The organism is Klebsiella sp. CN_Kp073, assembly GCF_040065495.2.
GTDB lineage: Bacteria > Pseudomonadota > Gammaproteobacteria > Enterobacterales > Enterobacteriaceae > Klebsiella > Klebsiella aerogenes.
The window spans coordinates 4,978,637-5,209,322 of the sequence record NZ_CM198051.1 but is presented as its reverse complement, the minus strand read 5'-3'; the positions used below and the strand labels follow the sequence as shown (position 1 = coordinate 5,209,322).

At 55.2% G+C, this 230,686-nt stretch carries 191 protein-coding genes, 11 tRNA genes, 9 rRNA genes, 2 pseudogenes and 2 riboswitches (2 of these 215 cut by a window edge); of the genes and pseudogenes, 134 read left to right on the top strand and 79 right to left on the bottom strand.

What is annotated here, in order from left to right; all coding sequences use genetic code 11:
- The 14 genes from wecC to ABLV66_RS24945 all read left to right on the top strand — a co-directional run.
- A protein-coding gene (wecC, locus tag ABLV66_RS25010; RefSeq protein WP_047066626.1) for a UDP-N-acetyl-D-mannosamine dehydrogenase crosses the window boundary here: on the top strand, window positions 1-409 show its end. It extends 854 nt beyond the left edge of the window; only the last 409 of its 1,263 coding nucleotides appear in the window; its start codon lies beyond the left edge, outside the window; it ends in the stop codon at window positions 407-409.
- On the top strand, window positions 406-1,473 hold the full coding sequence (gene rffG / locus ABLV66_RS25005; RefSeq protein ID WP_047045685.1) for a dTDP-glucose 4,6-dehydratase: 1,068 nt from the start codon (window positions 406-408) through the stop codon (window positions 1,471-1,473). Before wecC ends, rffG begins: the two co-directional genes overlap by 4 nt.
- An 18-nt stretch (window positions 1,474-1,491) precedes the next feature.
- Window positions 1,492-2,373, top strand: a complete 882-nt coding sequence (gene rfbA / locus ABLV66_RS25000) for a glucose-1-phosphate thymidylyltransferase RfbA (protein WP_015368880.1) — start codon at window positions 1,492-1,494, stop codon at window positions 2,371-2,373.
- A complete protein-coding gene (rffC, locus tag ABLV66_RS24995; protein ID WP_047045688.1) occupies window positions 2,351-3,025 on the top strand; it encodes a dTDP-4-amino-4,6-dideoxy-D-galactose acyltransferase in 675 nt (224 codons plus the stop codon). The genes rfbA and rffC overlap by 23 nt, the downstream gene beginning before the upstream one ends.
- Before the next feature lie 4 nt (window positions 3,026-3,029).
- Window positions 3,030-4,160 carry a dTDP-4-amino-4,6-dideoxygalactose transaminase gene (gene rffA, locus ABLV66_RS24990; RefSeq protein WP_045395563.1) on the top strand — a complete coding sequence of 377 codons (1,131 nt, stop codon included), beginning with the start codon at window positions 3,030-3,032 and terminating at the stop codon, window positions 4,158-4,160.
- 1 nt (window position 4,161) lies between these two features.
- Window positions 4,162-5,412, top strand: a complete 1,251-nt coding sequence (gene wzxE, locus ABLV66_RS24985; protein WP_045378694.1) for a lipid III flippase WzxE — start codon at window positions 4,162-4,164, stop codon at window positions 5,410-5,412.
- Window positions 5,409-6,485, top strand: a complete 1,077-nt coding sequence (locus ABLV66_RS24980; protein ID WP_348877219.1) for a TDP-N-acetylfucosamine:lipid II N-acetylfucosaminyltransferase — start codon at window positions 5,409-5,411, stop codon at window positions 6,483-6,485. The genes wzxE and ABLV66_RS24980 overlap by 4 nt, the downstream gene beginning before the upstream one ends.
- On the top strand, window positions 6,482-7,828 hold the full coding sequence (gene wzyE / locus ABLV66_RS24975; protein WP_348877220.1) for an ECA oligosaccharide polymerase: 1,347 nt from the start codon (window positions 6,482-6,484) through the stop codon (window positions 7,826-7,828). Before ABLV66_RS24980 ends, wzyE begins: the two co-directional genes overlap by 4 nt.
- 11 nt (window positions 7,829-7,839) lie before the next feature.
- The gene (gene wecG / locus ABLV66_RS24970) at window positions 7,840-8,580 is read left to right on the top strand and encodes a lipopolysaccharide N-acetylmannosaminouronosyltransferase (protein WP_045395568.1); all 741 of its coding nucleotides are present in this window, start codon (window positions 7,840-7,842) and stop codon (window positions 8,578-8,580) included.
- Window positions 8,581-8,785: 205 nt separating this feature from the next.
- Window positions 8,786-10,171, top strand: a complete 1,386-nt coding sequence (thrP, locus tag ABLV66_RS24965) for a bifunctional threonine/serine APC transporter ThrP (RefSeq protein WP_045395570.1) — start codon at window positions 8,786-8,788, stop codon at window positions 10,169-10,171.
- Between the two features lie 102 nt (window positions 10,172-10,273).
- Window positions 10,274-10,350, top strand: a tRNA-Arg gene (locus ABLV66_RS24960).
- Window positions 10,351-10,405: 55 nt separating this feature from the next.
- A tRNA-His gene (locus ABLV66_RS24955) sits at window positions 10,406-10,481 on the top strand.
- Between the two features lie 22 nt (window positions 10,482-10,503).
- Window positions 10,504-10,590: transfer RNA gene (locus tag ABLV66_RS24950), tRNA-Leu, on the top strand.
- 42 nt (window positions 10,591-10,632) lie between these two features.
- Window positions 10,633-10,709 (top strand) — tRNA-Pro (locus tag ABLV66_RS24945).
- A 466-nt stretch (window positions 10,710-11,175) separates the two neighbouring features.
- Here ABLV66_RS24945 and hemY read toward each other — a convergent pair.
- From hemY to hemC, 4 genes are read right to left on the bottom strand one after another with little or no spacing between them, the layout of a single operon-like run.
- Window positions 11,176-12,372: a protoheme IX biogenesis protein HemY gene (gene hemY / locus ABLV66_RS24940; protein ID WP_042894676.1), complete on the bottom strand. Its 1,197-nt coding sequence runs from the start codon at window positions 12,370-12,372 to the stop codon at window positions 11,176-11,178.
- Between the two features lie 3 nt (window positions 12,373-12,375).
- Window positions 12,376-13,548 carry a uroporphyrinogen-III C-methyltransferase gene (gene hemX / locus ABLV66_RS24935; RefSeq protein WP_045395572.1) on the bottom strand — a complete coding sequence of 391 codons (1,173 nt, stop codon included), beginning with the start codon at window positions 13,546-13,548 and terminating at the stop codon, window positions 12,376-12,378.
- Between the two features lie 21 nt (window positions 13,549-13,569).
- Window positions 13,570-14,310 carry a uroporphyrinogen-III synthase gene (gene hemD / locus ABLV66_RS24930; protein WP_045395574.1) on the bottom strand — a complete coding sequence of 247 codons (741 nt, stop codon included), beginning with the start codon at window positions 14,308-14,310 and terminating at the stop codon, window positions 13,570-13,572.
- Entirely contained in the window at window positions 14,307-15,248 is a 942-nt protein-coding gene (hemC, locus tag ABLV66_RS24925; protein WP_045395576.1) for a hydroxymethylbilane synthase, read from the bottom strand. Before hemC ends, hemD begins: the two co-directional genes overlap by 4 nt.
- 350 nt (window positions 15,249-15,598) lie before the next feature.
- Between hemC and cyaA the strand changes: the two genes are divergently transcribed.
- Window positions 15,599-18,151 (top strand): class I adenylate cyclase, encoded by a 2,553-nt coding sequence (cyaA, locus tag ABLV66_RS24920; RefSeq protein WP_348877221.1) that lies wholly within the window; start codon window positions 15,599-15,601, stop codon window positions 18,149-18,151.
- 133 nt (window positions 18,152-18,284) lie between these two features.
- Here cyaA and cyaY read toward each other — a convergent pair whose 3' ends face one another.
- Window positions 18,285-18,605, bottom strand: coding sequence for an iron donor protein CyaY (gene cyaY / locus ABLV66_RS24915; protein ID WP_015368867.1), 321 nt, complete (start codon window positions 18,603-18,605; stop codon window positions 18,285-18,287).
- Between the two features lie 139 nt (window positions 18,606-18,744).
- Here cyaY and lptM point away from each other — a divergent pair, with 139 nt between their 5' ends.
- From lptM to corA, 8 genes are all read left to right on the top strand, one after another.
- Window positions 18,745-18,948, top strand: coding sequence for an LPS translocon maturation chaperone LptM (gene lptM / locus ABLV66_RS24910; RefSeq protein ID WP_020077593.1), 204 nt, complete (start codon window positions 18,745-18,747; stop codon window positions 18,946-18,948).
- A gap of 35 nt (window positions 18,949-18,983) precedes the next feature.
- Window positions 18,984-19,808 (top strand): diaminopimelate epimerase, encoded by an 825-nt coding sequence (gene dapF / locus ABLV66_RS24905; protein WP_032713809.1) that lies wholly within the window; start codon window positions 18,984-18,986, stop codon window positions 19,806-19,808.
- A complete protein-coding gene (locus ABLV66_RS24900) occupies window positions 19,805-20,512 on the top strand; it encodes a DUF484 domain-containing protein (protein ID WP_015368864.1) in 708 nt (235 codons plus the stop codon). Before dapF ends, ABLV66_RS24900 begins: the two co-directional genes overlap by 4 nt.
- Complete coding sequence (gene xerC, locus ABLV66_RS24895; RefSeq protein WP_045395583.1) at window positions 20,509-21,411, top strand: tyrosine recombinase XerC; 903 nt, start codon at window positions 20,509-20,511, stop codon at window positions 21,409-21,411. Before ABLV66_RS24900 ends, xerC begins: the two co-directional genes overlap by 4 nt.
- The gene (yigB, locus tag ABLV66_RS24890; protein WP_315712027.1) at window positions 21,411-22,127 is read left to right on the top strand and encodes a 5-amino-6-(5-phospho-D-ribitylamino)uracil phosphatase YigB; all 717 of its coding nucleotides are present in this window, start codon (window positions 21,411-21,413) and stop codon (window positions 22,125-22,127) included. Before xerC ends, yigB begins: the two co-directional genes overlap by 1 nt.
- A 63-nt stretch (window positions 22,128-22,190) precedes the next feature.
- Window positions 22,191-24,353, top strand: a complete 2,163-nt coding sequence (gene uvrD / locus ABLV66_RS24885) for a DNA helicase II (RefSeq protein WP_032709535.1) — start codon at window positions 22,191-22,193, stop codon at window positions 24,351-24,353.
- Between the two features lie 148 nt (window positions 24,354-24,501).
- Window positions 24,502-24,558: a YsgD/CorL family protein gene (ysgD, locus tag ABLV66_RS24880; RefSeq protein WP_349815745.1), complete on the top strand. Its 57-nt coding sequence runs from the start codon at window positions 24,502-24,504 to the stop codon at window positions 24,556-24,558.
- 150 nt (window positions 24,559-24,708) lie between these two features.
- A complete protein-coding gene (gene corA, locus ABLV66_RS24875) occupies window positions 24,709-25,659 on the top strand; it encodes a magnesium/cobalt transporter CorA (protein ID WP_045389308.1) in 951 nt (316 codons plus the stop codon).
- An 88-nt stretch (window positions 25,660-25,747) separates the two neighbouring features.
- Here corA and rarD read toward each other — a convergent pair whose 3' ends face one another.
- Both rarD and yigI read right to left on the bottom strand, forming a co-directional pair.
- Entirely contained in the window at window positions 25,748-26,641 is an 894-nt protein-coding gene (rarD, locus tag ABLV66_RS24870) for an EamA family transporter RarD (RefSeq protein ID WP_045389280.1), read from the bottom strand.
- A 48-nt stretch (window positions 26,642-26,689) separates the two neighbouring features.
- Window positions 26,690-27,154, bottom strand: coding sequence for an acyl-CoA thioesterase YigI (gene yigI / locus ABLV66_RS24865; RefSeq protein ID WP_004097567.1), 465 nt, complete (start codon window positions 27,152-27,154; stop codon window positions 26,690-26,692).
- 153 nt (window positions 27,155-27,307) lie between these two features.
- Between yigI and pldA the strand changes: the two genes are divergently transcribed.
- The 3 genes from pldA (at window position 27,308) to rhtC (ending at window position 30,756) form a co-directional block, all read left to right on the top strand.
- On the top strand, window positions 27,308-28,180 hold the full coding sequence (gene pldA / locus ABLV66_RS24860; protein ID WP_045389277.1) for a phospholipase A: 873 nt from the start codon (window positions 27,308-27,310) through the stop codon (window positions 28,178-28,180).
- A gap of 67 nt (window positions 28,181-28,247) precedes the next feature.
- On the top strand, window positions 28,248-30,074 hold the full coding sequence (gene recQ, locus ABLV66_RS24855; protein ID WP_015368858.1) for an ATP-dependent DNA helicase RecQ: 1,827 nt from the start codon (window positions 28,248-28,250) through the stop codon (window positions 30,072-30,074).
- Between the two features lie 61 nt (window positions 30,075-30,135).
- Window positions 30,136-30,756 carry a threonine export protein RhtC gene (gene rhtC, locus ABLV66_RS24850; RefSeq protein WP_045395590.1) on the top strand — a complete coding sequence of 207 codons (621 nt, stop codon included), beginning with the start codon at window positions 30,136-30,138 and terminating at the stop codon, window positions 30,754-30,756.
- Window positions 30,757-30,803: 47 nt separating this feature from the next.
- On the opposite strand, the pseudogene ABLV66_RS24845 reads toward rhtC, so the two are convergent.
- Window positions 30,804-31,031: pseudogene (locus ABLV66_RS24845) on the bottom strand (Rpn/YhgA-type helix-turn-helix domain-containing protein); the annotation flags it as partial.
- 1 nt (window position 31,032) lies between these two features.
- Window positions 31,033-31,653, bottom strand: coding sequence for a homoserine/homoserine lactone efflux protein (rhtB, locus tag ABLV66_RS24840; protein WP_015368855.1), 621 nt, complete (start codon window positions 31,651-31,653; stop codon window positions 31,033-31,035).
- Between the two features lie 109 nt (window positions 31,654-31,762).
- Between rhtB and pldB the strand changes: the two genes are divergently transcribed.
- The 3 genes from pldB (at window position 31,763) to ABLV66_RS24825 (ending at window position 34,588) form a co-directional block, all read left to right on the top strand.
- Complete coding sequence (gene pldB, locus ABLV66_RS24835; RefSeq protein WP_045395594.1) at window positions 31,763-32,755, top strand: lysophospholipase L2; 993 nt, start codon at window positions 31,763-31,765, stop codon at window positions 32,753-32,755.
- A gap of 44 nt (window positions 32,756-32,799) precedes the next feature.
- Entirely contained in the window at window positions 32,800-33,600 is an 801-nt protein-coding gene (gene yigL, locus ABLV66_RS24830; protein ID WP_015368853.1) for a sugar/pyridoxal phosphate phosphatase YigL, read from the top strand.
- A gap of 88 nt (window positions 33,601-33,688) precedes the next feature.
- Window positions 33,689-34,588, top strand: coding sequence for a carboxylate/amino acid/amine transporter (locus tag ABLV66_RS24825; protein ID WP_047045702.1), 900 nt, complete (start codon window positions 33,689-33,691; stop codon window positions 34,586-34,588).
- Here the strand turns inward: ABLV66_RS24825 and metR are convergent.
- On the bottom strand, window positions 34,476-35,429 hold the full coding sequence (metR, locus tag ABLV66_RS24820; RefSeq protein WP_015703991.1) for an HTH-type transcriptional regulator MetR: 954 nt from the start codon (window positions 35,427-35,429) through the stop codon (window positions 34,476-34,478). The genes ABLV66_RS24825 and metR overlap by 113 nt on opposite strands.
- 220 nt (window positions 35,430-35,649) lie before the next feature.
- On the opposite strand from metR, the gene metE reads away from it, so the two are divergent.
- Window positions 35,650-37,914 carry a 5-methyltetrahydropteroyltriglutamate--homocysteine S-methyltransferase gene (gene metE, locus ABLV66_RS24815; RefSeq protein WP_348877222.1) on the top strand — a complete coding sequence of 755 codons (2,265 nt, stop codon included), beginning with the start codon at window positions 35,650-35,652 and terminating at the stop codon, window positions 37,912-37,914.
- 59 nt (window positions 37,915-37,973) lie between these two features.
- Here the strand turns inward: metE and ABLV66_RS24810 are convergent, their stop codons facing one another.
- Window positions 37,974-38,786, bottom strand: a complete 813-nt coding sequence (locus ABLV66_RS24810) for a dienelactone hydrolase family protein (protein WP_045395602.1) — start codon at window positions 38,784-38,786, stop codon at window positions 37,974-37,976.
- Window positions 38,787-39,052: 266 nt separating this feature from the next.
- Between ABLV66_RS24810 and udp the strand changes: the two genes are divergently transcribed.
- The 9 genes from udp (at window position 39,053) to tatD (ending at window position 47,009) form a co-directional block, all read left to right on the top strand.
- Entirely contained in the window at window positions 39,053-39,814 is a 762-nt protein-coding gene (udp, locus tag ABLV66_RS24805) for a uridine phosphorylase (RefSeq protein ID WP_004181652.1), read from the top strand.
- 137 nt (window positions 39,815-39,951) lie between these two features.
- Complete coding sequence (rmuC, locus tag ABLV66_RS24800) at window positions 39,952-41,400, top strand: DNA recombination protein RmuC (RefSeq protein WP_047078527.1); 1,449 nt, start codon at window positions 39,952-39,954, stop codon at window positions 41,398-41,400.
- Between the two features lie 70 nt (window positions 41,401-41,470).
- Complete coding sequence (gene ubiE, locus ABLV66_RS24795) at window positions 41,471-42,226, top strand: bifunctional demethylmenaquinone methyltransferase/2-methoxy-6-polyprenyl-1,4-benzoquinol methylase UbiE (protein WP_045395605.1); 756 nt, start codon at window positions 41,471-41,473, stop codon at window positions 42,224-42,226.
- A 13-nt stretch (window positions 42,227-42,239) separates the two neighbouring features.
- Entirely contained in the window at window positions 42,240-42,845 is a 606-nt protein-coding gene (gene ubiJ / locus ABLV66_RS24790) for a ubiquinone biosynthesis protein UbiJ (RefSeq protein WP_045395607.1), read from the top strand.
- Window positions 42,842-44,482, top strand: a complete 1,641-nt coding sequence (ubiB, locus tag ABLV66_RS24785; RefSeq protein ID WP_015368845.1) for a ubiquinone biosynthesis regulatory protein kinase UbiB — start codon at window positions 42,842-42,844, stop codon at window positions 44,480-44,482. The genes ubiJ and ubiB overlap by 4 nt, the downstream gene beginning before the upstream one ends.
- Window positions 44,483-44,613: 131 nt before the next feature.
- A complete protein-coding gene (tatA, locus tag ABLV66_RS24780; RefSeq protein ID WP_015368844.1) occupies window positions 44,614-44,865 on the top strand; it encodes a Sec-independent protein translocase subunit TatA in 252 nt (83 codons plus the stop codon).
- A gap of 3 nt (window positions 44,866-44,868) precedes the next feature.
- Window positions 44,869-45,405: a Sec-independent protein translocase protein TatB gene (gene tatB, locus ABLV66_RS24775; protein WP_320483021.1), complete on the top strand. Its 537-nt coding sequence runs from the start codon at window positions 44,869-44,871 to the stop codon at window positions 45,403-45,405.
- Between the two features lie 3 nt (window positions 45,406-45,408).
- The gene (tatC, locus tag ABLV66_RS24770) at window positions 45,409-46,182 is read left to right on the top strand and encodes a Sec-independent protein translocase subunit TatC (RefSeq protein WP_015368842.1); all 774 of its coding nucleotides are present in this window, start codon (window positions 45,409-45,411) and stop codon (window positions 46,180-46,182) included.
- Window positions 46,183-46,214: 32 nt separating this feature from the next.
- Entirely contained in the window at window positions 46,215-47,009 is a 795-nt protein-coding gene (gene tatD, locus ABLV66_RS24765; RefSeq protein WP_348877223.1) for a 3'-5' ssDNA/RNA exonuclease TatD, read from the top strand.
- A gap of 8 nt (window positions 47,010-47,017) precedes the next feature.
- Here the strand turns inward: tatD and rfaH are convergent, their stop codons facing one another.
- Window positions 47,018-47,506 carry a transcription/translation regulatory transformer protein RfaH gene (rfaH, locus tag ABLV66_RS24760; RefSeq protein ID WP_047045723.1) on the bottom strand — a complete coding sequence of 163 codons (489 nt, stop codon included), beginning with the start codon at window positions 47,504-47,506 and terminating at the stop codon, window positions 47,018-47,020.
- Window positions 47,507-47,683: 177 nt separating this feature from the next.
- Here rfaH and ubiD point away from each other — a divergent pair, with 177 nt between their 5' ends.
- Both ubiD and fre read left to right on the top strand, forming a co-directional pair.
- Window positions 47,684-49,153 carry a 4-hydroxy-3-polyprenylbenzoate decarboxylase gene (ubiD, locus tag ABLV66_RS24755; protein WP_348877224.1) on the top strand — a complete coding sequence of 490 codons (1,470 nt, stop codon included), beginning with the start codon at window positions 47,684-47,686 and terminating at the stop codon, window positions 49,151-49,153.
- A gap of 55 nt (window positions 49,154-49,208) precedes the next feature.
- On the top strand, window positions 49,209-49,910 hold the full coding sequence (gene fre, locus ABLV66_RS24750; RefSeq protein WP_008807928.1) for an NAD(P)H-flavin reductase: 702 nt from the start codon (window positions 49,209-49,211) through the stop codon (window positions 49,908-49,910).
- Window positions 49,911-50,015: 105 nt separating this feature from the next.
- On the opposite strand, the gene fadA is transcribed toward fre, so the two are convergent.
- The gene (gene fadA, locus ABLV66_RS24745; protein WP_015703998.1) at window positions 50,016-51,179 is read right to left on the bottom strand and encodes an acetyl-CoA C-acyltransferase FadA; all 1,164 of its coding nucleotides are present in this window, start codon (window positions 51,177-51,179) and stop codon (window positions 50,016-50,018) included.
- A 9-nt stretch (window positions 51,180-51,188) separates the two neighbouring features.
- Complete coding sequence (gene fadB, locus ABLV66_RS24740) at window positions 51,189-53,378, bottom strand: fatty acid oxidation complex subunit alpha FadB (RefSeq protein WP_348877225.1); 2,190 nt, start codon at window positions 53,376-53,378, stop codon at window positions 51,189-51,191.
- Between the two features lie 191 nt (window positions 53,379-53,569).
- On the opposite strand from fadB, the gene pepQ reads away from it, so the two are divergent.
- The 8 genes from pepQ to rrf (ABLV66_RS24700) all read left to right on the top strand — a co-directional run bounded on the left by pepQ (window position 53,570) and on the right by rrf (ABLV66_RS24700) (window position 62,940).
- Window positions 53,570-54,901 (top strand): Xaa-Pro dipeptidase, encoded by a 1,332-nt coding sequence (gene pepQ, locus ABLV66_RS24735; protein ID WP_047045732.1) that lies wholly within the window; start codon window positions 53,570-53,572, stop codon window positions 54,899-54,901.
- Window positions 54,901-55,515 (top strand): IMPACT family protein, encoded by a 615-nt coding sequence (locus tag ABLV66_RS24730; RefSeq protein WP_348877226.1) that lies wholly within the window; start codon window positions 54,901-54,903, stop codon window positions 55,513-55,515. The genes pepQ and ABLV66_RS24730 overlap by 1 nt, the downstream gene beginning before the upstream one ends.
- A 41-nt stretch (window positions 55,516-55,556) precedes the next feature.
- Entirely contained in the window at window positions 55,557-57,008 is a 1,452-nt protein-coding gene (trkH, locus tag ABLV66_RS24725) for a Trk system potassium transporter TrkH (protein ID WP_015368834.1), read from the top strand.
- An 11-nt stretch (window positions 57,009-57,019) separates the two neighbouring features.
- Window positions 57,020-57,553, top strand: a complete 534-nt coding sequence (hemG, locus tag ABLV66_RS24720; protein WP_047066646.1) for a menaquinone-dependent protoporphyrinogen IX dehydrogenase — start codon at window positions 57,020-57,022, stop codon at window positions 57,551-57,553.
- Between the two features lie 388 nt (window positions 57,554-57,941).
- Window positions 57,942-59,481: ribosomal RNA gene (locus ABLV66_RS24715) — 16S ribosomal RNA — on the top strand.
- Window positions 59,482-59,566: 85 nt separating this feature from the next.
- A tRNA-Glu gene (locus tag ABLV66_RS24710) sits at window positions 59,567-59,642 on the top strand.
- Window positions 59,643-59,824: 182 nt separating this feature from the next.
- Window positions 59,825-62,729, top strand: a 23S ribosomal RNA gene (locus ABLV66_RS24705).
- A gap of 95 nt (window positions 62,730-62,824) precedes the next feature.
- A 5S ribosomal RNA gene (rrf, locus tag ABLV66_RS24700) occupies window positions 62,825-62,940 on the top strand.
- Together the 16S, 23S and 5S rRNA genes with 1 tRNA gene alongside form the textbook arrangement of a ribosomal RNA operon.
- 301 nt (window positions 62,941-63,241) lie before the next feature.
- Here rrf (ABLV66_RS24700) and mobB read toward each other — a convergent pair.
- On the bottom strand, window positions 63,242-63,751 hold the full coding sequence (gene mobB, locus ABLV66_RS24695) for a molybdopterin-guanine dinucleotide biosynthesis protein MobB (RefSeq protein WP_348876290.1): 510 nt from the start codon (window positions 63,749-63,751) through the stop codon (window positions 63,242-63,244).
- Window positions 63,748-64,329, bottom strand: a complete 582-nt coding sequence (mobA, locus tag ABLV66_RS24690) for a molybdenum cofactor guanylyltransferase MobA (RefSeq protein ID WP_348876289.1) — start codon at window positions 64,327-64,329, stop codon at window positions 63,748-63,750. The genes mobB and mobA overlap by 4 nt, the downstream gene beginning before the upstream one ends.
- Window positions 64,330-64,400: 71 nt before the next feature.
- On the opposite strand from mobA, the gene ABLV66_RS24685 reads away from it, so the two are divergent.
- The 3 genes from ABLV66_RS24685 to dsbA all read left to right on the top strand — a co-directional run bounded on the left by ABLV66_RS24685 (window position 64,401) and on the right by dsbA (window position 66,382).
- On the top strand, window positions 64,401-64,670 hold the full coding sequence (locus ABLV66_RS24685) for a YihD family protein (RefSeq protein ID WP_015368982.1): 270 nt from the start codon (window positions 64,401-64,403) through the stop codon (window positions 64,668-64,670).
- A gap of 75 nt (window positions 64,671-64,745) precedes the next feature.
- On the top strand, window positions 64,746-65,732 hold the full coding sequence (locus ABLV66_RS24680) for a serine/threonine protein kinase (RefSeq protein WP_045395243.1): 987 nt from the start codon (window positions 64,746-64,748) through the stop codon (window positions 65,730-65,732).
- 26 nt (window positions 65,733-65,758) lie between these two features.
- The gene (dsbA, locus tag ABLV66_RS24675; protein WP_045395245.1) at window positions 65,759-66,382 is read left to right on the top strand and encodes a thiol:disulfide interchange protein DsbA; all 624 of its coding nucleotides are present in this window, start codon (window positions 65,759-65,761) and stop codon (window positions 66,380-66,382) included.
- 44 nt (window positions 66,383-66,426) lie between these two features.
- Here dsbA and yihG read toward each other — a convergent pair whose 3' ends face one another.
- The gene (gene yihG / locus ABLV66_RS24670; RefSeq protein ID WP_348876287.1) at window positions 66,427-67,329 is read right to left on the bottom strand and encodes a 1-acylglycerol-3-phosphate O-acyltransferase, YihG family; all 903 of its coding nucleotides are present in this window, start codon (window positions 67,327-67,329) and stop codon (window positions 66,427-66,429) included.
- Between the two features lie 396 nt (window positions 67,330-67,725).
- Between yihG and polA the strand changes: the two genes are divergently transcribed.
- Both polA and spfP read left to right on the top strand, forming a co-directional pair.
- On the top strand, window positions 67,726-70,506 hold the full coding sequence (gene polA, locus ABLV66_RS24665) for a DNA polymerase I (RefSeq protein WP_045395250.1): 2,781 nt from the start codon (window positions 67,726-67,728) through the stop codon (window positions 70,504-70,506).
- 165 nt (window positions 70,507-70,671) lie between these two features.
- Window positions 70,672-70,719 carry a small protein SpfP gene (spfP, locus tag ABLV66_RS24660; protein ID WP_071892919.1) on the top strand — a complete coding sequence of 16 codons (48 nt, stop codon included), beginning with the start codon at window positions 70,672-70,674 and terminating at the stop codon, window positions 70,717-70,719.
- A 134-nt stretch (window positions 70,720-70,853) separates the two neighbouring features.
- On the opposite strand, the gene yihA is transcribed toward spfP, so the two are convergent.
- Window positions 70,854-71,486: a ribosome biogenesis GTP-binding protein YihA/YsxC gene (yihA, locus tag ABLV66_RS24655; protein WP_315712063.1), complete on the bottom strand. Its 633-nt coding sequence runs from the start codon at window positions 71,484-71,486 to the stop codon at window positions 70,854-70,856.
- A gap of 581 nt (window positions 71,487-72,067) precedes the next feature.
- On the opposite strand from yihA, the gene yihI reads away from it, so the two are divergent.
- Together yihI and hemN are read left to right on the top strand one after the other, a co-directional pair.
- The gene (gene yihI, locus ABLV66_RS24650; RefSeq protein ID WP_045395254.1) at window positions 72,068-72,574 is read left to right on the top strand and encodes a Der GTPase-activating protein YihI; all 507 of its coding nucleotides are present in this window, start codon (window positions 72,068-72,070) and stop codon (window positions 72,572-72,574) included.
- 188 nt (window positions 72,575-72,762) lie between these two features.
- On the top strand, window positions 72,763-74,136 hold the full coding sequence (gene hemN, locus ABLV66_RS24645; protein ID WP_049061662.1) for an oxygen-independent coproporphyrinogen III oxidase: 1,374 nt from the start codon (window positions 72,763-72,765) through the stop codon (window positions 74,134-74,136).
- A gap of 54 nt (window positions 74,137-74,190) precedes the next feature.
- Here the strand turns inward: hemN and glnG are convergent, their stop codons facing one another.
- The 3 genes from glnG to glnA form a co-directional block, all read right to left on the bottom strand.
- On the bottom strand, window positions 74,191-75,600 hold the full coding sequence (gene glnG, locus ABLV66_RS24640; RefSeq protein WP_015368973.1) for a nitrogen regulation protein NR(I): 1,410 nt from the start codon (window positions 75,598-75,600) through the stop codon (window positions 74,191-74,193).
- Window positions 75,601-75,608: 8 nt separating this feature from the next.
- A complete protein-coding gene (gene glnL / locus ABLV66_RS24635) occupies window positions 75,609-76,658 on the bottom strand; it encodes a nitrogen regulation protein NR(II) (RefSeq protein ID WP_015368972.1) in 1,050 nt (349 codons plus the stop codon).
- A 188-nt stretch (window positions 76,659-76,846) separates the two neighbouring features.
- Window positions 76,847-78,256, bottom strand: a complete 1,410-nt coding sequence (gene glnA, locus ABLV66_RS24630) for a glutamate--ammonia ligase (protein ID WP_015368971.1) — start codon at window positions 78,254-78,256, stop codon at window positions 76,847-76,849.
- 376 nt (window positions 78,257-78,632) lie between these two features.
- Between glnA and typA the strand changes: the two genes are divergently transcribed.
- From typA to fabY, 8 genes are all read left to right on the top strand, one after another.
- Window positions 78,633-80,456, top strand: coding sequence for a ribosome-dependent GTPase TypA (gene typA, locus ABLV66_RS24625; RefSeq protein WP_045378776.1), 1,824 nt, complete (start codon window positions 78,633-78,635; stop codon window positions 80,454-80,456).
- A 205-nt stretch (window positions 80,457-80,661) separates the two neighbouring features.
- Window positions 80,662-81,372: a GntR family transcriptional regulator gene (locus ABLV66_RS24620; RefSeq protein WP_063414124.1), complete on the top strand. Its 711-nt coding sequence runs from the start codon at window positions 80,662-80,664 to the stop codon at window positions 81,370-81,372.
- Between the two features lie 7 nt (window positions 81,373-81,379).
- Window positions 81,380-82,360, top strand: coding sequence for a sugar phosphate isomerase/epimerase family protein (locus tag ABLV66_RS24615; protein ID WP_348876286.1), 981 nt, complete (start codon window positions 81,380-81,382; stop codon window positions 82,358-82,360).
- 97 nt (window positions 82,361-82,457) lie between these two features.
- A complete protein-coding gene (locus ABLV66_RS24610; protein WP_045395264.1) occupies window positions 82,458-83,717 on the top strand; it encodes an MFS transporter in 1,260 nt (419 codons plus the stop codon).
- 152 nt (window positions 83,718-83,869) lie between these two features.
- Window positions 83,870-84,469, top strand: a complete 600-nt coding sequence (gene yihX / locus ABLV66_RS24605) for a glucose-1-phosphatase (RefSeq protein WP_032715399.1) — start codon at window positions 83,870-83,872, stop codon at window positions 84,467-84,469.
- Window positions 84,463-85,323, top strand: coding sequence for a virulence factor BrkB family protein (locus ABLV66_RS24600; RefSeq protein WP_015368968.1), 861 nt, complete (start codon window positions 84,463-84,465; stop codon window positions 85,321-85,323). The genes yihX and ABLV66_RS24600 overlap by 7 nt, the downstream gene beginning before the upstream one ends.
- On the top strand, window positions 85,320-85,757 hold the full coding sequence (dtd, locus tag ABLV66_RS24595) for a D-aminoacyl-tRNA deacylase (protein WP_015368967.1): 438 nt from the start codon (window positions 85,320-85,322) through the stop codon (window positions 85,755-85,757). Before ABLV66_RS24600 ends, dtd begins: the two co-directional genes overlap by 4 nt.
- Window positions 85,758-85,801: 44 nt before the next feature.
- Window positions 85,802-86,743, top strand: a complete 942-nt coding sequence (gene fabY, locus ABLV66_RS24590; RefSeq protein ID WP_015368966.1) for a fatty acid biosynthesis protein FabY — start codon at window positions 85,802-85,804, stop codon at window positions 86,741-86,743.
- Between the two features lie 16 nt (window positions 86,744-86,759).
- Here the strand turns inward: fabY and ABLV66_RS24585 are convergent, their stop codons facing one another.
- From ABLV66_RS24585 to fdnG, 5 genes are all read right to left on the bottom strand, one after another.
- On the bottom strand, window positions 86,760-87,677 hold the full coding sequence (locus ABLV66_RS24585) for an alpha/beta hydrolase (protein WP_348876285.1): 918 nt from the start codon (window positions 87,675-87,677) through the stop codon (window positions 86,760-86,762).
- Between the two features lie 249 nt (window positions 87,678-87,926).
- Window positions 87,927-88,856: a formate dehydrogenase accessory protein FdhE gene (gene fdhE / locus ABLV66_RS24580; RefSeq protein WP_015368963.1), complete on the bottom strand. Its 930-nt coding sequence runs from the start codon at window positions 88,854-88,856 to the stop codon at window positions 87,927-87,929.
- Window positions 88,857-88,861: 5 nt separating this feature from the next.
- Window positions 88,862-89,488, bottom strand: a complete 627-nt coding sequence (gene fdoI / locus ABLV66_RS24575) for a formate dehydrogenase cytochrome b556 subunit (protein WP_063414118.1) — start codon at window positions 89,486-89,488, stop codon at window positions 88,862-88,864.
- Complete coding sequence (fdxH, locus tag ABLV66_RS24570; protein ID WP_015368961.1) at window positions 89,485-90,387, bottom strand: formate dehydrogenase subunit beta; 903 nt, start codon at window positions 90,385-90,387, stop codon at window positions 89,485-89,487. Before fdxH ends, fdoI begins: the two co-directional genes overlap by 4 nt.
- A gap of 12 nt (window positions 90,388-90,399) precedes the next feature.
- Window positions 90,400-93,450 (bottom strand): formate dehydrogenase-N subunit alpha, encoded by a 3,051-nt coding sequence (gene fdnG / locus ABLV66_RS24565; protein WP_113771572.1) that lies wholly within the window; start codon window positions 93,448-93,450, stop codon window positions 90,400-90,402.
- A 157-nt stretch (window positions 93,451-93,607) separates the two neighbouring features.
- On the opposite strand from fdnG, the gene fdhD reads away from it, so the two are divergent.
- Window positions 93,608-94,444 (top strand): formate dehydrogenase accessory sulfurtransferase FdhD, encoded by an 837-nt coding sequence (gene fdhD, locus ABLV66_RS24560; protein ID WP_045395330.1) that lies wholly within the window; start codon window positions 93,608-93,610, stop codon window positions 94,442-94,444.
- A gap of 128 nt (window positions 94,445-94,572) precedes the next feature.
- On the top strand, window positions 94,573-94,785 hold the full coding sequence (locus tag ABLV66_RS24555; protein WP_015368957.1) for a YdgH/BhsA/McbA-like domain containing protein: 213 nt from the start codon (window positions 94,573-94,575) through the stop codon (window positions 94,783-94,785).
- Between the two features lie 44 nt (window positions 94,786-94,829).
- Here the strand turns inward: ABLV66_RS24555 and ABLV66_RS24550 are convergent, their stop codons facing one another.
- Complete coding sequence (locus ABLV66_RS24550; RefSeq protein WP_348876284.1) at window positions 94,830-95,153, bottom strand: branched-chain amino acid transport AzlD family protein; 324 nt, start codon at window positions 95,151-95,153, stop codon at window positions 94,830-94,832.
- Entirely contained in the window at window positions 95,153-95,812 is a 660-nt protein-coding gene (locus tag ABLV66_RS24545) for an AzlC family ABC transporter permease (protein WP_045395274.1), read from the bottom strand. Before ABLV66_RS24545 ends, ABLV66_RS24550 begins: the two co-directional genes overlap by 1 nt.
- A gap of 100 nt (window positions 95,813-95,912) precedes the next feature.
- On the opposite strand from ABLV66_RS24545, the gene ABLV66_RS24540 reads away from it, so the two are divergent.
- From ABLV66_RS24540 to ABLV66_RS24520, 5 genes are all read left to right on the top strand, one after another.
- On the top strand, window positions 95,913-96,461 hold the full coding sequence (locus ABLV66_RS24540; protein ID WP_015368954.1) for a helix-turn-helix domain-containing protein: 549 nt from the start codon (window positions 95,913-95,915) through the stop codon (window positions 96,459-96,461).
- Between the two features lie 200 nt (window positions 96,462-96,661).
- The gene (gene rikA / locus ABLV66_RS24535) at window positions 96,662-97,873 is read left to right on the top strand and encodes a putative transcription factor/ribokinase fusion protein RikA (protein ID WP_032712973.1); all 1,212 of its coding nucleotides are present in this window, start codon (window positions 96,662-96,664) and stop codon (window positions 97,871-97,873) included.
- A gap of 15 nt (window positions 97,874-97,888) precedes the next feature.
- Entirely contained in the window at window positions 97,889-98,812 is a 924-nt protein-coding gene (locus ABLV66_RS24530; protein ID WP_032712972.1) for a Dap2 family DHDPS-related protein, read from the top strand.
- Between the two features lie 13 nt (window positions 98,813-98,825).
- Window positions 98,826-99,317 carry a NanQ anomerase/TabA/YiaL family protein gene (locus ABLV66_RS24525; RefSeq protein ID WP_047041910.1) on the top strand — a complete coding sequence of 164 codons (492 nt, stop codon included), beginning with the start codon at window positions 98,826-98,828 and terminating at the stop codon, window positions 99,315-99,317.
- Complete coding sequence (locus ABLV66_RS24520; protein ID WP_045395280.1) at window positions 99,314-100,585, top strand: MFS transporter; 1,272 nt, start codon at window positions 99,314-99,316, stop codon at window positions 100,583-100,585. Before ABLV66_RS24525 ends, ABLV66_RS24520 begins: the two co-directional genes overlap by 4 nt.
- Before the next feature lie 45 nt (window positions 100,586-100,630).
- On the opposite strand, the gene rhaM is transcribed toward ABLV66_RS24520, so the two are convergent.
- From rhaM to rhaB, 5 genes are all read right to left on the bottom strand, one after another.
- Entirely contained in the window at window positions 100,631-100,945 is a 315-nt protein-coding gene (gene rhaM / locus ABLV66_RS24515; RefSeq protein ID WP_047045465.1) for an L-rhamnose mutarotase, read from the bottom strand.
- Complete coding sequence (gene fucO / locus ABLV66_RS24510) at window positions 100,942-102,090, bottom strand: lactaldehyde reductase (protein ID WP_049059932.1); 1,149 nt, start codon at window positions 102,088-102,090, stop codon at window positions 100,942-100,944. The genes rhaM and fucO overlap by 4 nt, the downstream gene beginning before the upstream one ends.
- Before the next feature lie 31 nt (window positions 102,091-102,121).
- Complete coding sequence (gene rhaD, locus ABLV66_RS24505; RefSeq protein WP_015703941.1) at window positions 102,122-102,946, bottom strand: rhamnulose-1-phosphate aldolase; 825 nt, start codon at window positions 102,944-102,946, stop codon at window positions 102,122-102,124.
- An 82-nt stretch (window positions 102,947-103,028) separates the two neighbouring features.
- Window positions 103,029-104,288 carry an L-rhamnose isomerase gene (gene rhaA, locus ABLV66_RS24500; RefSeq protein WP_045395283.1) on the bottom strand — a complete coding sequence of 420 codons (1,260 nt, stop codon included), beginning with the start codon at window positions 104,286-104,288 and terminating at the stop codon, window positions 103,029-103,031.
- Window positions 104,285-105,751 carry a rhamnulokinase gene (gene rhaB, locus ABLV66_RS24495; RefSeq protein ID WP_348876283.1) on the bottom strand — a complete coding sequence of 489 codons (1,467 nt, stop codon included), beginning with the start codon at window positions 105,749-105,751 and terminating at the stop codon, window positions 104,285-104,287. The genes rhaA and rhaB overlap by 4 nt, the downstream gene beginning before the upstream one ends.
- A gap of 311 nt (window positions 105,752-106,062) precedes the next feature.
- Between rhaB and rhaS the strand changes: the two genes are divergently transcribed.
- Complete coding sequence (rhaS, locus tag ABLV66_RS24490; RefSeq protein WP_047045450.1) at window positions 106,063-106,899, top strand: HTH-type transcriptional activator RhaS; 837 nt, start codon at window positions 106,063-106,065, stop codon at window positions 106,897-106,899.
- A gap of 72 nt (window positions 106,900-106,971) precedes the next feature.
- Window positions 106,972-107,820: an HTH-type transcriptional activator RhaR gene (gene rhaR, locus ABLV66_RS24485; RefSeq protein WP_047045449.1), complete on the top strand. Its 849-nt coding sequence runs from the start codon at window positions 106,972-106,974 to the stop codon at window positions 107,818-107,820.
- Between the two features lie 8 nt (window positions 107,821-107,828).
- Here the strand turns inward: rhaR and rhaT are convergent, their stop codons facing one another.
- Window positions 107,829-108,863, bottom strand: coding sequence for an L-rhamnose/proton symporter RhaT (gene rhaT, locus ABLV66_RS24480; RefSeq protein ID WP_348876282.1), 1,035 nt, complete (start codon window positions 108,861-108,863; stop codon window positions 107,829-107,831).
- A gap of 291 nt (window positions 108,864-109,154) precedes the next feature.
- Between rhaT and sodA the strand changes: the two genes are divergently transcribed.
- On the top strand, window positions 109,155-109,775 hold the full coding sequence (gene sodA, locus ABLV66_RS24475; protein ID WP_015368940.1) for a superoxide dismutase [Mn]: 621 nt from the start codon (window positions 109,155-109,157) through the stop codon (window positions 109,773-109,775).
- 72 nt (window positions 109,776-109,847) lie between these two features.
- Window positions 109,848-110,522: a 6-hydroxyaminopurine reductase gene (gene yiiM, locus ABLV66_RS24470; RefSeq protein ID WP_348876281.1), complete on the top strand. Its 675-nt coding sequence runs from the start codon at window positions 109,848-109,850 to the stop codon at window positions 110,520-110,522.
- 62 nt (window positions 110,523-110,584) lie between these two features.
- Here yiiM and cpxA read toward each other — a convergent pair whose 3' ends face one another.
- Entirely contained in the window at window positions 110,585-111,958 is a 1,374-nt protein-coding gene (gene cpxA / locus ABLV66_RS24465) for an envelope stress sensor histidine kinase CpxA (RefSeq protein WP_015368938.1), read from the bottom strand.
- Window positions 111,955-112,653 carry an envelope stress response regulator transcription factor CpxR gene (gene cpxR, locus ABLV66_RS24460; protein ID WP_015368937.1) on the bottom strand — a complete coding sequence of 233 codons (699 nt, stop codon included), beginning with the start codon at window positions 112,651-112,653 and terminating at the stop codon, window positions 111,955-111,957. Before cpxR ends, cpxA begins: the two co-directional genes overlap by 4 nt.
- Window positions 112,654-112,802: 149 nt before the next feature.
- Between cpxR and cpxP the strand changes: the two genes are divergently transcribed.
- From cpxP to pfkA, 3 genes are all read left to right on the top strand, one after another.
- Window positions 112,803-113,306 carry a cell-envelope stress modulator CpxP gene (cpxP, locus tag ABLV66_RS24455; RefSeq protein ID WP_015368936.1) on the top strand — a complete coding sequence of 168 codons (504 nt, stop codon included), beginning with the start codon at window positions 112,803-112,805 and terminating at the stop codon, window positions 113,304-113,306.
- A 158-nt stretch (window positions 113,307-113,464) separates the two neighbouring features.
- Complete coding sequence (fieF, locus tag ABLV66_RS24450; protein WP_045395293.1) at window positions 113,465-114,361, top strand: CDF family cation-efflux transporter FieF; 897 nt, start codon at window positions 113,465-113,467, stop codon at window positions 114,359-114,361.
- 203 nt (window positions 114,362-114,564) lie between these two features.
- Window positions 114,565-115,527: a 6-phosphofructokinase gene (gene pfkA, locus ABLV66_RS24445; RefSeq protein ID WP_015368934.1), complete on the top strand. Its 963-nt coding sequence runs from the start codon at window positions 114,565-114,567 to the stop codon at window positions 115,525-115,527.
- Between the two features lie 114 nt (window positions 115,528-115,641).
- Here the strand turns inward: pfkA and ABLV66_RS24440 are convergent, their stop codons facing one another.
- From ABLV66_RS24440 to priA, 8 genes are all read right to left on the bottom strand, one after another.
- Entirely contained in the window at window positions 115,642-116,238 is a 597-nt protein-coding gene (locus ABLV66_RS24440; protein ID WP_348876280.1) for a hypothetical protein, read from the bottom strand.
- 87 nt (window positions 116,239-116,325) lie between these two features.
- Window positions 116,326-116,811 (bottom strand): ribonuclease E activity regulator RraA, encoded by a 486-nt coding sequence (gene rraA, locus ABLV66_RS24435; RefSeq protein WP_015703948.1) that lies wholly within the window; start codon window positions 116,809-116,811, stop codon window positions 116,326-116,328.
- Between the two features lie 92 nt (window positions 116,812-116,903).
- Entirely contained in the window at window positions 116,904-117,830 is a 927-nt protein-coding gene (menA, locus tag ABLV66_RS24430) for a 1,4-dihydroxy-2-naphthoate polyprenyltransferase (RefSeq protein WP_348876291.1), read from the bottom strand.
- Window positions 117,831-117,897: 67 nt separating this feature from the next.
- Window positions 117,898-119,232, bottom strand: coding sequence for an ATP-dependent protease ATPase subunit HslU (gene hslU, locus ABLV66_RS24425; protein ID WP_045395296.1), 1,335 nt, complete (start codon window positions 119,230-119,232; stop codon window positions 117,898-117,900).
- A gap of 9 nt (window positions 119,233-119,241) precedes the next feature.
- Window positions 119,242-119,772, bottom strand: coding sequence for an ATP-dependent protease subunit HslV (hslV, locus tag ABLV66_RS24420; RefSeq protein WP_015368930.1), 531 nt, complete (start codon window positions 119,770-119,772; stop codon window positions 119,242-119,244).
- 91 nt (window positions 119,773-119,863) lie between these two features.
- The gene (gene ftsN, locus ABLV66_RS24415; RefSeq protein ID WP_072048011.1) at window positions 119,864-120,832 is read right to left on the bottom strand and encodes a cell division protein FtsN; all 969 of its coding nucleotides are present in this window, start codon (window positions 120,830-120,832) and stop codon (window positions 119,864-119,866) included.
- A 93-nt stretch (window positions 120,833-120,925) separates the two neighbouring features.
- Window positions 120,926-121,954: a DNA-binding transcriptional regulator CytR gene (gene cytR, locus ABLV66_RS24410; RefSeq protein ID WP_015368928.1), complete on the bottom strand. Its 1,029-nt coding sequence runs from the start codon at window positions 121,952-121,954 to the stop codon at window positions 120,926-120,928.
- A 149-nt stretch (window positions 121,955-122,103) separates the two neighbouring features.
- A complete protein-coding gene (gene priA, locus ABLV66_RS24405; protein ID WP_063414048.1) occupies window positions 122,104-124,299 on the bottom strand; it encodes a primosomal protein N' in 2,196 nt (731 codons plus the stop codon).
- A gap of 259 nt (window positions 124,300-124,558) precedes the next feature.
- Here priA and rpmE point away from each other — a divergent pair, with 259 nt between their 5' ends.
- Window positions 124,559-124,771: a 50S ribosomal protein L31 gene (gene rpmE / locus ABLV66_RS24400; RefSeq protein ID WP_015368925.1), complete on the top strand. Its 213-nt coding sequence runs from the start codon at window positions 124,559-124,561 to the stop codon at window positions 124,769-124,771.
- A gap of 99 nt (window positions 124,772-124,870) precedes the next feature.
- Here the strand turns inward: rpmE and metJ are convergent, their stop codons facing one another.
- Entirely contained in the window at window positions 124,871-125,188 is a 318-nt protein-coding gene (gene metJ / locus ABLV66_RS24395) for a met regulon transcriptional regulator MetJ (protein WP_004107547.1), read from the bottom strand.
- Between the two features lie 265 nt (window positions 125,189-125,453).
- Here metJ and metB point away from each other — a divergent pair, with 265 nt between their 5' ends.
- A complete protein-coding gene (metB, locus tag ABLV66_RS24390) occupies window positions 125,454-126,614 on the top strand; it encodes a cystathionine gamma-synthase (RefSeq protein WP_015368924.1) in 1,161 nt (386 codons plus the stop codon).
- Between the two features lie 2 nt (window positions 126,615-126,616).
- Window positions 126,617-129,049 (top strand): bifunctional aspartate kinase/homoserine dehydrogenase II, encoded by a 2,433-nt coding sequence (locus tag ABLV66_RS24385; RefSeq protein WP_045395300.1) that lies wholly within the window; start codon window positions 126,617-126,619, stop codon window positions 129,047-129,049.
- Window positions 129,050-129,081: 32 nt separating this feature from the next.
- Here the strand turns inward: ABLV66_RS24385 and malI are convergent, their stop codons facing one another.
- Window positions 129,082-130,098, bottom strand: coding sequence for a Mal regulon transcriptional regulator MalI (gene malI, locus ABLV66_RS24380; RefSeq protein ID WP_213317843.1), 1,017 nt, complete (start codon window positions 130,096-130,098; stop codon window positions 129,082-129,084).
- A gap of 91 nt (window positions 130,099-130,189) precedes the next feature.
- Window positions 130,190-131,689 (bottom strand): PTS transporter subunit EIIC, encoded by a 1,500-nt coding sequence (locus ABLV66_RS24375; protein ID WP_047066295.1) that lies wholly within the window; start codon window positions 131,687-131,689, stop codon window positions 130,190-130,192.
- A gap of 366 nt (window positions 131,690-132,055) precedes the next feature.
- Here ABLV66_RS24375 and metF point away from each other — a divergent pair, with 366 nt between their 5' ends.
- Together metF and ABLV66_RS24365 are read left to right on the top strand one after the other, a co-directional pair.
- On the top strand, window positions 132,056-132,943 hold the full coding sequence (gene metF / locus ABLV66_RS24370) for a methylenetetrahydrofolate reductase (protein ID WP_015368922.1): 888 nt from the start codon (window positions 132,056-132,058) through the stop codon (window positions 132,941-132,943).
- 151 nt (window positions 132,944-133,094) lie between these two features.
- Complete coding sequence (locus ABLV66_RS24365; RefSeq protein WP_047047225.1) at window positions 133,095-134,021, top strand: DMT family transporter; 927 nt, start codon at window positions 133,095-133,097, stop codon at window positions 134,019-134,021.
- 44 nt (window positions 134,022-134,065) lie between these two features.
- On the opposite strand, the gene nagE is transcribed toward ABLV66_RS24365, so the two are convergent.
- The 9 genes from nagE to ABLV66_RS24320 all read right to left on the bottom strand — a co-directional run bounded on the left by nagE (window position 134,066) and on the right by ABLV66_RS24320 (window position 145,640).
- Window positions 134,066-136,078, bottom strand: a complete 2,013-nt coding sequence (gene nagE, locus ABLV66_RS24360; protein ID WP_348876279.1) for an N-acetylglucosamine-specific PTS transporter subunit IIBC — start codon at window positions 136,076-136,078, stop codon at window positions 134,066-134,068.
- Window positions 136,079-136,338: 260 nt separating this feature from the next.
- Window positions 136,339-137,481: an N-acetylglucosamine-6-phosphate deacetylase gene (gene nagA, locus ABLV66_RS24355; protein ID WP_047078378.1), complete on the bottom strand. Its 1,143-nt coding sequence runs from the start codon at window positions 137,479-137,481 to the stop codon at window positions 136,339-136,341.
- A gap of 9 nt (window positions 137,482-137,490) precedes the next feature.
- Window positions 137,491-138,228: a glucosamine-6-phosphate deaminase gene (gene nagB / locus ABLV66_RS24350; protein ID WP_047066289.1), complete on the bottom strand. Its 738-nt coding sequence runs from the start codon at window positions 138,226-138,228 to the stop codon at window positions 137,491-137,493.
- Between the two features lie 8 nt (window positions 138,229-138,236).
- Window positions 138,237-139,151 (bottom strand): glycyl-radical enzyme activating protein, encoded by a 915-nt coding sequence (locus tag ABLV66_RS24345; RefSeq protein WP_047047236.1) that lies wholly within the window; start codon window positions 139,149-139,151, stop codon window positions 138,237-138,239.
- Between the two features lie 12 nt (window positions 139,152-139,163).
- Window positions 139,164-141,587 carry a glycyl radical protein gene (locus tag ABLV66_RS24340; RefSeq protein WP_348876278.1) on the bottom strand — a complete coding sequence of 808 codons (2,424 nt, stop codon included), beginning with the start codon at window positions 141,585-141,587 and terminating at the stop codon, window positions 139,164-139,166.
- Window positions 141,588-141,745: 158 nt separating this feature from the next.
- On the bottom strand, window positions 141,746-142,495 hold the full coding sequence (locus tag ABLV66_RS24335; protein WP_045395317.1) for a DeoR/GlpR family DNA-binding transcription regulator: 750 nt from the start codon (window positions 142,493-142,495) through the stop codon (window positions 141,746-141,748).
- A 138-nt stretch (window positions 142,496-142,633) separates the two neighbouring features.
- The gene (gldA, locus tag ABLV66_RS24330; protein WP_047047243.1) at window positions 142,634-143,737 is read right to left on the bottom strand and encodes a bifunctional L-1,2-propanediol dehydrogenase/glycerol dehydrogenase; all 1,104 of its coding nucleotides are present in this window, start codon (window positions 143,735-143,737) and stop codon (window positions 142,634-142,636) included.
- A gap of 54 nt (window positions 143,738-143,791) precedes the next feature.
- On the bottom strand, window positions 143,792-144,454 hold the full coding sequence (fsa, locus tag ABLV66_RS24325; RefSeq protein ID WP_004203684.1) for a fructose-6-phosphate aldolase: 663 nt from the start codon (window positions 144,452-144,454) through the stop codon (window positions 143,792-143,794).
- 205 nt (window positions 144,455-144,659) lie between these two features.
- Entirely contained in the window at window positions 144,660-145,640 is a 981-nt protein-coding gene (locus ABLV66_RS24320) for a helix-turn-helix transcriptional regulator (RefSeq protein ID WP_348874889.1), read from the bottom strand.
- A 24-nt stretch (window positions 145,641-145,664) separates the two neighbouring features.
- Between ABLV66_RS24320 and zinT the strand changes: the two genes are divergently transcribed.
- Window positions 145,665-146,315, top strand: a complete 651-nt coding sequence (zinT, locus tag ABLV66_RS24315; RefSeq protein WP_348876277.1) for a metal-binding protein ZinT — start codon at window positions 145,665-145,667, stop codon at window positions 146,313-146,315.
- 46 nt (window positions 146,316-146,361) lie between these two features.
- Here the strand turns inward: zinT and ppc are convergent, their stop codons facing one another.
- Window positions 146,362-149,013, bottom strand: a complete 2,652-nt coding sequence (gene ppc / locus ABLV66_RS24310; protein WP_348876276.1) for a phosphoenolpyruvate carboxylase — start codon at window positions 149,011-149,013, stop codon at window positions 146,362-146,364.
- A gap of 257 nt (window positions 149,014-149,270) precedes the next feature.
- Window positions 149,271-150,422: an acetylornithine deacetylase gene (gene argE, locus ABLV66_RS24305; protein ID WP_015368914.1), complete on the bottom strand. Its 1,152-nt coding sequence runs from the start codon at window positions 150,420-150,422 to the stop codon at window positions 149,271-149,273.
- Between the two features lie 113 nt (window positions 150,423-150,535).
- On the opposite strand from argE, the gene argC reads away from it, so the two are divergent.
- The 4 genes from argC (at window position 150,536) to oxyR (ending at window position 154,969) form a co-directional block, all read left to right on the top strand.
- Window positions 150,536-151,540, top strand: a complete 1,005-nt coding sequence (gene argC / locus ABLV66_RS24300) for an N-acetyl-gamma-glutamyl-phosphate reductase (protein ID WP_348876275.1) — start codon at window positions 150,536-150,538, stop codon at window positions 151,538-151,540.
- 9 nt (window positions 151,541-151,549) lie between these two features.
- Entirely contained in the window at window positions 151,550-152,326 is a 777-nt protein-coding gene (gene argB / locus ABLV66_RS24295) for an acetylglutamate kinase (RefSeq protein WP_015368912.1), read from the top strand.
- A 101-nt stretch (window positions 152,327-152,427) separates the two neighbouring features.
- On the top strand, window positions 152,428-153,801 hold the full coding sequence (gene argH / locus ABLV66_RS24290; RefSeq protein WP_015368911.1) for an argininosuccinate lyase: 1,374 nt from the start codon (window positions 152,428-152,430) through the stop codon (window positions 153,799-153,801).
- A 250-nt stretch (window positions 153,802-154,051) separates the two neighbouring features.
- Window positions 154,052-154,969, top strand: a complete 918-nt coding sequence (gene oxyR / locus ABLV66_RS24285) for a DNA-binding transcriptional regulator OxyR (RefSeq protein WP_047047259.1) — start codon at window positions 154,052-154,054, stop codon at window positions 154,967-154,969.
- On the opposite strand, the gene sthA is transcribed toward oxyR, so the two are convergent.
- A complete protein-coding gene (gene sthA, locus ABLV66_RS24280) occupies window positions 154,952-156,352 on the bottom strand; it encodes a Si-specific NAD(P)(+) transhydrogenase (protein WP_015368908.1) in 1,401 nt (466 codons plus the stop codon). The genes oxyR and sthA overlap by 18 nt on opposite strands.
- Before the next feature lie 196 nt (window positions 156,353-156,548).
- Between sthA and fabR the strand changes: the two genes are divergently transcribed.
- Window positions 156,549-157,184 carry an HTH-type transcriptional repressor FabR gene (gene fabR / locus ABLV66_RS24275; RefSeq protein ID WP_015368907.1) on the top strand — a complete coding sequence of 212 codons (636 nt, stop codon included), beginning with the start codon at window positions 156,549-156,551 and terminating at the stop codon, window positions 157,182-157,184.
- Window positions 157,185-157,199: 15 nt separating this feature from the next.
- Complete coding sequence (locus ABLV66_RS24270) at window positions 157,200-157,559, top strand: YijD family membrane protein (protein WP_045395329.1); 360 nt, start codon at window positions 157,200-157,202, stop codon at window positions 157,557-157,559.
- 52 nt (window positions 157,560-157,611) lie between these two features.
- Here the strand turns inward: ABLV66_RS24270 and trmA are convergent, their stop codons facing one another.
- Window positions 157,612-158,712 carry a tRNA (uridine(54)-C5)-methyltransferase TrmA gene (gene trmA / locus ABLV66_RS24265; RefSeq protein WP_020077583.1) on the bottom strand — a complete coding sequence of 367 codons (1,101 nt, stop codon included), beginning with the start codon at window positions 158,710-158,712 and terminating at the stop codon, window positions 157,612-157,614.
- 115 nt (window positions 158,713-158,827) lie between these two features.
- A riboswitch (cobalamin riboswitch) is annotated at window positions 158,828-159,015 on the top strand.
- 65 nt (window positions 159,016-159,080) lie between these two features.
- On the opposite strand from trmA, the gene btuB reads away from it, so the two are divergent.
- The 9 genes from btuB (at window position 159,081) to birA (ending at window position 169,513) form a co-directional block, all read left to right on the top strand.
- A complete protein-coding gene (gene btuB, locus ABLV66_RS24260; protein ID WP_015368904.1) occupies window positions 159,081-160,928 on the top strand; it encodes a TonB-dependent vitamin B12 receptor BtuB in 1,848 nt (615 codons plus the stop codon).
- Window positions 160,873-161,724 (top strand): glutamate racemase, encoded by an 852-nt coding sequence (gene murI, locus ABLV66_RS24255; protein ID WP_015703959.1) that lies wholly within the window; start codon window positions 160,873-160,875, stop codon window positions 161,722-161,724. The genes btuB and murI overlap by 56 nt, the downstream gene beginning before the upstream one ends.
- Window positions 161,725-162,101: 377 nt before the next feature.
- A 16S ribosomal RNA gene (locus ABLV66_RS24250) occupies window positions 162,102-163,641 on the top strand.
- A 71-nt stretch (window positions 163,642-163,712) separates the two neighbouring features.
- A tRNA-Ile gene (locus tag ABLV66_RS24245) sits at window positions 163,713-163,789 on the top strand.
- A 106-nt stretch (window positions 163,790-163,895) separates the two neighbouring features.
- Window positions 163,896-163,971 (top strand) — tRNA-Ala (locus ABLV66_RS24240).
- A gap of 170 nt (window positions 163,972-164,141) precedes the next feature.
- Window positions 164,142-167,046 (top strand): 23S ribosomal RNA (locus ABLV66_RS24235).
- Window positions 167,047-167,141: 95 nt separating this feature from the next.
- Window positions 167,142-167,257, top strand: a 5S ribosomal RNA gene (rrf, locus tag ABLV66_RS24230).
- A 268-nt stretch (window positions 167,258-167,525) separates the two neighbouring features.
- Window positions 167,526-168,554, top strand: coding sequence for a UDP-N-acetylmuramate dehydrogenase (gene murB / locus ABLV66_RS24225; RefSeq protein WP_045398341.1), 1,029 nt, complete (start codon window positions 167,526-167,528; stop codon window positions 168,552-168,554).
- Complete coding sequence (birA, locus tag ABLV66_RS24220; protein WP_045398335.1) at window positions 168,551-169,513, top strand: bifunctional biotin--[acetyl-CoA-carboxylase] ligase/biotin operon repressor BirA; 963 nt, start codon at window positions 168,551-168,553, stop codon at window positions 169,511-169,513. The genes murB and birA overlap by 4 nt, the downstream gene beginning before the upstream one ends.
- A gap of 26 nt (window positions 169,514-169,539) precedes the next feature.
- Here birA and coaA read toward each other — a convergent pair whose 3' ends face one another.
- Window positions 169,540-170,490, bottom strand: coding sequence for a type I pantothenate kinase (gene coaA, locus ABLV66_RS24215; RefSeq protein WP_045398338.1), 951 nt, complete (start codon window positions 170,488-170,490; stop codon window positions 169,540-169,542).
- A gap of 430 nt (window positions 170,491-170,920) precedes the next feature.
- On the opposite strand from coaA, the gene ABLV66_RS24210 reads away from it, so the two are divergent.
- From ABLV66_RS24210 to dcuB, 14 genes are all read left to right on the top strand, one after another.
- A tRNA-Thr gene (locus tag ABLV66_RS24210) sits at window positions 170,921-170,996 on the top strand.
- A 10-nt stretch (window positions 170,997-171,006) separates the two neighbouring features.
- Window positions 171,007-171,091 (top strand) — tRNA-Tyr (locus tag ABLV66_RS24205).
- A 115-nt stretch (window positions 171,092-171,206) separates the two neighbouring features.
- Window positions 171,207-171,281: transfer RNA gene (locus ABLV66_RS24200), tRNA-Gly, on the top strand.
- Between the two features lie 5 nt (window positions 171,282-171,286).
- A tRNA-Thr gene (locus ABLV66_RS24195) sits at window positions 171,287-171,362 on the top strand.
- Between the two features lie 115 nt (window positions 171,363-171,477).
- Window positions 171,478-172,662 carry an elongation factor Tu gene (tuf, locus tag ABLV66_RS24190; protein ID WP_015368828.1) on the top strand — a complete coding sequence of 395 codons (1,185 nt, stop codon included), beginning with the start codon at window positions 171,478-171,480 and terminating at the stop codon, window positions 172,660-172,662.
- 232 nt (window positions 172,663-172,894) lie between these two features.
- Entirely contained in the window at window positions 172,895-173,278 is a 384-nt protein-coding gene (gene secE / locus ABLV66_RS24185) for a preprotein translocase subunit SecE (RefSeq protein ID WP_015368827.1), read from the top strand.
- A gap of 1 nt (window position 173,279) precedes the next feature.
- The gene (nusG, locus tag ABLV66_RS24180; protein ID WP_007665882.1) at window positions 173,280-173,825 is read left to right on the top strand and encodes a transcription termination/antitermination protein NusG; all 546 of its coding nucleotides are present in this window, start codon (window positions 173,280-173,282) and stop codon (window positions 173,823-173,825) included.
- A gap of 156 nt (window positions 173,826-173,981) precedes the next feature.
- Entirely contained in the window at window positions 173,982-174,410 is a 429-nt protein-coding gene (gene rplK / locus ABLV66_RS24175) for a 50S ribosomal protein L11 (protein WP_020079906.1), read from the top strand.
- 3 nt (window positions 174,411-174,413) lie between these two features.
- A complete protein-coding gene (rplA, locus tag ABLV66_RS24170) occupies window positions 174,414-175,118 on the top strand; it encodes a 50S ribosomal protein L1 (protein WP_015368826.1) in 705 nt (234 codons plus the stop codon).
- 414 nt (window positions 175,119-175,532) lie between these two features.
- Window positions 175,533-176,030: a 50S ribosomal protein L10 gene (rplJ, locus tag ABLV66_RS24165; protein WP_004097644.1), complete on the top strand. Its 498-nt coding sequence runs from the start codon at window positions 175,533-175,535 to the stop codon at window positions 176,028-176,030.
- A gap of 66 nt (window positions 176,031-176,096) precedes the next feature.
- Window positions 176,097-176,462: a 50S ribosomal protein L7/L12 gene (rplL, locus tag ABLV66_RS24160; protein WP_003033114.1), complete on the top strand. Its 366-nt coding sequence runs from the start codon at window positions 176,097-176,099 to the stop codon at window positions 176,460-176,462.
- A 324-nt stretch (window positions 176,463-176,786) separates the two neighbouring features.
- Complete coding sequence (rpoB, locus tag ABLV66_RS24155) at window positions 176,787-180,815, top strand: DNA-directed RNA polymerase subunit beta (protein ID WP_015704004.1); 4,029 nt, start codon at window positions 176,787-176,789, stop codon at window positions 180,813-180,815.
- A gap of 76 nt (window positions 180,816-180,891) precedes the next feature.
- Window positions 180,892-185,115: a DNA-directed RNA polymerase subunit beta' gene (gene rpoC, locus ABLV66_RS24150; RefSeq protein WP_045397360.1), complete on the top strand. Its 4,224-nt coding sequence runs from the start codon at window positions 180,892-180,894 to the stop codon at window positions 185,113-185,115.
- A 397-nt stretch (window positions 185,116-185,512) separates the two neighbouring features.
- Window positions 185,513-186,853 (top strand): anaerobic C4-dicarboxylate transporter DcuB, encoded by a 1,341-nt coding sequence (dcuB, locus tag ABLV66_RS24145; protein ID WP_045397357.1) that lies wholly within the window; start codon window positions 185,513-185,515, stop codon window positions 186,851-186,853.
- 42 nt (window positions 186,854-186,895) lie between these two features.
- Here the strand turns inward: dcuB and ABLV66_RS24140 are convergent, their stop codons facing one another.
- The 10 genes from ABLV66_RS24140 to ABLV66_RS24095 all read right to left on the bottom strand — a co-directional run bounded on the left by ABLV66_RS24140 (window position 186,896) and on the right by ABLV66_RS24095 (window position 195,810).
- On the bottom strand, window positions 186,896-187,213 hold the full coding sequence (locus ABLV66_RS24140; protein WP_045397355.1) for a PTS lactose/cellobiose transporter subunit IIA: 318 nt from the start codon (window positions 187,211-187,213) through the stop codon (window positions 186,896-186,898).
- Between the two features lie 3 nt (window positions 187,214-187,216).
- Complete coding sequence (locus tag ABLV66_RS24135) at window positions 187,217-187,477, bottom strand: PTS sugar transporter subunit IIB (RefSeq protein WP_242436989.1); 261 nt, start codon at window positions 187,475-187,477, stop codon at window positions 187,217-187,219.
- Between the two features lie 220 nt (window positions 187,478-187,697).
- A complete protein-coding gene (locus ABLV66_RS24130) occupies window positions 187,698-189,230 on the bottom strand; it encodes a sensor domain-containing diguanylate cyclase (RefSeq protein ID WP_047047091.1) in 1,533 nt (510 codons plus the stop codon).
- A 451-nt stretch (window positions 189,231-189,681) separates the two neighbouring features.
- Window positions 189,682-190,815, bottom strand: coding sequence for a 2-iminoacetate synthase ThiH (thiH, locus tag ABLV66_RS24125; protein WP_348877036.1), 1,134 nt, complete (start codon window positions 190,813-190,815; stop codon window positions 189,682-189,684).
- On the bottom strand, window positions 190,812-191,582 hold the full coding sequence (thiG, locus tag ABLV66_RS24120) for a thiazole synthase (protein WP_045397342.1): 771 nt from the start codon (window positions 191,580-191,582) through the stop codon (window positions 190,812-190,814). Before thiG ends, thiH begins: the two co-directional genes overlap by 4 nt.
- A 1-nt stretch (window position 191,583) precedes the next feature.
- Window positions 191,584-191,784 carry a sulfur carrier protein ThiS gene (gene thiS / locus ABLV66_RS24115; protein ID WP_348877035.1) on the bottom strand — a complete coding sequence of 67 codons (201 nt, stop codon included), beginning with the start codon at window positions 191,782-191,784 and terminating at the stop codon, window positions 191,584-191,586.
- Window positions 191,768-192,523: a HesA/MoeB/ThiF family protein gene (locus tag ABLV66_RS24110; protein ID WP_348877034.1), complete on the bottom strand. Its 756-nt coding sequence runs from the start codon at window positions 192,521-192,523 to the stop codon at window positions 191,768-191,770. The genes thiS and ABLV66_RS24110 overlap by 17 nt, the downstream gene beginning before the upstream one ends.
- On the bottom strand, window positions 192,516-193,151 hold the full coding sequence (gene thiE / locus ABLV66_RS24105) for a thiamine phosphate synthase (RefSeq protein ID WP_289578637.1): 636 nt from the start codon (window positions 193,149-193,151) through the stop codon (window positions 192,516-192,518). The genes ABLV66_RS24110 and thiE overlap by 8 nt, the downstream gene beginning before the upstream one ends.
- The gene (thiC, locus tag ABLV66_RS24100) at window positions 193,151-195,046 is read right to left on the bottom strand and encodes a phosphomethylpyrimidine synthase ThiC (protein ID WP_045397333.1); all 1,896 of its coding nucleotides are present in this window, start codon (window positions 195,044-195,046) and stop codon (window positions 193,151-193,153) included. Before thiC ends, thiE begins: the two co-directional genes overlap by 1 nt.
- Window positions 195,047-195,135: 89 nt before the next feature.
- Window positions 195,136-195,260, bottom strand: a riboswitch (TPP riboswitch).
- A 52-nt stretch (window positions 195,261-195,312) separates the two neighbouring features.
- Window positions 195,313-195,810, bottom strand: coding sequence for an Rsd/AlgQ family anti-sigma factor (locus tag ABLV66_RS24095; protein ID WP_045397331.1), 498 nt, complete (start codon window positions 195,808-195,810; stop codon window positions 195,313-195,315).
- A gap of 90 nt (window positions 195,811-195,900) precedes the next feature.
- Between ABLV66_RS24095 and nudC the strand changes: the two genes are divergently transcribed.
- The 6 genes from nudC to ABLV66_RS24065 all read left to right on the top strand — a co-directional run bounded on the left by nudC (window position 195,901) and on the right by ABLV66_RS24065 (window position 200,260).
- Window positions 195,901-196,674 carry an NAD(+) diphosphatase gene (gene nudC, locus ABLV66_RS24090; protein WP_045397329.1) on the top strand — a complete coding sequence of 258 codons (774 nt, stop codon included), beginning with the start codon at window positions 195,901-195,903 and terminating at the stop codon, window positions 196,672-196,674.
- Window positions 196,675-196,714: 40 nt separating this feature from the next.
- Window positions 196,715-197,779, top strand: a complete 1,065-nt coding sequence (gene hemE / locus ABLV66_RS24085) for a uroporphyrinogen decarboxylase (protein WP_015704014.1) — start codon at window positions 196,715-196,717, stop codon at window positions 197,777-197,779.
- Window positions 197,780-197,791: 12 nt separating this feature from the next.
- Window positions 197,792-198,463, top strand: coding sequence for a deoxyribonuclease V (nfi, locus tag ABLV66_RS24080; protein ID WP_045397367.1), 672 nt, complete (start codon window positions 197,792-197,794; stop codon window positions 198,461-198,463).
- A 42-nt stretch (window positions 198,464-198,505) separates the two neighbouring features.
- Complete coding sequence (locus ABLV66_RS24075) at window positions 198,506-199,096, top strand: YjaG family protein (RefSeq protein WP_045397326.1); 591 nt, start codon at window positions 198,506-198,508, stop codon at window positions 199,094-199,096.
- 186 nt (window positions 199,097-199,282) lie between these two features.
- A complete protein-coding gene (gene hupA / locus ABLV66_RS24070; protein WP_002884342.1) occupies window positions 199,283-199,555 on the top strand; it encodes a nucleoid-associated protein HU-alpha in 273 nt (90 codons plus the stop codon).
- Window positions 199,556-199,567: 12 nt separating this feature from the next.
- Entirely contained in the window at window positions 199,568-200,260 is a 693-nt protein-coding gene (locus ABLV66_RS24065; protein WP_045397364.1) for a DUF1481 domain-containing protein, read from the top strand.
- Window positions 200,261-200,263: 3 nt separating this feature from the next.
- Here ABLV66_RS24065 and zraP read toward each other — a convergent pair whose 3' ends face one another.
- Window positions 200,264-200,701, bottom strand: coding sequence for a zinc resistance sensor/chaperone ZraP (gene zraP, locus ABLV66_RS24060; protein ID WP_032715417.1), 438 nt, complete (start codon window positions 200,699-200,701; stop codon window positions 200,264-200,266).
- A 260-nt stretch (window positions 200,702-200,961) separates the two neighbouring features.
- Here zraP and zraS point away from each other — a divergent pair, with 260 nt between their 5' ends.
- Together zraS and zraR are read left to right on the top strand one after the other, a co-directional pair.
- Complete coding sequence (zraS, locus tag ABLV66_RS24055) at window positions 200,962-202,347, top strand: two-component system sensor histidine kinase ZraS (RefSeq protein ID WP_348877033.1); 1,386 nt, start codon at window positions 200,962-200,964, stop codon at window positions 202,345-202,347.
- Window positions 202,334-203,665: a sigma-54-dependent response regulator transcription factor ZraR gene (gene zraR / locus ABLV66_RS24050; protein WP_047078598.1), complete on the top strand. Its 1,332-nt coding sequence runs from the start codon at window positions 202,334-202,336 to the stop codon at window positions 203,663-203,665. Before zraS ends, zraR begins: the two co-directional genes overlap by 14 nt.
- Here zraR and purD read toward each other — a convergent pair.
- Together purD and purH are read right to left on the bottom strand one after the other, a co-directional pair.
- A complete protein-coding gene (gene purD / locus ABLV66_RS24045) occupies window positions 203,655-204,950 on the bottom strand; it encodes a phosphoribosylamine--glycine ligase (RefSeq protein WP_316423616.1) in 1,296 nt (431 codons plus the stop codon). The genes zraR and purD overlap by 11 nt on opposite strands.
- Window positions 204,951-204,965: 15 nt before the next feature.
- Window positions 204,966-206,555 (bottom strand): bifunctional phosphoribosylaminoimidazolecarboxamide formyltransferase/IMP cyclohydrolase, encoded by a 1,590-nt coding sequence (gene purH, locus ABLV66_RS24040; protein ID WP_045397317.1) that lies wholly within the window; start codon window positions 206,553-206,555, stop codon window positions 204,966-204,968.
- A gap of 628 nt (window positions 206,556-207,183) precedes the next feature.
- Between purH and ABLV66_RS24035 the strand changes: the two genes are divergently transcribed.
- The 7 genes from ABLV66_RS24035 (at window position 207,184) to aceK (ending at window position 218,651) form a co-directional block, all read left to right on the top strand.
- Window positions 207,184-208,723: ribosomal RNA gene (locus ABLV66_RS24035) — 16S ribosomal RNA — on the top strand.
- 198 nt (window positions 208,724-208,921) lie between these two features.
- Window positions 208,922-211,826 (top strand): 23S ribosomal RNA (locus ABLV66_RS24030).
- 95 nt (window positions 211,827-211,921) lie between these two features.
- Window positions 211,922-212,037, top strand: a 5S ribosomal RNA gene (gene rrf, locus ABLV66_RS24025).
- A gap of 601 nt (window positions 212,038-212,638) precedes the next feature.
- Window positions 212,639-213,568 (top strand): homoserine O-acetyltransferase MetA, encoded by a 930-nt coding sequence (metA, locus tag ABLV66_RS24020; protein WP_045396850.1) that lies wholly within the window; start codon window positions 212,639-212,641, stop codon window positions 213,566-213,568.
- A gap of 260 nt (window positions 213,569-213,828) precedes the next feature.
- Window positions 213,829-215,430: a malate synthase A gene (gene aceB / locus ABLV66_RS24015; RefSeq protein WP_045396846.1), complete on the top strand. Its 1,602-nt coding sequence runs from the start codon at window positions 213,829-213,831 to the stop codon at window positions 215,428-215,430.
- Between the two features lie 31 nt (window positions 215,431-215,461).
- Window positions 215,462-216,766: an isocitrate lyase gene (gene aceA, locus ABLV66_RS24010; protein ID WP_015368800.1), complete on the top strand. Its 1,305-nt coding sequence runs from the start codon at window positions 215,462-215,464 to the stop codon at window positions 216,764-216,766.
- A 100-nt stretch (window positions 216,767-216,866) separates the two neighbouring features.
- Entirely contained in the window at window positions 216,867-218,651 is a 1,785-nt protein-coding gene (aceK, locus tag ABLV66_RS24005; RefSeq protein ID WP_047078477.1) for a bifunctional isocitrate dehydrogenase kinase/phosphatase, read from the top strand.
- A gap of 51 nt (window positions 218,652-218,702) precedes the next feature.
- Here aceK and iclR read toward each other — a convergent pair whose 3' ends face one another.
- Window positions 218,703-219,533 carry a glyoxylate bypass operon transcriptional repressor IclR gene (gene iclR, locus ABLV66_RS24000; RefSeq protein ID WP_045396840.1) on the bottom strand — a complete coding sequence of 277 codons (831 nt, stop codon included), beginning with the start codon at window positions 219,531-219,533 and terminating at the stop codon, window positions 218,703-218,705.
- Window positions 219,534-219,728: 195 nt separating this feature from the next.
- On the opposite strand from iclR, the gene metH reads away from it, so the two are divergent.
- Both metH and ABLV66_RS23990 read left to right on the top strand, forming a co-directional pair.
- Entirely contained in the window at window positions 219,729-223,412 is a 3,684-nt protein-coding gene (metH, locus tag ABLV66_RS23995; protein ID WP_047045827.1) for a methionine synthase, read from the top strand.
- Between the two features lie 130 nt (window positions 223,413-223,542).
- Window positions 223,543-225,174, top strand: coding sequence for a Na/Pi cotransporter family protein (locus tag ABLV66_RS23990; protein ID WP_015368796.1), 1,632 nt, complete (start codon window positions 223,543-223,545; stop codon window positions 225,172-225,174).
- Window positions 225,175-225,244: 70 nt separating this feature from the next.
- Here the strand turns inward: ABLV66_RS23990 and pepE are convergent, their stop codons facing one another.
- Entirely contained in the window at window positions 225,245-225,934 is a 690-nt protein-coding gene (pepE, locus tag ABLV66_RS23985) for a dipeptidase PepE (RefSeq protein ID WP_047046472.1), read from the bottom strand.
- Between the two features lie 145 nt (window positions 225,935-226,079).
- Here pepE and ABLV66_RS23980 point away from each other — a divergent pair, with 145 nt between their 5' ends.
- Together ABLV66_RS23980 and rluF are read left to right on the top strand one after the other, a co-directional pair.
- Window positions 226,080-226,325 (top strand): YmjA family protein, encoded by a 246-nt coding sequence (locus ABLV66_RS23980; protein ID WP_020079884.1) that lies wholly within the window; start codon window positions 226,080-226,082, stop codon window positions 226,323-226,325.
- A 61-nt stretch (window positions 226,326-226,386) separates the two neighbouring features.
- Window positions 226,387-227,262, top strand: a complete 876-nt coding sequence (gene rluF / locus ABLV66_RS23975) for a 23S rRNA pseudouridine(2604) synthase RluF (RefSeq protein WP_045396831.1) — start codon at window positions 226,387-226,389, stop codon at window positions 227,260-227,262.
- Here the strand turns inward: rluF and ABLV66_RS23970 are convergent.
- Window positions 227,259-227,531 (bottom strand): YjbD family protein, encoded by a 273-nt coding sequence (locus ABLV66_RS23970; protein ID WP_045396828.1) that lies wholly within the window; start codon window positions 227,529-227,531, stop codon window positions 227,259-227,261. The genes rluF and ABLV66_RS23970 overlap by 4 nt on opposite strands.
- 203 nt (window positions 227,532-227,734) lie before the next feature.
- Between ABLV66_RS23970 and ABLV66_RS23965 the strand changes: the two are divergent.
- Together ABLV66_RS23965 and ABLV66_RS23960 are read left to right on the top strand one after the other, a co-directional pair.
- A pseudogene (locus tag ABLV66_RS23965) lies at window positions 227,735-228,090 on the top strand (type II toxin-antitoxin system RelE/ParE family toxin).
- The gene (locus ABLV66_RS23960; protein ID WP_045396820.1) at window positions 228,087-228,425 is read left to right on the top strand and encodes a helix-turn-helix domain-containing protein; all 339 of its coding nucleotides are present in this window, start codon (window positions 228,087-228,089) and stop codon (window positions 228,423-228,425) included. Before ABLV66_RS23965 ends, ABLV66_RS23960 begins: the two are co-directional and overlap by 4 nt.
- 37 nt (window positions 228,426-228,462) lie before the next feature.
- Here ABLV66_RS23960 and panS read toward each other — a convergent pair whose 3' ends face one another.
- Both panS and lysC read right to left on the bottom strand, forming a co-directional pair.
- Window positions 228,463-229,392, bottom strand: coding sequence for a ketopantoate/pantoate/pantothenate transporter PanS (gene panS / locus ABLV66_RS23955; protein ID WP_015368789.1), 930 nt, complete (start codon window positions 229,390-229,392; stop codon window positions 228,463-228,465).
- A gap of 97 nt (window positions 229,393-229,489) precedes the next feature.
- Window positions 229,490-230,686: the 3' portion of a lysine-sensitive aspartokinase 3 gene (gene lysC / locus ABLV66_RS23950; protein ID WP_032709596.1), read on the bottom strand. Its footprint extends 153 nt past the window's final position; only the last 1,197 of its 1,350 coding nucleotides appear in the window; its start codon lies off the right edge, out of view — the gene reads right to left on this strand; it ends in the stop codon at window positions 229,490-229,492.

The window sequence follows — 230,686 nt, the reverse complement described above, 5'->3', positions numbered from 1 at the left end:
TCGCACCGCGCGCGAGGTAAACGACCACAAGCCGGAATGGGTTATCGAACGGGTGAAAGCACAGGTTGCCGAGTGCCTGAATGCCAGCAATAAACGCGCCAGCGAACTGACTATTGCCTGCTTCGGCCTGGCCTTTAAGCCTAACATTGATGATCTACGTGAAAGCCCGGCGATGGAAATTGCCGCGCAGATCGCCCGCTGGCACAGCGGCGCGACGCAGGTGGTTGAGCCCAACATTCACGCGCTGCCGAAGAAACTTGATGGCCTGTGTACGCTGGCGACACTTGATGACGCGCTGGCGAGCGCCGATGTGCTGGTGATGCTGGTCGATCACAAAGAGTTTAAAGCCGTTAGCGGCGATAGCGTTGCTCAGGCCTATATCATCGACACCAAAGGAGTGTGGCGGTGAGAACGATTCTGGTCACCGGCGGCGCGGGCTTTATTGGCTCCGCGGTAGTGCGTGAAATCATCCAGCACACCGCCGATCGCGTCGTGGTCGTGGATAAGCTGACCTACGCCGGCAATTTGATGTCGCTGGCGCCGGTGGCGCAGGATGCGCGTTTTGCCTTTGAACAGGTGGATATCTGTAACCGGGCCGAGCTGGATCGCGTCTTTCGCCAGCATCAACCCGATACGGTGATGCATCTGGCGGCGGAAAGCCATGTCGATCGTTCCATCGATGGCCCGGCGGCGTTCATCGAAACCAACATCGTCGGTACCTATACGCTGCTGGAAGCCGCGCGCAGCTGGTGGAATACGCTGACGGCGGAGCAAAAATCGGCGTTTCGCTTCCATCATATCTCGACGGACGAAGTGTATGGCGATCTGCACGGCAGCGATGATTTCTTTACCGAGACCACGCCTTATGCGCCAAGCAGCCCCTATTCGGCCTCGAAAGCCAGTAGCGACCATCTGGTACGCGCCTGGCAGCGTACCTATGGCCTGCCGACGCTTATCACTAATTGCTCGAATAACTATGGCCCGTATCACTTCCCGGAGAAGCTGATCCCGTTGATTATTCTCAACGCGCTGGCGGGAAAACCGCTACCGGTTTACGGTAACGGCCAACAAATTCGCGACTGGCTGTATGTCGAAGACCACGCCAGAGCGCTGTATCTGGTGGCGACCCGCGGCGAACCGGGCGAAACTTACAATATCGGCGGCCATAACGAGCGCAAAAACATCGAGGTGGTGGAAACCATTTGCGAATTGCTCGAAGAGCTGGCGCCGCAAAAGCCGCAGGGCGTGGCGCACTATCGCGATCTGATTACCTTTGTCGCTGACCGGCCGGGCCACGATCTGCGTTATGCGATTGATGCGGCGAAGATTGCACGCGAGCTGGGCTGGACGCCGGATGAGACCTTTACTTCCGGCATGCGCAAGACCGTCCAGTGGTATCTGGCAAATGAGGCATGGTGGCGGCAGGTTCAGGACGGTAGCTATCAGGGCGAGCGTCTTGGGCTGCACGGCTAACTGGCCCAGGAGGGCATGATGAAAGGTATTATTCTGGCAGGCGGTTCCGGTACGCGCCTGCATCCCATCACGCGCGGCGTGTCGAAACAGCTGCTGCCGATTTACGACAAGCCGATGATTTACTACCCGCTGTCGGTGTTAATGCTGGCCGGGATCCGTGAAATCCTTATCATCACCACGCCGGAAGATCAGCGCGATTTCCAACGCCTGCTCGGCGATGGTTCCGAGTTCGGTATCCAATTGCATTATGCCGTTCAGCCGACTCCTGATGGTTTAGCCCAGGCATTTATTATCGGGGAAGCGTTTCTCAACGGCGAACCGGCGTGCCTGGTGTTGGGCGATAATATCTTCTTTGGCCAGAGCTTTAGCCCTAAGCTGCGTAGCGTCGCAACCCGCACCGAAGGGGCGACGGTATTTGGCTATCAGGTGATGGATCCTGAGCGCTTCGGCGTAGTGGAGTTTGATGACAACTTCCGCGCCTTGTCGCTGGAGGAAAAGCCGAAACAACCCAAGTCGAACTGGGCGGTCACCGGGCTTTATTTCTACGATGGAAAAGTGGCCGAATACGCCAAACGGGTCAAACCATCCGAGCGCGGCGAGCTGGAAATTACCTCCATCAACCAGATGTATCTTGAGGATGGCGCGTTAACCGTCGAGCTGCTTGGGCGCGGCTTTGCGTGGCTGGATACCGGCACGCACGATAGCCTGATTGAAGCCAGCATGTTTGTGCAGACGGTAGAGAAGCGGCAGGGCTTTAAAATCGCCTGTCTGGAAGAAATAGCCTGGCGTAACGGCTGGCTTGATGATGACGGCGTCAAACGCGCCGCGAAGCGGCTGGAAAAAACCGGCTATGGCCAATACTTGCTGGATCTCCTCCGTGCCCGCCCGCGCCAATATTGAAGCGCTGGAGTGGGAAAACCGCTTCTTCGCCGTTAATAGCGGTATCGTTCGCTTTGACGAACGCGCGCCGCTGCTCACCGCTGAAGCCCTGGCAGGATGGTCGCGAGTGCAGGCGAAAGTCGCCGCCAGCGACACCGCCCGGCTGGATGCGCTACAGGAGATCGGTTTTCAACTGGTGGAAGGCGAGGTCGATCTGGCGTTGCCGGTAGGCGAGCCGGCTGATGCTGGCGCCGAATGGGCCGTTGAAGGCGATATTGCGCGACTGCGCGAACTGGCGGCGCAGGCCTTTGCCATGAGCCGTTTTCGCGCTCCCTGGTACGCCGCTGACGCCAGCGGCCGTTTCTACGCGCAATGGATTGAAAACGCGGTACTGGGAACCTTTGATCACCAGTGTCTGTTATTTCGCGCGTCCGATGGCGACATCCGCGCATTTGTTTCTTTGCGTCAGCTCAATGACACCGACGCGCGTATCGGCCTGTTGGCCGGGCGCGGCGCTGGCGCCGAGCTTATGCAGGCGGCGCGCCACTGGGCGGCGCAACGCGGGCTTTCTACACTGCGGGTGGCGACCCAAATGGGCAACACCGCCGCGCTTAAACGTTATATTCTCAGCGGTGCGAATGTGGAAAGCACCGCGTACTGGTTATACAGGTGACACGATGATTCCATTTAACGCACCGCCGGTGGTGGGAACCGAGCTCGATTACATGCAATCGGCGATGAACAGCGGCAAGCTTTGCGGCGACGGCGGTTTTACCCGTCGCTGCCAGCAGTGGTTTGAACAGCGCTTCGGCACCGCGAAGGCGCTGCTGACGCCATCCTGCACCGCGTCTCTGGAAATGGCGGCGCTGCTGCTGGATATTCAGCCGGGCGATGAAGTCATCATGCCCAGCTATACCTTCGTTTCCACCGCCAACGCCTTTGTGCTGCGCGGGGCGAAAATCGTCTTCGTCGATATCCGTCGCGATACGATGAATATTGATGAGTCGTTGATAGAAGCGGCGATCACCGATAAAACCCGGGCGATCGTGCCGGTGCATTATGCGGGCGTGGCCTGTGAGATGGACACCATCATGGCGCTCGCCGCCAAATATAACCTGTACGTGGTGGAAGACGCCGCGCAGGGCGTGATGTCCACCTATAAGGGCCGCGCGCTGGGCACTATCGGCCATATTGGTTGCTTTAGTTTCCATGAGACGAAAAACTACACCGCTGGTGGTGAAGGTGGCGCAACGCTTATCAACGATCCTAAATTGGTGGAACGCGCGGAGATCATTCGCGAAAAAGGCACTAACCGTAGCCAGTTCTTCCGCGGTCTGGTGGATAAGTACACCTGGCGCGATATCGGTTCCAGCTATTTGATGTCCGATCTGCAGGCCGCCTATCTCTGGGCGCAGCTGGAAGCCGCTGAGCGGATTAACCAGCAGCGCCTGATGCTGTGGCAAAATTATTATGACGCGCTGCTGCCGCTGGCGCGCGCGGGCCGTATCGATCTGCCGGCGGTGCCGGCGGATTGCGGGCAAAACGCGCATATGTTCTACATTAAGCTGCGGGATAACGATGACCGGGCGGCGCTGATTAACTGGCTGAAAGAAGCAGAAATTCTGGCGGTGTTCCATTACATTCCACTACATAGCTGCCCGGCTGGCGAACAGTTCGGCGAGTTCTGTGGCGAAGATCGTTATACCACCCAGGAGAGCGAACGCCTGCTGCGTTTACCGCTGTTCTACAACCTGTCTGCGGTAAACCAACGGACGGTGATTAACTCGCTGCTGAGCTACTTCTCCTGATATGTCGTTGGCAAAAGCGTCACTGTGGACCGCGGCGTCCACGTTAGTCAAAATAGGCGCCGGTCTGCTGGTGGTAAAGCTGCTGGCGGTCTCATTCGGCCCGGCGGGCGTAGGCCAGGCCGGTAACTTCCGGCAACTGGTCACCGTCCTTGGCGTACTGGCGGGCGCCGGGATTTTTAATGGCGTCACTAAGCTGGTTGCCCAACATCACGACGATCCGCTACGCCTGAAGCAGGTGGTCGGGACGTCGTCATCAATGGTGCTCGGTTTTTCCACCCTGCTGGCGCTGGTCTTTTTGCTGGCGGCGGCGCCGATAAGCCAGGCGCTGTTCGGCCATTCTCACTATCAGAATCTGGTACGTCTGGTGGCGCTGGTGCAGATGGGGATCGCGTGGGCCAACTATCTGCTAGCGCTTATGAAAGGGTTTCGCGATGCGGCGGGTAACGCTTTTTCGCTGATTGCCGGTAGCCTGATTGGCGTGGCGGCCTATTACGCCTGTTACTACTTCGGTGGTTATCAGGGGGCGCTATTAGGGCTGGCGTTAGTCCCCGCGCTGGTGGTGGTTCCTGCCGCCATTATGCTATGGCGACGTGGCGCGATCCCGCTGAGCGCGCTACGTCCGCGTTGGGATAACGGCCTTGCAGGGCAGCTATCGAAATTTACCCTGATGGCGCTGATTACCTCGGTGACGCTGCCGGTGGCCTATGTGATGATGCGTAATCTGCTGGCGGCGCATTACGGCTGGGAGGCGGTCGGCATCTGGCAGGGGGTGAGCAGTATCTCGGATGCCTACCTGCAGTTTATTACCGCTTCCTTTAGCGTATATCTGCTGCCGACGTTGTCGCGGCTGAGCGCCAAAACGGACATCACGCGTGAAATAGTGAAGTCGTTGAAATTCGTCCTGCCGGCGGTGGCGGCGGCGAGCCTGACGGTCTGGCTGCTGCGCGATTTTGCCATCTGGTTACTGTTTTCCGCGCGCTTCACCGCGATGCGCGACCTGTTCGCCTGGCAGTTAGTGGGCGATGTTTTAAAAGTTGGCGCTTACGTTTACGGCTATCTGGTGATCGCCAAAGCGTCATTGCGTTTTTATATTCTGACGGAAATCAGCCAGTTCACGCTGCTGACCGCATTTTCACACTGGCTTATTCCGGCGCACGGCGCACTTGGCGCGGCGCAGGCGTATATGGCCACTTATATTGTTTATTTCGCCCTTTGTAGTGGCGTGTTTTTACTCTGGCGTAAACGGGCATGACAGCACTGATACACGTACTGGGATCGGATATCCCGCACCACAACCAGACCGTATTGCGGTTCTTTAACGACGAACTGGCCGCCGACGCGCGGGCCAGGACGTTTATGGTCGTGGGTGATGCGACAGGTATGCGCGAGGCGTATCCGGCGCTGGAAATTACCTGCTACCCGGGTAAAAAATCGCTGGCGCAGGCGGCGATCGTCAAAGCGAAAGCCGATCGCCAGCAGCGCTTTTTTTTCCACGGTCAGTTTAATACCGGTCTGTGGCTGGCGCTGTTGAGCGGCGGGATCCGCCCGTCGCAGTTTAACTGGCATATCTGGGGCGCGGATCTGTATGAAAACTCAGCCAGCCTGAAATTCCGTCTGTTTTATCCTCTGCGCCGCATGGCGCAAGGGCGGGTAGGACGCGTTTTCGCCACCCGCGGCGATCTCAGCTGGTTTGCGAACCGCCATCCGCGAGTGCCGGGCGAACTGCTGTACTTCCCGACCCGCATGGATCCATCGCTAAATTCCCTTGCCGATACCGCCCCGCGCGGTGACACCCTGACCATTCTGGTCGGAAATTCCGGCGATCGTAGTAATGAGCATATTGCAGCGCTAAAGGCGATTTATCAGCAGTTTGGCGATACGGTGAATGTCATCGTACCGATGGGCTATCCGGCCAACAATGAAGCCTACATTGATGAAGTTCGTCAGGCGGGAGCGGCGCTGTTTAGTCGCGAGCATCTGCAGATCCTCAGCGAGAAGCTTGAGTTTGATGATTATCTGGCGCTGCTGCGCCGCTGCGATCTGGGTTATTTCCTGTTTGCGCGCCAGCAGGGTATCGGCACGCTGTGCCTGCTGATACAGGCGGGTATTCCCTGCGTGCTCAATCGCGAAAATCCGTTCTGGCAGGATATGACCGAACAACAGATCCCGGTGCTGTTTACCAGCGATACTCTGAATGTCGACGTGGTGCGTGAAGCACAGCGCCAGTTAGCGAGCGTTGATAAAACGCAAATCGCTTTCTTCCGCCCGAACTATCTGGCGGGCTGGCAGCGGGCGTTACAGCTGGCAGCGGAGGATCGGGTATGACGTTAATGCAATTTAGCGGGCTATTGGTGGTCTGGCTGCTGTCGACGCTGTTTATCGCCACCGCCACCTGGTTTGAGTTCCGCCGCGTGCGCTTTAACTTCAACGTCTTTTTCTCGTTGTTGTTCCTGCTCACCTTTTTCTTCGGCTTCCCGTTAAGCAGTATCCTGGTGTTCCGCTTTGACGTCAGCGTGGCGCCGCCGGAGATTTTGCTGCAGACGCTGCTGGTTGCGGTGTGCTTCTACGCCATCTACTACGTGACCTACAAAACGCGACTGCGTCCGGCATCGCGTGATGTTCCACGTCGCCCGCTGTTCACCATGAACCGGGTTGAAACCCATCTGGCCTGGGGGATTTTGATGGGGCTGGCGCTGCTGTGCGTCGGTATCTTCTTCGCCCACAACGGTTTTCTGCTATTTAAGCTCAATTCATACAGCCAGATATTCTCTGCGGAAGTGTCCGGCGTGGCGTTGAAGCGCTTCTTCTACTTCTTTATTCCGGCGATGCTGGTGATCTATTTCCTGCGTCAGGATTACAAGGCGTGGATTTTCTTCCTGGTGAGCACCGTCGCCTTTGGCCTGCTGACCTACGCGATCGTCGGCGGCACCCGCGCCAATATCATTATCGCTTTCGCTATCTTCCTGTTTATCGGCATTATTCGCGGCTGGATCAGCCTGTGGATGCTGGCGGCGGCGGGCGTGCTGGGTATTGTCGGCATGTTCTGGTTGGCGTTGAAGCGCTACGGGATGAACGTTAGCGGCGATGAAGCGTTTTATACTTTCCTCTATCTCACGCGTGATACCTTCTCGCCGTGGGAGAACCTGGCGCTGCTGCTGCAGAACTACGACAAGATTGAGTTCCAGGGGCTGGCGCCGATGATCCGCGACTTCTACGTCTTTATCCCCAGTTGGATGTGGCACGGTCGCCCGACAATGGTGCTGAATACCGCCAATTACTTCACGTGGGAAGTATTAAACAACCATTCGGGGCTGGCGATATCGCCGACGCTGATTGGTTCGCTGGTGGTGATGGGCGGCGTATGGTTCGTACCGCTGGGCGCCGTCGCGGTAGGGCTTATCATTAAATGGTTTGACTGGTTGTACGAACTTGGCAATCGGGAGAGCAATCGCTACAAAGCGGCTATCCTGCACAGTTTCTGTTTCGGCGCTATCTTCAACATGATAGTGCTGGCACGCGAAGGGTTGGATTCGTTCGGCTCCCGCGTGGTGTTTTTCCTCGTGATCTTTGGTATCTGCTTGTTAGCGGCGAAATTGCTGTACTGGCTCCTGGACAGCGCAGGATTGATTCATAAGCGGGTGAAGCCGCTTTCGCAACCGCAGGTATGATAAGGATGAACATGACTGATAACACTTCCGCGCCGCAGTATGCGCTGCGAGGGCTGCAGCTTATTGGCTGGCGCGACATGCAGCATGCGCTCAACTATCTCTTCGCCGACGGCGAACTGCGTCAGGGAACGCTGGTCGCGATCAACGCCGAAAAAATGCTGGCGGTAGAGGATATCCCGGAAGTGCGTGCGCTGATTGAGGCCGCCGAGTTTAAATATGCCGACGGCATCAGCGTCGTGCGCTCATTACGCAAAAAATATCCGCAGGCTGAGGTGTCGCGCGTTGCCGGCGCCGATCTGTGGGAGGCCTTAATGGAGCGCGCCGGGGCGCAGGGAACGCCGGTGTTTCTGATTGGCGGCAAGCCCGAGGTGCTGGCGGAGACGCAAGCGAAGCTACGTGAACGCTGGAAGGTGAATATCGTCGGCAGTCAGGACGGCTATTTTTCCGCCGATCAGCGCCAGCAGTTGTTTGAACGGGTACGCGACAGCGGGGCGAAAATTGTCACCGTCGCGATGGGATCGCCGCGCCAGGAAATTCTGATGCGCGACTGTCGACTGGTGTATCCCGCCGCGTTGTATATGGGCGTTGGCGGCACTTATGACGTCTTTACCGGCCACGTTCACCGGGCGCCAAAATTCTGGCAGAACCTGGGGCTGGAGTGGTTTTATCGCCTGCTCCTGCAGCCGAGCCGCATCAAAAGACAGTTCCGTCTACTGCGCTATTTACGTTGGCATTATTCCGGCAAGCTCTGATATTCCACTGCAACCAGACGAGATTGCATACATATTCTGTGTAATCTCTTCACTCGCCTGATACTTTATTTGCCATTTCCGTAAAATTAATTAACCATTCGCATGCTTCAAACGCGTGGGGGAGACCTGCGCGCCGGCAAGGCTATGGTTTCAATGAATAACAATAACCGGGAGTACCCGGAATACAGCAAACACAAGAGGCTTTATGACTGAGAAAAAAGCGGAACTCCAGCGTGGACTGGAGGCCCGACATATTGAGCTAATCGCGCTAGGCGGGACGATTGGCGTAGGGTTATTCATGGGCGCGGCAAGTACGCTGAAGTGGGCCGGTCCGTCCGTCCTGCTGGCGTATATTATCGCCGGTTTATTTGTCTTCTTTATCATGCGTTCGATGGGCGAGATGTTGTTCCTCGAACCAGTAACCGGCTCATTCGCCGTTTACGCACATCGCTACATGAGCCCGTTCTTCGGCTATCTCACGGCCTGGTCATACTGGTTTATGTGGATGGCGGTGGGGATATCTGAGATCACCGCCATCGGGGTATACGTGCAGTTCTGGTTCCCGGAGATGGCGCAGTGGATCCCGGCGCTAATTGCCGTGGGGCTGGTGGCGTTGGCTAACCTGGCGGCAGTGCGTCTGTACGGCGAGATCGAGTTCTGGTTTGCGATGATTAAAGTCACCACCATTATCGTGATGATTGTCATCGGTCTGGGGGTCATCTTCTTTGGTTTCGGCAACGGCGGACAGTCGATCGGTTTTGGCAACCTTACCGAGCACGGCGGCTTCTTCGCCGGCGGCTGGAAAGGCTTCCTGACGGCGCTGTGTATTGTCGTCGCCTCTTATCAGGGCGTTGAACTTATCGGTATCACCGCCGGGGAAGCGAAAAACCCACAGGTCACGTTGCGTAGCGCGGTAGGCAAGGTGCTGTGGCGTATCCTGATTTTCTACGTGGGGGCGATTTTCGTTATCGTGACTATCTTCCCGTGGAACCAGATTGGCTCGACCGGTAGCCCATTCGTTCTCACCTTCGCCAAAATCGGCATTACCGCGGCGGCGGGGATTATCAACTTCGTGGTGCTGACCGCCGCGCTGTCGGGCTGTAACAGCGGGATGTATAGCTGTGGACGCATGTTATATGCGCTGGCGCGTAATCGTCAGCTACCGGCGGCAATGGCCAAAGTGTCGCGTCAGGGCGTACCGGTAGCGGGCGTTGCGCTGTCGATCGTGATTCTGCTAATCGGTTCGTGCCTGAACTACATTATTCCTAACCCGCAGCGCGTGTTTGTCTATGTCTATAGCGCCAGCGTGTTGCCGGGGATGGTGCCGTGGTTTGTGATCCTGATAAGCCAGCTGCGTTTCCGCCGCGAGCATCAGCAGGCGATGGCCAGCCATCCGTTCCGTTCGCTGTTGTTCCCGTGGGCGAACTATTTGACGATGGCATTCCTCGTTTGTGTGCTGATCGGCATGGGAATCAACGATGAAACCCGGATGTCGCTCTTTGTCGGGATTATTTTCCTTGCCGCGGTGACCCTTATTTATAAGGTTTTCGGCCTCGGCAAGCGGGGAAATCTCGATAAAACGGCGGAATAAGCGCCAAAGCGCACAAACTGTGAGCAAATAGAAATTTTATTTAAAAAGGCACTAGACAGGGGTGGGGGAAGTCCGTATTATCCACCCCCGCAACGGCGCTAAGCGCCCGTAGCTCAGCTGGATAGAGCGCTGCCCTCCGGAGGCAGAGGTCTCAGGTTCGAATCCTGTCGGGCGCACCATTTACCCGGTGCTGGAGCTGCGGTGGTTTTAATACCGCGTAAAAGAATTGTTGTGGTGGCTATAGCTCAGTTGGTAGAGCCCTGGATTGTGATTCCAGTTGTCGTGGGTTCGAATCCCATTAGCCACCCCATTATTTGATAGAGTTGTGAATTGCGAAGGTGGCGGAATTGGTAGACGCGCTAGCTTCAGGTGTTAGTGTTCTTACGGACGTGGGGGTTCAAGTCCCCCCCCTCGCACCACGACTTTAAAGAATTGAACTAAAAATTCAAAAAGCAGTATTTCGGCGAGTAGCGCAGCTTGGTAGCGCAACTGGTTTGGGACCAGTGGGTCGGAGGTTCGAATCCTCTCTCGCCGACCAATTTTGAACCCCGCTTCGGCGGGGTTTTTTGTTTTCCGGTTTTCTCCAGTCGTCTTTTATCCCGCTGATCTTCCTCGTAAAAAATAGGTTCCACGTCTGCGAATTATTGTCCGGAATTGTCCCAAATGATTGCTGCGATAGATGCAATCTCGCTGGATTCTGTGCGATAATAACCGGGTAGATGCTCATTCCATCTCTTATGTTCGCCTTTGTGCCTCATAAACTCAGGAATGATGCAGAGCCGTACTTACGGTGCTTATCGTCCACTGATAGATGTCGCATTTCATATGTCTCATCAAACACCATGGACATAACGTTGAGTGAAGCACCCAATTTGTTGTCAAACAGACCTGTTTTAACGCCTGCCCTGATTTCAGCGCAGGCGTTTTTTTCTTTCAGGGGTAGGCTATTTTTTCGCGAGAGAAGGGCGCTATCGCCCCGAACGAGGCGATAGCGTTATCGTGAATTACTGCTGAGGGTTATTGTGTAGCGTCAACAGCAGGCCGTCACGGCGCATGGTCGCCGCTTCTTCCGGCTGGTGCAGGCGGTCGAGCGCATCGGCAAGCCACGCGTAATCAAAGGCATCCGGGCGCTGCTTAAGCGCGGCGCGGAAAGCGATACTGGCCTCCTGCCATTCACCGTGACGCATCAGCGACTGGCCCAGGGTGCTCCACAGCAGCGGACGATCGCCGACGGCTTTGATCTGCTGGCGCAGCACTTTCTCCAGTTGTTCAGGATTATTGGTCTTCAGCCGCGGAATTGGCATAACCAGGCGGTCGTCGTACTGTTTCTTCAGACCATCGATAATAATCTGCTGTGCGGTGTCGTGATCGTCGCTCTCGATCAGGCGTTCGGCCATCGCCACCTGCAGCGGTATCAGGGCGCGCGTTTTACGGCTCTGGTTGCGCCACCACTCGCGTAGCCCTTCGCTACCGCCGTCGGCCAGCGCTTTGTCCATCAGGCCAATCCACGCCAGCTGTTCCAGCGCGGCGCGGTGCTCTTCATCCCCCACGTTGGCTTTCGCCATGGATGGAATGATGTCCAGCAGCGAATTCCACGCGCCGGTACGGGTATAAGCCTGCTCGGCAAGACGCAGCACCTCCGGATGACGCGGGGTCACTTCCAGTAGCTTATCGATGCCGTGACGGGCGGCGTGGTTTTCATTACGCGCCAGCTGTAGGCGCACGCGGGTGATTTCAACCGGGATCAGGTCATCGCCAGCCAGTTCGGCGGCGCGCTCAAGATGCTGATTGGCGCGAGCTTCATCACCGCGCTGTTGGGCCGCTTCCGCCGCTAACAGATAGTTCACTACCGGTTGTTCGGCGTGATCGGCATTTTTCGCCATCAGCTTTTCAACCTGTTGGTAATCGCCTTCCGCCAGTTTCAGCAGCGCTTGCTCGGTTTGCTTACGCGCGCGGCGGCGCTTACGGCCGACGAACCAGCCGCGCGTGTGCGCGCCGGTACGGAAAATGCGGCGCAACAGCCATTCAATGGCGAACAGCACCACCATTGCGAGGATCAGGATGATCACAAGGCCCGTCACGCTGGTTTCGATATTGTAGTTATCGGTCTGGATTAGAACGTAGCCCTGGTGGCCCGCGATCATCGGGCCGACGACGATCCCGGCGATCAGCAGTGCGAAAAGCAGGAGAATTTTCAGCATCGGTTATTCTCCTTGCGGCGCAGGGGCTGGCGCGGTCGGTGCTGGCGTCGGCGTCGGAGCGGCTGCCGCAGGCTGGGCCATTAAATTACGCACCCGAGTTTGCATCAGCTTTTCCAGCAGGCTCTGGCTCTGCAACGTTTCCGGTACGCTCATGGTGATACTTTGCTGACTGAGCTTATCCACCTCTTCAAGGAAAGCCTTGGTAGTGGCGTCTTCAGTATCGTAATAAGCGCGTACCCAGGTGGAGACGTTTTCCAGCGCCTGCTTATAGGTTTCTTCCTGATGACGCGGCACCGCCTGCGCGGCAACCAGCAGACGAGAGCGGATATTTTCGCGCAGATAGACATCCTGATTCGGCGCTAACAGCGGCACCGCCGTTTCGTCACGGCGACGTATGGTAATGAAGCTATCCATAAAGTTCTGCCAGCTTTTCTGCAGGTTAACGCGCCATTCGCCGATGGAGCTGGAGAGCTCGTCGCTGTCGGCATCCATCGGAGAATCATCGTCGTTATTATCAGCCAGACGCAGATTGTCGATTTGGTTCGCCAGCTGGTTAACCTTAAGGATAATGCCGTCGTAATCGACCTGACTTACCGCCGACAGCGAAGCGATGTCATCGGTGATGGCGCGGCGCGCGCCGATAAGGCTTGGGTCGTTCATGTCGGCGAGACTGGCATCGGCGCTTTTCAGCAGCGCGGCGGCGGTCGTCACATCCTGATCGCTCCACAGCTTACGTCCCGCCAGCTTAACCAGGAAATCAGCCTGCGCCAGCAGCCAGGTTTTGGCGTCGCTGCCGGAAATCACTGCAACTTTTTGCTGTAGCTCATCAAGCTGTTTCGTCAGGGTTTCCTGTTCGCGTTTGGCCTCGCTCAACCGATCGGCCTGCTGTTTGATAATGCCTTCCAGCTCGCTCTTCTGGCTATCCTGCGCTTTTTGCAGCGCTGCGATCTGGCTTGATAATTCCGAGCTGGTTTCATTTTGGCGCGTGGATTGCTGTTTATTCAAACCATACAGGCCAATACCGGCGGCGAGGGCGATGGCGATAGCTATCGCGCTGAGCGCCAGGCTGGTTTTGTTGCCGGCCTTTTTCTTCTCGTTGTTTTCTGGCTGTGGCGTGGTTTCCACGGCCTCCCTGGTCTCTTCAACCACGGCGGATTGATTTTGTTGTTCCGTCATTATGGCTTCCAATGTTGAGAGTTATTGTAATGCGCGTAGCAGCGCATCGTTGTCGGCGTTATCGGCAACCTGAATATCCTGCCAGCCCAATTCCCGGGCCTGAAGGGCCAGACGTTCGCTGACAACGACAAGGCTACAGTGCAGCAGCCACCGTTCGCGATACCACTGGGGTATTAACGACCACAGCTGCTGCAGCATCTCGCCGCTGGTGACCACCAGCGTAGTGACTCCACGAGATTGCCAGCGCATAGCCTCTTCCGCACCATCATAGTACTTCGCACAACGTTGATAACATTCACAAAATGTTACTTCGGCGCCGCGTTCACGCAGCGTGTCGCCTAATAATTCCCGCCCGCCGTTGCCGCGCAGAATCAGGGCTTTCTTGCCCGCAATGTTTTGTAATTCAGGTAATTGTAGCAAGACTTCGCTGATTTCCCGATCTAACGGGTAACGGATATTTTTACCACTGACCGTATGCAGAGCCAGCGCGGTGGTGCGGCCTATCGAGAAATAGGCCGGATCGGAGGGCCAGCGTTGGCTCTCCTGCAGCAGACGGGCATGGGCGAATTCCACCGCATGCTGCGATAGCGCAAACAACAAATCGTCCGCGCCTAATGCCGCCAGCTGGCGCGGGAGCGCTGCCAGCTCCCGCCCCGGCGTGAATTCAATCAGCGGAAAGCTCCAGGCCACGCGTCCCAGCGCGCGCAGGCGGCTGACTAACTCTTCACCTTGCGGTAGCGGACGGGTGACCAGGATGCTCATCGTGGGGCTTCTCCATCATAGACCGCCGCGAGGATGTCGCGGGCGCCGTTATCCAGTAGCTCTTCCGCCAGCGAGACGCCGAGCGCCTCTGCCTCTTCCGGCCGGCCGCGGCGTTCACCGCGCACGACCAGCGACCCATCCGGCGCGCCCACCAGCGCCCGTAGCCACAGCTCACCATCGCGCAGTTCGGCATAGCTGCCAATCGGCACCTGACAACCGCCTTCGAGACGGGTGTTCATCGCCCGCTCGGCGCGCACGCGCACGGCGGTTTCCGTATGGTTAAGCGGCGCTAACAGCGCTTTGGTCCATTCATCGTCAAGGCGGCATTCGATACCTACCGCGCCCTGGCCGACGGCCGGCAGAGATTGCTCTGGCGAGAGCGGCTGGCGAATACGCGCTTCCAGTTTCAGCCGCTTCAACCCGGCGGCGGCGAGGATAATAGCGTCATACTCGCCGTTATCGAGTTTGCCTAATCGCGTGCCAACGTTGCCGCGTAGCGAACGGATCACCAGATCGGGGCGCTCTGCCGCCAACTGGCATTGGCGACGTAAACTTGACGTGCCAACGATGCTGCCGGCCGGCAGATCGTCAATTGAGGCATAGTGATTGGAAACAAATGCGTCGCGCGGATCTTCACGCTCGCAGATGGTGACCAACCCCAGGCCTTCCGGGAATTCGACCGGGACATCTTTCATCGAATGGACGGCGATATCGGCGCGCCCTTCAATCATGGCGAGCTCTAACTCTTTCACAAATAAGCCCTTGCCGCCCACCTTTGCCAGCGGGGTATCAAGGAGCACGTCGCCGCGGGTGACCATGGGCACCAGCTCAACGGAAAGCCCCGGATGACACGACTCCAGGCGCTCTTTCACATAATGTGCCTGCCATAGCGCAAGCGGGCTTTGCCTTGTGGCAATTCTCAAAACTTTGTCTAACATGCTTGTTACCGTCATTGTCGACCACGAGCCATCCTAACATTGTTGCTTTAGGGATGTTAGTTTCACGGTTAATGTGGGATGCTGGCACGATGTCCTTTAGCGTTTCATGCGGCTGCGGTTGCCGCAAGCGTAGTGGGGAATTTACACCCGGCAAACGGTGCTACACTTGTATGTAGCGCATCTTTCTTTACGGTCAAACAGCAAGGTGTTAAATTGATCACGTTTTAAACCATTTGTCAGCCAGCAGTTCATCACAACCACACCGATGACGAATGGTGACGGTTCTTGTTGAAATACTGAAATCCTCCGTACTATTGTACGTCGGATTTTTGAACATCAGGCGATATGTCTTGTACCTCTATATTGAGACACTGAAACAGAGACTGGATGCCATCAACCAACTGCGCGTGGATCGCGCGCTTGCTGCCATGGGACCCGCTTTCCAGCAGGTTTACAGTCTTCTGCCGACATTACTACATTATCATCACCCGCTGATGCCGGGTTACCTTGACGGTAACGTTCCCCGCGGCATTTGCCTCTACACGCCTGATGAAACCCAACGCCACTACCTTGACGAACTCGAACTGCACCGTGGCCTGCTGACGCAGGAGCCGCCGAAAGGCGAACTGCCGATTACCGGCGTTTATTCGATGGGCAGTACCTCCTCCGTTGGGCAAAGCTGCTCTTCCGATCTGGATATCTGGGTATGCCATCAGGCCTGGCTGGATAACGAAGAACGCCAGCTGCTGCAGCGTAAATGCAGCCTGCTTGAAAGCTGGGCGGCGTCGCTCGGCGTCGAGGTCAGTTTCTTCCTGATCGACGAAAACCGCTTCCGCCATAACGAAAGCGGCAGCCTCGGCGGCGAAGACTGCGGTTCGACCCAGCATATTTTGTTGCTCGATGAATTTTACCGCACCGCCGTGCGTCTCGCCGGGAAACGTATTCTGTGGAATATGGTGCCGGGCGATGAAGAAGACCATTACGATGATTACGTGATGGGGCTGTATGCCAAGGGCGTGCTGACGCCAAACGAATGGCTCGATCTCGGCGGCCTCAGTTCGCTGTCGGCGGAAGAGTACTTCGGCGCCAGCCTGTGGCAGCTGTATAAGAGTATCGACTCCCCGTATAAAGCGGTGCTGAAAACGCTGCTGCTGGAAGCCTACTCCTGGGAATACCCCAACAACCGCCTGTTGGCGAAAGATATTAAACAGCGCCTGCACGATGGCGAGATTGTCTCGTTCGGTCTCGACCCCTACTGCATGATGCTGGAGCGCGTTACCGCCTATCTGCAGGCTATCGAAGACGACACCCGTCTCGATCTGGTACGCCGCTGCTTCTACCTGAAAGTCTGTGAAAAACTCAGCCGCGAGCGCGCCTGCGTGGGCTGGCGTCGTGAAGTCGTCAGCCAGCTGGTGAAAGAGTGGGGCTGGGATGAAAAGCGTCTGATGATGCTTGATAACCGCGCTAACTGGAAAATTGATGAAGTGCGCAAAGCGCACAACGAACTGCTCGATGCGATGATGCAGAGTTATCGTAATCTGATCCGTTTCGCCCGGCGCAATAATCTCAGCGTCTCCGCCAGCCCGCAGGATATCGGCGTACTGACGCGTAAGCTGTATGCGGCCTTTGAAGCCCTGCCGGGCAAGGTCACCCTGGTGAACCCGCAAATTTCACCGGACCTGTCGGAACCGAATCTGACCTTTATCCACGTGCCGCCGGGCCGCGCTAACCGTACCGGTTGGTATCTGTATAACCGCGCGCCGGATATGGAATCGATCATCAGCCATCAGCCGCTGGAATATAACCGTTACCTTAATAAGCTGGTGGCCTGGGCCTGGTTTAACGGCCTGCTGACCTCACGCACCCGTCTGTTTATTAAGGGCAACGGTATCGTCGATTTGCCGAAGCTGCAGGAGATGGTGGCCGACGTGTCGCACCACTTCCCGCTGCGCCTGCCGGCGCCGACGCCAAAAGCGCTGTACAGCCCGTGCGAAATTCGCCACCTGGCGATTATCGTCAACCTCGAATATGACCCGACGGCGGCATTCCGTAATCAGGTGGTGCATTTCGACTTCCGTAAGCTCGACGTTTTCAGCTTCGGCGAAGAGCAAAAATGCCTGATTGGCAGCGTCGACCTGCTGTATCGCAACTCGTGGAACGAAGTGCGCACGCTGCACTTTAACGGCGAGCAGGCGATGATCGAAGCGCTGAAAACTATTCTCGGCAAAATGCATCAGGACGCCGCGCCGCCGGATAGCGTGGAGGTGTTCTGCTATAGCCAGCACCTGCGCGGCCTTATCCGCACCCGCGTGCAGCAGATGGTCTCCGAGTGCATCGAACTGCGTCTCTCCAGTACCCGTCAGGATACCGGGCGCTTCAAAGCGCTGCGCGTCTCCGGCCAGACCTGGGGCCTGTTCTTCGAGCGCCTGAACGTTTCGGTGCAGAAGCTGGAAAACGCCATTGAGTTCTACGGCGCTATCTCACACAACAAGCTCCACGGCCTGTCGGTACAGGTAGAAACCAATCACGTTAAGCTGCCGGCGGTGGTGGATGGCTTCGCCAGCGAAGGGATAATTCAATTCTTCTTTGAAGATGCGGATAACAATGACAGCGGCTTTAACATCTACATTCTTGATGAAAGCAACCGCGCCGAGGTTTATCACCACTGCGAGGGCAGCAAAGAAGAGCTGGTGCGCGACGTTAGCCGCTTCTACTCGTCATCGCACGATCGCTTCACCTACGGCTCAAGCTTCATTAACTTCAACCTGCCGCAGTTCTATCAGATTGTCGAAGTTGACGGACGCACGCAGGTGATCCCGTTCCGCAGTCAGGCGATTGCCGCCGCGGTGCCGCCGGGCCAGGAAGCGGTCGCCTCACCGGTGCTGCAGCAGCGCTACTCGTAGATTTGGCCTGGATAAGGTGCTAGCCGCTATCCGGAGATATTCCCTGCTGGCGCTGCGCTTAGCAGGGCTACGGTTCTATGTCGTCGGGTAGCCCGGATAAGGCGCAATGCGCCGCCATCCGGGAAAGACGCCATTAACGGAAGCTCACCGTCTCGCCGGCCTGATTGCTCGCCGCCTGCTCCAGCAGATCCCAGAAGCGTTCGCCGCTACGATCGCAGATCCACTCGTCGCCTTGCAGATCGAAGTGATAGCCGCCTTGCTTGGTCGCCAGCCAGACCTGATGCAGCGGTTCCTGACGGTTGATGATGATTTTACTGCCATTTTCGAAGCTGATGGTCAGCACGCCGCCGTTGATTTCGCAGTCGATATCGCTGTCGCCGTCCCAGTCGTCCAGACGTTCTTCGATGGTCATCCACAGGCTATCGGCCAGGCGATGGAATTCACTGTCGTTCATGGTTCTATCCTGCTTTTTTGAAGATGGCCGCAGTATAGCGCGAAACAAAAGCGCGCGCAGTCAGATGCTAAACGCTTGCTTTTACGTCTTCTCCTGCGATGATAGAAAGCAGTAACGAATGAATCATGGGCAACTATCAATGAAAAACGTTTTACCCACGCTTGCCGTTCTGTTTGCAATCTTCAGCCTGACCGGCTGCGGTTTGAAAGGGCCGCTGTATTTCCCGCCGGCAGACAAAACCGCGCCGCCGCCGACCAAGCCGGTTAACCCAGGCATTCAGAGCGCGACGCCGGATCGTAACGATCGCGGCGATAATGGCGGTCCGACCCAGGTTAACTATTAACGATAACGTTCTGTTCCGCGCAATTGGAGTAGATAATGCAGTTCTCTAAAATGCATGGCCTCGGCAACGACTTCATGGTTGTTGATGCGGTAACGCAGAATGTTTTCTTCTCACCGGAGCTGATTCGTCGCCTTGCGGATCGGCATCTTGGCGTCGGTTTCGACCAGCTGTTGGTTGTCGAGCCGCCGTACGATCCCGATCTGGACTTCCACTACCGTATCTTCAATGCTGACGGTAGCGAAGTCTCGCAGTGCGGCAACGGCGCGCGCTGCTTCGCCCGCTTTGTCCGTTTAAAAGGCCTGACCAATAAACGTGATATCCGCGTGAGCACCGCCAACGGGCGTATGGTATTAAGCGTAACGGAAGATGATCTGGTGCGCGTTAACATGGGCGAGCCGAATTTCGAGCCGTCTCAGGTCCCGTTCCGCGCTAACAAAGCGGAAAAGACCTATATTATGCGCGCGGCTGAACAGACAATATTGTGCGGCGTCGTCTCAATGGGCAACCCGCACTGCGTGATTCAGGTCGATAACGTGGACACCGCCGCGGTTGAAACCCTCGGTCCGGTAATGGAAAGCCACGAACGTTTTCCGGAACGCGCCAATATCGGCTTTATGCAGGTAGTGGAACGCTCCCATATTCGTCTGCGCGTCTATGAACGCGGCGCAGGCGAAACGCAGGCCTGCGGCAGCGGCGCCTGTGCGGCGGTGGCGGTCGGTATCCAACAGGGATTACTCGCCGAAGAGGTACGCGTGGAATTGCCAGGCGGGCGTCTCGACATCGCCTGGAAAGGTCCGGGTCAACCGTTGTATATGACTGGCCCGGCGGCACACGTCTACGACGGATTTATTCATCTATGAAACAGATCGGGGAAGAACAGCAGGAACTCGCCACAGCGCTCGACGACAGCGCGGTAGTAGATTATCTGCTGCAAAATCCTGAGTTCTTTATTCGTAATGCGGCGCAGGTTGAGCATATCCGCGTCCCGCATCCGGTGCGCGGCACCATCTCGCTGGTAGAGTGGCATATGCTGCGGGCGCGTAACCATATCAACGTGCTGGAAGAGAACATGACGCTGCTGATGGAACAGGCGACGGCCAATCAAAGCCTGTTTCAGCGCCTGTTCCATCTGCAGACGCGGCTGGCGTCCGCCGATAGCCTGGATGAAATGCTCAACCGCTTTCATCGTTGGGCGCGCGAGCTTGGCCTGGCGGGCGCAACGGTGCGCCTGTTTCCGGACAGCTGGCATCTCGGCGCGCCGTCTAAATTCACCCATCTGGCGCTGAGCCGGCAGGCGTTCGAACCCATTCGTATTCAGCGGCTGGGCCAGGCACGTCACTATCTTGGTCCGCTGAACGGGCCAGAGCTGCTGGTGGTGCTGCCGGATGCGAAAGCTATCGGCTCGGTGGCGATGTCGCTACTGGGCGATGATGACGCGCCGGGGGTGATGTTCTTCAGCAGCCGCGATCCACAACATTATCAGCAAGGCCAGGGAACACAGCTACTGCAGGAGATTGCGCGCATGCTGCCCGGCCTGCTGGAGCGCTGGATTGAACGCGCATGACCGACTCCCCGCTATTCGCCTGCGTCGACCGCTTCCTGCGCTATCTCGGCGTAGAGCGCCAGCTTAGCCCGATTACGCTCACTAACTACCAGCGTCAGCTGGAAGCGCTGATCGCGCTGGCGGATGATGCCGGATTAAAAAGCTGGCAGCAGTGTGACGCCGCTCAGGTACGTAGCTTTGCGGTGCGTAGCCGCCGTGCGGGCTTAGGCCCGGCGAGTCTGGCGCTGCGGCTTTCCGCCCTGCGCAGCTTTTTCGACTGGATGGTCAGCCAGGGCGAGCTGGCCGCTAACCCGGCGAAAGGGATTGCGGCGCCGAAGATCCCCCGCCATTTGCCGAAAAATATCGACGTTGATGATGTGAATCGGCTACTGGATATCGACCTCAACGACCCGCTCGCGGTGCGCGACCGGGCGATGCTGGAAGTGATGTACGGCGCGGGGCTGCGTCTTTCTGAGTTAGTTAACCTTGATATTAAGCACCTTGACCTGGAGTCAGGGGAAGTGTGGGTGATGGGGAAAGGCAGCAAAGAGCGCCGCCTGCCAATTGGACGCAACGCGGTGGCGTGGATCGAACACTGGCTGGATTTGCGCGGCCTGTTCGGCGGCGATGACGATGCGCTGTTCTTGTCGAAGCTGGGTAAGCGCATTTCAGCGCGCAACGTGCAGAAGCGGTTTGCCGAGTGGGGCATAAAGCAAGGGCTCAATAGCCACGTGCATCCGCATAAGCTGCGGCACTCTTTCGCGACGCATATGCTGGAGTCGAGCGGCGATCTACGCGGCGTGCAGGAGCTGCTGGGGCATGCCAATCTCTCCACCACCCAAATCTATACCCATCTCGATTTTCAACACCTTGCCTCGGTGTACGATGCCGCGCATCCGCGCGCTAAACGGGGGAAATAATGCGTTTTTACCGACCTCTGGGCCCGATCTCCGCGCTGACGTTCGACCTGGATGACACCCTTTACGATAACCGCCCGGTGATTGACCGGACGATGCAGGAATCGCTGACATTTGTGCGTAATTACCATCCGGCGCTGAGCCAGTTTGATGCAAGCGATCTTAACCGCCTGCGCCAAACGTTATTGACCTCAGAACCCGAGATTTATCACGATGTCACCGTCTGGCGCCACCGCGCGCTGGAGTTAGGGATGCGTAATGCCGGGCTCTCCGCCGCCGAGGCGAAAGCCGGCGCCGATGCGGCGATGGAAAATTTCGCCCACTGGCGCAGCCGCGTCGATGTGCCGCAGGAGACGCACGATACGCTGGCGAAGCTGGCGCAGAAATGGCCGCTGGTGGCTATCACCAACGGTAACGCCCAGCCGGAACAGTTCGGCCTGAATGACTATTTCCGTTTCGTGCTGCGCGCGGGTCCGGATGGTCGCTCCAAGCCGTTTGCCGATATGTACCATTTGGCGGCGGAGCGTCTGGATTTACCCCTCGGGCAGATTCTGCACGTCGGCGATGATCTGACCACCGACGTGGCTGGCGCTATTCGCTGTGGAATGCAGGCCTGCTGGATCAAGCCGCAGGACGCCTCATTGATGAAAACCGCCGATAGCCGCCTGCTGCCGCATATTGAAATTTCACGGTTGGCATCTCTGACCTCGCTGATATAATCACCAGTAACTCTGTATATATTAACAGGGGTTCGTGGAACCCCTTCTCTTCCGGCGGTGCCAATGGACGTTTCTTACCTGCTCGACAGCCTTAATGACAAACAGCGTGAAGCCGTAGCGGCCTCGCGCACCAATATGCTGGTTCTGGCAGGGGCGGGCAGTGGTAAGACGCGCGTACTGGTGCACCGTATCGCCTGGCTGCTGAGCGTGGAGAACTGCTCGCCGTATTCCATTATGGCGGTGACCTTTACCAACAAAGCGGCGGCGGAGATGCGCCACCGTATCGGCCAACTGATGGGCACCACCCAGGGCGGTATGTGGGTCGGCACCTTCCACGGCCTGGCCCATCGCCTGCTACGCGCCCATCATCTGGATGCCAACCTGCCGCAGGATTTCCAAATCCTCGATAGCGAAGATCAGCTGCGCCTGCTGAAGCGCCTGATTAAGGCGATGAACCTGGATGAGAAGCAATGGCCGCCGCGTCAGGCGATGTGGTACATCAACAGCCAAAAAGATGAAGGGCTGCGCCCGCACCATATTCAGAGCTACGGCAACCCGGTCGAACAGACCTGGCAGAAGGTGTATCAGGCCTATCAGGAAGCCTGCGATCGCGCCGGGCTGGTGGACTTTGCCGAGCTGTTGCTGCGCGCGCACGAACTGTGGCTGAACAAACCGCATATCCTGCAGCACTACCGCGAGCGCTTCACCAATATTCTCGTCGACGAATTCCAGGATACCAACAACATTCAGTATGCCTGGATCCGCCTGCTGGCGGGCGATACCGGCAAAGTTATGATTGTCGGCGATGATGACCAGTCGATTTACGGCTGGCGCGGCGCGCAGGTCGAAAACATTCAGCGCTTCCTGAATGACTTCCCGGGCGCGGAAACTATTCGTCTGGAGCAGAACTATCGTTCAACCAGCAATATTCTCAGCGCCGCCAACGCCCTGATTGAAAACAACAACGGGCGGCTGGGCAAAAAACTGTGGACCGACGGCGCCGACGGCGAGCCCATTTCGCTGTACTGCGCCTTCAACGATCTCGATGAAGCGCGTTTCGTGGTTAACCGAATTAAAACCTGGCAGGAGAACGGCGGGGCGCTGGAGCAGTGCGCCATTCTCTACCGTAGCAACGCCCAGTCGCGCGTGCTGGAAGAGGCGCTGCTGCAGGCCAGCATGCCGTACCGTATTTATGGCGGCATGCGCTTCTTCGAACGTCAGGAAATCAAAGATGCGCTCTCTTATCTGCGCCTGATTGCCAACCGCAACGACGACGCGGCGTTTGAGCGTGTGGTCAATACGCCTACCCGCGGCATCGGCGATCGGACCCTGGATGTGGTGCGCCAGACCTCGCGCGATCGTCAGCTGACGCTGTGGCAGGCCTGCCGCGAGCTGCTGAAAGAGAAAGTGCTGGCAGGCCGCGCTGCCAGCGCTCTGCAGCGCTTTATGGAGCTTATCGACGCGCTGGCGCAGGAAACCGCCGATATGCCGCTACATGTCCAGACTGACCGGGTCATTAAAGATTCCGGCCTGCGTATGATGTACGAGCAGGAAAAAGGCGAGAAGGGCCAGACCCGTATCGAAAACTTAGAGGAACTGGTGACGGCGACGCGCCAGTTCAGCTACAACGAAGAAGATGAAGATCTGATGCCGCTGCAGGCGTTCCTCTCCCACGCCGCGCTGGAAGCGGGCGAAGGGCAGGCGGATACCTGGCAGGATGCGGTACAGCTGATGACTCTGCACTCGGCGAAAGGGCTGGAGTTCCCGCAGGTGTTTATCGTCGGCGTTGAAGAGGGGATGTTCCCGAGCCAGATGGCGCTTGATGAGGGCGGTCGTCTGGAGGAAGAGCGTCGTCTGGCCTACGTCGGCGTGACGCGCGCGATGCAAAAACTGACGCTGACCTACGCCGAAACCCGCCGTTTGTACGGTAAAGAGGTTTACCATCGCCCATCGCGCTTTATCGGCGAGCTGCCGGAAGAGTGCGTGGAAGAGGTGCGGCTGCGAGCGACGGTGAGCCGCCCGGTTAACCATCAGCGTCTCGGTACCCCGGTGGCGGAGAACGATACCGGCTATAAGCTGGGCCAACGAGTGCGGCATCCGAAGTTCGGTGAAGGCACCATCGTCAACCTTGAGGGCAGCGGTGAGCATAGCCGGCTGCAGGTGGCTTTTCAGGGGCAGGGAATTAAATGGCTGGTCGCCGCCTACGCACGCCTGGAAACGGTGTAACTTTAAGAAAAATATAATTTTTTTGTAATAATCTGCTAGCCTTATATGCTAAAGGGCAGGATTTGCTCTTTAGCGTTCCCTTGCGTGTTGACGCCGTTTTGGCGCTGGCGTAACATGCGCGCACGATTACGCTAAGAGGACATTCGCCTTGGACACACCCAGTAGATGCTGGCTCAACTTCCTGTCATTCAGGAACAACTCCTAAGGCTATCCCCTTATGCCGATAGCCTTAGCGGTTGTCGGCGACCCGTCCTATTCCCGTCGCTCTGAGTCAGGCTTAATGGTCTGAAACCCAAATAGTTTCTGTGTGCCCATCGAACTGTCCGATAAATTTTTTGTATTGGGAGTCCCGGTCATGCTGAGCGCATTTCAACTGGAAAATAATCGTTTAACGCGCCTTGAGGCCGATGAGATCAAGCATCTTGCCAGCTCGGTGTGGGTCGACCTGGTCGAGCCTGACGATGATGAACGTAGCCGTGTGCAAACGGAGTTAGGCCAGAACCTGGCGACGCGCCCGGAACTGGAAGACATCGAAGCGTCAGCGCGTTTCTTTGAAGACGAAGATGGTTTACACATCCACTCCTTTTTCTTTTTCGAAGATGCTGACGATCACGCCGGTAACTCAACCGTGGCGTTCACTATCCGCGAAGGCCGCCTGTTTACCCTGCGCGAGCGTGAACTGCCCGCTTTCCGCCTGTACCGCATGCGCGTGCGTAATCAGACGCTGATTGATGGCAACGCCTACGAGCTGCTGTTAGATCTGTTCGAGACCAAAATCGAACAGTTAGCGGATGAGATAGAAAACATCTACAGCGACCTGGAAAAGCTGAGCCGCGTCATTATGGAAGGCCATCAGGGCGATGAGTATGACGAAGCGCTGTCGACGCTGGCGGAACTGGAAGATATCGGCTGGAAAGTACGTCTCTGTCTGATGGATACCCAGCGCGCGCTCAACTTCCTCGTGCGCAAGGCGCGTCTGCCGGCAGGCCAGCTGGAACAGGCGCGAGAGATCCTGCGAGATATCGAATCCCTGCTACCGCACAACGAATCGCTGTTCCAGAAGGTGAACTTCCTGATGCAGGCGGCGATGGGTTTCATCAATATCGAGCAGAACCGCATTATCAAGATCTTCTCGGTGGTTTCGGTCGTGTTCCTGCCGCCGACGCTGGTGGCGTCCAGCTACGGGATGAACTTTGAGTTTATGCCGGAACTCCACTGGAGCTTTGGTTATCCGGGAGCCATCGTGTTTATGATGTTGGCCGGCCTGGCGCCGTATCTCTACTTCAAGCGTAAAAACTGGCTGTAGTTGTTGTGCCGGATGCGCTTCGCTTATCCGGGCCTACGTGTTGTGCTTTTGTAGGCCGGATAAGGCGTAGCCGACATCGGGTAATATCTTATCCCCGACGCCCCCTTCTTTGCGTATATACCGCATCCATCACGAATATCGCCAGCGCCACCCAGATAAAGGCGAAGGTGACCATTTTATCCGTGCCCGGCACTTCACCGTAGAACGTTACCGCCAGCAGGAACATCAGCGTCGGGCCGATGTACTGGAAAAAGCCCAACGTGGACAAGCGCAGGCGGGTCGCCGCGCCGGTGAAGCACAGCAGGGGGATGGTGGTTACCACACCCGCTGCCATTAGCAGTAAATTGAGCGACCAGGGGTTGTCTCCCATATGGCTGGTTGGGCTATCGGTGATGCCGAAAAGCCAGATCGCCGCCACTGGCAGCAGCCATAGCGTTTCCACCAGCATGCCGGTCTGCGCATCGACGGCGATTTTCTTACGTACCAGTCCGTAGAAGGCAAAGCTGAAGGCTAGCCCCAGGCCGATTACCGGCAGTGAACCGAAGGTCCAAAGTTGCACCAGCACGCCGCAAAAAGCGAGGATCACCGCCAACCACTGTAGACGGCGAAAGCGTTCGCCGAGGAAAATCATTCCCAGCAGAATATTCACCAGTGGGTTAATGAAGTAGCCGAGGCTAGCTTCCAGCATATGGTGGTTATTGACTGCCCAGATAAAGAGCAACCAGTTGCCGCCGACCAGCACCGCAGAGAGCGCCAGCAGGAAGATCTTGCGCGGGGTTTTTAGCAGTTTTTTTACCTGCGGCCACTGGCGGCTGACGCTGATGAGCGCCACCATGAAAAAGAAAGACCAGATCACGCGATGCGTCAGGATTTCATCGGCGGGAACGTAGTAAATAAGTTTGAAGTACGCCGGCGCGATACCCCAGATAAAGTAGGCGGCCAGCGCCAGCATAACGCCCAGCCGCGTTTGTTTTGCGTCCATTGGTATAATCCATTGCCAAAAAGAGTGATGTTACTCGATCTGCGGCAATCAACCCACCATATAGGTAGCCGTGGCGCTGGCGATATAAACCTGCTCTTCGTTATGCAACTCGACGCGGGCCACGGCGACTTTGTTTCCGGCGCGCAGCAGGCTGCTGGTGGCGGTAAAACGCTCGCCGCGGCCAGGGCGTAAGTAATCGACGCGCAAATCGATAGTTCCCATCCGCGAGAGGCGCTGGCGCAGCTCTTCTTCATTGATAGTGTCATGGCGAGTCAGGGTGCTGCCGACGCAGACCAGTCCAGCGGCGACATCCAGCGCAGAGGCGATAACGCCGCCGTGCAGAATACTCTGCGCCCAATTGCCTACCATCATCGGCTGATTATTAAAGCTGAGCTGGGCAAACTCTTTTTCATAACGTTCCAGCTCAAGCCCCAGCGCACGGTTAAAAGGCATGTGATAAACAAAAATCTCTCCCACCAGCTTTAGCGCGGCGGCGGCGGTCAGTTCAGACATAGCAGAGGTCCATTTCGTTAATGAAATGTTGATTTTATGCTTCAAAAATATTGATTTCCACTTTCGGAGGCGATAACGCAGCGGGAGGCAGATAAACAGGTAGAATGGCAGCAGGACAAAACATTAATAAGAACCCTTTTCAGGAGAACAGTAATGCGTATCTCTTTGACCTGGCTGCTGGCGCTTAGCGCGCTGCCGGCCAGCGTTCTGGCGCAGGACGCGCCGCTTAATCAAGCCGTTCATGACAAACCCGCGGTGCGGGGCAGCATTATCGCCAACCTGCTGCAGGACCATGATAATCCGTTCCTGCTTTATCCTTATGAGAGCAACTATCTGCTCTATACGTGGACCAGCGATCTCAATAAAGAGGCCATCCGCAGTTACGACTGGGCCGATGACGCGCGTAAGGATGAGGTGAAGTTCCAGCTCAGCCTGGCATTCCCGTTATGGCGCGGCATCCTTGGCGATAATTCGCTGCTTGGCGCCTCCTATACGCAAAAATCCTGGTGGCAGCTCTCTAACAGTAAAGGCTCGGCGCCGTTTCGCGAAACCAACTACGAGCCTCAGCTCTTCCTTGGCTTCGCGACGGATTATGAGTTTGCCGGCTGGACTTTGCGCGATATCGAAGTCGGCTATAACCACGATTCCAATGGCCGTTCCGATCCAACGTCACGTAGCTGGAACCGCCTGTATACTCGCCTGATGGCGCAAAACGGTAACTGGCTGGTTGAAGTGAAGCCGTGGTATGTGGTCGGCAGTACCGATGATAACCCCGATATCACCAAATACATGGGTTACTACCGCCTGAAGATTGGCTACCAGCTGGGGGAGGCTATTTTTAGCGCTCAGGGGCAATATAACTGGAATACCGGCTACGGCGGCGCGGAAATCGGGGTCAGTTACCCTATTACCAAGCACGTGCGCGCCTATACTCAGGTGTACAGCGGTTATGGCGAGTCGCTTATCGACTATAACTTCAATCAGACGCGCGTCGGCGTCGGCGTGATGCTCAACGATCTGTTTTAATCGTTGCACTCTGGCTCGCAGGCGCTGAAAATAGCGCCTGTTTTCTTTTCAGGCGAATGGGGTCAACGTGGCACAGGCGGAAGTATTAAATCAGGAATCGCTGGCTAAGCAGGTTTTACAAGAGACCTTCGGCTACCAGCAGTTCCGCCCGGGCCAGGAATCGATTATCGCCACGGCGCTGGAAGGCCGCGATTGCCTGGTGGTGATGCCGACCGGCGGCGGTAAATCGCTGTGCTACCAGGTACCTGCATTGGTCCTCGGCGGCCTGACGGTTGTCGTGTCGCCGCTGATTTCGCTGATGAAAGACCAGGTCGATCAACTGCTGGCAAACGGTGTCGCCGCGGCCTGTCTTAACTCGACGCAAAGCCGCGAGCAGCAGCAAGAGGTGATGGCGGGCTGCCGCAGCGGGCAGATTCGTCTGCTGTATATCGCGCCGGAACGCCTGATGCTGGATAACTTCCTGGAGCATCTGAGCCACTGGAACTTAGCGATGCTGGCGGTGGATGAGGCGCACTGTATCTCGCAATGGGGCCATGATTTCCGCCCGGAATATGCCGCGTTGGGCCAGCTGCGCCAGCGGATGCCGCATATTCCGTTTATGGCGCTCACCGCCACCGCTGATGACACCACCCGTCGCGATATTGTTCGCCTGCTGGGGCTTAACGATCCGCTGATTCAGGTTAGTAGCTTCGATCGCCCCAATATCCGCTATATGCTGATGGAGAAATTTAAGCCGCTCGATCAGTTGATGCGATACGTCCAGGATCAGCGCGGTAAATCAGGGATTATCTACTGCAACAGCCGTTCTAAAGTTGAAGACACCGCAGCCAGGCTGCAAAGCCGTGGCATCAGCGCGGCGGCCTACCATGCTGGCCTGGAAAATGATATTCGTGCCGACGTGCAGGAGAAATTCCAGCGTGACGATCTGCAGATCGTGGTGGCGACGGTGGCCTTCGGTATGGGCATTAACAAGCCGAACGTCCGCTTTGTGGTGCACTTTGATATCCCGCGCAATATTGAATCCTATTATCAGGAAACCGGCCGCGCCGGGCGTGACGGCCTGCCGGCGGAAGCGATGCTGTTTTACGATCCGGCGGATATGGCGTGGCTGCGCCGCTGCCTGGAGGAGAAGCCCGCCGGGCCGCTGCAGGATATTGAACGTCATAAGCTGAATGCGATGGGCGCCTTCGCCGAAGCGCAGACCTGTCGCCGTCTGGTGCTGCTGAACTATTTTGGCGAAGGGCGCCAGGAGCCGTGCGGCAACTGTGATATCTGCCTTGACCCGCCAAAGCAGTACGATGGCTTAATGGACGCGCGCAAGGCGCTTTCAACTATTTACCGGGTGAATCAACGCTTCGGGATGGGCTACGTGGTTGAAGTACTCCGCGGCGCCAACAATCAGCGTATCCGCGACCTGAACCACGATAAACTGCCGGTTTACGGTATTGGTCGCGAGCAGAGCCACGAGCACTGGGTGAGCGTGATTCGCCAGTTAATCCACCTCGGACTGGTGACGCAAAATATTGCCCAGCACTCCGCGCTGCAGCTCACCGAGGCCGCGCGTCCTGTACTGCGTGGTGAAGTCCCGCTGCAGCTCGCCGTGCCGCGTATCGTGGCGCTAAAACCGAAAGCGATGCAGAAATCCTTCGGCGGCAATTACGACCGCAAGCTGTTCGCCAAGCTGCGTAAATTACGTAAAGCGATCGCCGACGAGGAGAATATCCCGCCATATGTCGTGTTTAACGACGCGACGCTGATTGAGATGGCCGAACAGTCGCCGCTTACCGCCGGGGAGATGCTTAGCGTCAACGGCGTGGGGACTCGTAAGCTTGAGCGCTTCGGTAAAGAATTCATGGCGCTGATACGTGCTCATGTCGATGGCGATGATGAGTAGTCAGCCGCGGGAAAAGGTGCCAGAATAGTTTCCTTCTTCACTATTTCCCTGCGAGTTAAACATGTTGATGCTTTTTCTCACCGTGGCGCTGGTGCACATCATTGCGCTAATGAGCCCGGGGCCGGATTTTTTCTTCGTTTCGCAAACCGCGGTGAGCCGTTCGCGCAAAGAGGCGATGATGGGCGTGCTGGGGATCACCGGCGGCGTGATGGTTTGGGCGGGCGTCGCGCTGCTCGGCTTACATCTGATTATCGAGAAAATGGCCTGGCTGCATACGTTGATTATGGTCGGCGGCGGTCTCTATCTGTGCTGGATGGGCTATCAAATGCTGCGCGGCGCGTTAAAGAAAACCGACGTTGTCGCGGCGGAACCGCAGGTTGAGCTGGCGCGTAGCGGGCGCAGTTTCCTGAAGGGCCTGCTGACTAACCTCGCCAACCCGAAAGCGATTATCTACTTTGGTTCGGTCTTCTCGCTGTTCGTTGGCGATAACATTGGCGCCGGCGCGCGCTGGGGGATTTTCCTGCTGATCGTTCTTGAAACGCTGGCGTGGTTCACCATCGTGGCCAGCCTGTTCGCACTACCGCAAATGCGCCGCGGCTATCAGCGGATGGCAAAGTGGATAGACGGCATCGCGGGAACCCTGTTTGCCGGTTTCGGCATCCATCTGATTATTTCGCGTTAACGTGTTATGCGATTCCCCGCTCGGTTTGTTGCCGGGTGGGGTTGATATTAGTGACGAAGACGCTGTAGCTCATCGCTGGTCAAACCGGTCATTTCCAGGATCGCATCGTCATCAATGCCGCGATTGAGCATCGCTGCGGCGACCTGTAAAAGGGCCTGTAGTTTTCCTTCTTTGATGCCTTCTTTAATGCCTTTCTCTCTGCCTTCTGCGAGCCACGTTTCTGCCAGAGTCATTAGCATTCCTCCATGCTGCGGCACACGCTGTGCCAGCTTATATTCAGGCGTGACGGGCGGAAGCGAGCAGCGCTCCCACCAGCATAAACAGCGAACCAAACACTTTATTCAGCGCCTTCATTTGCTTCGGACCTTTAATCCAGGCCGCAATGCGCTGCGCCAGCGTCGCGTAACCGATCATCACAATGATATCGACCACAATGGTGGTGACGCCAAGTACCAGGTACTGCATCACCTGCGGCTGATGCGGGACGATGAACTGGGGAAACAGCGCGGCGAGGAAGACGATACTTTTGGGGTTGGTCAGATTGACGAACACCGCGCGTTTATAGAGCTTACCGCGGCTTTGAGTGCGCGCCAGCGTATTCAGGTCGATTGAACCCGCCGCCCGCCATTGCTGGATCCCCAGCCAGATAAGATAAGCCGCGCCCGCCCATTTCAACACTTCAAATGCCAGTACCGAGCGTGAGAAGAGCGTGCCCAGACCGACGCCAACCAGCACGATATGAATGGCCAATCCGGTTTGCAGGCCGGCAATAGAGGCTGCCGCGCCGCGATAGCCGTGGTTGATGGATGTGGTCATGGTATTAATCGCGCCGGAACCCGGCGACAGGCTGAGAATGATTGATGTCAGCAGATAAGCGAACCACCACTCGAAGGTCATGAGAATCTCCCTGATTGTCTATTTTTATGCCACAATACGCTATTGCATCAGCATTGTGTGATGTGCGACAAAAAAACGATTTTCAGCGGTTAACAGGGGTGTAAACCCGATGTTTGGGCAGCAAAAGGACTGGGACACACGAGAAAACGCGTTTGCGGCCTTTACCATGGGGCCGCTGACGGATTTTTGGCATCAGCGGGAAGAAGCTGAATTTACGGGCGTCGATAAGGTTCCGGTACGCTTTGTGCGCTTTTGCGCCGCAAATAATGACCGGCTGGTGGTTATTTGCCCCGGCCGCATCGAAAGCTACGTGAAGTACGCCGAACTAGCCTACGATCTCTTCCACAGCGGCTTTGACGTAATGATTATCGATCACCGCGGTCAGGGGCGCTCCGGTAGGTTGCTGTCTGATACCCACCGCGGTCATGTTGTGCGCTTTAGCGACTATGTTGACGATCTGGCTGCGCTTTGGCAGCAGGAAGTGGTTCCCGGCCACTGGCGTAAACGTTTTATTCTCGCCCACTCGATGGGCGGCGCCATTGCCACGCTGTTCTTGCAGCGTCACCGGCAGCATTGTGACGCCATTGCTTTGTGCGCGCCAATGTTTGGCATCATCATGCGCCTGCCGGACTGGATGGTGCGCCATATTCTCGACTGGGCTGAGGGCCATCAGCGTATTCGTGAAGAGTATGCCATCGGTACGGGCCGCTGGCGGGCGCTGCCGTTTTCGCTCAATGTATTGACTCATAGCCGTCAGCGCTATCGTCGTAATCTGCGTTTTTATGCAGACGATCCGCGGCTGCGCGTCGGCGGGCCGACCTATCACTGGGTGCGCGAAGGTATTCTGGCCGGTGAAGAGATATTGGCTGGCGTCGAGAAAGATACGACTCCGACGCTATTGATTCAGGCCGAGGATGAAAGGGTGGTCGATAACCTGATGCACGACCGCTATTGCGAACTCCGTTCCGCTGCCGGACACCCTTGTGAAGGCGATAAGCCGCTCGTTATTGAAGGGGCATATCACGAGATCCTTTTTGAAAAGGACGCTATGCGCTCAGTCGCGCTAAATGCCATCGTCGATTTTTTCAATCGACATACTTAATCCGACGATAGATCTCGTCGCCCTGCTTAGAGGTTAAATTTTTTATGTACCAGGTTGTTGCGTCTGATTTAGATGGCACGCTGCTTTCCCCCGACCATTTCCTCACCCCCTATGCCAAAGAAACACTGAAACTACTCACCGCGCGCGGGATAAATTTCGTTTTCGCCACTGGTCGCCACTATATCGATGTGGGACAGATCCGCGATAATCTCGGCATTAAGTCGTACATGATCACCTCTAACGGCGCCCGCGTACACGATAGCGAAGGAAAACAAATCTTCGCCCATAACCTCGACCGCGATATCGCCAGCGATCTGTTTGAGATGGTGCGTAACGATGTGAAGATTGTGACCAACGTCTATCGTGAAGATGAATGGTTTATGAATCGCCATCGCCCGGAAGAGATGCGTTTCTTCAAAGAGGCGGTATTCAACTACAAGCTTTATGAACCGGGCGAGCTGGATGCGGATGGCATCAGCAAAGTTTTCTTCACCTGTGAAGATCATGAACATTTGCTGCCGCTTGAGCAGGCTATCAACGCGCGCTGGGGCGACCGCGTGAATGTGAGTTTCTCCACGTTGACCTGCCTTGAAGTGATGGCCGGCGGTGTATCGAAAGGGCATGCGCTGGAGGCCGTCGCGAAAATGCTTGGCTACAGCCTCAAAGAGTGTATCGCCTTTGGCGACGGCATGAACGACGCCGAGATGCTGTCGATGGCCGGTAAAGGCTGCATCATGGCGAACGCCCATCAGCGGTTGAAGGACTTGCATCCGGAGCTGGAAGTGATCGGCAGCAACGCCGATGATGCTGTACCGCATTACCTGCGCAAGCTGTACCTCGATTGATAAAGATTGACGATTGGCTAATAACTAGTCAGTCGTCAACCTCTCTCTCCGCTACAATGCCTGTTCTTTATTCAATGAGACGACCATTGTGGCGCTATTAATTATCACCACTATCCTGTGGGCCTTTTCGTTTAGCCTGATTGGCGAATACCTTGCCGGTAGCGTCGATAGCTATTTTTCCGTGCTGATGCGCGTGGGCCTGGCAGCGCTGGTGTTCCTGCCTTTCCTGCGTACGCGCGGCCAGTCTCCGCGTACCATCGTGCTCTACATGTTGGTAGGGGCGATGCAGCTTGGGATTATGTATTTGCTGGCTTTCCGCGCCTATCTCTATCTGACAGTCTCCGAATTTCTGTTGTTTACGGTCTTTACCCCGCTGTATATCACCCTGATTTACGATCTGATCAGCGGCCGTAAACTACGCTGGGGCTATCTGCTTAGCGCGGCGCTGGCGGTGTTAGGGGCGGCGATCATCCGCTATGACAAAGTCAGCGATCACTTCTGGACCGGGCTATTGCTGGTACAGCTGTCGAATATCTGTTTCGCCATCGGTATGGTGGGCTACAAGCGTCTGATGGAAGTCCGTCCAATGCCGCAACACAATGCCTTTGCCTGGTTCTATGCCGGCGCCTTTATCGTGGCGGTAGCGGCGTGGTTTATGCTGGGCAATCCGCAGAGGTTGCCGTCCACCGGTCTGCAGTGGGGGGTTCTGGTATGGCTGGGCGTGGTCGCTTCCGGGTTGGGTTACTTCATGTGGAACTACGGCGCGACGCAGGTGGATGCCGGTACGTTGGGGATCATGAATAACGTTCACGTCCCCGCCGGGCTGTTGGTTAATCTCGCTATCTGGCAGGAGCAGCCTCACTGGCCGAGCTTTATCATTGGCGCGCTGGTAATCCTGGCTTCGCTATGGGTCCATCGCCGCTGGGTCGCTCCGCACTCCGTACAAACGGCAGATGATCGCAAGCGTGATTCCGCGCTGAGCGAATAAACGCTTCTGTTACCGGCTGGCGTTGCTCGCCATCGCGCACCGCGGCGTACAGCCGGCTCCACAGTCCTTCTCCCAGGGTTTTGGTGACAATCAAACCCTGGCGTTCAAAACTTTCCACCACCCAGTGCGGCAGGGCGGCAATACCCATTCGCGCGGCGACCATCTGAATCAGCAGCAGCGTGTTATCGACGCTTTTCAACTGCGGGCTGATCCCCGCCGGTTGCAGGAAGTGGCGCCAGATATCCAGTCGCCCGCGCTGTACCGGATAAATCAGTAACGTTTCCGCAGCCAGATCTTCCGGCGAGATGCGCGTTTTCGCCGCCAGTGGATGTTCCGGAGCTAACACCAGACGAACTTCATAATCAAACATCGGTGAATAGTGCAGGCCGCTACGCGGCAAAATATCTGAGGTCATCACCAGATCGAGTTCGCCCTGCTGCAGGGCTGGCTGCGGGTCAAAAGTGACGCCGGACTGAAAATCAACTTCCACCAGCGGCCAGCGGGCGCGGAAGCTTTCCAGCGCCGGGGTGAGCCACTGAATGCAGCTATGGCACTCAATCGCCAGCCGCAGACGGGTTTGCTGTGGTTCATTGCAATCCTGTAGCGCGCGAGCGATTTGCGGCAGCACCTGATTGGCTAACTGCAGCAGAATTTCCCCTTGCGGCGTAAAGCGCAGCGGCTGGCTTTTACGCACAAATAAACGGAAGCCAAGGCGCTGTTCCAGATCGCTAAACTGGTGGGACAGGGCCGACTGGGTTTGGTGCAGGGCTGCCGCCGCGCCCGCCAGCGAACCGCTGTTCCGCAACGCCTGTAGCGTTTTCAGGTGTTTAATCTCGATCATGAATGTCCTTCACTTCGGCATGAATAATTTGCGCTTGAGGAATATACAGTACCTTTACATTATGGATGTGTAAACATCTGGATGGCTAAAATCCTTCGTCTTTTGAATTTATGGTGCGTTGGCTGCGTTCGCTCACCCCAGTCACTTGGGGATGAGCAAACTTGCCGCCTTCCCTGAATACAAAATCCTTTGGATTAATAATTAATTAGAGGAAGAACACATGACCATTATTAATCACACCCTCGGTTTTCCTCGCGTTGGCCTTCGCCGCGAGCTGAAAAAAGCGCAAGAGAGCTACTGGGCGGGCAACGCCACGCGTGAAGAGCTGCTGGCGGTAGGTCGCGAGCTGCGCGCTCGTCACTGGGAGCAGCAGAAACAGGCGGGCATTGATCTGCTGCCGGTGGGCGATTTTGCCTGGTACGACCATGTTCTGACCACCAGCCTGCTGCTGGGCAACGTGCCGGCTCGTCATCAGAACAAAGACGGCACCGTCGATATCGATACCCTGTTCCGCATTGGTCGCGGCCGCGCGCCGACCGGTGAACCCGCTGCCGCCGCGGAAATGACCAAGTGGTTCAACACCAACTATCACTACATGGTGCCGGAATTTGTCCAGGGCCAACAGTTCAAGCTGAGCTGGACCCAACTGCTGGATGAAGTGGACGAAGCGCTGGCGCTGGGCCACAAGATTAAGCCTGTACTGCTGGGGCCGGTAACCTATCTGTGGCTGGGCAAAGTAAAAGGCGAACAGTTTAATCGTCTAAGCCTGTTGAACGATATCCTTCCGGTTTACCAGCAGGTACTGGGCGAGCTGACGAAGCGCGGCATTGAGTGGGTGCAGATTGATGAGCCGGCGCTGGTTCTGGAGCTGCCGCAAGCATGGCTGGATGCCTTTAAACCAGCTTATGAAGCCCTGCAGGGGCAGGTAAAACTACTGCTGACTACCTATTTTGAAGGGATCACCGACAACCTTGATGTTATCACCGCGCTGCCGGTACAGGGGCTACACGTCGATCTTGTGCACGGTAAAGATGAGGTGGCTGAACTACATAAACGCCTGCCGGCCGACTGGCTGTTATCCGCCGGGCTGATCAATGGTCGTAACGTCTGGCGCGCCGATCTCACGGAAAAATATGCGCAAATAAAGTCGCTTGTCGGTCAACGTGAGCTATGGGTCGCCTCTTCCTGCTCCTTGCTGCATAGCCCGATCGATCTGAGCGTAGAGACCCGTCTTGATGCCGAAGTAAAAAGTTGGTTTGCTTTCGCCCTGCAGAAGTGTGGCGAACTGGCGCTGCTACGCGACGCGCTGAACAGCGGTGATACGACGGCGATCGAGGCGTGGAGCGCGCCAATTCAGGCTCGTCGCCATTCGACTCGCGTACACAACGCGGCAGTGGAAAAAAGGCTGGCGGCAATCACTGCTCAGGACAGCCAGCGCACCAGCCCTTATGCCGAGCGCGCACAGGCGCAGCGCAAACGCTTTAACCTGCCAGCATGGCCGACGACGACGATCGGTTCATTCCCGCAGACAACCGAAATTCGTACCCTACGTCTGGACTTCAAAAAGGGCAATCTTGACGCCAGCCATTATCGGACGGGTATTGCCGAACATATTAAGCAGGCGATCGTCGAACAAGAACGTCTGGGTTTAGACGTGCTGGTGCACGGAGAAGCCGAGCGAAACGACATGGTGGAGTATTTCGGTGAGCATCTGGACGGTTTCATCTTCACGCAAAACGGTTGGGTGCAAAGCTATGGCTCTCGCTGCGTGAAGCCGCCGGTGGTTATCGGCGATGTCAGCCGTCCGCAAGCGATCACCGTCGAATGGGCGAAGTACGCGCAGTCTCTTACCGACAAGCCGGTCAAAGGCATGTTGACCGGTCCGGTAACCATTCTGTGCTGGTCCTTCCCGCGCGAGGATGTCAGCCGTGAAACAATCGCGAAGCAGATTGCGCTGGCGCTGCGCGATGAAGTGGCGGATCTGGAGGCGGCCGGTATCGGTATTATCCAGATTGATGAACCGGCACTGCGCGAAGGTCTGCCGCTGAAGCGCAGCGATTGGAATGCTTATCTACAGTGGGGCGTCGAGGCTTTCCGCATCAACGCCGCGGTTGCTAAGGATGACACCCAGATTCATACCCACATGTGTTATTGCGAGTTCAATGACATCATGGATTCTATCGCCGCGCTGGATGCCGACGTCATCACCATTGAAACCTCGCGTTCTGACATGGAACTGCTGGAATCGTTTGAAGAGTTTGAATATCCAAACGAAATCGGCCCTGGCGTGTACGATATCCACTCGCCAAACGTGCCGAGCGTGGAGTGGATTGAAGGATTGCTGGAGAAAGCCGCGCAGCGTATCCCGGCGGAGCGCTTGTGGGTTAACCCGGACTGCGGCCTGAAAACCCGCGGTTGGCCGGAAACCCGCGCCGCGCTGGCGAACATGGTGCAAGCGGCGCAAAATCTGCGCGAATCAGCCTGATAGATACGCGGAAAACAACAGAGGAGGCCACGGCCTCCTCTTTTCATGTATCAGGCGAGTTACCCTTTTTTACCGCCATATTGAGCAAACCAGGCCAGCATCCGCTGCCAGCCGTCTTTGGCTGACTCTTCGTGATAGCTGGCGCGATAGTCGGCGTTAAAGGCGTGATCGGCCTCGGGATAGACCACGATCTCGGCGTTCGCATTTGCCGCCCGCAGCGCCTGGCGCATGGTCTCGACGGTATCCTGCGGAATACTGGCGTCTTTAGCGCCGTACAGGCCAAGCACCGGCGCGTTGAGATCGACCGCGATATCCACCGGGTGTTTTGGCGAATTCAGCGATTTTTCTCCCACCAGTTTGCCATACCAGGCGACGCCTGCCTTCAACTGCGGGTTATGCGCGGCATACAGCCAGGTAATGCGCCCGCCCCAGCAAAAACCGGTGATCAGCAGACGATGGGCATCGCCGCCATGGCGCGCCGCCCAACTGGCGACGTGGTCTAGATCCGCCAGCACCTGTGCGTCCGGCACCTTAGTGACCAGTTCTTTGAACAGGGTAGGGATATCGTTGTACTCATTCGGATCGCCCTGGCGAAAGTAGAGTTCTGGCGCAATCGCCAGATAGCCTTCCTGCGCCAGGCGGCGGCACAGATCGCGAATATGTTCATGTACGCCGAAAATCTCCTGCACCACGATAACGATCGGCAGCGGGCCGTCGGCGTTTTTCGGGCGGGCGTGATAGGCTGGCATATTCTCGCCCTGCGATGGGATCGAGGTTTCTCCGGCGACAATCTGCTCATCCGACGTATGGACGGCGGTCGAGGCGTGCGGCGAGGCTGCAGGTGCGAATCCAGGTTGCTTGGTGGTGGTCATGGTATTCTCCGTACCCTTATTTATTAGCGCAACACTAACTATAGACCCTTTAGTTCGGGCGGTAATAAAGCACAGTGCCTGAAAGCGGCTATCTTTTGTTCTATGACCGTGAATATAACTTGTTAATGTGATGTAAATCACTATTTGTTGAAAAACAAATGCAATCATTGTTATGCATGGTGACCATCATCACAAAAATAAGCGGGTGGCTTCTGTAAAGTACCCTTTTGCTTCTGCTGATACTTCGACCCACAGAGGAGTTTTTTATGTCCAAGTCTGATGTTTTTCATCTCGGCCTCACTAAGAACGATTTACAAGGGGCTACGCTGGCTATCGTCCCTGGCGATCCGGAGCGTGTGGAAAAGATCGCCGCGCTGATGGATAAGCCGGTTAAGCTGGCATCACATCGTGAATTTACCTCCTGGCGCGCTGAGCTGGATGGCAAACCGGTGATTGTTTGCTCCACCGGTATCGGCGGCCCGTCGACCTCTATCGCCGTGGAAGAGCTGGCGCAGCTGGGGGTTCGTACCTTCCTGCGTATCGGCACCACCGGGGCGATTCAGCCGCACATCAACGTTGGTGATGTGCTGGTGACGACCGGTTCTGTCCGTCTGGATGGCGCCAGCCTGCACTTTGCGCCGATGGAGTTTCCGGCCGTTGCTGACTTCGCCTGCACCACCGCGCTGGTGGAAGCGGCGAAATCAATTGGTGCGACCACCCATATCGGTGTAACTGCCTCCTCTGATACCTTCTATCCAGGCCAGGAGCGTTACGACACCTTCTCCGGCCGTGTCGTGAGCCGCTTCAAAGGCTCGATGGAAGAGTGGCAGGCAATGGGCGTCATGAACTATGAAATGGAATCCGCTACGCTGCTGACCATGTGCGCCAGCCAGGGCCTGCGCGCCGGGATGGTGGCAGGGGTTATCGTCAACCGTACCCAGCAAGAGATCCCTAACGCCGAAACCATGAAGCAAACCGAAAGCCACGCGGTGAAAATCGTTGTGGAAGCGGCGCGCCGCCTGCTGTAGTTCTTCACTTTTTCTCGCAAGGCCGGACCCTCCGGCCTTTCTTTTTTGCGTAGCGCCTCGCAGGAAAATCCTTTTCAACTGGACGTTTGTACAGCACAATTCTATTTTGTGTCGTAAGTGGTTGCCGGGGAGGCGTTGTGGATATCTCTATTGTGATAAGCGCCGTGGTGGCGCTGGCGGCAGGGTTAATCGTTGGCTGGCTGGCGACAAAAGCCCGCGCCGATCAAATCCGTGCCGATCTCATTGAAGAGCGCCGCGAGCTGGATATCGAACTTAGCGCCGCACGTCAGCAGCTGGTGCAGGAATCGCACTGGCGCGATGAGTGCGAACTTCTCAACAACGAGCTGCGCAGCCTGCGTGATATCAACACCTCGCTGGAGGCCGACCTGCGGGAAGTGACCACTCGTCTGGAATCCACGCAGCTGCACGCCGAAGATAAAATCCGCCAGATGGTCAACAGCGAGCAGCGCCTGAGCGAGCAGTTTGAAAACCTGGCGAACCGCATATTCGAACACAGCAACCGCCGGGTTGATGAACAAAACCGGCAGAGCCTGCATGGCCTGCTGACGCCGCTCCGGGAACAGCTCGACGGCTTTCGTCGCCAGGTTCAGGACAGCTTCGGCCAGGAGGCGCGTGAGCGCCACACGCTGGCGCACGAAATCCGCAACCTGCAACAGCTGAACGCACAGATGGCGCAAGAGGCGTTAAACCTGACGAAAGCGCTGAAGGGCGATAACAAAACCCAGGGCAACTGGGGAGAAGTGGTGCTAACCCGCGTGCTGGAGGCCTCCGGCCTGCGCGAAGGCTATGAGTATCAAACACAGGTCAGCATCGAAACCGATAACCGCTCGCGGATGCAGCCGGACGTTATCGTGCGCCTGCCGCAGGGCAAAGACGTGGTTATCGACGCCAAAATGACTCTGGTCGCCTATGAGCGTTATTTCAACGCTGAGGATGATTACACCCGCGAAGCGGCGCTACAGGAGCATATTGCCTCGGTACGTAACCATATTCGCCTGCTGGGCCGCAAAGATTATCAACAACTGCCGGGGTTACGTTCGCTCGACTATGTATTGATGTTTATCCCCGTCGAGCCGGCGTTCCTGCTGGCTATCGACCGTCAGCCTGAGCTTATCAGCGAGGCGCTGAAGAACAATATTATGCTTGTTAGCCCAACAACCCTGCTGGTGGCGCTGCGCACTATCGCTAATTTGTGGCGCTATGAGCATCAAAGCCGTAACGCGCAGAAAATCGCCGAGCGCGCCGGGCGCCTGTACGACAAGATGCGGCTGTTTGTCGACGATATGTCGGCCATCGGCCAAAGCCTTGATAAAGCGCAGGATAACTATCGCCAGGCGATGAAAAAGCTCGCCTCGGGGCGCGGCAATCTGCTGGTACAGGCCGAGTCATTCCGTGGCCTGGGGGTCGAGGTTAAGCGCGGGATTAATCCTGATTTAGTCGAGCAGGCCACGGCGCAGGATGACGAATACCGCCTTGAGGAAGATGAAAATTCACCGCAGGAAGATGTGTTTAGCGCCGATTCCACGTCTGCAGCGAGAGCAAACGAGCACGTCAGGCCAAGCTGAAACGTATGGGAAATGGCCTGAATCTGTTACACTCGCTGAACATTTTCTTGATAAGTAAGCGGGCATAGAGATGGTTGAGGATTCACAAGAAACGACGCATTTTGGCTTTCAAACGGTAGCCAAAGAGCAGAAGGCGGACATGGTGGCGCATGTATTCCATTCTGTCGCTGCAAAATATGATGTGATGAACGACTTAATGTCGTTCGGGATTCATCGCTTGTGGAAGCGCTTCACCATCGACTGCAGCGGCGTGCGTCGTGGGCAAACCGTGCTGGACTTAGCGGGCGGTACCGGCGACCTGACGGCGAAGTTTTCCCGTCTGGTGGGCGAAACCGGTCGCGTGATGCTCGCCGATATCAACGATTCGATGCTCAAAATGGGCCGCGAAAAACTGCGCAACATCGGTATTGTCGGTAACGTTGAGTACGTTCAGGCCAACGCCGAAGCGCTGCCGTTTGCGGATAACACCTTTGACTGCATCACCATCTCCTTTGGCCTGCGTAACGTTACCGATAAAGACAAAGCGCTGCGTTCAATGTACCGCGTGCTGAAACCGGGCGGACGTTTGCTGGTTCTGGAGTTCTCCAAACCGATTCTCGAACCACTGAGCAAAGCCTACGACGCTTATTCCTTCCACGTGCTGCCGAAAGTCGGCGAACTGGTGGCAAACGATGCGGAAAGCTATCGCTATCTGGCGGAATCCATCCGCATGCATCCCGATCAGGAGACCCTGAAAGGCATGATGCAGGAGGCGGGTTTTGAAAGCGTCGACTACTACAATCTGACGGCAGGTATTGTCGCGCTACACCGCGGCTATAAGTTCTGACAGGAGGGACGCTATGCCTTTCGCACCACTGGTTACCGCTGGCATCGAAACGGTTCTTAATACTTTTCTCTGGCGCGACCGCGCGCTTAAACCGGCGCGTCAACGCCTGCTGGGGAAAGTGCTGCGCGTAGAGCTCAAAGAGCTGTCGGCGCCTGTCGTGCTGGCCTATAGCGAGCAGCAAATCGACGTGCTCGGCGCATGGGAAGGCGAAGCTGACTGTACCGTAATTACCCGCCTGAGCGTGCTGCCGCAGCTGCGTAACCGCCAGCAGTTGACCGCGCTGATTCGCAGCGGCGATCTGGAAGTGCAGGGCGACCTGCAGGTTGTGCAGAACATGGTCGCGCTTTGCGATCTGGCGGAGTTCGATCCGGCAGAGCTGCTGGCGCCGTATACCGGCGATATCGTCGCTGAAGGGGTTGGCAAGGTACTTCGCGGCGGCGCCCGCTTCCTGCTGCAGGGCGCGCAAAGCCAGCAGCGCTACGTCGCTGAAGCGATTACCGAAGAGTGGCGACTGGCGCCGGGCCCGTTAGAGATGGCCTGGTTTGCTGAAGAATCCGCCGCCGTGGAACGCGCGCTGGCCGCACTGGAAAAACGGCTGGAAACGCTGGAGGGCAAATGACGCCAGGAGAATTACGGCGCCTGTATTTTATCATCCGCACCTTTTTGAGTTACGGGCTTGATGAGCTCATTCCCAAAATGCGTATCACGTTGCCGCTGCGCATCTGGCGGCGAATGTTGTTCTGGATGCCGAATCGCCACAAAGATAAACCGCTGGGTCAACGCTTACGCCTGGCGCTGCAGGAGCTGGGTCCGGTGTGGATTAAGTTCGGCCAGATGCTCTCCACCCGCCGCGACCTGTTCCCGCCGCAAATCGCCGATCAGCTGGCGCTGCTGCAAGATCGCGTCGCGCCTTTCGATGGCAAATTGGCAAAACAACAGATCGAACAAGCGATGGGCGGGCTGCCCATTGAAGCCTGGTTCGATGATTTCGCCATTGAGCCGCTCGCCTCCGCCTCTATCGCTCAGGTCCATACCGCGCGTCTGAAAGACAACGGCAAAGAGGTTGTCATCAAGGTCATCCGCCCGGATATCCTGCCGGTGATCAAAGCGGACATGAAATTAATCTACCGCCTGGCGCGCTGGGTGCCTCGTCTGCTGCCGGATGGCCGCCGTCTGCGTCCGCAGGAAGTCGTCCGCGAATATGAAAAAACGCTGATGGACGAGCTGAACCTTCTACGCGAGTCGGCTAATGCTATTCAGCTACGGCGCAATTTCGAAGACAGCCCAATGCTATACGTGCCGGAAGTCTATTCCGATTACTGTAGCGAAGGCATGATGGTAATGGAGCGGATCTACGGTATTCCGGTTTCCGATGTCGCCGCGCTGGAAGCCCAGGGCACCAACATGCAGTTGTTGGCGGAGCGTGGGGTGCAGGTCTTCTTTACCCAGGTGTTCCGCGACAGCTTTTTCCATGCGGATATGCATCCGGGTAATATTTTCGTTAGCTACGATCATCCGCATGACCCGCAATATATCGGTATCGACTGCGGTATCGTCGGCTCGTTGAACAAAGACGATAAGCGCTATCTGGCGGAAAACTTTATTGCTTTCTTCAACCGTGATTATCGTAAGGTTGCCGAGCTGCACGTCGATTCCGGCTGGGTGCCGCCGGATACCAACGTTGAAGAGTTTGAGTTTGCGATTCGCACCGTGTGCGAGCCCATCTTTGAAAAGCCGCTGGCGGAAATCTCCTTCGGCCACGTATTGCTGAATCTGTTTAATACCGCGCGGCGTTTCAACATGGAAGTCCAGCCGCAGCTGGTTTTGCTTCAGAAGACATTACTTTACGTAGAAGGGGTAGGTCGTCAGCTCTATCCTCAGTTAGACTTGTGGAAAACGGCGAAGCCTTTCCTCGAGTCGTGGATTAAGGATCAGGTCGGTATTCCCGCGCTGGTGCGTGCGTTTAAAGAAAAAGCGCCGTTCTGGATTGAACGAATGCCGGAAATTCCTGAGCTGGTGTACCAAAGCCTGCAGCAGAGCAAACAGCTGCAGACCAGCGTCGATACCATCGTGCGCGACTTCCAGGTGCGCCACGTGCGCCAGGGGCAGTCCCGTTATCTGTTTGGTATAGGCGCCGTTTTGCTTTTAAGCGGTACGCTGTTATTTATCCACCGCCCGGAGTGGGGCATGATGCCTGGCTGGCTGATGGCCGGCGGCGTCGTAACCTGGCTTATTGGTTGGCGAAAAACGCGCTAACAGGTTTCGCGTTTATTCTGGCGCATTGATTCTTGCGCGAAGTCATGTGAGCGGCCTGACAAAGAGGCGTCTCACCGGATGACGTGTATAATGCGCTCTCATCATTCATCATCTGTCATAGGGGAACGTGTATGGGTGGTATCAGTATTTGGCAGTTGTTAATTGTTGTCGTCATCGTAGTTCTGCTTTTCGGGACGAAGAAGCTGAGCTCGCTGGGTTCGGATTTAGGCGCATCGATCAAGGGCTTTAAAAAAGCGATGAGCGATGACGAAAAATCTGATAAGTCCTCAGCCGATGCAGATTTTGCAGCGAAAACTATCGCTGATAAACAAGATGATGCGAAAAAAGACGAGACAAAACGCCACGACAAAGAGCAGGTGTAATTCGTGTTCGATATCGGTTTTAGTGAACTATTGCTGGTGTTCGTGATTGGCCTCATCGTATTGGGGCCACAGCGACTACCTGTCGCCGTCAAAACGGTGGCCAGCTGGATCCGTACGTTGCGCTCGCTGGCGACCACCGTACAAAATGAGCTTGCCCAGGAGCTAAAACTGCAGGAGTTTCAGGAGAGCCTGAAGAAGGTGGAAAAGGCCAGCCTGGATAATCTGACTCCGGAGCTCAAAGCCTCGATGGATGAACTGCGCGAAGCGGCTGAATCCATGAAGCGTTCCTATACCGCCCACGATCCTGAAAAGGCCAGCGACGAAGCGAACACCATTCATAATCCGGTCGTCAAAGGTAGCGAAGCGCAGCGCCAGGATGTCACGCCGGCGACGGCGGAACACCAGGTCAGCGCTCCGGCACATGCGCCGGAACCCGTTGTCGATGAGTTATCCGCTTCGTCGGCTGAAGCCCCGGCAACTAAGGAAAAAGCCGCCGCGGCAGTGCCAGATTCTTCCCCCGCATCGAGTGATAAAGCGTAAAAAATGGGCGTAGACGAGACTCAACCGTTAATTTCTCATCTGATTGAGCTGCGTAAGCGCCTGCTCAACAGCATTATTGCCATCCTGGTGATCTTCCTGGCGTTGGTTTACTTCGCCAATGATATCTATCAACTGGTATCCGCTCCGCTTATCAGCAAAATGCCGGTAGGCGCGACGATGATCGCCACCGATGTCGCTTCTCCTTTCTTCACGCCGATCAAACTGACCTTTATGGTCTCGGTGATCCTGTCGGTACCGGTCATTCTTTATCAGGTATGGGCGTTCGTCGCGCCAGCGTTGTATAAGCATGAACGTCGGCTGGTCATGCCGCTGCTGGTTTCCAGTACGCTGCTGTTCTATATCGGTATGGCTTTCGCTTATTTCGTCGTGTTCCCGCTGGCATTTGGCTTCCTGACCCACGCCGCGCCGGAAGGGGTATTAGTTTCGACCGATATCCGTAGCTACCTCGATTTTGTCATGGCGCTGTTTATGGCTTTCGGCGTGTCGTTTGAAGTGCCGGTCGCCATCGTCCTGCTCTGCTGGATGGGCGTCACGACGCCGGAAGATTTACGTAAAAAACGGCCCTACGTGCTGGTGGGCGCCTTCGTGGTCGGTATGCTGCTGACGCCGCCGGATGTGTTCTCGCAAACGCTGTTGGCCATCCCCATGTATTGCCTGTTTGAAGTCGGGGTGTTCTTTGCCCGTTTCTACACCGGGAAACGCCTGACGCGTGACGAAGATGCCGCCGCCGAAGAGGCGGAGAGCAAAGAAGAGTAACAACGCCAACCGCCCGTCAGGGCGGTTGTCATATGGGAGTTATGATGTTTGATATTGGCGTAAATCTGACCAGCTCGCAGTTTTCCCGCGATCACGACGAGGTGGTTGCGCGCGCGCAGGCGGCGGGTGTCCAGGGGCTGTTGCTGACCGGCACCAATCTGCATGAAAGCCAGCAGGCGCAGCAGATGGCTGGCCGTTACGCCAACTGCTGGTCTACCGCGGGTGTACATCCGCACGATAGCAGCACCTGGACGGAGTCGGTGGCCGAAGAAATCCACGCGCTGGCCCGCCAGCCGCAGGTGGCGGCGATTGGCGAATGCGGTCTTGATTTCAACCGTAACTTCTCAACGCCGCAGGAGCAAGAGAAGGCGTTCAGCGCCCAACTGGCGCTGGCGGCCGAGCTCTCAATGCCGGTATTTTTACACTGCCGTGACGCCCATGAACGGTTCCTTGCGCTGCTGGATCCGTGGCTCAATAAACTGCCCGGCGCCGTGTTGCACTGCTTTACCGGTAGCCGCGCGGAAGTGCTTCAGTGTCTTGATAGAGGTTTATTTATCGGTATCACCGGTTGGGTGTGCGATGAGCGGCGGGGACTGGAGCTTCGCGAACTGTTGCCGGCGATCCCGGCGGAACGTTTGCTGCTGGAGACCGACGCGCCATATCTGTTGCCGCGCGACATGAAGCCGAAGCCCTCCTCGCGGCGCAACGAGCCCGCTTATCTGCCGCATATTCTGGCAAGGGTAGCGGGCTGGCGAGGCGAGGAAGCGCAATGGCTGGAGGAGGTTACGGATGCGAACGTCAGGAAGCTGTTTGGCGTGCGCTTTTAACCGCGCCGTCAGATTTTATAGAAGTCGGTATTTTTAACGCTTTGCAGGACCTGTTTATTCAACAGATTGAGGAGCAGCATGGAGCGTGCTTCACCGTCGGGCTCGGTGAAGATAGCCTGCAGTCCTTCAAAAGCGCCGTCGGTGATTAACACGCTGTCGCCTTCATGAGGCGTTTCCGGGTCGGTAATGCCTTCCGGTTTATAAATGGAAAGCTGGTGAATCACGTCTGAAGGCACCACTGCCGGTTGGGCGCCAAAACGGACGAAACTGTTCACTCCGCGGGTGGCGCTGATGGTGGTGGTATGGATAACCTCGGGGTCGAATTCGACGAACAGATAGTTTGGGAACAGGGGCTCGCTGACCGTAGTACGTTTACCACGGATGATTTTTTCCAGCGCGATCGTCGGCATCAGGCAATTGACTGCCTGACGTTCAAGGTGTTCCTGGGCGCGCTGAAGCTGCCCACGTTTGCAATAAAGTAAGTACCAGGCTTGCATAATGACTCTTTCCGCTTTACTACCTGCAAGCATAACAAAAGCCCGGAACAATCGCGAAAACCATTATAAGCGAAAGCGTAAATAGCCTGTTCATTTACGCTTATTTAACAAAAGTACAGCATCGTTGCGGCGAAAATCGTATAATCAGCCGCTAGTATAGAGGTCAATAATAACTCCATGAAATACCACGATCTACGCGACTTTCTGACATTACTTGAGCAGCAGGGCGAGCTAAAACGGATAGCCCTGCCGGTCGACCCGCACCTGGAAATTACCGAAATTGCCGACCGCACCCTGCGTGCCGGCGGCCCGGCGCTGCTGTTTGAAAACCCGAAAGGCTACGCAATGCCGGTGCTGTGCAACCTGTTTGGCACGCCGCGCCGCGTGGCGCTGGGGATGGGCCAGGAAGACGTCAGTTCGCTACGGGAAGTCGGGAAGCTATTGGCCTTTCTGAAAGAGCCGGAGCCGCCAAAAGGCTTCCGCGATCTGTTTGATAAGCTGCCGCAGTTCAAGCAAGTGCTGAATATGCCGACCAAACGTCTGCGCGGCGCGCCTTGTCAGCAAAAAATCATCCAGGGCGATGACGTCGATCTCAACAAAATACCGATTATGACCTGCTGGCCGGAAGATGCCGCGCCGCTGATTACCTGGGGGCTGACGGTGACCCGAGGCCCGCACAAGGAGCGGCAAAATCTGGGTATTTATCGCCAGCAGCTGATCGGCAAAAATAAACTCATCATGCGGTGGTTGTCCCACCGCGGCGGCGCCCTGGATTTCCAGGAGTGGTGCGCGGCGCATCCCGGCGAGCGTTTCCCGGTATCCGTGGCGCTTGGCGCCGATCCGGCGACCATTCTGGGCGCGGTGACGCCGGTGCCCGATACCCTGTCGGAATATGCTTTCGCAGGCCTGCTGCGCGGCACCAAGACCGAAGTGGTGAAGTGCGTTTCCAATGACCTTGAAGTGCCGGCCAGCGCGGAAATTGTGCTCGAAGGCTATATAGAGGCCGGCGAGATGGCGCCGGAAGGGCCGTACGGCGATCATACCGGCTACTACAATGAAGTGGACAGCTTCCCGGTATTTACGGTGACCCATATTACCCAGCGCGAAGACGCGATTTATCATTCGACCTATACCGGTCGCCCGCCGGATGAACCCGCGGTGCTGGGCGTGGCGCTGAACGAAGTCTTTGTGCCGATTCTGCAAAAGCAGTTCCCGGAAATCGTCGACTTCTATCTGCCGCCGGAAGGATGTTCCTATCGCCTGGCGGTGGTCACCATGAAAAAACAGTACGCCGGTCATGCCAAGCGCGTGATGATGGGCGTCTGGTCGTTCCTGCGCCAGTTCATGTATACCAAGTTCGTGATTGTTTGCGACGATGACGTGAACGCGCGCGACTGGAACGACGTGATTTGGGCGATTACTACCCGTATGGACCCGGCTCGTGATACGGTACTGGTAGAAAATACGCCAATAGATTATCTGGATTTTGCCTCGCCGGTTTCCGGCCTGGGTTCAAAAATGGGGCTGGATGCCACAAATAAATGGCCTGGCGAAACCCAGCGTGAATGGGGTCGTCCAATCAAAAAAGATCCTGAGGTGACGGCGCGCATCGACGCCATCTGGGATGAACTGGCCATCTTTAAATAACAGTAAGCGGGGCTAACGCCGCTGTTTTGCTCTATAGACCCGACAGAGGGGACGCATGACAACCTTAAGCTGTAAAGTGACCTCGGTGGAGGCGATTACCGATACCGTGTATCGCGTTCGATTAGTACCGGAAGCGGCATTCTCTTTCCGCGCCGGCCAGTATCTGATGGTGGTGATGGACGAGCGCGACAAGCGTCCGTTTTCTATGGCTTCCACGCCGTCAGAGCATGAGTTTATCGAGCTGCATATCGGTGCTTCTGAACTCAATCTGTATGCGATGGCGGTGATGGATCGCATTCTGAAAGAGCGTGAAATTGAGGTTGATATTCCGCATGGCGAAGCGTGGCTGCGCGATGACGAAGATCGTCCGCTGATTCTGATCGCCGGTGGTACCGGATTCTCTTATGTGCGTTCTATTCTGTTAACCGCGCTGGCGCGTAACCCGGATCGCGATATCGCCATTTATTGGGGCGGCCGCGAGGCTAAACATCTGTACGATCTGGCCGAGCTGGAAGCGTTAAGCATCAAGCATCCGAATCTGCGCATCGAGCCGGTGGTCGAGCAGCCGGAAGAAGGATGGCGCGGCCGTTCCGGTACTGTACTGACTGCGGTGCTGCAGGATTACGGTACGCTGGCCGAGCATGATATTTACATTGCCGGTCGCTTTGAGATGGCCAAGATTGCCCGCGACCTGTTCTGTAATGAACGCGGCGCGCGCGAAGACCGCCTGTTTGGCGATGCGTTTGCCTTTATCTGAAAATAAAAAACCCGCCCCTGACAGGCGGGAAGAACGGCAACTAAACCCCCTCTAATCCATTATTGCCTGTTGGCTGGCAGGCAATAATGGCATCGAGTTTTTTACCTACATCCGCTCAAATACGGTGGCGATCCCCTGGCCTAAACCGATGCACATGGTTGCCAGACCGAACTGCGCGTCTTTACGTTCCATCTGATTGATCAAGGTGGTGCTAATACGCGCCCCGGAACAGCCCAACGGGTGGCCGAGCGCGATCGCGCCGCCGTTAAGGTTGATCTTCTCGTCAATCTGCTCCATTAACCCCAGATCTTTAATACACGGCAGGATCTGCGCGGCAAACGCTTCATTCATTTCAAAGACGTCGATATCGCTGGTGGATAATCCCGCTTTTTTCAGCGCCAGCTTTGAAGCCGGAACCGGGCCATAACCCATAATGGACGGGTCGCAGCCGACTACCGCCATTGAGCGGACGCGAGCGCGTGGCTTCAGCCCCAGCTCACGGGCGCGGCTTTCGCTCATCAGCAGCATCGCCGCCGCGCCGTCGGAAAGTGCGGAAGAGGTGCCCGCCGTTACCGTGCCGGTCACCGGATCGAAAGCCGGTCTCAGCGCCGCCAGCGCTTCGACGGTGGTTTCCGGACGGATCACTTCGTCGTAATTGAAGGATTTCAACACACCATCGGCATCGTGACCGCCGGTCGGGATGATCTCCGCTTTAAATGCTCCGGATTGCGTCGCCGCCCAGGCGCGAGCGTGAGAGCGTGCGGCGAATTGATCCTGCATTTCGCGGCTAATGCCGTGCAGACGCGCCAGCATTTCCGCGGTCAGCCCCATCATACCGGCGGCTTTCGCCACATTACGGCTAAGGCCCGGATGGAAATCGACACCGTGGCTCATTGGTACATGGCCCATGTGCTCAACGCCGCCAATCAGGCAGACGCTGGCGTCGCCGGTCATGATCATACGGGCGGCATCATGCAGCGCCTGCATGGAGGAACCGCACAGGCGGTTAACCGTTGTCGCTGGTACCGAGTGCGGGATTTCCGCCAGCAGCGCGGCGTTACGGGCAATGTTGAAACCCTGCTCCAGCGTTTGTTGCACGCAGCCCCAGTAAATATCGTCAATCGCGCTCGCCTCAAGGGACGGGTTACGCGAAAGCAGGCTTCGCATCAGGTGTGCGGAGAGGTCTTCCGCGCGCACGTTGCGAAAGGCGCCGCCCTTTGAACGGCCCATCGGGGTGCGAATTGCATCGACAATGACAACCTGTTCCATTGTGACTCCTTAAGCCGTTTTCAGTTCGCCAACCGGACGGGCTGGTTCTACTGGAGGATAATACGCTTCGTTATGACGGGCCTTGTTACGCAGACCCTCCGGCACGGAATAAAGCGGGCCGAGGTGCTGGTATTGCTGCGCCATATCGAGATATTTTGCGCTGCCGATGGTGTCCAGCCAGCGGAATGCGCCGCCGTGGAATGGAGGGAAGCCCAGGCCGTATACCAGCGCCATATCCGCTTCCGCCGGGCTGGCGATGATGCCTTCTTCCAGGCAACGAACAACTTCGTTAACCATCGGGATCATCATGCGGGCGATAATTTCTTCATCGCTGAAATCGCGCTTCGGCTGGCTGACTTCGGCCAGCAGACTATCGACCGCGGTGTCTTCTTCTTTTTTCGGTTTGCCTTTACTGTCTTCTTTATAACGCCAGAAACCGAGGCCGTTCTTCTGGCCGAAACGGTTGGCGTCAAACAGCGCGTCGATCGCATCGCGATAATCTTTCTGCATTCGCTGTGGGAACCCCGCCGCCATGACCGCCTGGGCATGGTGCGCGGTATCGATGCCGACAACATCCAGCAGATAGGCCGGGCCCATCGGCCAGCCAAACTGTTTTTCCATCACTTTGTCGACTTTGCGGAAATCCGCGCCGTCGCGCAGCAGCTGGCTGAAGCCTGCGAAGTAGGGGAACAGAACGCGGTTGACGAAGAAGCCGGGACAATCATTCACCACGATCGGCGTTTTGCCCATTTTGCTGGCCCAGGCCACGACTTTGGCAATGGTCTTATCCGAAGTTTTCTCGCCGCGGATCACTTCAACCAGCGGCATGCGATGTACCGGGTTAAAGAAGTGCATACCGCAGAAATTCTCCGGGCGCTGCAGAACGCTGGCCAGCTCGCTGATAGGAATCGTTGAGGTGTTGGAAGCCAGCACGGTGTCCGGACGCACTTTCTCTTCGGTTTCCGCCAGTACCGCTTTCTTCACTTTCGGGTTTTCCACCACCGCTTCAACGACGACGTCCACGCGGTCAAAACCGCTATATTCCAGCGTCGGCTGAATGGTGCTAATCACTCCGGCCAGCTTCAGGCCGTCGATTTTTCCGCGTTCCAGCTGTTTATTCAGCAGCTTCGCCGCTTCGGTCATGCCAAGGGTCAGCGATTTGTCGCTGATGTCTTTCATCACCACCGGCACGCCTTTCCAGGCTGACTGATAAGCAATGCCGCCACCCATAATGCCGGCGCCTAATACGGCGGCGTACTTCGGTGTTTCGACATCTTTAGTCAGCTTTTTCGCTTTCGCTTTGACGTACTGGTCGTTAAGGAAGATGCCGACCAGCGCGCGCGCTTCATTAGTGTGCGCTAGCGGAACAAAACTTTGGTTTTCCAGCTTCAGCGCGTCGTCACGACCAAGACGCGCGGCGGCTTCGATGGTTTTTACCGCGGTGATCGGCGCCGGATAATGTTTTCCAGCGGTTTGCGCGACCATGCCTTTGGCAATAGTAAAGCTCATGGCGGCTTCAATTTTGCTGAGCTTCAGCGCTTCCAGTTTCGGCTGACGTTTGGCTTTCCAGTCCAGATCGCCATTAATCGCCTGACGCAGAATCGCCAGCGCGCCGTGATGCAGTTTTTCCGCGGCAACAATGCCGTCAACGAGGCCAATTTTCAGCGCTTGATCGGCGCCGACGTCTTTACCGGCGGCAATAATTTCCAGCGCGCTATCGGCGCCGAGCAGGCGCGGCAGACGTACGGAACCGCCGAAGCCAGGCATAATGCCCAACTTGGTTTCCGGCAGGCCGATGCGCAGATCCGGCGTCGCGAGGCGATAGTCGGTCGCCAGCACGCATTCGCAGCCGCCGCCCAGCGCATAGCCGTTAACCGCCGACAGCGTAGGAACCGGTAAATCTTCCAGGCGATTGAAGACGCTATTGGCAAAGTGCAGCCACTGGCTCAACTGTTCTTCCGGCACCAGGAATAGCGAAAGGAATTCGGTGATATCGGCGCCGACGATAAAGGCCGCTTTTTCAGAGCGCAGCAGCAGCCCTTTGAGATCTTGTTGTTTTTCGAGTACGTCCAGCGCGTGACCGAGGCTGGCAACGGTTGCAGTATCAAGCTTGTTAACCGAGCCGGGGGCGTCGAAAACCAGTTCGGCAATGCCATCTTCCAGCCAGTCGAGGTACAGGGTGTCGCCTTTGTAGAGCATGTCAGTCTCCTGAATCCAGCAATATGATCTGGTCATACCAGATGAGTCGGAGTGTGGAATTTATGTTAAGAAAATGCAAATTACTCTTTAAATAATTGCTGGTCGGATCACATCCGGTAGAAATCACCCGGCCTGGAACCAATGTGCTAAGATGCGGAGAATCACGATCCAATAAAAGCAAAGGATAAAAGATGGAATCACTGGCCGCGCTTTATAAAAATCATATCGTTACCCTACAAGAACGTACCCGCAAAGTATTAGACCGCTTCAAGCTGGATGCTCTGCTGATCCACTCCGGCGAGCTGATTAATGTCTTCCTCGACGATCATCCGTATCCGTTTAAAGTAAACCCGCAATTTAAGGCGTGGGTGCCGGTGACCCAGGTGCCAAACTGCTGGCTGCTGGTGGATGGCGTGAATAAACCGAAGCTGTGGTTCTATCTGCCGGTCGATTACTGGCACAACGTTGAGCCGCTGCCGACCTCTTTCTGGACCGAAGAAGTGGACGTTATTGCGTTGCCGAAAGCCGACGGCATTGGTGGTCAACTGCCCGCGGCGCGTGGCAATATTGCGTATATCGGCCCGGTGCCGGAGCGTGCTATCGGTCTGGAGATCGCGGCAGACAAAATCAACCCGAAAGGCGTTATCGACTATCTGCATTATTATCGCGCTTACAAAACCGACTATGAGCTGGCTTGTATGCGTGAAGCGCAGAAATCGGCGGTCAACGGCCATCGCGCGGCCCACGAAGCTTTCCAGTCGGGGATGAGCGAGTTCGATATTAATCAGGCTTACCTGACGGCGACCGGTCATCGCGATACCGATGTTCCTTACAGCAACATCGTGGCGCTGAATGAGCATGCGGCCGTATTGCATTACACCAAGCTGGATCACCGTGCGCCAACCGAGATGCGTAGCTTCCTGTTGGATGCAGGCGCAGAGTACAACGGCTATGCCGCGGACCTGACGCGTACCTGGGCAGGTCACAGCGACAACGACTTCGCGCAGCTGATTAAAGACGTTAACGACGAACAGCTGGCGTTGATCAGCACCATGAAGGCCGGCACCAGCTACGTGGATTACCATATTCAGTTCCATCAGCGCATCGCAAAGCTGCTGCGTAAACACCAGCTAGTGACCGGCATGAGCGAAGAGGCGATGGTGGAAAACGATCTGACCGGGCCGTTTATGCCGCACGGGATTGGTCATCCGCTGGGCCTGCAGGTTCATGATGTCGCCGGTTTCATGCAGGACGATACCGGTACGCATCTGGCGGCGCCGTCGAAGTATCCTTACCTGCGCTGCACCCGTATTCTTGAACCGCGTATGGTGTTGACCATCGAACCAGGCATCTACTTTATTGAGTCGCTGTTGGCGCCATGGCGTGAAGGGCAGTTCAGCAAGCACTTCAACTGGCAGAAAATTGAAGCCATGAAGCCGTTTGGCGGGATCCGTATCGAAGATAACGTGGTGGTTCACGAAAACAGTATCGAAAATATGACGCGCGACCTGAAACTGGCGTAATGGAAAGTTGGTTGGTGCCGGCCGCGCCGGTGAGCGTTGTTGAAGAGATCAAAAAGAGCCGTTTCATCACGCTGTTGGCGCATACCGACGGCGTGGCGGCGGCGAAAGCGTTTGTCGAATCGGTCAGGGCTGAGCACCCGGACGCTCGTCACCACTGTGTGGCATGGGTTGCCGGGCCTCCTGATGATTCACAGCAGCTGGGTTTCTCTGACGATGGCGAACCGGCGGGAACGGCAGGTAAACCCATGCTGGCGCAGCTGATGGGCAGCGGCGTCGGCGAGATAACCGCTGTGGTGGTGCGCTACTACGGTGGTATTCTGCTGGGTACCGGCGGCCTGGTGAAAGCCTATGGCGGCGGCGTCCATCAGGCGCTTGCGCAGTTGAAAACGCAGCGCAAGACGCCGTTAACCGCATATACTTTGCAATGTGAATACGGACAGCTAACCGGGGTAGAAGCGCTGCTGGCGCAGTTCTCGGGCATTATTGTGGAAAGCGAATATCAGGCGTCTGTGCAACTGCGTGTCGCGCTTCCGCAAGCTGAAGTGGCCTCTTTTTCGACAAAACTGGCTGATTTTAGTCGTGGTTCATTGCAATTACTGAAGATTGACGAATAATCCCCACCTGATTTTTTTGTAACCCAAAGGAAGCGCCAGAGATGCATTTTCGCGCGATAACCCGAATCGTTGGACTGTTGGTCATCTTATTTTCGGGGACGATGATTGTCCCGGGATTAGTGGCCCTGATATATCGCGATGGCGCGGGGCGAGCTTTCACCCAAACCTTCTTTGTTGCCCTGGCGATCGGCTCCATGCTGTGGTGGCCGAACCGTAAGCAAAAAGGCGAACTGAAATCCCGCGAAGGGTTTCTGATTGTCGTGCTGTTCTGGACCGTGCTGGGCAGCGTCGGTGCGTTACCGTTTATCTTTGCTGAACAGCCTAATCTGACGGTGACGGATGCCTTTTTTGAATCCTTTTCCGGCTTAACCACTACCGGCGCGACGACGCTGGTGGGGCTGGACTCACTGCCTCATGCCATCCTGTTCTATCGCCAGATGCTGCAGTGGTTCGGCGGTATGGGGATCATCGTGCTGGCGGTGGCGATTTTGCCTATCCTCGGCGTCGGGGGGATGCAGCTCTACCGGGCGGAAATGCCGGGCCCGTTGAAAGACAATAAGATGCGCCCGCGTATCGCCGAGACGGCAAAAACGCTGTGGCTTATTTATGTCTTATTAACCGTCGCCTGCGCATTGGCGCTATGGTTCGCCGGGATGCCGGCATTCGACGCGATCGGCCATAGCTTCGCGACCATCGCTATCGGCGGCTTCTCAACTCACGATGCCAGCGTCGGCTACTTTAATAGCCCGATGATTAACTCCATCATCGCCATCTTCCTGCTGATCTCCGGCTGTAACTATGGCCTGCACTTTTCGCTATTAAGTGGACGCAGTTTGCGGGTTTACTGGCGTGACCCGGAATTCAGAATGTTTATCGGTGTTCAGCTAACGCTGGTTATCGTCTGTACGCTGGTATTGTGGCTACATAATGTCTACGGCTCGGTGTTAACGACGCTGAACCAGGCGTTCTTCCAGGTGGTGTCGATGGCGACGACCGCTGGATTTACCACCGACAGTATTGCGCGCTGGCCGTTGTTCCTGCCTGTGCTGTTACTTTGCTCTGCGTTTATCGGCGGCTGCGCCGGGTCAACGGGCGGTGGTTTGAAGGTCATTCGTATTCTGTTGCTGTTTAAACAGGGGAATCGTGAACTTAAACGCCTGGTGCATCCAAACGCGGTCTATAGCATTAAGTTAGGTAACCGCGCGCTGCCGGAACGTATTCTGGAAGCCGTATGGGGGTTCTTCTCCGCCTATGCGCTGGTCTTTATCATTAGTATGTTGGCTATTATCGCTACCGGCGTTGATGACTTCTCTGCTTTTGCTTCAGTTGTGGCGACGTTGAACAACCTGGGGCCAGGGCTTGGGGTCGTTGCCGATAACTTTGCGACAATGAACCCGGTCGCGAAATGGATCCTGATTGCTAATATGCTGTTTGGTCGTCTGGAAGTGTTCACCTTATTGGTGCTCTTTACCCCCACTTTCTGGCGCGAATAACAGGAGTGCTCGTGAAAACTTTAATTCTTTTCTCCACCCGTGACGGGCAGACCCGTGAAATTGCCTCCTACCTGGCCTCCGAACTTAAGGAGCTGGGAATTGATGCGGATACCGTGAACCTGAACCGTACCGACACGGTTGAGTGGCATCACTACGATCGCGTCGTGATTGGCGCCTCTATACGCTATGGGCACTTCCATCCTGCGCTGGACCGCTTTGTGAAAAAGCACCTGGCATCACTGCAGGCGTTGCCGGGAGCATTCTTCTCGGTAAACCTGGTGGCGCGCAAAGCGGAAAAGCGGACGCCGCAAACCAACAGCTATACGCGCAAGTTTCTCCTTAATTCGCCGTGGCAGCCGCAGAGCTGCGCGGTATTTGCCGGCGCGCTGCGTTATCCGCGCTATCGCTGGTACGATCGCTTTATGATTCGTTTAATTATGAAGATGACCGGCGGAGAAACGGACACCAGTAAAGAAGTGGTTTATACGGATTGGCCGCAGGTGGCCAGATTCGCTCAAGAAATCGCGCAAATGACGAGCAAATAGCGCGTAAAACTCGCGTTATGGTGGAAAATCGAGCGAACGAAAAGTTTTTTTGAATTTCCTCTTGTCACTTCAGAATTACCCCCTATAATGCGCCACCACTGACACGGAACAACGGCAAACAAGCCGCCGGGTCAGCGGGGTTCCGGTGAGAACCTCGCGGAGAAAAGCAAAAATAAATGCTTGACTCTGAGGCGGGAAAGCGTAATATGCACACCCCGCGCCGCAGCGAAAAACGAAGCGGCACTGCTCTTTAACAATTTATCAGACAATCTGTGTGGGCACTCAAAGTGACATGGATTCTTAACGTCCTCGGACGAAAAATGAATACCAAGTCTCTGAGTGAACATGCGTAATTCATTACGAAGTTTAATTCACGAGCATCAAACTTAAATTGAAGAGTTTGATCATGGCTCAGATTGAACGCTGGCGGCAGGCCTAACACATGCAAGTCGAGCGGTAGCACAGAGAGCTTGCTCTCGGGTGACGAGCGGCGGACGGGTGAGTAATGTCTGGGAAACTGCCTGATGGAGGGGGATAACTACTGGAAACGGTAGCTAATACCGCATAACGTCGCAAGACCAAAGTGGGGGACCTTCGGGCCTCATGCCATCAGATGTGCCCAGATGGGATTAGCTAGTAGGTGGGGTAATGGCTCACCTAGGCGACGATCCCTAGCTGGTCTGAGAGGATGACCAGCCACACTGGAACTGAGACACGGTCCAGACTCCTACGGGAGGCAGCAGTGGGGAATATTGCACAATGGGCGCAAGCCTGATGCAGCCATGCCGCGTGTATGAAGAAGGCCTTCGGGTTGTAAAGTACTTTCAGCGAGGAGGAAGGCATTAAGGTTAATAACCTTAGTGATTGACGTTACTCGCAGAAGAAGCACCGGCTAACTCCGTGCCAGCAGCCGCGGTAATACGGAGGGTGCAAGCGTTAATCGGAATTACTGGGCGTAAAGCGCACGCAGGCGGTCTGTCAAGTCGGATGTGAAATCCCCGGGCTCAACCTGGGAACTGCATTCGAAACTGGCAGGCTAGAGTCTTGTAGAGGGGGGTAGAATTCCAGGTGTAGCGGTGAAATGCGTAGAGATCTGGAGGAATACCGGTGGCGAAGGCGGCCCCCTGGACAAAGACTGACGCTCAGGTGCGAAAGCGTGGGGAGCAAACAGGATTAGATACCCTGGTAGTCCACGCCGTAAACGATGTCGACTTGGAGGTTGTGCCCTTGAGGCGTGGCTTCCGGAGCTAACGCGTTAAGTCGACCGCCTGGGGAGTACGGCCGCAAGGTTAAAACTCAAATGAATTGACGGGGGCCCGCACAAGCGGTGGAGCATGTGGTTTAATTCGATGCAACGCGAAGAACCTTACCTACTCTTGACATCCAGAGAACTTAGCAGAGATGCTTTGGTGCCTTCGGGAACTCTGAGACAGGTGCTGCATGGCTGTCGTCAGCTCGTGTTGTGAAATGTTGGGTTAAGTCCCGCAACGAGCGCAACCCTTATCCTTTGTTGCCAGCGGTCCGGCCGGGAACTCAAAGGAGACTGCCAGTGATAAACTGGAGGAAGGTGGGGATGACGTCAAGTCATCATGGCCCTTACGAGTAGGGCTACACACGTGCTACAATGGCATATACAAAGAGAAGCGACCTCGCGAGAGCAAGCGGACCTCATAAAGTATGTCGTAGTCCGGATTGGAGTCTGCAACTCGACTCCATGAAGTCGGAATCGCTAGTAATCGTAGATCAGAATGCTACGGTGAATACGTTCCCGGGCCTTGTACACACCGCCCGTCACACCATGGGAGTGGGTTGCAAAAGAAGTAGGTAGCTTAACCTTCGGGAGGGCGCTTACCACTTTGTGATTCATGACTGGGGTGAAGTCGTAACAAGGTAACCGTAGGGGAACCTGCGGTTGGATCACCTCCTTACCTTAAAGAACCTGCCTTTGTAGTGCTCACACAGATTGTCTGATGAAAGTAGAGAAGCAAGGCGTCTTGCGATTGAGACTTCAGTGTCCCCTTCGTCTAGAGGCCCAGGACACCGCCCTTTCACGGCGGTAACAGGGGTTCGAATCCCCTAGGGGACGCCACTTGCTGGTTCGTGAGTGAAAGACGCGCGCCGACATATCTCAAAACTCATCTTCGGGTGACGTTTGAGATATTTGCTCTTTAAAAATCTGGATCAAGCTGAAAATTGAAACGACACACAGTCAATGTGTGTTCGAGTCTCTCAAATTTTCGCAATCAGAAGTGAAACATCTTCGGGTTGTGAGGTTAAGCGACTAAGCGTACACGGTGGATGCCCTGGCAGTCAGAGGCGATGAAGGACGTGCTAATCTGCGAAAAGCGTCGGTAAGGTGATATGAACCGTTATAGCCGGCGATGTCCGAATGGGGAAACCCAGTGCAATTCGTTGCACTATCGTTAACTGAATACATAGGTTAACGAGGCGAACCGGGGGAACTGAAACATCTAAGTACCCCGAGGAAAAGAAATCAACCGAGATTCCCCCAGTAGCGGCGAGCGAACGGGGAGCAGCCCAGAGTCTGAATCAGCTTGTGTGTTAGTGGAACGGTCTGGAAAGTCCGACGGTACAGGGTGATAGTCCCGTACACCAAAATGCACAGGCTGTGAACTCGAAGAGTAGGGCGGGACACGTGGTATCCTGTCTGAATATGGGGGGACCATCCTCCAAGGCTAAATACTCCTGACTGACCGATAGTGAACCAGTACCGTGAGGGAAAGGCGAAAAGAACCCCGGCGAGGGGAGTGAAAAAGAACCTGAAACCGTGTACGTACAAGCAGTGGGAGCACCTTTATGGTGTGACTGCGTACCTTTTGTATAATGGGTCAGCGACTTATATTCTGTAGCAAGGTTAACCGTATAGGGGAGCCGCAGGGAAACCGAGTCTTAACTGGGCGTTAAGTTGCAGGGTATAGACCCGAAACCCGGTGATCTAGCCATGGGCAGGTTGAAGGTTGGGTAACACTAACTGGAGGACCGAACCGACTAATGTTGAAAAATTAGCGGATGACTTGTGGCTGGGGGTGAAAGGCCAATCAAACCGGGAGATAGCTGGTTCTCCCCGAAAGCTATTTAGGTAGCGCCTCGTGAACTCATCTTCGGGGGTAGAGCACTGTTTCGGCTAGGGGGTCATCCCGACTTACCAACCCGATGCAAACTACGAATACCGAAGAATGTTATCACGGGAGACACACGGCGGGTGCTAACGTCCGTCGTGAAGAGGGAAACAACCCAGACCGCCAGCTAAGGTCCCAAAGTCACAGTTAAGTGGGAAACGATGTGGGAAGGCACAGACAGCCAGGATGTTGGCTTAGAAGCAGCCATCATTTAAAGAAAGCGTAATAGCTCACTGGTCGAGTCGGCCTGCGCGGAAGATGTAACGGGGCTAAACTGTGCACCGAAGCTGCGGCAGCGACACTATGTGTTGTTGGGTAGGGGAGCGTTCTGTAAGCCTGCGAAGGTGACCTGTGAGGGTTGCTGGAGGTATCAGAAGTGCGAATGCTGACATAAGTAACGATAATGCGGGTGAAAAGCCCGCACGCCGGAAGACCAAGGGTTCCTGTCCAACGTTAATCGGGGCAGGGTGAGTCGACCCCTAAGGCGAGGCCGAAAGGCGTAGTCGATGGGAAACAGGTTAATATTCCTGTACTTGGTGTTACTGCGAAGGGGGGACGGAGAAGGCTATGTTAGCCGGGCGACGGTTGTCCCGGTTTAAGCATGTAGGCGGAGGTTCCAGGTAAATCCGGTACCTTTTAACGCTGAGGTGTGATGACGAGGCACTACGGTGCTGAAGTAACAAATGCCCTGCTTCCAGGAAAAGCCTCTAAGCATCAGGTAACATCAAATCGTACCCCAAACCGACACAGGTGGTCAGGTAGAGAATACCAAGGCGCTTGAGAGAACTCGGGTGAAGGAACTAGGCAAAATGGTGCCGTAACTTCGGGAGAAGGCACGCTGATATGTAGGTGAAGCCCCTGCGGGTGGAGCTGAAATCAGTCGAAGATACCAGCTGGCTGCAACTGTTTATTAAAAACACAGCACTGTGCAAACACGAAAGTGGACGTATACGGTGTGACGCCTGCCCGGTGCCGGAAGGTTAATTGATGGGGTTATCCGTAAGGAGAAGCTCTTGATCGAAGCCCCGGTAAACGGCGGCCGTAACTATAACGGTCCTAAGGTAGCGAAATTCCTTGTCGGGTAAGTTCCGACCTGCACGAATGGCGTAATGATGGCCAGGCTGTCTCCACCCGAGACTCAGTGAAATTGAACTCGCTGTGAAGATGCAGTGTACCCGCGGCAAGACGGAAAGACCCCGTGAACCTTTACTATAGCTTGACACTGAACATTGAGCCTTGATGTGTAGGATAGGTGGGAGGCTTTGAAGCGTGGACGCCAGTCTGCGTGGAGCCAACCTTGAAATACCACCCTTTAATGTTTGATGTTCTAACGTTGGCCCCTAATCGGGGTTGCGGACAGTGTCTGGTGGGTAGTTTGACTGGGGCGGTCTCCTCCCAAAGAGTAACGGAGGAGCACGAAGGTTAGCTAATCCTGGTCGGACATCAGGAGGTTAGTGCAATGGCATAAGCTAGCTTGACTGCGAGCGTGACGGCGCGAGCAGGTGCGAAAGCAGGTCATAGTGATCCGGTGGTTCTGAATGGAAGGGCCATCGCTCAACGGATAAAAGGTACTCCGGGGATAACAGGCTGATACCGCCCAAGAGTTCATATCGACGGCGGTGTTTGGCACCTCGATGTCGGCTCATCACATCCTGGGGCTGAAGTAGGTCCCAAGGGTATGGCTGTTCGCCATTTAAAGTGGTACGCGAGCTGGGTTTAGAACGTCGTGAGACAGTTCGGTCCCTATCTGCCGTGGGCGCTGGAGAATTGAGGGGGGCTGCTCCTAGTACGAGAGGACCGGAGTGGACGCATCACTGGTGTTCGGGTTGTCATGCCAATGGCATTGCCCGGTAGCTAAATGCGGAAGAGATAAGTGCTGAAAGCATCTAAGCACGAAACTTGCCCCGAGATGAGTTCTCCCTGAGACTTTAAGTCTCCTGAAGGAACGTTAAAGACGATGACGTTGATAGGTCGGGTGTGTAAGCGTAGCGATACGTTGAGCTAACCGATACTAATGAACCGTGAGGCTTAACCTTACAACGCCGAAGATGTTTTGGCGATTTGAGACGATTTTCAGCGTGATACAGATTAATCAGTGCGTCGTAATGACGGGCTGGTAAAACAGAATTTGCCTGGCGGCGATAGCGCGGTGGTCCCACCTGACCCCATGCCGAACTCAGAAGTGAAACGCCGTAGCGCCGATGGTAGTGTGGGGTCTCCCCATGTGAGAGTAGGGAACTGCCAGGCATCAAATAAAACGAAAGGCTCAGTCGGAAGACTGGGCCTTTCGTTTTATCTGTTGTTTGTCGGTGAGCGCTCTCCGGAGTAGGACAAATCCGCCGGGAGCGGATTTGAACGTTGCGCAGCAACGGCCCGGAGGGTGGCGGGCAGGACGCCCGCCATAAACTGCCAGGCATCAAATAAGAAGAACCCCGTACCGGAAGGTGCGGGGTTTTTTGCTGTGTGGCGTATAGCTCCCCCGGTGGCGCTGCGCTTACCGCTCCTTCCCCGGGCTACACCGCCTCCGGGAAAACATCCTATCTCTAAACTACGATTGCTTTTCTAACCAACTCGCAATAAACGTCGCGATCTGTGGGATATTATTTAAATCCAACAGCGGAAGTGACGTCGCGATGGGCACATCGCTGGCCACGGCGATCGTATGTTCATCAACCACCAACTCTTCTACACGATGTCCGCTGTTTTGCCGGAAAAGAAGGATCTTCGGCACAGGTTCATGCTTAAAGCCCTCCACCAAAACAAAATCCAACTTGTTCGAATCCATTCTACTTACCAGCCATTGAAGGTCTAATTCAGCCTCATCTGGGGTTTCTGTCATCAGCGCCCAGCGCTGCTTACTGGCGACAATGGTTTGTGAAGCGCCAGCTTTACGCAACTCATAACTATCCTTGCCCGGCTTATCGACATCCATATCGTGATGAGTGTGTTTAATCAGCCCCGGGCGTAACCCTTTGGCGCAGAGTTCAGGAATAAGACGCTTTAATAATGTTGTTTTCCCGGTACCGCTCCATGCGGCGATCGCCAGTAAGGGGATCATGATGGCTCCTGCATTTGCTGCAACTCATCCAACGTATTCACATTGATGAATGCTGATTTCACATCGCTGAAATTCACCGGGCGCCCACCCACCTGGCGCATAAAGACCATCACCCGGCGTTCTCCATGAGCAAGATAAGTCTCCAGTTCCGGGATGATTTGACGATGAACTAATGCAACGGCGGGATGATCGCGCTCGCCATCGTGTGCCCAAACCACCGATGACGAGGCTTTCTGTTGTAAAAAACGCTCGACCAGAAAAGAGGGGATGAACGGCGTGTCGCAGGGGCAAAAAACAAACCAGGGGCTATCTACCTGCTGCATAACGGCAAGCATTCCGGCCAGTGGACCTGGGTAATCATTCTGCGTATCGCGATATACCGGATATCCGCTGGCATGCCAGCGCTCAAGATGACGGTTAGCGCTAATCACTAACCTTGCTACCTGCGGCTCTAATGTATCCGCAACGTGACGCCAGAGAGGACGACCATTCAGCAGCTGCAATCCCTTATCAACACCGCCCATGCGCGTAGCTCTTCCACCCGCCAGCACGACGCCGGTTATTGCCTCGCTTTGCATATTAATATCGCCTCTTTCATTGTGGGATTGACCCTGTTAACTTGTCCCTATCAAGAGTAAGGAGCATGACTATGAAATGTAAACGCCTGAATGAAGTAATTGAGCTTCTCCAGCCTGCCTGGCAAAAAGAACCTGAACTGAACCTGATGCAATTCTTGCAGAAACTGGCGGCTGAAGCAGGTTACAAAGGTGAACTGGCCGATCTTTCTGATGATATTCTGATTTATCACCTGAAGATGCGTGATTCATCGAAAGAGGCCGTCATCCCGGGTATACAGAAAGATTATGAAGAGGATTTCAAAACCGCACTACTACGCGCGCGCGGTGTTATTAAAGAGTAAAAGGTTGTAAGTGCTGCCGCGAAACCGGCTACGAGATGATATCCTGAAGCATTCGTACGATTATCGGATGTCAGGATGCACGATAAGGCTTTTACTTTTCAGACGCTTCACCCGGATACCATCATTGATGGATTATTCGATCTGGGAATGCGGGTCGACTCCGGTCTGACTCCGCTTAATAGCTATGAGAACCGTGTTTACCAGTTTCAGGACGAAGATCGCCGCCGCTACGTGGTGAAGTTCTATCGTCCTGAACGCTGGTCTGCAGAACAGATCCTCGAAGAACACCAGTTTGCGCTTCAGCTCGTAGAGGATGAAGTGCCCGTTGCCGCGCCGCTCTTATTTAACGACAGCACGCTACATCAACATCAGGGATTCTTCTTTGCCGTCTTCCCAAGCCTCGGCGGCCGCCAGTTCGAAGCAGATAATCTTGACCAAATAGAATGGGTCGGGCGCTATCTTGGCCGCCTGCACCAGACCGGTCGTAAGCAGCGTTTTAATGCGCGTCCGGAAATTGGCGTACAAGAATATCTGTTGGAACCACGCCAGGTATTTGAACAGGCGACGCTTATTCCATCTGGCCTGAAGGCTGATTTCCTGGGTGCGGCTGATAAACTCATCGATGCCGTCAGGTCGCAGTGGCACGGGCGTGCGGATACGCTTCGTCTGCATGGCGACTGCCACGCCGGCAATATCCTGTGGCGCGATGGGCCGCTGTTTGTTGATTTAGATGATGCCCGCACCGGCCCGGCAGTACAGGATCTCTGGATGCTGCTGAATGGCGATAAAGCCGAACAGCGCATGCAGCTGGAGACCATCATTGAGGCCTATGAAGAATTCAGTCCCTTCAACACGGACGAAATCGCTCTCATCGAACCTTTACGCGCCATGCGTTTAGTTTATTATCTGGCGTGGCTGCTCAGGCGTTGGGACGATCCTGCTTTCCCTATAAATTTCCCATGGTTAACCGGGGAAGATTATTGGCGCGGGCAGACTGCAACATTTCTTGAGCAGGTGAAGGTTCTGCAGGAACCCCCTCTTCAGTTAACGCCAATGTATTAATGTGATATATCAGGAGAGAAATAATCATGAAAAAAATTTGGCTGGCGCTGGCTGGTATGATTCTGGCTTTCAGTGCATCCGCTGCCCAGATCACCGACGGCAAGCAGTACACCACCCTTGATAAGCCGGTTGCAGGCGAACCTCAGGTCCTTGAGTTCTTCTCATTCTACTGCCCGCACTGCTATCAGTTTGAAGAAGTGCTGCACGTTTCCGACAACGTACGTCAGAAACTGCCGGAAGGCACCAAAATGACCAAGTATCACGTTGAATTCCTGGGCCCGTTGGGTAAAGACCTGACCCAGGCATGGGCTGTGGCGATCGCGCTGGGCGTTGAAGATAAAATTACCGCGCCGATGTTTGAAGCGGTACAGAAAACTCAAACCGTTCAGTCCACTGCCGACATCCGTAAAGTCTTCGTTGATGCGGGCGTTAAAGGTGAAGATTACGACGCGGCATGGAACAGCTTTGTGGTGAAGTCTCTGGTCGCACAGCAAGAGAAAGCCGCAGCCGATTTACAGCTGCAGGGCGTTCCGGCGATGTTTGTTAATGGTAAATACCAGCTGAACCCGCAGGGTATGGATACCAGCAACATGGACGCGTTTGTTTCTCAGTACGCAGATACTGTGAAACAACTGGTTGAAAAGAAATAAAAAAAATGCCGGTCACTGACCGGCTTTTTTTATCGACTAAATAGTTACGACTTTTCGTTACCCTGCATAATGTCAGTGAGCTGACGATCTTTTTCTTCCCAAAGCCCATTCAGCCAGCGCTGGAAACCACGCTTAAAGTTTTTATCATTGACGTAATCACCGTGTAATTCCTCGCCAATCGGCACCAGATTAATACGTACCACGATACGCGTCAGGCGACCGCTTAACATATCGTAAAACGGCCTGGTATTATTGTCCGGATAGCACAGCGTAACGTTCAGTAGCTTATCGAACTGTGCGCCGAGGACGTTTAACGCCATTGCTATGCCCGCAGCTTTAGGCGGCAGCAGGTTGTGGTAAGGCGAGCGCGTCTCGCGCTTCTTTTCTACGGTAAACCTTGAGCCTTCGACGAAATTGACGATGGTAGTCGGATGAGAACGGAATTTTTCACATGAGCGGCGAGTCGTTTCGACGTCTTTACCGCGGCGTTCCGGGTGGCGAAGTAAGTAGCCGCGCGAATAACGGCGCATAAAAGGCATATCAAGCGCCCAGCAGGCCAGGCCGATAAATGGTACCCAGGCCAACTGCTGCTTGAGGAAATACTTGTTCATTGGGATATGTTTGCGAAACAGGACGCAAAGTACCACGATATCCGCCCAGCTGTGATGATTGCTGATAAGCAGATACCAGTTCTTTTTATTCAGCCCTTCCAGCCCCTGAACATCCCATTTCAACCATGGGTTGAGATGCAGCAGCAGCGCCAGTCCTTCGCACCAGCAATACATCATGAAATTGCAAAAAACAGAAATAGAACGCCAAACCGCCGGGATAGGTACCAGCAGTTTAATCAGCCCGGCGATGATAATCGGCACGGAACAGATAATGGTGACTAAGATGGTAAGGGCGATACTCAGCGGGAGTGTTATCGCAGCGAGTAATCTCGACATAGTTAGTTTATTCAGAAAGTTAGGCCGGCAAAGAACGTTCTTAAACCGCGCAAGGGGCTGATTTTACCAGAAAACGCGGCAAATAACGGGTCTTACCAGAACAGAAAAAAACGCGAATCTTATATCCACATGGAACATTGAGTCATCATGAAGCATATATAGTCTTGGGTGCATGATTAATGCATTGATATATAATGATTTATAAGATTCTTTGTTACATGGTTTAGGCTTTTTTGGCTGAGGCGATAAAACTATGCACAAAGTTATCCACAGATAATATTGTGCAGCGATTCACCTCTGCGATGAATCTTTTCGGCTAAATGCGGGAAAAATTCAGGATTTCATGCCCGTCTGTGGCATCCTTTACCCATAATCTGATAAACAGGCACGGAAATTATGGTTCAGATCCCAGAAAACCCTCTCATCCTCGTCGACGGCTCCTCTTATCTATACCGGGCTTACCACGCCTTCCCGCCGCTAACCAATAGCGCAGGGGAGCCTACCGGCGCAATGTACGGCGTGCTGAATATGCTGCGTAGCCTGATCCTGCAGTATCAGCCGACGCATGCCGTCGTGGTATTTGATGCCAAAGGGAAAACCTTCCGTGACGAATTGTTTGAGCACTACAAATCACATCGTCCGCCGATGCCGGACGATCTACGCGCGCAGATCGAACCTCTGCACAAGATGGTGAAGGCGATGGGGCTGCCGCTGATGGCGGTGCCTGGCGTTGAAGCGGATGACGTTATCGGCACGCTGGCTCGCGAAGCGGAAAAAGTGGGCCGTCCGGTACTGATCAGCACCGGCGATAAAGATATGGCTCAGCTGGTGACGCCGGGCATTACCTTAATCAACACCATGACCAACACTATTCTCGGCCCGGAAGAGGTCGTGAATAAGTACGGCGTACCGCCGGAACTGATTATTGATTTCCTGGCGCTGATGGGCGACTCCTCAGATAACATACCTGGCGTCCCGGGCGTTGGGGAAAAAACGGCGCAGGCGCTACTGCAGGGATTGGGCGGTCTGGATGCGCTCTATGCGGAACCAGAAAAAATCGCCGGGCTGACCTTCCGCGGCGCGAAAACAATGGCGGCGAAGCTGGAGCAGAACAAAGAGGTGGCCTACCTCTCTTATCAACTCGCCACAATAAAAACCGATGTGGAGCTGGATCTCGGCTGCGAAGAGCTGTTAGTTGCGCAGCCAGCGGCAGATGAGCTGCTGGCGTTGTTTAAGCAATATGAATTCAAACGTTGGATCACCGATGTCGAATCCGGCAAATGGCTACAGGGGAAAGGCGCTAAACCAGCGGCGAAACCAGCTGAAGCTGCGGTGATTGTGGAAGAAGAGGTCGCCGCGACGCTCTCTGCCGAGCACTATGTGACGATCCTGGATGAAGCGACGCTGGTTGAATGGATTGCCAAACTGAAGAAAGCGCCGCTATTCGCTTTTGATACCGAAACGGATAGCCTCGATAACATTTCCGCCAATATGGTTGGTCTGTCATTCGCGATTGAGCCTGGAGTCGCGGCTTATGTGCCGGTGGCCCATGATTATCTCGACGCGCCGGATCAGATCCCACGTGAACGCGTGCTGGAGCTGCTCAAGCCGCTGCTGGAAGATGACAAGGTGCTAAAAGTAGGGCAAAACCTGAAGTACGATCGCGGCATCCTGGCCAACTACGACATTGAACTGCGTGGTATTGCTTTCGACACCATGCTGGAATCCTACACCCTCGACAGCGTCGCGGGTCGACATGATATGGATAGCCTGTCCGATCGCTGGTTGAAACACAAAACCATCACCTTTGAAGAGATTGCCGGTAAGGGAAAAAATCAGCTTACCTTCAATCAGATCGCCCTGGAAGAGGCCGGTCGTTACGCCGCGGAGGATGCTGACGTGACGCTGCAACTGCATCTGAAGATGTGGCCGCAGCTGCAGCAGCATGAAGGCCCGCTGAATATCTTTAAAAATATCGAGATGCCGCTGGTGCCGGTGCTGTCGCGGGTTGAGCGCAACGGCGTGAAGATCGATCCGGCGGTGCTACATGCGCATTCGCAGGAGATCGCGAAGCGTCTGGTTGAGCTGGAACAACGCGCCCATGAGATTGCCGGTGAGGAGTTCAACCTCTCTTCTACCAAACAGTTACAAACCATCCTGTTTGAAAAGCAGGGCATCAAGCCGCTGAAGAAAACGCCAGGCGGCGCGCCGTCGACTTCTGAAGAGGTGCTGGAGGAACTGGCGCTGGATTATCCGCTGCCGAAGGTGATCCTCGAGTATCGCGGGCTGGCGAAGCTGAAATCGACTTATACCGATAAGCTGCCGCTGATGATTAACCCAAAAACCGGCCGTGTTCATACCTCGTATCATCAGGCGGTAACGGCGACCGGGCGGCTCTCTTCGACCGATCCTAACCTGCAGAACATTCCGGTGCGTAATGACGAAGGTCGCCGCATTCGTCAGGCGTTTATTGCGCCTGAGGATTACCTGATTGTGTCTGCCGACTATTCGCAGATTGAGCTGCGCATCATGGCGCACCTGTCGCGCGATGAAGGGCTGCTGAAGGCTTTTGCGGAAGGTAAGGATATTCACCGCGCCACCGCGGCAGAGGTGTTTGGCCTACCGCTGGAAAGCGTCAGTAATGAACAGCGCCGTAGCGCGAAGGCGATTAACTTCGGCCTGATTTACGGCATGAGCGCATTTGGGCTGGCGCGTCAGCTGAATATTCCGCGTAAAGAAGCGCAGAAGTATATGGACCTCTATTTCGAGCGCTATCCGGGCGTACTGGACTATATGGAACGTACCCGCGCGCAGGCGAAAGAGCAGGGCTATGTCGAAACGCTGGAAGGGCGCCGTCTGTACCTGCCGGATATCAAATCCAGCAATGGCGCCCGCCGCGCGGGCGCGGAACGAGCGGCTATCAACGCTCCGATGCAGGGAACGGCGGCGGATATTATTAAGCGGGCGATGATTGCCGTTGATGACTGGCTGCTGAGCGAAAAACCGCGCGTGCGGATGATCATGCAGGTGCACGATGAACTGGTGTTTGAAGTGCACAAAGACGATCTGGACAGCGTATCGAAGAAGGTGCATGAGTTAATGGAAAACAGTACCACCCTGGCCGTGCCGTTATTAGTGGAAGTCGGTAGCGGCGAAAACTGGGATCAAGCGCACTAAGTGGGCAATCTGTAAGGCTCTTTTTTGTAAGTAAGCAACATAACTTATAGATTTTTGTGATGGTCATTTGAATTTGTTATGTAAATAGTGAAAAAAAACTACAAAAAGTGCTTTATCCATAACCGAAAGAAGAGTAAAGTTATTCGCGTAGGGTACAGAGGTAAGATGTTCTATCTTTCAGACCTTTTACTTCACGTAATCGGATTTGGCTGAATATTTTAGCCGCCCCGGTCATTTATGACCGGGGCGTTTTTTATTGCGCGAAAGAAAAGTTTTACGTGCTGACAACAGCGCAAAATGAACGTCCGGATAGGGCGCTGGGCGCCATTATCCGGAAAAAGCGGGGGTTACTCTGCGTCTTCGGTGGCTTCTTGCGGCGGGATTTCGTTAAACCAGCTATCCAGCTTCTGACGCAACTTATCCACGCCAGATTTTTTCAGCGAAGAGAAAGGTTCAACCTGGATATCGCCATTGAAGGCCAGTACCGCTTCACGCACCATATTGACCTGCGCTTTACGCGCGCCGCTGGCGAGCTTATCGGCTTTGGTTAGCAGCACCAGCACCTGAATATCGCTTTCTACCGCCCACTCGATCATCTGCTGATCGAGATCTTTCAGCGGATGACGAATATCCATCAATACCACCAGGCCTTTCAGGCACAGACGTTTTTCAAGATACTCACCCAGCGCTTTCTGCCATTTGATTTTCATCTCTTCCGGCACCTGCGCGTAGCCATAACCCGGCAAGTCGACCAGGCGTTTACCTTCCGCAACCTCAAACAGGTTGATAAGCTGGGTACGACCCGGCGTTTTTGACGTACGCGCCAGGCTTTTCTGGTTAGTCAGCGTATTAAGGGCGCTGGATTTGCCCGCATTTGAGCGGCCAGCGAATGCCACTTCGATTCCGGTATCGGATGGAAGATGGCGGATATCAGGCGCGCTCGTAACAAAATGCGTCTGTTGATAATTCCAGTTGGTCAAGACTGTCGTCTCCGTAAAATCAGGCTATGGCGGGGATTATACCTGAAAGGCAGAAAAAGGCTGTTTTTACCGCACGCCGTTACTGTAAGTAAAAACCATACGCTTTGTGAGACATTGCCCATAAGGACTATACGAAATTTGTGAGAAAAACCTGACGTCAAATTCATAGATCACCGTTAAATCATGCTGTTACAGGAAACTCCACATCCTTAAGCTATCTTTTCATCCTACAGGTGGTTGTCGATTTCCGGCAAAACGGTAAAGTAGTGGGCAAAGGCGAGGAAGCCAGAGGATTACGACTCAGGACGAGGGGTCAGGAGCGCCAGGAGGCGAAGACCAGGATTGTCAGGATGACAAACGTCTGGAGACGTTTTAAAAGGGAAAGGGATAGAACAAGGACCGTTGGAAGCTAAGGGAAAGACAGGGTAAGTCGATAGCTGACATGGAAAGTGGAAACCCGTTAAGGGTTGTGAGTGCGGAAAAAGGCGACAGATTAATCTGTCGCCTTTTTTCTTTGCTTGCTTTCTGCTAGATTCCGCCTCAATTCTATACTGAAGAAAACTGTCTGAAGATCACACATCATGAAAAAACCGGCATCCGCATCGCGCGGTAAAGCACGTGGTAAGTCGCGTGAAGAGTTGAACCAGGAAGCACGCGACCGTAAACGTCAGAAAAAACACCGCGGCCATGCCGCAGGCAGCCGCGCCAGCGGCGGCGATGCTGCTTCAGCAAGCAAAGGTCGCAGCCAGCAGCAGGACCCACGTATTGGCAGCAAAAAACCGATCCCGCTGGGCGTGACTGAAAGCACCCCGGCCGTTAAGCAGCACAAACCGAAGAGCGAGAAACCTATGCTTTCACCGCAGGCTGAGCTGGATTTGCTGGAGAATGATGAGCGCCTGGACGCGCTGCTGGAACGTCTGGAAGAGGGCGGTACCCTGAATGCTGAAGAGCAGGCCTGGGTCGATGCCAAACTGGATCGTATTGACGCGCTGATGCAGCAGCTTGGCCTCTCCTATGATGACGACGAGGACGAGGAAGAAGAAGAGCGTCAGGAAGATATGATGCGTCTGCTGAAGGGTGGAAACTAACGTTTGCATCCCATCGGATTCCCGGTCCTGCTTATAACCCTTCTGGTTATATGTTATCTGCTGTGGTTATTCGTTAAACTAAGACGGTTGTCGCGGCGTCAAAAATGGCTGCGCAACCGGCTCATGACCCGAGGTGCGGTTGGGCCGGCACGACGTACCCGTCGGCGGCATCATCGGAAGGAGTGAGCATGTCTGAGCAGTTAATCGACTGGGATCTGGCCCTTATCCAGAAATATAACTATTCCGGGCCGCGATATACCTCGTATCCCACCGCGCTGGAGTTTTCTCCGGCGTTCGGCGCTGCTGATTTTGCCGCCGCCGTCGCCCGCTACCCGCAGCGCCCGCTGTCGCTGTACGTCCATATCCCGTTCTGCCATAAGCTCTGCTATTTCTGCGGCTGTAATAAGATTGTCACCCGTCAGCAGCATAAGGCCGATCAGTATCTTGATGTCCTTGAGCAGGAAATTATTCACCGCGCGCCGCTTTTTGCCGGCCGTCAGGTTAGCCAGCTGCACTGGGGCGGCGGTACGCCAACCTATCTCAACAAAGCGCAAATCAGCCGCTTGATGAATCTGCTGCGCGACCACTTTAACTTCAACGCCGATGCGGAAATCTCAATTGAGGTCGATCCGCGTGAAATCGAACTGGATGTACTGGATCATTTACGATCCGCAGGGTTCAACCGTCTGAGCATGGGGGTGCAGGATTTCAATAAAGAAGTACAGCGCCTGGTGAACCGTGAACAAGATGAAGAATTCATCTTTGCGCTGCTGCGTCATGCGCGTGAGATTGGCTTCACATCGACCAACATCGATTTGATTTACGGTCTGCCGAAGCAAACGCCGGAAAGCTTTGCCTTCACGCTGCAGAAAGTGGCTGAACTCAACCCGGACCGTCTGAGCGTCTTTAACTACGCGCATCTGCCAACGTTATTCGCTGCGCAGCGCAAAATTAAAGACGCGGATTTACCGAGCGCAGAGCAGAAACTGGATATCCTGCAGGAAACCATCGCTTCGCTTACCGACGCTGGCTATCAGTTTATCGGCATGGACCACTTTGCCCGGCCGGACGATGAACTGGCGATTGCCCAGCGCGAAGGCGTGCTGCACCGCAACTTCCAGGGATACACCACCCAGGGCGATACCGATCTGCTCGGAATGGGCGTGTCGGCGATCAGTATGATTGGCGACTGCTACGCGCAGAACCAGAAAGAGCTGAAACAGTATTACCAACAGGTCGATGAAAGCGGTACCGCGCTGTGGCGGGGTATTGCGTTAACCCGCGATGATTGTATCCGCCGGGATGTCATTAAGGCCCTGATTTGCAACTTCCGTCTTGAGTTCGCGGCGGTTGAAGCGCAGTGGGATCTTATCTTCAACGATTACTTTGCCGAAGATATGAAATTGCTGGCGCCGCTGGCGAAAGACGGGCTGGTGGATGTGGATGAAAAAGGAATACAGGTCACGGCAAAAGGCCGTCTGTTGATTCGTAACATCTGTATGTGCTTCGATGCCTATCTGCGGCAGAAAGCGCGCCTGCAGCAGTTCTCTCGCGTTATTTAAGCGAATCCCGGTGAGCCAGCTCACCGGGCGTTCATTTCGCCGCTAAGACCGGTGTTATTCCATTCCCAGCTCTTTTAGCTTCCGTGTTAACGTATTTCGCCCCCAGCCCAGCAGGCGAGCGGCTTCCTGCTTATGCCCTTGCGTATGACGCAGCGCGGTGGTGAGCAATGCACGCTCCATCTCCGGCTGCGCTTCTGATAGCAGGTTTTGATGACCGGAACGCAGGGCACGGTCAGCCCATTGCCCCAGCAGCGTCGCCCAGCTATCCGGTTGGATCTGCGTTGGGCTATCGGGAATCGACGTTTCGAACAGCTCAGACGGCAGATCCTGGGTCAATACCTCCTGGCCTGCTGCCATCACCGTTAGCCAGCGACAGGTGTTCTCCAGCTGTCGTACGTTACCGGGCCAGGCCAACCGCGTCAGCGCCGCTTCCGTTTCCGGATGCAGCTGCTTGGCTTCGACGCCCAGTTCGCGGGCGGCAATCTGCAGGAAGTGGCGCGCCAGGCGCGGAATATCTTCCCGGCGTTCGCGCAGCGGCGGCAAATGTACGCGAATCACGTTCAGGCGATGGAACAAATCTTCACGGAATTTTCCTTCCTGCACGCGTAGCTCAAGGTTCTGGTGGGTAGCGGCAATAATCCGCACATCGACTTTCACCGGCGCATAACCGCCAACGCGATAAAATTGACCGTCAGCCAGCACGCGCAGCAGTCGCGTCTGAACATCCAGCGGCATATCGCCAATTTCATCAAGGAACAGCGTACCGCCATCGGCCTGCTCAAAACGCCCCTGACGGACGGTATTGGCGCCGGTAAAAGCTCCTTTTTCATGGCCGAACAGCTCCGATTCAATCAAATCTTTCGGAATGGCCGCCATGTTAAGGGCGATAAACGGCGATTTGGCGCGTGGACTGTGGCGATGCAGCGCGTGGGCGACCAGCTCTTTACCGGTACCTGATTCGCCGTTGATCAGTACGCTGATTGAGGAGCGTGACAGTCGGCCAATGATGCGAAACACATCCTGCATCGCCGGCGCTTCGCCAATAATATCGGCCGTCGGGCTGCTGACCGGCGTATTACGCGGCTGCTGCTGCTCCTGATAATGGCTAATCGCACGGTCAACCAGCGCGACAGCCTCATCAATATCAAAAGGTTTCGGCAGGTAATCAAAGGCCCCCTGCTGATAGGCGCTAACGGCGGCATCGAGATCCGAGTGCGCGGTCATAATGATGACCGGAAGCATCGGATGGCGTTGTTTAATCTGCTTTAACAGCGCCAGGCCGTCCATCCCAGGCATGCGAATGTCGGAAAGTAAAACGTCCGGCGTTTTGGTAGTGAGGGCATCAAGCACCTCATTGCCGCTCTCAAACGTGGTGCAGCTTAAACCCGCTCCGGTGAGTGCGCGTTCAAGCACCCAACGGATGGAGCTATCGTCATCGACTACCCAGGCTATCCCTCGTTGCATAAACACCTCTATTTCCGAATAGGCAGGTATACCGAGAACTCGGTATGGCCTGGCCAACTGGTAAATTCAATTTTGCCGGAGTGCTGATCGATAAGACTGCGGGCGATGGAAAGCCCAAGACCGGTACCGCCTTCGCGGCCGCTGACCATGGGGTAAAACAGCGTATCCTGCAGATGGGGCGGGATACCGGGCCCGTTATCTTCCACGTCGATACGCGCCGCCAGACGGTAACGTACGCCGTGGAGCGTGAGCTGAAAGGCGGTTCGGGTGCGCAGGATGATTTCGCCGCCCTCGGGCCCCAGGGCCTGCAGCGCGTTGCGCACGATATTCAGCAGCACTTGCTCGATTTGTTCCGGGTCGTGGGCCAGCTCAGGCAGGCTCGGGTCGTAATCGCGGATCAATTTGACGTTATCCGGCAGCTCCATGGAGACCAGTGCCACCACGCGCTCCGCGACTTTATGAATGCTTTCCGTGATGTGCATACCGGGATGCTGCGGCCCCAGCAGGCGATCGACCAGGTTACGTAACCTGTCGGCCTGTTCAATAATCACCTGGGTATATTCCATCAGCGCGGGATCCGGTAGCGCTTTACTCAATAGCTGCGCCGCGCCGCGCAGGCCGCCGAGCGGGTTTTTAATCTCATGCGCCAGACCGCGCACTAAATCGCGCGCCGCCACCTGCTGAGCATGCTGCAGCTGTTCCTGGCTCAAACGACGCTGATTATCCATCGGCGACATCTCAAGCAGGATATAGCCTTCAGGCAGGCGCTGAGCGGTGAGGGAGAGAATGTGCGAGCGGCCGTCAATCACCAGCGTCACTTCGTTATCCGTGAAGCCCTGACCCGCCTGCAGGCTCTCCTGCATCAGGCCAATGTTTAACGAAAAGTAGCTCAGCAATTCTGGCAGCGGCGTACCGAATAATTTACGCGAGCTTTGCGCCAGTAACTGCTGGGCTGCCGGGTTGGCATAATGCACCGCGAGGTCGTCATCGACTAATAAGATACTGTGGATCAGCGAGTTGAGGATCTGCCCAGCATCGGGCTGTGTGCCTGTTGCCATCTGACAGTCTCCTGAAATGGTTGCACTATTTTAGTGCAGTATAGCTTTTTATTGGTAAAAAGCGCGAGAGATCAGCGTGTTGCTGGTGAAAAAAGCCCATCCTGAGATGGGCTGAAAGTTTCCACGGCAACAAAACATCCCTGGTATCCCGTGCCACAACACGGGAACACCATGGATTTACAGCAAAATCAGACGCTGTAGTACAGTTCGAACTCAACCGGGTGCGGAGTCATACGTACGCGGTCGTTTTCTTCAATGCGCAGGGCGATGTAAGCATCGATAGCTTCGTCAGTGAAGACGCCGCCTGCGGTCAGGAACTCGCGGTCTGCATCCAGAGCCTGCAGGGCTTCTTCCAGAGAACCTGCAACCTGCGGGATTTCTTTCGCTTCTTCCGGCGGCAGATCGTACAGGTTTTTGTCCATCGCATCGCCAGGATGGATTTTGTTTTTAATACCGTCGAGGCCGGCCATCAGCAGCGCGGCAAAGCACAGGTACGGGTTGGCTGCCGGGTCCGGGAAGCGCACTTCGATACGACGCGCTTTCGGAGAGGCGACCACTGGAATACGGATGGAAGCAGAGCGGTTACGGGCGGAGTAAGCCAGCATGACCGGCGCTTCGTAACCCGGGACCAGACGCTTGTAGGAGTTGGTGGTCGGGTTCGCCAGGGCGTTGATCGCTTTAGCGTGCTTAATAACACCGCCGATGTAGTGCAGCGCTTGCTCAGACAGGCCCGCGTATTTGTCGCCGGAGAACAGGTTTACGCCGTTCTTGGACAGGGACATGTGGCAGTGCATGCCGGAACCGTTATCGCCAAACATTGGTTTTGGCATGAAGGTCGCGGTTTTACCGAAACGGTGAGCGACGTTGTGTACAACGTATTTGTAGATCTGAATTTCGTCCGCTTTTTTGGTCATGGTGTTGAAGCGGGTGGCGATTTCGTTCTGACCTGCAGTTGCCACTTCGTGGTGGTGAGCTTCAACAACCAGGCCCATCTCTTCCATGATCATACACATGGTAGAACGGATGTCCTGAGAGGAGTCTACCGGCGGAACCGGGAAGTAACCACCTTTCACGCCCGGACGGTGGCCTTTGTTGCCGCCTTCGTATTTGGTAGAAGAGTTCCATGCGCCTTCGATATCGTCAATGGCCACGTGGGAACCAGAGATGGATGCGCCAAAGCGGATGTCGTCGAACAGGAAGAATTCTGGTTCTGGCCCGAACAGAACGGTGTCGGCGATGCCGGTGGCGCGCAGGTATTCTTCAGCGCGCTTGGCGATAGAGCGCGGGTCGCGGTCGTAGCCCTGCAGGGTGCCGGGTTCCAGGATATCGCAGCGGATGATCAGCGTAGGTTCTTCGTAGAACGGGTCGATCAGCGCCGTGGTGGCATCCGGCATCAGGACCATGTCGGATTCGTTAATACCTTTCCAACCGCCAATCGAGGAGCCATCAAACATTTTGCCTTCTTCAAAGAATTCGGCATTTACCTGATGGGAAGGAATCGTGACGTGCTGTTCTTTACCTTTGGTATCGGTGAAGCGCAGATCGACAAACTTCACTTCGTGCTCGTTCAGCATCGTCAAAACGTGTTCAGCGGACATACTTAAACTCTCCCGGATTGGTCATTGTCGTCGTGGTAACGAACTTCTTACTACTTAAAAGTGGCGTTGTTGCCTTAAAAAATATAAAGCGAAATCTGTGCCAACTTTTAAAAGTACGGTAAAACGCTGTATCATGCGCACCATAGTGCAAAAGGACTGCACCATGATGGAGATAATGCACCAAAATAGTGCCTCGATGTGAACATTGAGCACCATTTTGGTGCAATTTTTATTACGGTGCCCTTTTATCGCTCCGTGAAAGCGATCACAAACAAACTCTGCAATACTTGTTTGCGGAGGATCTTTGTGATCCTGTTCAGTCCTTCGCTTAATACGTGTACAATAACGCGCTATTTCTAATGCCTGAGGCAAAGTTGTGATCGAAAATCTGCGTAATATCGCCATCATCGCGCACGTCGACCATGGTAAAACTACCCTGGTTGATAAGCTGCTACAGCAATCCGGTACGTTCGACGCACGTACTGAAGCACAAGAACGTGTGATGGACTCCAACGATTTGGAGAAAGAGCGTGGGATTACCATCCTCGCTAAAAACACTGCAATCAAATGGAATGATTACCGTATCAACATCGTTGATACCCCAGGGCACGCCGACTTCGGAGGTGAAGTTGAGCGTGTTATGTCCATGGTTGACTCTGTGCTGCTGGTGGTTGATGCCTTTGATGGCCCGATGCCGCAGACGCGCTTTGTTACCAAAAAAGCGTTTGCTCACGGTCTGAAGCCGATCGTGGTCATCAACAAAGTTGACCGTCCGGGCGCGCGTCCGGATTGGGTTGTCGACCAGGTATTCGACCTGTTCGTTAACCTCGACGCGACCGACGAACAGCTGGACTTCCCGATCGTTTACGCTTCCGCGCTGAACGGTATCGCGGGTCTGGACCACGAAGACATGGCTGACGACATGACCCCGCTGTACCAGGCGATTGTTGACCGTGTACCGGCGCCGGACGTTGACCTTGACGGTCCGCTGCAGATGCAAATCTCCCAGCTCGACTACAACAACTACGTTGGCGTAATCGGCATTGGTCGCATCAAGCGCGGTAAAGTGAAGCCGAACCAGCAGATCACTATCATCGATAGCGAAGGGAAAACCCGCAACGGTAAAGTTGGTAAAGTACTGACTCACCTGGGTCTCGAGCGTATCGAGAGCGACGTAGCCGAAGCCGGCGACATCATCGCGATCACCGGTCTGGGCGAGCTGAACATCTCCGACACCATCTGCGACCCGCAAAACGTCGAAGCGCTGCCGGCGCTGTCTGTTGATGAGCCGACCGTATCTATGTTCTTCAACGTCAACACCTCTCCGTTCTGCGGTAAAGAAGGTAAGTTCGTTACCTCTCGCCAGATCCTGGACCGTCTGAACAAAGAGCTGGTGCACAACGTTGCGCTGCGCGTTGAAGAAACCGAAGACGCCGATGCGTTCCGCGTTTCTGGTCGTGGTGAACTGCACCTGTCCGTTCTGATTGAAAACATGCGTCGTGAAGGTTTCGAGATGGCGGTTTCCCGTCCGAAAGTTATCTTCCGCGAAATCGATGGCCGTAAACAAGAGCCGTTCGAGAACGTGACGCTGGACGTCGAAGAGCAGCACCAGGGTTCTGTCATGCAGGCGCTGGGTGAGCGTAAAGGCGACCTGAAAAACATGAATCCAGACGGCAAAGGCCGCGTACGTCTCGACTACGTGATCCCAAGCCGTGGTCTGATCGGCTTCCGTTCAGAGTTCATGACCATGACTTCCGGTACCGGTCTGCTGTACTCCACCTTCAGCCACTACGACGATGTTCGTCCGGGCGAAGTGGGCCAGCGTAACAACGGCGTACTGATCTCTAACGGTCAGGGTAAAGCGGTTGCGTTCGCACTGTTCGGCCTGCAGGATCGCGGTAAGCTGTTCCTCGGCCACGGCGCTGAAGTTTACGAAGGTCAAATTATCGGTATTCACAGCCGTTCTAATGACCTGACGGTAAACTGCCTGACCGGTAAGAAACTGACTAACATGCGTGCGTCCGGTACTGACGAAGCAACGGTTCTGGTTCCGCCGGTTAAGATGACCCTGGAGCAAGCTCTGGAGTTCATCGATGACGACGAACTGGTAGAAGTTACTCCGACGTCTATCCGTATCCGTAAACGTCACCTGACCGAGAACGACCGTAAACGCGCTATGCGCGGTGCAAAAGAAGAGTAATTACTCTTCTTGCTACCCTTCAAACCTCGCCTCTCCGGCGGGGTTTTTTTATGCCTGTTCCTCATGCTTATCACCTGGGTGGCGCCAGTGTCGCTCCGGGAGAGAGCTCGGTCACAATTATTCTTAAAGCTTGCGACAGCAATTGCTTTCTTTTTTTGCTCAAGAGTAAGATGAGTTATCTGGTTTAAACCAAATGGATTAAACAATGACGAATAACCTATCCACTGTGGAAAATGCGAAAGAGAAACTGGACCTGTGGTTAAAACAGGGGCTGACGGTATCGGGTGGAAAATTGCCGTCCGAGCGCGAGCTGGGCGAGTTGCTCGGTATCAAGCGTATGACCCTGCGCCAGGCGCTGCTCAGCCTGGAGGCGGAATCAAGAATATTTCGTAAAGACCGTAAAGGCTGGTTTGTCGCCCAGCCGCGTTTTAACTATAGCCCGGAGCTTTCCGCCAGCTTTCAGCGGGCAGCGATTGAACAGGGCAGAGAACCGTCGTGGGGTTTTATCGAAAAGGTACGGACGACGGAGTATCCCGACGTCGCAGAAGCTCTTGTGGCCACCTGTCCTGCGCATGATTTATATCTGATAACCGGCTGGGGGGCATTAGAAGGACATAAAGTTTTTTATCATGAAACGTTTATCAACCCGAATGTTGCGCCAGAGTTTATTACCAGGCTAAAGAACCAATCTTTTTCTTCCGTTTGGGAGAAGAATTATCATAAAAATGTTGTTATTAAAAAATTAGCCTTCAGGCCAGTAAGAATGCCCGGCGATGTAAGTAAATTCATTGGCGGCTCTGCTGGTATGCCCGCTATTCTGATAGAAAAACATCGTGCCGATAGTGCAGGTAATATCGTGCAAATAGATCTCGAGTATTGGCGATTTGAGGCTGTGGATCTCTTTATTAACTTGTAGGTATTTTATGCTCACTAAAGATAACGCTGAGAAGATCCTTTCTCGCATTGATAATATTCCTCTTTATCTTCATGCTTATGCATATCACCTGAATATGCGGCTGGAGAGAATTTTACCGGCTGATTTACTGAAAATTGCGAATAGCCATCATTTAAACGGTGTGAAAATTCATGTCCTCGATGGCGAGCGTTACTCTCTTAGCTGTATGGATAATATGCAATTGGCCGCTTTTGGCGAGCAGGCAAAAGCGTTACGGTTGGATATCCATATAGAAACCAGCGCCTCCGATAAAGAGACCATCGATCAAGCCGTCGCTATCGCATTAAAGACCGGGGCAACCTCCGTTCGTTTTTATCCTCGTTACGAAGGGCCTTTACAAGAAGTTTTAGCAAGAATTACGGCTGATATTCAATATATTAAAGAGACATATAGCCAATCTGGACTTACTTTTACCATTGAACAACATGAAGATTTAAAAAGCGCCGAGTTGGTCAATCTGGTTAAACAAAGCGAGATGCCGTCGCTATCGCTGCTGTTTGATTTTGCCAATATGATCAATGCTAATGAGCGACCGCTTGAGGCGTTGGCAGTGATGTCACCCTATGTCACTCAGGTACACATTAAAGATGCCTGTATCATTGCGGAAAACGGCGGGCTTGGGCACCGGGCCTGTAACTCAGGTCTGGGTGATATGCCGTTTAAGGCGCTGCTGACTGAGTTAATTTGTCTTGGCCAGGAGCAACCACAGGTGATGGCGTACGGACTGGAAGAAGAAGTTGATTATTACGCGCCACCTTTCCGCTTTGCGACTGAAGGCGATAACCCGTGGATCCCATGGCGACAAATGAGCGAAACGCCTCTGCCTGATACAACGCAACTCGAAGCCCGGCTGGATAAAGAAAAACAGGATGCGATCGCCCAGTTAAATTTTGTCATGGACACTTTACGCGATATAAAAAATGATGCACTGAAAGTTCTTGCACGCTAACTTTTAATTACATTTGGTATTTATGATCGCTATTTTTTAGAATGGCGAAATGTTCCATGTCCTTAAATAAAATGATGTTAAGTCATCAGGGGATCTTATGCTCACAAGAAAGAAATGGGCTATATTTAGCCTGTTAACGCTTTGTGGTGGTACCATTTATAAACTGCCTTCATTAAAAGACGCATTTTATATACCGATGCAGGATTATTTTCATTTGACCAACGGTCAGATTGGTAATGCCATGTCGGTAAACTCAGTAGTGACAACCATCGGTTTTTTCTTGTCAATTTACTTTGCCGATAAACTTCCGCGTCGCTACACCATGTCATTTTCACTGATAGCGACGGGATTATTAGGTATCTATCTGACAACGATGCCTGGCTATTGGGGCATTCTATTTGTCTGGGCATTATTTGGCGTCACCTGCGACATGATGAACTGGCCGGTATTGTTAAAATCGGTGAGTCGGTTAGGAAATAGCGAACAGCAGGGGCGCTTATTTGGCTTCTTCGAAACGGGGCGCGGAATTGTCGATACCGTTATCGCATTTTCCGCATTAGCTATTTTCACCTGGTTTGGCAGTGGCTTACTGGGTTTTAAAGCCGGCATTTGGTTCTATGCCATTATTGTCATTGTTGTAGGCATCTTGCTGTTTTTCATGCTTAAGCAAAAGGATGAGCCGACGCCCGCCGCTGATGAAGGCGCCACAAAGCAACAAACCAGCATCTCTTCGGTGCTGAAAGACAAAACTATCTGGCTGATTGCCTTCAATGTGTTCTTTGTTTACGCCGTTTACTGTGGACTCACCTTCTTTATCCCGTTCCTGAAGAACATCTACATGCTGCCGGTAGCCCTGGTTGGCGCCTACGGCATTATTAACCAGTACTGTTTAAAAATGATCGGTGGTCCAATTGGCGGTTTAATTGCCGATAAGATCCTCAAATCGCCAAGTAAATATCTCTTTTATACCTTCTGTATCAGTACGATGGCTTTAGTCGCGTTAATTCTGTTACCGCACGAAAGTATGCCGGTCTATCTGGGCATGGTGTGTACTCTCGGGTTCGGCGCAATTGTTTTTACGCAACGAGCCGTGTTTTTTGCCCCGATTGGGGAAGCGAAAATCGCTGAAAACCAGACGGGCGCGGCGATGGCGCTGGGGAGCTTCATTGGCTATGCACCGGCGATGTTTTGCTACAGCCTGTACGGCTACATTCTCGATCTCAATCCGGGTCTGGTGGGGTACAAGATAGTCTTTGGCATCATGGCCTGCTTCGCTTGCGCCGGCGCGTTCGTTTCGGTGATGCTGGTTAAACGCATCAACCGCAGAAAGAATATGTTGGAAACCGCATTGGTCTGATTTTAAGGGATCTGCCATTTCACCAAAGCCGCAGATATGCGGCTTTGGTCGTTTTTGCGCCTGAGATGTCTTGAATCGTTTCCGGTTTGTTCATAGTCAAACCTCTTCTTTCCCGCTACAGTTAATCTTCAACGGCGCGGAAGGAGACAAAAATGCTCTATATCTTTGATTTAGGTAATGTGATTGTCGACATTGACTTCAACCGGGTGCTCGGAACGTGGAGCGATTTGACCCGCATCCCGCTGGCGACGCTAAAGCAAGACTTTGTCATGGGCGATGCCTTCCACCAGCATGAACGCGGGGAGATCAGCGACGAAGAGTTTGCCGCCGCGATGTGCCACGAAATGAACATGCCGCTGAGCTATGAACAGTTCGCCCACGGCTGGCAGGCCGTTTTTGTCGCCTTGCGTCCAGAAGTTACCGACATCATGCAAAAACTTCGCGACCAGGGGCATCGCGTGGTAGTGCTCTCGAACACCAACCGATTACATACCACTTTCTGGCCAAGTGAATATCCGCAAGTGCGTGCTGCCGCCGATCATGTGTACCTCTCACAAGAGATGGGGATGCGCAAACCCGAAACGCGTATCTATCAAAGCGTGCTGCAGGCAGAAGGATTTTCGCCGCAAGAAGCGGTCTTTTTTGACGATAACGCCGATAATATAGCTGGGGCTAATCAGTTGGGGATCACCAGTATTCTGGTCACGGGTAAGGAGACCATCCCCAATTACTTTGCGAAGCAGCTATGCTAAAAAGCGTTCATCAAAAAACCAAATACCATACCAGGCCGCTGGTGGCCTGGCTTAAGCTGCTGTGGCGGCGAATTGAAGAAGACAACATGACGACGTTGGCGGGGAATCTGGCCTACGTGTCTTTACTTGCGCTGGTGCCGCTGATCGCCGTGGTTTTTGCCCTGTTTGCCGCCTTCCCGATGTTCTCCGACGTCAGCGTGCAGATCCGCCATTTTATCTTTGCCAACTTCATTCCGGCGACCGGCGATGTCATTCAGGGGTATATCGAACAGTTTGTGGCGAACTCCAGTAGGATGACAGCCGTCGGTGCCTTCGGGTTAATCGTCACCTCATTACTGCTGATGTACTCGATTGATAGCGCGTTGAACACCATCTGGCGCAGCAGTCGGACGCGGCCAAAAATCTATTCATTTGCGGTCTACTGGATGATCCTGACTCTTGGTCCGCTGTTGGCCGGCGCCAGTCTGGCAATCAGTTCCTATCTTCTCTCACTACGCTGGGCCAGCGATCTCAATAGCGTCATTGACGATGTACTCCGTATATTCCCGCTAATCTTATCGTGGGCGGCGTTCTGGATGCTTTATAGCATCGTGCCCACCACCCAGGTGCGCAATCGCGATGCGGTAATCGGTTCGCTGGTGGCGGCACTGCTTTTTGAAGCCGGTAAAAAGGCTTTTGCTCTATATATCACCATGTTTCCGTCATACCAGTTGATTTATGGCGTGATAGCGGTAGTGCCCATTTTATTTGTCTGGGTTTACTGGACCTGGTGTATCGTCTTGCTTGGCGCTGAAATAACTGTCACTCTCGGTGAATACCGCAAACTCAAAAAAGAAGAAACAGAACAACCATGATTGCATTAATTCAACGCGTATCCCGTGCAAGCGTTACCGTGGAGGGTGAAGTGACGGGTGAAATCGGTCCGGGATTGCTGGTGCTGCTGGGCGTCGAGAAAGACGATGACGAACAGAAGGCCAATCGTCTGTGTGAACGGGTGCTCGGCTATCGCATTTTCAGCGACGCCGAAGGCAAAATGAATCTTAATGTCCAGCAGGCGGGCGGCAGCGTGCTGGTGGTTTCGCAATTTACGCTGGCGGCCGATACCGAGCGCGGCATGCGCCCGAGTTTTTCCAAAGGCGCGGCGCCGGACAGAGCGGAAGCGCTGTATGAATACTTTGTTGAGCGCTGCCGTCAGCAAGAGATGAATACTCAGACCGGGAGATTCGCTGCGGATATGCAGGTCTCGCTGGTAAACGATGGTCCCGTGACCTTTTGGTTGCAGGTATGAGTCAGCTTCCGGGCAGGCTGCGGGTAACAAAAGAGAGTACAGCTATGTATCACCTTCGTGTACCGCAAACAGAAGAAGAGTTAGAAAGCTATTATCAGTTCCGCTGGGAGATGCTGCGTAAGCCGCTGCATCAGCCTAAAGGGTCGGAACGCGACGCCTGGGATGCCATGGCGCATCACCAGATGGTCGTCGATGAAGAGGGCAATCTGGTTGCCGTCGGTCGGCTGTATATCAATGCGGAGAATGAAGCCTCGATCCGTTTTATGGCCGTTCATCCTTCCGTTCAGGATAAAGGTTTAGGCACCCTTATGGCGATGACCCTTGAGTCAGTCGCCCGTCAGGAAGGGGTGAAGCGGGTGACCTGTAGCGCCCGTGAAGACGCGATGGAGTTTTTCTCTAAGCTGGGCTTTGTGAACCAGGGAGAAATCACCACGCCGACAACCACGCCGATTCGCCACTTTTTGATGATTAAACCCATTGCTTCACTGGATGATATCCTGCACCGCGGTGACTGGTGCGGCCAGCTGCAGCAGGCCTGGTATCAGCACATTCCGCTGAGCGAAAAGATGGGCGTGCGCATTCAGCAGTACACCGGGCAAAAATTTATCACCACCATGCCCGAAGCGGGGAATCAGAATCCACATCATACGTTGTTTGCCGGCAGCCTGTTTTCGCTCGCCACCTTAACCGGCTGGGGGCTTATTTGGTTAATGCTGCGCGAGCGGCACCTTGGCGGCACGATTATCCTTGCCGATGCGCATATCCGTTACAGCAAGCCTATTAGCGGACGCCCGAATGCGGTGGCCGATTTGGGCTCGCTAAGCGGCGATCTCGATCGCCTGGCGCGAGGGCGCAAGGCTCGCGTACAGCTTCAGGTCGAACTGTTCGGTAACGATAAGCTGGGCGCTGTTTTTGAGGGAACCTATATCGTACTACCCGCAAAGCCGTTCGGTTCGTATGAAGAGGGCGGGAACGAGGAAGAGTAACCCGCCTCCGGCATTATTATTGGCCTGGCGTTTGCGTACGCCAGGCGATATCGCGCATCGCCTGCCTTGCCGCGAGGCTTATCCCGCCTAACTGAAAGAAACCGTGAATGACGCCCAGATAGCGCTGGCAGGTGCTTTCTACCCCCTGTGCTATTAGCCGCCGGTACAGCGCTTCTCCCTCATCGCGCAAAGGGTCAAATTCGGCCGTCAGGATATGAACCGGCGGCAGCCCGTTAAAATCTTCCCGCCACAGCGGACTGGCTTCCGGATGGGTAGCGGGTGTGGCCGCTAAATACATTTCGTAGCCGCTAAGCAGCGTACCCCGGGTAATGATGTAATCCTCGCCGTTGCTGGCGTAGCTTGCCATGCTGGCGGTAGCGTCGAGCATAGGGTAAATCAGGATAAGCTGCGCAGGTTGCCATACTCCCGCCGCTTTCAGGCGCAGAGCCGTGACCAGGGCGAGGTGGCCGCCGGCGCTGTCGCCGGCCAGCGTGATGCGCGCGGCGTCAACGCCAAGCCGCTGCGCATACCGATGGATAATGTTGGCGCCTCGTTCCGCATCATCGTGCGCCGCCGGAAAAGGGTACTCCGGGGCCAGGCGATATTGCACGGCGATCACCCGGCACCCACTGAACCAGGCAAGCTGGCGCAATTGGTTGTCATGGGTGGCAAAGCCGCCGCTCACAAAACAGCCGCCGTGGTAATACACCATGGTGGGTAGCAAGCCGTTGCTTTTTGGCGGCGAGACGACGCGCAAGGTTATGCCATCGAGCGTGATGTCTTCAACCTGCACACGCGTTTCCGTTTCCCCTGCGAGAACGGCGCTGGCGAGATAGCCGTTTCTCCGGTCATCAATACTCTGTTCTCGTGCTGATGGCCGCCCCGCAGCAATAAACTCCTCAACCAGCGAAGCAATACCTTTTTCCAACGTCATGGCAAGTCCTTTTTACTGGATTAATATCCAGTGTTATAGCCTGGTTTTTGCGAAAAAGATATACCGAATAAAGCCGCGATCGCATTGTGGAAAGCGGCTCGCAAAAGCGTATTTCTCAGCAAAGATCTGCTTCTTCTGTTGAACAATATCTGGAGAAGCAGGATCGGGATAAGGAGAGCATTTCCGGCGTGGTCACGCCGTATGAATGATAACGAGCGACCTGAGTCGCCCGTTACAGGAGCGCAGAACTTACTCCCCTTCGCCGGGGAACATGAACGGGTTAATTGAGCTTCTGGCGAAGCCTTCCTGTTCCATGCGAGCATCGAGTACCAGCGAGGCTAAATCGTCGGCAACGGCTTCGACTTTCGGGTCTTTCTCCTGATACATAATCTTCAGGTAGCTCCCGCAGTCGCCGCAGCTTTCGGCTTTCACCGCCGCCTGCTCGTTATCCAGCGACCAGTAGTGCAGGTCGCGGCTCTGTTCGCAGTTGCTGCATTTTACGCGCACCACATGCCATTCGGTTTCACACAAGTTGCAGTGCAGATAGCGCAGCCCCTGAGTGGTGCCGATTTGCACGATGCTGGAGACCGGCATCGAGCCGCAAACCGGGCAGAACTGGCGATGCTCGCCGTATTCGGCGCGCGCTTTCCCCGGGATCAGGCTGGCCATTTGCGCCCAGTACAGCGACAGCGCGGCCCAGATAAACGGCGCTTTGTCGCTGCTGACCGAGGCGAAATCGGAAGCAAACAGCGCGCTGGCCATCTCTTCCAGTTCCGGCCCGGAAGCTTTTTCCAGGTTCTCGATAACCGACAGCGCCGGGCCGCTCATCTCCGGTTTCAGCTCGGCGATCAGCGAATGCAGCAGTTTGTGCCAGTGTTTATCACGCGGCAATACGTGAATATCCAGCGGCGGCTTGCCCTGATCGTTGGCCTCTTTAATGCGGGCAGTCAGATCCATCTGCAACGGATGGTCGTACAGCACCACTTCCTGCGCATGAGCGATCAGCGCGGCAAAGCGCAGGTAATCGCCCAGCGGGTTATTGGCGGCCAGCTCGCGCAGGCGCTCCGCGCGGCGGTTATACAGATTCTTCAGTCTGGGGAACAGTAGCGGCGGAATTGCTTCCGCCGTGCGTTTCTCGCTCGAACCCAGCTCGTCTTGCGGGATTATGCGAATACTCATGCAGTCTATTTTTCCTGTTTCTGGCGGACTTCACGGTACCAGCGCGGGTGATGTTTCTTCGCCCACGTTTTGGTAACCCAGCCTTCCACCATCGCGGTAATGGTGCCTTTCACCCAGAGGGCGGCGTAGATATGCACCATGATAACCACAATTAACGCGACTGCGGCAAAAGAATGCAGCATCAGCGCGAATCGGATCACCGGGATTGAGAATGCAGGCGCAAAGTACGGACGCCAGATGATCACACCGCTTACCAGCAGCAGCACCAGGAAAATAATTGCCGCCCAGAATACGCATTTCTGGCCGAAGTTATAACGCCCGGTATCGCCTACCTCCTCGTTGACGACGATCTTACGAATATTCTTCGCCCAAAAGATATCATCCCGATTGATTAGGTTATGGTGCCAGTAACGGAAAAACATGATGATAAACGACGCGAACATCACCACCCCGACGAACGGGTGGAGAATACGCGCCAGCTGCGGCGTACCGAGAATATGCATCAGCCAGTTAAACGACGGGAAGAAAAAGCCTAACCCGCTTATCGCCGCCAGAATAAAGCAGAAGGCGGTTATCCAGTGGTTGATGCGTTCCGGCGCCGTGTAGCGCACGATGGTGTCACGTTTTCTCATTTGCGCACCTCGTCTTTCTCTTCATGCAGGTTGTCTTCTTCCTCATCTGCGCGGTTTGGACCGACGCCGACGTAGTGGAAGATGCTGGCTGCGAAGGTCGCAGCAAAGCCGACCGCCGCCAGCGGTTTCCAGATACCTTTCCAGAATTTCACCGTTTGGCTGATTTCCGGATTCTCCGGCAGACCGTGGTACAGATTCGGTTTATCGGCATGGTGCAGCACGTACATCACGTGGGTGCCGCCGACGCCAGCCGGATCGTACAGGCCCGCCTTGTCGTAACCGCGGGTTTTCAGCTCTGCGACGCGCTCGCCGGCCAGCGTTTTCATATCCTCTTTCGAACCAAAGTGGATAGCGCCGGTCGGACAGGTTTTCACGCAGGCCGGTTCCTGGCCGACGGTCACACGGTCTACGCACAGCGTACATTTGTAGACGCGGTTGTCTTCCGGGTTCAGGCGCGGTACATCGAACGGGCAACCTGCGATGCAGTAGCCGCAGCCGATACACTGCTCAGACTGGAAGTCGACGATGCCGTTAGCGTACTGAATGATCGCGCCTTCTGACGGACAGGCCTTCAGGCAGCCCGGGTCAGCGCAGTGCATGCAGCCATCTTTACGAATAAGCCATTCCAGCTTGTCGTTTTGTTCCACTTCCGAGAAGCGCATGACCGTCCATGACTTGGCGGTCAGGTCCGCCGGGTTGTCATACACCCCGACGTTGTTACCCACTTCGTCACGAAGGTCGTTCCATTCGGAACAGGCCACCTGACAGGCTTTACAGCCGATACAGGTGGTCACGTCGATAAGCTTCGCCACTTCCTGCTGGTGGTCCCGCGCCTGAGGCGCGGGAGTGAAACCGTTAGTCGCGGAACGACGAATAATATCTTGCGATTGATAAGCCATAAGTCGTCTCCGTTACACCTTTTCCACGTTCACGAGGAAGGCCTTAAACTCCGGCGTTTGCGTGTTGGCGTCGCCGACGAACGGCGTCAGCGTATTGGCGATAAAGCCTTTTTTCGCCACGCCTTCGTAGCCCCAGTGAATAGGAATACCGATGGTATCCACCTCTTTACCGTGAACCTGCAGCGTACGAATACGCTTGGTCACCACCGCCTTGGCTTTGATATAGCCGCGGTTAGAGGAGACCTTCACGGTATCGCCGTGGCCGATGCCGAGCTTATTCGCCAGTTTTTCGCCGATCTCCACAAACTGTTCCGGCTGCGCGATGGCGTTAAGCAGCGCGTGTTTGGTCCAGTAGTGGAAGTGCTCGGTCAGGCGGTAAGTGGTGCCGACGTACGGGAATTTTTCGGCCTTGCCCATCTGCTCGAGATCGCCTTTAAAGACGCGAGCGGCCGGGTTAGAGACCACGTTTGGATGCAGCGGGTTAGTCCCCAGCGGCGTTTCAAACGGTTCGTAGTGTTCCGGGAACGGCCCTTCAGCCATCTTATCGATAGCGAACAGACGCCCCATCCCTTCAGGCTGCATGATAAACGGACCGACGTCGCTACCAGGGGCGGCGGCGCTGTAATCCGGAATATCCACACCGCCCCATTTCGCGCCGTCCCATTTCAGCAACTGACGCTTCGGATCCCACGGTTTACCCTGCGGGTCTGCGGAGGCGCGGTTATACAGAATGCGGCGGTTCAGCGGCCATGCCCAGGCCCAGCCCAGCGTATTGCCGAGGCCTGACGGGTCGGCGTTATCGCGGCGTGCCATCTGGTTGCCTTCCGGCGTCCAGCTTCCGGCGAAGATCCAGCAGCCGCTGGAAGTCGTGCCGTCATCGCGTAGCTGTGCGAAGGAGCTCAGTTGCTGCCCTTTCTTAACGATTACCGCGCCGGTTGCCGGATCGGTAATATCCGCCAGCGCTTTACCGTTACTTTCCATCGCCACTTCTTCAGATGCCGGCTCGTGCGGCGTGGAGTAGTTCCACGTCATGTTGAGCACCGGCTCCGGCGTCGGGCCGCCTTCTTCGGCATACATCTTACGCAGACGTGAGAAGATACCGGCGAGGATTTCGCCATCGGTCACGGCGATCCCCGGGGCATCCGCGCCTTTCCAGTGCCACTGCAGCCAGCGGCCGGAGTTGACGATAGAACCGTTTTCTTCGGCGAAGCAGGTGGACGGCAGACGGAATACTTCGGTCTGGATTTTTGACGGGTCAACATCGTTGGACTCACCGTGGTTTTGCCAGAAGGTGGACGTTTCGGTGTTGAGCGGGTCGATGGTTACAAGGAACTTCAACTTCGACAGGGAAGCCACTACCTTATTTTTGTTCGGGAACGATGCGACCGGGTTAAAGCCCTGGCAAATATAGCCATTCACTTTGCCCTGATTCATCATCTCGAAATACTGCAGAACGTCGTAGCTCTTATCCCACTTCGGCAACCAGTCAAAGCCCCAGCTATTCTCGGCCGTAGCTTTATCGCCGAAGAAGGCTTTCATCATGGAGACGAAGAACTTCGGATAGTTGCCCCAGTAGTTCACCTGGTCTTTCAACAGCGGTTTCGGCGTGTTGGCGCTCAGGTAGGTCTGCAGGTCGGCCTGTTTTTCATTAGGCAGCGACATGTATCCCGGCAGGCTGGTTGAGAGCAGGCCGAGGTCGGTCAGACCCTGGATGTTGGAGTGACCGCGCAGGGCATTGACGCCGCCGCCTGCCATCCCCATGTTGCCAAGCAGCAGCTGGATCATCGCCATGGTGCGAATGTTCTGCGCGCCGATGGAGTGCTGGGTCCAGCCGAGGGCATACAGGAACGACGCGGTTTTATCGTGCGCGCTGGTTTCTGCAATATATTCGCAAACTTTAAGGAAATCGGCCTTCGGCGTACCACAGATGTTTTCAACCACATCCGGCGTATAGCGGGAAACGTGCTGTTTTAGCAGATTCCAGACGCAGCGTGGATGCTGTAGCGTGGTATCGCGTTTGGCGAAGCCGTTTTCATCCAGCTCGTAGTTCCAGCTGGTTTTGTCATACTGGCGTTTTTCCGCATCGTAGCCGCTGAACAGACCATCATCAAAGCTGTAGTCCTCACGCACGATCAGGCTGGCGTTGGTATAGGCTTCGGTGTATTCACGGTTGAATTTTTCGTTATTCAGCAGGTACAGGATGACGCCCGACAGGAAGGTTATGTCGGTACCGGAACGAATCGGGGTATAGAAATCAGCCACCGACGCCGTACGCGTAAAGCGCGGATCGATAACGATGAGCTTGGCGCCGTTATGAATTTTGGCTTCCATCGCCCAGCGGAATCCCACCGGATGCGCTTCTGCGGCGTTACCGCCCATCACCACGATCAGGTTGGCGTTTTTAATATCAACCCAGTGGTTGGTCATCGCACCGCGACCAAATGTTGGAGCAAGACTTGCTACCGTTGGTCCGTGTCAGACACGCGCCTGGTTATCCACCGCCAGCATCCCGAGGGCGCGGGTGAATTTCTGCGTTAAATAGCCGGTTTCGTTACTGGAAGCGGAGGCGCACAGCATACCGGTGGTCAGCCAACGGTTAACGGTGGTGCCGGCGCTGTTTTGGGCGATAAAGTTGGCGTCACGGTCCTCTTTCATCAGCTTCGCGATGCGATCGAACGCTTCGTCCCAGCTGATTTGTTGCCATTTATCAGAACCTGGCGCACGATATTCCGGGAATTTCAGGCGGCTTTCAGAATGGATAAAGTCCACCAGACCGGCCCCTTTCGGGCAGAGCGCACCACGGTTTACCGGATGGTCCGGATCGCCTTCGATATGAAAAATGGATGCTTTGGCGTTTTTCGCACCGTCGCCGAGGCTATACATCAATAGCCCGCAGCCAACGGAACAGTACGTACAGGTGTTGCGGGTTTCGCGAGTACGCAGCAGTTTGTACTGCCGGGTTTCCGCGAGCGCAGTAGCCGGGGCAAAGCCCAGCGCTGCTGCCGTCGTGCCTGCCATACCGCCAGCGCAGATCTTAAAGAACTGCCTTCTGCTGACCTGCATGGTTCGCTCCTTGTTTCGACATTGTCACATGTAGTTATTTACTTTGCGGTGAAGGCCGCAAAGGTTCAGAATTGAGTTAATTTCCCTCGGTCCTGGAGGGATATAAAAACAGAATACCACATTGTGTGTATGCCTGTTCCAATACGGTTAAATGAAAGTGAATAAGAACCTTCCTGAACAAATCAAAAATGTGACAGATGTCACAGGTTATCGCCAGATTACCCTCTGGAAACGCGAGGATTTACAACATCCTCAGCCAGACGAGGTAGCTGAAGAGGTACCCGTCGCTCTGGTCTATAACGGCATCTCGCACGTTGTCATGATGGCGACGCCACGTGACCTGGAACATTTCGCCGTCGGTTTTTCCCTGTCGGAAGGGATTATTCAAAGTCGACAAGAGATCTACGGGATGGACGTGGTGCAGGCCTGTAACGGGGTAGAAGTGCAAATCGAACTCTCCAGCCGCCGGTTTATGGGGCTGAAAGAGCGCCGCCGGGCGCTCGCCGGGCGTACCGGCTGTGGAGTATGTGGCGTCGAGCAGCTAAATGATATCGGTAAGCCCGTCGAGCCGCTGCCCTTTAGCCAGACCTTTGCGCTCTCTCATCTCGATCGCGCGCTCAAACAGTTAAATGAGGTTCAGCCTATCGGCCGTCTGACCGGCTGTACGCACGCCGCCGCGTGGGTGCGCCCTGATGGCGAACTGGCGGGCGGGCATGAAGATGTAGGCCGTCACGTTGCGCTGGATAAACTGCTGGGGCGCCGTAGTGAAGAAGGAGAGGGCTGGCAGCAGGGCGCGGCCTTAGTCTCCAGCCGCGCCAGTTATGAGATGGTACAGAAGGCCGCAATGTGTGGGGTGGAAATTCTGTTTGCCGTTTCCGCGGCGACGACCCTGGCGGTTGAAGTCGCCGAGCGTTGTAATCTGACGCTGGTGGGCTTCTGCAGGCCAGGCAGAGCGACGATTTATACTCATCCGCAGCGCCTGATTGCAGGTTAATTGTTGGTCAGTTTTTTTGAAAGATGACAGCAAATCCTTCCGCTTTTAGTTACGGGATGTGAAGACTATTATTTATCACATCAAGGCACGGCGCCTTATCCAAACAACTAAATGAAAGGGTTTATATCATGAAAAGCATCAAAACTTTTGTCGCTGTTATCGCTCTGGCCGCTTCTTTCGGTTCTTTCGCCGCGCAATCCGTGACCGCCACCGCTTCCACCATGGACGCCGCGGAAGCGAAAATCGCCGCTCAGGCGCAGGCGGCCGGCGCGTCTTCTTACACCATTACCGAAGCATTTAACGGTAACCGCGTGCATATGACCGCTGAGCTGAACAAATAAGCTAGCAACCCACTACCGTCGAAAGAGCGCCTCAGGGCGCTTTTTTAGTTTATACCCGCCAGGCGCAGCAGCGCCGTCACCACCGCCGCGGCGATAATCACCACGATAAGCGGCATCTTGCGCCAGGCAAGGAACACGGCAAAACCGACGCCCAGTACCCGCGCCATGCCGGAAAAATGCTCGCTTTCATAAAAGGTGGTCGCCAGCGCCACGGAAAAAAGCAATACCGTCGCGGCATCAGAAAGCAGCGCCTGCGAGCGCTCGGAAAACGCTAAACGGCAGCCAAGCTTTGCCCCGCCCAAACGCATCAGATATGTGCCGATCGACAGAATCGCGATCCCGGCGATAAACAGCGTCATATTAGCCATTATTTTTTCCTCGCCAGTAAACCAAACAATGAGAGCAGAACCGGTAATCCAACCGGCGCGAAGGGCACGGCGGCAAGCGAAATAACCGCGCCGCTACAGGCACGAATCAGTGTGGTACGTTTTTTAAAAGCCGGTACCACCAGCGCCAGCAGGATAGCCGGGAATACCGCATCCAGGCCGATGGTTTCCGGTGCGGGTAATAATTTACCGACGCCGGCGCCCAGCAGGGTACCGAGCGGCCAGATGAGCGCCACGCCCAGCCCGCAGAGCCAGTAGGCGGCTTTACGCTGCTCCGGGGTTTTCTGCGACAGGCCGAACACCACGCTCTCATCATTCATAATATGGCAGCCGAGCAGGCTGGCGGCGCGGGCGCCGACCAGATCGCGCACGGTGACGCCAAAAGGAACGTGGCGGGCGTTCACCAGTAAACCTGCCGCCGCCGCGGCGAGCGGGTTACCGCCGCTGGCGACAATACCGATAAACATAAACTCAGAGGCGCCGGCCAGCACCGTAATGGAAAGGACAAACGGCACCCACAGTGGAAAACCGTAGGCCATCGCTAATGAACCGTAAGACATGCCGACCACGCCGACCGCCAGGCATACCAGAATGATTGCTTTAATAGTGTCTCCACTGAGACAGGAAAATTTGTAACGCATACGCTTTAGCCATATCGAACGAATTTCCATTATAATGAACGCAACAGAATGGTTTTTCAAGACGAACGATTCGTTCGATATAAAATACGAGGAGCGGTGTATGACACAGCCCATCAGCGTAATTGCTAAAAGCCTGACGCGCGAGCGCTCGCGCACCGGGCTCTCACTGGCGGAGGTGGCGCGCCGCGCCGGGATAGCCAAATCGACCCTGTCACAGCTGGAATCCGGCAATGGCAACCCTAGCCTGGAAACATTGTGGGCGCTGTGCGTGGCGCTGGACATTCCCTTCGCCCGCTTACTGGAGCCGCAGGCCAATCAGACCCAGGTGATTCGCCGCGGCGAAGGCACCAAAGTGGTTGCTGAGCAGGCCAACTATCAGGCCATTTTGCTGGCGGCTTGTCCCCCCGGCGCGCGTCGCGACATCTATCTGCTGTTGACGCAGCCCGGCGCCGATCGGATCTCGCACCCGCACCCGCCCGGGTCGGTCGAACATATTATTATCACTCAGGGGCGCGCGCGCGTTGGTCTTACCGAAGCGCCGGAAGAGCTGGGAGAAGGGGATTACATCTGCTACCCAGCCGATCGGGAACACCTCTTTCAGGCGCTGGAGCCGGATACCCAGGCGCTGCTGGTGGCAGAGCAAAATTAGTCAGAATCTGCGCATTTTATTCTGATGCGCAGAAGATTATTTCATTTCCCATTAATGATTGAGTGAATTATTTACTCACTCAATTTCTTCATTGTTTTTCCATTTTTGTTTCCTTCCGTTTTGCCTGAAAACATGGGATTGATGTCACTCTTCCTTCCGGAAGGGGTTCGTATACTTAATTCGTGACATTGGGGCCTATTATGTTTTTAGAAGAACGTAGAAAGCATATCCTGAAATATTTAAACGATCATGAGCGTGGTTTTGTTAATTATTTTGCTGCTTATTTTAGTGTTTCAAAAGAAACCATTCGCAGTGATTTAAATATTCTTGCAGAAATGGGGTTGGTGCAACGTTGTTATGGCGGAGCGATTATTTCCCGGCACAATTTAAAGGCTGAACTTATTTCTGAAACCGGTGATAGTTTCGGCGTGCTGCTGCAGCCGATTAACCATCGGAAACCTACGGCGAGCGGTCAGCAGAAAGGAAAATCGATGAACGGCAAAGTGTGTGTATTCGGCTCATTTAATGTGGATATCGTGGCCCGAGTGGAGCGTTTTCCGCGCGGCGGAGAATCGCTACTGGCGCTCGCCAGCAGCCTTGGGCCCGGTGGCAAGGGGGCGAATCAGGCGACGGCGGCCAGTAAAGCCGGCGCGCAGGTCCATTTTGTCGCTAAGGTGGGCAAGGATCAGTTTAGCCACCTGGCGGCCGATCATCTCACTCGTTCAGAAATACACTCCTATACGCTTTATCAATCTGAGAGCGAACCTACCGGCAATGCCATTATTTATGTTTCGCAGGAAAATGGCGAAAATATGATTGCTATTTACTCTGGCGCCAATACTACAATAACGCATAATGAGATTGAGGCGATTATTCCAGAGTTGTCCGCCTCCGACGTTTTACTTGTTCAGCTTGAGAATAACTTTGACGCCACCCATTCGCTAATAAAAATCGCCCGGGAACTCGGTAAGACAGTCATTCTCAATCCGGCGCCATACTCGGCGGAAATAATCAAAAGCATCCCTTATATCGATGTGATTACACCGAATGAAACCGAGGCTTCATTATTATCCGGTATCGACATTCACGATGTTGATACTGCCAAAGAAGCCGCGCTGCGCATCGCTGAATTAGGTGTAAAGAAAGTTCTGATTACCATGGGGTCGCGCGGAGCGCTGCTGCTGGATAATCGCCAGTTTAGCCAAATTCGCGCCTTTCCGGCGGTCACCGTCGATACCACCGGCGCTGGCGATGCGTTTAATGGCGCGCTCGCCGCCTCGCTGGCTGCCGGCAACACCCTGGTTCAGGCCGCGACCTGGGCCTCTGCTTTCGCCTCTCTGGCCGTCGAGCTGGAGGGGGCTTCCAACATGCCTGACTTTGCGCAGGCAAGTGCCCGACTCCGTACCCTCTAATCCAGGAAAAATAAGATGAAAACGATTAACGGTGTTGTACCCGTCATGCTGACCCCTTTTACCGCTGACGACCAGATTGATTATCCAGCGCTGGCGAAGCTGATTGATTGGTATCTGGCAAAGGGCGTGGATGCGCTTTTTGCCGTCTGCCAGTCCAGCGAAATGCAATATCTCAGCCTACAGGAGCGTGTCGAGCTGGCGCGTTTCGTGGTGCAACGCGTGGCGGGACGCATTCCAGTCATTGCCTCGGGCCATATCAGCGATGATCTGGCGGCGCAAAAAGAGGAGTTGCTGGCAATGGCGCAGACCGGCATTGATGCGCTTGTGCTGGTCACTAATCATCTCGATCCGCGTAATGAGGGCAGTGAAGTCTTTTTCGCTACCCTGCAATCGCTGTTAGCGGCTTTGCCTTCTTCCATGCCGCTGGGGCTGTACGAGTGCCCGGCGCCGTATCGCCGCCTGCTTAGCGACGACGAGTTCGCCTGGTGCGCCAACAGTGGTCGTTTCGTGGTGCTGAAAGATGTGAGCTGCGATCTGCCAACCGTTGAGCGCCGCGTGCGTCTGGCGCAGGGAACCCCGCTGAAGGTCATTAACGCCAATGCCGCGATCGCCTGGCCGGCGATGCTGGCGGGCGCCGAAGGTTTCAGCGGCGTGTTCACCAACTTCCATCCCGAACTGTACGGCTGGCTGTGGCGGGAAGGCAAAAATCAGCGGGCGCTGGCCGATGAACTGGCGATATTTCTGTCGCTGGGTGCGGTAACCGAAACGCTGGGCTATCCGAAAAACGCCAAAATTTACCATCAACGGCTGGGGACCTTCGACAGCGATGCCTGCCGGGTTAATAAAGACGATGTGCTGAGCAAATTCTGGGGGCTGACGGTGATCCTCGACCAGATCCGCGCCGGGACTGAACTGTGGCAGCAGCGGATCGCCGGCTAAGGGAGGGATCGTTATGATCGTATCGAGTCTGCAGGCGTGGTCTGCGCAACAGGCCGCGTTTCATCCGGCGATCCGCCAGGCGCTGGCGTTTATCGCCAGCCAGGATTTCCAGCGCTTCGCGCCGGGGAAAATCGACCTGATCCCGGGGAAACTTTTCTGCCTGCTACAGGAGATGGAGAGCGTGCCTTTCGCGCAGGCGCGGCCGGAGTCGCACAAGCAGTTCATTGATATTCAGTATCTGATTTCCGGCGAGGAGCGGATGGGTGTCAGCCGCGCTGAAAGCGGCAGTCATTGCGTTACCGAGGATCGGACGCCGCAGCAGGACATCCTGTTCTGGCAGGTTGAAGAAGAGGAGACGCAGATAACCCTGAAGCCTGGCATGTTCGCCATTTTCTTTCCCCAGGACATCCATCGTCCGTGCTGCCATCCGCGCGATGGCGAGCGGCAACATATCCGTAAAGCAGTGATGAAAATCGATCGCGCCTTGCTGGAGGAGGGTTTATGAGTTCGCTTAATCAAACGGCGGCTGAAGCGATTGCGGCGCCGAAACTCTCGCGTCGACGTTGGGGCATTATTTTAATCCTGCTGCTGGCCGCGGTGGTCAATTACCTCGATCGCGCCAACCTGAGTATCGCGAACACCACCATCGCCAGGGAGTTTGGCTTCTCTGGTACTGAAATGGGGCTGTTATTGTCAGCGTTTCTCTGGCCCTATGCGCTGGCGAATTTACCCGCCGGCTGGCTGGTAGACCGCTTTGGCGCGAAGAAAATGTTCAGCGGCGCGCTGGGGTTATGGTCAGCGGTGACGTTCTTAATGGGCTTCGTGAACACCTATAGCTTCTTCTACGGTTTGCGCATGCTGCTGGGCGTGGCGGAGTCACCGTTCTTCACTTCCGGTATCAAGATCACCCAGAGCTGGTTTGCGGAGAAAGAACGCGGTTTGCCAACGTCAATTATCAATACCGGTTCGCAAATCGCCAATGCGATAGCGCCTCCGGTGCTGACTATTTTGCTGTTATGGATCGGCTGGCGCGGCATGTTCATGGTTGTCGGCCTGCTCGGACTGCCATTGTTGCTGGCGTGGCTTAAGTTTTATCGCGATCCGGACGCGCGCGAGGCGATGCTGATACATACCGGGAAAGTCATACGTCCCGAAGGTGAGCAGCCGAAGGTCAGCTGGGGAGAACTGTTTCGCCGGAAAACCACCTGGTTCATGATTGCCGGTAACTTCTGCATCATGTTTACCATTTGGGTTTATCTGACATGGCTGCCGGGATATCTGGAAACCTCGCTGGGCTTTAGCCTCAAGCAGACCGGTTTTATCGCCTCGATACCTTTCTTTGCCGGTATTATCGGCGTGCTGTGCGGCGGGATGCTTTCTGACAGACTGGTGCGTAGAGGAATGAACGCTGTTACCGCGCGTAAAGTGCCGATTGTGGCGGGCGCCGCGCTGGCGGCCTGCTTCGTGATGCCGATTCCGTTTGTTGATAATAGCGGCGTTGCGATCGCGCTACTGACGCTGGGCTACTTCTGTTCACAAATGCCTTCCGGCGTGATCTGGACGTTAGCGACCGATATGGCGCCGAAAGAACAGGTCGCCTCATTGGGTGCTATCCAGAACTTTGGCGGCTTTCTCGGCGCGGCGCTGGCGCCGATTATCACCGGCATTATTCTTGATGCTACCGGGCACTTTACCAACGTATTTATTCTCGGCGGGATACTGCTGTTTATGGGGGCCTGCTGCTACGGTTTCTTTGTGCGCAAAAATGCCTAATCCCTCTGATACCAAAAACGCCTGATTGCTCAGGCGTTTTCTTTATTACGCAAGGTAAAACACTTCACTCAGTTCAGCGCTTAGCGGGCTGTTATCCGGATTCGTCGGCATCACCTCGCGCATATAGCGCCACCAGCGTTGGCAGACCTCGGTTTCCGCCACCGCATTCCAGCGGGCTTCCGATTCAATTTCCACCGTGGCGAATAGCAGATGGCGCTGTTTATCGAGATAGATCGCATAGTGGTGGGCGCCATGCGCTTTCAGCGTCGCTTCCAGTTCCGGCCAGATGGGATTATGACGGCGCTCATACTCCTCGTGGGCGTCGGGATTGACCTGCATCACAAAGGCTTTGCGGATCATAACGCCTCCAGGTATAACTCGCGCACCTCGTCGCGGCTGGCGCTACGCGGGTTACAGGGCGCGCAGGGGTCGGCCAGCGCTTTATCCAGCCAGCCTTCGATATCGGCCTTACTGACGCCAAGCTGGCTAAAGCCTTCAGGAATACCGACTCGTTTGCTCAACGCGCGAATCGCATTAATCGCCGCCATGCTGGCGGTTTCGTCGCTCATACCACCCGTATCGACGCCCATCGCCTGGGCGATGCGGGCAAAACGCGCTACCGCGTTCGGGCGGTTAAAGTTTTCGATGATCGGCAGCAGGATGGCATTACAAACGCCGTGCGGCAGATTGTGGGTCGCGCCCGGCTGGTGCGCCAGCGCGTGCACCAGACCAAGACCTGCGCTGTTGAACGCCATGCCTGCCAGATACTGACCGTATGCCATCTGCTCGCGTGCCTGCAGATTGTGCCCGTCATCAACGGCCAGCGGCAGCCACTGGTGAATTAAGCGAATCGCTTCCAGCGCGTTGGCGTCGGTCAGCGGATGGGCGCCGACGGAGACAAACGCCTCAATGGCATGAGTTAACGCATCCATACCGGTCGCGGCGGTAACCGACGGCGGAATATCCAGCATGACGCTAGCGTCGTCGACGGCAATATCCGGGATGATATTCGGGTCGATGATGACCTCTTTCACCTGACGTTCGCTATCGATAATCACCGCGTTGCTGGTCATTTCGGCGGCGGTTCCGGCGGTGGTGTTAATTGCCACCAGCGGCACGCCGGCATTTTTCACTTTGCCCACGCCGGAATAGGCCGTCGATGGCGCCGGGTTAGCGCTGAGGATTTTCACCGCCTTAGCGGTATCGATCGGGCTGCCGCCGCCAAAGGCGATAATATAGTCACATTGCGCCGCACGGAATGCGGCGATACCTTGCTGAACCAGCGCCTCGGTTGGGTTCGGAAAGACCTTATCGAACAGATGATAAGACAGTTGATGCGCTTCCAGCGCCTGAAACAGGCTATCAAGCAGGCCCATTTCCACCAGATGACCATCGGTGACAATCAGCGCTTTTCCCCACTGCTTGTCTGCGACCAGGTTTACCATATCGCCGATCGCGCCCGCGCCATGCAGGCTGATTTTCGGTAGTGCCAACATAAAGCTCATGATGATTCTCCTTACAAGGCGGCTCGCTTTCTTAGAGCGCCAGCGCGCTGGCCAGCGGCGTGACGCCAAAGCGTTGGCCTAACGCAATCAATTCTTCGCGGCTTATCGTCTGTTTCATGCCGCCCATCGAATAGACTTTCACCAATACCTCGGCGGATTTCTCGGCGGTATCGATCAGGCCGAAAGTTTCATCCAGCGTCGGGCCGCTGCCGAAGACGCCGTGGAATGGCCACAGCACCAGAGAGTGTTTCTGCATTTCGCCGGCGGTCGCCTGGCCAATCTCGTCGGTACCCGGCACCATCCACGGCAGAATGCCGACGCCGTCCGGGAACACCACCAGGCATTCGGTGCTGCCTTCCCATAGCTTGCGGGTGAACAGATCGCTGTTGTTCTCCAGCACGTAGGTCAGGGCGATCAGGTTGGTGGCATGGCAGTGCATGATCACGCGGTCTTTGCCGCCGGTGGCTTTGATGCGCTCGCAGTGCGACAGGAAATGCGCCGGCAGTTCCGAGGTCGGCACGGCTTCTTCCGTCAGCCCCCACAGAATGAAGTAGCCCGCGCCGTCGCTGTCCACTTTCACCACCCCAAGGTTGGCGGCGGGATCGAGCTGCACGTTACGGAAGAATTTACCGGAACCGGTGACGATAAACGGCTGATTAGCCAGTTCCGGCATCGGCTGGCTTAAGGCGATATAGCGCGGCTGGGGGTGAAAATCGGCTTTGAAGGGCGCGATATCCGCTTCATCCAGGCGCAGCGTCAGATTGCCGCCGTTACGTTCGTCCCAGCCTTTAAGCCAGGCGTCGGAGGTGGCTTTGATCATGCCCTGAACGAACCATGAATTGATGATGTTGTGCATAGTTTTGTCTTTCCTGTTGATTCGTAATAGGTGTGACTCCCCGAATAAACCCCATACGGCGCAATCCGGGGAAAGTCAGGCATTAGCCGCGCTGGCTCAGCACGTCTTTTTCATAGGCCCGCACGTTTTCCAGCCACTGGCTGCCTGCCGGCGTATCGTGACGCTGGCAGTACATTTCCCAGATAGCCTGCCACGGCAGCGATTTCTGCTCTTCGAGCAGCGCCAGGCGGGCGGTGTAATCCCCGTCGTTTTCCAGCTGGCGCAGCAGCGCCGTCGGCTCCAGCAGCGCGCGCAGCAGGGCTTTTTTCATGTTGCGGGTGCCGATAACCCACGCCGCGATGCGGTTGATGGAGGCATCAAAGAAGTCGAGGCCGATATGCACGCGGTCGAACAGGTTGTGGCGGATAATTTCGCTGGCGATGGCCTGGGTTTCGTCATCCAGCAGCACCACGTGATCGCTGTCCCAGCGTACCGGGCGGCTGACGTGCAGCAGCAGGCGCGGGATATAGAGCATGGCGGCGGAGATTTTGTCGGAGATGACTTCCGTCGGATGGAAGTGGCCGGCATCCAGGCACAACGCGGTCTGACGGCTGGCGGCGTAGCCCATATAGAATTCATTGGAGCCAACGGTATAGCTTTCGGCGCCGATACCGAACAGCTTGCTCTCAACGGCGTCGATATGGTGCGCCGGATCGAGCTTTTCACTGATGACCTCATCCAGCGCGTTCAGCAGACGCTGGCGCGGGGCGAAGCGGTCGACGGTAATATCTTTCATGCCGTCCGGCACCCAGATATTCATTACCGATGGCGTCCCAAGCTGCTCGCCGAAATAAGCGGAGATACGGCGGCTGGCTTTACAGTGATCGATCCAGAACTGACGAATCTCCGGGTTGGCGTGCGACAGCGTAAAGCCGTCGGCGCTGAGCGGATGCGAGAAGCAGGAAGGGTTAAAATCGAGCCCCAACTGGTGGCGTTTGGCCCATTCCACCCAGTGCTTAAAGTGTTCCGGCCTGATTTCATTACGCGCTACCGGCGTGGCGGATTCGAGATAAATCGCGTGCAGATTAAGGCGCTTCGGCCCCGGTATCAGGCTTAGCGCCTGTTCGAGATCGGCGCGTAGTTCCTGGGCATTGCGCGCTTTGCCGGGATAGTTGCCGGTGGCCTGAATGCCGCCGGTTAAGTTGCCTTCCGGGTTTTCAAAGCCCGCCACGTCATCGCCCTGCCAGCAGTGCATTGATACCGGCAGGCGGTCCAGCTGACGCAGAGCTTCCTCGGCATCTACGCCGACGGCGGCATAGCGCTGCTTAGCAATTTCCCAGGCTTGTTCAAGTTGAGTGGTCATGCGCAAAGCTCCTTTGTAGGTTGTGGCTGAAATTGCGCGACGAAGCGGGCAATTTCGCTATCTGAATGCGGGGCGAAAGTGATGAGCGACGCGTTGTCGCGTACCACCTGACGGAATTCATCGACGTTGTGCAGTTCATCCAGCGCCATCAGCTGGATGCCGATATTGCCAAGCGTGGAGGCTTCAATGGGGCCCGCCACCACCGGCAGGCCGCAGGCATCGGCGCACAGCTGGTTAAGCAGCGCGTTCTGGCAGCCGCCGCCGACGATATGCAGCTGGCTGAAAGGGTGGCCGCGGAGCGCGGCCAGTTCGTCTAATACCCGGGCATACAGCAGCGCCAGGCTGTCGAAAATGCAGCGCGCCAGTTCGGCGGGAGTGACCGGGAGCGGCAGAGCGGACTCCGCGCAGGCGGCCTGGATTTCGGCGCTCATATTGGCCGGGTTGATAAAGCGATCGTTATTGCAATCAATCAGATAACGACAGGCCGGTAGCTGCTCCGTGTCGACAATCAGCGCCTGCAGATCGCTAATGTTGTGCTCCTGCAGTACCCGCTGCAGCAGCCATAGGCCCATGATGTTTTTCAGCACCCGATAGCGCCCCTCGGCGCCGCCTTCATTAGTGATATTCGCCTTCAGCGCCTGCTGGCTGGTGTAAGGCGTTTTACTTTCAAAGCCCATCAGCGACCAGGTGCCCGATGAGAGATAGGCGGCATTTTTATCCGCCAGCGGCGAGGCGATGACGGCGCTGGCCGTATCGTGGCTGGCGACGGCAACGACCGGGATGCGGTTACCCTGCGGGCAGATCCAGTGACCGATAACATTGCCCGGATGCGTCGGCGTACCGAACCAGTCCGGTTTCGCGCCGCTCCAGCGGAGCAGCTCGTCATCCCAGCTATCGCTATTAATATTGACCAGTTGCGTGGTGGTGGCGTTGGTGTATTCCCAGTTCATTGCGCCGGTCAGGCGGTAGCTGAAGTAGTCCGGGATCAGCAGCGCGTGGGCGACCTGTTCCGCCAGCGCCGGCTGCTGGTTGACCAGCGCCCGCAGCTGATAAAGGGTGTTAAACGGCAGAAACTGGATGCCGCTGCGGCAATAGATACTGGCGCGGCCGAGGTGTTCGATTGCCTGCGCCATCAGGCCGTGAGTGCGGCTATCGCGATAGGAAACCGGCAGGCCGACGCGCTGGCCGTGCTTATCCAGCAAGACGAAATCGACGCCCCAGGTGTCGATACCGATGCTGTCGATCAGGATCCCCTGTTCGCACACCTTCACCAGCCCGCGGCGGATTTCCGCTTCCAGGCTATCGATATCCCAGCAATCGTAGCCATCCACTTTCTGCAGGCGGTTAGTGAAACGATGAATCTCGCGCAGCGTCAGCGATCGCGTCGCGGTTGCATAATTCGCGAGCATGACCCGACCGCTGGAAGCGCCTAAATCAACGGCGACACAATGACGAATACTCATGGCACGACCCTTCTTAAAATCATTACAGGCAGTCTAAAAAAGGCGTCTCTGCGTCACCTTCTCGCTACTGACAGCGAAAGCGGGTGGCTGGCAACAAAGCAAAGGTGACCGTGAGAAGCGTCACAGTTTCGTTTTATAGGCGGCGTGAGGCGGGGTGTGATGCTGGCCGCAGTTCCGGATATTTCCGGCTGGTTCTTGAAAAAACGGCAGGCTTTACGCGGTTTGCGGTCAAAAATTGAAGGCCGGATTGCCAGCCCTTAATTACTATTTGCGACGACGGTTGATAATTTTTCTCATTCGTGGAGGCTGCTATGACCGTGTTGCACTGTACGGATTTTTTTAAGGCCGGCGTCTCGGCGGTGGCGATTGAACCGCGCCTTCCACAAGCGGCCTTTCCAGAGCATCATCATGATTTTCATGAAATTGTTATCGTTGAGCAGGGGACGGGCATCCACGTTTTCAACGGCCAGCCCTATACCATCAGCGGCGGTTCGGTCTGCTTTATTCGCGATCACGATCGCCATCTTTACGAACACACCAATAACCTGTGTCTGACCAATGTACTTTACCGCGCGCCGGATGCTTTTCGTTTTCTGACCGGCGTGAACCAGCTGCTGCCGCAAGAGCAGGACGGCAACTATCTTTCACACTGGCGGGTCAACCAAACGGTGCTACAGCAGGTGCGGCAAATCGTCGGTCAGATGGAAAAGGTCGGCCCGGGCGTCGAGCCGCATACCATCGCCAGCCGTGAGATCCTTTTTATGCAGCTACTGGTGCTGCTGCACAGCAACAGCCTGGCGGAAGGCGCCGGCAACCACGAGGCGCGGCTGAATCAACTAATGGCCTGGCTGGAAGACCATTTTGCCGAAGAGATATGCTGGGAGGAGGTGGCGGCGCAGTTTTCGCTCTCTTTACGCACCCTGCATCGTCAGTTAAAGCTGCAAACCGGGCTGACGCCCCAGCGCTATCTCAACCGGGTGCGCCTGATGAAAGCGCGGCACCTGCTGCGCCACAGCGATGATAGCGTGACAGAAATCGCTTATCGCTGCGGTTTCGGCGACAGTAACCATTTTTCGACGCTATTTCGCCGTGAATTCGACTGGTCGCCGCGCGATATTCGCCAGGGGCGCGACGCTATTCTTCAGTAACGCGAGAAGAGTCAACGTATTGCCTCAGCAAAATGCGAATAATGGTTGGTTTCCGCGTCGGGAGTGAGAGTTGTGGCAGGTCAGCTGGTGCTTCGCAAAGATGAGTTTTTTGCCTCCCCCACGCAGGCGGTGGCGGTGGCTGACCGTTACCCGCAAAACGTCTTCGCCGAGCATACCCATGAATTTTGCGAGCTGGTGCTGGTGTGGCGCGGCAACGGTCTGCATATCCTCAACGATCGCCCGTGGCGGATTACCCGCGGCGATCTCTTTTATATCCGCGCGGAAGATAAACACTCTTATGCGTCGGTCAACGACCTGGTGCTGCAGAATATTATTTATTGTCCGGATCGGCTGCGGCTCAATTTTGACTGGGCGGCGCATATTCCGGGATTATTCGGCACGCCGTGGCAGCCGCACTGGCGGATCGGCAGCAGCGGCATGGCGCAGGTCAGGCAGGTGATTAACCAGCTGGAGCACGAAAGCGCGCGGCAGGATGCGCAGGCGGATAGCATGGCGGAACTGCTGTTTGCCCAACTGGCGCTAACGCTCCAGCGCTATCGCTACGCCACTGATAATCTGGCGGCGACGCAAAGCGAAACTCAGCTCGATAAACTGCTAACTGAGCTGGCCGGAAGTCTGAATCGCCCCTTTAATCTGGAGCATTTTTGTCTGCGTGAAGCCTGCAGCGAACGCGCGTTACGCCAGCAGTTTCGCCAGCAAACGGGGATGACGATAACCCACTATTTGCGTCAGCTGCGGATCTGCCATGCGCAGTATTTGCTGCAGCATACCGAGCGGCTAATTGGTGAGATCGCTATGCAGTGCGGGTTTGAGGACAGTAACTACTTTTCGGTGGTGTTTAACCGGGAAACAGGTATGACGCCGGGACAGTGGCGGCAGCGCAGTCGCGCCGCCGCGTGAAGGGGAAATCAGTTAGCCATTCCCAGGCCGACGATATTCGCGGCAATGATGATTACCACACAGCCGAGGCTGAGCACGCTGACCGGGCGGCGTCCGGCGTTGTTCCACTCTTTCAGCACCAGCCCGACCAGCCCACCGCACAGTACGTAGAAGCTCATATGCAGCATCCAGCTCATGTAGTCATACTGCGCCGGGATACTGGCGTGACCCCAGGCATAGAAGAAGAACTGCAGGTACCACATGAGTCCGCCCAATGCGGAAAGCAGAATGTTGCTGATGATAAGCGGTTTTGCCAGCGAGAAGTCGGCTTTTAGCGACAGATCCTTCACTTTGGCGAGGCGAATAAAGCAGAAGCCGAGGTTGACCAGCGCGCCGCCGCCCATGATCACCACGTAGCTTGGCAGCGCGGTATACAGCGGGTCGACGCCCAGCGCCGCGGCGGCTTCATGCATTGGTTTAGCGGCATTCATCGCGAATGACATGCCGGCGGAGAAAATACCGCACATTACCGCCAGCATCAGCCCTTTTTTCAGGTTGAACTCTTCCGCTTTGATGCCCATTTTGCGCTCTTTAAGCTGGCCGGCGCGGGTAACGATACCCACGCCAATCACCGCCACCAGCACGCCGAGCAGGGTCATTTGTCCGCCTTTGGTGTGAATCAACACATCAAATTGGCCGTTGAGGATCGGCGTCATTAAGGTACCGACGATAAGCGTAATGCCGATAGCGATACCGATACCCATCGACATCCCCAGATAGCGCATGGTCAGGCCATAGTTGATGTTACCGATGCCCCACATCGCGCCGAACAAAAACACCGGCAGCAGCGTGGAAGCGCTAAACGAGCGGTAGTAGGCCCAGAAATCGGGCAGCAGCATGGCGCTTATCGCCCACGGCAGAATCAGCCAGAAGACAATCCCGCCGATCGACCACATGGTTTCCCACGACCAGTGTTTCACCTTCTTGAAAGGGGCATAAAAACAGGCGGCACTGGCGGCGCCGATTAAATGCCAAAAAATTCCCATCGTAATCGCATGATTCATTGCCTTTACCCTCATCTGTTTTTGGGTTGGATAGACTCTCTCCGATGCGATGAGTGTAAAAATTGCGCAGTTTTTACGCCTTTGAGCTGTTGCCACGCCAGGCGAAACTCTGGCAATCAGGGGCTTAATGAGTTGTTTTGGCTCACAAACTGGGGTGTATCTATTTTGGGTATAACCTTAGTAAAACTACGGCATTGATAATCATTTTCAATATCATTTAATTAACTATAATGAACCGACTGCTTACGCGGCGTTAACACCCTCTGCCGCCCGATAATAATGGAGATGATTATGAGTTATACACTGCCATCCCTGCCGTACGCTTACGATGCTCTGGAACCGCATTTCGACAAGCAGACGATGGAGATCCATCATACTAAGCATCACCAGACCTACGTTAACAACGCTAACGCAGCGCTGGAAAGCCTGCCGGAATTCGCTAACCTGTCCGCGGAAGAGCTGATCACCAAACTGGATCAACTGCCGGCTGACAAAAAAACCGTACTGCGTAACAACGCGGGCGGCCACGCTAACCACAGCCTGTTCTGGAAAGGCCTGAAAACCGGCACCACCCTGCAGGGCGACCTGAAAGCCGCTATCGAGCGTGATTTCGGTTCCGTGGACAATTTCAAAGCTGAATTCGAAAAAGCGGCAGCAACCCGCTTTGGTTCCGGCTGGGCGTGGCTGGTGCTGAAAGGCGACAAACTGGCTGTAGTTTCTACCGCTAACCAGGACTCCCCGCTGATGGGCGAAGCCATTTCCGGCGCTTCCGGCTTCCCGATTATCGGCCTGGATGTGTGGGAACACGCTTACTACCTGAAATTCCAGAACCGCCGCCCGGACTATATCAAAGCCTTCTGGGACGTGGTGAACTGGGACGAAGCAGCAGCGCGTTTTGCCGCCAAAAAATAAGGTTGCATTGTGCTAAGAGAGAAGCGAGTCTGATGACTCGCTTTTTTTATATCCGTAGCAAGGAGAGCAGCAATGCATTATCCGGTGAATGTCTTTGTCGGCAAAATCAGGGACTACGACGGTAGCCGCCCCAGCGCAATTGGTAAAATCCAGGTCGATGGCGAATTACAGCTCGGCGAGCTCGGACTGGAAGGGGACGAGCAGGCGGAAAAGAAAATTCACGGCGGGCCGGATCGCGCGTTGTGCCACTATCCCCGCGAGCATTATCTCGACTGGATCCGCGAATTCCCGCAGCAGGCCGATCTGTTCTGCGCACCCGCATTCGGCGAAAACCTTTCTACCGAAGGGCTAACGGAAAAAAACGTCTATATCGGCGATATCTTTCGTTGGGGCGAGGCGCTGATTCAGGTCACTCAACCGCGCTCTCCCTGCTTCAAACTGAATTACCATTTCGGTATTAGCGACATGGCGCAACTGATGCAAAACAGCGGCAAGGTTGGCTGGCTCTACCGCATTATCGCCAGCGGCCAGGTCTCCAGCGATGCGCCGCTGGAGCTGGTATCGCGACTAAGCGATGTGAGCGTACATGAGGCCGGAGCGATTGCCTGGCATATGCCGTTTGACGACGATCAGTATCACCGTCTGTTATCGGCGGCGGGTCTGTCGGTGAGCTGGAGCAGAACGATGCAGAAGCGGCGTTTAAGCGGGCAGATCGAGGATAATTCGCGGAGATTATGGGGGAAATAATTCCCCCATATTGAACGTTGCAACCCGTAGCCCGGCTCAGCGTAGCGCAAGCCGGGACAGACTCAGGTGCGTTTATACAGCGGCAGCCAGATTGTTAATCGCAGGCCACCCAGCGGGCTATCGTCGGCTTTAACCCAGCCGCGATGTTGCTGAATCGCCGTTTCGACAATCGCCAGCCCCAGACCGGTGCCGCCGGACTCGCGATCGCGAGCTTCGTCGGTACGATAGAACGGACGGAAAATCTGTTCGCGATCTTCCGGGCTGACGCCCGGGCCGTCATCATCGACGTTGACCGTGATTCCGTCTTTATCCACCGAGAAGCTGACCGAAATTTTCGTGTGCGAGTAGCGCAGCGCGTTGCGCACGATATTTTCCAGCGCGCTTTCCAGCGCATTGGGGTTACCGTACAGCGGCCAGGGGCCCGGCGGATACTCAACGGTAAAGGATTTCCCCATCTGCTCGGCTTCAAATGCCGCGTTGTCCAGCACTTCGCCCCACAGCTGATTCGCTTTCACCGTCTCGCTGACCAGCGCGTTTTTCGCCTGATTACGCGACATCACCAGCAGGTCGTTGATCATGCTGTCCAGCCGATGCGCTTCGGTTTCGATCCGCTCCAGCTCTTTGCTTTCACCGCTGCGGCGGCGCAGCAGCGCGGTGCCTAACTGCAGACGGGTTAACGGCGTGCGTAGCTCGTGCGAGATATCCGACAGCAGCCGCTGCTGGCTGGTCATCATTCGCTCAAGCGCGGTCACCATCTGGTTAAAGCTGGCCCCGGCGGCTAGAAACTCCTGCGGACCGGCTTCCAGCTCCGGATGCTGCCGCAGGTTACCCTGGGCCACTTCGTCGGCGGCGTTTTTCAGCTTGCGCGCCGGTTTCGCCAGGCTCCACGCCAGCCATAGCAGCAGCGGGGCGCTGACCAGCATCGTCACGATAAGCAGTAATAGCGGACGGTCAAATAGCAGGTTGATGAAGTCGGATTGTGAAGTGCTGGCAGGGCGGATGAGATAAAGTTGATAATTATCTTCACCATCCCTGACGGAAAACGGGCCGACCATCTCCAGGCGTCCGTAACGCTTTTTCTGCGGATGATCGGCGTTATCGGCCTGGCCGATAAAGTTACGAATGATCTGCATTTCGTTGCGTTCTGCGCCGATCACGCGGCCTTCGCTGGTGACCAACAACAGCCGCTGCCCCGGCGGCGCCCACTTATCGATGGCGCGAAACAGGCGTCGCCACCACATCAGGTCGTTAGGTGGGTCGTTCGCCAGTTCGGCCTCGACGTGTTGCTCAATCATGATGCCCTGACGTTGCTCGCTTTCCAGCAGCTCGGTCATCTGGCGCGAGTCCAGCTTGGGCAACATCAGTACCAGCATCAACACCAGCGCCAGCGTGAGCCAGAAGATGGCGAAGATGCGTGCGGTTAAACTTCCAATCATGAAGCAGAAACCATCAGATAGCCGCGTCCGCGCAACGTTTTAAACCACGGATGGCCGTCTTTACGCTCCGGCAGCTTACGCCGCAGGTTGGAAATATGCATATCGATAGCGCGGTCGAACGGCGTCAGCCGCTTGCCCAGCACTTCCTGGCTTAAGTGTTCACGTGACACCACCTGACCAAGATGCTGCGCCAGCAGATACAGCAGGGTGAACTCGGTGCCGGTCAGCTCCAGCGTTTGCCCATCAAAATTGGCCTCCTGACGGCCCGGATTGAGGCTTAACGCATCCACTTCCAGGGTCGGAGAACCGGATTCGGTGGTCTGCTGCTGCTCGCTCCAGTGAGAACGACGCAGAATCGCGCGTATACGCGCCACCAGCTCGCGATCGTTAAACGGCTTAGGCAAATAGTCATCCGCCCCGAGTTCGAGGCCGAGAACGCGATCCAGCTCGCTTCCGCGCGCCGTTAGCATGATAACCGGGGTCTGGTGTGTCTGACGTAATTCTTTAAGCGTGTCGATACCGTTTTTCTTCGGCATCATCACATCAAGCAAAAGGAGATCAATGCTGTCGTCAAGAAGCGCCAGCGCCTGTTCACCGTCATGGGCAACGAGCACATTAAAACCTTCCATATCGAGCAGCTCTTTTAACAGGGAGGTGAGCTCCCGGTCATCATCAACTAACAGGATTTTATTCATTGTTTAAATACCTCCGAGGCAGAAATTACGTCATCAAGGCTCGCTAATCCATGACTTTACGTTGTTTTACACCCCCTGACGCATGTTTGCAGCCTGAATCGTAAACTGTCTCTCGTTGAATCGCGACACAAACGTTTTGGGAGTATGTGATGCGCAATGTTATCGCTGCCGTCATGGCCTCAACGCTGGCGCTAAGTGCTACTAGCCAAGCCGCTGAAGTCGTTACCGGCGTTAACTGGCTCCACGGTGAAGAAGGAGCCCAGCGCAGCGGCCAGAGCCATATGTTTGACGGCATAAGTCTAACCGAACAGCAACGACAGCAGTTACGGGATCTTATGCAACGGGCGCGCCATGACCGGCTCCCTGTTAATGTTAGCGAACTGGAGACAATGCATAGCCTTGTCACCGCAGATAAATTTGATGAAAGCGCTGTGCGCGCTCAGGCAGAAAAGATGGCGCAGGAACAGGTTGCCCGCCAGGTAGAAATGGCGAAAGTCCGCAACCAGATGTACCACCTGCTAACCCCTGAGCAGCAAGCGGTTTTAAATGCTAAGCACCAGCAGCGTATGGATCAGTTGCGTGAGGTTGCAAGGATGCAGAAAGGCTCAGCCATGATGCTTTCCAGTAGTAGCAGTACCGTGCAACCCAAGTAACAAACCCTGTTTTCCTTGCCATAGACACCATCCCTGTCTTCCCCCACATGATGTGGGGGTTTTTTTTGTCTTTTTTTCGCCTCAGCCGCCGCATGCCCGTTCATCTTCCGGGTAAAAGTTCAGGTTATACTAAGCGCATCGCCGGAAAAGGAGCGTTTATGAATCAATCTTATGGGCGGCTGGTAAGTCGCGCGGCTATTGCCGCGACGGCGATGGCCTCCGTGTTACTTTTGATCAAAATTTTTGCGTGGTGGTATACCGGTTCGGTGAGTATTCTGGCGGCGCTGGTGGATTCACTGGTGGATATTGCCGCCTCGCTGACCAACCTGCTGGTGGTGCGTTACTCGCTACAACCCGCTGATGAAGAACATACTTTTGGCCATGGGAAAGCGGAATCGCTGGCGGCGCTGGCGCAGAGCATGTTTATCTCCGGTTCGGCATTGTTTCTGTTCCTGACCGGGATCCAGCATCTGATTCGCCCTGAACCGATGCAGGCGGCAGGCGTCGGGATGGTGGTGACGCTGATCGCCTTGATAAGCACCCTGATGCTGGTGACCTTTCAGCGCTGGGTGGTCAGAAAAACCCAGAGCCAGGCCGTGCGCGCGGATATGCTTCATTATCAGTCTGATGTTATGATGAACGGCGCTATTCTTATCGCCCTCGGCCTCTCCTGGTACGGCTGGCACCGTGCCGATGCGCTGTTTGCATTAGGGATTGGCATCTATATTTTATATAGCGCGCTGCGTATGGGTTACGACGCGGTGCAATCGTTATTAGACCGCGCGCTTCCGGATGAGGAACGTCAGGAAATCATCAGTATCGTGAACAGCTGGCCCGGCGTCAGCGGCGCGCACGATCTACGAACGCGGCAGTCAGGGCCGACTCGCTTTATTCAAATACATTTGGAAATGGAAGATAACCTCCCGCTGGTGCAGGCGCACGTGATCGCCGACCAGGTGGAACAGGCTATTTTGCGCCGTTTCCCGGGATCGGATGTGATTATCCATCAGGATCCCTGTTCTGTGGTGCCGCCGGCGCAGCAGGGCGTTTTTTGAGCTTTCGGTTATAGTCTGTAAACTCGATGTAAAAATGTGGGGCGGGTAGGCATTTTTTGTATAAATTACCGCCATTTGGTCTGACCTGAATCAATTCAGCCAGAAGCGTTTGATATACTATTGCAATTATCGTCGTGCACTCCTGGTATGGGAGCGCTTCAGGCAACAGGATTATTTTTTGCTTCCTAAGTTCAGAGGTAGTCATGATTAAGAAAATCGGTGTGTTGACAAGTGGCGGTGATGCGCCGGGCATGAACGCAGCAATTCGCGGCGTTGTGCGCGCGGCATTAACGGAAGGTCTGGAAGTTTTTGGAATCTATGACGGTTACCTCGGCCTGTATGAAGATCGTATGGTTCAGCTTGACCGTTACAGCGTGTCCGACATGATCAACCGCGGCGGTACCTTCCTCGGTTCCGCTCGCTTCCCGGAATTCCGTGAAGAGCATATTCGCGCAGTCGCCATTGAAAATATGAAAAAGCGCGGCCTGGACGCGCTGGTTGTTATCGGCGGCGACGGTTCCTATATGGGTGCGATGCGTCTGACTGAGATGGGTTTCCCTTGCATCGGCCTGCCGGGCACCATCGACAACGACATCAAAGGTACTGACTACACTATCGGTTTCTTTACCGCGCTGAGCACCGTTGTTGAAGCTATTGACCGCCTGCGTGACACCTCCTCTTCGCACCAGCGTATCTCTGTGGTGGAAGTGATGGGCCGCTACTGTGGCGATCTGACGCTGGCGGCGGCGATTGCCGGCGGCTGTGAGTTCATCATGGTGCCGGAAGTAGAATATACCCGCGACGATCTGGTGGCTGAAATCAAAGCCGGCATCGCAAAAGGTAAGAAACACGCGATCGTGGCCATCACCGAGCACATGTGCGACGTTGACGAACTGGCTAGCTTCATTGAGAAAGAAACGGGCCGTGAAACTCGTGCGACCGTGCTGGGTCACATTCAGCGCGGCGGCTCTCCGGTTCCTTACGACCGTATTCTGGCTTCCCGCATGGGCGCATATGCTATTGAACTGCTGCTGCAGGGCTTTGGCGGCCGCTGTGTCGGTATCCAGAACGAGAAGCTGGTTCACCACGACATCATCGATGCTATCGAAAATATGAAGCGTCCGTTCAAGTCTGACTGGATGGATTGCGCGAAGAAACTGTACTAAGTTTCTCGGCATAGCAAAAAGGCCTTCTCAGTGAGAAGGCCTTTTTTTCGTAGCGTATAAAACCGAGCGAGCCATGCTCGGTATGCTGGTTATCGACAAGCGTGGGTTTCGATTTCAAGGGCGAAATTGAACCTTGCGTTGCAAATGATAATTTTCTAGCGATTGGCTTAACAGCTCAGAAAAAACAGAATGATTTTCTTGCGCGATTGTTAATCTTAACACCGCTTCTAAAGTATCTATTTCTTCATCTTCAAGTGGTCTGCCGGTGGCTATCTCCAGCCGATTTTCTTGCCAGCGGTAGCGCGTAGGGATCGTATCGTGCCAGGTTCTGTAGTTTTTCTCGGGAGTTCTATACCATAAATTTGGGCCTTTTCCTGTCGCCTTCTTTTGCGTCACTTTCAGCATTTTTTCTGTATCAGAAAAGTAATCAGCCATTTCTTGCAAAATTTGTTGTTTTTGCGAGTTGTCCAGCGTTGCAAATTGCAGTGTTACTTGGGTCGATGGATAGCCAACGATTTCTTTGTATTCCTTTTCAAAGGTCGCTGCGTTACGTGGAAGAGATACCGCACCGATAAATATAACGAAAGCTGCTCCTAAGCGTAATGACGCAGCAAGGACATAGGGCGGTTGGGCTAAAATCAGGATGCGAAATCCTCGATATAGTAGCCATGGTATCGAAATAAAGCTGAGGAAATAGAGTATTTCACGCAAGTCATGCACTCCTTTGCACTTGTGTGAGCGATTAACCATCCTGGTTATAAAGAAAAGGCAGGCTGCGCCTGCCTTTCAATGCTAGTGCTATTCGATATCCAGCGCATCCTCGGAAAGGATGATACCGGTATTGTCGGCATACAGATGATCGCCGGAGAAGAAGGTGACGCCGCCGAAATTGACGCGCACGTCGCTTTCGCCGATACCTTCCCCTGCAGCGGCCACTGGAATGGCGGCTAATGCCTGGATACCGATATCTAAATCTTCCAGGTCGTCAACCTGGCGCACCGCGCCATAGACCACCAGCCCTTCCCATTCGTTTTGTACCGCCAGACGCGCCAGGTCTGCGTCAATTAACGCGCGTCGCACGGAACCGCCGCCGTCGATGAGGAGAATATGACCACGGCCATTCTGCTCGAGCAGATCGTAGAGCAACCCGTTATCCTCGAAACATTTTACCGTAATGATCTGTCCACCAAACGACGACCGCCCTCCAAAGTTGGAAAACAGCGGTTCCACGACATTGACATCTTCCTGGTAGATGTCGCAAAGCTCGGAAGTATCGTATTTCATAGGCTTAACGTTCAGTTGCTGCGAGAATTTTTAGTATATCCCGTGAACTGCATTGTTTGCAAAATCATCAATTGTTAATTGATATTTGTCAGTTATGCCGCCAGCTTACTGCCGATAATCCCGATGACAAACAGCAGGTTGGTTAATAATGCCGCTTTGACCGTGCGTTCGAGCATCGGACGCATCGCCACCGGTTCGCGCTCACGCATGACGAAACGCGCCTGTTTCACCAGTAGCGGAATGGCGAGAATAAACAGCCAGCCCCACAGGCTGCGCAGCGCCAGCAGGTTAAACAGCGCCAGGCACAGTGGAGCGCCGAACAGCAGGAGGCTGTGATAACGGCGAGCGTTAATTGGCCCCAGACGGACCGCCAACGTATTTTTACCGTTCGAACGGTCGCTATCGATATCGCGCAGGTTATTGATATTCAGCACCGCGGCGGCCAGCAGGCCACAGGCGGTAGCGGGCAGGAAAATAACCGCGTCGATGCTGTGCGCCTGCAGATACCAACTGCCGACGACGCTCAGCCAGCCGAAGAAAACCAGCACCGAGATATCGCCAAGGCCAATATAGCCGTAAGGACGCGTGCCAACGGTATAAGTGATAGCCGCAATAATCGACAACCCGCCGAGCACCATAAAGCCGATGAAGTCCGCCATTGTCTGCCAGGCGGAGAACAGCAACGCCAGGCCGGAAAGGCAAATCAGCGCTACCGTTACGATCAGCGCGCGTTTCATCTGCGCTTGGGTGATGGCGCCTTTTTGCATTCCGCGCAGCGGCCCAATACGGTCAGGTTTATCGCTGCCTTTAACGGCGTCGCCATAATCATTGGCGAGATTAGATAAAATTTGCAGCAAACCGGCGGTGATGAGCGCCAGCAGCGCGACCAGCGGATCGAAGTGGCCTTGCTGCCACGCCAACGCGGTGCCGACGACGATAGCGGCGAACGCCAGAGGTAATGTTTTGGGACGCAGGCTTTCAAGCCAGGCCTTGGTGCGTGTTATCGGTTGTTCAGTCATTTCTTTCAGCCAAAAAAATGGGGCTATCATAGCCCCATCGTGTGTGATGAAAATGCATTGAACCGGATTATAGGATAAAACGGCTCAAATCTTCATCTGCCACCAGAACATCCAGGTGTTTACCGACATAATCACCGTCGATGGTCACCGTCTGGCCGTTCATTTCGCTGGCATCATAAGAGATATCTTCGATCAGACGTTCCAGCACCGTGTGCAGGCGACGCGCGCCGATGTTTTCGGTGGTTTCGTTAACCTGCCATGCGGCCTGAGCGATACGCTTGATACCATCTTCGGTGAATTCGATATTCACGCCTTCGGTGGCCATCAGCGCTTTGTACTGCACGGTGATGGAGGCATTCGGCTCGGTCAGAATACGTTCGAAATCATGGGTGGTCAGCGCTTTCAGCTCAACGCGGATCGGCAGACGGCCCTGCAGTTCCGGGATCAGATCGGATGGGCTGGCGACCTGGAACGCGCCGGAGGCGATAAACAGAATGTGATCGGTTTTCACCATCCCGTGTTTAGTGGAGACGGTGCAGCCTTCCACCAGCGGCAGCAGGTCGCGCTGAACGCCTTCACGAGACACATCCGGGCCGGAGGAGTTGCCGCCGCGCTTACAGATTTTGTCGATTTCGTCGATAAACACGATACCGTGCTGTTCAACGGCGTCGATAGCTTCTTGCTTCAGCTCTTCCGGGTTAACCAGCTTCGCTGCTTCTTCTTCGATAAGCAGCTTCATCGCGTCTTTGATTTTCAGCTTACGCGGTTTCTGTTTCTGGCCGCCCAGGTTCTGGAACATGGACTGCAGCTGGCTGGTCATCTCTTCCATGCCCGGAGGGGACATGATTTCAACGCCCATTGGCGCCGCGGCGAGGTCGATTTCGATCTCTTTGTCGTCAAGCTGGCCTTCGCGCAATTTCTTGCGGAATGCCTGACGCGCAGCTGAAGGCTCCTGCGGCTGTTCAGCCTGGCCCCAGTTGTTTTTCGCCGGCGGGATCAGCACGTCGAGGATACGCTCTTCGGCCATTTCTTCGGCGCGATAGCGGTTTTTATCGATGGACTGCATGCGGACCATTTTGATCGCGGCGTCGGTCAGATCGCGGATGATAGAGTCCACTTCTTTACCAACATAGCCCACTTCGGTGAACTTGGTCGCTTCAACTTTGATGAACGGCGCGTTGGCCAGTTTCGCCAGACGACGGGCGATTTCGGTTTTACCGACGCCGGTCGGGCCAATCATCAGAATGTTTTTCGGTGTGACTTCATGACGCAGCTCTTCATTAAGCTGCATACGGCGCCAGCGGTTACGCAGGGCGATAGCAACAGAACGCTTGGCTGCGTCCTGGCCGATAATATGTTTGTCCAGTTCGCTGACAATTTCGCGTGGGGTCATTTCAGACATGGGAGATCCTTACGCTTTAGAAGGTAATTCTTCGATGGTGTGGAAGTGGTTGGTATAGATGCAGATATCCCCTGCAATATCCAACGCTTTCTCGGCGATGTCGCGAGCGCCCATTTCGGTGTTTTCCAGCAGCGCGCGAGCGGCGGCCTGGGCATATGGCCCGCCGGAGCCAATCGCAATCAAATCGTTTTCTGGCTGAACCACGTCACCGTTACCGGTAATGATAAGCGACGCGTTTTCGTCAGCGACGGCGAGCAGCGCTTCCAGCTTGCGCAGCATGCGGTCGGTACGCCAGTCTTTCGCCAGCTCAACGGCGGCTTTCACCAGATGGCCCTGATGCATCTCCAGCTTACGTTCGAAAAGTTCGAACAGGGTGAAGGCGTCAGCGGTGCCGCCAGCGAAACCAGCGATCACTTTGTCGTTGTACAGACGACGCACTTTCTTCACGTTGCCTTTCATCACGGTGTTGCCCAGCGTGGCCTGGCCATCACCGGCGATAACGACATGGCCGTTACGGCGAACACTAACTATTGTTGTCACGAGCAGACCCCTTGGTTGCAAAAGCGGAATAGGGGCCCCGCGCGTTACGCGGGGCAGAATGCAATTATAGATGGGGGGGATTTTTGGGGTTTCAACCCCTGGCGGCGAGACGGATGCAGTTTGCGTGTCCGGCCATCTTGAGACGGTTGATCATATCGTTGGCGTTCTCTTTGCCTTTCAGCGGCCCAATCACCACCCGATTCCAGCCGTTATTGGTGGTGATGTGCGAAGCAAAGCCCTCAAAGGCTAACTGAGCGCGCACGGTTTCGGCCTGCTCGGCGCCTTTAAAGGAACCACACTGAACCATCCAGCTGCGATCGTCTTTCTTCTCGGCGGCTGCGGCTTTCGGCGCTTCTTCCACGCGGGCGACCGGCGCGGCGGCCTGGGTTTTCGGCTGCGTGGTGGTGTTATGCGCCGGCGTCTGCAGCAGATCCTGATACGGCTGCTGGTTAGACGCGGTTTGCTTCGGTTGCTGTTGCTGCACCGGCTTCGGCTGCTGGACGCGCGGCTGTTGCTGCGTGGTCTGCTGCTGAGTCTGCGCCCACTGTTGCTGCTGCGCCTGCTGCTGTTGTTGTGCCAGACGTTGACGCTGCAGCGTCTGCTGACGCTGCGCCGGCGTTTGTTCGTTCCACGGCACTTCGGTCAGCTGCGTGGGCTGCTGACGCATATCCGCCTGCATCTGCGCCAACAGTTGGCGCTGCTCGTCGGTTAGCTGCTCGGGTTTCATCACTTCGCCGCCGGCGGTCGGCTCGGTAGGCGCGCGAACGCCCGGCTGGCGGCTTTCCAGCTCTTTAATATAGCGCCAGCGCTCTTCCGGCTTCGGCGGAAGACCGTTGCCTGCCGCCTGGCGGTTTTGCAGCGCTTCCGCTTCTTCTTTCTTGTGATGGGTAATGAAATACAGACCACCGATAAAGGCCACCAGCACGGCCGCCGCGATCGCAACCATAGTCGGTGAAATCGCCGGAAGGCTACTTTGCTTGTTCCTTGAGCTTCGGGGGCTGCTCTTTTTGCGCCGCGAAGGAGCCGGTTGGCTGCGGCGTACATAATCTCGTTGTGCCACTATCGTTTCGCTGTCTTATATTCGTTCGTCAGCCCGCCATGTTACTTAAGCGGCGGGCCTTTGACCAGAAGAGCAGGCCCGAAAGCCTGATGGTTATCGTCTGATTTTTTGCGTACTGCCGCGAACGATCAGTTCGCAATCGAGCAGACGCGAGCCGCTGTTGACGTTACGGCCCTGCATTTGCTCGAGTAAAAGCAGCATTCCTTCACGGCCGATATCAAAACGCGGCTGTGAAACGGTGGTTAACGGCGGATCGCAAAATTCAGACAACGCGATGTTATCAAACCCAACAATCGATAAATCCTCCGGCACCCTCAGGCCGCGGCGTTTGGCCAGCGACAACGCGCCCAGCGCCATGACGTCGCTATGGCAAAAGACCGCGGTCGGCGGCACCGGCTGCGCCAGCAGTTGCTCCAGCGCGTTGGCACCGGCTTCAAAGGTAAAGTTGCCGCGGGCGATGTAGTGCGGATCGACGGTGATACCGCTGCGGCGCAGCGCCTGAACGTATCCCTGCAGCCGGTAATGGCACAGCGGCATATCCTCCGGCCCGGCGATACAGCCGATACGTTGATGCCCCAGTTCGTGGAGATAATTGACGGCATTAAACGCGGCGGTCAGGTTATCGATATGCACGGTAGGGAGCTCCAGCTCCGGCGCGAACTCGTTCGACATGACCATCGGCGGCAAATTACGCTGCTCTTCGACGCTGGCGTCGAACGGCAGGCGCGAGCTCAGCAGCACCATACCGTCAATTTGTTTGGTGATAATGAGATCAATAAAGGTTTTTTCTTTCTGATTCTGATGGGCGCAATCGCCGATCAGCACCAGATAGCCTTCGTCGGCGGCAGTCACTTCAATACCGCGAATCACCTCACTGAAGAAGGGATCGCAAATATCCGGCACGATCACAAGGATCGTCCGCGACTCATTGCGTTTCATGTTACGCCCGAGCGACTGCGGTAAATAGCCGACTTCCTGCGCCGCCTGCTCCACCCGACTACGGGTTGCCTGCGACACTTTGTCGGGATTCATTAGCGCACGGGATACGGTTGCCGTTGAAACGTTTGCCTTCAGGGCGACGTCTTTCATGGTGGCGGCAACCATTTGTTTTTTGGGCTTCACCTGGTTTCTCCTCGCTGACTGCGCAGACACATCCCTTGCGTGCTGACATCAGCAACATTTTTAACAGATAGTACAGCCTGAGAGTTACAGAATTTTCATGAAAAACGTGACGGTTGTTGAATTTTTCGATCCGCCTCGCAAGAGAAGACTTAGCCTTCAATAGGATCGACATCCAGTACCCACTTCACTTTACGCGCTTCCGGCAGGGTGTTTATCAACGCCAGCGTACCGCTGACGATATGCTGTAGACGTATGCGGGAAGGGTGCTGGAGTAGAATTTGCCAGCGCCAGCGCCCGCCGCGCTTCGGCGCCAGCGCGGGAACCGGGCCGAGTACCCACAGTTTATCATCAGCCAGCGGGCTGGCCTGCAGCAGGTTACGTAGCTGCTGTAAAAACAGCGGCGCCTGCTGGTTATTATGGTCTTCGGCGCGGATCAGAACGTGGCTGGTCCACGGCGGTAGCTGCATGGTTTGCCGCTCCGCCAGCGCCTGCTCGGCAAACGCATCGTAGCCTTTATAGAGCAGGGTCTGCAGCAGCGGGTGTTCCGGATGGTGGGTTTGCAGGATCACTTCACCTTGTTTGCCCGCGCGTCCGGCGCGGCCGGAGACCTGGGTATAGAGCTGGGCAAAACGCTCCGCCGAGCGGAAGTCGGCGGAAAACAGCGCGCCATCGACATCCAGCAGCGACACCAGGGTGACGTCCGGGAAATGATGTCCCTTAGCCAGCATTTGGGTACCAATCAGAATGCGCGCGCCGCCGCGATGGACGTCGGCAAGATATTGCTCCAGCGCCCCTTTACGGCTGGTGGTATCGCGGTCGATGCGTGAGATTGGTACATCAGGAAACATCGGCGCCAGCGCTTGCTCCAGCTGTTCGGTCCCCAGACCGACTGGCACCAGGTGCGTCGACCCGCAGGAAGGACATTGGCGCGGAATGGGGCGCTGGCTGTCGCAGTGGTGGCAGCGCAGATGGTGTTGCGCCTGATGCAGGGTGTAGTAACTATCGCAGCGCGGGCACTCCGCTATCCAGCCGCAGTCGTGGCACAGCAGCGCCGGGGCGAAACCGCGGCGGTTCAAAAACAGGATCACCTGATTGTCGGCCTGCAGATGCTGGCGCATGCGATTAATCAGCGCAGGCGAAAGCCCCGCCTGTAGCTGTTGGCCCTTTAAATCGAGCACGTGCTGCTGCGCCGGGCGGGCGTTGCCCGCGCGTTTGGTCAGCTTTAACTCACGGTACTTACGCTGGCGCACGTTGTAGAGCGTCTCCAGCGCCGGGGTCGCCGAGCCGAGGATAATCGGGATCTGTTCGCTGTGGGCGCGCCATACCGCCAGGTCGCGAGCGTGATAACGCCAGCCTTCTTGCTGTTTATAGGAGCTATCGTGTTCTTCGTCGATGACAATAACGCCGAGGTCTTTAAACGGCGTAAACAGCGACGAGCGGGTACCGATAACGATCGCCGCTTCGCCATTTTTCGCCTTTAGCCATGATGCGAGGCGCTCGCTGTCGTTCAGACCCGAATGCAGCACCTCCACCGGGGCGTTAAAACGCTGGCGGAAGCGGGCGATGGTCTGCGGCGTCAGGCCGATTTCCGGTACCATCACCAGCGCCTGTCGACCCTGCGCCAGCACGTTCTCCAGTACGCTAAGATAGACTTCCGTTTTCCCTGAGCCGGTAATACCCGCCAGCAGCCAGGCGGAAAAACGGTCCGAGGCGCTATGAATTGCCCCGACGGCGGTCGCCTGCTCGGTATTCAGACGCAGCCGTTCGCCGGGCACAGCGAAGCTGGTCCGCCAATCGCTAATGGCTGGGGATTCGCTGGCCAATTCCGCCAGCCCTTTGCCGCGCAGCGCCTGTAGCGCCGCGTCATTGAATTCAAGTTCTGCGACCTGATAGCGCCAGATTTTGCCCTGGCGCAGCGCCGCCAGCGCCTGCTGCTGCTTCGGCGAGCGTTTAAGGCTATTGATATCCAGCGCTTGTCCCTGTTCCGTCGCAAACCAGTACCACATTGGCGCGGCGCTGGCCGGTTTGCCCTGGCGCAGCATAATCGGCAGCGCGTGGAACAGCACGTCGCCGATGGGATGATGATAGTAATCCGCGGCCCATAGCAGCATGCGCCAGACGGTAGAGGAGAATACCGGTTCGCTATCCAGCGCTTCGGCGACCGGTTTGAGTTCCGCGAGCGGGAGTTCGCTACGCTCGCTGACCGACACCACGATACCGATCCGCTCCTGTTTGCCGAACGGCACGCGTACGCGACAGCCCGCCTTGACCGGGATGCCTTCAGGCAACAAATAGTCAAAGGTGCGGGGCAGCGGAACGGGCAGGGCGACATGAGCGACGGACATGGAATCTTCCTGACTTGAAATCTGGCGGGTTAGTATACACATTACCGAAGGCGACGCGGATAAGTTTGCATCTGCTGGTCAAATTCTGTATGATTCGCCGCCTTTGGTGCGCTTTATGCCGCATCAAACTCCCAAAACCCGGGAAATTCGTTAAGCCGGTATGCGCCAGCTGTGCGAAGGTCGTCGGGAAATTATTAATATCGCGTGGTGTCTGGCGTTAGGGCTGGAAGAGCGACGCGGCCTTAACTGAGGTTCTCCCATGAAAAAAGGTATTCACCCAAATTACGACGAAATTACTGCTACCTGTTCTTGCGGTAATGTCATGAAAATCCGTTCCACCGTTGGTCACGACCTGAACCTCGACGTGTGCGGTAAATGCCACCCGTTCTACACCGGCAAACAGCGTGATGTTGCTACCGGTGGCCGTGTTGACCGCTTCAACAAGCGCTTCAGCATCCCGGGCAGCAAGTAAGTTGCCAGAAAGAGCCGCCTCAGGGCGGCTTTTTTGTATCCTTCGTCTGGCAACGCGAGGAATAAAAAAGCGGAAGATATCTTCCGCTTTTTTTATGTCTTAGTATTCCCACGTATCCGGGTCGATGCCCAGTTCACGCATAATCTCTTTCGCCGCTTCCGGGATTTCATCGCTGCGCTCTTTACGCAGGTCTTCATCGTTAGGTAACGGTTGACCGGTAAAGGCATGCAGGAACGCCTCGCACAGCAGTTCGCTATTCGTGGCGTGACGCAGGTTGTTCACCTGACGACGCGTGCGTTCATCGGTGAGGATCTTTAACACCTTCAGAGGAATGGAAACCGTAATTTTTTTTACTTGCTCACTCTTCTTACCGTGCTCAGCGTATGGGCTGATATATTCGCCGCTCCATTCAGCCATGAGATACCTTAATCCTCTGTTTATTAGTTAAGGGCCAGAACATTACGCCCGGCCATAATTGCGCGTAGTTTACCGTATGAGCGTGCTTTCTGACATGAGATAAGCCGCCGCCGACGTGCGCTAATGCATATAATTTTAACGGCTATTTGTCTTTTGCTCAATCTATACGCAAAGAAGTTTAGATGTCCAGATGTATTGACGTCTATTGTGACAATGATTACTCTGAGGCCTGACTTCTCACCGAACAGCCCAGGAACTGTCCAACATGACGCGTAAACAGGCCACCATTGCAGTGCGTAGCGGTTTAAATGACGACGAACAGTACGGTTGCGTTGTCCCGCCGATCCATCTCTCCAGCACCTATAATTTCACCGGTTTCAATGAACCCCGCGCCCACGATTATTCCCGACGCGGCAACCCGACTCGCGATGTCGTACAGCGCGCGCTGGCGGAACTGGAAGGCGGCGCCGGCGCGGTACTGACCAATACCGGAATGTCGGCTATTCTGCTGGTGACCACGGTGTTCCTGAAGCCGGGCGATCTGCTGGTGGCGCCGCACGACTGTTATGGCGGCAGCTATCGTCTGTTTGACAGCCTGGCGAAACGCGGCTGCTATCGCGTGCGCTTTGTCGATCAAAGCGATGAACAGGCATTACGCGAAGCGTTAGCGGAACAACCGAAGCTGGTGCTGGTCGAAAGCCCGAGCAACCCATTGCTGCGGGTGGTCGATATTGCGAAAATCTGCGGGCTGGCGCGTGAAGCCGGCGCGGTGAGCGTGGTGGATAACACCTTCCTCAGCCCGGCGTTGCAAAATCCGCTGGCGCTGGGCGCCGATCTGGTGTTGCATTCGTGCACCAAATATCTCAACGGCCACTCTGACGTGGTCGCCGGGGTGGTGATTGCCAAAGATCCTGAGACTGTCACCGAACTGGCATGGTGGGCGAATAATATCGGCGTCACCGGCGGGGCGTTTGATAGCTATCTGTTATTGCGTGGTTTGCGTACCCTTTCTCCACGAATGGAAGTGGCGCAGCGCAACGCGCAGGCGATAGTCGACTATCTGAAAACCCAGCCGCTGGTGAAAAAGCTGTATCATCCGTCCCTGCCGGAAAACCAGGGGCATGAGATTGCGGCGCGTCAGCAAAAAGGTTTTGGGGCGATGCTAAGCTTCGAGCTCGATGGCGATGAGCAGACGCTGCGTCGCTTCTTGAGCGGTTTATCGCTATTTACGCTGGCGGAATCGTTGGGGGGCGTTGAGAGCCTGATTTCCCATGCGGCGACGATGACGCATGCGGGCATGGCGCCGGAAGCGCGTGCGGCGGCAGGGATCTCGGAAACGCTCCTGCGTATTTCGACCGGTATTGAAGATGGTGAAGATTTAATTGCCGACCTGGAAAATGGCTTCCGGGCAGCAAACGAGGAATAAAGATGAGTGTGATTGCGCAGGCAGGGGCGAAGGGTCGTCAGCTGCACAAATTTGGTGGGAGTAGTTTAGCGGATGCGAAATGTTACCTGCGCGTCGCCGGGATCATGACCGACTACGCGCAGGCAGGCGATATGATGGTCGTCTCTGCCGCCGGTAGCACCACCAACCAGCTGATTAGCTGGCTGCAGCTAAGCCAGACCGATCGTCTTTCTGCGCATCAGGTGCAACAAGCGCTGCGTCGCTATCAAATGGACCTGATCGCCGGCCTGCTGCCGGCGGACGCCGCCGACGCGCTGATCGCGACGTTTATTCACGATCTTGAGCGTCTGGCGGGCCTGCTGGATAGCGGCGTCACCGATGCGGTATATGCCGAAGTCGTCGGCCACGGCGAAGTGTGGTCCGCGCGCCTGATGGCGGCGGTACTAAACCACCTTGGCGTTGAAGCCGCCTGGCTGGACGCGCGCGCTTTCCTGCGCGCGGAACGCGCCGCGCAGCCGCAGGTTGATGAAGGCTTATCCTACCCGCTGTTACAACAGTTGATGGCGCAGCACCCCAACAAACGGCTGGTGGTGACCGGCTTTATCGCCCGTAACAATGCCGGGGAAACCGTACTGCTGGGCCGTAACGGTTCCGACTACTCCGCCACCCAAATCGGCGCGTTGGCCGGTGTTTCCCGCGTCACCATCTGGAGCGACGTGGCCGGGGTTTATAGCGCCGACCCGCGTAAAGTGAAAGATGCGTGCCTGCTGCCGCTGCTGCGTCTTGATGAAGCCAGCGAGCTGGCTCGCCTGGCGGCGCCGGTGCTGCACGCGCGTACGCTACAGCCGGTTTCTGGTAGCGATATCGATTTACAGCTGCGTTGTAGTTACACCCCGGACCAGGGTTCGACGCGCATTGAGCGCGTGCTGGCATCCGGCACCGGCGCGCGTATCGTCACCAGTCACGACGACGTCTGCCTGATTGAATTCCAGGTACCGGCCGGTCAGGATTTCAAACTGGCGCATAAAGAGCTGGATCAGATTTTTAAACGCGCGCAGCTGCGCCCGCTGGCGGTGGGCGTGCATGCCGACCGTAAGCTGCTGCAGTTCTGCTACACCTCTGAAGTGGCCGACAGCGCGCTGAAACTGCTGGATGAAGCGGGCCTGCCTGGCGAGCTGCGTCTGCGTCAGAAGCTGGCGCTGGTGGCGATGGTCGGCGCGGGCGTGACCCGCAATCCACTGCATTGCCACCGTTTCTGGCAGCAGTTGAAAGGGCAGCCGGTAGAGTTTACCTGGCAATCGGAAGAGGGCATCAGCCTGGTGGCGGTGCTGCGCGCCGGCCCAACCGAGAGCCTGATTCAGGGACTACATCACTCCGTGTTCCGCGCTGAAAAACGCATCGGCCTGGTGCTGTTCGGCAAAGGCAATATCGGCTCCCGCTGGCTGGAGTTGTTCGCGCGCGAGCAGAGCACGCTTTCCGCCCGCACCGGCTTTGAGTTCCTGCTGGCCGGGGTGGTGGATAGCCGCCGTAGCCTGCTGAATTACGAAGGTCTGGATGCCAGCCGCGCATTGGCATTCTTTGAAGATGAAGCGGTCGAGCAGGATGAAGAGTCGCTATTCCTGTGGATGCGCGCGCACCCTTATGATGATTTAGTGGTGCTGGACGTGACCGCCAGCGAACAGCTGGCCGATCAGTATCTGGATTTCGCCAGCCACGGTTTCCATGTGATCAGCGCCAATAAGTTGGCGGGCGCCAGCAGCAGCGATAAATATCGCCAGATCCACGACGCCTTCGAAAAGACCGGCCGTCACTGGCTGTATAACGCCACCGTCGGCGCAGGCTTGCCGGTTAACCATACGGTGCGCGATCTGATCGACAGCGGCGATACCATCCTGGGGCTGAGCGGTATCTTCTCTGGTACGCTCTCCTGGCTGTTCTTGCAGTTTGACGGCACGGTGCCATTTACCGAACTGGTGGATCAGGCCTGGCAGCAAGGGCTGACCGAACCGGACCCGCGCGTTGACCTGTCGGGTAAAGACGTGATGCGCAAGCTGGTGATCCTGGCGCGCGAAGCTGGTTACAATATCGAGCCGGATCAGGTGCGCGTGGAATCGCTGGTTCCGGCGCATTGCGAAGAGGGCTCGGTCGACCACTTCTTTGAGAACGGCGAAGAGCTGAATGAACAGATGCTGCAGCGCCTTGAAGCCGCCCGTGAAATGGGGCTGGTGTTGCGTTACGTGGCGCGTTTTGATGCCAACGGTAAAGCGCGCGTCGGAGTAGAAGCAGTGCGTCAGGAACATCCGCTGGCGGCGCTTTTGCCGTGCGATAACGTCTTTGCCATCGAGAGTCGCTGGTACCGCGATAACCCAATGGTGATTCGTGGGCCAGGCGCAGGCCGCGATGTTACCGCCGGGGCCATTCAGTCAGATATCAATCGTCTGGCGCAGCTGCTGTAATCTGTCAGGCCGGCCCGCTGGGCCGGCCTTCATTATGCTGACTCCCGCGTCACCAGTTGTCCGGAAAGGGTAATACGCTGGGTAGGGAGAGCCGGTTCTTTGATCTTGCGGATAATTAACGCGGCGGCCTGACGGCCGGTCTCTTCGCTGGCGGAAGAGACATAGGTAAAAGATGGCGAAGTCAAATTCACATGCATCATATCTTCGAAGCCCACCAGCGCCACTTGTTGGGTAAGAAAGACGTCTTTTCCCACCGTTCGTCCTACCTGATGAATACCATTGAGGCAGCCAATCATCGCATCCGGTGAATGGCAGAGCAGCGCGGTAATGGCATTATTCTTTTCCAGTAACTGACGAGTGGCGATACTGGCGGCCTGGGTATTGTCGTGACAGGCGGGCGCAAACTCTTCGCGTACCGTCATGCCGTTTTTCTCCAGCGTGCTGTAAAAGCCGAGCAACCGCTGCTGACGAATAAGATCGTCTTCCTGACCGCCGATGTAGGCAATATAGCGATGACCACGCTCTATCAGATAACGCGCGGCGATGCTGGCGGCCTGACGATTATCGCGGACCACCTGATCGCGGTTGCCGGTTAACGGCGTTTGCGAGACCGTCACCAGAGGCAGGGGACATTGCAGCAGCGCTGCAGGCAGCGTATCGCGGGTGGTATCGGCATCAAGATAAATCACGCCGGCGACGCCCTGTTGTTTAAACGACAGCAGGCAGCGATCCAGATAGTCGCTATCGTTAAGCGGCTGGCCGAGAAATACCATATAGCCCTGTTTCTCCAGTTCCTGCACGATGTTGGCCATCACTTTGATGGAAAAACTGTCGTTGAAGTCGCGAAGAATCAGGCCGATTAGATTGGTGGTGTTGGCGCGAAGGTTGGCGGCGGCGACGTTATGCACATAGCCGAGCTCCTGGATGGCAGCATTGACTTTTTCGATGGTGGCGTCGGAAATTTTTCCCTTCTGACGTAATACCAGCGAGACCGTAGAAACGGAAACGCCGGCCAGTTTCGCCACATCTATAATGCTGACTTTCTTCAAAATCGCTCCATGAAAACTGTTGTATGACAGTCAGATAGCAGAAGATCGCTTCTCTGAGACAAGCGATCTTCCACACCATAACATCTTCTGGTTATTTGCCAATCATCCCCGACATGGTTTGAGCGATAAATTGCGCCCTGGCGCCAAAAATTATCTGGATACCGTTATCACCGACGAAGACTACGCCGCGCGCGCCGATACTGTTGAGGCCGTCTTTATCTACCGCATCGCGTTCGGCAACCTCCAGACGCAGACGGGTGATGCAGGCGCCCACCGAGTCAATATTCTGTGAACCGCCGAGTAAGCTGACAATTTCAGTTGCCAGTTCGGCGTCGGTTTTATCATTGGCCGTTACGGTGATATCGGTACGTCCCGGCGTTTTCACATCGAAGCGGCGGATCACGAAGCGGAAGGTGAAATAATAAATTAGCGCCATCGGCACGCCAACAATCACCGCGCTGAGGAAGTTTGTCTGATAGCCGTTCATGGAAGGCAGAATACCGAAGGAGATATAGTCGATAAGTCCGGCGGAGAACGACTTGGCGATATGCGCGTGCAGCAGGTACATGGTCATGTACGAGAGCCCCGCCATAATGGCGTTAAAGACGTACAGAATCGGCGCCACGAAGATAAAGGTGAATTCGACGGGTTCGGTGATGCCGGTCAGGAAGCAGGTCAGCGCGGCGGAGAACAGAATACCGGCCGCGATTTTTTTATTTTTAGTGTGCGCTTCGTGATACATCGCCAGACAGGCGGCCGGCAGAGCGAACAACATCAGCGGGAATTCACCCTGCATAAATTTGCCCGCGTTTTGATAGCTATCGGTGCTAAAGGATTTCACCCCTTCTTCCAGCATTTTAAACCAGATGGTCTGGTCGCCGTGGATCATCTGGCCTGCCTGGGTAGTGTAATCGCCGAAGGAGTACCAGAAGGAAGGGTACCAGATGTGGTGCAGGCCAAGCGGGATCAGCGCGCGTTCAACGAGGCCGAAAATAAAGGTGGAGGCGGCCTGGTTATCGCCGTTAATCACCATCGACAAGGAATCAATACCGGCCTGGATATGCTGCCAGACGTAAGGTAGCAACAGGCCGAGGATGAACGACAGGAAGGCGGTGGCGATCGCCACAAAACGCTTACCGGAAAAGAAACCGAGGAATTCCGGCAATTGCAGCGTGTGAAAGCGGTTGTAGCACCAGGCGGCGAGTATCCCGCAGATAAGCCCACCGAAAACCCCCATCTGCAACGTCGGGATGCCGACCACCATCGCGTATTTGCCGCCCTGTGCGGCCATTTCCGGCGTGATACCGAGTACGGTACCGATGGTAATGTTGGTGACGAAGACCGAGACCGCTGCCGATAGCGCGGCGATGCCGGATTCCGACGCCAGGCCGACCGCGGAGCCGATAGCGAAGAGCATCGGTAGGTTATCGAAAATAATACCGCCGGCATTCATCATCAGCGGTAAATGGAATTTATCCCCGAAGGCCAACAACAGGCCGGCGGCCGGGAGGAGCGAAATCGGCAGCATCAAGGCGCGGCCGATCATCGACAGTTTTGATAATGATTTTATGAACCCTGACCACAGACTCATGCTGATTACCCCGAATAGATATTATTGGCGAAAACGTGTTAAGTAGAACGTTCTAGTAGAACGTTCTACTCACTGTGGATCAAGGTTGACGTTGCTGCAATAGTAATCGGCGTGCCAGGGGGGGAGATGTGCGATTTTTTGAACTACTTCAAATTACGCTGCGGACAAAATCTGAAAACAACGCCAGGGCGCGCCTGGCCTGACGCGAGATGAACTTTTTTCACTTTGACTGAAAATTCCTCACTGTTTACGCAGATTTTTCTATTGACGCCCGCACGCTTTTCCGTCATTTTTACATCTGGACGTCTAAACGTATAGAAGTTCGCAACACGACTGATAAATATAATGCGATTGATGAGGTAAGGTATGAGCTTTTTTCACGCCAATCAGCGGGAAGCCCTGAATCAGAGCCTGGCGGAAGTCCAGGGCCAGATTAATGTGTCCTTTGAATTCTTTCCGCCGCGTACCAGTGAAATGGAGCAAACCCTGTGGAAATCCATCGATCGCTTAAGCAGCCTGAAACCGAAGTTTGTTTCCGTCACCTACGGGGCGAACTCCGGCGAGCGCGACCGCACTCATAGCATTATCAAGGGCATTAAAGACCGCACCGGTCTGGAAGCGGCACCGCACCTGACCTGTATCGACGCCAGCCGCGATGAACTGCGCGCGATTGCCCAGGATTACTGGAACAACGGTATCCGCCATATCGTCGCGCTGCGCGGCGACCTGCCGCCGGGTAGCGGCAAGCCGGAGATGTACGCCGCCGACCTGGTGACGCTGCTAAAAGACGTCGGTGATTTTGACATCTCCGTCGCCGCCTATCCGGAAGTGCATCCGGAAGCCAAAAGCGCGCAGGCCGACTTATTGAACCTGAAACGTAAAGTAGAAGCGGGCGCTAATCGCGCGATCACTCAGTTCTTTTTTGATGTCGAAAGCTACCTGCGTTTTCGCGACCGCTGCGTCTCCGCCGGTATCGACGTGGAAATCATTCCGGGCATTCTGCCGGTCTCCAACTTTAAACAGGCGAAGAAATTTGCCGATATGACGAACGTGCGTATCCCAACCTGGATGTCGAAAATGTTCGAAGGGCTGGATAACGATGCCGAAACGCGCCAGCTAGTAGGGGCGAATATCGCCATGGACATGGTGAAAATTTTAAGCCGGGAAGGGGTAAAAGATTTCCACTTCTATACCCTGAATCGCGCCGAAATGAGCTACGCCATCTGTCATACCCTGGGCGTGCGTCCGGCGTAATCACCTGCTTTACCTCTTGTTTCATCCTTATCGGGGCGGTGAACTGCAATTCACCGCCCCCTTTTTTAGCACGAAAAGTGCGCTCTGCCTTTAAGCAACCTTCCGCCAAAGCGAGTATAGTGCCCGCAAAAATCATGACGGTGGAGAAGTTATGACGGTTGCAAGGAACAGCAATCTCCTGGCCGGTTGCGGCCTCGTCCTGCTGACGCTTATCTGGAGCTACAGCTGGATTGCGATGAAACAGGTAACGCTCTATATCGGCGCCTTCGATTTTACCGCGCTGCGCTGTATCTTCGGCGCGATTGTACTGATGGCGGTGCTGGCGCTGCGCGGGCGCGGCATGCGGCCGACGCCGTTTGGCTATACCCTGGCGATTGCGCTGCTGCAAACCTGCGGCATGGTCGGCCTGGCGCAGTGGGCGCTGATGAGCGGCGGCGCCGGTAAAGTCGCTATTCTCAGCTACACCATGCCGTTCTGGGTAGTGATCATGGCGGCGCTGTTTTTAGGCGAGCGCATGCGGCGGCTGCAGTATGCCGCTATCGTCCTGGCGGCGTGTGGTCTACTGCTGGTGCTGCAGCCGTGGCAGTTGGATTTCTCCTCGATGAAAAGCGCGCTGCTGGCGATCCTCTCCGGCATCAGTTGGGGGGCGAGCGCGATTGTCGCCAAACGCATGTATCGCCGCTATCCGCGCCTCGATTTACTGTCGTTAACCGCCTGGCAGATGCTGTATGCCGCGCTGGTGATGAGCGTGGTGGCGTGGCTGGTGCCGCAGCGCAGTATTGACTGGCAGCCTGGGGTTTTCTGGGCATTGGGCTATAGCGCGATTCTGGCCACGGCGGTGGCCTGGAGTCTGTGGCTGTATGTCCTGCGTAATCTGCCTGCCAGCGTCGCCGGCCTGAGTACGCTGGCGGTGCCGGTCTGCGGCGTGCTGTTTTCCTGGTGGCTGCTGGGTGAAAATCCGGGGCTGGTGGAAGGCGGCGGCATTGTGCTGATTGTCGCGGCGCTGGCGATTATCAGCCTTAAAAAGCGCCACGCTCATGGGCAACACGTTGATCGGCCGGCGACGGCGGCAAAATAATCGTCACATGTGGCCGCATGGCGCGGCCACACCGTTTATCAATCTTATCCCTTAATGTGGTACAGCGGTTCACCCGCTTTCACCTGACCGTGCGCTTTGATTTCCAGCTGCGCGAACTCCTCTATATTGCTACAGAGCACCGGGCTAACCATCGAACGCACGTTAGCTTCGAGGTACACGAGATCCATTTCGAGAATCGGCTGAGCTGCGACAACGGTAGCGCCTTCTTCCGCCAGACGGGTAAAGCCCTGACCCGCCAGCGCAACGGTATCAATCCCCATATGCACCACGATCTCAGCGCCGTCTTCGGTCTCAAGACAGAAGGCATGATCGGTGTTGAAAATCTTGATGAGAGTACCCGCCGCGGGTGAAACCACAATGTTGCTGGCCGGCAGGATGGCGACACCACCGCCAACGGCGCCGCTGGCGAAAGCTTCGTCAGGGACTTGCTCCAGCGCGACCAGCTCGCCGCTCACCGGGGCGACGAGCTCGATAATCCGCAATGCATTCGCTGCCTTGCGTGGATTATTGTGGGCCTGCGCGGTGACGCTGGGGAGCGTCTGCGCGGCATCGACGTGACCCGCGGTTTTCATGGCGGTGGCGATTTTTTCCGCCACGAAGCCAACGATTATCTGCACGTTGCTGGCGTTGAGGCGAATGACCCCGCTGGCTCCCAGGCGGCGGGCCAGCGCTTCATCGACCAGCGTTGCATCCTTAACGCCAAGGCGCAGGCGGGTGATGCAGGCGTCGATATTGGTGAGATTATCGGAACCACCGATAGCGGCAATGTACTGGCGCGCCAGCGCGCTGATATCCTGCTGTTTCGCGGCGCTCAGGTTCACATCTTCGCCATCGGCGGCGCTGCCGGCAACGGACAGCTCGCGGCCCGGCGTGAGCAGGTTGAAGCGGGTGATGGTGAAGCGGAAGACCAGATAATAAATCGCGAAGTACACCAGCCCCATGGGAATGAGCAGATACCAGTGGGTGGCCAGCGGGTTGCGCGATGCCAGTACCATATCGACCAGACCGGCGCTGAAGCCGAATCCGGCGATCCAGTGCATGCTGGCCGCGATGAAGACGGACACGCCGGTTAAAAAGGCGTGGATGACGTATAGCGCCGGCGCGACGAACATGAAGGAAAACTCCAGCGGTTCGGTGATACCAGTAAAAAAGGCCGCGAACGCGCCAGCCATCATAATACCCATCACCTTCGCTTTATTTTCCGCACGGGCGCATTGGTACATGGCTAATGCCGCGCCCGGCAAGCCGAACATCATGACCGGGAAAAAGCCCGCCTGGTAACGACCGGTGATGCCAACCACCGCTTTACCGGAGGCGATGGACTGCGCGCCGCCAAGGAAATTCGGGATGTCGTTAATCCCGGCGACGTCGAACCAGAATACCGAGTTCAGGGCGTGATGCAGGCCGACCGGAATGAGCATACGGTTGAAAAAAGCATAGATACCCGCACCCAGTGAGCCCAGTTTTTGGATATGTTCACCGAAGCTGACCAGCCCGCTAAAGACCACCGGCCAGATGAACATCAGGACAAACGCCACCACAATCATAGTGAATGAAGTGAGGATCGGCACCAGTCGGCGTCCGCTGAAGAACGAGAGCGCTTTCGGTAACTCCGTGCTGCTAAAGCGGTTATAGAGTTCCGCTGAAATAATACCGACCATGATGCCGATAAACTGATTTTTAATCTTCGCAAAGGCCGCAGGCACCTGCTCGATTGGGATCTGCTGGATCATGGCGGCAGCTGCCGGCGAACAGAGCGTGGTTAATACCAGAAAGCCGACAAACCCGGCCAGCGCGGCGGCGCCATCTTTATCTTTCGACATGCCGTAAGCTACCCCGACGGCAAACAGGACGCCCATATTATCGATAATGGCCGCACCGGACTGAATACATAGTGCGGCCAGCGCGTTAGAACTACCCCAGCCGTTGGGATCGATCCAGTAACCGATGCCCATTAAAATGGCGGCGGCAGGTAAAGTAGCGACGGGCACCATCAATGCCCGGCCGACTTTTTGTAGATAACCCAAAATATTCATATGAATTCTCTTAAAATAATAAATCCTGAAGCCGCATGTAATAAAGCGACTGACCTGTATAACGATGGGCAGTTAAAATTAAGCAGTCTTATTTTTATTGTGGGTTATTTTTAAGGGATTTCAGGAGGTGTTTAATGTTAGCCAGGTCGCATTTTAATAAATATTAAAAAGGACTTGGGTTATTAATAAATAGAATGAATAACAAAGCAGCGGTTATTTTTCAATAACCGCCATTGTTAAATGATACGGAGGTGAATTAATTAACTTATTGACCAGGCTACCGTACCGCGACAATAGGTTGTATTCACCTGATAATTATCTTCAAGGACAACAATATCGGCATCGTATCCGCGCTGTAATTTCCCTTTTCGACTATCAAAACCTAATAACCGTGCCGGATTAATGGTGCAGGATTTTAATGCCGCGCTAAACGGCACCATTGCTCTTTCGACCATATTATATAAGCCGCGATTGAGCTGTAGCGTGCTGCCGACCAGGACGCCGTTATCCCGTCTGGTTGCGCCATCATCGCCAAGTACCATTGGCTCTCCGCCGAACATATAGCGCCCCGGAGGACAACCTTTCGCCTTCATCGAGTCGCTTATCATGATGATGTCATTATCATTTTTGCTGCGATAAAGGTGGGCGGCGGAAACCAGGCTGACAAAGATACCGTCGGCAATCACCTCGCCGTACAGGCCATCAAGATTCAGGGCGGCGCCAAGCAGGCCGGGCTCGCGATTGACGTATTTCGCCATGCCGTTATAGACATGGGTGACATTTTTAGCGCCGTTGGCGACCGCCGCCAGCGCCTGCTCGAAAGAAGCATCCGAATGGCCCATATTGACCACAATCCCTTTCTGCGCGCAGTAGCGGGTCAGCGCAAATTGATGGTCTTCTTCCGGGGCAAGGGTAATGGCGATAATGTGGTCGCGCGCCGCCTTTTCGAAAGCCTGAAACTGGGTGACGTCGGCAGGGCGAATCTGTTTTTCCGGCTGCGCGCCGCGGTAAAGTTGGCTCAGGAACGGGCCTTCGAGATGGATGCCCAGAATTTCCGCGCCGCTATATCCTTCGTCCATGACGTGGGAAATATTGTCCAGCGCCGCCAGTAGCGTCGCGTTTTCATCGGTAACGGTAGTCGGGCAAAAGGCGGTGACGCCTTCTTCCGGTAGGCGGGAGGCCCAGCGGCGTAGCCCCTGTGGGTCGTTTTCGTTGGTATCGTAATCCCAGGCGCCGTGCGCATGGCTATCGATAAGGCCTGGTATAATGCGCCGCGCCCCGAAATCCTTATCCACGCGGGAGCTAAGACCGGGCGTGATCGCGCCGATAAGCCCATTTTCAATGGTTATTTGCGCCGGGTAAAAACCCCCGGCAAGCCACACTCGTTCGCTCTGGATTATCATATCTCACCTTTAAGCGCTGATAAGCGATGCCGCGTCACGGTCGCATATGATGGTGACGTCCGCATGCATCAGTAAGAAGGAGGCGGGGAATTGCGGATCGATGCGTGTGCATTGGTGCAACTGCTTGATAATTTCCGCTTTTGATTTACCGTTGGCAATCAGCACGATCTTTTTGCTGCGCAAGATGGTGCCCATGCCCAAAGTGATAGCCTGCCGGGGGACTTCGTCCTGGCTGGCGAAGAAGCGGGCGTTCGCCGCAATGGTCTCTTCGTTAAGGTCGATGATATGGCATACCGGGCTATGGGTAGCATGGGGTTCATTGAAACCAATATGACCATCGTGACCAATGCCGAGAACGGTAATATCGAAATCGCCATGGCTTTGAATCAGGCGTTCGTAGCGAGCACATTCGGCCTGCAGGTCGGGCGCCAGAATATCCGGTACGAAGGTATTTTCTTCAGCCATGTTGGCATGCTGATAAAAGTGCTGTTGCAGGAAGTAATAATAACTTTGCGGATCGTTTTTGACCAGCGGGATATATTCGTCGATATTAAACGAGAGGGCGCAGGAGAAATCGGCTTCGCCATCTTTCGCCATTCGGCTCATTTCGGCCAGGAGGCCGACGGGGGTTCCGCCAGTCGGTAAGGCCATTACTAAATCCGGTTTTTTATTCAGCTCCTGGGCAATATGTTGTGCTGCCAGGGCGCTCATTTTTTCGTAGGTGTCGGTAATAATAAAGTTCAACATGTTAATCCTTAACCGCCAATGGTGGCTTTTAATCCAATATCTTCAGCGTATTGTTTAATTTGTTCTGTTACTTCGCGTTGGCATGTTGGAATGTTGTGTAGAAAATAGGGCATACCAAGCTTTTGATATTTCCCGATGCCATAAATATGGTATTCGAGAATATCAACCTGTAAAACCGCCGGACCGAGTTTACGAATAAAGTCGAGACGCTGGCGAATATCCTCCGGATCGTCGTTACGCGTCGGCACGATCACCATTCGCGCGAGGATCGGCTTGCCCATAGCGGCGATCGCTTTGGCATTATCGAGGATCCGCCGATTGTCTACGCCGGTACAGGCAAGATGAGTCTCGGGGTTGAAAGCTTTAAAGTCGTAAGAGACCAGATCGACCGTTTCAATCAGCGGGCGCAGCTTTTCCCAGCGGATATTGCCTGCAGTATCGAGACATACGTGTACGCCCTGCGCTTTCAATATTTGCGCTGTTTCTTTGACGAACTCCGCCTGCAGCGCCGGCTCGCCGCCGGAAAAGGTCACGCCGCCAGTGCTTGAGTCGTAAAATGTCTTGTCGCGCAGTAGTAATTCCGCCAACTGGTGCGAGGTCATCTCTTTAGCGACTTTTTCATAACCGTCGTAGGGGCAGAGATCGACCATATCCAGGAGATTGCTGCAATTTCTACGGTCTATATTGACGCCATTGCCAGGTTCAGCAAGGGTAATGGCGTGGTTGTTCGCCGCCTGTACGCAGGTACCGCACTGGCGGCAGCGTTCTTTAAACCAGAAAACGTTATGGCCTGGCCCGATGGTTTCCGGATTCGCGCACCACTGGCAGCGCAGGTTGCACTGCTGCATAAAGACGGTGCTGCGTATTCCTGGACCATCTTTGGTGGAATAACGTTGAATTCGGGATATCAGGCCAGTTCTCATCGCGTTTCTCTCTTACCAGCTTAGTTCGGTGCGCGCGATAATCGCATCCTGCGCTTCCGGCATCAGCGTTGAGAACAGCGCGCAGTACCCGGCAACGCGCACCATCAGATTCGGGTAATCCTGCGGATTGGCCTTCGCGGCGCGCAGAATATTGGAATCAATGATGTTGAACTGATTATGGAAGATGTTTTTCTCACGGCTGGCTTCCATAAAGGCGGTAAATTTCTCCAGATTGTCGTCGCCTTCAAGCGCGCTTGGCGTGAACTTCATATTCAGCAGCTGGCCGCCGGCGATTTTCTGGTTCGGCAGTTTCGCAACCGAGTTAATGACCGCCGTCGGGCCTTCTTTATCCGCGCCGAGGCACAGAGAGGCGCCTTCGTTCAGCGGCAGCGTCGCCAGGCGACCATCCGGCGTGGCGCCGACGTCAAAACCATTCGGCACGTATGAAGTAATATTAGAGGTCGACATGGTATAACCGCAGCCTTTTGGCCCCTTACCATAGCGATCGGTTTTGTATTTCGGCAGCAGTTTGAGATAGGACTCGAAGACATCGGCGACGATATGGTCGACATAGTCGATATCGTTACCAAACTTCGGCGCATTGCGGCACAGTTTGCGTACGCGCGCGCCTTCCAGACCTTCAAAGTTGCTATCCATGGCGTCACGTAGCTGTTGAAGCGTCAGGACTTTATCGTCGAAGACCAGTTTTTTCACTGCCGCCAGGCTATCGCCGACCACGGAAGGGCCAATGTTGGAGGAACTCACGAAGTCATATTCCGCGCCGCCGTTTTTCAACGTTTTACCGCGTTCCAGTGAGCAGTTAATCGTGGCGGAGGCAAAGGCATCGGCATCGTGGTATTTCAGCGCCCGGTCGCAGACCAGATCGCAATCTACCGCCAGATCGGAGTAGAACTCCAGCAGCTGGTTCCACGCCGCCCATACTTCATCGTAAGACTGGTAGTTTATTTCGCGGCCTTCTTTACCGTTGATTTTCACTAACTGCACGCCGGTCGCCGGATCGCAGCCGTTGTTCATCACCAGCTCAAGGATCTTGCCGAAATTCACATAGGTCATGCCGGTGGCGCGGTGCCCCCAGCGGCCTGGGATCGCGGTTTCTACGCAACCCATTGAAGCATATTCGCGGGCGACTTCTTCCGTCAGGCCCAGCGTCATCATGGCAGGGATAACCACTTCGTCGCAGAAGATCGACGGCATACCGAAGCCTTTACGAATGAGCTTTGCGGCATCCTGCATCAGCGAATGCGGGGTATCTTTTGAGAAACGAACGCTGAGGTTTGGTTCCGGCAGGCCGGTTAGCGCCATGGCTTCCAGCGACAGATAGGAAAGATCGTTGGTACCGTCGCTGCCGTCAGGCTTCATGCCGCCAACCATCAGGTTGGAATAGAGCGGATAGCCCCCGCTGTACTGAGTATGGCCCCACGGGCGTACTTTGTTCAGGCTGTTGGTCATGATGAAGAAGTGGGTCAGGATCTCCAGCGCCTTTTCTTTGCTGATTTTCCCGGCTTTGATATCGGCTTCGTAATACGGCCAGACGTACTGGTCGAAGCGGCCGAAGGAGAAAGAGTGGCCGTTGCTTTCAATCATCATCAGCAAATGGGTAAGGTAGACGGTTTCCACGGCTTCATAGAAGCTACGGGCTTTGCCTTCCATCAGATGGGCGAACATGTCGCTCATGGCCAGCAGTTCGTCGCGGCGTTTAGCATCGGACACTCTTGCCGCTTCGGTTTTAGCAAGCGCGGAGAAGCGTTTGCAGTATTTAAGCGCGGCCTCCATGGTAATAATGACCGCCTGATAGAAATCTTTTTGCTCGTCGGTCAGGTTGTCGTCATTTTCCAGGTGCTGTTTGGCGATATCGCGCATACCGCCATAGCCAACTTCCAGTACGAAATCATGGTTCGGAATGATATGGCCGTCGCCGGACATGCTAATGCCGCCGCGGTGCAGCACGCCCTGTTTTTCCGCCAGACGGTTAATTTGCGGTAGGTTGGCAAGCACTTCATCCTGATGGGTTTTTCCTTGCCAGTAATCCTGCAGGGTACGCAAGCGGGCTTTGGTGGATTCGGACACGCGGAAGCTATCACCGGAACGCTTATCAAATTCGTCCAGTTCATCGATAACCCAGTTAAAGGAGTATTCCGGGAACACCGGCGCGGCAAAATTTGCGCTCGCCTGGTTGCCGACAATCAGCATATCCGGTTCGATATAGATGGTCATTTTCTCCAGAATATCGGCTAACGCCAAAGCCCGGCGAATCACAATGGACTGGCCTTCGGAGCGTTTAAACGACTCGGTGATGATCTCTGCTCGTTCCGGGCATAGCGTCGCCACGCGATGGAACATCTGATCCTGTTTTTTAGCGATACGCGCGAAGTCGCAATCGTCGTTGGTAGGTTTGAAGCTCAGTAATCCGTTCATAAAGACCTCAATTCTGGAGGGGGTATCCCTATTCCACGCTTGAGGTGTTCTTTTGTCAATTTATTTATGATCTTTTGTGTTCTATTTATCATTAATAAATCCAAAAAGAACATTTAGAAAAAACGGAAAAGCACAGACGCCCGTTGCCGGGCGTGAAGTTATGCTGCGCTGTCGGCCAGCAACAGTTCGGTTTTTTGCGCAGTAAGCAGGGAGAGGATATCGGCTGGGAGGCCATCCTGACTGATAACGATGTCAAAATCGTCCAGTCGGGCATGGCCGGCAAGGAAAGTTTGCTCGAATTTACTTTTATCGGCGAGGAGGATTTTTTGCCGTCCGGCGCGCAGCAGCGCTCGCTTGACGTGGGCATCGGTCATTTTAGGGACCGTTAGCTCGCCGTGGTGGTTAATACCCTGGGTGCTGATAAAGACCTTATCGGCATGAATGGTGCTAAAAAACTCTGCGGTACTGAAAGAGATCATCCCCTGGGTATCATCTTCATATTCTCCCGGAGCGACGATTAACTTGATGTTTTTTCTTCCTTTTAGCAGGTTCACTACCGGTACTGAGTTAGTGATCACCATGATTTTTTTATCGAAAATTGATTGCGCTAGCGCCAGCAGCGTGGTCCCGCAGTCAATGATGATAGTGTCGCCGTCCTCAACCAGCTCTGCCGCTTTACGGCCAATCAGGTGTTTATCGTCAACCATCTGCACGGATTTAAGCTGAAAACTTGGCTCGACGCTGGCGCCGCTGGTCAGGTAGGCGCCGCCATAGGTCGTTTTGACGATTCCCTGTTTTTCGAAGAATGACAGATCCCGGCGGATAGTCATTTTGGTGACGCCGAACTTCTCGGCCAGTTCGTTTACAACGACTTTTTTGTCCTGTTGCAGAATGGCGTAAATGCTCATTCTTCTGTCTGATGATTGCATAACAACGATTTGCCCAAAGGAAAAACGCACTATAAAACACATCCCGTGTGCTGGCAATCGGCGATCAAAGGAACATAAAAGAACACGCCCGGCTGACGCCGGGCGTAACGGGAAAGGTTATTCCCACTCTTGCAGGAAACGCTGTCCATATTGGTCGGCCACCAACAGCGCGGCGTACACCTGGTCGGCGCTGGCGCCGCCCGGCATATTGTGGATAGTTTCGCCTTCGGCGCAGGCGGCCTCCGCGACTGTACGCATTTTGGCCGGGATATCGCCTTTAATATCGAGCTGCGCCAGCGTGATGGGCAGACCGACGCTGTGACAAAGCGCCGCAGCGGTCTCAATTTCTTCCACCGGCGCGTTTTCCAGCACCAGCTGCGTTAGGGTACCAAATGCGACCTTTTCGCCGTGGTAGAAGTGATGGGCGTCCGGGATGGCGGTCAGGCCATTGTGAATCGCGTGCGCTGCCGCCAGCCCGCCGCTCTCAAAGCCGACGCCGCTCAGGTAGGTGTTGGCTTCGATCACCCGTTCGAGCGCTGGGGTAACCACATGCTGCTCGGCGGCAAGCATCGCCTTTTCGCCTTCTTCAACCAGCGTGTTGTAGCATAGCTCCGCCAGCGCCAGCGCCGCCTGGGTGCATTTACCACCCGCCATTGTAGTCGCGCCGCTGCGCGAGCAGGCGCGGGCTTCAAACCAGGTCGCCAGCGCATCGCCAATCCCGGCGGCCAGCAGGCGAGCTGGCGCGCCTGCGACGATCTGCGTATCGACAACCACCATGTTCGGGTTGTGCGGCAGCATCAGATAGCTTTCGAATTCGCCATCGTCGGTATAGATAACAGACAACGCGCTGCACGGCGCATCGGTGGAGGCGATGGTCGGTGCCACGACCACCGGCAGATGCATATAGTGAGCCAGCGCTTTCGCGGTATCCAGCGTCTTGCCGCCGCCGATGCCGAGTACTGCATGGCATTGGGCGCTGCTGGCGATATCGCGCAGGCGGTTGATTTCATTTTGCGAACATTCACCGCCGAACGGGGCGATTTCGGCCACCAGACCAGCGCCGCTCAGGCTGGTACGCAGCTGCTCTTCGGCGAAGCCGAGAACGAACTTGTCGCCGATGATTAGCCAGCGTTCAGCCAGCGGTTTGAGATATTCGCCGAGGCGCTTGATGGCGCCAGCGCCCTGGATGTATTTACCGGGTGATTGAATAATGCGATCCATTTCGATTCCTCCGCGATGACCGTGCAAGCCGCCTGTTGGCGGCCGACGATCGGATTACAGGTTCAACGTGCCAAATGCGTTATTCCAGTCCTGCTCAAACTTCTCTATGGCTGACTCTACCGCAGGGGTGCCGAGCATTTGTTGCGCTACGTCTAAGGGGAGGGTGATAGCTTCACAGCCGGCTAACAGGCAATCCAGCGCCTGGCGCGGGGTTTTGAAGCTCGCGGCCAGGACTTTGCTTTCCGGGGCGTGCATTTCCAGCAGGGATTGCAGTTCTTGCACCATGCGAATGCCGTCACCGCCCTGGGCGTCGACGCGGTTGACGTACGGCGCGACGTATTTCGCGCCGGCCAGCGCCGCGAGCAGCCCCTGGGAAGCGCTATAGACGGCGGTGCCAAGCGTAGGGATGCCTTCTTTTTTCAGTAGTTTGATGGCGGCGAGACCTTCGGCGGTAACCGGGATCTTAACCACGATTCCTGGTACGGCGTTACTCAGGCGTTTGGCTTCTGCCACCATACCTTGCGCATCGCGACTCATGGTCTGCGCGAACAGAATACCTTCCGGGCCGACGGCTTTTTGCAGGCGAGGCAGCACATCCCAGACCGGGGTTTTGCCGGCGGCGATGATGCTCGGGTTGGTGGTGACGCCAGCCAGCGGATAAATGCGGGCCAGACGTTCAACTTCAGCGACGTTCGCGGTGTCCAGATAGAGTTCCATAACCATTCCTCGATGTGTAATTCAATGATGTTGAGGTAAGGATACGGCTTCCGTTTGCCTGCCCGCCAGATGACAATTTTGCCAAAAACTGGATAAATGTACGCATTACGATTAAGAGTGATTTAGATCACATTTGTCCACGCAATAGTGCATCCAGGCTGAAATAGCCTGTAGGTGGAAATCAGTAACTTACAAAAATCTAGTTTTACGGCGCAGAGGGGTTTTCCGTCAGTTGGCTATGGTACTGGCGGCGATACTCGGAAGGAGAACGTTCAGTATTCTTGCGGAACAGGCGGCAGAAGTAATTGCTGTCGGCGAAGCCGCAGGCGTGGGCGATATCTTTTACTTTCATATCATGACCCTTCAGCAGCATGCGCGCCTGTTCGAGGCGGATATGATTGAGGTATTCGTTAAAGCCCATGGGACCGCACTTCTGAAACAGATGTGAGAGATAGTTGGGAGAGAGATAAAACTCCTGGGCTACGGATTCCCGGCTCAGCGGCTCAGCGAAATGGACATCGATATACTGGCGGATCGCCTCGAACAGCGCCTGGCTGCGCGATGAGGTTTGCGCCTGGCTACCCAGCAGATCGGTACAGTGGCTGAGCAGACTAATCACGATACAGCGGGCGGTTTGCTGCTCCTGCGGTTGCATGCGTATCTCATTTAGCGCCTGTAGCAGGAATGAACCCACGCGCGGCCCGCGGCGTGGTACCTGGATCTTCTGGACAAGAGTTAGCGCTTCTCCGTTCCAGCGCTGCAGCGTAAATTCCAACTGCTGTTTGCCAAACAGGATGCTTAAGAGCAGACAGGGCGTCTGCCACTGCGGCCAGTTCCAGCCATCGCCGGCAATATACAGTACGTCGCGCGCCTGCAGCGGCGCGGCGTTTTCCCCTAAGGCGAGATCGCGCAACTGCCCCTCAATGACGATATTCAGACGGGGGAAATCGAGCTGTATCACGGCTTCAGCAGGCGGTCGCATTGCGCCGGCAAAATGCACCTCCGCAATGTTATTCGTTTTTTTTATCAATGAATCAATGAGTTGATTGATGCTGTTGTCCATCATTGCCCCGTCAAATACGTCACGCGGTTCATCATACCGGACATTTTTCCAGCGGTAAAAGCACGAACTCGTCGTTATTGCTTCTCGGTTGTGAAATGTTATATCGTAACATTTTGTCGCAATCAATATTCAACTCAGGAGAGAGTAATGACCCGAAAGATCCCCATGCTCGCGTTTGGCTTCGGCATGGCGCTTGCCAGCGTTCAGGCATTCGCCCACGGTAGCCATCATCATGGCCCGGAGTTAACTGAAACGGAACGCCGGGCCAGCGAAGGCATTTTTGCCGATAAAGATGTGAAGGATCGCGCGTTGAGCGATTGGGATGGCGTCTGGCAGTCAGTCAATCCGTACCTGCTGAATGGCGACCTTGACCCGGTTCTGGAACAAAAAGCGAAAAAGCCCGGCGGCAAGAGCGTGGAAGAGTATCGCGCCTATTATAAGAAGGGCTATGCCACCGACGTAGAGCAGATTGGCATCGAAGATGACGTGATAGAGTTCCACGTCGGCAAGACCGTTAATAGCTGCAAATACCGCTACTCAGGCTACAAAATCCTGCAATATGCCTCCGGCAAGAAGGGCGTTCGCTACCTGTTTGAGTGCCAACAGGGCGATGGCAAAGCGCCGAAATTCGTCCAGTTCAGCGACCATATTATTGGCCCGCGCAAATCGCAGCATTTCCATATTTTCATGGGGAATGAATCTCAGGAAGCCTTGCTGAAAGAGATGGATAACTGGCCGACCTATTATCCGTATGCGCTGCATAAAGAGCAGATCGTCGATGAGATGTTGCATCACTAAAATGAATGGAAAATTCCCCCGACCGGGCGGCCGGGGGAAACGATGATTAGCCGGTATTACGCATCCCAGCCGCGACGCCGGCAATGGTGACCATTAGCGCTTGCTCAACGCGCGCATCCGGTTCCTCGCCAGCCTCTTCGGCCTGACGCGAACGGTGCAGCAGTTCGGCCTGCAGGACGTTCAGCGGGTCGGTATAGATGTTACGCAACTGGATGGATTCGGCAATCCACGGCAGGTCGGCCATCAGGTGGGAGTCGTTAGCGATGGCCAGCACCACTTTGATATCGGCGGTTAACAGCTGACGCAGCTCTTCGCCGAGTTTCCACAGTTCCGGTTTCACCAGCCGCTGATCGTAGTACTCCGCCAGCCACAGGTCGGCTTTTGAATAGACCATCTCCAGCATGCCCAGGCGGGTTGAGAAGAACGGCCAGTCGCGGCACATGCTTTCCAGCTCGCTCTGCTTGCCTCCCTCGACTACTTTCTGCAGCGCGGCACCGGCGCCCAGCCAGGCCGGCAGCATCAGGCGGTTCTGGGTCCAGGCGAAGATCCACGGGATAGCGCGCAGTGACTCGACGCCGCCGGTCGGGCGACGTTTTGCCGGGCGCGAGCCAAGCGGCAGTTTGCCCAGTTCCTGTTCCGGGGTCGCGGAGCGGAAATAAGGGACGAAGTCTTTGTTCTCACGCACATAGCCGCGATACATCTTACAGGAGACGTCGGAAAGCTCGGCCATGATCTCGCGCCACTGCGGTTTTGGTTCCGGCGGCGGCAGCAGGTTGGCTTCCAGAATCGCGCTGGTGTACAACGACAGGCTACTGATGGTCACTTCCGGCAGGCCGTACTTAAAGCGGATCATCTCGCCCTGTTCGGTGACGCGCAGGCCGCCTTTCAGGCTACCCGGCGGCTGCGAGAGCAGCGCGGCATGGGCCGGAGCGCCGCCGCGACCGATGGAGCCGCCGCGACCGTGGAACAGCGTCAGTTCAATACCGGCTTTTTCGCAGGTTTTGATCAGCGCGTCCTGGGCCTGATACTGAGCCCAGGAGGCGGCCATCACGCCGGCATCTTTGGCCGAGTCGGAGTAGCCGATCATGACCATCTGTTTGCCCTGAATAAAGCCGCGATACCAGTCAATATTCAGCAACTGAGTCATGACGTCGTTGGCGTTGTTCAGGTCGTCGAGCGTTTCAAACAGCGGCGCGACTGGCAGGGCAAAGCCGATACCGGCTTCCTTCAGCAGCAGATGAACCGCCAGCACGTCGGACGGCGTTTTGGCCATCGAGATAACATAGGCGGCGATCGAGCCGCGCGGCGCTTCGGCGATCACCTTGCAGGTGTCGAGGACTTCGCGAGTCTCTTCGCTTGGTTCCCACTGGCGTGGCAGCAGCGGGCGTTTGGAGTTCAGTTCACGGATCAGGAAGGCCTGCTTGTCGGCTTCCGACCAGCTTTCATAATCGCCGATCCCGAGGTAGCGGGTCATTTCGCCCAGCGCTTCGGTGTGGCGGGTGCTTTCCTGACGGATATCGATACGCACCAGCGGTACGCCGAAAGATTTCACCCGGCGCAGGGTATCGAGCAGTTCGCCGTTGGCGATGATGCCCATGCCGCAGGCCTGCAGCGATTTATAGCAGGCGTACAGCGGTTCCCACAGCTGTTCGTTTTGCGTGATAAGACCCGCTGGTTTCGGCAGTTTTTGCCCTTTCAGACGCGCTTCCAGCCAGGCCTGGGTCTCCATCAGTTGGCTACGCAGTTTTTTCATCAGATAACGATACGGCTCTTGCGCGCCTTCCGCGCCGGCCAAATCGCGGAGCTCGTCGGTGCATTCGACCATCGACAGCTCGGAGATAAGCACATGGATATCTTTCAGGAACAGATCGGTCGCTTTCCAGCGGCTGAGCAACAGCACGTGGCGGGTGATATCGGCGGTGACGTTCGGGTTGCCGTCGCGGTCGCCGCCCATCCAGGAGGTGAAGCGCACCGGGACGAAATCAACCGGTAGCTGGTAGCCGAGGTTGGCTTCCAGCTGTTCGTTCAGCTCGCGCAGATAGTTCGGCACGCCTTCCCACAGGCTGTTTTCAACTACCGCGAAACCCCATTTGGCTTCATCGACCGGAGAAGGGCGGTATTTACGAATTTCATCGGTATGCCAGGATTGGGCGATCAGCTGACGCAGGCGGCGCATCAGCTGATTGTGCTCATAGTCGGCGATATCTTTGTTATCCAACTGCTTAAGGCAGTTGTTGACCTCCACCATTTTGTGGATCAGCGTCCGGCGGGTGATCTCGGTCGGGTGAGCGGTTAACACCAGCTCCAGCGACAGGGATTCCACCGCTTTTTTAATGGTGTCTTCGTTGAGATTGGGTTGGTCTTTGAGTTTTCTCAGGGTACGCGCAATAACTTCCGGATTACTGGCGGCTTCGCCGTTGGGCGAAATGCTGTGATATTGCTCAGCGGTATTGGCCAGATTCAAAAACTGGCTAAAGGCGCGCGCCACCGGCAGCAGCTCGTCGTTGGACAAGTTTTGCAGCGTGGTGAGCAGCTCCTGGCGATTGGCTTCATTGCCCGCGCGAGAAGATTTGGACAACTTACGGATAGTTTCGACTCGATCAAGAATGTTTTCTCCTAACGCATCCTTGATGGTGTCGCCCAGCACCTTACCGAGCATACTGACATTACTACGCAAAGCGGAATATTGTTCGTTCATGTTACCCCAGACACCCCATCTCATTTTATTTTGTTATATCCGGCGCTCCGTGAATTGAGCAGTGGATAAGCAACCCGTCTTTTATAAAGCCACGTAAATACCCCCGCGTCAATTGCTGCGAAATCGCTTCAGCAAACGAATAAATAGCGATAATTTGCGAAAGTTAACTCAGCGGTCGGCGGATAAGCATTACTTATGGAAGTGTGACGATCGTCACTCTCCCGCCTCCGGGTGTGAAGGCGGGAAAACGGCGGCAATTAATGCCAGCAGAAGTGATGGACAACCTGGGTGATGAGCTCGCGAGTTGGCTTAATAAACCGCGTCTCCAGATATTCATCCGGCTGGTGGGCCTGGTTGATGGAGCCCGGTCCTAACACCAGCGTAGGGCACAGCGTCTGGATAAACGGCGCTTCGGTGCAGTAGTTCACCACTTCGGTCTGCGCGCCGAGCAGTTTTTCAACCACTTCGACCAGCTTGTGGTCCGGCGGGCATTCATAGCCTGGGATCGGCGGATGCAGCTCAGAGACCGTCAGACGCCCCGGCCAGCGCTCGCTAACCGGCGCCAGCGCTTCATCCAGCAGACCGTTCAGGTCGTTAAGCGTCATACCCGGCAATGGACGAATATCCATGTGCAGCTCGCAGCAGGCGCAGATGCGGTTGGATGCATCGCCGCCGTGAATGGCGCCCAGGTTGAGCGTCGGATAAGGCACGGTGAAGGCGGCGTAGTGGTAACGCTCTTTTAAGTCATCGCGCAGTTGCATGATGCGGCCAATCGCATCGTGCATCAGTTCGATAGCGTTCACGCCGCGCGCCGGGTCGCTGGAGTGGCCGGACTGGCCCAGTACGCGTACCGCTGTTGAAATGTGGCCTTTATGCGCCCGCACCGGCTGCAGCGAGGTCGGCTCGCCGATGATGGCGCAGTCCGGGCGCAGCTGTGTGGTTTCAGCGAAATAGCGCGCGCCCGCCATGCTGGTTTCTTCGTCAGCGGTGGCCAGAATATACAGCGGTTTTTTCAATTTACTGACGTCAACGTCGCGCAGGGCATCGAGGATAAACGCGAAGAAGCCTTTCATATCGGCCGTGCCGAGGCCGTAGAGTTTGTTGTCGTGCTCGGTAAGCGTAAACGGGTCGCGAGTCCAGCGACCATCGTCGAAAGGCACGGTATCGGTATGCCCGGCGAGCAGCAGGCCGCCAGCGCCGTGGCCGGTACTGGCCAACATATTGAATTTATTACGCGTCTCAGGTACTGGCTGGATCTCGACGTTAAAGCCCAGATCGCGGAACCAGCCGCCGAGTAAATTGATTAAAGACTCATTGCTTTGATCCAGCGCTTCTTCGGTCGCGCTGATGGAGGGTGTGGCGATCAATGCGCGGTAAATCTCGATAAAGGGCGGTAAATTGTTTTTCATTGTTGACACACCTCTGGTCATGATAGTATCAATATTCATGCAGTATTTGTGAATAAAAATACAATATCGTTGAGCGCAATAAAACCCATCGAATGTAAGGAGATGCTCTTCCAATGCTAAATACGCTGATCGTGGGAGCTAGCGGCTATGCCGGCGCAGAGCTGGTGGCCTATGTAAATCGCCACCCTCATATGAACATAACCGCTTTGACCGTCTCCGCGCAAAGCAATGATGCTGGAAAGTTAATTTCCGATATACATCCGCAACTGAAAGGTATTGTCGACCTGCCGCTGCAGGCGATGTCCGATATCAGCGAATTTAGCGCCGGCGCGGATGTGGTGTTCCTCGCCACCGCGCATGAAGTCAGCCACGATCTGGCGCCGCAGTTTTTGGCCGCGGGCTGCGTGGTGTTCGATTTATCCGGTGCGTTTCGCGTCAACGATGGGGCGTTCTACGAAAAATACTACGGTTTCACGCATCAGCATCCGGACCTGCTCAAACAGGCGGTCTACGGTCTGGCCGAGTGGAACGTCGAAGCATTGAAAGAGGCGAATTTGATCGCGGTGCCTGGCTGCTACCCGACAGCGGCGCAGCTGGCGTTAAAACCGCTGATCGATGCCGGTCTGTTGGATCTGAAGCAATGGCCGGTGATCAACGCCACCAGCGGCGTTAGCGGCGCCGGGCGTAAGGCGGCGATGAGCAATAGCTTCTGCGAAGTCAGCCTGCAGCCGTACGGCGTTTTCAATCATCGCCATCATCCGGAAATTTCTACCCATCTGGGCGCAGAGGTGATCTTCACTCCCCATTTGGGCAATTTTAAACGCGGTATTCTGGAAACCATTACCTGCCGCCTGAAGCCGGGCGTCAGTAAAGATCAGGTGGCTGAGGTCTTCCAGCAGGCCTATGCCAATAAGCCGTTGGTCCGTTTATACGATAAAGGCGTACCGGCGCTGAAAAATGTGGTTGGGCTGCCATTCTGTGATATCGGTTTTGCCGTCCAGGATGAACATATTATCGTCGTGGCCGCAGAAGATAACCTGCTGAAAGGCGCGGCAGCGCAGGCCGTGCAGTGCGCTAACATTCGTTTCGGCTTCGCTGAGACGCAGTCTTTAATTTAAGGTGTGATGATGAACAATCCATTGATTATCAAACTTGGCGGCGTGTTATTGGATAGCGAAGAAGCGCTGGAACGTCTGTTTACCGCCTTGGTGCACTACCGCGAAACACACCAGCGTCCGCTGGTTATCGTCCACGGCGGCGGCTGCGTGGTGGATGAGCTGATGAAACAGCTTAATCTGCCGGTGAAAAAGAAAAATGGCCTGCGCGTAACGCCTGCCGATCAGATTGACATTATTACCGGCGCGCTGGCGGGAACCGCCAACAAAACGCTGCTGGCATGGGCGAAAAAGCATGGTCTTTCCTCGGTAGGGCTGTTCCTTGGCGATGGCGATAGCGTGAAGGTGACTCAGTTGGATGAAGAACTGGGCCACGTTGGTAAAGCGCAGGCAGGCTCGCCGACGCTTATCAATACGCTGCTGGCGGGCGGCTACCTGCCTGTGGTGAGCTCGATTGGCGTCACCGACGAAGGACAGCTGATGAACGTCAACGCCGATCAGGCGGCGACGGCGCTGGCGGCGACGCTGGGCGCGGATCTTATCCTGCTGTCCGATGTGAGCGGCATTCTCGACGGCAAAGGTCAGCGGATTGCGGAAATGACCGCCTCCAGGGCCGAGCAACTGATTGAACAGGGCATCATTACCGACGGTATGATTGTGAAAGTAAACGCGGCGCTGGACGCGGCGCGCGAGCTGGGTCGCCCGGTGGATATCGCCTCCTGGCGTCATGCCGAGCAGCTGCCGGCATTATTTAACGGTACGCCGATCGGTACGCGTATTTTGGCTTAAGATTGAATGCCCGGCGGCGCGTTGCTTGCCGGGGCAACAAGACCGTAGGCCGGGTAAGCGCAGCGCGGCCCGGCAGAACTCACGAATAAAGGAAGCATGTTATGGCACTTTGGGGCGGGCGTTTTACACAGGCAGCAGACCAGCGGTTCAAACAATTCAACGACTCTTTACGCTTTGACTATCGTCTGGCGGAACAGGATATCGTGGGATCCGTCGCCTGGTCCAAAGCGCTGGTAACCGTAGGCGTACTGACCGCCGATGAGCAGCTGCAGCTGGAAGAGGCGCTGAACGTTCTGCTGGAAGAGGTACGCGCCAACCCGCAGCAAATCCTTGAAAGCGATGCCGAAGATATCCATAGCTGGGTCGAAGGAAAACTGATCGATAAAGTCGGCCAGTTGGGCAAAAAACTACACACCGGACGCAGCCGTAACGACCAGGTCGCCACCGATCTCAAGCTGTGGTGTAAAGAGACCGTCACCGAGTTGCTGTCCGCGACCCGCCAACTGCAAAGCGCGCTGGTGGAAACCGCTGGCAACAATCAGGATGCGGTGATGCCGGGTTATACCCATCTGCAGCGCGCGCAACCAGTGACTTTTGCGCACTGGTGTCTGGCCTACGTTGAAATGCTGGCCCGTGATGAAAGCCGTTTGCAGGACGCGCTCAAGCGCCTTGATGTCAGCCCGCTGGGCTGCGGCGCGCTGGCGGGAACCGCTTATGAAATCGACCGTGAGCAGCTGGCCGGTTGGTTGGGTTTCGCATCAGCGACCCGTAACAGCCTCGATAGCGTCTCCGATCGCGATCACGTGCTGGAGCTGCTTTCCGATGCCTCAATCGGCATGGTGCACCTGTCGCGTTTTGCCGAAGATCTGATTTTCTTCAATACCGGCGAAGCGGGTTTTGTTGAACTGTCTGACCGCGTTACTTCCGGTTCGTCGCTGATGCCGCAGAAGAAAAACCCGGATGCGCTGGAACTGATCCGCGGTAAATGCGGCCGCGTGCAGGGTGCGCTGACCGGCATGATGATGACCCTGAAAGGGCTACCGTTGGCCTACAACAAAGATATGCAGGAAGACAAAGAAGGGCTGTTCGATGCGCTGGACACCTGGCTCGACTGCCTGCACATGGCGGCGCTGGTACTGGACGGTATTCAGGTGAAACGTCCGCGCTGTGCGGAAGCGGCGCAGCAGGGCTACGCCAACGCTACCGAGCTGGCGGATTACCTGGTGGCAAAAGGCGTTCCGTTCCGCGAAGCGCACCATATCGTCGGTGAAGCGGTGGTTGAAGCGATTGCTCAGGGCAAAGCGTTGGAAGATTTGCCATTAAGCGACCTGCAAAAGTTCAGCAGCGTTATCGGCGATGACGTCTACCCGATCCTGTCGTTGCAGTCCTGCCTTGATAAACGTGCGGCCAAAGGCGGCGTTTCGCCGCAGCAGGTGGCGCAGGCGATTGCCGACGCCAGACAGCGCCTGGTGTAAGAGATTGCGCGCGAGTGAATGAGCCTGGGTAACTCCCGGGCTTTTTTACGCAAAAAAAAGCGGACACAAGGTCCGCAAAAGTTCACGTTGGCTTTAGTTGTTCGGGTAGGGAAACTGTGAGGCGACTCAATGATTTTCAGATGTTCTCCTCGTTTCTGTGGTTATTATTGAACAGAAAACTTGATAGGGATAATCGTTCGTTGCTATTCTATCTATCGCCATGGACTATCGTGGCGATGGAGGATGAATAATGAATATTCGCGATCTTGAATACCTGGTAGCGCTGGCTGAACATCGCCACTTCCGACGTGCGGCAGATTCCTGCCACGTCAGTCAGCCCACGCTCAGCGGACAAATTCGCAAGCTGGAAGATGAACTTGGGGTGATGTTACTGGAGCGCACCAGCCGTAAGGTTCTGTTCACTCAGGCGGGTTTGCTGCTGGTGGATCAGGCGCGTACCGTGCTACGCGAAGTAAAAGTGCTCAAGGAGATGGCAAGCCAGCAAGGGGAAACCATGTCCGGGCCGCTGCATATCGGCCTGATCCCGACGGTGGGGCCATATTTGCTGCCGCACATAATCCCGATGCTGCATCAGACTTTCCCGAAGCTGGAAATGTATCTGCATGAGGCGCAAACCCATCAGCTGCTGGCGCAGCTCGATAGCGGTAAGCTCGACTGCGCGATCCTCGCGCTGGTCAAAGAGAGTGAAGCCTTTATCGAAGTGCCGCTGTTCGATGAGCCGATGATGCTGGCTATCTACGAAGACCATCCGTGGGCGGAGCGCGATCGCGTGCCGATGTCGGATTTGGCCGGTGAAAAGCTGCTGATGTTGGAAGACGGACACTGTCTGCGCGACCAGGCGATGGGCTTCTGCTTTGAAGCGGGGGCGGATGAAGATACCCACTTCCGGGCGACCAGCCTTGAAACGCTGCGCAACATGGTTGCCGCCGGAAGTGGTATTACGCTGCTGCCGGCGCTGGCGGTACCGCAGGAGAGAAAACGCGATGGCGTGGTCTATATTCCGTGCATTAAGCCGGAACCAAGACGCACCATCGGGCTGGTTTATCGTCCTGGTTCGCCGCTGCGTAGCCGCTATGAGCATCTGGCGGAGGCCATCCGTAGTACTATGGATGGCCACTTCGATAAGGCGTTAAAAGAGGCGGTTTAAGCCGTTTAACGCCGCTACCCGATAGGCTTCGGCCATGGTCGGGTAGTTAAAGGTGGTGTTAACGAAGTACTCAATGGTGTTACCGCCACCTTTCTGCTCCATAATCGCCTGGCCGATATGAATAATTTCGGCCGCGCGCTCGCCAAAACAGTGGATACCGAGGATCTCTTTCGTCTCGCGATGGAACAGAATCTTCAGCGTACCTACGCTCATACCGACGATTTGCGCCCGCGCCAGATGTTTAAACTGCGCGCGACCGACCTCATAAGGCACCTTCATGGCGGTTAGCTGCTGCTCGGTTTTACCCACTGAGCTGATTTCCGGAATGGTGTAGATCCCGGTCGGGATATCTTCAATCAGATGCGCGGAGGCTTCGCCTTTGATCAGCGCCTGCGCGGCGATGCGCCCCTGATCGTAAGCCGCTGATGCCAGGCTCGGATAACCGATAACGTCGCCGACGGCATAGATGTGCGGCAGAGCAGTCTGATACATGCTGTTCACTTTCAGCTGGCCGCGGCTGTCGGTTTGCAGACCGATATTTTCCAGCGCCAGGGTGTCGGTGTTACCGGTACGGCCGTTGGCGTACAGCAGGCAGTCAGCTTTCAGCTTCTTACCGGATTTCAGATGCATGATCACGCCATCATCGACGCCTTCGATTTTCTCGTACTCTTCGTTGTGGCGGATAACCACGCCGCTGTTCCAGAAGTGATAGGAGAGCGAATCGGACATCTCCTGATCGAGGAACGCCAGTAGACGATCGCGGGTGTTGATCAGATCGACCTTAACTTCCATACCGCGGAAGATCGATGCGTACTCGCAGCCGATCACCCCGGCGCCGTAAATGATCACGTGGCGCGGTTCGTGGTGCAGGCTAAGAATGGAATCGCTGTCGTAAATGCGCGGGTGGTGGAAATCGACGTCGGCCGGATGATACGGGCGCGAGCCGCAGGCGATAACGAATTTCTCGGCGGTGACCGTTTCTACGGTGCCATCGTGACACTCCAGCGCCAGCGTGTGCTCATCAACAAAGTGGGCGTTGCCCTGCAGAATTTCGCAGTGGTTGCGCTCATAGAAACCCTGACGCATATGGGTTTGCTGGTTAATGACGCTGTCGGCATGGTTGAGGATGTCGGCGAAGGAAGAACGGAGAAGACGGGAATGGTCGCTGTAGAGGGGGTTTTGGTTAAACTCGATAATACGGCTGACGGCATGGCGAAGCGCTTTTGACGGGATGGTTCCCCAGTGGGTACAACCACCGCCGACGTTATGGTAGCGCTCGATAACGGCAACACGCGCTCCCTGTTTCACCAGTCCCATAGCGGCACCTTCGCCGCCAGGACCGGAACCAATCACTATTGCATCATAATCCCAAGAGTGTGACATGGCATTACTCACCTGTTTTATACACAAAATAAACACGATGATAACATTTGGCGAGCTTTAACCCAATTATCGTTGTGCTTTTTTGCGGCATAAAAGCAGAAACGGCTCATAAACAATCATTCACAATCCAGTACAAACCGATTAGTTTTAATCTCTGGTATAGTGCCGACAGGGCTATTGGAAGGATTCATACATCGTGATGGGCGTAAGAGCACAACAAAAAGAAAAAACCCGCCGCTCGCTGGTGGAAGCGGCATTTAGCCAACTTAGCGCTGAGCGAAGCTTTGCCAGCCTGAGCTTGCGCGAGGTTGCGCGGGAAGCAGGGATCGCGCCGACGTCCTTTTATCGTCATTTTCGCGATGTCGATGAGTTAGGCCTGACGATGGTAGACGAAAGCGGGCTAATGCTGCGCCAGCTGATGCGCCAGGCGCGCCAGCGCATTGCCAAAGGCGGCAGCGTGATCCGCACCTCCGTCTCTACCTTTATGGAGTTTATTGGTAACAACCCGAACGCCTTTCGCCTGCTGTTGCGTGAGCGTTCTGGCACATCCGCGGCGTTTCGAGCCGCTGTAGCGCGCGAGATCCAGCATTTCATCGCGGAACTTGCCGACTATTTAGAACTCGAAAATCATATGCCGCGCGCCTTTACCGAAGCGCAGGCTGAAGCTATGGTCACCATCGTATTCAACGCCGGTGCGGAAGCGCTGGACGTCAGTCCGGAACAGCGCCGACAGCTGGAAGAGCGGCTGGTACTGCAGCTCAGAATGATTTCAAAAGGCGCGTATTACTGGTATCGCCGTGAACAAGAAAAAATGTCACATCATTCCGAATAACGTGAAGGACGAGCAATGAAACACTCAGTTCAAGATAAAGGTACGCTACTGCTGGCGCTGATCGCGGGTCTGTCCATTAATGGCACCTTCGCCGCGCTGTTCAGCTCAATCGTTCCCTTTTCCATCTTCCCGGTTCTGTCGCTGCTGCTGACGGTGTACTGCCTGCACCAGCGCTATCAGAACCGCAGTATGCCGGTCGGGCTGCCGGGGCTTTCCGCCGCCTGTTTTATTCTCGGCGTATTGCTGTATAGCACCGTGGTGCGCGCAGAATATCCGGATATCGGCTCTAACTTCTTCCCGGCCGTACTGTCCGTCGTGATGGTGTTCTGGATCGGTTACAAGATGCGCAACCGCAAAGATACCGCGGCGGAGTAATCCGCCAGGCAATAACCCGGCAACATTGCGTTCGCCGGGTTTTTTTATGCGTTTATTTCTTCGTTAACAGCACGCCGCATTCCATATGGTGGGTATACGGGAACTGATCGAATAGCGCCAGGCGGGTGACATTGTGCGTCTGGCTGAGGGTTTCCAGGTTCTGGCACAGTGTTTCCGGGTTGCAGGAGATATACAGAATTCGCGGATAGGCCTGAACCATTTTTTCGGTCTCGCTATCCAGCCCGCTGCGCGGCGGATCGACAAAAATGGTTTCGCACTGATAGCTTTGCAGATCGATACCCTGTAGACGGTTAAACTCTCGCACGCCGTTCATCGCCTGAGTAAACTCTTCTGCCGCCATGCGGATAATCTGCACGTTATCGATATGGTTGGCGGCAATATTGTATTGCGCGGAGGCGACTGACGGTTTAGCGATTTCCGTCGCCAGCACGCGATCGAAGTTACGCGCCAGCGCCAGCGAGAAGTTGCCGTTGCCGCAGTAGAGCTCCAGCAGATCGCCGGTGGAGCCTTTGGTGACGTCCAGCGCCCACTCCAGCATCTGAATATTCATCGCCGCGTTTGGCTGGGTAAAGCTGTTTTCTACCTGACGATAAATCATTTCGCGCCCGCCAACCGGTAGACGTTCATCGACATAATCCCTATCGAGCTCGATTTTGGTTTTAGTGGCGCGGCCAATCAGCTGCACGTTGAGATTTTGCGCGCGCAGGGCATCGCGCAGCGCTTCCGCGTGCTGGCGCCATTCGTCGTCGAGCTTCTTGTGATAGAGCAGCGAGACGATGGCCTGGTTGCTCATGGTCGTCAGATAATCAATCTGGAAAAGCTTATGGCGCAGGACCGGGTTATGGCGCACGCCGTCGAGCATCGCCGGCATCAGCTGGTTGATGAGCTCGCTGGCGGCCGGGAAGGTATCGACGCGAATACGCGACTTGGTCTGCTGATCGAAGATGATGTGATAGAGGTCGTCGCCGTCGTGCCACAGGCGAAATTCAGCGCGCATCCGGTAGTGGCTGACCGGCGAACGAAATACCTCCGGAACCGGCGCGGCAAAAGGGGCCATCATTTTCTGCAAACGGACGACTTTTTCTGCCAGTTGCGCTTCGTATTGCTCGGTAGGGAGGTGTTCGGGGGTCATGATGCATCCTGAATAAAATAAGTACGCGGGGATTGTAGGGAAAGCATTGGGGATGTCCAGTCCTGGTTGCGGATGAAATATCGTTATAGCAGTCTGGACATCTATATGTTTCTAATTGTAGCATCTTGCAACCGGTCCTCTGAGTTAATAGGGAATCCAGTGCGAATCTGGAGCTGACGCGCAGCGGTAAGGAAAGGCGAGAAATAAGCGCACTCGGTGCAGACACTGCGGTTAGCCGTGGGAAGTCATTATTTCTTGAAACCGCCTCCAAGCCCGAAGACCTGCCGGATACGTCGCATTTGGTTTCTATCATCGCGAGCTACTGATAGAGCCGGCGGCATCCTCTCTATATTATGGATGCTTTTACAATGATTAAAAAAGCTTCGCTGATGACGGCTTTATCCGTCACGGCATTTTCCGGCTGGGCGCAGGACAGCAATTCAAATACGTTAGTGGTGACGGCAAACCGTGTGGCGCAACCTATCGAGACCGTGCTGGCGCCGGTGAGCGTGGTGACGCGGCAGGATATCGATCGCTGGCAGTCAACCTCTCTCACCGATGTGATGCGCCGCCTGCCGGGCGTGGACATCGCGCAAAACGGCGGCATGGGGCAGCAGAGCTCTCTTTTCGTACGCGGTACCAACTCCAGCCATGTCTTAATCCTGGTGGATGGCGTACGTCTGAATCAGGCGGGCGTCAGCGGCTCTTCTGACTTAAGCCAGTTCCCTATCGCTCTGGTACAGCGCATTGAGTACGTTCGCGGCCCGCGCTCGGCGGTCTACGGTTCAGACGCGATTGGCGGGGTGGTGAACATTATTACCACTCGCGACCAGGACGGCACCACGCTCAATGCCGGCGTGGGTTCAAATGGCTACCAGAACTACGGCGGCAGCACGCAGCAGACTTTCGGCGGTCATACCCGCGTCACCCTGGCGGGCGACTATACCTATACCAAAGGCTTTGATGTTGTCGCGGAAGGCAATACCGGCGGCGTTCGCCAGCCGGATCGCGATGGCTTTATGAGCAAAACGATCTACGGCGCGCTGGAGCATAGCTTCTCCAATGAGTGGAGCGGCTTTGTGCGCGGATATGGTTATGACAACCGGACGGCCTATGATGGCTCTCCTTATGGCGGCGTATTAGTCGACACTCGCCAGCTGTATAGCCAGACCTGGGATGCCGGCCTGCGTTTTAATCAGGATATCTTCCACTCGCAGCTGACTTCCAGCTATAGCCACAGCAAGGACTACAATTACGATCCGCGACTGGGGCGCTATGACACCTCGGCGACGCTGGATGAAGTGAAACAGTACAACGTGCAGTGGGCGAACACGGTCGATGTTGGCCACGGCAACGTGGGCGCCGGAATCGACTGGCAGAAACAAACCACCGAGCCTGGCACGAACTATGTGACCGATGGCTATGAAATCCGTAATACCGGCCTGTTTATCACCGGCTTGCAAAAGTTGGGCGATTTCACCCTGGAAGGGGCGGCGCGTAGCGATGATAACTCGCAGTTTGGCCAGCACGGTACCTGGCAGAGCAGCGCCGCGTGGGAGTTTATCGACGGCTACCGCTTTATCGCCTCTTATGGCACCGCCTACAAAGCGCCGAATCTCGGCCAGCTGTACGGCTTCTATGGTAATCAGAATCTCGACCCGGAAGAGAGCAAGCAGTGGGAAGGGGCCTTTGAAGGCCTGACGTCTGGGGTGACATGGCGGCTGTCCGGATATCGTAACGACATCGACAATCTGATCGACTACGACTCGCAGCTGATGAAATATTACAACGTCGGCAAGGCGCGTATTAAAGGTATTGAAGCGACGGCGTCGTTTGATACCGGGCCGCTGGCGCACAGCATCAGCTATGACTATGTCGATGCGCGTGATGCGAAAACCAACGAGCTGCTGGTGCGCCGGGCAAAACAGCAGGTGAAATACCAGCTGGACTGGCAGGTTTATGATTTCGACTGGGGTGTGACCTATCACTATCTTGGCACCCGTTATGACAACACTTACGACCCGGTAACCTATGCGCCTGAGAGCGTTAAGTTGGGCGGCGTAAGCTTGTGGGATCTCGCAGTTTCGTATCCAGTCACCTCACATCTCACAGTTCGTGGTAAAATAGCCAACCTGTTCGATAAAGATTACGAGACAGTATATGGCTACCAAACTGCAGGACGGGAATACACCTTGTCTGGCAGCTACACCTTCTGATCCACGTCCCACCGTGCTGGTGTTTGATTCCGGCGTCGGTGGGTTGTCGGTATATAACGAGATTCGGCAGCTGCTGCCGGATCTACATTACATTTATGCTTTCGATAACGTTGCTTTCCCGTATGGCGAGAAGAGCGAAGAGTTTATCGTTGAGCGTGTTGTTGAGATCGTGACTGCCGTTCAGCAACGCTATCCTCTGGCGCTGGCGGTCATCGCCTGTAATACCGCCAGTACCGTTTCCCTGCCAGCCCTACGTGAAAAGTTCGCTTTCCCGGTGGTCGGCGTGGTGCCGGCAATTAAGCCTGCCGCGCGCTTAACGGCAAACGGCATTGTTGGCCTGCTGGCGACGCGCGGTACCGTCAAGCGTCCTTATACTCGTGAACTCATTGACCGCTTTGCCAATGAGTGCCGCATCGAAATGCTGGGTTCCGCTGAGCTGGTGGAACTGGCAGAGGCGAAGCTGCACGGCGAAGCGGTACCGTTAGAAGAGCTGCGTCGAATTCTGCGCCCGTGGCTACGGATGCAGGAACCGCCCGATACGGTCGTATTAGGTTGTACGCACTTCCCACTACTGGCGGAAGAACTGCAACAGGTTATGCCGGAAGGAACGCGGTTTATCGATTCCGGCGCGGCGATTGCTCGACGCACCGCCTGGCTGCTGGAGCATGAAGCGCCGGATGCCAAATCGAATGATGCCAATAAGGCTTTTTGCATGGCGATTACCCCGGATACTGAACAGCTTTTACCCGTTTTACAGCGTTACGGCTTTGAAACGCTGGAAAAACTACCGCTTTAAAGGCGTTTTGCGCAAAAAAAAGACGGTTGAAAAGTTTTTTGAAAACAGGGCTTGTCAACGTCTCAGAACTCCCTATAATGCGCCTCCACTGACACGGAACAACGGCAAACAAGCCGCCGGGTCAGCGGGGTTCCGGTGAGAACCTCGCGGAGAAAAGCAAAATAAATGCTTGACTCTGAGGCGGGAAAGCGTAATATGCACACCCCGCGCCGCAGCGAAAAACGAAGCGGCACTGCTCTTTAACAATTTATCAGACAATCTGTGTGGGCACTCAAAGTGACATGGATTCTTAACGTCCTCGGACGAAAAATGAATACCAAGTCTCTGAGTGAACATACGTAATTCATTACGAAGTTTAATTCACGAGCATCAAACTTAAATTGAAGAGTTTGATCATGGCTCAGATTGAACGCTGGCGGCAGGCCTAACACATGCAAGTCGAGCGGTAGCACAGAGAGCTTGCTCTCGGGTGACGAGCGGCGGACGGGTGAGTAATGTCTGGGAAACTGCCTGATGGAGGGGGATAACTACTGGAAACGGTAGCTAATACCGCATAACGTCGCAAGACCAAAGTGGGGGACCTTCGGGCCTCATGCCATCAGATGTGCCCAGATGGGATTAGCTAGTAGGTGGGGTAATGGCTCACCTAGGCGACGATCCCTAGCTGGTCTGAGAGGATGACCAGCCACACTGGAACTGAGACACGGTCCAGACTCCTACGGGAGGCAGCAGTGGGGAATATTGCACAATGGGCGCAAGCCTGATGCAGCCATGCCGCGTGTATGAAGAAGGCCTTCGGGTTGTAAAGTACTTTCAGCGAGGAGGAAGGCATTAAGGTTAATAACCTTAGTGATTGACGTTACTCGCAGAAGAAGCACCGGCTAACTCCGTGCCAGCAGCCGCGGTAATACGGAGGGTGCAAGCGTTAATCGGAATTACTGGGCGTAAAGCGCACGCAGGCGGTCTGTCAAGTCGGATGTGAAATCCCCGGGCTCAACCTGGGAACTGCATTCGAAACTGGCAGGCTAGAGTCTTGTAGAGGGGGGTAGAATTCCAGGTGTAGCGGTGAAATGCGTAGAGATCTGGAGGAATACCGGTGGCGAAGGCGGCCCCCTGGACAAAGACTGACGCTCAGGTGCGAAAGCGTGGGGAGCAAACAGGATTAGATACCCTGGTAGTCCACGCCGTAAACGATGTCGACTTGGAGGTTGTGCCCTTGAGGCGTGGCTTCCGGAGCTAACGCGTTAAGTCGACCGCCTGGGGAGTACGGCCGCAAGGTTAAAACTCAAATGAATTGACGGGGGCCCGCACAAGCGGTGGAGCATGTGGTTTAATTCGATGCAACGCGAAGAACCTTACCTACTCTTGACATCCAGAGAACTTAGCAGAGATGCTTTGGTGCCTTCGGGAACTCTGAGACAGGTGCTGCATGGCTGTCGTCAGCTCGTGTTGTGAAATGTTGGGTTAAGTCCCGCAACGAGCGCAACCCTTATCCTTTGTTGCCAGCGGTCCGGCCGGGAACTCAAAGGAGACTGCCAGTGATAAACTGGAGGAAGGTGGGGATGACGTCAAGTCATCATGGCCCTTACGAGTAGGGCTACACACGTGCTACAATGGCATATACAAAGAGAAGCGACCTCGCGAGAGCAAGCGGACCTCATAAAGTATGTCGTAGTCCGGATTGGAGTCTGCAACTCGACTCCATGAAGTCGGAATCGCTAGTAATCGTAGATCAGAATGCTACGGTGAATACGTTCCCGGGCCTTGTACACACCGCCCGTCACACCATGGGAGTGGGTTGCAAAAGAAGTAGGTAGCTTAACCTTCGGGAGGGCGCTTACCACTTTGTGATTCATGACTGGGGTGAAGTCGTAACAAGGTAACCGTAGGGGAACCTGCGGTTGGATCACCTCCTTACCTTAAAGAACCTGCCTTTGTAGTGCTCACACAGATTGTCTGATGAAAATACAGCAGTAAGTAATCTCTGCAGGCTTGTAGCTCAGGTGGTTAGAGCGCACCCCTGATAAGGGTGAGGTCGGTGGTTCAAGTCCACTCAGGCCTACCAAATTCGCTCTCGTGCTTTGTTGTGGCAAAGCTCGCATACTTCAGTATGCTTCGCTTCACCACGCCGCGCCCGAAAACGAATTAAGGTTAAAAGAGATTCATTCGATGGGGCTATAGCTCAGCTGGGAGAGCGCCTGCTTTGCACGCAGGAGGTCTGCGGTTCGATCCCGCATAGCTCCACCATTCTTACTGCAAAAACAAGAAAACTTCAGAGTGTACCTGAAAAAGGTTCACTGCGAAGTTTTGCTCTTTAAAAATCTGGATCAAGCTGAAAATTGAAACGACACACAGTTAATGTGTGTTCGAGTCTCTCAAATTTTCGCAATCAGAAGTGAAACATCTTCGGGTTGTGAGGTTAAGCGACTAAGCGTACACGGTGGATGCCCTGGCAGTCAGAGGCGATGAAGGACGTGCTAATCTGCGAAAAGCGTCGGTAAGGTGATATGAACCGTTATAGCCGGCGATGTCCGAATGGGGAAACCCAGTGTGATTCGTCACACTATCGTTAACTGAATACATAGGTTAACGAGGCGAACCGGGGGAACTGAAACATCTAAGTACCCCGAGGAAAAGAAATCAACCGAGATTCCCCCAGTAGCGGCGAGCGAACGGGGAGCAGCCCAGAGTCTGAATCAGCTTGTGTGTTAGTGGAACGGTCTGGAAAGTCCGACGGTACAGGGTGATAGTCCCGTACACCAAAATGCACAGGCTGTGAACTCGAAGAGTAGGGCGGGACACGTGGTATCCTGTCTGAATATGGGGGGACCATCCTCCAAGGCTAAATACTCCTGACTGACCGATAGTGAACCAGTACCGTGAGGGAAAGGCGAAAAGAACCCCGGCGAGGGGAGTGAAAAAGAACCTGAAACCGTGTACGTACAAGCAGTGGGAGCACCTTTATGGTGTGACTGCGTACCTTTTGTATAATGGGTCAGCGACTTATATTCTGTAGCAAGGTTAACCGTATAGGGGAGCCGCAGGGAAACCGAGTCTTAACTGGGCGTTAAGTTGCAGGGTATAGACCCGAAACCCGGTGATCTAGCCATGGGCAGGTTGAAGGTTGGGTAACACTAACTGGAGGACCGAACCGACTAATGTTGAAAAATTAGCGGATGACTTGTGGCTGGGGGTGAAAGGCCAATCAAACCGGGAGATAGCTGGTTCTCCCCGAAAGCTATTTAGGTAGCGCCTCGTGAATTCATCTTCGGGGGTAGAGCACTGTTTCGGCTAGGGGGTCATCCCGACTTACCAACCCGATGCAAACTACGAATACCGAAGAATGTTATCACGGGAGACACACGGCGGGTGCTAACGTCCGTCGTGAAGAGGGAAACAACCCAGACCGCCAGCTAAGGTCCCAAAGTCACAGTTAAGTGGGAAACGATGTGGGAAGGCACAGACAGCCAGGATGTTGGCTTAGAAGCAGCCATCATTTAAAGAAAGCGTAATAGCTCACTGGTCGAGTCGGCCTGCGCGGAAGATGTAACGGGGCTAAACTGTGCACCGAAGCTGCGGCAGCGACACTATGTGTTGTTGGGTAGGGGAGCGTTCTGTAAGCCTGCGAAGGTGACCTGTGAGGGTTGCTGGAGGTATCAGAAGTGCGAATGCTGACATAAGTAACGATAATGCGGGTGAAAAGCCCGCACGCCGGAAGACCAAGGGTTCCTGTCCAACGTTAATCGGGGCAGGGTGAGTCGACCCCTAAGGCGAGGCCGAAAGGCGTAGTCGATGGGAAACAGGTTAATATTCCTGTACTTGGTGTTACTGCGAAGGGGGGACGGAGAAGGCTATGTTAGCCGGGCGACGGTTGTCCCGGTTTAAGCATGTAGGCGGAGGTTCCAGGTAAATCCGGTACCTTTTAACGCTGAGGTGTGATGACGAGGCACTACGGTGCTGAAGTAACAAATGCCCTGCTTCCAGGAAAAGCCTCTAAGCATCAGGTAACATCAAATCGTACCCCAAACCGACACAGGTGGTCAGGTAGAGAATACCAAGGCGCTTGAGAGAACTCGGGTGAAGGAACTAGGCAAAATGGTGCCGTAACTTCGGGAGAAGGCACGCTGATATGTAGGTGAAGCCCCTGCGGGTGGAGCTGAAATCAGTCGAAGATACCAGCTGGCTGCAACTGTTTATTAAAAACACAGCACTGTGCAAACACGAAAGTGGACGTATACGGTGTGACGCCTGCCCGGTGCCGGAAGGTTAATTGATGGGGTTATCCGTAAGGAGAAGCTCTTGATCGAAGCCCCGGTAAACGGCGGCCGTAACTATAACGGTCCTAAGGTAGCGAAATTCCTTGTCGGGTAAGTTCCGACCTGCACGAATGGCGTAATGATGGCCAGGCTGTCTCCACCCGAGACTCAGTGAAATTGAACTCGCTGTGAAGATGCAGTGTACCCGCGGCAAGACGGAAAGACCCCGTGAACCTTTACTATAGCTTGACACTGAACATTGAGCCTTGATGTGTAGGATAGGTGGGAGGCTTTGAAGCGTGGACGCCAGTCTGCGTGGAGCCAACCTTGAAATACCACCCTTTAATGTTTGATGTTCTAACGTTGGCCCCTAATCGGGGTTGCGGACAGTGTCTGGTGGGTAGTTTGACTGGGGCGGTCTCCTCCCAAAGAGTAACGGAGGAGCACGAAGGTTAGCTAATCCTGGTCGGACATCAGGAGGTTAGTGCAATGGCATAAGCTAGCTTGACTGCGAGCGTGACGGCGCGAGCAGGTGCGAAAGCAGGTCATAGTGATCCGGTGGTTCTGAATGGAAGGGCCATCGCTCAACGGATAAAAGGTACTCCGGGGATAACAGGCTGATACCGCCCAAGAGTTCATATCGACGGCGGTGTTTGGCACCTCGATGTCGGCTCATCACATCCTGGGGCTGAAGTAGGTCCCAAGGGTATGGCTGTTCGCCATTTAAAGTGGTACGCGAGCTGGGTTTAGAACGTCGTGAGACAGTTCGGTCCCTATCTGCCGTGGGCGCTGGAGAATTGAGGGGGGCTGCTCCTAGTACGAGAGGACCGGAGTGGACGCATCACTGGTGTTCGGGTTGTCATGCCAATGGCATTGCCCGGTAGCTAAATGCGGAAGAGATAAGTGCTGAAAGCATCTAAGCACGAAACTTGCCCCGAGATGAGTTCTCCCTGAGACTTTAAGTCTCCTGAAGGAACGTTAAAGACGATGACGTTGATAGGTCGGGTGTGTAAGCGTAGCGATACGTTGAGCTAACCGATACTAATGAACCGTGAGGCTTAACCTTACAACGCCGAAGATGTTTTGGCGATTTGAGACGATTTTCAGCGTGATACAGATTAATCAGTGCGTCGTAATGACGGGCTGGTAAAACAGAATTTGCCTGGCGGCGATAGCGCGGTGGTCCCACCTGACCCCATGCCGAACTCAGAAGTGAAACGCCGTAGCGCCGATGGTAGTGTGGGGTCTCCCCATGTGAGAGTAGGGAACTGCCAGGCATCAAACAAGAAGAACCCCGTACCGGAAGGTGCGGGGTTTTTTGCTGTGTGGCGTATAGCTCCCCCGGTGGCGCTGCGCTTACCGGGGCTACCAACCCGTAGCCCGGAAAAGGTGCGCAGCACCGCCTCCGGGGAAACATCCTCCCTGCCAGCGCCATTCATTAACGCCCATCATGAGTAGAACCCGGCCCTGAACCGGTATTATTCAGGCAAGCCTTCCCTCGCTATATACGGTAAACTAATGCTGATTTTGCATCAGGAAGCCACTATGAACCTCTCCCTCAAACCCTGGAATACCTTTGGCATTAACCATTCTGCCAAAGCAATTGTACTTGCTGAAAATGAACAACAGTTGCTGGCTGCCTGGCAAGCCGCCGCTGCAGAACACCAACCTTGTCTGATCCTTGGAGAAGGAAGCAACGTGCTGTTCCTGAAAGACTATTCCGGCACGGTGATCATCAACCGCATCATGGGGATCGAGGTAAGCGAAACGTCTGAAGCCTGGCGTTTGCACGTTGGCGCCGGCGAAAACTGGCATCAACTGGTGCAATTTGCGCTGGAAAATGGCATGCCTGGGCTGGAAAACCTGGCCTTAATTCCTGGCTGCGCGGGGTCTTCACCAATTCAAAATATTGGTGCCTATGGCGTCGAACTGCAGCGAGTATGTGAATACGTAGACTGTATCGAACTCGAAACAGGTCGCAAGCAGCGCCTTTCTACCGCACAGTGCCGTTTCGGCTATCGTGACAGTATTTTCAAACATGAATATCAGGATCGTTACGCGATAGTGGCTGTTGGGCTATGGCTGAAAAAAGCGTGGCAGCCTGTCCTGACCTACGGGGATTTAACCCGTCTCGATGCGCAAACTGTTACCCCCCGCCAGGTGTTTGATGCGGTTTGCCATATGCGTATGACCAAGTTACCGGATCCGAAAGTAAATGGTAATGCCGGCAGCTTCTTTAAGAACCCGGTCGTCAGCGCTCAGGTTGCTCAGGAATTGCTGGCTGCATTCCCTGGCGCGCCACATTATCCACAGGCTGACGGCAGCGTTAAATTGGCGGCCGGTTGGCTTATCGATCAGTGCCAGCTAAAAGGTAAAACTATCGGCGGGGCGGCAGTTCACCGTCAGCAGGCGTTGGTGCTGATCAACGATAACCAGGCGACCAGCGATGATGTCGTAGGGTTAGCCCACTATGTCCGCCAGCAGGTTGGCGAGAAATTTAACGTTTGGCTACAGCCTGAAGTGCGCTTCATCGGAGAGCAGGGTGAAGTGAACGCGGAAGAGGTGATTGCATGAAAGACAATACCGTACCCCTGACGCTTATCTCTATTCTGGCGGATGGCGAGTTTCACTCTGGCGAACAGCTCGGCGAACGCCTGGGGATGAGCCGCGCTGCAATTAACAAGCATATGCAGACGCTCCGCGACTGGGGTGTTGATGTGTTTACCGTACCAGGGAAGGGCTATAGCCTCCCTGAGCCGATTGAATTGCTGGATGAGCAAAAGATTGCCGGCCAGATTGAACAAGGTCGTATTACCGTGCTGCCGGTGATTGACTCCACCAACCAGTATTTGCTGGATCGTCTGGACGAACTGGAGTCAGGTGATGCCTGTGTCGCTGAATATCAGCAGGCTGGTCGTGGCCGCCGCGGGCGTAAGTGGTTCTCACCGTTTGGGGCCAATCTTTATCTCTCCATGTACTGGCGTCTGGAGCAAGGCCCCGCAGCTGCGATTGGTTTGAGCCTGGTCATCGGTATTGTGATTGCAGAAGTACTGCAGAGCCTGGGGGCGGATAACGTTCGGGTCAAATGGCCGAATGATATTTATCTGCAGGACCGCAAGTTGTCCGGTATCCTGGTAGAACTGACAGGCAAAACCGGTGATGCCGCGCAGATCGTCAGCGGTGCTGGTATCAATCTCGTGATGCGCCGGGTTGAGTCTGATGTTGTCAATCAGGGGTGGATCAGCTTACAGGAGGCGGGAGTCTTCATTGACCGTAACACCCTGACGGCGCGTCTGGTGAAAGCATTACGTAGCGGTTTGCAACTATTCGAGCAGGAAGGTTTAACACCTTACCTGCCACGCTGGGAAAAACTGGATAACTTTATTAATCGGCCGGTGAAGCTGATTATTGGCGATAAGGAAATATTTGGTATTTCTCGCGGAATTGATGCACAAGGGGCATTATTACTCGAGCAGGATGGGGTAATTAAACCATGGGTTGGGGGCGAGATATCGCTGCGTAGCGCAGAATAAACAGAAGGGAGCTTGCGCTCCCTTTTTTATTTCCGTAGGCGAACTTGATCGACCGAGTGATTTGCGCTCTTCGTCATAATCAAGCTGGCACGCTCTCTGGTTGGTAATATATTTTCTTTTAAGTTCAGTAGGTTGATCTCATTCCATAATGAAGTGGCAATATTAACCGCTTCGTCTTTTGAAAGTTTGGCGTAATTATGGAAATAAGAATCCGGATCGGTAAAAGCTCCTTCACGGAATTTCAGGAAGCGATTGATATACCAGTTCTTTAATAAGTCTTCCGGCGCATCGACGTAAATAGAGAAATCGACAAAGTCAGAAACAAATACATGATGGGGATCGTGTGGATAATCCATTCCGCTCTGCAGAACGTTCAAACCTTCCAGAATAAGAATATCCGGTTGAGCAACGGTTTTATCGCCATCAGGAATAACATCATAAATCAGATGGGAATAGACCGGCGCGGTTGCGCTGGGTACGCCAGATTTCAGATCAGAAACAAACTTCACCAGCCGATGCATATCATACGACTGCGGGAAGCCCTTTTTCTTCATCAGGCCGCGTTCCTTTAACACCGAGTTAGGATGTAAGAAGCCATCGGTAGTAATCAGTTCTACATGGCGATGTTCAGGCCAGCGGCTAAGCAGCGCCTGTAAAACACGCGCTGTTGTACTTTTACCAACCGCAACACTACCTGCAATACTGATGATGTAAGGGATACGCTGGCCGTTGGTACCAAGGAATTGTTCAAGCACCGCCTGGCGACGCAGGTTGGAACTGATATAGAAATTGAGCAAACGTGACAGCGGCAAATAGATCTCGGCGACTTCTTCCAGCGAAAGATCTTCGTTGATGCCTTTTAACCGCGCGATTTCTTCCTCTGTCAGCGTCATCGGAACGGAATCACGAAGTGCAGCCCATTGGTTGCGGTTAAATTGTAGATAGGGTGTCATTAACGTCTGCTCTTTTTTGCTCATAAGCATGTTCTTACTATCACCGAAAAAGAGGTAGCGGTGATGCTTCACACTAGTTAATCAGGACAATGGGCAGGAGGGTAACACCAGAATGCCGGGAATAATAAGAAAAAAACTCATCGAAGGGCGCTTTCTCATAGCAGCATCACAAGTGATGAATAAGTAGAAAGAGGGGAGAAAGCGAGTCTGCTATCTTTGCAGGTTAGCGATCGCGCCTGCCACCAGGATTTCCAGGTGAAAAAACCGTCATTCTTGTATCTGACAGGCGCAGCGAAACAAATTCTGCGTTGAGGAATGCGCTTTTTTTGCACTCCATTGTTTGAAATTACACCGTTTTTTCACGTAAGAGCACAAAATGTGAGCAAGAGAACGTTTTATGCAAATTTTTAGTTGCATGAACTCGCAGGTCTCCCTAGAATGCGCGCTACTTGATGCCGACTTAGCTCAGTAGGTAGAGCAACTGACTTGTAATCAGTAGGTCACCAGTTCGATTCCGGTAGTCGGCACCATAACAATTTGGGTGGGGTTCCCGAGCGGCCAAAGGGAGCAGACTGTAAATCTGCCGTCATCGACTTCGAAGGTTCGAATCCTTCCCCCACCACCACTTTCGGGCGACGCTTTGCGTAGCCGGAGTTGGTTGGGTAAACTAATCAGCTCAACATTAAAGAGAGCAATCTCTTTTTTGTTACAGAAAGAACTGGGTAGCCGAGTTTCAGGATGCGGGCATCGTATAATGGCTATTACCTCAGCCTTCCAAGCTGATGATGCGGGTTCGATTCCCGCTGCCCGCTCCAGACGTGCTGATATGGCTCAGTTGGTAGAGCGCACCCTTGGTAAGGGTGAGGTCCCCAGTTCGACTCTGGGTATCAGCACCACTTCTTTATCTCTCCTTCCCTGTTTCTCTCTGTTTATTGCATTCAACAAGTCGGGCATGTTGCCTGGTTGATGTGGTGATATCACCGATTTATCCGTGTCTTAGAGGGACAATCGATGTCTAAAGAAAAGTTTGAACGTACAAAACCGCACGTTAACGTCGGTACTATCGGCCACGTTGACCATGGTAAAACAACGCTGACCGCTGCAATCACTACCGTACTGGCTAAAACCTACGGCGGTGCTGCTCGCGCATTCGACCAGATCGATAACGCGCCGGAAGAAAAAGCTCGTGGTATCACCATCAACACTTCCCACGTTGAATATGACACCCCGACTCGCCACTACGCGCACGTAGACTGCCCGGGCCACGCCGACTATGTTAAAAACATGATCACCGGTGCTGCTCAGATGGACGGCGCGATCCTGGTTGTTGCTGCGACTGACGGCCCGATGCCGCAGACTCGTGAGCACATCCTGCTGGGTCGTCAGGTAGGCGTTCCGTACATCATCGTGTTCCTGAACAAATGCGACATGGTTGATGACGAAGAGCTGCTGGAACTGGTTGAGATGGAAGTTCGTGAACTGCTGTCTCAGTACGATTTCCCGGGCGACGACACTCCGATCGTTCGTGGTTCTGCTCTGAAAGCGCTGGAAGGCGATGCAGAGTGGGAAGCGAAAATCATCGAACTGGCTGGCTTCCTGGATTCTTACATCCCGGAACCAGAGCGTGCGATTGACAAGCCGTTCCTGCTGCCGATCGAAGACGTATTCTCCATCTCCGGTCGTGGTACCGTTGTTACCGGTCGTGTAGAGCGCGGTATCATCAAAGTTGGTGAAGAAGTTGAAATCGTTGGTATCAAAGACACCGCGAAAACCACCTGTACTGGCGTTGAAATGTTCCGCAAACTGCTGGACGAAGGCCGTGCTGGTGAGAACGTAGGCGTTCTGCTGCGTGGTATCAAACGTGAAGAAATCGAACGTGGTCAGGTACTGGCTAAGCCGGGCAGCATCAAGCCGCACACCAAGTTCGAATCTGAAGTGTACATCCTGTCCAAAGATGAAGGCGGCCGTCATACTCCGTTCTTCAAAGGCTACCGTCCGCAGTTCTACTTCCGTACTACTGACGTGACTGGTACCATCGAACTGCCGGAAGGCGTAGAGATGGTAATGCCGGGCGACAACATCAAAATGGTTGTTACCCTGATCCACCCGATCGCGATGGACGACGGTCTGCGTTTCGCAATCCGTGAAGGCGGCCGTACCGTTGGCGCGGGCGTGGTTGCTAAAGTTCTCGGCTAATCGCTGATAACATTTGACGCAATGCGCAATAAAAGGGCATCATTTGATGCCCTTTTTGCACGCTTTCACACCAGAACCTGGCTCATCAGTGATTTTTTTTGTCATAATCATTGCTGAGACAGGCTCTGAAGAGGGCGTAAAGTCCGAAACGCAGCAGAGCATTTCGGTTTGGTCGCCTCGCATTTAACGCGGGGCGAAGATGTTTGTCTGAATTCTTGTGACAGGTTGGTTTATGAGTGCGAATACCGAAGCTCAAGGGAGCGGGCGCGGCCTGGAAGCGTTGAAGTGGGTTATCGTTGCCGTGCTGCTGATCGTAGCCATCGTAGGCAACTTCCTTTATCGCGACATTATGCTGGCGATCCGTGCGCTGGCCGTGGTGATTCTTATCGCTGCTGCCGGTGGCGTCGCTCTGTTAACGACAAAAGGTAAGGCGACTGTCGCCTTCGCCCGCGAAGCGAGAACCGAAGTCCGCAAAGTGATCTGGCCGACCCGCCAGGAAACGCTGCACACCACGCTGATTGTTGCTGCCGTAACTGCAGTAATGTCACTGATCCTGTGGGGACTGGATGGTATTCTGGTTCGCCTGGTATCCTTTATCACTGGCCTGAGGTTCTGAGATGTCTGAAGCTCCTAAAAAGCGCTGGTACGTCGTTCAGGCGTTTTCCGGTTTTGAAGGTCGCGTAGCTACTTCGCTGCGTGAACATATCAAATTACACAACATGGAAGAGTTGTTTGGCGAAGTCATGGTTCCGACCGAAGAAGTGGTTGAAATCCGTGGCGGCCAGCGTCGCAAAAGCGAACGCAAATTCTTCCCAGGCTACGTTCTGGTTCAGATGGTCATGAACGACGCGAGCTGGCACCTGGTGCGCAGCGTCCCGCGCGTGATGGGCTTCATCGGCGGTACTTCCGACCGTCCGGCGCCGATCAGCGACAAAGAAGTCGATGCCATCATGAACCGTCTGCAGCAGGTTGGCGATAAGCCGCGTCCGAAAACGCTGTTTGAACCGGGCGAAATGGTTCGCGTTAACGACGGTCCGTTTGCTGACTTTAACGGCGTTGTTGAAGAAGTGGACTACGAGAAGTCCCGCCTGAAAGTTTCCGTTTCTATCTTCGGTCGTGCGACTCCGGTAGAGCTGGACTTCGGTCAGGTTGAGAAGGCGTAAGCCGGCGATCAAAAAAGCAGCGATTTAATCGTTGCATAGGGCGCGAAATTGGAATACAATTTCGCGCCTTTTGTTTTTATGGGCCTGGCCCGTAAAACGATGTTTAATCACGGGGAGCTTCTCTGAAGCGTTAATACCCAATTCGAGGATTTAAGAATGGCTAAGAAAGTACAAGCCTACGTCAAGCTGCAGGTTGCAGCTGGTATGGCAAACCCGAGTCCGCCGGTTGGTCCAGCACTGGGTCAGCAGGGCGTTAACATCATGGAATTCTGCAAAGCGTTCAACGCAAAAACTGAATCCATGGAAAAAGGTCTGCCAATCCCGGTTGTTATCACCGTTTACGCTGACCGTTCTTTCACTTTCGTTACCAAAACTCCGCCGGCAGCAGTTCTGCTGAAAAAAGCGGCTGGTATCAAGTCCGGCTCCGGTAAGCCGAACAAAGAGAAAGTTGGTAAAATTTCCCGCGCTCAACTGCAGGAAATCGCGCAGACCAAAGCTGCCGACATGACTGGTGCCGACATTGAAGCGATGACTCGCTCCATCGAAGGTACTGCACGTTCCATGGGCCTGGTAGTGGAGGACTAAGAAATGGCTAAACTGACCAAGCGCATGTCCGTGATTCGTGAGAAAGTTGATGCAACTAAACAGTACGACATCAACGAAGCCATCTCTCTGCTGAAAGAACTGGCGACCGCTAAGTTCGTTGAAAGCGTTGACGTTGCTGTAAACCTGGGCATCGATGCTCGTAAATCTGACCAGAACGTACGTGGTGCAACTGTACTGCCGCACGGTACTGGCCGTTCTGTTCGCGTTGCCGTATTTGCACAGGGCCCGAACGCTGAAGCTGCTAAAGCTGCAGGCGCCGAGCTGGTAGGTATGGAAGATCTGGCTGACCAGATCAAGAAAGGCGAAATGAACTTTGACGTTGTTATTGCTTCCCCGGATGCAATGCGCGTTGTTGGCCAGCTGGGCCAGGTTCTGGGCCCGCGCGGCCTGATGCCAAACCCGAAAGTTGGTACCGTAACTCCTAACGTTGCTGAAGCGGTTAAGAACGCTAAAGCAGGTCAGGTTCGTTATCGTAACGACAAAAACGGCATCATCCACACCACCATCGGTAAAGTGGACTTTGACGCTGACAAACTGAAAGAAAACCTGGAAGCTCTGCTGGTTGCGCTGAAAAAAGCAAAACCGACTCAGGCTAAAGGCGTGTACATCAAGAAAGTTAGCATCTCCACCACCATGGGTGCAGGTGTTGCAGTAGATCAGGCTGGCCTGAACGCTTCTGCAAACTAATGCCTTTACGTGGGCGGTGATTTTGTCTACAATCTTACCCCCACGATTCTGTCAATAAGACAGACGCTATGCGAGTCATTTGAATTGCAGCAAGGCAGCAATCGAGTGAATCACCGGGAGTGTAGTTAACTACATGACCGGTGTGAACGAGAGCAGCTAACGCCGCTGCGGTTCGAAGGACGAAGTCATAGGAAGAATTTGTTCGTTGGAGCCTGGCCTATCCAGGCCTCCGTCGAAGACCGCAGGTGTTTCGTAAGAAACTTAATCCCCTGCGTAGACGGTGACAGAACGCTAAGATTATTTTTTGGATACTCTGGCTTGTTTCTGCTCACCGTATTAAGACGCTCTATTCGTTGAATAGAGTGAAGTGAGTTCCAGAGCATAAGCTCTGGCAAACATCCAGGAGCAAAGCTAATGGCTTTAAATCTTCAAGACAAACAAGCGATTGTTGCTGAAGTCAGCGAAGTAGCCAAAGGCGCGCTGTCTGCAGTAGTTGCGGATTCCCGTGGCGTAACTGTAGATAAAATGACTGAACTGCGTAAAGCAGGTCGTGAAGCTGGCGTTTACATGCGTGTTGTTCGTAACACCCTGCTGCGCCGCGTCGTTGAAGGTACTCCGTTCGAGTGCCTGAAAGACACGTTTGTTGGTCCGACCCTGATTGCATACTCTATGGAACACCCGGGCGCTGCTGCTCGTCTGTTCAAAGAGTTCGCGAAAGCGAATGCAAAATTTGAGGTCAAAGCCGCTGCCTTTGAAGGTGAGCTGATCCCGGCGTCGCAAATCGACCGCCTGGCAACTCTGCCGACCTACGAAGAAGCAATTGCACGCCTGATGGCAACCATGAAAGAAGCTTCGGCTGGCAAACTGGTTCGTACTCTGGCTGCTGTACGCGATGCGAAAGAAGCTGCTTAATCGCAGTTATCTTTGTAAAGCACTCGCTTACGTATAAACTTATTCTGATATTCAGGAACAATTTAAATGTCTATCACTAAAGATCAAATCATTGAAGCAGTATCCGCTATGTCCGTAATGGACGTTGTTGAGCTGATCTCTGCAATGGAAGAAAAATTCGGTGTTTCCGCTGCTGCTGCTGTAGCTGTAGCTGCTGGCCCGGCTGAAGCTGCTGAAGAAAAAACTGAATTCGACGTAATTCTGAAAGCTGCTGGCGCTAACAAAGTTGCTGTTATCAAAGCAGTACGTGGCGCGACTGGCCTGGGTCTGAAAGAAGCTAAAGACCTGGTAGAATCTGCACCGGCTGCACTGAAAGAAGGCATCAGCAAAGACGACGCTGAAGCTCTGAAAAAATCTCTGGAAGAAGCTGGCGCTGAAGTTGAAGTTAAATAAGCCAACCCTTCCGGTTGCAGCCTGAGAAATTAGGCTGAGGCTGGTGACTTTTTAGTCACCAGCCTTTTTGCGCTGTAAGGCGCCAGTAGCATTTCACACTGTTTGACTGCTGGTTTGCCTCACAATGCTTGTTTCTATCGACGACTTAATATACTGCGACAGGTTAGGGTTCCTGGGCTGTGTAAATCGCAATGAAATGGTTTAAGCGTGATAGCAACAGGCATTGCGGAAAGTGTTCCATTTTCCGGTCAACAAAATAGTGTTGCATAAAAAACTGCCCTTTCCGGGCAGATGGGTCGACTTGTCAGCGAGCTGAGGAACCCTATGGTTTACTCCTATACCGAGAAAAAACGTATTCGTAAGGATTTTGGTAAACGTCCACAAGTTCTGGATGTGCCTTATCTCCTTTCTATCCAGCTTGACTCGTTCCAGAAGTTTATCGAGCAAGATCCTGAAGGGCAGTATGGTCTGGAAGCAGCCTTCCGTTCCGTATTCCCGATTCAGAGCTACAGCGGTAATTCAGAGCTGCAATACGTCAGCTACCGTCTGGGCGAACCTGTTTTTGATGTTAAAGAATGTCAGATCCGTGGCGTGACGTATTCCGCACCGCTGCGTGTGAAACTGCGTCTGGTGATCTACGAGCGCGAAGCGCCGGAAGGCACCGTTAAAGACATTAAAGAACAAGAAGTCTACATGGGCGAAATCCCGCTCATGACCGACAACGGTACCTTCGTTATCAACGGTACCGAGCGTGTTATCGTTTCTCAGCTGCACCGTAGCCCGGGCGTCTTCTTTGACAGTGACAAAGGTAAGACTCACTCTTCCGGTAAGGTCCTGTATAACGCACGTATCATTCCTTACCGTGGTTCCTGGCTGGACTTCGAATTCGACCCGAAAGACAACCTGTTCGTTCGTATCGACCGTCGTCGTAAACTGCCTGCAACCATCATTCTGCGCGCGCTGAATTACACCACTGAGCAGATCCTTGACCTGTTCTTCGAGAAAGTGGTCTTTGAAATTCGCGACAACAAGCTGCAGATGGAGCTGGTACCGGAGCGTCTGCGCGGTGAAACCGCCTCCTTCGATATCGAAGCCAACGGTAAAGTGTACGTTGAGAAAGGCCGTCGTATTACCGCGCGCCATATTCGCCAGCTGGAAAAAGACGATATCAAACATATCGAAGTTCCGGTTGAGTACATCGCGGGTAAAGTTGCTTCTAAAGACTACATCGACGAAGCGACCGGCGAACTGATCTGCCCGGCGAACATGGAGCTGAGCCTGGATCTGCTGGCTAAACTGAGCCAGTCCGGCCACAAGCGTATCGAAACGCTGTTCACCAACGATCTGGACCACGGTCCGTACATTTCTGAAACTGTACGCGTCGACCCAACCAACGATCGTCTGAGCGCGCTGGTAGAAATCTACCGCATGATGCGCCCGGGTGAGCCGCCGACTCGTGAAGCGGCTGAAAGCCTGTTTGAGAACCTGTTCTTCTCCGAAGACCGCTACGATCTGTCCGCGGTTGGTCGTATGAAGTTCAACCGTTCTCTGCTGCGCGACGAAATCGAAGGTTCCGGTATCCTGAGCAAAGACGACATCATCGAAGTGATGAAGAAGCTCATCGATATCCGTAACGGTAAAGGCGAAGTCGATGATATCGACCACCTCGGCAACCGTCGTATCCGTTCCGTTGGCGAAATGGCGGAAAACCAGTTCCGCGTTGGCCTGGTGCGTGTAGAGCGTGCGGTTAAAGAGCGTCTGTCTCTGGGCGATCTGGATACCCTGATGCCTCAGGATATGATCAACGCCAAGCCGATTTCCGCAGCAGTGAAAGAGTTCTTTGGTTCCAGCCAGCTGTCCCAGTTTATGGACCAGAACAACCCGCTGTCTGAGATTACGCACAAACGTCGTATCTCCGCACTCGGCCCAGGCGGTCTGACCCGTGAACGCGCAGGCTTCGAAGTTCGAGACGTACACCCGACTCACTATGGTCGCGTATGTCCAATCGAAACGCCTGAAGGTCCGAACATCGGTCTGATCAACTCCCTGTCCGTATACGCACAGACTAACGAATACGGTTTCCTTGAGACCCCGTATCGTAAAGTGACCGACGGTGTTGTTACCGACGAAATTCATTACCTGTCTGCTATCGAAGAAGGTAACTACGTCATCGCTCAGGCGAACTCCAACCTGGATGACGAAGGCCACTTTGTTGAAGATCTGGTTACCTGCCGTAGTAAAGGCGAATCCAGCTTGTTCAGCCGCGACCAGGTTGACTACATGGACGTATCCACCCAGCAGGTGGTATCCGTCGGTGCGTCCCTGATCCCGTTCCTGGAACACGATGACGCCAACCGTGCATTGATGGGTGCGAACATGCAACGTCAGGCGGTTCCGACTCTGCGCGCTGATAAGCCGCTGGTTGGTACCGGTATGGAACGTGCTGTTGCCGTTGACTCCGGTGTTACTGCGGTGGCTAAACGTGGCGGTACCGTTCAGTACGTGGATGCTTCCCGTATCGTTATCAAAGTTAACGAAGACGAGATGTACCCGGGCGAAGCAGGTATCGACATCTATAACCTGACCAAGTACACCCGTTCTAACCAGAACACCTGCATCAACCAGATGCCTTGCGTGTCCCTGGGTGAACCAATTGAACGCGGCGACGTCCTGGCCGACGGCCCGTCCACCGACCTCGGTGAACTGGCGCTGGGTCAGAACATGCGCGTAGCGTTCATGCCGTGGAACGGCTACAACTTCGAAGACTCCATCCTCGTATCCGAGCGTGTTGTCCAGGAAGACCGTTTCACCACCATCCACATTCAGGAACTGGCATGCGTGTCCCGTGACACCAAGCTGGGGCCGGAAGAGATCACCGCTGACATCCCGAACGTGGGTGAAGCCGCGCTCTCTAAACTGGATGAATCCGGTATCGTTTATATCGGTGCGGAAGTGACCGGCGGCGACATTCTGGTTGGTAAGGTAACCCCGAAAGGTGAAACCCAGCTGACTCCGGAAGAGAAACTGCTGCGCGCGATCTTCGGTGAGAAAGCGTCTGACGTTAAAGACTCTTCTCTGCGCGTACCGAACGGTGTCTCTGGTACCGTTATCGACGTTCAGGTGTTTACCCGTGACGGCGTAGAAAAAGACAAGCGTGCTCTTGAGATCGAAGAGATGCAGCTGAAGCAGGCTAAAAAAGACCTGTCTGAAGAACTGCAGATCCTCGAAGCTGGTCTGTTCAGCCGTATCTACGCTGTGCTGGTTGCCGGTGGCGTTGAAGCTGACAAGCTCGACAAACTGCCGCGCGATCGCTGGCTGGAACTGGGCCTGACCGACGAAGAGAAACAAAATCAGCTGGAGCAACTGGCTGAGCAGTATGACGAACTGAAACACGAGTTCGAGAAAAAACTCGAAGCGAAACGCCGTAAAATCACCCAAGGCGACGATCTGGCACCGGGCGTGCTGAAGATTGTTAAGGTATACCTGGCCGTTAAACGCCGTATCCAGCCTGGTGATAAGATGGCGGGTCGTCACGGTAACAAGGGTGTTATCTCTAAGATCAACCCGATCGAAGATATGCCGCACGATGCTAACGGTACGCCGGTAGATATCGTACTGAACCCGCTGGGCGTACCGTCTCGTATGAACATCGGTCAGATCCTGGAAACTCACCTGGGTATGGCTGCGAAAGGCATCGGCGATAAGATCAACGCCATGCTGAAACAGCAGCAAGAAGTCGCGAAACTGCGCGAATTCATCCAGCGTGCTTACGATCTGGGCGCTGACGTTCGCCAGAAAGTTGACCTGAATACCTTCAGCGATGAAGAAGTTCTGCGTCTGGCTGAAAACCTGCGTAAAGGCATGCCAATCGCAACGCCGGTATTCGACGGTGCGAAAGAAGCTGAAATCAAAGAGCTGCTGCAGCTGGGCGACCTGCCGACTTCCGGTCAGATCACTCTGTTTGACGGCCGCACCGGTGAACAGTTCGAACGTCCGGTAACCGTGGGTTACATGTACATGCTGAAACTGAACCACCTGGTCGACGACAAAATGCACGCTCGTTCCACCGGTTCTTACAGCCTGGTTACTCAGCAGCCGCTGGGTGGTAAGGCGCAGTTCGGTGGTCAGCGCTTCGGTGAGATGGAAGTGTGGGCGCTGGAAGCATACGGCGCGGCCTACACCCTGCAGGAAATGCTCACCGTTAAGTCTGATGACGTGAACGGTCGTACCAAGATGTATAAAAACATCGTGGACGGCAACCACCAGATGGAACCGGGCATGCCGGAATCCTTCAACGTACTGTTGAAAGAAATCCGCTCGCTGGGCATCAACATCGAACTGGAAGACGAGTAACTCTCGCTCAAACAGGTCACTGGTGCCGGGGTAAAACCCGGCGCCAGATTGTGCTAACTCCGACGGGAGCAAATCCGTGAAAGACTTATTAAAGTTTCTGAAAGCGCAAACTAAAACCGAAGAGTTTGATGCGATCAAAATTGCTCTGGCATCGCCAGACATGATCCGTTCATGGTCTTTCGGTGAAGTTAAAAAGCCGGAAACCATTAACTACCGTACGTTCAAGCCAGAACGTGACGGTCTGTTCTGCGCTCGTATTTTCGGGCCAGTAAAAGACTATGAGTGCCTGTGCGGTAAGTACAAGCGCCTGAAACACCGTGGTGTTATCTGTGAGAAGTGCGGCGTTGAAGTGACCCAGACCAAAGTGCGTCGTGAGCGCATGGGCCACATCGAGCTGGCGTCTCCGACTGCCCACATCTGGTTCCTGAAGTCTCTGCCGTCCCGTATCGGTCTGCTGCTGGATATGCCGCTGCGTGATATCGAACGCGTACTGTACTTTGAATCTTATGTTGTTATCGAAGGTGGCATGACCAACCTCGAACGCAACCAGATTCTGACTGAAGAGCAGTACCTGGACGCGCTGGAAGAGTTCGGTGATGAATTCGACGCGAAGATGGGCGCCGAAGCTATTCAGGCCCTGCTGAAAAGCATGGACCTGGAGCAAGAGTGCGAGCAGCTGCGTGAAGAGCTGAACGAAACCAACTCCGAAACCAAGCGTAAAAAGCTGACCAAGCGCATTAAGCTGCTGGAAGCGTTCGTTCAATCTGGCAACAAGCCGGAGTGGATGATCCTGACCGTTCTGCCGGTTCTGCCGCCAGATCTGCGTCCGCTGGTTCCGCTGGATGGCGGTCGTTTTGCGACTTCTGACCTGAACGATCTGTATCGTCGCGTCATTAACCGTAACAACCGTCTGAAACGTCTGCTGGATCTGGCTGCGCCGGACATCATCGTACGCAACGAAAAACGTATGCTGCAGGAAGCGGTCGACGCCCTGCTGGATAACGGTCGTCGCGGTCGTGCGATCACCGGTTCCAACAAACGTCCTCTGAAATCTTTGGCCGATATGATCAAAGGTAAACAGGGTCGTTTCCGTCAGAACCTGCTCGGTAAGCGTGTTGACTACTCCGGTCGTTCTGTAATCACCGTAGGTCCATACCTGCGTCTGCATCAGTGCGGTCTGCCGAAGAAAATGGCGCTGGAGCTGTTCAAACCGTTCATCTACGGCAAGCTGGAACTGCGTGGCCTGGCCACCACCATCAAAGCCGCTAAGAAAATGGTTGAGCGCGAAGAAGCCGTCGTTTGGGATATCCTGGACGAAGTTATCCGCGAACACCCGGTACTGCTGAACCGTGCGCCAACACTGCACCGTTTGGGTATTCAGGCGTTCGAACCGGTTCTGATCGAAGGTAAAGCTATTCAGCTGCACCCGCTGGTTTGTGCGGCATATAACGCCGACTTCGATGGTGACCAGATGGCTGTTCACGTACCGCTGACGCTGGAAGCCCAGCTGGAAGCGCGTGCGCTGATGATGTCTACCAACAACATCCTGTCCCCGGCGAACGGCGAACCAATCATCGTTCCGTCTCAGGACGTTGTACTGGGTCTGTACTACATGACCCGTGACTGTGTTAACGCCAAAGGCGAAGGCATGGTGCTGACTGGCCCGAAAGAAGCGGAGCGTATTTATCGCGCCGGTCTGGCCTCTCTGCATGCGCGCGTTAAAGTGCGTATCACCGAATACGAAAAAGACGACAATGGTGAATTCGTCGCGAAGACCAGCCTGAAAGACACGACCATTGGCCGTGCCATTCTGTGGATGATCGTACCGAAAGGTCTGCCGTTCTCTATCGTGAACCAGGCGCTCGGTAAGAAAGCGATCTCCAAGATGCTGAACACCTGTTACCGTATTCTGGGTCTGAAACCGACCGTTATTTTTGCGGACCAGACGATGTACACCGGCTTTGCTTATGCAGCGCGTTCAGGTGCGTCCGTTGGTATCGATGACATGGTCATCCCGGAGAAAAAATACGAAATCATCAGCGAAGCGGAAGCTGAAGTTGCTGAGATTCAGGAACAGTTCCAGTCTGGTCTGGTTACTGCGGGCGAACGCTACAACAAAGTTATCGATATCTGGGCTGCGGCGAACGATCGTGTATCCAAAGCGATGATGGATAACCTGCAAACCGAAACCGTTATTAACCGTGACGGTCAGGAAGAACAGCAGGTTTCCTTCAACAGCATCTACATGATGGCCGACTCCGGTGCGCGTGGTTCTGCGGCACAGATTCGTCAGCTGGCTGGTATGCGTGGTCTGATGGCGAAGCCGGATGGCTCCATCATCGAAACGCCGATCACCGCGAACTTCCGTGAAGGTCTGAACGTACTCCAGTACTTCATCTCCACCCACGGTGCTCGTAAAGGTCTGGCGGATACCGCACTGAAGACAGCGAACTCCGGTTACCTGACTCGTCGTCTGGTTGACGTTGCGCAGGACCTGGTTGTTACTGAAGACGACTGCGGCACCCTGGAAGGCATCACCATGACGCCGGTTATCGAAGGTGGCGACGTTAAAGAGCCGCTGCGCGATCGCGTACTGGGTCGTGTGACTGCTGAAGACGTTCTGAAGCCGGGTACCGCGGACATTCTGGTTCCACGCAACACGCTGCTGCACGAGCACTGGTGTGACCTGCTGGAAGAGAACTCCGTTGACTCCGTCAAAGTTCGTTCCGTTGTATCCTGTGACACCGACTTTGGTGTATGTGCGCACTGCTACGGTCGTGACCTGGCGCGTGGCCACATCATCAACAAAGGTGAGGCTATCGGCGTTATCGCGGCACAGTCCATCGGTGAGCCGGGTACACAGCTGACGATGCGTACGTTCCACATCGGTGGTGCGGCATCTCGTGCGGCTGCTGAATCCAGCATCCAGGTGAAAAACAAAGGTAGCATCCGTCTGAGCAACGCGAAGTCGGTTGTGAACTCCAGCGGTAAACTGGTTATCACCTCTCGTAACACCGAACTGAAGCTGATCGACGAATTCGGTCGTACGAAAGAAAGCTATAAAGTGCCTTACGGTTCCGTTATGGCGAAAGGCGACGGCGAACAGGTTGCTGGCGGTGAAACCGTTGCAAACTGGGATCCGCATACCATGCCGGTTATCACCGAAGTGAGTGGTTTCGTCCGCTTCACTGACATGATCGACGGCCAGACCATTACTCGTCAGACCGACGAGCTGACCGGTCTGTCTTCGCTGGTGGTTCTGGATTCCGCAGAACGTACCTCCGGTGGTAAAGATCTGCGTCCGGCGCTGAAAATTGTTGATGCTCAGGGCAACGACGTTCTGATCCCAGGCACCGATATGCCTGCTCAGTACTTCCTGCCGGGTAAAGCGATTGTTCAGCTGGAAGATGGCGTACAGATCAGCTCTGGTGACACCCTGGCCCGTGTTCCGCAGGAATCTGGCGGTACCAAGGACATCACCGGTGGTCTGCCGCGCGTTGCGGATCTGTTCGAAGCACGTCGTCCGAAAGAGCCGGCAATCCTGGCTGAAATCAGCGGCATCATTTCCTTCGGTAAAGAAACCAAAGGGAAACGTCGTCTGGTTATCACCCCGGTAGACGGTAGCGAACCGTACGAAGAGATGATTCCGAAATGGCGTCAGCTGAACGTGTTCGAAGGTGAACGTGTAGAACGTGGTGACGTGGTTTCCGACGGTCCGGAAGCGCCGCACGACATTCTGCGTCTTCGTGGCGTACACGCGGTAACGCGTTACATCACCAACGAAGTGCAGGACGTTTATCGTCTGCAAGGCGTTAAGATTAACGATAAGCACATTGAAGTTATCGTTCGTCAGATGCTGCGTAAAGCGACCATCGAAAGTGCTGGTAGCTCCGACTTCCTCGAAGGCGAGCAGGTTGAATACTCCCGCGTTAAGATCGCTAACCGCGAGCTTGAAGCGAATGGCAAAGTTGCGGCAACCTATTCCCGCGACCTGCTGGGTATCACCAAAGCGTCTCTGGCAACCGAGTCCTTCATCTCCGCGGCCTCGTTCCAGGAGACCACTCGCGTGCTGACCGAAGCAGCCGTTGCGGGCAAACGCGACGAACTGCGCGGTCTGAAAGAGAACGTCATCGTGGGTCGTCTGATCCCGGCGGGTACCGGTTATGCGTACCACCAGGATCGTATGCGCCGTCGCGCAGCGGGCGAACAGCCGGCTGCGCCGCAGGTGAGCGTAGAAGAAGCGTCTGCCAACCTGGCAGAACTGCTGAACGCAGGCCTGGGCGGTTCTGACAACGATTAATCGTTGATGCGCTAAGCGCTTAAAAGCCAGTCAGGTTTCCTGACTGGCTTTTTTATTACCTGTCGATTTACCTCACCTAAAATAAATTACATTTATTTAATGTAATTGCCGCAATTAATTAGCAAATTAAACATGCCTGGTAATTATCAATTTGCTATTTCTTTATGCCATCACTAATCGATGGATAAAAATTCTACATGTATCAAAAAATAAGCCCCGTAAACGCTATATAGTCAAAACACTCAAAGAATCATGTGATTACTTTTCCCCATCCTTTTCGGTTTACCGCAACTGAGGGGTTCGCTGCGCCTGTTAAAAGGCAATGGAGGAGGTGAGCAAAAATAAAAATAAGGCGGAGAGTATTGTCGTTATTTAATGGATAGCTTCTGGGGGATACATGGAATTTGCTATACAGCTCATCATTATCTTAATTTGTCTGTTCTACGGCGCGAAAAAGGGTGGTATTGCGCTCGGCCTTTTAGGCGGCATTGGGTTAGTTATCTTAGTTTTTGTCTTTCATCTTAAACCGGGAAAGCCGCCGGTTGATGTCATGCTGGTGATTATCGCGGTGGTGGCCGCCTCGGCGACGCTACAGGCATCCGGCGGTTTAGACGTGATGCTGCAGATTGCCGAGAAGCTCCTGCGGCGCAATCCCAAATACGTTTCTATCGTCGCGCCATTCGTCACCTGTACGCTGACGATCCTGTGCGGTACCGGCCATGTGGTGTATACGATCCTGCCAATTATTTACGATGTGGCTATCAAAAATAATATTCGCCCGGAGCGACCGATGGCGGCGAGCTCAATTGGCGCCCAGATGGGGATCATTGCCAGCCCGGTTTCGGTGGCGGTGGTCTCGCTGGTGGCGATGCTCGGGAATTTTACCTTTAACGGTAAGCACCTTGAGTTTCTCGATTTGCTGGCGATAACCATTCCGTCAACGCTGCTGGGGATCCTGGCGATTGGTATCTTCAGCTGGTTCCGCGGTAAAGATCTTGATAAAGACGAGACCTTCCAGGCGTTTATTGCGATACCGGAAAACCGTCATTATGTTTATGGCGATACGGCCACGCTATTGGATAAAAAGCTGCCGACCAGCAACTGGATTGCGATGTGGATCTTCCTTGCCTCAATTGCCGTGGTGGCGCTGCTTGGCGCGTTTTCTGAATTGCGTCCGGCGTTCGACGGAAAGCCTCTCTCAATGGTTCTGGTGATCCAGATGTTCATGCTGCTCTCCGGGGCGCTTATCATTATTATTACCAAAACCAATCCGGCTTCGATTTCTAAAAATGAGGTTTTCCGCTCGGGGATGATCGCTATCGTCGCGGTGTATGGTATCGCGTGGATGGCGGAAACCATGTTCGGCGCGCACATGACCGAGATTAAAGGTGTACTCGGAGAAATGGTGAAGGAGTACCCGTGGGCCTACGCTATCGTGCTGTTATTGGTATCGAAGTTCGTCAACTCTCAGGCGGCGGCGCTGGCGGCGATTGTCCCGGTGGCGCTGGCGATCGGCGTTGACCCGGCCTATATCGTCGCTTCCGCGCCCGCCTGCTATGGCTATTACATCCTGCCGACTTACCCAAGCGATCTGGCGGCGATTCAGTTTGACCGTTCAGGCACAACCCATATTGGCCGCTTTGTCATTAACCATAGCTTTATCCTGCCGGGATTAATTGGCGTGAGCGTTTCTTGCGTCTTCGGCTGGGTGTTCGCGGCGATGTACGGTTTTCTGTAAGTGAGACAGGCGCCGCTGGCGGCGCCTGCTAGCTCATTGGGATTATTGTGCGGGCGGCAGGCGGCGATACAGTTCGATCATATCGGTCGCTAAATCCTGAATCACCATCGCGTTCATCAGATGATCCTGGGAGTGCACGGTAATCAGGTTCACCGGCAGCTTGCCGCTGCCTTCATCCATGCCGATAAGCTGGGTCTGGATTTTATGCGCATGCTTTACAAATTCGTGGGAGTCGGCCATAGCCTGCTCGGCGGCGGCGAAATCCCCTTTACGCGCCTGCTGTAGGGCAGTGAGGGCAGAACTGCGCGCGGAGCCGGCGTTGACCAGCAGCTCCATGATAATCGTCTCTAAATCTTCCATGCCTTACTCCATCAGCTTCAGGGCTTTATCAAGAACGGCATCGCCTTTCATCATGCCGTAATCCATCATATCGATAACGGCGACCTTTTTACCAACCGGGTCGGCTAGCGCCTGTAGTTTTGCCTGTTCATACTTCACCTGTGGGCCGAGCAGGATAATATCCGCCGTGGCCAGGTTATCTTTGAACTCCGCTACCGGCACGGCTTTAATAGACACTTCGACGCCTTTCTTCTGCGCGGCGTCTTTCATACGTTGCACCAGCATGCTGGTGGACATTCCTGCGGCACAGCATAAAACGATATTCTTCATTGTTTCATCGCCCTTATGTATGTTCCTTGATATACCATCTTTATCGCGGGCGGCGGCGTGGCACAACCGCTTCACCATGATTGTGTGTAAAACATCACAAAAAATGAAACCGGTTTCAATTTTGCAGCGGCAGAGATAAAAAAGCCCGCAAAAGCGGGCTATCAGAGGGTTACGCTCAGGCGCGAACGATTCGGTTCTTGCCCTGCTGTTTGGCCTTATACAACGCTTCATCCACGCTAACGACCAGTTTTTCCAGCGGCTCCATATTCCACTCTCCGAGGCCGGCACTAAAGGTGACGGTTAATCCTTCTTCGCGCCAGGTTCGGCTGGCAACGTTAAGGCGCCAGCTCTCCAGAATGGTGAGCGCGTTGTCGATATGTTCGGCAGGGAAGATTACGGCAAACTCTTCGCCGCCGTAGCGGTAAAGCGAGATCTCCTGAGGCTGCAGGATCTGTAACCCTTCACGCGCGACGTTGCGCAGCACGATGTCGCCATTGAGATGGCCCCAGGTATCATTAATCGATTTGAAGTTGTCGATATCGACCAACGCGAGGGCGAAAGGCTGGTGATCGTTCATCAGCGCGGCGATATCGCTGTCGAAGGCGCGGCGGTTTTTGCAGCCGGTCAGGGCATCGATGGTGGCCTGGCGGACATAGGTGAGCTCACGCTGTTTATTGCTCTCGATCGCTTTGCTGAGCATGGCTTCCAGCCGCGGCGCGCGTTTGACGTCGCCGGTCTTGATGGCGTTAATGATGTTCATCAGTACGGTACGCGAAGCGTGACGCAGATAAAGCCCGAACAGGACAATGACGATAGCGGCAAGAGCGAAACCCCAGGCGACAATATCGGTTTCATAGCGCGTCAGGTCGTCAAGGGTGGCATCGGTAACGCGGAAAATAACGAACCAGTCAGGATTGGTAAAGGAATAGTAGTAGTACCAGGCCTTATGCTCCTCATCATAAAGCTGGCCTTCCGCACTGGTCATTTTGTCCATGAGTTCCGCGCTAATGTAGGTTTTAAATAGCGCGCCGGTATCGGGATGGATCACCACTTTGCCGTCGCGTTGCACGACAAAAAACTCGCCCTGCACCGGTGAGACAATCTGCCGTAACGCGTAGCCCATCGACGTTAGATCCATATGAAACGCCAGGCTACCTTTGAGCCGCCCCTGCGGTGAAATGACAGGCCGGTAGACGGTGACGGTAGGATGGTGAGTGAAGTAGTCAAGGTAAGGAGTGGTATAGAGACTGAAGGTACTGGCTTCCGCCTGGCGAATAAACCAGGGACGCGTTTTAGGATCAAACGAGCGGCTCTCATCGCCTTCCATCACCTCGGGAGCGCGCAGATAATGGCCGAGAGTATCGGCAAGCGAAATGGAGGAGACCGTCGGCATCAGCTCCTGCAAACGCATCAGATCGTCCAGACCCTTTTGCGGATTGACATTTACGGCGATATTGAGCGCATCGTCGCGGGCGAAGTATTTCGTCGCGCGCGCCAGAATGTAGTCATTCTCGCGCAGCAGAGATTCGGTGTAGTTCACCGCAAGATTATGGGTAAAGTTGCGGTTAATATGATGATAATCTTCGAGAAAATTTTTCTTCTGCGTCGCGGTAACAAAGATTGCGATCAGTAAAAAACTGAGCAAAATCCCCGCAAAGCCCACTACGATCGGCGTAGTAAAAGAAAGCTTTCTGTTGTGGCGTGCCATAAGTTGTTAATCGTCCAGAATCAATATACCTGTCATACTTCAAGTTGCATGTGCGTTGGCAATAACTCGGCCCATCCTTGGGCCTCGCCTTTACGGGGCCAGCGCAAGCGCTGTTCAAAACGGCTAGTCGTTTTGTTCTGCAACTCGAATTATTTAGGGTATAAACCGTGGGTTTAGACGCAGGTTAAGCCAGCATGCCTGCTTAGCGAATCAGGTAACTATCGCTAAATTATAACGCTGAGTGCGCTCAGCATCGTGATTAATATTCGATAGTAATATGTTTGCGGCAGTGCGGACGGTAGAGGCAGGGCGAAGAGAGGAAAGAAAAACTCGCCCTGGTCAGCGTCCGCTGCTGACCCTGGCAGAATAGAAAAATGGCGGCAGTTGGGCGAGCCTCCGTTTTCCATCTCTCGTGCAGGCACGCAAAATAATCAGCGGCTTGCAGCATACTTCATGATGATTGCGAGGCGCGTCCCAGCCAGCTATCCCAGTCTTTCCATACCGGCTGTAGGCCACGGGCGGCCAGCGCGCTGGCAACCTCTTCAGGGCGGCGATCGTCGTGGGGAGCAAATTGCTCAAGTTCCGGATGATCGTCGGCGTAGCCGCCGGGTTGGGTTTTGGAGAACGCGCTGACGTTGTTAATCGCCAGCGGGATCACCCGGTCGCGGAACCACGGTGATTCACGGGTCGAGAGCGACAGCTCAACCTCCGGCGCCAGCAGGCGGAAGGCGCAAATGGTCTGCACCAGCTGACGCTCGTCCATCAGCGAAGCTGGCGTAATACCGCCGGCGCAAGGGCGTAAACGCGGAAAGGAGATAGAGTAGCGGCTGCGCCAGTAGCGCTGCTGTAGCCATAACAGATGCTCGGCGACCATAAAGCAGTCCACTCGCCAGCTGTCGGAAAGGCCAATGAGCGCGCCGAGGCCGATCTTATCGATCCCCGCTTCCCCTAAACGATCCGGTGTATCAAGGCGCCAGAAGAAATCCTGCTTTTTACCCTTCAGATGGTGCTGGGCATACATACTTTCATGGTAGGTTTCCTGATAGACCATCACCCCATCAAGCCCCAGCGTTTTTAGTTCGGCATACTCTTCGGTCGCCAGCGGCTGCACTTCCATATGCAGCGAAGCAAACTGGCGGCGAATGGCTGGCAGGTGCTGGCGGAAATAATCCATTCCGACCTTACTCTGATGTTCGCCGGTGACCAGCAGAAGATGTTCAAAGCCTAAATTGCGGATTGCGGCGCATTCGTGGGCAATCTCCGCTTCATCCAGCGTCTTGCGCTTGATGCGGTTACTCATTGAGAAGCCGCAGTAGGTACAGTCGTTGGCGCACAGGTTGGACAAATACAACGGTACGTAAAAGCTGACGGTGTTGCCGAAGCGCTGCCGGGTGAGGCGCTGCGCGCGCTGGGCCAGCGGTTCAAGATAATCGGCCGCGGCAGGTGAGAGCAGGGCCATCATGTCATCGCGGGTGAGTTGTTTTGCCGCCAGCGCCCGTTCGACGTCGGCGGCGGTTTTGCTGTTGATACGCAGGCGAATGTCATCCCATTCCAACTGCCGCCAGCGATCGCTGAAAGTTTTCATGCCAGTGCCTCCAGAAAGCCGGTCAGCGGGCTGGTGGCCTGCGCCTGAGTACTGCGCGCCCCCGGTCCGGCCTGACGCGCCAGTAATCCGGCATCGACCGCCATGCGGAAGGCGCGGGCCATGGCGACAGGATCGTCGGCGACGGCAATGGCGGTGTTGACCAGTACCGCATCAGCGCCCATTTCCAGCGCCTGCGCCGCGTGGCTCGGCACGCCAATCCCGGCATCAACCACCACCGGTACCGTCGCCTGTTCGATAATAATCTCCAGCATGGCCCTGGTTTCCAGCCCCTGATTGGAGCCTATCGGCGCACCCAGCGGCATCACCGCCGCGCAGCCAGCCTCTTCCAGCCGTTTGCACAGGACCGGGTCGGCGCCGCAATAGGGCAAGACGACAAACCCTTCGCGCACCAGTAGCTCCGCCGCCTTCAGGGTTTCAATGGGGTCAGGCAGCAGCCAGCGGGCGTCCGGGTGGATCTCCAGTTTCAGCCAGTGGGTACCTAAGGCTTCCCGCGCCAGGCGGGCGGCAAAAACCGCTTCTTCCGCCGTCTTGGCGCCTGAGGTATTCGGCAGCAGGTTAACGCCCGCCGCCAGCAGCGGCGCGAGAATCGCGTCATTATGCTGGCGTAAATCGACGCGCTTCATCGCCAGCGTCACCAGCTGGCTTCCCGAGGCGCGAATCGCCTCGACCATTACCTCCGGGGCGGCGAATTTGCCGGTTCCGGTAAAAATGTGGGATTCAAATGTCTTATCAGCAATACGTAACATGTCAGCCTCCGGCGATAACCTGAAAAAGCAGGACCCGATCGCCTTCCTGCAAGAGATGATCTTCCCACCGTTCGCGTGGCAGGATGTGTTGGTTGAGCGCCAGCGCAACGTCCGGCTGGAGCTGTTCCAGTTGGCTAAGCAGGGCGCTTACGCTGAGGTTGTCCGCGCACTCCAGCGGTTCGTCGTTAAACCAGACTTGCATGATGTCCTCCACAAACCGGACAGCCCCGGGCCTTTTGCAACGTAAGGTTGCGCCAGTTGCTGGTGCGGGCGTCAAACAGCCGTAGCGTGTTGCGCGGCGTCGCCATGCCGCTAAGGAGCTTAATGGCTTCCAGCGCCTGCAGCGTCCCCATCATGCCGACGACCGGGCCGACGATCCCCGCGGTACGACAGTTACGCTGTGGTTCGGCGGTGTCCGGCCACAGGCAGCGGTAGCAGCCCTGCGCCCAGGGCGGCGTCAGCACCATCAACTGGCCGCCGAAGCCGACGGCGCTGGCGGTTACCAGCGGCGTCTCAAGGGCGACGCAGGCGGCGTTAATCGCCTGGCGGGCAATCATGTTATCGGTACAGTCCAGCACCACGTCGGCTTTCGCCACTTCGGCGCGCAGCGACTCGCCGCTTAAGCGCTGCCGTAGCGCCACGAGGCGGATTTGCGGATTGAGTTGGTTGAGCCGCGTCTTTGCCGCCGCGGCTTTTGGCTGGTCGATATCGTCGCTGGTGAACAGAATTTGCCGCTGCAGGTTGCTGAGATGCACCGCGTCGTCATCGGCCAGGGTCAGCGTCCCGACGCCGGCCCCCGCCAGATATAGCGCCGCCGGCGAACCTAAGCCGCCCAGGCCGATAATCAGCGCCCGGCTGGCTAACAGTTTCTGCTGTCCCTCGATGGCGATATCTTCCAGCAATAGCTGGCGGCTGTAGCGCATGAAGTCGTGATCATTCATCGCCTGATCCCGCCAGCGCTAACAGTTGTGCTGTGGCAGCCCGCCAGTCTGTTGCCTGGGTAATGGCGCTGACGACCGCGATGCTGCCGACGCCGGTCGCCAGTACGCCCGGCGCTTTTTCCAGACTGATGCCGCCTATCGCTACCGTCGGATAATCGGCCAGACGATGAATATGCCCGGCAAGCTGTTCGAGGCCCTGCGGCGCCGAAGGCATCTGTTTGGTTTGTGTCGGGAAGACGTGGCCCAGCGCGATGTAGGAAGGGCGCGCCGCCAGCGCGACGTCAATTTCCATGTCGTCGTGAGTGGAGACGCCAAGGCGCAGTCCGGCTTTACGGATGGCGCTCAGATCTGTGGTTTCCAGGTCTTCTTGACCCAGATGCACGCCGTACGCCCGGTGCTGAATCGCCAGTTGCCAGTAATCATTGATAAACAGCCGTGCGTGATAGCGGCGGCCAAGCGCGATGGCGGCGATGACATCATCCTCTACGTCGCTGTCGCGCTGGTCCTTGATCCGCAACTGAATGGTGCGCACGCCGGCTTCCAGCAGGCGCTCAATCCACGCCACGCTATCGACAACCGGATAAAGCCCGAGACGAAACGGTACGGGCGGAAAGTCAGGCTGGTACATCAGGCATTTTCCTTTTTCAGGTAGATTTCACCGCCGCGGGCGCGGAAGTTATTTGACATATCGGCCATGCCGGCCTCAATACTTTGCTTCGCGGCGTAGTCGCGGACCTCCTGGGTGATTTTCATCGAACAGAATTTTGGCCCGCACATGGAGCAGAAGTGGGCGACTTTGCCGGACTCCTGCGGCAGGGTTTCATCGTGATAGGCCCGCGCGGTAAAGGGATCGAGCGCGAGGTTGAACTGGTCTTCCCAGCGGAATTCGAAACGCGCTTTGGACATCGCGTTGTCGCGGATCTGCGCGCCGGGGTGGCCTTTAGCGAGGTCGGCGGCGTGGGCAGCGATTTTGTAGGTAATGAGTCCCTGTTTCACATCCTCTTTGTTGGGCAAGCCGAGATGTTCTTTTGGCGTGACGTAGCACAGCATGGCGCAGCCAAACCAGCCAATCATTGCCGCGCCGATACCGGAAGTGAAATGGTCATAGCCCGGCGCGATGTCGGTGGTGAGCGGCCCCAGCGTGTAGAACGGCGCTTCGTGGCAGTGCTCCAGTTCTTCGGTCATATTGCGGCGAATCATCTGCATCGGCACGTGGCCGGGGCCTTCAATCATCACCTGAACGTCATACTCCCAGGCGATTTTAGTCAGCTCGCCCAGCGTATGCAGCTCGGCGAACTGCGCCTCGTCGTTGGCATCCTGAATCGAGCCGGGGCGCAGACCATCGCCGAGGGACAGCGACACGTCATAGGCGGCGCAGATTTCACAGATTTCGCGGAAGTGCTGGTAGAGGAAGTTTTCCTGATGATGCGACAGGCACCACTTGGCCATGATCGAACCGCCGCGCGAGACGATACCGGTCAACCGCTTCGCGGTCATTGGCACATAGCGCAGCAGCACCCCGGCATGAATCGTGAAGTAGTCGACGCCCTGTTCGGCCTGTTCCAGCAGGGTATCGCGGAAGGCTTCCCAGGTCAGGTTCTCGGCAATGCCGTTAACTTTCTCCAGCGCCTGGTAAATCGGGACGGTACCAATCGGCACCGGGCTGTTGCGCAGGATCCATTCGCGGGTCTCGTGGATATAGCGGCCGGTGGAGAGGTCCATTACCGTGTCGGCGCCCCAGCGGGTTGACCAGACCAGCTTCTCGACCTCTTCCTCGATGGAAGAGGTCACCGCCGAGTTGCCGATATTGGCATTCACTTTCACCAGGAAGTTGCGGCCGATAATCATCGGTTCGGATTCCGGGTGATTGATATTGGCCGGGATGATGGCTCGCCCGGCAGCGACTTCATCGCGGACGAACTCGGCGGTAATGTTGTCCGGCAGGCGGGCGCCAAAGCCTTCTCCGGCATGCTGCTGGCGCAGCACCTCGCTGCGGATACGCTCGCGGCCCATGTTTTCGCGAATGGCGATGAATTCCATCTCCGGGGTGACGATCCCCTGGCGGGCGTAGTGTAGTTGCGTTACGCATTTGCCGGCGACGGCGCGTTTAGGCGTCAGCAGGCCGCCGAAGCGCAGTTCATCGAGGCCATCGTCGGCCAGCCGCGCTTTAGTGTATGCCGAGCTGCGTTCGCTGAGCGGCGCGCAGTCGTTACGTGCGTCGATCCACCGCTGGCGTAGTTTTGTCAGTCCCTGGCGGACATCGATGTTGATCTCCGGGTCGCCGTAAGGCCCGGAGGTGTCGTACACCGGTATTGGTTCGTTGGCTTCGTATTGGGGGTTATCGTTATCACCGCCGATGAGCGTCGGGCTGAGCTGGATTTCACGCATCGGGACGCGGATATCAGCCTGTGAGCCTTGAATGTAGATACGGCGTGAATTGGGAAAAGCGGTACCTTCCAGCGTATCAATGAATCGCTGCGCGTGTTCGCGTTGTTCCCGGCGGGTCAGTTTGGTAGTAGACATAGCGCATTCCAGTTACAAAAAAAGGAGATGGCTTGTCAGACGACGGATGGAGTAACAGATGCGACCAACCCGTAACGGGCAGGTGCGACCAGCAGTTTACTCTTGTTCCCTTCGCAGGTATTAGCCTGATCAGGTTCCGCGGATCCCGAATAAACGGTCTCAGCCTTTTCCACTTCAGCTTTCGTGTGGAAAATAGGCACTCCGACAAGATGAAATCCCTCCGCAGAGGGATAATGTATGTAAATTACTCGTTAACGGTTCACAACTCAAGCGGTCGGCGCGATATTGTCGCCAACGCTGTCTTTCCGATCGTGAGCGACGACCAGCGCCAGCAGCTTGTCCTCAAGCGCGAAGCGCGCCTCCAGCGACTCGCCGATATCCGACAGCGCCTGCTGAAATTCGAGATAGTTATCATGATCGATGGCGTTTTCGAGGCAGGTATCGTAGTAGTCCATCATCTGCTGGGTATTGGCTTCCAGCTGCGGGTAGATTTTGGTGGCGGCTAAAAGAGGGGTACTCCCTTCCATTTCTCCGATAATACGTTCATAAATATTAAAATGACCGGATGAGAGGTAATCCACCAGGCTTTGGCAAAAGTCATCCAGCGCCTTTTCATTAAGCCGCATAAAGGACTCTTTGCCGGGTTTCAGGCCAACCAGGTTGTAGTAAGCCACGAGCAAATGCTTACGCACAAGCAGCCAGCGATCGACCAGTTTGTTATTGCCTCCAACACGTTCCGTCAGGTTTTCCAGCTGGTTTAACATGATTGACTCCGCAAGATTAAAAATAACGTTGCTCAGCAAATGTAAATATAATGTTAAAAGTGCCAGTAAAACGAAGGTAGCGCAATAGATATGGATCGTATTATTGAAAAATTAGATCGCGGCTGGTGGATCGTCAGTCACGAACAAAAATTATGGCTTCCCGCAGGGGAATTACCACATGGCGAAGCGGTAAATTTTGATCTTGTCGGTGAACGCGCGCTACATCTCGGCGAGTGGCAAGGCGAAGCGGTGTGGCTGGTGCGTCAGGATCGTCGCCATGATATGGGATCGCTGCGCCAGGTGTTGGATCAGGATCCTGGGCTTTTCCAATTAGCAGGGCGCGGGATCCAGTTGGCCGAGTTTTATCGATCGCATAAATTTTGCGGCTACTGCGGCCACCCGATGCACGTCAGTAAAACCGAGTGGGCGATGCTCTGCGGCCACTGTCGCGAGCGCTATTATCCGCAAATTGCCCCCTGCATTATCGTCGCCATTCGTCGCGACGATTCGATTTTACTGGCGCAGCATACCCGCCATCGTAATGGTGTCCATACGGTGTTGGCCGGGTTTGTCGAAGTGGGCGAAACCCTTGAGCAGGCGGTCGCTCGCGAAGTCATGGAAGAGAGCGGCATTAAGGTGAAAAACCTACGCTATGTGACCTCCCAGCCGTGGCCCTTCCCGCAATCACTGATGACCGCCTTTATGGCTGAATACGACAGCGGCGATATTGTCGTGGATAAAAAAGAGCTGCTGAGCGCAGAGTGGTATCGCTATGACGATTTGCCGCTACTGCCGCCGCCGGGCACCGTGGCGCGACGCCTGATCGAAGATACGGTGGCGATGTGTCGGGCAGAGTACGAGTGACATGTTACACTGGGCGCATCAACGCTAAAGGAATGTAAAAATGACCGAACTGAAAAACGATCGTTACCTGCGTGCGCTGCTGCGCCAGCCGGTTGATGTCACCCCGGTGTGGATGATGCGCCAGGCAGGCCGCTATCTCCCGGAATACAAAGCCACCCGCGCGCAAGCGGGCGATTTCATGTCGCTGTGTAAAAATGCCGAGCTGGCCTGCGAAGTGACGCTACAGCCGCTGCGCCGTTACCCGCTGGATGCGGCGATCCTCTTTTCGGACATCCTGACGATTCCGGACGCGATGGGGCTGGGGCTGTACTTTGAAGCTGGCGAAGGCCCGCGCTTCACCTCGCCGGTGAAATGCAAAGCCGACGTCGACAAGCTGCCGGTGCCGGACCCGGAACAAGAATTAGGCTACGTGATGAACGCCGTGCGCACCATTCGCCGTGAACTGAAAGGCGAAGTGCCGCTGATTGGTTTTTCCGGCAGCCCGTGGACGCTGGCGACCTACATGGTTGAAGGCGGCAGCAGCAAAGCCTTTACCGTCATCAAAAAGATGATGTATGCCGAACCGCAGGCGCTGCACGCGCTGCTGGACAAGCTGGCGAAAAGCGTCACCCTGTATCTGAACGCGCAGATCAAAGCGGGCGCGCAGTCGGTGATGATTTTCGACACCTGGGGCGGCGTGTTGACCGGCCGCGACTATCAGCAGTTCTCACTCTACTACATGCATAAAATCGTCGATGGCCTGCTGCGGGAAAACGAAGGTCGTCGCGTACCGGTGACGCTGTTCACCAAAGGCGGCGGACAATGGCTGGAAGCGATGGCGGAGACCGGCTGCGATGCGCTGGGTCTCGACTGGACTACCGATATTGCCGACGCTCGCCGTCGCGTAGGCCACAAAGTGGCGCTGCAGGGCAATATGGACCCGTCGATGCTTTATGCGCCTGCCGCCCGTATTGAAGACGAAGTGGCGAACATTCTCGCCGGCTTCGGCCAGGGCGAAGGCCATGTCTTTAACCTTGGCCACGGCATCCATCAGGACGTCGACCCACAGCATGCAGGAGTCTTTGTTGAGGCGGTGCATCGTCTCTCCGCGCAATATCACCAATAGGAGATAAGCATGATGGATTTAGCTGCGCTGCGAACCCAACAGCAATCTTTAGCCGCGTCGGTAGAACGTGCGGACCGATTGGATCGCGACCCGCCGGTGCTGATCGGCGGCGCCGATGTGGGGTTTGAGCAGGAAGGGGACATTACCCGCGCTGCGATGGTGCTGCTAACTTATCCGGGGCTTGAGCTGGTGGAGTATCAGGTGGCGCGCGTCGCCACCACGATGCCGTACATCCCCGGCTTTCTCTCCTTTCGCGAGACGCCCGCGCTGCTGGCGGCGTGGCAACAGCTATCGCAAAAGCCCGATCTGTTGTTCGTCGACGGCCACGGTATTTCACATCCCCGGCGGCTTGGCGTCGCCAGCCATTTTGGCCTGATGGTTGATGTGCCAACGATTGGCGTAGCGAAAAAACGCTTATGCGGGAAGTTTGAACCGCTCGGCGCCGAGCCCGGCGCGCTGGCGCCATTAATCGACAAGGGCGATCAGCTGGCCTGGGTCTGGCGCAGCAAAGCACGCTGCAACCCACTGTTTATCAGTACCGGCCACCGCGTAGGGATGGATAGCGCGTTAATGTGGGTGGAACGCTGCATGCAGGGCTACCGGCTACCCGAACCCACGCGTTGGGCCGATGCCGTGGCATCCCGTCGGCCTTCCTTTGTGCGTTGGCAAGCAAATCACGGCTGATTCAGGTACACTGCGCCTAATTTCTGACTTCGAGAATTCATCATGTTACAAAACCCGATTCATCTGCGCCTGGAGAAACTGGAGAGCTGGCAGCACGTCACCTTTATGGCCTGCCTGTGCGAGCGTATGTACCCCAACTACGCCATGTTCTGCAAGCAAACCGAGTTTGGCGACGGCCAGTTATATCGTCGTATCCTTGACCTGATCTGGGAAACGCTGACGGTAAAAGATGCGAAGGTGAATTTCGATAGTCAGCTGGAAAAGCTGGAAGAGGCGATTCCGTCCGCGGATGACTACGACATGTACGGCGTCTATCCGGCTATCGATGCCTGCGTCGCGCTGAGCGAATTAATCCACTCACGCCTGAGCGGTGAAACGCTGGAGCATGCTATCGAGGTCAGTAAGACTTCCATTACTACCGTCGCGATGCTGGAAATGACCCAGGAAGGTCGCGAAATGACCGATGAAGAGCTCAAAGCTAACCCGGCGGTAGAACAAGAATGGGACATTCAGTGGGAGATTTTCCGCCTGTTGGCCGACTGCGAAGAACGCGACATTGAACTGATTAAAGGGCTGCGCGCAGACCTGCGAGAGGCCGGCGAAAGCAATATTGGTATAAATTTTCAGCAATGAGACCAGAAAACGTGATTTACCGCCTGAATTGTAGCGTCTGAAGACTTCCATTCCGCCCCCTGTCTGGTCTACATTTGGGGGGCGAAAAAAAGTGGCTATCGGTGCGTGTATGCAGGAGAGTGCTTTTCTGGCATTTCCGTCGCACTCGATGCTTAGCAAGCGATAAACACATTGTAAGGATAACTTATGAACAAGACTCAACTGATTGATGTAATTGCGGACAAAGCTGACCTGTCTAAAGCACAGGCAAAAGCTGCCCTGGAATCCACCCTGGCTGCAATTACCGAGTCTCTGAAAGAAGGTGATGCTGTTCAACTGGTTGGTTTCGGTACCTTCAAAGTGAACCACCGTGCTGAGCGTACTGGCCGCAACCCGCAGACCGGTAAAGAAATCAAAATCGCTGCAGCTAACGTGCCAGCATTTGTTTCTGGCAAAGCGCTGAAAGACGCAGTCAAGTAAGACCGCGTGGCAGTGTCCAGTTTTAACGAAGGGGCTTTTAAGCCCCTTTTGTCTAACTGGCGTCGCACGCTGACGCTGGCAGGCGCGCTATTGCTCACTGCCTGCAGTCACGATTCTTCTCTTCCTCCTTTCACCGCCAGCGGCTACGCCGATAACCAGGGCGCGATGCGCATCTGGCGCAAAGATGCCGGCGATGAAGTTCACCTGCTTGCCGCTTTTAGTCCATGGCACCGCGGCGACACCTCAACCAGCGAGTACCGCTGGCAGGATGGCCAGCTAACGCTTATTGAGCTCAACGTGTACGGCAAACCGCCGGAACATATTCGCGCCCGCTTTGACGCCCAGGGCGAGCTGAGTTTTATGCAGCGTGAAGTAGATGGTGAAAAACAGCAGCTTTCAAACGACCAGGTCGCGCTGTACCGCTATCGGGCGCAGCAAATCCGCGAAACCAGTGACGCCTTGCGTCAAGGACGAGTGGTATTACGCCAGGGGCGCTGGCATGCCGATCGTACCGTGACCACCTGTGAAGGCCAGACCGTGAAGCCTGACCTTGATGAGCGGGCATTAGCGCATATTGAACGCCGCCAGAATCACTCCTCCGTGGAAGTGAGCGTAGCGTGGCTGGAGGCGCCGGAAGGCTCGCAACTGCTGCTGGTGGCTAATGAAAACTTCTGTACCTGGCAGCCGAACGAAAAATCGTTCTGAGTTTTACCAGTGGTTCATGCCCATATGACCACCGCCATTACCGCGGCAGCCGCCGTAACCCATACCCGCGCCGCGAGGAACGCCTGCTTCCGCAAGGGCGATATCAAATTTTACCCGCTGCTGATCCAGCTGCTGGCTTAATGTTTCCATTTCCTTCGCCACGGCCTCAATTTTTCCGCTTTCTGGTTTTGGCGCAGTAAGCAGCGCATTGTACTCGTAGCGTTTGGACTGTAACTGCTGGCGCAGGGCGCTGGTTTGCGCATAGTAATTGTCATGTAGCTTCTGCACGGTCGCTTGCTGTTCCTGGGTGAGCTGGCTGTAACCCTGCGCGCCCATCCCGTTGTTATAACCCCAGTGATGTCCGGCCCAGGCCGCGTGACTGCCAAAGGTCAGTGCGGCAAGCGCCACGAGGACGAGGGATAAAGTCGGTTTCCGTTTCATAGCGTGATCTCCTGTGTGGTTTCCCTCGGTATTGCATCTTCCATGCCAGCCTGAAAAAGCGCGTGAATACAGGCCTGTCCGCGGCGAACATTATCCTGGCGAGTAAAAATGACCCGTTCCGGCTGGGGCCTGCGAGTCATTTTTACTCGCTAAATCACCGGCGATATGTCTGAGGACAGGTTTCACGGTGTGGAAAAATGGCATGATTCCTGCTGATGGATCCTGGTGATAGCGAATAAGGACACGATAAGGACCCGCCCATGCCGCGCATGACCTCATTTTCCCGGGACACCCTGAGCTGGTTACTGACCGGCACGGTTATCCTGTTGGTTATTCTGTTTTCCGCGATGATTGTCCGCGATTATGGCCGGGAAACCGCCGCCGCCCGGCAAACCATCGAAGAAAAAGGGGAGGTGCTGATCCGCGCGCTGGAGTCCGGCACGCGTGTCGGCATGGGGATGCGAATGCATCACGCGCAGCTGCAGGCGCTGCTGGAGGAGATGGCCTGGCAGCCCGGTGTGCTGTGGTTCGCGGTGACCGATGAAAACGGTAAAATTATCGCCCACAGCGATCCGCAGCAATTGGATAAGGCGCTGTACAGTCCCGCGCAAATGCGTGAACTCAAGGTGGGTGAACAGGAGCGCTGGCGCCGGCTTGCCGAGCCGCAACCGGCACTGGAGATTTATCGCCAGTTTCGCCCGCTTAACCCTGCTCGTGGTCACCATATGGGGATGATGAAGCGCTGCAACAGCACGCTGGCTCAGCCCAATGTTCCACAGGTAATTTTTATCGCCTTTGATAGCCGCGAGCTGGATGCGGCGCAGGCCCGCGGCTTGCGTAATATGATGATCATGCTGGCGGCCGCGGCGCTGGTCATCGTCGCGACGATCCTCGCTCAGTTCTGGTTCCGCCGCTACCGTCTCTCACGCCAGCAGCTTCAGGAGGCGATGGCCCGCAAAGAAAAACTGCTGGCCCTTGGGCATCTGGCGGCTGGCGTCGCACATGAGATCCGCAATCCGCTTTCTTCGATTAAAGGACTGGCGAAGTATTTTGCCGAGCGTACGCCGCCGGGCGGCGAGGCGCAGGAGTTAGCGCTGGTGATGGCCAAAGAGGCCGATCGCCTGAACCGGGTCGTCAGCGAGCTGCTGGAGCTGGTTCGTCCAGCCCATTTAAACTACCAGCCCGTCGATATCAACGCGCTTATCCACCACTCATTGCAGCTGGTAAGCCAGGATGCGCAGAGTCGCGGGATCGCGCTGCAATTTACTCCGCGCCCTGAATTAACCTCTATTAAAGCCGACCCCGACCGTCTGAACCAGGTGCTGTTGAATCTGTATCTGAACGCGATGCAGGCAATTGGCCGTGATGGCGTTATTCACGTATCGGCAAGCGAAGCCGATCGGCAACGTGTGAAAATTGTCGTCAAGGATAGCGGTAAGGGGATGAGCGATGAAGAACTGCAGGCCATCTTTACCCCTTATTTCACCACCAAGGCGGACGGCACGGGGCTGGGGCTGGCGGTAGTACAGAATATTATCGAACAACATGGCGGGACAATCCGCGCCGAAAGCCAGCCGGGGGCCGGAGCGATATTTACGCTTTGGTTACCGGTGGATGCTCAACGGAGGGAAGATGAGCAGCGATAAAATACAGATTCTGGTCGTCGATGATGACGTTAGCCACTGCACGATTTTGCAGGCGCTGCTGCGTGGCTGGGGCTATCAAGTGGCGTTAGCCCACAACGGCCTGCAGGCGCTGGAACAGATCCATCGGCAGGTGTTCGACCTGGTGCTATGCGATATCCGCATGGCGGAGATGGACGGTATCGCGACATTAAAAGAGATCAAAGCCTATAACCCGGCGATTCCGGTATTAATCATGACGGCGTTCTCCAGCGTCGGCACGGCGGTTGAGGCTATTAAGTCCGGCGCGCTGGATTATCTGGTCAAGCCGCTGGATTTTGACACTCTACAGCAGACGCTGGTTCAGGCACTGGCGCATACCCGGCAGAGTGAAGGCGATTCCAGCGCCGCGACGGATTCGCAATGGGGCATGATTGGCGATAGCCCGGCAATGCAGGCGCTTATCAACAATATTACGCTGGTGGCGCCCTCGGATGCGACGGTGCTGATCTGCGGCGAATCGGGAACCGGTAAAGAACTGGTGGCGCGCGCCATCCACGCTTGCAGCGAGCGCCGCGAGAAGCCGCTGGTGACGCTAAACTGCGCGGCGCTCAATGAGTCGCTGCTGGAGTCCGAGCTGTTCGGTCATGAAAAAGGGGCTTTTACCGGCGCGGAGCGGCGGCGGGAAGGGCGTTTTGTCGAGGCGGATGGCGGCACGCTGTTTCTTGATGAAATTGGCGATATCTCGCCGCTGATGCAGGTGCGTCTGCTGCGGGCGATTCAGGAACGCGAAGTGCAGCGCGTTGGCAGTAATCAGACGCTTTCTGTCGATGTGCGGCTAATTGCCGCCACCCATCGTAATCTGGCGGAGGAGGTAAGCGCCGGGCGCTTTCGCCAGGATCTCTATTATCGCCTGAACGTCGTAACCATTGATATGCCGCCACTGCGTCAGCGGCGTGAAGATATTCCACCGCTGGCGCAGCACTTTCTTAAGCGCTATGCCGAACGCAATCGTAAAACGGTGCAGGGATTTACGCCGCAGGCGATGGACCTGTTGATTCACTACGGCTGGCCGGGGAATATCCGCGAACTGGAAAATGCGGTGGAGCGGGCGGTGGTGCTACTGACCGGAGAATACATTTCCGAGCGTGAACTGCCGTTGGCGATAGCAGGTACGACGCTGCCGGTCGCTGGCAACGATGAGGCGTTGATTCAGCCGTTAGTGGAAGTCGAAAAAGAAGTCATACTGTCGGCGCTGGAAAAAACGGGCGGCAACAAAACTGAAGCCGCCCGTCAGTTAGGCATTACGCGTAAAACGCTGCTGGCAAAACTCAGCCGTTAGTTTTTTCACGCGCGATGGCGCGCCAGCCGATATCGTTACGGCTGAAGCTGCCGTTCCAGCGAATATCGGTCAGCAGTTCATAGGCGCGCTGCTGCGCCTGCGCCACGGTGTCACCCAGCGCGGTTACGCACAGCACGCGTCCGCCGTTGGTGACTACGCGCTGGTCGTCAGACAGCCTGGTGCCGGCGTGGAAGACTTTACCGTCTGCCGCTTCCTGCTGCGGCAGACCGTGGATCTCATCGCCCGTGTTGTAGCTGCCCGGATAGCCGCCGGCGGCCACCACAACGCCCAGCGAGGCGCGGTCATCCCACTCGGAAGTTTTCTCGTCCAGCTTGCCCGCGCAGGCGGCGAGGCACAGCTCGACCAGATCGGATTTCATGCGCAGCATGATCGGCTGAGTTTCCGGATCGCCAAAGCGGCAGTTGAACTCAATAACCTTCGGGTTGCCCTGCTTGTCGATCATCAGACCGGCATACAGGAAACCGGTATAGGTGTTGCCTTCAGCGGCCATACCTTTAACTGTTGGCCAGATAATCCGCTCCATGGTGCGCTGATGGACTTCATCAGTCACTACCGGCGCCGGGGAGTAAGCGCCCATGCCGCCGGTGTTTGGGCCGGTATCGCCGTTGCCGACGCGCTTGTGATCCTGGCTGGTGGCCATCGGCAGGACGTGCTCGCCGTCGACCATGACAATAAAGCTGGCTTCTTCGCCATCGAGGAATTCTTCAATCACGATGCGGTGGCCTGCATTGCCAAAGGCGTTACCGGCCAGCATATCTTTGACCGCCGCTTCGGCTTCCTCAAGGGTCATCGCCACGATAACGCCTTTACCCGCCGCCAGACCGTCGGCTTTGATGACGATCGGCGCGCCTTTCTCGCGCAGGTAAGCCAGCGCAGGCTCAACTTCGGTGAAATTCTGGTATTCCGCCGTCGGGATATGATGACGAGCGAGGAAATCTTTGGTGAAGGCTTTTGAACCTTCCAGCTGCGCGGCGCCTTCGGTTGGCCCGAAGATGGCGAGCCCTGCGGCACGAAACGCGTCCACTACGCCAATGACCAGCGGCGCTTCCGGGCCAACGATCGTCAGGTCGATTTTTTCATCCTGCGCGAAACGTAGCAGCGCCGGAATATCGGTAACGCCGATAGCGACGTTTTGCAGCGCCGGCTCCAGCGCGGTGCCCGCGTTGCCCGGCGCGACGTAGACGGTATCAACCAGCGGCGACTGGGCCGCTTTCCAGGCCAGCGCGTGTTCGCGCCCGCCGTTGCCGATTACTAATACTTTCATCTGCTGCTCCGTGAATTAATGGCGGAAGTGGCGCATGTCGGTGAAGATCATGGCGATACCATGTTCGTCCGCGGCGGCAATTACTTCTTCATCGCGGATAGAGCCGCCCGGCTGGATAACGCAGGTGATGCCGACGGCCGCGGCGGCATCAATACCATCGCGGAACGGGAAGAAGGCGTCAGAAGCCATGGCGGAGCCTTTCACTTCCAGACCTTCGTCACCGGCTTTAATCCCGGCAATTTTCGCCGAGTAGACGCGGCTCATCTGACCGGCGCCGATACCGATGGTCATATTATTTTTGGCATAAACGATGGCGTTGGATTTGACGAATTTCGCCACTTTCCAGCAGAACAGCGCATCGCGTAGCTCTTGCTCGCTCGGCTGACGTTTGCTGACCACGCGCAGTTCGCCCGCGGTGACCATACCAAGATCGCGGTCCTGAACCAGCAAGCCGCCATTGACACGTTTGAAATCGAGACCCGCGACGCGAGCATCCCACTGGCCGCAGACCAGCACGCGGACGTTCTGCTTAGCGGCGGTGATTTTCAGCGCTTCTTCGCTGGCGGATGGCGCGATGATCACTTCGACGAACTGGCGAGAGATGATCGCCTGCGCGGTTTCAGCATCCAGCTCGCGGTTAAAGGCTATGATGCCGCCGAAGGCGGAGGTTGGATCGGTTTTGTAAGCGCGATCGTAGGCGTCGAGGATCGAGTCGCTGACGGCAACGCCGCACGGGTTGGCATGCTTAACGATAACGCAGGCCGGCTCGTTGAACTCTTTCACACACTCCAGCGCCGCATCGGTATCGGCAATGTTGTTATAGGAGAGCGCTTTGCCCTGCAGCTGGGTGGCGGTCGCCACGGAGGCTTCTTTTACATTCTCTTCTATATAGAAGGCAGCCTGCTGGTGGCTGTTTTCGCCGTAGCGCATATCCTGCTTCTTAATGAAGTTTAGATTCAGGGTACGCGGGAAGCGGCCAGCGGCTTCTTTGCTTTCGCCGTGATAGGCCGGAACCATACTGCCGAAGTAGTTAGCGATCATGCTGTCGTAAGCGGCGGTGTGTTCGAAGGCTTTAATCGCGAGGTCGAAACGGGTGTCCAGCGTGAGAGAACCTTCGTTGGCGTCCATCTCATTAATGATGGCGTCGTAGTCGCTGCTCTTAACCACGATGGCGACATCTTTATGGTTCTTCGCCGCGGAGCGCACCATAGTCGGGCCGCCGATATCGATGTTTTCCACCGCGTCTTCCAGCGAGCATCCTTCACGAGCGACGGTCTGGGCGAACGGGTAGAGGTTAACGACAACCATATCGATAGGCGCGATACCGTGTTGCTGCATGATACCGTCATCCTGACCGCGACGACCGAGGATGCCGCCGTGTACTTTCGGATGCAGGGTCTTCACGCGTCCATCCATCATTTCCGGGAAACCGGTGTAGTCAGAGACTTCGGTAACCGGCAGGCCTTTATCTGCCAGCAGGCGAGCGGTGCCGCCGGTGGACAGCAGCTCGACACCACGAGCGGAAAGCGCCTGCGCGAATTCGACGATACCTGCCTTGTCAGAAACACTGAGCAGGGCGCGGCGGACTGGACGACGTTGTTGCATGGTATTAAATCCCCAGGATTTGAACATTACAGAGAGCGTTAGGTGAGTTTTTGCCTAAAAACTCACCTAACGCACCCAACCGGGCATCCGTGTCATAGCGCGGCATTGTAACGAAAACGTTTGCGCAACGCTCGCGAATTTTTATCTTTCTCTTTAAGCCGATGGTTCTCTCCTTATATGGCAATGGATGTACCGGGGTTTAAGCCGTGTTTTGCCGTGTGCCTGTGGATAATTCTGTGTGTAAAAGGGTATAAAGCGGGGTTTTGCTGGGGAATGCAGCAGTCAGTCATTTTTCTGCAATTTTTCTATTGCAGGTGCTCGAGAACTCCCTATAATGCGCCTCCATCGACACGGCGGATGTGAATCACTTCACACAAACAGCCGGTTCGGTTGAAGAGAAAAATTCTGAAATTCAGGGTTGACTCTGAAAGAGGAAAGCGTAATATACGCCACCTCGCGACAGAGCGCTAAAGCGCGTCGCAACTGCTCTTTAACAATTTATCAGACAATCTGTGTGGGCACTCAAAGTGACATGGATTCTTAACGTCCTCGGACGAAAAATGAATACCAAGTCTCTGAGTGAACATACGTAATTCATTACGAAGTTTAATTCACGAGCATCAAACTTAAATTGAAGAGTTTGATCATGGCTCAGATTGAACGCTGGCGGCAGGCCTAACACATGCAAGTCGAGCGGTAGCACAGAGAGCTTGCTCTCGGGTGACGAGCGGCGGACGGGTGAGTAATGTCTGGGAAACTGCCTGATGGAGGGGGATAACTACTGGAAACGGTAGCTAATACCGCATAACGTCGCAAGACCAAAGTGGGGGACCTTCGGGCCTCATGCCATCAGATGTGCCCAGATGGGATTAGCTAGTAGGTGGGGTAATGGCTCACCTAGGCGACGATCCCTAGCTGGTCTGAGAGGATGACCAGCCACACTGGAACTGAGACACGGTCCAGACTCCTACGGGAGGCAGCAGTGGGGAATATTGCACAATGGGCGCAAGCCTGATGCAGCCATGCCGCGTGTATGAAGAAGGCCTTCGGGTTGTAAAGTACTTTCAGCGAGGAGGAAGGCGTTAAGGTTAATAACCTTGGCGATTGACGTTACTCGCAGAAGAAGCACCGGCTAACTCCGTGCCAGCAGCCGCGGTAATACGGAGGGTGCAAGCGTTAATCGGAATTACTGGGCGTAAAGCGCACGCAGGCGGTCTGTCAAGTCGGATGTGAAATCCCCGGGCTCAACCTGGGAACTGCATTCGAAACTGGCAGGCTAGAGTCTTGTAGAGGGGGGTAGAATTCCAGGTGTAGCGGTGAAATGCGTAGAGATCTGGAGGAATACCGGTGGCGAAGGCGGCCCCCTGGACAAAGACTGACGCTCAGGTGCGAAAGCGTGGGGAGCAAACAGGATTAGATACCCTGGTAGTCCACGCCGTAAACGATGTCGACTTGGAGGTTGTGCCCTTGAGGCGTGGCTTCCGGAGCTAACGCGTTAAGTCGACCGCCTGGGGAGTACGGCCGCAAGGTTAAAACTCAAATGAATTGACGGGGGCCCGCACAAGCGGTGGAGCATGTGGTTTAATTCGATGCAACGCGAAGAACCTTACCTACTCTTGACATCCAGAGAACTTAGCAGAGATGCTTTGGTGCCTTCGGGAACTCTGAGACAGGTGCTGCATGGCTGTCGTCAGCTCGTGTTGTGAAATGTTGGGTTAAGTCCCGCAACGAGCGCAACCCTTATCCTTTGTTGCCAGCGGTCCGGCCGGGAACTCAAAGGAGACTGCCAGTGATAAACTGGAGGAAGGTGGGGATGACGTCAAGTCATCATGGCCCTTACGAGTAGGGCTACACACGTGCTACAATGGCATATACAAAGAGAAGCGACCTCGCGAGAGCAAGCGGACCTCATAAAGTATGTCGTAGTCCGGATTGGAGTCTGCAACTCGACTCCATGAAGTCGGAATCGCTAGTAATCGTAGATCAGAATGCTACGGTGAATACGTTCCCGGGCCTTGTACACACCGCCCGTCACACCATGGGAGTGGGTTGCAAAAGAAGTAGGTAGCTTAACCTTCGGGAGGGCGCTTACCACTTTGTGATTCATGACTGGGGTGAAGTCGTAACAAGGTAACCGTAGGGGAACCTGCGGTTGGATCACCTCCTTACCTTAAAGAACCTGCCTTTGTAGTGTCCACACAGATTGTTTGATAAATGATAAATTTCAAAATGTACTGTTAAGTGCATTGTGAAATTTTGCTCTTTAAAAATCTGGATCAAGCTGAAAATTGAAACGACACACAGTTAATGTGTGTTCGAGTCTCTCAAATTTTCGCAATCAGAAGTGAAACATCTTCGGGTTGTGAGGTTAAGCGACTAAGCGTACACGGTGGATGCCCTGGCAGTCAGAGGCGATGAAGGACGTGCTAATCTGCGAAAAGCGTCGGTAAGGTGATATGAACCGTTATAGCCGGCGATGTCCGAATGGGGAAACCCAGTGCAATTCGTTGCACTATCGTTAACTGAATACATAGGTTAACGAGGCGAACCGGGGGAACTGAAACATCTAAGTACCCCGAGGAAAAGAAATCAACCGAGATTCCCCCAGTAGCGGCGAGCGAACGGGGAGCAGCCCAGAGTCTGAATCAGCTTGTGTGTTAGTGGAACGGTCTGGAAAGTCCGACGGTACAGGGTGATAGTCCCGTACACCAAAATGCACAGGCTGTGAACTCGAAGAGTAGGGCGGGACACGTGGTATCCTGTCTGAATATGGGGGGACCATCCTCCAAGGCTAAATACTCCTGACTGACCGATAGTGAACCAGTACCGTGAGGGAAAGGCGAAAAGAACCCCGGCGAGGGGAGTGAAAAAGAACCTGAAACCGTGTACGTACAAGCAGTGGGAGCACCTTTATGGTGTGACTGCGTACCTTTTGTATAATGGGTCAGCGACTTATATTCTGTAGCAAGGTTAACCGTATAGGGGAGCCGCAGGGAAACCGAGTCTTAACTGGGCGTTAAGTTGCAGGGTATAGACCCGAAACCCGGTGATCTAGCCATGGGCAGGTTGAAGGTTGGGTAACACTAACTGGAGGACCGAACCGACTAATGTTGAAAAATTAGCGGATGACTTGTGGCTGGGGGTGAAAGGCCAATCAAACCGGGAGATAGCTGGTTCTCCCCGAAAGCTATTTAGGTAGCGCCTCGTGAACTCATCTTCGGGGGTAGAGCACTGTTTCGGCTAGGGGGTCATCCCGACTTACCAACCCGATGCAAACTACGAATACCGAAGAATGTTATCACGGGAGACACACGGCGGGTGCTAACGTCCGTCGTGAAGAGGGAAACAACCCAGACCGCCAGCTAAGGTCCCAAAGTCACAGTTAAGTGGGAAACGATGTGGGAAGGCACAGACAGCCAGGATGTTGGCTTAGAAGCAGCCATCATTTAAAGAAAGCGTAATAGCTCACTGGTCGAGTCGGCCTGCGCGGAAGATGTAACGGGGCTAAACTGTGCACCGAAGCTGCGGCAGCGACACTATGTGTTGTTGGGTAGGGGAGCGTTCTGTAAGCCTGCGAAGGTGACCTGTGAGGGTTGCTGGAGGTATCAGAAGTGCGAATGCTGACATAAGTAACGATAATGCGGGTGAAAAGCCCGCACGCCGGAAGACCAAGGGTTCCTGTCCAACGTTAATCGGGGCAGGGTGAGTCGACCCCTAAGGCGAGGCCGAAAGGCGTAGTCGATGGGAAACAGGTTAATATTCCTGTACTTGGTGTTACTGCGAAGGGGGGACGGAGAAGGCTATGTTAGCCGGGCGACGGTTGTCCCGGTTTAAGCATGTAGGCGGAGGTTCCAGGTAAATCCGGTACCTTTTAACGCTGAGGTGTGATGACGAGGCACTACGGTGCTGAAGTAACAAATGCCCTGCTTCCAGGAAAAGCCTCTAAGCATCAGGTAACATCAAATCGTACCCCAAACCGACACAGGTGGTCAGGTAGAGAATACCAAGGCGCTTGAGAGAACTCGGGTGAAGGAACTAGGCAAAATGGTGCCGTAACTTCGGGAGAAGGCACGCTGATATGTAGGTGAAGCCCCTGCGGGTGGAGCTGAAATCAGTCGAAGATACCAGCTGGCTGCAACTGTTTATTAAAAACACAGCACTGTGCAAACACGAAAGTGGACGTATACGGTGTGACGCCTGCCCGGTGCCGGAAGGTTAATTGATGGGGTTATCCGTAAGGAGAAGCTCTTGATCGAAGCCCCGGTAAACGGCGGCCGTAACTATAACGGTCCTAAGGTAGCGAAATTCCTTGTCGGGTAAGTTCCGACCTGCACGAATGGCGTAATGATGGCCAGGCTGTCTCCACCCGAGACTCAGTGAAATTGAACTCGCTGTGAAGATGCAGTGTACCCGCGGCAAGACGGAAAGACCCCGTGAACCTTTACTATAGCTTGACACTGAACATTGAGCCTTGATGTGTAGGATAGGTGGGAGGCTTTGAAGCGTGGACGCCAGTCTGCGTGGAGCCAACCTTGAAATACCACCCTTTAATGTTTGATGTTCTAACGTTGGCCCCTAATCGGGGTTGCGGACAGTGTCTGGTGGGTAGTTTGACTGGGGCGGTCTCCTCCCAAAGAGTAACGGAGGAGCACGAAGGTTAGCTAATCCTGGTCGGACATCAGGAGGTTAGTGCAATGGCATAAGCTAGCTTGACTGCGAGCGTGACGGCGCGAGCAGGTGCGAAAGCAGGTCATAGTGATCCGGTGGTTCTGAATGGAAGGGCCATCGCTCAACGGATAAAAGGTACTCCGGGGATAACAGGCTGATACCGCCCAAGAGTTCATATCGACGGCGGTGTTTGGCACCTCGATGTCGGCTCATCACATCCTGGGGCTGAAGTAGGTCCCAAGGGTATGGCTGTTCGCCATTTAAAGTGGTACGCGAGCTGGGTTTAGAACGTCGTGAGACAGTTCGGTCCCTATCTGCCGTGGGCGCTGGAGAATTGAGGGGGGCTGCTCCTAGTACGAGAGGACCGGAGTGGACGCATCACTGGTGTTCGGGTTGTCATGCCAATGGCATTGCCCGGTAGCTAAATGCGGAAGAGATAAGTGCTGAAAGCATCTAAGCACGAAACTTGCCCCGAGATGAGTTCTCCCTGAGACTTTAAGTCTCCTGAAGGAACGTTAAAGACGATGACGTTGATAGGTCGGGTGTGTAAGCGTAGCGATACGTTGAGCTAACCGATACTAATGAACCGTGAGGCTTAACCTTACAACGCCGAAGATGTTTTGGCGATTTGAGACGATTTTCAGCGTGATACAGATTAATCAGTGCGTCGTAATGACGGGCTGGTAAAACAGAATTTGCCTGGCGGCGATAGCGCGGTGGTCCCACCTGACCCCATGCCGAACTCAGAAGTGAAACGCCGTAGCGCCGATGGTAGTGTGGGGTCTCCCCATGTGAGAGTAGGGAACTGCCAGGCATCAAATAAAACGAAAGGCTCAGTCGCAAGACTGGGCCTTTTGTTTTTGTGTTTTGCGGCCAGACGCGCCGCCGTCTCCCCGGTGGCGCTGCGCTTACCGGGGCTACAGTCCTGTAGCCCGGAAAAGGTGCGCAGCACCGCCTCCGGGGAAAGCCGCTGCCATAGCAACGTAAACGAAAGGCTCCGTCGGAAGACCGGGCCTTTTGTTTTTGTGTTTTGCGGCCAGACGCGCCGCCGTCTCCCCCGGTGGCGCTGCGCTTACCGGGGCTACAGTCCTGTAGCCCGGAAAAGGTGCGCAGCACCGCCTCCGGGGAAAGCCGCTGCCATATCGACGTAAACGAAAGGCTCAGTCGGAAGACCGGGCCTTTTGTTTTGGTGTTTTATGGCCAGACGCGCCGCCATCTCCCCCGGTGGCGCTGCGCTTACCGGGGCTACCGCTCCTTCCCCGGGCTATACCGCCTGCGGGAAAATCCCACCTCTTAAATCCTCCTTGAAACTTTCTCACCTTACGCTTGCAGACTCGACATTTTGCTTATTCCTGGTTATTGTCAGCTATCTGGATGTCTAAACGTTTATACGTATGTAATGAGGTGATACAGCTATGCCAATTCGGGTGCAGGACGAGCTACCGGCCGTCAATTTCTTGCGCGATGAAAACGTCTTCGTGATGACCACATCGCGTGCTACAACTCAGGAAATCCGCCCGCTGAAGGTGTTAATTCTCAATCTGATGCCAAAGAAGATCGAGACGGAGAATCAGTTTCTGCGGCTGCTGTCGAACTCGCCGCTGCAGGTTGATATCCAGCTGCTACGCATCGATGCGCGTGAATCACGTAATACGCCGACGGAGCACCTGAATAACTTTTACTGCAACTTCGACGATATTCGCGAACAGAATTTCGATGGTTTGATTGTTACCGGCGCGCCGTTAGGGCTGGTCGAGTTTAACGATGTTGCCTACTGGCCGCAGATTAAACAGGTACTGGAGTGGGCAAAGGATCACGTCACGTCAACGTTATTTGTCTGTTGGGCGGTACAGGCCGCGTTAAATATTCTGTATGGCATCCCCAAGCAAACTCGTACCGAAAAGATCTCTGGCGTTTATGAACACCATATTTTGCACCCGCATGCGCTGCTGACTCGCGGGTTTGATGACACCTTCCTTGCGCCTCATTCGCGCTATGCCGACTTCCCGGCCGGGCTGATTCGGGACTACACCGACCTCGATATTCTCGCCGAAACCGAAGATGGCGATGCCTATCTGTTCGCCAGCAAAGATAAGCGCATCGCTTTTGTTACCGGTCATCCTGAATACGATCCGCATACCCTGGCAAGTGAATACTTCCGCGATCTGGAGGCAGGTTTAGCGCCACAGCTTCCGGACAACTACTTCCCGAATAATGATCCAAACAATAAACCGCGGGCGACCTGGCGCAGCCATGGCAATCTCCTGTTTGCTAACTGGCTTAACTATTACGTCTACCAAATCACACCATACGATCTGCGTCATATGAATCCAACGCTGGATTAATCTACCAGCGCGTACGATCCTAAAGCGTTTCAGCATCTCGCCTCAGGCACCTTCGGGTGCCTTTTTTATTTCCGAAAACAACTTCCCCTTCTATTTTAACTTTAATTCTTTTGTTATCAGTATGTTGATGCAATATTAAATTAAAAATGGAAATTGTTTTTGATTTTGAAAAATTCTTGAGTAGTCTTAATTGTGCTGAGCGAAAAGCAAACAACGATCTTTCGCTCGCGCTATCAGGATCAACCAAGAGGAGCTGCACAATGACGCAACAGGCGACAATGACCGATGAACTGGCATTCAGCCAGCCTTATGGCGAGCAGGAGAAGCAAATTCTGACTGCGGAAGCGGTGGAGTTCCTGACGGAACTAGTGAGCCGTTTTACGCCTGAGCGTAATCAACTGTTGGCAGCACGCGTCCAGCAACAGCAGGCCATTGATGGCGGCAAGCTTCCTGATTTTATTTCGGAAACAGCTTCCATTCGTAATGGCGACTGGAAAATACGCGGTATTCCGACCGATTTACAGGATCGCCGCGTTGAAATCACCGGTCCTGTTGAACGCAAGATGGTGATTAATGCCCTGAATGCTAACGTCAAAGTCTTTATGGCCGATTTCGAAGACTCGCTGGCGCCGGATTGGCACAAAGTGATTGATGGCCAAATCAACCTGCGCGATGCGGTCAACGGCACCATCAGCTACACCAACGAAGCAGGGAAAATTTATCAGCTACAGCCCGACCCGGCGGTACTGGTCTGCCGCGTTCGCGGCCTGCATCTGCCGGAAAAGCACGTCACCTGGCAGGGTGAGGCGATACCCGGCAGTCTGTTCGATTTTGCGCTCTATTTCTTCCACAACTACCAGGCGCTGCTAGCGAAAGGGAGCGGCCCCTATTTCTATCTGCCGAAGACCCAGGCCTGGCAGGAAGCGGCATGGTGGAGCAAAGTCTTCAGCTTTACCGAGGATCGCTTTGAACTGCCGCGCGGCACCATTAAGGCCACGCTGCTGATTGAAACGCTGCCGGCGGTGTTCCAGATGGATGAAATCCTGCATGCGCTGCGCGACCACATTGTTGGCCTGAACTGCGGGCGCTGGGACTATATCTTCAGCTATATCAAGACGCTGAAAAACCACCCAGACCGCGTCCTGCCGGATCGCCAGGTGGTGACGATGGATAAGCCCTTCCTCAGCGCCTATTCACGCCTGCTGATTAAGACCTGTCATAAACGCGGCGCCTTCGCGATGGGCGGTATGGCGGCCTTTATCCCGAGCAAAGACGCCGAGCGCAATCGTCAGGTGCTGAATAAAGTCACCGCCGATAAAGAGCTGGAGGCCAACAATGGCCACGATGGCACCTGGATTGCGCATCCGGGACTGGCGGATACGGCGATGGGCGTCTTTAACCGCGTACTGGGCGAACATCCTAACCAGCTGTTTGTTACCCGCAATGACGACGCGCCGATTACCGCCGAGCAGCTGCTGGCTCCCTGCGAGGGCGAGCGCACCGAAGCCGGCATGCGCGCTAATATCCGCGTGGCGGTGCAGTACATCGAGGCCTGGATCTCCGGCAACGGCTGCGTACCGATTTACGGCCTGATGGAAGATGCGGCGACGGCTGAGATTTCGCGTACCTCTATCTGGCAGTGGATCCATCACCAGAAAACCCTGAACGACGGCACACCGGTTACCAAGGCGCTGTTCCGCCAGTGGCTGGCTGAAGAGCTGATGGTGATTCAGGAAGAGTTGGGAGAACACCGCTTCAGCCACGGTCGCTTTGACGATGCGGCGCGGCTGATGGAGCAAATCACCACTTCCGACGAACTGATCGACTTCCTGACTCTGCCAGGTTACCGCCTGCTGGCGTAATTCACCCCATCACAATATGGAGCATCTGCACATGAAAACCCGTACCCAACAAATCGAAGAATTAAACAAAGAGTGGACGAACCCGCGCTGGGAAGGCATTACCCGCCCATATAGCGCGGAAGAGGTGGTGAAGTTACGCGGCTCGGTGAACCCGGAATGCACGCTGGCGCAGCTTGGCGCGGCGAAAATGTGGCGTCTGCTGCATGGTGAAGCGAAAAAGGGTTATATCAACAGCCTTGGCGCGTTAACCGGCGGCCAGGCGCTGCAGCAGGCGAAGGCGGGCATTGAAGCCATCTACTTGTCTGGCTGGCAGGTCGCCGCCGACGCCAACCTGGCCTCCAGTATGTACCCGGATCAATCGTTATACCCGGCTAACTCGGTGCCGTCGGTAGTTGATCGGATCAACAATACCTTCCGTCGCGCCGATCAGATCCAGTGGGCGGCGGGGATTGAGCCGAACGATCCGCGTTTTATCGACTATTTCCTGCCGATCGTCGCCGATGCGGAAGCCGGTTTTGGCGGCGTGCTGAACGCCTTTGAGCTGATGAAATCGATGATTGCGGCCGGTGCAGCGGCCGTGCATTTCGAAGACCAGCTGGCGTCGGTGAAGAAGTGCGGACATATGGGCGGCAAGGTGCTGGTGCCGACGCAAGAGGCGATTCAGAAGCTGGTCGCCGCGCGTCTGGCGGCGGATGTGATGGGGGTACCGACGCTGCTTATCGCTCGTACCGACGCCGATGCCGCTGACCTGATTACCTCGGATTGCGATCCTTACGATCGCGAGTTTATCTCCGGCGATCGCACCAGCGAAGGTTTCTATCGCACCCATGCCGGAATCGAACAGGCAATCAGCCGCGGCCTGGCCTACGCGCCTTATGCCGATCTGGTATGGTGTGAAACCTCTAAACCGGACATTGAACAGGCACGCCGTTTCGCCGAGGCGATCCACGCCCGCTTCCCGGGCAAGCTGCTGGCCTATAACTGCTCGCCATCCTTTAACTGGAAGAAAAATCTCGACGATAAAACCATCGCCAGCTTCCAGCAGCAGCTGTCGGATATGGGCTATAAATTCCAGTTCATTACCCTGGCGGGTATCCACAGCATGTGGTTCAACATGTTCGACCTGGCTCACGCCTACGCGCAGGGCGAAGGCATGCGTCACTACGTCGAAAAGGTACAGCAGCCGGAGTTTGCCGCCGGGCCGGAAGGCTACACCTTCGTCTCGCATCAGCAGGAGGTGGGCACCGGGTACTTCGACAAAGTGACCACCATTATCCAGGGGGGGACCTCGTCGGTAACGGCGCTGACCGGCTCGACCGAAGAATCGCAGTTTTAAGCAATGCCCGGTAGCGCTGCGCTTACCGGGCCTACAAAGGTGTAGGCCGGATAAGCTAACGCGCCATCCGGCATGATGTTGTGCCGGATGGGGGAAAGCGATGACGCGTGGCCTGGAACTACTGATTGCCCAAACCATTTTACAGGGATTCGACGCCCAGTACGGGCGTTTTCTGGAAGTCACTTCCGGCGCACAGCAGCGCTTCGAACAAGCGGACTGGCACGCCGTGCAGCAGGCGATGAAGCAGCGTATCCACCTCTACGATCACCACGTGGGTCTGGTGGTAGAACAGCTGCGCTGCATTACCGAAGGGAAAAGTACCGACGTCGATTTTCTTCTGCGGGTGAAACAGCAGTACACCCAACTTTTGCCGGATTATCCTCGCTTTGAAATTGCGGAGAGCTTTTTCAACTCGGTCTACTGCAGACTGTTTGACCACCGCTCGCTGACCCCCGAGCGGCTCTTTATTTTTAGCTCCCAGCCGGAACGTCGTTTTCGCACGATTTCGCGACCGCTGGCGAAGGATTTTTATCCCGAACGCGGCTGGGAATACCTGATGCATAACCTGCTTGCCGATTTGCCGCTGCGCCTGCCGTGGCAAAACAAAGGGCGTGATATCGGTTATATCGTCAGTCATTTACGTGAAGCTCTCGGTGGAGAACTGTTATCGCAGTCGCATCTGCAGGTGGCGAATGAGCTGTTTTATCGTAATAAAGCCGCCTGGCTGGTAGGTAAACTGGTTACACCGATGGCGACGCTGCCGTTCCTGCTGCCGATACATCGTAGCGATGACGGACAGCTATTTGTTGATACCTGCCTGACGACCCACGCCGAGGCGAGTATCGTCTTTGGTTTCGCCCGCTCCTATTTCATGGTCTACGCGCCGCTGCCCGCGGCGCTGGTTGAATGGCTGCGCGAGATTCTGCCGGGAAAAACTACCGCCGAGCTGTATATGGCGATTGGCTGTCAGAAGCATGCTAAAACGGAAAGTTATCGCGAGTATCTGCACTATGTTACCCGCAGCGATGAGCAGTTTATCGAAGCGCCGGGCATCCGTGGGATGGTGATGTTGGTATTTACCCTGCCGGGATTCGACCGGGTATTTAAGGTGATTAAAGACCGCTTTGCGCCGCAAAAAGAGATGACCGCCGCCCACGTCCGCGCCTGCTATCAGCTGGTCAAAGAACACGACCGCGTCGGGCGGATGGCGGATACCCAGGAGTTTGAAAACTTCGTGCTCGATAAGCGGCAAATCGCGCCCGAGCTGATGGCGCTGTTGCAGGCGGAAGCGGGGAATAAGTTGACCGACCTCGGCGATCGCATTGCCATCAGCCATCTTTATATTGAACGAAGGATGGTGCCGCTTAATATCTGGCTGGAGCAGGTGGAAGGCCAGGCGCTACGCGACGCGGTAGAAGAGTACGGGAATGCTATTCGCCAACTGGCGGCCGCCAATATCTTCCCCGGCGACATGCTGTTTAAAAACTTCGGCGTCACGCGCCACGGGCGGGTGGTATTCTACGATTATGATGAAATTTGCTACATGACCGAGGTGAATTTCCGCGATATTCCGCCGCCGCGCTATCCGGAAGATGAGTTGGCCAGTGAACCCTGGTATAGCGTGTCCCCGGGCGATGTCTTCCCGGAAGAGTTCCGCCACTGGCTGTGCGCCGATCCGCGGATCGGACCGCTACTGGAGGAGATGCACGCCGATTTACTGCGTGCCGATTACTGGCGTGAACTGCAGACGCGCATTAAAAACGGGCACGTGGAAGATGTGTACGCTTACCGGCGTAAGCAGCGTTTTAGCGTGCGCTATGGCGCCGACAGTAGGGCGGATAAGGCGTTTACGCCGCCATCCGGCAAGGTGCGCCGATCTGCCTGATGGCGCTACGCTTATCAGGCTTACTCAAAATGCCCCTTTGGGGCATTTTTATTATTTAACCCCGCCGTACGCCAGCGTGACTTCTTTTGCAGCCTTAATAACCAATGCGCCAAGCTCGGTCACCCGATCGTCGGTCATGCGTGAAATTGGCCCGGAGATGGAGATAGCGGCGAACGGCTCGCGGTGTTCGTCGTAAATACAGGAGGCGATACAGCGCAGCCCCAGCGCATGTTCTTCATCATCAAATGAATAGCCGCGTTTACGCGTCTGGGCCAAATCCTCTTTCAAATGTACCGGAGAAACCAGGGTGGCGTGAGTGTAAGCATGCAGCCCTTTCCGATGTAGCAGCGTGGTGACTTCTTCTTCACTCAACTGCGCCAGAAACGCTTTTCCGGCGCCTGACGCGTGCATCGGCAATTTGCCGCCAATCGGCGCCGACATGCGCATCAGCTGCGTACATTGCACCTGGTCGATAATAATCGCCTGATGATCGCTTTTATCCAGCACCGCCAGGTTGACCGTTTCGCCGGAATCTTCCATCAGCTGGCGCAGGATAGGATGGACAATGGCCAGCAGATTGCGGCTTTGCAGGAAGCTGCTGCCGACGACAAACGCATGCGCGCCGATCGCCCAGTGCCCCAGCTCGCCGACCTGGCGCACAAAACCGAGCTGCTGCATGGTGGTGAGCAGACGATGGGTCGTGGAGTTAGGTAGCCCCGCCTGCTGCGCCAGTTCGGTGAGCGCGACGCTGCTATGCGATTCAGAAATCCATTCAAGCAGTTTCAGACCGCGGGTAAGCGACTGAACTTGCCCGCCAGCCTGCGCGGCAGGGGCGGCAGCAGCGGGTTTTCTGCCGCGTTTGGCGGGAACCGGGGTAGCCATGATGAACTCCTTTTTTCTGTATCGTGGAAATGATTTTCGTTTTATTTGGCGATAATGCAATCACAACCAGACTGATCGGAGGAGTGAAGTTGAACTTGTCTCATGTTGCTGCAGGTTTCCTTTTCCAGCAGGGTGGTTTATGCCAGTATGGTTTGTTGGCTTTTTGGTCTGAGTTGAGCGCTGTCGGGAGTCTGTGTGAGTAACAAAGTAGAACAATTACATCAGCAGTTAAAAGAACGCATTCTGGTTCTGGACGGGGGCATGGGCACCATGATCCAGGGCTATCGTCTGAGTGAGCAGGATTTCCGCGGCGAACGCTTTGCCGATTGGCCGTGCGACCTGAAAGGCAATAACGACCTGCTGGTCCTCAGCAAGCCTGAGGTCATCCGCGAGATCCACGACGCCTATTTCGCCGCCGGCGCGGACATTATCGAGACCAACACCTTCAACTCGACAACCATCGCGATGGCGGATTACCAGATGGAATCCCTGTCGGCGGAAATCAACTTTGCCGCCGCAAAGCTGGCCCGCGCCAGCGCCGACGCGTGGACCGCGCGTACGCCGGAAAAACCGCGCTATGTGGCGGGGGTGCTTGGTCCGACCAACCGCACCGCTTCTATTTCTCCGGACGTCAACGATCCGGCCTTTCGGAATATCACGTTCGATCAGCTGGTGGCCGCCTATCGTGAATCCACCAAAGCGCTGGTGGAAGGCGGCTCGGACCTGATTCTGATTGAAACGGTCTTTGACACCCTGAACGCCAAAGCGGCGATTTTCGCGGTAAAAGAAGAATTTGAGGCGCTCGGCGTCGAGCTGCCGATTATGATTTCCGGCACTATCACCGATGCCTCCGGACGTACACTGTCCGGGCAGACGACCGAAGCGTTCTATAATTCGCTGCGCCACGCCGATGCCCTGACCTTCGGCTTAAACTGCGCGCTGGGGCCGGATGAGCTGCGCCAGTACGTGCAGGAGCTTTCGCGGATCGCGGAATGCTACGTTACCGCGCACCCGAACGCCGGCCTGCCGAACGCCTTCGGCGAATACGATCTGGATGCCGATACCATGGCGGCGCAAATTCGCGAATGGGCGCAGGCCGGTTTCCTTAATATCGTCGGCGGCTGCTGCGGCACCACCCCCGAGCATATCGCCGCCATGAGCCGGGCGGTAGAGGGCTTGCCGCCTCGCCAGCTGCCGGAACTGCCAGTCGCCTGCCGTCTGTCTGGCCTGGAGCCGCTGAACATCGGCGACGATAGCCTGTTCGTCAACGTGGGCGAGCGTACCAACGTTACCGGCTCCGCTAAATTTAAGCGCTTAATCAAAGAAGAGAAATACAGTGAAGCGCTGGACGTGGCGCGCCAGCAGGTAGAAAGCGGCGCGCAGATTATCGATATCAACATGGATGAGGGGATGCTCGATGCCGAAGCGGCGATGGTGCGTTTCCTCAACCTGATAGCGGGTGAACCGGATATTGCCCGCGTGCCGATTATGATCGACTCCTCCAAGTGGGAAGTCATCGAAAAAGGGCTCAAGTGCATTCAGGGCAAGGGCATCGTTAACTCGATCTCGATGAAAGAGGGCGTCGAACCCTTTATTCATCACGCTAAGCTGGTTCGCCGCTACGGCGCGGCAATGGTCGTCATGGCCTTTGATGAAGTGGGCCAGGCCGATACCCGCGAGCGCAAAATCGAAATTTGCCGTCGCGCCTACAAAATCCTCACCGAAGAGGTCGGCTTCCCGCCGGAAGATATCATCTTCGACCCCAACATTTTTGCCGTCGCCACCGGTATTGAAGAGCACAATAACTACGCTCAGGACTTTATCGGCGCCTGTGAAGACATCAAACGCGAGCTGCCGCATGCGCTGATTTCCGGCGGCGTCTCCAACGTGTCGTTCTCGTTCCGCGGTAACGATCCGGTGCGTGAAGCGATCCACGCCGTCTTCCTCTACTACGCTATCCGCAACGGTATGGATATGGGCATCGTCAATGCCGGCCAGCTGGCGATATACGACGATCTGCCTGGCGAGCTGCGCGATGCGGTCGAAGACGTAATTCTTAACCGCCGCGATGACAGTACCGAAAGATTACTTGAGCTGGCGGAAAAATATCGCGGCAGCAAAGCGGACGATAGCGCGAACGCTCAGCAGGCGGAATGGCGCAGCTGGGACGTGAAAAAGCGTCTTGAATACTCGCTGGTCAAAGGCATTACCGAATTTATCGAGCAGGATACGGAAGAGGCGCGCCAGCAGGCCGAACGCCCAATCGAGGTGATTGAAGGCCCGCTGATGGATGGCATGAACGTCGTCGGCGACCTGTTCGGTGAAGGCAAAATGTTCCTGCCGCAGGTGGTAAAATCCGCGCGGGTGATGAAACAGGCGGTGGCCTACCTCGAACCTTACATCGAAGCCAGCAAAGAACAGGGCTCCAGCAACGGTAAGATGGTGATCGCCACCGTGAAAGGCGATGTGCACGATATTGGTAAAAACATCGTCGGTGTAGTGCTGCAGTGCAACAACTACGAAATTATCGATCTCGGCGTGATGGTGCCGGCAGAGAAAATCCTGCGTACTGCGCGCGAAGAAAACGCCGATCTGATTGGCCTCTCAGGGCTTATCACGCCGTCGCTGGACGAAATGGTCAACGTGGCTAAAGAGATGGAGCGTCAGGGCTTCACTATCCCGCTGCTAATTGGCGGAGCGACGACCTCGAAAGCCCATACCGCGGTGAAAATCGAGCAGAACTACAGTGGCCCGACGGTTTACGTGCAGAACGCCTCGCGTACCGTAGGAGTGGTTTCAGCCCTGCTGTCGGCAACCCAGCGCGATGATTTTGTCGCCCGTACCCGTAAAGAGTATGAAACCGTGCGAATCCAGCACGGGCGTAAAAAACCGCGCACGCCGCCGGTGACTCTGCAGGCGGCGCGGGAAAACGATCTGGCGTTTGACTGGGAGAGCTACACTCCTCCGGTGGCCCATCGTCTGGGCGTGCAGGAGGTGGAAGCCAGCATCGAAACGCTGCGTAACTACATCGACTGGACGCCGTTCTTTATGACCTGGTCGCTGGCGGGCAAATATCCGCGTATCCTGGAAGATGAAGTGGTGGGTGAAGAGGCACAGCGCCTGTTTAAAGACGCCAACGATTTGTTGGATAAACTCAGCGCCGAAAAAACGCTGAACCCGCGCGGCGTGGTCGGGCTGTTCCCGGCTAACCGCGTTGGCGACGATGTGGAAATCTATCGTGATGAAACCCGTACCCACGTGCTAACGGTCAGCCATCACCTGCGCCAGCAAACCGAAAAGGTTGGCTTCGCGAACTACTGCCTCGCCGATTTTGTCGCGCCGAAGCTGAGCGGTAAAGCGGACTACATCGGGGCTTTCGCGGTAACCGGCGGGCTGGAAGAAGACGCGCTGGCGGAAGCCTATGAAGCGCAGCACGACGACTATAACAAGATCATGGTTAAGGCCATCGCCGACCGTCTGGCGGAAGCCTTCGCCGAGTATCTGCATGAGAAAGTGCGTAAGGTTTACTGGGGCTATGCGGCCAATGAGAACCTCAGCAATGAAGAGCTGATCCGCGAAAATTACCAGGGGATCCGCCCGGCGCCCGGTTATCCGGCCTGCCCGGAACACACCGAGAAAGCGACCATCTGGGAACTGTTGGATGTGGAAGCGCATACCGGTATGAAGCTCACCGAGTCCTTCGCCATGTGGCCTGGCGCATCGGTTTCCGGCTGGTACTTCAGTCATCCGGACAGTAAGTACTTCGCCGTGGCGCAGATCCAGCGCGACCAGGTGGAAGATTACGCCCTGCGTAAGGGGATGACGGCGGCCGAAGTTGAGCGTTGGCTCGCCCCTAACCTCGGCTATGATGCCGACTAACGAAATATGTTTCGTTACAACAAACAGGGCGCTCTTTGAGCGCCTTGTCTCTTTATTGAAGTTAACCCCTTATACTGAAGGGAGGTTTAAACCTCAGGAACACTTATAACGATAAGGAGAAGCTGATTCTGTGTTAACGCTGTTACACCTACTTTCCGCCGTAGCCCTACTGGTGTGGGGTACCCATATTGTGCGCACCGGCGTGATGCGAGTCTTTGGCGCGCGCCTGCGTACCGTGCTCAGCAGCAGCGTGGAGAAAAAACCGCTCGCCTTCTGCGCGGGGATTGGCGTCACCGCGCTGGTGCAGAGCAGCAATGCCACCACCATGCTGGTGACGTCGTTTGTAGCCCAGGATCTGGTCGCGCTGGCGCCAGCGCTGGTTATGGTGCTGGGTGCGGATGTGGGGACGGCGCTGATGGCGAGGGTACTGACCTTCGACCTCTCCTGGCTATCGCCGCTGCTGATATTTATCGGCGTTATTTTCTTCCTCGGCCGTAAACAGACCCGCGCGGGTCAGCTTGGGCGGGTCGGTATCGGCCTTGGACTTATCCTGCTGGCGCTGGAGCTCATCGTCCAGGCGGTGCATCCGATTACCCAGGCCAACGGTGTACAGGTGATTTTCGCCTCGCTGACCGGCGATATCATGCTGGATGCGCTGATTGGCGCCGTGTTCGCCATTATCAGTTACTCCAGCCTGGCGGCCGTGCTGCTGACCGCAACGTTAACCGGCACCGGGGTGATCTCTTTCCCGGTGGCGCTATGCCTGGTCATCGGCGCTAACCTCGGCTCCGGGCTGCTGGCGATGCTCAACAACAGCGGCGCCAATGCGGCGGCGCGGCGCGTGGCGCTCGGCAGCCTGCTGTTCAAGCTGGTGGGGAGCTTGATAATTTTGCCATTTGTGCACGTACTGGCGGATGTCATGCACAAATTGCCGCTGGAAGAGTCGGAGCTGGTTATCTACTTCCACGTCTTCTACAACCTGATCCGCTGCGTGGCGATGGTGCCGTTCGCCGGGCCGATGGCGAACCTGTGTAAGCGCCTGATCCGCGATGAGCCGGAGCTGGATAACCATCTCAAGCCGAAGCATCTGGATCCCTCGGCGCTGGATACGCCGGCGCTGGCGTTGGCCAATGCCGCCCGTGAGACCTTGCGTATCGGCGACGCCATGGAGCAGATGCTGGAAAGCCTGCGCAAGGTGATGCACGGCGAGCCGCGCGAAGAGAAAGAGCTGCGGCGGATGGCGGACGATATCAACGTGCTGTATACGGCTATCAAGCTCTACCTGGCGCGGATGCCGAAGGACGAGCTGGCGGAAGAGGAGTCTCGCCGCTGGGCGGAAATTATCGAGATGTCGCTCAACCTGGAGCAGGCGTCTGACATCGTCGAGCGAATGGGCAGCGAGATCGCCGATAAATCACTGGCGGCGCGGCGCGCATTTTCCGTCGAGGGGTTGAAAGAACTGGATGCGTTATACGAGCTGCTGCTCAGTAACCTGCAGCTGGCAATGTCGGTCTTCTTTTCCGGCGACGTGCCGAGCGCCCGTCGGTTGCGCCGCAGTAAGCACCGTTTTCGTATTCTTAACCGCCGTTACTCGCACGCGCATGTTGACCGCCTGCATCAGCAAAACGTGCAGAGTATCGAAACCAGTACGTTGCATCTGGCGCTGTTGGGCGATATGAAGCGTCTGAACTCGTTGTTCTGCGCTGTTGCCTATAGCGTGATGGAGCAGCCGGATGAAGACGACGAGCGGGATGATTATTAGCCGGATTTACGCTGGGTAGCCCGGATAAGGCGCAACGCGCCGCTATCCGGGTAATGTTCGTCAAACTAGTCTAGAAACGGTGGCCCGCGGCCAGGGTTACCGCTTCTTCTCCCGCTTTGAACAACAGCGTCGGGTTCGGGCCGCCGAGCGTGGCGTGTCCGTCGCTGACCTGAATCCAGTTCCCCTCCGGCAGGCCAATCACCGTTAATTCCGGCGCCACGACCAGCAATTCGCGAATACGTTGCTCACGGGTCTCACCCTGATGCCCGGTCGGCAGCGCGTTAGTGAAGTGCGGGTTAATCTGCAGCGGGAACAGCCCTAACGCGTCAAACCCCTGAGGATCGACAATCGGCATATCGTTGGTGGTACGAATGGTCGGGCAGGCGAGGTTAGAACCCGCGCTCCAGCCGATATACAACGCCCCGCGTTTGACGACATCGACAATCGGCGCCAGCAGCCCGCGGCTGCGACACTCTTTCAGAAGCTGGAAAGTGTTCCCGCCGCCGACGATGACCATCTCGGTACTTTCAATGGCGGCGATAGGGTCGGCGACGCTGTGAATACCGGTCACGCTGACGCCCATCGGCGCCATGACTGCGGCGGCTTTGGCGGTGTAATCATCCCAGCTTTGCGTCACCCCGGCGAAGGGAATAAATACCGCCGAGCGGCGGCCTTTGACCTGGCCGGCAATCAGCGGCAGCGCATGTTCCATCCAGGCTTTGCCCGGTAGCGTTGAGTTACTCAGTAACAGCAGTTCCATCTTTTCATCCTGTGTAAGCATGTCATTTGACGCAGATTCTATCATTGGCCCGGCCTTGAGGCGCTGATATGGCTCACGGTGCAGGCAAGCTGAATGTTATTATCGGGGCCGAAAGCGCAGATGCTAACCACCCCGGAGACGACCTATGAACAATGAAATACCGCTGAAATATTATGACATCGTGGATGAGTACTCGACGGAGTGCGCGGAAGCGGTAAAAGAGTCCGAGCGCGATTGTCTGGCGCATTACTTCCAACTGCTGATTACGCGCTTAATGAATAATGAGGAGATCAGCGAGGAAGCGCAGCAGGAGATGGCCCGTGAAGCAGGCATTGCCGAACAGCGTATCGACGATATCGCCAATTTCCTCAATCAATGGGGTAATGAATAACGTCATCCCTGTTTTTTATCGCCAGTAAGGTGAGGTATATTTCGCTGTCAAAGGAGAAACTATGCTGACCGACTCATCTACTCGATTAAATAAATACATCAGCGAAAGCGGGATTTGCTCGCGTCGCGAAGCGGACCGCTTTATTGAACAAGGCAACGTCTTTATCAACGGTAAGCGCGCCGCCATTGGCGATCAGGTGAAGCCGGGCGATGTGGTGAAAGTCAACGGTCAGCTGATTGAGCCGCGAGAAGCCGATGATTTGGTGTTGATTGCGCTGAATAAGCCGGTGGGTATCGTCAGCACTACCGAAGATGGCGAGCGCGATAATATCGTCGACTTCGTGAACCACAGTAAACGCGTGTTCCCGATTGGCCGTCTCGATAAAGACTCTCAGGGGTTAATTTTCCTGACCAACCATGGCGATCTGGTGAACAAAATCCTGCGCGCCGGCAACGATCATGAAAAAGAGTATCTGGTCACCGTTGATAAGCCGGTTACCGATGAGTTTATTCGTGGAATGGGCGCGGGAGTGCCGATTCTCGGTACCGTGACCAAAAAATGTAAGGTCAAGAAAGAAGCGCCTTTCGTGTTCCGCATCACGCTGGTTCAGGGATTAAACCGCCAGATCCGCCGCATGTGCGAGCATTTCGGCTATGAAGTCATGAAGCTGGAGCGGACGCGCATTATGAACGTTAGTCTGACGGGCATACCGCTGGGCGAGTGGCGCGATTTAACCGATGATGAGCTGATCGATCTTTTCAAGCTGATTGAAAACTCCTCTTCCGAAGCGAAGCCAAAAGCTAAACCGAAGGCCAAAGCGGCGACCGCCGGCATCAAGCGCCCGGTGGTGAAGATGGAAAAAACCAACGAGAAAGGCCGCCCGGCCTCGAACGGTAAACGTTTCGCTCAGCCGGGACGTAAAAAGAAAGGCCGCTAACGCCTGCCGCGGGTCGGCGTATTCGCCGACCACGAAAATGTCGCTTCTTTGTCTACTTTGTAAGCCTGCTGCTTTTTCACCTGGCGGGCTTTCTTCGCTTCCGCTTCGCGCAGCGCCATCAGCTTATCGATATATTCCTTTTTCACGCTGTTCGTTTCCGCATTGCTCAGCGGGCGGCCGTGCGCGATACGCGCGCGGTCCAGCAGCGTCTTCAATTCGCGCTGTTCGCGCTCGGTCATCTCTTTTTGTGTAATGCGGGGGAGTGCCATGGTGGTGCCCTCAATCAGACCAGAGAGTCCAGTGTACGGCAATCGGCGCAAAATAGAACTAATCCGGAAAATGCCTCGCAGAATATTTGCTGAGTGGGTGACCGATGACGTTGTCTGGATTAGCGTAGCAGCATGGTTTATGTGGTCATCCGCAAACTTATTTTTGCGCGATTTGTGTATAAAATTTTATACAAGTATGTGGTATGTTGAATCAGGGGCAAAGTTTACGACGTATTGTCTGGATGGGGTCTTCCTTTGATGATTTGCGCCAATTTCCTGAGGAGGTCCGCCGGGATGCCGGTTTCCAGCTTTACCGTTTACAGGCGGGGTTAGAAGCTGCTGATTGGAAAGCGATGCCTCAGTTGGGGAGAGGCGTGGAGGAAATACGGTTACGCCATTATTCCGGCGCTTATCGGGTGATTTACCTGGCTCGTTTTGAGGCAGAGGTTTATGTCCTGCACTGTTTTAACAAAAAACTCGACGTACCGCCGAACATGAAAAACAAATTGTCAGAAGCCGTTTGCAGCTTATACCGCAGGAACACAGGAGTCGTAAATGAATCGTAAGACAGTGGATGGCATCCGTCACGTGACGACAGCAGAGACGAATATTTTCAGTGAACTCGGCTTTGATGACTGTGAAGCGGAGCGGTTAAGGACGCAAGCGGAACAAGAAGTCGAACAACTGATGCTCCTGAAGCGGCAACTCATGCAGGAAATTGCTGAGTGGATAGATGAAAATCAATTGAAGCAAGCGGATGCCGCAGCGAAGTTGAATATTTCACGCCCGCGTATTTCAGATGTGGTAAACCAGAAAACCAGTAAGTTTACCCTTGATGCATTGGTCATGATGTTAATGAAGTTAGGCAAGCCGGTGAGTTTACTGGTGGGATAAACCAAACGTCCGGGCATATGGCCCGGACGTATACCGATTAGCGCTGGTTGCCTTTTTTGGTCGTCGGCTTACCGGACCAGTAACCTGCCAGCAGCGAGCCGGAAAGGTTATGCCATACCGAGAACAGCGCGCCGGGCAGGGCGGCCAGCGGGCCGAAGTAGATTTTCCCGAGGGCCGCGGCGAGGCCAGAGTTCTGCATACCCACTTCGATCGCCAGGGTGCGGCAGGTGGATTCATCAAAGCCGAACAGGCGCCCGCCCCAGTAGCCGCCGAGCAGGCCAATAGCGTTATGCAGGATCACCGCCACGATAACCACCAGCCCCACCGAAGCGATATGCGATGCGGAACCGGCGACCACGGCGCTGATAATTGCCAGGATGCACAGCATGGAGAAGGCGGGAAGGAAGGGTTCCACCGCCTTTACCACTTTTGGCAACAGGTGATGAACAATCAGACCGAGGCCGATTGGGATCACCACGATTTGCAGGATGCTCAGCAGCATGCCCATCACATCGACCTGAATGTGCGCATCAACGTACAGGCGCGTCAGCAGCGGCGTGGCGACCACGCCAACCAGTGTCGAAACGGAAGAGATGGTTACCGACAGTGCGACATCGCCTTTCGCCAGATAGATCATGACGTTGGAAGCGGTTCCGCTGGCAACGCTGCCGACCAGCACCATTCCGGCGGAGAGCTCTGGCGGCATGTGGAACAGCAGCGCCAGTACCCAGGCGGCGAGCGGCATCACCAGGTAATGCAGAAAAATTCCCGCTGCGACCGGCGCAGGTCGTGACAGCACGCGCTTGAAATCGTCCAGCTTCAAATGGACGCCCATGCCAAACATAATCAGCATCAGCAGCGTGGTGACCCACGGGCCGATAGGGGTAAAAGTGGTTGGCGTGTAATAAGCCAATACGGAGAGCAGCAGCGCCCATAACGGGAACAGCCGCGTAAGCGTGGCGAGCATAGTGTATTCCTTGCGACAGTGTTTGTTGTGTTGATGTTGTTATAAAAAAGCCGGGTTCGAGCCCGGCTATAGGTATTTTTTATCGCGCAAAAGAATATTATTCAAACAAATTATGATGCAGCTTCTGCACCACTTTCTCCGCGTCGTCGCCAGGCACCAGGAAGCACAGGTTGTGGCTGGAGGCACCGTAGCAAATCATGCGGATATTGAACGGTTCCAGTACGCCGAATACCTCTTTACCGACGCCGCAGGCTTTCGATAATTCATTGCCGATCAGGGCGACCAGCGCCAGGTTTTCTTCCACTTCGACGCGGCACAGCGAAGAGAGCTCGGTCAGCAGCGCCTGGGTCAGCAGGGTATCGCCAGCGGAGGTTGAACCGGTGGTGTCCATGGTCAGCGCAATGCTCACTTCCGAAGTGGTGATCAGATCGACGGAAATATTATGCCGCGCCAGAATACCGAACACTTCAGCCAGGAAGCCGCGGGAGTGCAGCATATGCAGGCTGTGCAGGGTCAGCAGCGTTTGACGACGACGCAGCGCCAGCGCGCGGAACAGCGGTGGATTTTCGGTTTTATGACAGACCATCGTGCCGCCGGCTTTAGGTTCTTTGCTGGAGCCGACGAATACCGGGATATCGCTGCGTACGGCGGGCAGCAGGGTGGCCGGATGCAATACCTTGGCCCCGAACGTGGCCATCTCCGCGGCTTCAGCGAAAGCGATCACATCGATGCGCTTCGCCGCTGGCGCAACGCGCGGATCGGTTGTGTAGATGCCAGGGACATCGGTCCAGATATCCACACGACTGGCGTTTAAGGCCTCGCCGAGTAGCGCTGCGGTGTAATCGCTGCCGCCGCGGCCAAGGGTGGTGGTACGGCCTTTGGCTTCGCTGCCGATAAAGCCCTGGGTAATCACCAGGCCTTCTTCCAGGCGCGGCGCCAGTTGTTGTTGCGTCAGTTCCGCCAGCGCGGCGATATCCGGTTCGGCGCGGCCGAAACGATCGTTGGTACGCATCACTTTGCGTACGTCGAACCACTGCGCCGCGATACCGCGTTCGCGCAGGATCTCAACGAACAGTAAGGTGGACATCAGTTCTCCGTGGCTCACCAGTTCATCGGTCAAGGCTTCCGAGCTGGCCAGCGAGGCGGCTTCCGCCAGGGTAGTAATGTTTTCCAGCAGACGCTCGATCTCTTCGCGAATAACGTTGGGATAACGTAAACGCTCCAGAATATTGAACTGGATTTGGCGCATTTCATCGAGCTTAGCGAAGCGTTCGGTGGGTTCCAGCCCTGCCGC

Coding starts and splice junctions, on each gene's coding strand:
- rfbA (WP_015368880.1), top strand. CDS start 1,492: ATGAAAGGTATTATTCTGGCAGGCGGTTCCGGTACGCGCCTGCATCCC.
- rffA (WP_045395563.1), top strand. CDS start 3,030: ATGATTCCATTTAACGCACCGCCGGTGGTGGGAACCGAGCTCGATTAC.
- wzxE (WP_045378694.1), top strand. CDS start 4,162: ATGTCGTTGGCAAAAGCGTCACTGTGGACCGCGGCGTCCACGTTAGTC.
- ABLV66_RS24980 (WP_348877219.1), top strand. CDS start 5,409: ATGACAGCACTGATACACGTACTGGGATCGGATATCCCGCACCACAAC.
- wzyE (WP_348877220.1), top strand. CDS start 6,482: ATGACGTTAATGCAATTTAGCGGGCTATTGGTGGTCTGGCTGCTGTCG.
- wecG (WP_045395568.1), top strand. CDS start 7,840: ATGACTGATAACACTTCCGCGCCGCAGTATGCGCTGCGAGGGCTGCAG.
- thrP (WP_045395570.1), top strand. CDS start 8,786: ATGACTGAGAAAAAAGCGGAACTCCAGCGTGGACTGGAGGCCCGACAT.
- hemY (WP_042894676.1), bottom strand. CDS start 12,372: ATGCTGAAAATTCTCCTGCTTTTCGCACTGCTGATCGCCGGGATCGTC.
- hemX (WP_045395572.1), bottom strand. CDS start 13,548: ATGACGGAACAACAAAATCAATCCGCCGTGGTTGAAGAGACCAGGGAG.
- hemD (WP_045395574.1), bottom strand. CDS start 14,310: ATGAGCATCCTGGTCACCCGTCCGCTACCGCAAGGTGAAGAGTTAGTC.
- hemC (WP_045395576.1), bottom strand. CDS start 15,248: ATGTTAGACAAAGTTTTGAGAATTGCCACAAGGCAAAGCCCGCTTGCG.
- cyaY (WP_015368867.1), bottom strand. CDS start 18,605: ATGAACGACAGTGAATTCCATCGCCTGGCCGATAGCCTGTGGATGACC.
- lptM (WP_020077593.1), top strand. CDS start 18,745: ATGAAAAACGTTTTACCCACGCTTGCCGTTCTGTTTGCAATCTTCAGC.
- dapF (WP_032713809.1), top strand. CDS start 18,984: ATGCAGTTCTCTAAAATGCATGGCCTCGGCAACGACTTCATGGTTGTT.
- ABLV66_RS24900 (WP_015368864.1), top strand. CDS start 19,805: ATGAAACAGATCGGGGAAGAACAGCAGGAACTCGCCACAGCGCTCGAC.
- xerC (WP_045395583.1), top strand. CDS start 20,509: ATGACCGACTCCCCGCTATTCGCCTGCGTCGACCGCTTCCTGCGCTAT.
- yigB (WP_315712027.1), top strand. CDS start 21,411: ATGCGTTTTTACCGACCTCTGGGCCCGATCTCCGCGCTGACGTTCGAC.
- uvrD (WP_032709535.1), top strand. CDS start 22,191: ATGGACGTTTCTTACCTGCTCGACAGCCTTAATGACAAACAGCGTGAA.
- corA (WP_045389308.1), top strand. CDS start 24,709: ATGCTGAGCGCATTTCAACTGGAAAATAATCGTTTAACGCGCCTTGAG.
- rarD (WP_045389280.1), bottom strand. CDS start 26,641: ATGGACGCAAAACAAACGCGGCTGGGCGTTATGCTGGCGCTGGCCGCC.
- yigI (WP_004097567.1), bottom strand. CDS start 27,154: ATGTCTGAACTGACCGCCGCCGCCGCGCTAAAGCTGGTGGGAGAGATT.
- pldA (WP_045389277.1), top strand. CDS start 27,308: ATGCGTATCTCTTTGACCTGGCTGCTGGCGCTTAGCGCGCTGCCGGCC.
- rhtC (WP_045395590.1), top strand. CDS start 30,136: ATGTTGATGCTTTTTCTCACCGTGGCGCTGGTGCACATCATTGCGCTA.
- rhtB (WP_015368855.1), bottom strand. CDS start 31,653: ATGACCTTCGAGTGGTGGTTCGCTTATCTGCTGACATCAATCATTCTC.
- pldB (WP_045395594.1), top strand. CDS start 31,763: ATGTTTGGGCAGCAAAAGGACTGGGACACACGAGAAAACGCGTTTGCG.
- yigL (WP_015368853.1), top strand. CDS start 32,800: ATGTACCAGGTTGTTGCGTCTGATTTAGATGGCACGCTGCTTTCCCCC.
- metR (WP_015703991.1), bottom strand. CDS start 35,429: ATGATCGAGATTAAACACCTGAAAACGCTACAGGCGTTGCGGAACAGC.
- metE (WP_348877222.1), top strand. CDS start 35,650: ATGACCATTATTAATCACACCCTCGGTTTTCCTCGCGTTGGCCTTCGC.
- ABLV66_RS24810 (WP_045395602.1), bottom strand. CDS start 38,786: ATGACCACCACCAAGCAACCTGGATTCGCACCTGCAGCCTCGCCGCAC.
- udp (WP_004181652.1), top strand. CDS start 39,053: ATGTCCAAGTCTGATGTTTTTCATCTCGGCCTCACTAAGAACGATTTA.
- ubiE (WP_045395605.1), top strand. CDS start 41,471: ATGGTTGAGGATTCACAAGAAACGACGCATTTTGGCTTTCAAACGGTA.
- ubiJ (WP_045395607.1), top strand. CDS start 42,240: ATGCCTTTCGCACCACTGGTTACCGCTGGCATCGAAACGGTTCTTAAT.
- ubiB (WP_015368845.1), top strand. CDS start 42,842: ATGACGCCAGGAGAATTACGGCGCCTGTATTTTATCATCCGCACCTTT.
- tatA (WP_015368844.1), top strand. CDS start 44,614: ATGGGTGGTATCAGTATTTGGCAGTTGTTAATTGTTGTCGTCATCGTA.
- tatC (WP_015368842.1), top strand. CDS start 45,409: ATGGGCGTAGACGAGACTCAACCGTTAATTTCTCATCTGATTGAGCTG.
- tatD (WP_348877223.1), top strand. CDS start 46,215: ATGGGAGTTATGATGTTTGATATTGGCGTAAATCTGACCAGCTCGCAG.
- rfaH (WP_047045723.1), bottom strand. CDS start 47,506: ATGCAAGCCTGGTACTTACTTTATTGCAAACGTGGGCAGCTTCAGCGC.
- ubiD (WP_348877224.1), top strand. CDS start 47,684: ATGAAATACCACGATCTACGCGACTTTCTGACATTACTTGAGCAGCAG.
- fre (WP_008807928.1), top strand. CDS start 49,209: ATGACAACCTTAAGCTGTAAAGTGACCTCGGTGGAGGCGATTACCGAT.
- fadA (WP_015703998.1), bottom strand. CDS start 51,179: ATGGAACAGGTTGTCATTGTCGATGCAATTCGCACCCCGATGGGCCGT.
- fadB (WP_348877225.1), bottom strand. CDS start 53,378: ATGCTCTACAAAGGCGACACCCTGTACCTCGACTGGCTGGAAGATGGC.
- pepQ (WP_047045732.1), top strand. CDS start 53,570: ATGGAATCACTGGCCGCGCTTTATAAAAATCATATCGTTACCCTACAA.
- ABLV66_RS24730 (WP_348877226.1), top strand. CDS start 54,901: ATGGAAAGTTGGTTGGTGCCGGCCGCGCCGGTGAGCGTTGTTGAAGAG.
- trkH (WP_015368834.1), top strand. CDS start 55,557: ATGCATTTTCGCGCGATAACCCGAATCGTTGGACTGTTGGTCATCTTA.
- mobB (WP_348876290.1), bottom strand. CDS start 63,751: ATGATCCCCTTACTGGCGATCGCCGCATGGAGCGGTACCGGGAAAACA.
- mobA (WP_348876289.1), bottom strand. CDS start 64,329: ATGCAAAGCGAGGCAATAACCGGCGTCGTGCTGGCGGGTGGAAGAGCT.
- ABLV66_RS24685 (WP_015368982.1), top strand. CDS start 64,401: ATGAAATGTAAACGCCTGAATGAAGTAATTGAGCTTCTCCAGCCTGCC.
- ABLV66_RS24680 (WP_045395243.1), top strand. CDS start 64,746: ATGCACGATAAGGCTTTTACTTTTCAGACGCTTCACCCGGATACCATC.
- dsbA (WP_045395245.1), top strand. CDS start 65,759: ATGAAAAAAATTTGGCTGGCGCTGGCTGGTATGATTCTGGCTTTCAGT.
- yihG (WP_348876287.1), bottom strand. CDS start 67,329: ATGTCGAGATTACTCGCTGCGATAACACTCCCGCTGAGTATCGCCCTT.
- polA (WP_045395250.1), top strand. CDS start 67,726: ATGGTTCAGATCCCAGAAAACCCTCTCATCCTCGTCGACGGCTCCTCT.
- yihI (WP_045395254.1), top strand. CDS start 72,068: ATGAAAAAACCGGCATCCGCATCGCGCGGTAAAGCACGTGGTAAGTCG.
- hemN (WP_049061662.1), top strand. CDS start 72,763: ATGTCTGAGCAGTTAATCGACTGGGATCTGGCCCTTATCCAGAAATAT.
- glnG (WP_015368973.1), bottom strand. CDS start 75,600: ATGCAACGAGGGATAGCCTGGGTAGTCGATGACGATAGCTCCATCCGT.
- glnL (WP_015368972.1), bottom strand. CDS start 76,658: ATGGCAACAGGCACACAGCCCGATGCTGGGCAGATCCTCAACTCGCTG.
- glnA (WP_015368971.1), bottom strand. CDS start 78,256: ATGTCCGCTGAACACGTTTTGACGATGCTGAACGAGCACGAAGTGAAG.
- ABLV66_RS24620 (WP_063414124.1), top strand. CDS start 80,662: ATGACGAATAACCTATCCACTGTGGAAAATGCGAAAGAGAAACTGGAC.
- ABLV66_RS24615 (WP_348876286.1), top strand. CDS start 81,380: ATGCTCACTAAAGATAACGCTGAGAAGATCCTTTCTCGCATTGATAAT.
- ABLV66_RS24610 (WP_045395264.1), top strand. CDS start 82,458: ATGCTCACAAGAAAGAAATGGGCTATATTTAGCCTGTTAACGCTTTGT.
- yihX (WP_032715399.1), top strand. CDS start 83,870: ATGCTCTATATCTTTGATTTAGGTAATGTGATTGTCGACATTGACTTC.
- ABLV66_RS24600 (WP_015368968.1), top strand. CDS start 84,463: ATGCTAAAAAGCGTTCATCAAAAAACCAAATACCATACCAGGCCGCTG.
- dtd (WP_015368967.1), top strand. CDS start 85,320: ATGATTGCATTAATTCAACGCGTATCCCGTGCAAGCGTTACCGTGGAG.
- fabY (WP_015368966.1), top strand. CDS start 85,802: ATGTATCACCTTCGTGTACCGCAAACAGAAGAAGAGTTAGAAAGCTAT.
- ABLV66_RS24585 (WP_348876285.1), bottom strand. CDS start 87,677: ATGACGTTGGAAAAAGGTATTGCTTCGCTGGTTGAGGAGTTTATTGCT.
- fdhE (WP_015368963.1), bottom strand. CDS start 88,856: ATGAGTATTCGCATAATCCCGCAAGACGAGCTGGGTTCGAGCGAGAAA.
- fdoI (WP_063414118.1), bottom strand. CDS start 89,488: ATGAGAAAACGTGACACCATCGTGCGCTACACGGCGCCGGAACGCATC.
- fdxH (WP_015368961.1), bottom strand. CDS start 90,387: ATGGCTTATCAATCGCAAGATATTATTCGTCGTTCCGCGACTAACGGT.
- ABLV66_RS24555 (WP_015368957.1), top strand. CDS start 94,573: ATGAAAAGCATCAAAACTTTTGTCGCTGTTATCGCTCTGGCCGCTTCT.
- ABLV66_RS24550 (WP_348876284.1), bottom strand. CDS start 95,153: ATGGCTAATATGACGCTGTTTATCGCCGGGATCGCGATTCTGTCGATC.
- ABLV66_RS24545 (WP_045395274.1), bottom strand. CDS start 95,812: ATGCGTTACAAATTTTCCTGTCTCAGTGGAGACACTATTAAAGCAATC.
- ABLV66_RS24540 (WP_015368954.1), top strand. CDS start 95,913: ATGACACAGCCCATCAGCGTAATTGCTAAAAGCCTGACGCGCGAGCGC.
- rikA (WP_032712973.1), top strand. CDS start 96,662: ATGTTTTTAGAAGAACGTAGAAAGCATATCCTGAAATATTTAAACGAT.
- ABLV66_RS24530 (WP_032712972.1), top strand. CDS start 97,889: ATGAAAACGATTAACGGTGTTGTACCCGTCATGCTGACCCCTTTTACC.
- ABLV66_RS24525 (WP_047041910.1), top strand. CDS start 98,826: ATGATCGTATCGAGTCTGCAGGCGTGGTCTGCGCAACAGGCCGCGTTT.
- ABLV66_RS24520 (WP_045395280.1), top strand. CDS start 99,314: ATGAGTTCGCTTAATCAAACGGCGGCTGAAGCGATTGCGGCGCCGAAA.
- rhaM (WP_047045465.1), bottom strand. CDS start 100,945: ATGATCCGCAAAGCCTTTGTGATGCAGGTCAATCCCGACGCCCACGAG.
- fucO (WP_049059932.1), bottom strand. CDS start 102,090: ATGAGCTTTATGTTGGCACTACCGAAAATCAGCCTGCATGGCGCGGGC.
- rhaD (WP_015703941.1), bottom strand. CDS start 102,946: ATGCACAACATCATCAATTCATGGTTCGTTCAGGGCATGATCAAAGCC.
- rhaA (WP_045395283.1), bottom strand. CDS start 104,288: ATGACCACTCAACTTGAACAAGCCTGGGAAATTGCTAAGCAGCGCTAT.
- rhaB (WP_348876283.1), bottom strand. CDS start 105,751: ATGAGTATTCGTCATTGTGTCGCCGTTGATTTAGGCGCTTCCAGCGGT.
- rhaS (WP_047045450.1), top strand. CDS start 106,063: ATGACCGTGTTGCACTGTACGGATTTTTTTAAGGCCGGCGTCTCGGCG.
- rhaT (WP_348876282.1), bottom strand. CDS start 108,863: ATGAATCATGCGATTACGATGGGAATTTTTTGGCATTTAATCGGCGCC.
- sodA (WP_015368940.1), top strand. CDS start 109,155: ATGAGTTATACACTGCCATCCCTGCCGTACGCTTACGATGCTCTGGAA.
- yiiM (WP_348876281.1), top strand. CDS start 109,848: ATGCATTATCCGGTGAATGTCTTTGTCGGCAAAATCAGGGACTACGAC.
- cpxA (WP_015368938.1), bottom strand. CDS start 111,958: ATGATTGGAAGTTTAACCGCACGCATCTTCGCCATCTTCTGGCTCACG.
- cpxR (WP_015368937.1), bottom strand. CDS start 112,653: ATGAATAAAATCCTGTTAGTTGATGATGACCGGGAGCTCACCTCCCTG.
- cpxP (WP_015368936.1), top strand. CDS start 112,803: ATGCGCAATGTTATCGCTGCCGTCATGGCCTCAACGCTGGCGCTAAGT.
- fieF (WP_045395293.1), top strand. CDS start 113,465: ATGAATCAATCTTATGGGCGGCTGGTAAGTCGCGCGGCTATTGCCGCG.
- pfkA (WP_015368934.1), top strand. CDS start 114,565: ATGATTAAGAAAATCGGTGTGTTGACAAGTGGCGGTGATGCGCCGGGC.
- rraA (WP_015703948.1), bottom strand. CDS start 116,811: ATGAAATACGATACTTCCGAGCTTTGCGACATCTACCAGGAAGATGTC.
- menA (WP_348876291.1), bottom strand. CDS start 117,830: ATGACTGAACAACCGATAACACGCACCAAGGCCTGGCTTGAAAGCCTG.
- hslU (WP_045395296.1), bottom strand. CDS start 119,232: ATGTCTGAAATGACCCCACGCGAAATTGTCAGCGAACTGGACAAACAT.
- priA (WP_063414048.1), bottom strand. CDS start 124,299: ATGTCCGTCGCTCATGTCGCCCTGCCCGTTCCGCTGCCCCGCACCTTT.
- rpmE (WP_015368925.1), top strand. CDS start 124,559: ATGAAAAAAGGTATTCACCCAAATTACGACGAAATTACTGCTACCTGT.
- metJ (WP_004107547.1), bottom strand. CDS start 125,188: ATGGCTGAATGGAGCGGCGAATATATCAGCCCATACGCTGAGCACGGT.
- metB (WP_015368924.1), top strand. CDS start 125,454: ATGACGCGTAAACAGGCCACCATTGCAGTGCGTAGCGGTTTAAATGAC.
- ABLV66_RS24385 (WP_045395300.1), top strand. CDS start 126,617: ATGAGTGTGATTGCGCAGGCAGGGGCGAAGGGTCGTCAGCTGCACAAA.
- ABLV66_RS24375 (WP_047066295.1), bottom strand. CDS start 131,689: ATGAGTCTGTGGTCAGGGTTCATAAAATCATTATCAAAACTGTCGATG.
- metF (WP_015368922.1), top strand. CDS start 132,056: ATGAGCTTTTTTCACGCCAATCAGCGGGAAGCCCTGAATCAGAGCCTG.
- ABLV66_RS24365 (WP_047047225.1), top strand. CDS start 133,095: ATGACGGTTGCAAGGAACAGCAATCTCCTGGCCGGTTGCGGCCTCGTC.
- nagE (WP_348876279.1), bottom strand. CDS start 136,078: ATGAATATTTTGGGTTATCTACAAAAAGTCGGCCGGGCATTGATGGTG.
- nagA (WP_047078378.1), bottom strand. CDS start 137,481: ATGATAATCCAGAGCGAACGAGTGTGGCTTGCCGGGGGTTTTTACCCG.
- nagB (WP_047066289.1), bottom strand. CDS start 138,228: ATGTTGAACTTTATTATTACCGACACCTACGAAAAAATGAGCGCCCTG.
- ABLV66_RS24345 (WP_047047236.1), bottom strand. CDS start 139,151: ATGAGAACTGGCCTGATATCCCGAATTCAACGTTATTCCACCAAAGAT.
- ABLV66_RS24340 (WP_348876278.1), bottom strand. CDS start 141,587: ATGAACGGATTACTGAGCTTCAAACCTACCAACGACGATTGCGACTTC.
- ABLV66_RS24335 (WP_045395317.1), bottom strand. CDS start 142,495: ATGAGCATTTACGCCATTCTGCAACAGGACAAAAAAGTCGTTGTAAAC.
- gldA (WP_047047243.1), bottom strand. CDS start 143,737: ATGGATCGCATTATTCAATCACCCGGTAAATACATCCAGGGCGCTGGC.
- fsa (WP_004203684.1), bottom strand. CDS start 144,454: ATGGAACTCTATCTGGACACCGCGAACGTCGCTGAAGTTGAACGTCTG.
- zinT (WP_348876277.1), top strand. CDS start 145,665: ATGACCCGAAAGATCCCCATGCTCGCGTTTGGCTTCGGCATGGCGCTT.
- ppc (WP_348876276.1), bottom strand. CDS start 149,013: ATGAACGAACAATATTCCGCTTTGCGTAGTAATGTCAGTATGCTCGGT.
- argE (WP_015368914.1), bottom strand. CDS start 150,422: ATGAAAAACAATTTACCGCCCTTTATCGAGATTTACCGCGCATTGATC.
- argC (WP_348876275.1), top strand. CDS start 150,536: ATGCTAAATACGCTGATCGTGGGAGCTAGCGGCTATGCCGGCGCAGAG.
- argB (WP_015368912.1), top strand. CDS start 151,550: ATGAACAATCCATTGATTATCAAACTTGGCGGCGTGTTATTGGATAGC.
- argH (WP_015368911.1), top strand. CDS start 152,428: ATGGCACTTTGGGGCGGGCGTTTTACACAGGCAGCAGACCAGCGGTTC.
- oxyR (WP_047047259.1), top strand. CDS start 154,052: ATGAATATTCGCGATCTTGAATACCTGGTAGCGCTGGCTGAACATCGC.
- sthA (WP_015368908.1), bottom strand. CDS start 156,352: ATGTCACACTCTTGGGATTATGATGCAATAGTGATTGGTTCCGGTCCT.
- ABLV66_RS24270 (WP_045395329.1), top strand. CDS start 157,200: ATGAAACACTCAGTTCAAGATAAAGGTACGCTACTGCTGGCGCTGATC.
- trmA (WP_020077583.1), bottom strand. CDS start 158,712: ATGACCCCCGAACACCTCCCTACCGAGCAATACGAAGCGCAACTGGCA.
- btuB (WP_015368904.1), top strand. CDS start 159,081: ATGATTAAAAAAGCTTCGCTGATGACGGCTTTATCCGTCACGGCATTT.
- murI (WP_015703959.1), top strand. CDS start 160,873: ATGGCTACCAAACTGCAGGACGGGAATACACCTTGTCTGGCAGCTACA.
- murB (WP_045398341.1), top strand. CDS start 167,526: ATGAACCTCTCCCTCAAACCCTGGAATACCTTTGGCATTAACCATTCT.
- birA (WP_045398335.1), top strand. CDS start 168,551: ATGAAAGACAATACCGTACCCCTGACGCTTATCTCTATTCTGGCGGAT.
- coaA (WP_045398338.1), bottom strand. CDS start 170,490: ATGAGCAAAAAAGAGCAGACGTTAATGACACCCTATCTACAATTTAAC.
- tuf (WP_015368828.1), top strand. CDS start 171,478: ATGTCTAAAGAAAAGTTTGAACGTACAAAACCGCACGTTAACGTCGGT.
- secE (WP_015368827.1), top strand. CDS start 172,895: ATGAGTGCGAATACCGAAGCTCAAGGGAGCGGGCGCGGCCTGGAAGCG.
- nusG (WP_007665882.1), top strand. CDS start 173,280: ATGTCTGAAGCTCCTAAAAAGCGCTGGTACGTCGTTCAGGCGTTTTCC.
- rplK (WP_020079906.1), top strand. CDS start 173,982: ATGGCTAAGAAAGTACAAGCCTACGTCAAGCTGCAGGTTGCAGCTGGT.
- rplA (WP_015368826.1), top strand. CDS start 174,414: ATGGCTAAACTGACCAAGCGCATGTCCGTGATTCGTGAGAAAGTTGAT.
- rplJ (WP_004097644.1), top strand. CDS start 175,533: ATGGCTTTAAATCTTCAAGACAAACAAGCGATTGTTGCTGAAGTCAGC.
- rplL (WP_003033114.1), top strand. CDS start 176,097: ATGTCTATCACTAAAGATCAAATCATTGAAGCAGTATCCGCTATGTCC.
- rpoB (WP_015704004.1), top strand. CDS start 176,787: ATGGTTTACTCCTATACCGAGAAAAAACGTATTCGTAAGGATTTTGGT.
- dcuB (WP_045397357.1), top strand. CDS start 185,513: ATGGAATTTGCTATACAGCTCATCATTATCTTAATTTGTCTGTTCTAC.
- ABLV66_RS24140 (WP_045397355.1), bottom strand. CDS start 187,213: ATGGAAGATTTAGAGACGATTATCATGGAGCTGCTGGTCAACGCCGGC.
- ABLV66_RS24135 (WP_242436989.1), bottom strand. CDS start 187,477: ATGCTGGTGCAACGTATGAAAGACGCCGCGCAGAAGAAAGGCGTCGAA.
- ABLV66_RS24130 (WP_047047091.1), bottom strand. CDS start 189,230: ATGGCACGCCACAACAGAAAGCTTTCTTTTACTACGCCGATCGTAGTG.
- thiH (WP_348877036.1), bottom strand. CDS start 190,815: ATGAAAACTTTCAGCGATCGCTGGCGGCAGTTGGAATGGGATGACATT.
- thiG (WP_045397342.1), bottom strand. CDS start 191,582: ATGTTACGTATTGCTGATAAGACATTTGAATCCCACATTTTTACCGGA.
- thiS (WP_348877035.1), bottom strand. CDS start 191,784: ATGCAAGTCTGGTTTAACGACGAACCGCTGGAGTGCGCGGACAACCTC.
- ABLV66_RS24110 (WP_348877034.1), bottom strand. CDS start 192,523: ATGAATGATCACGACTTCATGCGCTACAGCCGCCAGCTATTGCTGGAA.
- thiE (WP_289578637.1), bottom strand. CDS start 193,151: ATGTACCAGCCTGACTTTCCGCCCGTACCGTTTCGTCTCGGGCTTTAT.
- thiC (WP_045397333.1), bottom strand. CDS start 195,046: ATGTCTACTACCAAACTGACCCGCCGGGAACAACGCGAACACGCGCAG.
- ABLV66_RS24095 (WP_045397331.1), bottom strand. CDS start 195,810: ATGTTAAACCAGCTGGAAAACCTGACGGAACGTGTTGGAGGCAATAAC.
- nudC (WP_045397329.1), top strand. CDS start 195,901: ATGGATCGTATTATTGAAAAATTAGATCGCGGCTGGTGGATCGTCAGT.
- hemE (WP_015704014.1), top strand. CDS start 196,715: ATGACCGAACTGAAAAACGATCGTTACCTGCGTGCGCTGCTGCGCCAG.
- nfi (WP_045397367.1), top strand. CDS start 197,792: ATGGATTTAGCTGCGCTGCGAACCCAACAGCAATCTTTAGCCGCGTCG.
- ABLV66_RS24075 (WP_045397326.1), top strand. CDS start 198,506: ATGTTACAAAACCCGATTCATCTGCGCCTGGAGAAACTGGAGAGCTGG.
- hupA (WP_002884342.1), top strand. CDS start 199,283: ATGAACAAGACTCAACTGATTGATGTAATTGCGGACAAAGCTGACCTG.
- zraP (WP_032715417.1), bottom strand. CDS start 200,701: ATGAAACGGAAACCGACTTTATCCCTCGTCCTCGTGGCGCTTGCCGCA.
- zraS (WP_348877033.1), top strand. CDS start 200,962: ATGCCGCGCATGACCTCATTTTCCCGGGACACCCTGAGCTGGTTACTG.
- zraR (WP_047078598.1), top strand. CDS start 202,334: ATGAGCAGCGATAAAATACAGATTCTGGTCGTCGATGATGACGTTAGC.
- purD (WP_316423616.1), bottom strand. CDS start 204,950: ATGAAAGTATTAGTAATCGGCAACGGCGGGCGCGAACACGCGCTGGCC.
- purH (WP_045397317.1), bottom strand. CDS start 206,555: ATGCAACAACGTCGTCCAGTCCGCCGCGCCCTGCTCAGTGTTTCTGAC.
- metA (WP_045396850.1), top strand. CDS start 212,639: ATGCCAATTCGGGTGCAGGACGAGCTACCGGCCGTCAATTTCTTGCGC.
- aceB (WP_045396846.1), top strand. CDS start 213,829: ATGACGCAACAGGCGACAATGACCGATGAACTGGCATTCAGCCAGCCT.
- aceA (WP_015368800.1), top strand. CDS start 215,462: ATGAAAACCCGTACCCAACAAATCGAAGAATTAAACAAAGAGTGGACG.
- aceK (WP_047078477.1), top strand. CDS start 216,867: ATGACGCGTGGCCTGGAACTACTGATTGCCCAAACCATTTTACAGGGA.
- iclR (WP_045396840.1), bottom strand. CDS start 219,533: ATGGCTACCCCGGTTCCCGCCAAACGCGGCAGAAAACCCGCTGCTGCC.
- pepE (WP_047046472.1), bottom strand. CDS start 225,934: ATGGAACTGCTGTTACTGAGTAACTCAACGCTACCGGGCAAAGCCTGG.
- ABLV66_RS23980 (WP_020079884.1), top strand. CDS start 226,080: ATGAACAATGAAATACCGCTGAAATATTATGACATCGTGGATGAGTAC.
- rluF (WP_045396831.1), top strand. CDS start 226,387: ATGCTGACCGACTCATCTACTCGATTAAATAAATACATCAGCGAAAGC.
- ABLV66_RS23970 (WP_045396828.1), bottom strand. CDS start 227,531: ATGGCACTCCCCCGCATTACACAAAAAGAGATGACCGAGCGCGAACAG.
- ABLV66_RS23960 (WP_045396820.1), top strand. CDS start 228,087: ATGAATCGTAAGACAGTGGATGGCATCCGTCACGTGACGACAGCAGAG.
- panS (WP_015368789.1), bottom strand. CDS start 229,392: ATGCTCGCCACGCTTACGCGGCTGTTCCCGTTATGGGCGCTGCTGCTC.